Origin of the sequence: Alistipes provencensis (genome assembly GCF_900083545.1) — a bacterium.
GTDB lineage: Bacteria > Bacteroidota > Bacteroidia > Bacteroidales > Rikenellaceae > Alistipes > Alistipes provencensis.
Window position 1 is genome coordinate 1326045 of record NZ_LT559262.1, and the last position, 230686, is coordinate 1556730.

Annotated in this window: 193 protein-coding genes, 1 tRNA gene, 1 other RNA gene and 3 pseudogenes (2 of these 198 only partly in view); 98 read left to right on the plus strand and 100 right to left on the minus strand. The window is 59.1% G+C overall.

The genetic code is table 11. The features are described 5' to 3' along the window. From BN5935_RS05260 to BN5935_RS15100, 4 genes are all read left to right on the plus strand, one after another. Window positions 1-2827, plus strand: the 3' portion of a protein-coding gene (locus BN5935_RS05260) for a hypothetical protein (RefSeq protein WP_162272058.1). Its footprint begins 101 nt before the window's first position; the window shows 2827 of its 2928 coding nt (coding positions 102-2928); its start codon lies off the left edge, out of view; its stop codon occupies window positions 2825-2827. 20 nt (window positions 2828-2847) lie between these two features. Next, window positions 2848-5961, plus strand: a complete 3114-nt coding sequence (locus BN5935_RS05265; protein WP_064975196.1) for a hypothetical protein — start codon at window positions 2848-2850, stop codon at window positions 5959-5961. Between the two features lie 8 nt (window positions 5962-5969). After that, window positions 5970-7166: a clostripain-related cysteine peptidase gene (locus BN5935_RS05270; protein ID WP_064976845.1), complete on the plus strand. Its 1197-nt coding sequence runs from the start codon at window positions 5970-5972 to the stop codon at window positions 7164-7166. Between the two features lie 90 nt (window positions 7167-7256). Next, window positions 7257-7394, plus strand: coding sequence for a hypothetical protein (locus tag BN5935_RS15100; RefSeq protein WP_157377874.1), 138 nt, complete (start codon window positions 7257-7259; stop codon window positions 7392-7394). Here BN5935_RS15100 and BN5935_RS05275 read toward each other — a convergent pair. The 9 genes from BN5935_RS05275 to BN5935_RS05315 form a co-directional block, all read right to left on the minus strand. Next, window positions 7378-8835: a DHA2 family efflux MFS transporter permease subunit gene (locus BN5935_RS05275; protein ID WP_064975197.1), complete on the minus strand. Its 1458-nt coding sequence runs from the start codon at window positions 8833-8835 to the stop codon at window positions 7378-7380. The two genes, BN5935_RS15100 and BN5935_RS05275, sit on opposite strands and share 17 nt — an antisense overlap. Before the next feature lie 85 nt (window positions 8836-8920). Continuing rightward, window positions 8921-9286: RNase P RNA component class A (gene rnpB, locus BN5935_RS05280), an RNA gene on the minus strand. A gap of 169 nt (window positions 9287-9455) precedes the next feature. Next, window positions 9456-10838, minus strand: a complete 1383-nt coding sequence (locus BN5935_RS05285) for an aldehyde dehydrogenase (RefSeq protein WP_064975198.1) — start codon at window positions 10836-10838, stop codon at window positions 9456-9458. A 57-nt stretch (window positions 10839-10895) separates the two neighbouring features. Then, on the minus strand, window positions 10896-11921 hold the full coding sequence (locus tag BN5935_RS05290; RefSeq protein ID WP_064975199.1) for a vWA domain-containing protein: 1026 nt from the start codon (window positions 11919-11921) through the stop codon (window positions 10896-10898). Between the two features lie 13 nt (window positions 11922-11934). Beyond that, window positions 11935-12921 (minus strand): vWA domain-containing protein, encoded by a 987-nt coding sequence (locus BN5935_RS05295; RefSeq protein ID WP_064975200.1) that lies wholly within the window; start codon window positions 12919-12921, stop codon window positions 11935-11937. A 12-nt stretch (window positions 12922-12933) separates the two neighbouring features. Beyond that, the gene (locus BN5935_RS05300) at window positions 12934-13716 is read right to left on the minus strand and encodes a tetratricopeptide repeat protein (RefSeq protein ID WP_064975201.1); all 783 of its coding nucleotides are present in this window, start codon (window positions 13714-13716) and stop codon (window positions 12934-12936) included. 12 nt (window positions 13717-13728) lie between these two features. Next, window positions 13729-14697 carry a hypothetical protein gene (locus tag BN5935_RS05305; RefSeq protein WP_064975202.1) on the minus strand — a complete coding sequence of 323 codons (969 nt, stop codon included), beginning with the start codon at window positions 14695-14697 and terminating at the stop codon, window positions 13729-13731. Next, complete coding sequence (locus tag BN5935_RS05310; protein ID WP_064975203.1) at window positions 14694-15578, minus strand: DUF58 domain-containing protein; 885 nt, start codon at window positions 15576-15578, stop codon at window positions 14694-14696. The genes BN5935_RS05305 and BN5935_RS05310 overlap by 4 nt, the downstream gene beginning before the upstream one ends. A gap of 2 nt (window positions 15579-15580) precedes the next feature. Beyond that, the gene (locus BN5935_RS05315; RefSeq protein WP_064975204.1) at window positions 15581-16579 is read right to left on the minus strand and encodes an AAA family ATPase; all 999 of its coding nucleotides are present in this window, start codon (window positions 16577-16579) and stop codon (window positions 15581-15583) included. A 109-nt stretch (window positions 16580-16688) separates the two neighbouring features. On the opposite strand from BN5935_RS05315, the pseudogene BN5935_RS05320 reads away from it, so the two are divergent. From BN5935_RS05320 to BN5935_RS05350, 7 genes and pseudogenes are all read left to right on the plus strand, one after another. Continuing rightward, window positions 16689-19182 (plus strand): annotated as a pseudogene (locus tag BN5935_RS05320) (ATP-dependent helicase). Window positions 19183-19187: 5 nt separating this feature from the next. Beyond that, window positions 19188-20111, plus strand: a complete 924-nt coding sequence (locus tag BN5935_RS05325) for a glycosyltransferase (protein ID WP_064975205.1) — start codon at window positions 19188-19190, stop codon at window positions 20109-20111. A 5-nt stretch (window positions 20112-20116) separates the two neighbouring features. Beyond that, window positions 20117-20770, plus strand: coding sequence for an endonuclease III (gene nth / locus BN5935_RS05330; RefSeq protein WP_064975206.1), 654 nt, complete (start codon window positions 20117-20119; stop codon window positions 20768-20770). A gap of 4 nt (window positions 20771-20774) precedes the next feature. After that, the gene (locus BN5935_RS05335) at window positions 20775-21551 is read left to right on the plus strand and encodes an SGNH/GDSL hydrolase family protein (RefSeq protein ID WP_064975207.1); all 777 of its coding nucleotides are present in this window, start codon (window positions 20775-20777) and stop codon (window positions 21549-21551) included. Window positions 21552-21687: 136 nt separating this feature from the next. Continuing rightward, the gene (locus tag BN5935_RS05340; RefSeq protein WP_064975208.1) at window positions 21688-22719 is read left to right on the plus strand and encodes a DHH family phosphoesterase; all 1032 of its coding nucleotides are present in this window, start codon (window positions 21688-21690) and stop codon (window positions 22717-22719) included. A 5-nt stretch (window positions 22720-22724) separates the two neighbouring features. After that, window positions 22725-23612 (plus strand): LysR family transcriptional regulator, encoded by an 888-nt coding sequence (locus BN5935_RS05345; RefSeq protein WP_064975209.1) that lies wholly within the window; start codon window positions 22725-22727, stop codon window positions 23610-23612. A 123-nt stretch (window positions 23613-23735) separates the two neighbouring features. Further along, the gene (locus tag BN5935_RS05350) at window positions 23736-24806 is read left to right on the plus strand and encodes a YeiH family protein (protein ID WP_064975210.1); all 1071 of its coding nucleotides are present in this window, start codon (window positions 23736-23738) and stop codon (window positions 24804-24806) included. Window positions 24807-24808: 2 nt separating this feature from the next. On the opposite strand, the gene BN5935_RS05355 is transcribed toward BN5935_RS05350, so the two are convergent. Continuing rightward, window positions 24809-25375 carry a GNAT family N-acetyltransferase gene (locus BN5935_RS05355; RefSeq protein ID WP_064975211.1) on the minus strand — a complete coding sequence of 189 codons (567 nt, stop codon included), beginning with the start codon at window positions 25373-25375 and terminating at the stop codon, window positions 24809-24811. Between the two features lie 267 nt (window positions 25376-25642). Here BN5935_RS05355 and BN5935_RS05360 point away from each other — a divergent pair, with 267 nt between their 5' ends. From BN5935_RS05360 to BN5935_RS05410, 12 genes are all read left to right on the plus strand, one after another. Then, on the plus strand, window positions 25643-26656 hold the full coding sequence (locus tag BN5935_RS05360) for a FecR family protein (RefSeq protein WP_064975212.1): 1014 nt from the start codon (window positions 25643-25645) through the stop codon (window positions 26654-26656). Window positions 26657-26691: 35 nt separating this feature from the next. After that, complete coding sequence (locus BN5935_RS15505) at window positions 26692-27183, plus strand: STN domain-containing protein (protein WP_235821023.1); 492 nt, start codon at window positions 26692-26694, stop codon at window positions 27181-27183. Window positions 27184-27233: 50 nt separating this feature from the next. Then, window positions 27234-30311, plus strand: coding sequence for a SusC/RagA family TonB-linked outer membrane protein (locus BN5935_RS05365; RefSeq protein WP_235821024.1), 3078 nt, complete (start codon window positions 27234-27236; stop codon window positions 30309-30311). 30 nt (window positions 30312-30341) lie between these two features. Continuing rightward, window positions 30342-31829: a SusD/RagB family nutrient-binding outer membrane lipoprotein gene (locus BN5935_RS05370; protein WP_235821025.1), complete on the plus strand. Its 1488-nt coding sequence runs from the start codon at window positions 30342-30344 to the stop codon at window positions 31827-31829. 12 nt (window positions 31830-31841) lie between these two features. After that, window positions 31842-34958, plus strand: a complete 3117-nt coding sequence (locus tag BN5935_RS05375; RefSeq protein ID WP_064975214.1) for a BACON domain-containing protein — start codon at window positions 31842-31844, stop codon at window positions 34956-34958. A gap of 63 nt (window positions 34959-35021) precedes the next feature. Further along, the gene (locus BN5935_RS05380; RefSeq protein ID WP_082944036.1) at window positions 35022-36578 is read left to right on the plus strand and encodes a calcineurin-like phosphoesterase C-terminal domain-containing protein; all 1557 of its coding nucleotides are present in this window, start codon (window positions 35022-35024) and stop codon (window positions 36576-36578) included. A 24-nt stretch (window positions 36579-36602) separates the two neighbouring features. Continuing rightward, window positions 36603-38420 carry a hypothetical protein gene (locus BN5935_RS05385; protein WP_064975215.1) on the plus strand — a complete coding sequence of 606 codons (1818 nt, stop codon included), beginning with the start codon at window positions 36603-36605 and terminating at the stop codon, window positions 38418-38420. Between the two features lie 12 nt (window positions 38421-38432). Next, the gene (locus BN5935_RS05390; protein ID WP_064975216.1) at window positions 38433-39890 is read left to right on the plus strand and encodes a calcineurin-like phosphoesterase C-terminal domain-containing protein; all 1458 of its coding nucleotides are present in this window, start codon (window positions 38433-38435) and stop codon (window positions 39888-39890) included. A gap of 47 nt (window positions 39891-39937) precedes the next feature. Continuing rightward, window positions 39938-40510 carry a sigma-70 family RNA polymerase sigma factor gene (locus BN5935_RS05395; RefSeq protein WP_064975217.1) on the plus strand — a complete coding sequence of 191 codons (573 nt, stop codon included), beginning with the start codon at window positions 39938-39940 and terminating at the stop codon, window positions 40508-40510. 29 nt (window positions 40511-40539) lie between these two features. After that, window positions 40540-41424: an endonuclease/exonuclease/phosphatase family protein gene (locus BN5935_RS05400; RefSeq protein ID WP_064975218.1), complete on the plus strand. Its 885-nt coding sequence runs from the start codon at window positions 40540-40542 to the stop codon at window positions 41422-41424. 36 nt (window positions 41425-41460) lie between these two features. Then, window positions 41461-42837 (plus strand): MFS transporter, encoded by a 1377-nt coding sequence (locus BN5935_RS05405; protein WP_064975219.1) that lies wholly within the window; start codon window positions 41461-41463, stop codon window positions 42835-42837. Between the two features lie 6 nt (window positions 42838-42843). Beyond that, complete coding sequence (locus BN5935_RS05410; protein ID WP_064976847.1) at window positions 42844-44418, plus strand: arylsulfatase; 1575 nt, start codon at window positions 42844-42846, stop codon at window positions 44416-44418. A 305-nt stretch (window positions 44419-44723) separates the two neighbouring features. Here the strand turns inward: BN5935_RS05410 and BN5935_RS05415 are convergent, their stop codons facing one another. From BN5935_RS05415 to BN5935_RS05475, 13 genes are all read right to left on the minus strand, one after another. Then, complete coding sequence (locus BN5935_RS05415) at window positions 44724-46199, minus strand: hypothetical protein (protein WP_147625774.1); 1476 nt, start codon at window positions 46197-46199, stop codon at window positions 44724-44726. 19 nt (window positions 46200-46218) lie between these two features. Continuing rightward, complete coding sequence (locus BN5935_RS05420; protein WP_064975221.1) at window positions 46219-47124, minus strand: DUF4843 domain-containing protein; 906 nt, start codon at window positions 47122-47124, stop codon at window positions 46219-46221. Between the two features lie 16 nt (window positions 47125-47140). Beyond that, the gene (locus BN5935_RS05425) at window positions 47141-48580 is read right to left on the minus strand and encodes a RagB/SusD family nutrient uptake outer membrane protein (protein ID WP_064975222.1); all 1440 of its coding nucleotides are present in this window, start codon (window positions 48578-48580) and stop codon (window positions 47141-47143) included. 12 nt (window positions 48581-48592) lie between these two features. Further along, entirely contained in the window at window positions 48593-51904 is a 3312-nt protein-coding gene (locus BN5935_RS05430; protein WP_235821026.1) for a SusC/RagA family TonB-linked outer membrane protein, read from the minus strand. 27 nt (window positions 51905-51931) lie between these two features. Further along, complete coding sequence (locus tag BN5935_RS05435) at window positions 51932-54610, minus strand: zinc-dependent metalloprotease (protein WP_064975223.1); 2679 nt, start codon at window positions 54608-54610, stop codon at window positions 51932-51934. Between the two features lie 323 nt (window positions 54611-54933). Next, window positions 54934-55022, minus strand: a tRNA-Leu gene (locus BN5935_RS05440). Window positions 55023-55156: 134 nt separating this feature from the next. Next, on the minus strand, window positions 55157-57136 hold the full coding sequence (locus BN5935_RS05445) for a S46 family peptidase (protein ID WP_064975224.1): 1980 nt from the start codon (window positions 57134-57136) through the stop codon (window positions 55157-55159). Next, entirely contained in the window at window positions 57133-57729 is a 597-nt protein-coding gene (locus tag BN5935_RS05450; protein WP_064975225.1) for a Maf family nucleotide pyrophosphatase, read from the minus strand. Before BN5935_RS05450 ends, BN5935_RS05445 begins: the two co-directional genes overlap by 4 nt. 3 nt (window positions 57730-57732) lie before the next feature. Then, window positions 57733-58368, minus strand: coding sequence for a fumarylacetoacetate hydrolase family protein (locus BN5935_RS05455; RefSeq protein ID WP_064975226.1), 636 nt, complete (start codon window positions 58366-58368; stop codon window positions 57733-57735). Continuing rightward, on the minus strand, window positions 58365-59531 hold the full coding sequence (gene lpxB, locus BN5935_RS05460; RefSeq protein ID WP_064975227.1) for a lipid-A-disaccharide synthase: 1167 nt from the start codon (window positions 59529-59531) through the stop codon (window positions 58365-58367). The genes BN5935_RS05455 and lpxB overlap by 4 nt, the downstream gene beginning before the upstream one ends. Window positions 59532-59535: 4 nt before the next feature. Next, complete coding sequence (gene trmD / locus BN5935_RS05465) at window positions 59536-60213, minus strand: tRNA (guanosine(37)-N1)-methyltransferase TrmD (RefSeq protein WP_064975228.1); 678 nt, start codon at window positions 60211-60213, stop codon at window positions 59536-59538. Then, window positions 60203-60934 (minus strand): FkbM family methyltransferase, encoded by a 732-nt coding sequence (locus BN5935_RS05470; protein ID WP_064975229.1) that lies wholly within the window; start codon window positions 60932-60934, stop codon window positions 60203-60205. The genes trmD and BN5935_RS05470 overlap by 11 nt, the downstream gene beginning before the upstream one ends. After that, complete coding sequence (locus tag BN5935_RS05475; RefSeq protein ID WP_064975230.1) at window positions 60934-61602, minus strand: MBL fold metallo-hydrolase; 669 nt, start codon at window positions 61600-61602, stop codon at window positions 60934-60936. The genes BN5935_RS05470 and BN5935_RS05475 overlap by 1 nt, the downstream gene beginning before the upstream one ends. Before the next feature lie 147 nt (window positions 61603-61749). Between BN5935_RS05475 and BN5935_RS05480 the strand changes: the two genes are divergently transcribed. From BN5935_RS05480 to BN5935_RS05500, 5 genes are all read left to right on the plus strand, one after another. Continuing rightward, window positions 61750-62883 carry a hypothetical protein gene (locus BN5935_RS05480; protein WP_064975231.1) on the plus strand — a complete coding sequence of 378 codons (1134 nt, stop codon included), beginning with the start codon at window positions 61750-61752 and terminating at the stop codon, window positions 62881-62883. A 219-nt stretch (window positions 62884-63102) separates the two neighbouring features. After that, window positions 63103-64512: a 23S rRNA (uracil(1939)-C(5))-methyltransferase RlmD gene (gene rlmD, locus BN5935_RS05485; protein ID WP_064976849.1), complete on the plus strand. Its 1410-nt coding sequence runs from the start codon at window positions 63103-63105 to the stop codon at window positions 64510-64512. Beyond that, the gene (locus tag BN5935_RS05490) at window positions 64509-64898 is read left to right on the plus strand and encodes a VOC family protein (protein WP_064975232.1); all 390 of its coding nucleotides are present in this window, start codon (window positions 64509-64511) and stop codon (window positions 64896-64898) included. Before rlmD ends, BN5935_RS05490 begins: the two co-directional genes overlap by 4 nt. 74 nt (window positions 64899-64972) lie before the next feature. After that, window positions 64973-65662 (plus strand): SIMPL domain-containing protein, encoded by a 690-nt coding sequence (locus BN5935_RS05495; RefSeq protein ID WP_064975233.1) that lies wholly within the window; start codon window positions 64973-64975, stop codon window positions 65660-65662. A gap of 308 nt (window positions 65663-65970) precedes the next feature. Next, entirely contained in the window at window positions 65971-67158 is a 1188-nt protein-coding gene (locus BN5935_RS05500) for a glycoside hydrolase family 130 protein (RefSeq protein WP_064975234.1), read from the plus strand. Between the two features lie 58 nt (window positions 67159-67216). Here the strand turns inward: BN5935_RS05500 and BN5935_RS05505 are convergent, their stop codons facing one another. The 11 genes and pseudogenes from BN5935_RS05505 to BN5935_RS05555 all read right to left on the minus strand — a co-directional run bounded on the left by BN5935_RS05505 (window position 67217) and on the right by BN5935_RS05555 (window position 89065). Beyond that, a complete protein-coding gene (locus tag BN5935_RS05505; protein WP_235821027.1) occupies window positions 67217-70180 on the minus strand; it encodes a glycosyl hydrolase 115 family protein in 2964 nt (987 codons plus the stop codon). 76 nt (window positions 70181-70256) lie between these two features. Beyond that, window positions 70257-71432: an Ig-like domain-containing protein gene (locus BN5935_RS05510; protein WP_064975236.1), complete on the minus strand. Its 1176-nt coding sequence runs from the start codon at window positions 71430-71432 to the stop codon at window positions 70257-70259. A gap of 72 nt (window positions 71433-71504) precedes the next feature. Further along, complete coding sequence (locus BN5935_RS05515) at window positions 71505-73262, minus strand: Ig-like domain-containing protein (RefSeq protein WP_064976850.1); 1758 nt, start codon at window positions 73260-73262, stop codon at window positions 71505-71507. Between the two features lie 27 nt (window positions 73263-73289). Beyond that, window positions 73290-75125 carry a RagB/SusD family nutrient uptake outer membrane protein gene (locus BN5935_RS05520; protein ID WP_064975237.1) on the minus strand — a complete coding sequence of 612 codons (1836 nt, stop codon included), beginning with the start codon at window positions 75123-75125 and terminating at the stop codon, window positions 73290-73292. Window positions 75126-75141: 16 nt separating this feature from the next. Continuing rightward, on the minus strand, window positions 75142-78318 hold the full coding sequence (locus tag BN5935_RS05525) for a SusC/RagA family TonB-linked outer membrane protein (RefSeq protein ID WP_064975238.1): 3177 nt from the start codon (window positions 78316-78318) through the stop codon (window positions 75142-75144). Between the two features lie 160 nt (window positions 78319-78478). Continuing rightward, a complete protein-coding gene (locus BN5935_RS05530; RefSeq protein WP_064975239.1) occupies window positions 78479-79783 on the minus strand; it encodes a glycoside hydrolase family 88/105 protein in 1305 nt (434 codons plus the stop codon). A 12-nt stretch (window positions 79784-79795) separates the two neighbouring features. Next, window positions 79796-80992, minus strand: a complete 1197-nt coding sequence (locus BN5935_RS05535; RefSeq protein WP_064975240.1) for a glycoside hydrolase family 88/105 protein — start codon at window positions 80990-80992, stop codon at window positions 79796-79798. Window positions 80993-81040: 48 nt separating this feature from the next. Continuing rightward, on the minus strand, window positions 81041-82444 hold the full coding sequence (locus BN5935_RS05540) for a family 43 glycosylhydrolase (RefSeq protein WP_235821028.1): 1404 nt from the start codon (window positions 82442-82444) through the stop codon (window positions 81041-81043). A 19-nt stretch (window positions 82445-82463) separates the two neighbouring features. Then, window positions 82464-84320, minus strand: a complete 1857-nt coding sequence (locus tag BN5935_RS05545; RefSeq protein ID WP_147625776.1) for an FAD-dependent oxidoreductase — start codon at window positions 84318-84320, stop codon at window positions 82464-82466. Next, on the minus strand, window positions 84317-87043 hold the full coding sequence (locus tag BN5935_RS05550) for a glycoside hydrolase family 2 protein (protein WP_064975242.1): 2727 nt from the start codon (window positions 87041-87043) through the stop codon (window positions 84317-84319). Before BN5935_RS05550 ends, BN5935_RS05545 begins: the two co-directional genes overlap by 4 nt. 13 nt (window positions 87044-87056) lie before the next feature. Next, a pseudogene (locus BN5935_RS05555) lies at window positions 87057-89065 on the minus strand (hypothetical protein). Window positions 89066-89350: 285 nt separating this feature from the next. Between BN5935_RS05555 and BN5935_RS05560 the strand changes: the two are divergent. From BN5935_RS05560 to BN5935_RS05645, 18 genes are all read left to right on the plus strand, one after another. Beyond that, window positions 89351-93337: a hybrid sensor histidine kinase/response regulator transcription factor gene (locus BN5935_RS05560; RefSeq protein ID WP_064975243.1), complete on the plus strand. Its 3987-nt coding sequence runs from the start codon at window positions 89351-89353 to the stop codon at window positions 93335-93337. 237 nt (window positions 93338-93574) lie between these two features. After that, complete coding sequence (locus BN5935_RS05565) at window positions 93575-94030, plus strand: cytidine deaminase (RefSeq protein ID WP_064975244.1); 456 nt, start codon at window positions 93575-93577, stop codon at window positions 94028-94030. An 8-nt stretch (window positions 94031-94038) separates the two neighbouring features. Next, window positions 94039-94725, plus strand: coding sequence for an RluA family pseudouridine synthase (locus BN5935_RS05570; RefSeq protein WP_064975245.1), 687 nt, complete (start codon window positions 94039-94041; stop codon window positions 94723-94725). 14 nt (window positions 94726-94739) lie between these two features. Beyond that, a complete protein-coding gene (gene dtd, locus BN5935_RS05575) occupies window positions 94740-95192 on the plus strand; it encodes a D-aminoacyl-tRNA deacylase (protein ID WP_064975246.1) in 453 nt (150 codons plus the stop codon). Between the two features lie 11 nt (window positions 95193-95203). Continuing rightward, window positions 95204-96424 (plus strand): DNA/RNA non-specific endonuclease, encoded by a 1221-nt coding sequence (locus BN5935_RS05580; RefSeq protein ID WP_235821029.1) that lies wholly within the window; start codon window positions 95204-95206, stop codon window positions 96422-96424. A 2-nt stretch (window positions 96425-96426) separates the two neighbouring features. Beyond that, window positions 96427-97392: a tRNA modification radical SAM protein MnmL/YtqA gene (locus BN5935_RS05585; protein WP_064975248.1), complete on the plus strand. Its 966-nt coding sequence runs from the start codon at window positions 96427-96429 to the stop codon at window positions 97390-97392. Window positions 97393-97404: 12 nt separating this feature from the next. Then, on the plus strand, window positions 97405-98298 hold the full coding sequence (locus BN5935_RS05590; RefSeq protein WP_064975249.1) for a YitT family protein: 894 nt from the start codon (window positions 97405-97407) through the stop codon (window positions 98296-98298). After that, window positions 98298-100556, plus strand: a complete 2259-nt coding sequence (priA, locus tag BN5935_RS05595; RefSeq protein WP_064975250.1) for a replication restart helicase PriA — start codon at window positions 98298-98300, stop codon at window positions 100554-100556. Before BN5935_RS05590 ends, priA begins: the two co-directional genes overlap by 1 nt. Further along, a complete protein-coding gene (locus tag BN5935_RS05600) occupies window positions 100540-101262 on the plus strand; it encodes a ComF family protein (protein WP_064975251.1) in 723 nt (240 codons plus the stop codon). Before priA ends, BN5935_RS05600 begins: the two co-directional genes overlap by 17 nt. Before the next feature lie 133 nt (window positions 101263-101395). Beyond that, a complete protein-coding gene (gene dnaB / locus BN5935_RS05605) occupies window positions 101396-102955 on the plus strand; it encodes a replicative DNA helicase (protein WP_064975252.1) in 1560 nt (519 codons plus the stop codon). A gap of 12 nt (window positions 102956-102967) precedes the next feature. Then, window positions 102968-104503, plus strand: coding sequence for a YifB family Mg chelatase-like AAA ATPase (locus BN5935_RS05610; RefSeq protein ID WP_064975253.1), 1536 nt, complete (start codon window positions 102968-102970; stop codon window positions 104501-104503). A gap of 12 nt (window positions 104504-104515) precedes the next feature. Continuing rightward, the gene (gene murG, locus BN5935_RS05615; RefSeq protein ID WP_064975254.1) at window positions 104516-105616 is read left to right on the plus strand and encodes an undecaprenyldiphospho-muramoylpentapeptide beta-N-acetylglucosaminyltransferase; all 1101 of its coding nucleotides are present in this window, start codon (window positions 104516-104518) and stop codon (window positions 105614-105616) included. Continuing rightward, window positions 105616-106998 carry a UDP-N-acetylmuramate--L-alanine ligase gene (gene murC, locus BN5935_RS05620; protein WP_064975255.1) on the plus strand — a complete coding sequence of 461 codons (1383 nt, stop codon included), beginning with the start codon at window positions 105616-105618 and terminating at the stop codon, window positions 106996-106998. The genes murG and murC overlap by 1 nt, the downstream gene beginning before the upstream one ends. 3 nt (window positions 106999-107001) lie before the next feature. Beyond that, window positions 107002-108102: a cell division protein FtsQ/DivIB gene (locus BN5935_RS05625; RefSeq protein WP_064975256.1), complete on the plus strand. Its 1101-nt coding sequence runs from the start codon at window positions 107002-107004 to the stop codon at window positions 108100-108102. 14 nt (window positions 108103-108116) lie between these two features. After that, complete coding sequence (gene ftsA, locus BN5935_RS05630) at window positions 108117-109604, plus strand: cell division protein FtsA (RefSeq protein WP_064975257.1); 1488 nt, start codon at window positions 108117-108119, stop codon at window positions 109602-109604. 194 nt (window positions 109605-109798) lie between these two features. Next, window positions 109799-111124, plus strand: coding sequence for a cell division protein FtsZ (gene ftsZ, locus BN5935_RS05635; protein ID WP_064975258.1), 1326 nt, complete (start codon window positions 109799-109801; stop codon window positions 111122-111124). A 16-nt stretch (window positions 111125-111140) separates the two neighbouring features. Continuing rightward, window positions 111141-112421 (plus strand): gliding motility-associated protein GldE, encoded by a 1281-nt coding sequence (gene gldE, locus BN5935_RS05640; protein WP_064975259.1) that lies wholly within the window; start codon window positions 111141-111143, stop codon window positions 112419-112421. Next, on the plus strand, window positions 112418-112984 hold the full coding sequence (locus BN5935_RS05645; RefSeq protein WP_064975260.1) for a 4'-phosphopantetheinyl transferase family protein: 567 nt from the start codon (window positions 112418-112420) through the stop codon (window positions 112982-112984). The genes gldE and BN5935_RS05645 overlap by 4 nt, the downstream gene beginning before the upstream one ends. On the opposite strand, the gene BN5935_RS05650 is transcribed toward BN5935_RS05645, so the two are convergent. Then, window positions 112981-114396, minus strand: coding sequence for a BamA/TamA family outer membrane protein (locus BN5935_RS05650; RefSeq protein WP_064975261.1), 1416 nt, complete (start codon window positions 114394-114396; stop codon window positions 112981-112983). The genes BN5935_RS05645 and BN5935_RS05650 overlap by 4 nt on opposite strands. A gap of 136 nt (window positions 114397-114532) precedes the next feature. Here BN5935_RS05650 and BN5935_RS05655 point away from each other — a divergent pair, with 136 nt between their 5' ends. Then, the gene (locus tag BN5935_RS05655) at window positions 114533-115174 is read left to right on the plus strand and encodes a pentapeptide repeat-containing protein (protein WP_064975262.1); all 642 of its coding nucleotides are present in this window, start codon (window positions 114533-114535) and stop codon (window positions 115172-115174) included. 71 nt (window positions 115175-115245) lie between these two features. On the opposite strand, the gene BN5935_RS05660 is transcribed toward BN5935_RS05655, so the two are convergent. The 10 genes from BN5935_RS05660 to BN5935_RS05705 all read right to left on the minus strand — a co-directional run bounded on the left by BN5935_RS05660 (window position 115246) and on the right by BN5935_RS05705 (window position 127726). Then, a complete protein-coding gene (locus BN5935_RS05660) occupies window positions 115246-116454 on the minus strand; it encodes a C1 family peptidase (protein ID WP_064975263.1) in 1209 nt (402 codons plus the stop codon). A gap of 16 nt (window positions 116455-116470) precedes the next feature. After that, on the minus strand, window positions 116471-118768 hold the full coding sequence (topA, locus tag BN5935_RS05665; RefSeq protein ID WP_064975264.1) for a type I DNA topoisomerase: 2298 nt from the start codon (window positions 118766-118768) through the stop codon (window positions 116471-116473). Window positions 118769-118846: 78 nt separating this feature from the next. After that, window positions 118847-120535, minus strand: a complete 1689-nt coding sequence (locus BN5935_RS05670; RefSeq protein ID WP_064975265.1) for a DUF4270 domain-containing protein — start codon at window positions 120533-120535, stop codon at window positions 118847-118849. Next, on the minus strand, window positions 120519-121325 hold the full coding sequence (locus BN5935_RS05675; protein WP_064975266.1) for a glycogen/starch synthase: 807 nt from the start codon (window positions 121323-121325) through the stop codon (window positions 120519-120521). Before BN5935_RS05675 ends, BN5935_RS05670 begins: the two co-directional genes overlap by 17 nt. A gap of 129 nt (window positions 121326-121454) precedes the next feature. After that, entirely contained in the window at window positions 121455-122504 is a 1050-nt protein-coding gene (queA, locus tag BN5935_RS05680) for a tRNA preQ1(34) S-adenosylmethionine ribosyltransferase-isomerase QueA (RefSeq protein ID WP_064975267.1), read from the minus strand. Between the two features lie 61 nt (window positions 122505-122565). After that, window positions 122566-123291 (minus strand): tRNA pseudouridine(55) synthase TruB, encoded by a 726-nt coding sequence (truB, locus tag BN5935_RS05685; RefSeq protein WP_064975268.1) that lies wholly within the window; start codon window positions 123289-123291, stop codon window positions 122566-122568. Between the two features lie 5 nt (window positions 123292-123296). Then, window positions 123297-124082, minus strand: coding sequence for an undecaprenyl-diphosphate phosphatase (locus tag BN5935_RS05690; protein WP_064975269.1), 786 nt, complete (start codon window positions 124080-124082; stop codon window positions 123297-123299). A gap of 7 nt (window positions 124083-124089) precedes the next feature. Continuing rightward, on the minus strand, window positions 124090-124347 hold the full coding sequence (locus BN5935_RS05695) for a DUF3098 domain-containing protein (RefSeq protein WP_064975270.1): 258 nt from the start codon (window positions 124345-124347) through the stop codon (window positions 124090-124092). Then, the gene (locus BN5935_RS05700) at window positions 124348-125229 is read right to left on the minus strand and encodes a cell division protein FtsX (RefSeq protein ID WP_064975271.1); all 882 of its coding nucleotides are present in this window, start codon (window positions 125227-125229) and stop codon (window positions 124348-124350) included. It lies immediately after the preceding gene. Between the two features lie 4 nt (window positions 125230-125233). After that, window positions 125234-127726: a YfhO family protein gene (locus BN5935_RS05705; protein WP_064975272.1), complete on the minus strand. Its 2493-nt coding sequence runs from the start codon at window positions 127724-127726 to the stop codon at window positions 125234-125236. 87 nt (window positions 127727-127813) lie between these two features. Here BN5935_RS05705 and BN5935_RS05710 point away from each other — a divergent pair, with 87 nt between their 5' ends. Beyond that, complete coding sequence (locus BN5935_RS05710; protein WP_064975273.1) at window positions 127814-128803, plus strand: polyprenyl synthetase family protein; 990 nt, start codon at window positions 127814-127816, stop codon at window positions 128801-128803. Between the two features lie 36 nt (window positions 128804-128839). Next, window positions 128840-130144: an MFS transporter gene (locus BN5935_RS05715; RefSeq protein WP_064975274.1), complete on the plus strand. Its 1305-nt coding sequence runs from the start codon at window positions 128840-128842 to the stop codon at window positions 130142-130144. A gap of 140 nt (window positions 130145-130284) precedes the next feature. Here the strand turns inward: BN5935_RS05715 and rplS are convergent, their stop codons facing one another. Beyond that, a complete protein-coding gene (rplS, locus tag BN5935_RS05720) occupies window positions 130285-130665 on the minus strand; it encodes a 50S ribosomal protein L19 (protein WP_064975275.1) in 381 nt (126 codons plus the stop codon). 254 nt (window positions 130666-130919) lie between these two features. On the opposite strand from rplS, the gene surE reads away from it, so the two are divergent. From surE to BN5935_RS05735, 3 genes are read left to right on the plus strand one after another with little or no spacing between them, the layout of a single operon-like run. Then, window positions 130920-131690, plus strand: coding sequence for a 5'/3'-nucleotidase SurE (gene surE / locus BN5935_RS05725; RefSeq protein WP_064975276.1), 771 nt, complete (start codon window positions 130920-130922; stop codon window positions 131688-131690). 33 nt (window positions 131691-131723) lie between these two features. Continuing rightward, window positions 131724-132701: a sensor histidine kinase gene (locus BN5935_RS05730; RefSeq protein ID WP_064975277.1), complete on the plus strand. Its 978-nt coding sequence runs from the start codon at window positions 131724-131726 to the stop codon at window positions 132699-132701. A gap of 1 nt (window position 132702) precedes the next feature. Continuing rightward, the gene (locus BN5935_RS05735; RefSeq protein WP_064975278.1) at window positions 132703-133338 is read left to right on the plus strand and encodes a response regulator; all 636 of its coding nucleotides are present in this window, start codon (window positions 132703-132705) and stop codon (window positions 133336-133338) included. 83 nt (window positions 133339-133421) lie between these two features. Here the strand turns inward: BN5935_RS05735 and cls are convergent, their stop codons facing one another. Beyond that, window positions 133422-134837: a cardiolipin synthase gene (gene cls, locus BN5935_RS05740; RefSeq protein WP_064975279.1), complete on the minus strand. Its 1416-nt coding sequence runs from the start codon at window positions 134835-134837 to the stop codon at window positions 133422-133424. 50 nt (window positions 134838-134887) lie between these two features. Beyond that, a complete protein-coding gene (locus tag BN5935_RS05745; RefSeq protein WP_064975280.1) occupies window positions 134888-135898 on the minus strand; it encodes a DUF4837 family protein in 1011 nt (336 codons plus the stop codon). 344 nt (window positions 135899-136242) lie between these two features. Between BN5935_RS05745 and BN5935_RS05750 the strand changes: the two genes are divergently transcribed. Both BN5935_RS05750 and BN5935_RS05755 read left to right on the plus strand, forming a co-directional pair. Next, the gene (locus tag BN5935_RS05750; protein WP_064975281.1) at window positions 136243-136536 is read left to right on the plus strand and encodes a helix-turn-helix domain-containing protein; all 294 of its coding nucleotides are present in this window, start codon (window positions 136243-136245) and stop codon (window positions 136534-136536) included. A 148-nt stretch (window positions 136537-136684) separates the two neighbouring features. Continuing rightward, complete coding sequence (locus BN5935_RS05755) at window positions 136685-137626, plus strand: phage/plasmid replication domain-containing protein (RefSeq protein WP_064975282.1); 942 nt, start codon at window positions 136685-136687, stop codon at window positions 137624-137626. A 76-nt stretch (window positions 137627-137702) separates the two neighbouring features. On the opposite strand, the gene BN5935_RS15110 is transcribed toward BN5935_RS05755, so the two are convergent. The 4 genes from BN5935_RS15110 to BN5935_RS05770 form a co-directional block, all read right to left on the minus strand. After that, window positions 137703-138227, minus strand: a complete 525-nt coding sequence (locus tag BN5935_RS15110; protein WP_147625778.1) for a hypothetical protein — start codon at window positions 138225-138227, stop codon at window positions 137703-137705. A gap of 141 nt (window positions 138228-138368) precedes the next feature. Beyond that, window positions 138369-139034 (minus strand): hypothetical protein, encoded by a 666-nt coding sequence (locus tag BN5935_RS05760; RefSeq protein ID WP_147625779.1) that lies wholly within the window; start codon window positions 139032-139034, stop codon window positions 138369-138371. 24 nt (window positions 139035-139058) lie between these two features. After that, on the minus strand, window positions 139059-142073 hold the full coding sequence (locus BN5935_RS05765) for a PL29 family lyase N-terminal domain-containing protein (RefSeq protein ID WP_064976852.1): 3015 nt from the start codon (window positions 142071-142073) through the stop codon (window positions 139059-139061). A gap of 990 nt (window positions 142074-143063) precedes the next feature. Next, window positions 143064-144176: a site-specific integrase gene (locus tag BN5935_RS05770; protein ID WP_064976853.1), complete on the minus strand. Its 1113-nt coding sequence runs from the start codon at window positions 144174-144176 to the stop codon at window positions 143064-143066. 305 nt (window positions 144177-144481) lie between these two features. On the opposite strand from BN5935_RS05770, the gene BN5935_RS05775 reads away from it, so the two are divergent. Beyond that, window positions 144482-145054 carry a polysaccharide deacetylase family protein gene (locus tag BN5935_RS05775; protein WP_064975284.1) on the plus strand — a complete coding sequence of 191 codons (573 nt, stop codon included), beginning with the start codon at window positions 144482-144484 and terminating at the stop codon, window positions 145052-145054. A 109-nt stretch (window positions 145055-145163) separates the two neighbouring features. Beyond that, complete coding sequence (gene efp / locus BN5935_RS05780; RefSeq protein WP_064975285.1) at window positions 145164-145751, plus strand: elongation factor P; 588 nt, start codon at window positions 145164-145166, stop codon at window positions 145749-145751. An 84-nt stretch (window positions 145752-145835) separates the two neighbouring features. On the opposite strand, the gene BN5935_RS05785 is transcribed toward efp, so the two are convergent. The 31 genes and pseudogenes from BN5935_RS05785 to BN5935_RS05935 form a co-directional block, all read right to left on the minus strand. After that, window positions 145836-147137, minus strand: a complete 1302-nt coding sequence (locus BN5935_RS05785; protein WP_064976854.1) for a flexirubin biosynthesis putative acyl-CoA ligase FlxY — start codon at window positions 147135-147137, stop codon at window positions 145836-145838. 6 nt (window positions 147138-147143) lie between these two features. Then, entirely contained in the window at window positions 147144-148772 is a 1629-nt protein-coding gene (locus tag BN5935_RS05790) for a C45 family autoproteolytic acyltransferase/hydrolase (RefSeq protein ID WP_064975286.1), read from the minus strand. Further along, window positions 148769-150259, minus strand: a complete 1491-nt coding sequence (locus BN5935_RS05795; protein ID WP_064975287.1) for a phytoene desaturase family protein — start codon at window positions 150257-150259, stop codon at window positions 148769-148771. Before BN5935_RS05795 ends, BN5935_RS05790 begins: the two co-directional genes overlap by 4 nt. Beyond that, window positions 150252-153854 carry a 1-acyl-sn-glycerol-3-phosphate acyltransferase gene (locus tag BN5935_RS05800; protein WP_082944039.1) on the minus strand — a complete coding sequence of 1201 codons (3603 nt, stop codon included), beginning with the start codon at window positions 153852-153854 and terminating at the stop codon, window positions 150252-150254. Before BN5935_RS05800 ends, BN5935_RS05795 begins: the two co-directional genes overlap by 8 nt. Further along, a complete protein-coding gene (locus BN5935_RS05805; RefSeq protein ID WP_064975289.1) occupies window positions 153851-155035 on the minus strand; it encodes a DUF2062 domain-containing protein in 1185 nt (394 codons plus the stop codon). The genes BN5935_RS05800 and BN5935_RS05805 overlap by 4 nt, the downstream gene beginning before the upstream one ends. Beyond that, on the minus strand, window positions 155035-155394 hold the full coding sequence (locus tag BN5935_RS05810; protein WP_064975290.1) for an ApeI family dehydratase: 360 nt from the start codon (window positions 155392-155394) through the stop codon (window positions 155035-155037). Before BN5935_RS05810 ends, BN5935_RS05805 begins: the two co-directional genes overlap by 1 nt. A 10-nt stretch (window positions 155395-155404) precedes the next feature. Next, window positions 155405-156028: a flexirubin biosynthesis/transport protein LolA2 gene (locus BN5935_RS05815; RefSeq protein ID WP_064975291.1), complete on the minus strand. Its 624-nt coding sequence runs from the start codon at window positions 156026-156028 to the stop codon at window positions 155405-155407. Continuing rightward, window positions 156018-156713: a polysaccharide deacetylase family protein gene (locus BN5935_RS05820; protein ID WP_064975292.1), complete on the minus strand. Its 696-nt coding sequence runs from the start codon at window positions 156711-156713 to the stop codon at window positions 156018-156020. The genes BN5935_RS05815 and BN5935_RS05820 overlap by 11 nt, the downstream gene beginning before the upstream one ends. Next, complete coding sequence (locus tag BN5935_RS05825; protein WP_064975293.1) at window positions 156704-157396, minus strand: beta-ketoacyl synthase chain length factor; 693 nt, start codon at window positions 157394-157396, stop codon at window positions 156704-156706. The genes BN5935_RS05820 and BN5935_RS05825 overlap by 10 nt, the downstream gene beginning before the upstream one ends. Further along, window positions 157393-158571 (minus strand): beta-ketoacyl-[acyl-carrier-protein] synthase family protein, encoded by a 1179-nt coding sequence (locus tag BN5935_RS05830; protein ID WP_064975294.1) that lies wholly within the window; start codon window positions 158569-158571, stop codon window positions 157393-157395. The genes BN5935_RS05825 and BN5935_RS05830 overlap by 4 nt, the downstream gene beginning before the upstream one ends. A 5-nt stretch (window positions 158572-158576) precedes the next feature. Beyond that, window positions 158577-158837 (minus strand): phosphopantetheine-binding protein, encoded by a 261-nt coding sequence (locus BN5935_RS05835; protein WP_064975295.1) that lies wholly within the window; start codon window positions 158835-158837, stop codon window positions 158577-158579. Continuing rightward, a complete protein-coding gene (locus BN5935_RS05840; RefSeq protein ID WP_064975296.1) occupies window positions 158834-160519 on the minus strand; it encodes a beta-ketoacyl synthase N-terminal-like domain-containing protein in 1686 nt (561 codons plus the stop codon). Before BN5935_RS05840 ends, BN5935_RS05835 begins: the two co-directional genes overlap by 4 nt. Next, window positions 160495-160932 carry an acyl-CoA thioesterase gene (locus BN5935_RS05845; RefSeq protein ID WP_064975297.1) on the minus strand — a complete coding sequence of 146 codons (438 nt, stop codon included), beginning with the start codon at window positions 160930-160932 and terminating at the stop codon, window positions 160495-160497. The genes BN5935_RS05840 and BN5935_RS05845 overlap by 25 nt, the downstream gene beginning before the upstream one ends. Further along, the gene (locus BN5935_RS05850) at window positions 160929-161369 is read right to left on the minus strand and encodes a hotdog family protein (RefSeq protein ID WP_064975298.1); all 441 of its coding nucleotides are present in this window, start codon (window positions 161367-161369) and stop codon (window positions 160929-160931) included. The genes BN5935_RS05845 and BN5935_RS05850 overlap by 4 nt, the downstream gene beginning before the upstream one ends. Before the next feature lie 13 nt (window positions 161370-161382). Continuing rightward, window positions 161383-162468 carry a FlxJ family methyltransferase gene (locus tag BN5935_RS05855; RefSeq protein ID WP_064975299.1) on the minus strand — a complete coding sequence of 362 codons (1086 nt, stop codon included), beginning with the start codon at window positions 162466-162468 and terminating at the stop codon, window positions 161383-161385. Between the two features lie 3 nt (window positions 162469-162471). Next, window positions 162472-163359: an LpxL/LpxP family acyltransferase gene (locus BN5935_RS05860; RefSeq protein WP_064975300.1), complete on the minus strand. Its 888-nt coding sequence runs from the start codon at window positions 163357-163359 to the stop codon at window positions 162472-162474. Further along, the gene (locus BN5935_RS05865; protein ID WP_064975301.1) at window positions 163343-163600 is read right to left on the minus strand and encodes an acyl carrier protein; all 258 of its coding nucleotides are present in this window, start codon (window positions 163598-163600) and stop codon (window positions 163343-163345) included. The genes BN5935_RS05860 and BN5935_RS05865 overlap by 17 nt, the downstream gene beginning before the upstream one ends. 11 nt (window positions 163601-163611) lie before the next feature. After that, window positions 163612-164838 (minus strand): beta-ketoacyl-[acyl-carrier-protein] synthase family protein, encoded by a 1227-nt coding sequence (locus tag BN5935_RS05870; protein WP_064975302.1) that lies wholly within the window; start codon window positions 164836-164838, stop codon window positions 163612-163614. Then, a complete protein-coding gene (gene fabG / locus BN5935_RS05875) occupies window positions 164838-165566 on the minus strand; it encodes a flexirubin biosynthesis SDR family reductase FlxB (protein WP_064975303.1) in 729 nt (242 codons plus the stop codon). Before fabG ends, BN5935_RS05870 begins: the two co-directional genes overlap by 1 nt. After that, window positions 165563-167098, minus strand: coding sequence for a flexirubin biosynthesis tyrosine ammonia-lyase FlxA (locus BN5935_RS05880; RefSeq protein WP_064975304.1), 1536 nt, complete (start codon window positions 167096-167098; stop codon window positions 165563-165565). The genes fabG and BN5935_RS05880 overlap by 4 nt, the downstream gene beginning before the upstream one ends. 35 nt (window positions 167099-167133) lie before the next feature. Beyond that, entirely contained in the window at window positions 167134-167718 is a 585-nt protein-coding gene (locus BN5935_RS05885) for a hypothetical protein (protein ID WP_064975305.1), read from the minus strand. Window positions 167719-167856: 138 nt separating this feature from the next. Then, complete coding sequence (locus BN5935_RS05890) at window positions 167857-169755, minus strand: DUF4139 domain-containing protein (protein ID WP_064976855.1); 1899 nt, start codon at window positions 169753-169755, stop codon at window positions 167857-167859. 77 nt (window positions 169756-169832) lie between these two features. Further along, window positions 169833-171216 (minus strand): annotated as a pseudogene (locus tag BN5935_RS05895) (argininosuccinate lyase). Further along, window positions 171194-172273 carry a M20 family metallo-hydrolase gene (locus BN5935_RS05900; protein WP_064975306.1) on the minus strand — a complete coding sequence of 360 codons (1080 nt, stop codon included), beginning with the start codon at window positions 172271-172273 and terminating at the stop codon, window positions 171194-171196. Before BN5935_RS05900 ends, BN5935_RS05895 begins: the two are co-directional and overlap by 23 nt. After that, complete coding sequence (gene argB, locus BN5935_RS05905; RefSeq protein ID WP_064975307.1) at window positions 172273-173040, minus strand: acetylglutamate kinase; 768 nt, start codon at window positions 173038-173040, stop codon at window positions 172273-172275. The genes BN5935_RS05900 and argB overlap by 1 nt, the downstream gene beginning before the upstream one ends. Then, window positions 173040-173996 (minus strand): N-acetylornithine carbamoyltransferase, encoded by a 957-nt coding sequence (locus BN5935_RS05910; RefSeq protein ID WP_064975308.1) that lies wholly within the window; start codon window positions 173994-173996, stop codon window positions 173040-173042. The genes argB and BN5935_RS05910 overlap by 1 nt, the downstream gene beginning before the upstream one ends. After that, window positions 173993-175117, minus strand: a complete 1125-nt coding sequence (locus tag BN5935_RS05915) for an aspartate aminotransferase family protein (RefSeq protein ID WP_064975309.1) — start codon at window positions 175115-175117, stop codon at window positions 173993-173995. Before BN5935_RS05915 ends, BN5935_RS05910 begins: the two co-directional genes overlap by 4 nt. Window positions 175118-175335: 218 nt before the next feature. Then, the gene (gene argC, locus BN5935_RS05920; protein WP_064975310.1) at window positions 175336-176298 is read right to left on the minus strand and encodes an N-acetyl-gamma-glutamyl-phosphate reductase; all 963 of its coding nucleotides are present in this window, start codon (window positions 176296-176298) and stop codon (window positions 175336-175338) included. After that, entirely contained in the window at window positions 176295-177497 is a 1203-nt protein-coding gene (gene argG, locus BN5935_RS05925) for an argininosuccinate synthase (RefSeq protein ID WP_064975311.1), read from the minus strand. Before argG ends, argC begins: the two co-directional genes overlap by 4 nt. 16 nt (window positions 177498-177513) lie before the next feature. Beyond that, window positions 177514-178134, minus strand: a complete 621-nt coding sequence (locus BN5935_RS05930; protein WP_064975312.1) for a GNAT family N-acetyltransferase — start codon at window positions 178132-178134, stop codon at window positions 177514-177516. A 34-nt stretch (window positions 178135-178168) separates the two neighbouring features. Beyond that, window positions 178169-180370: a RelA/SpoT family protein gene (locus BN5935_RS05935; protein ID WP_064975313.1), complete on the minus strand. Its 2202-nt coding sequence runs from the start codon at window positions 180368-180370 to the stop codon at window positions 178169-178171. A gap of 81 nt (window positions 180371-180451) precedes the next feature. On the opposite strand from BN5935_RS05935, the gene trhA reads away from it, so the two are divergent. Together trhA and BN5935_RS05945 are read left to right on the plus strand one after the other, a co-directional pair. Beyond that, complete coding sequence (trhA, locus tag BN5935_RS05940; protein WP_064975314.1) at window positions 180452-181108, plus strand: PAQR family membrane homeostasis protein TrhA; 657 nt, start codon at window positions 180452-180454, stop codon at window positions 181106-181108. 1 nt (window position 181109) lies between these two features. Further along, window positions 181110-182012: a PHP domain-containing protein gene (locus BN5935_RS05945; protein WP_064975315.1), complete on the plus strand. Its 903-nt coding sequence runs from the start codon at window positions 181110-181112 to the stop codon at window positions 182010-182012. Here BN5935_RS05945 and BN5935_RS05950 read toward each other — a convergent pair. The 11 genes from BN5935_RS05950 to BN5935_RS06000 form a co-directional block, all read right to left on the minus strand. Continuing rightward, window positions 181965-182738 (minus strand): class I SAM-dependent methyltransferase, encoded by a 774-nt coding sequence (locus tag BN5935_RS05950; RefSeq protein ID WP_064976856.1) that lies wholly within the window; start codon window positions 182736-182738, stop codon window positions 181965-181967. The genes BN5935_RS05945 and BN5935_RS05950 overlap by 48 nt on opposite strands. Window positions 182739-182859: 121 nt before the next feature. Next, window positions 182860-183048, minus strand: a complete 189-nt coding sequence (gene xseB, locus BN5935_RS05955; protein WP_064975316.1) for an exodeoxyribonuclease VII small subunit — start codon at window positions 183046-183048, stop codon at window positions 182860-182862. A 5-nt stretch (window positions 183049-183053) separates the two neighbouring features. Further along, window positions 183054-184289 (minus strand): exodeoxyribonuclease VII large subunit, encoded by a 1236-nt coding sequence (xseA, locus tag BN5935_RS05960; protein ID WP_064975317.1) that lies wholly within the window; start codon window positions 184287-184289, stop codon window positions 183054-183056. Next, window positions 184289-185200, minus strand: coding sequence for a 1,4-dihydroxy-2-naphthoate octaprenyltransferase (menA, locus tag BN5935_RS05965; RefSeq protein WP_064975318.1), 912 nt, complete (start codon window positions 185198-185200; stop codon window positions 184289-184291). Before menA ends, xseA begins: the two co-directional genes overlap by 1 nt. 62 nt (window positions 185201-185262) lie before the next feature. Further along, on the minus strand, window positions 185263-185811 hold the full coding sequence (locus BN5935_RS05970) for an energy transducer TonB (protein ID WP_064975319.1): 549 nt from the start codon (window positions 185809-185811) through the stop codon (window positions 185263-185265). A 310-nt stretch (window positions 185812-186121) separates the two neighbouring features. Next, window positions 186122-186418 (minus strand): MGMT family protein, encoded by a 297-nt coding sequence (locus tag BN5935_RS05975; RefSeq protein ID WP_064975320.1) that lies wholly within the window; start codon window positions 186416-186418, stop codon window positions 186122-186124. A gap of 8 nt (window positions 186419-186426) precedes the next feature. Beyond that, on the minus strand, window positions 186427-187512 hold the full coding sequence (prfA, locus tag BN5935_RS05980; RefSeq protein ID WP_064975321.1) for a peptide chain release factor 1: 1086 nt from the start codon (window positions 187510-187512) through the stop codon (window positions 186427-186429). Between the two features lie 186 nt (window positions 187513-187698). Next, entirely contained in the window at window positions 187699-188565 is an 867-nt protein-coding gene (locus BN5935_RS05985; protein ID WP_064975322.1) for an alpha/beta hydrolase, read from the minus strand. Between the two features lie 12 nt (window positions 188566-188577). Next, the gene (locus BN5935_RS05990; RefSeq protein WP_394330946.1) at window positions 188578-189447 is read right to left on the minus strand and encodes an alpha/beta hydrolase; all 870 of its coding nucleotides are present in this window, start codon (window positions 189445-189447) and stop codon (window positions 188578-188580) included. Window positions 189448-189586: 139 nt separating this feature from the next. After that, the gene (leuS, locus tag BN5935_RS05995) at window positions 189587-192343 is read right to left on the minus strand and encodes a leucine--tRNA ligase (RefSeq protein WP_064975324.1); all 2757 of its coding nucleotides are present in this window, start codon (window positions 192341-192343) and stop codon (window positions 189587-189589) included. 167 nt (window positions 192344-192510) lie between these two features. Further along, the gene (locus BN5935_RS06000) at window positions 192511-193563 is read right to left on the minus strand and encodes a WD40 repeat domain-containing protein (RefSeq protein ID WP_064976857.1); all 1053 of its coding nucleotides are present in this window, start codon (window positions 193561-193563) and stop codon (window positions 192511-192513) included. A gap of 330 nt (window positions 193564-193893) precedes the next feature. On the opposite strand from BN5935_RS06000, the gene rpsL reads away from it, so the two are divergent. The 39 genes from rpsL to BN5935_RS06200 all read left to right on the plus strand — a co-directional run bounded on the left by rpsL (window position 193894) and on the right by BN5935_RS06200 (window position 223886). Next, window positions 193894-194274 carry a 30S ribosomal protein S12 gene (gene rpsL / locus BN5935_RS06005; RefSeq protein ID WP_022061192.1) on the plus strand — a complete coding sequence of 127 codons (381 nt, stop codon included), beginning with the start codon at window positions 193894-193896 and terminating at the stop codon, window positions 194272-194274. A gap of 38 nt (window positions 194275-194312) precedes the next feature. Further along, window positions 194313-194789 carry a 30S ribosomal protein S7 gene (gene rpsG / locus BN5935_RS06010; protein WP_010262357.1) on the plus strand — a complete coding sequence of 159 codons (477 nt, stop codon included), beginning with the start codon at window positions 194313-194315 and terminating at the stop codon, window positions 194787-194789. A gap of 17 nt (window positions 194790-194806) precedes the next feature. Then, a complete protein-coding gene (gene fusA / locus BN5935_RS06015) occupies window positions 194807-196921 on the plus strand; it encodes an elongation factor G (protein WP_064975325.1) in 2115 nt (704 codons plus the stop codon). Between the two features lie 9 nt (window positions 196922-196930). Beyond that, window positions 196931-197236, plus strand: a complete 306-nt coding sequence (gene rpsJ / locus BN5935_RS06020) for a 30S ribosomal protein S10 (RefSeq protein WP_004329464.1) — start codon at window positions 196931-196933, stop codon at window positions 197234-197236. A gap of 119 nt (window positions 197237-197355) precedes the next feature. After that, window positions 197356-197970, plus strand: a complete 615-nt coding sequence (rplC, locus tag BN5935_RS06025) for a 50S ribosomal protein L3 (RefSeq protein WP_064975326.1) — start codon at window positions 197356-197358, stop codon at window positions 197968-197970. Window position 197971: 1 nt separating this feature from the next. Next, complete coding sequence (rplD, locus tag BN5935_RS06030; protein WP_064975327.1) at window positions 197972-198598, plus strand: 50S ribosomal protein L4; 627 nt, start codon at window positions 197972-197974, stop codon at window positions 198596-198598. Between the two features lie 14 nt (window positions 198599-198612). Then, window positions 198613-198903, plus strand: coding sequence for a 50S ribosomal protein L23 (gene rplW / locus BN5935_RS06035; protein ID WP_010262383.1), 291 nt, complete (start codon window positions 198613-198615; stop codon window positions 198901-198903). A 5-nt stretch (window positions 198904-198908) separates the two neighbouring features. Then, window positions 198909-199733, plus strand: a complete 825-nt coding sequence (rplB, locus tag BN5935_RS06040; RefSeq protein ID WP_010262385.1) for a 50S ribosomal protein L2 — start codon at window positions 198909-198911, stop codon at window positions 199731-199733. Window positions 199734-199750: 17 nt separating this feature from the next. Further along, window positions 199751-200020, plus strand: coding sequence for a 30S ribosomal protein S19 (gene rpsS, locus BN5935_RS06045; protein ID WP_064975328.1), 270 nt, complete (start codon window positions 199751-199753; stop codon window positions 200018-200020). Between the two features lie 7 nt (window positions 200021-200027). Then, window positions 200028-200438, plus strand: coding sequence for a 50S ribosomal protein L22 (gene rplV / locus BN5935_RS06050; RefSeq protein WP_064975329.1), 411 nt, complete (start codon window positions 200028-200030; stop codon window positions 200436-200438). 4 nt (window positions 200439-200442) lie between these two features. Next, complete coding sequence (gene rpsC / locus BN5935_RS06055) at window positions 200443-201240, plus strand: 30S ribosomal protein S3 (RefSeq protein WP_064975330.1); 798 nt, start codon at window positions 200443-200445, stop codon at window positions 201238-201240. 30 nt (window positions 201241-201270) lie between these two features. Next, the gene (rplP, locus tag BN5935_RS06060; protein ID WP_019152134.1) at window positions 201271-201699 is read left to right on the plus strand and encodes a 50S ribosomal protein L16; all 429 of its coding nucleotides are present in this window, start codon (window positions 201271-201273) and stop codon (window positions 201697-201699) included. A gap of 11 nt (window positions 201700-201710) precedes the next feature. After that, complete coding sequence (rpmC, locus tag BN5935_RS06065) at window positions 201711-201902, plus strand: 50S ribosomal protein L29 (protein ID WP_010262400.1); 192 nt, start codon at window positions 201711-201713, stop codon at window positions 201900-201902. Window positions 201903-201911: 9 nt separating this feature from the next. After that, on the plus strand, window positions 201912-202166 hold the full coding sequence (gene rpsQ / locus BN5935_RS06070) for a 30S ribosomal protein S17 (protein ID WP_009597655.1): 255 nt from the start codon (window positions 201912-201914) through the stop codon (window positions 202164-202166). Between the two features lie 2 nt (window positions 202167-202168). Continuing rightward, on the plus strand, window positions 202169-202534 hold the full coding sequence (gene rplN / locus BN5935_RS06075; protein WP_018696462.1) for a 50S ribosomal protein L14: 366 nt from the start codon (window positions 202169-202171) through the stop codon (window positions 202532-202534). 20 nt (window positions 202535-202554) lie between these two features. Further along, the gene (gene rplX, locus BN5935_RS06080) at window positions 202555-202878 is read left to right on the plus strand and encodes a 50S ribosomal protein L24 (protein WP_010262408.1); all 324 of its coding nucleotides are present in this window, start codon (window positions 202555-202557) and stop codon (window positions 202876-202878) included. Further along, on the plus strand, window positions 202878-203438 hold the full coding sequence (rplE, locus tag BN5935_RS06085; protein ID WP_010262410.1) for a 50S ribosomal protein L5: 561 nt from the start codon (window positions 202878-202880) through the stop codon (window positions 203436-203438). The genes rplX and rplE overlap by 1 nt, the downstream gene beginning before the upstream one ends. 3 nt (window positions 203439-203441) lie before the next feature. Further along, window positions 203442-203738, plus strand: coding sequence for a 30S ribosomal protein S14 (gene rpsN, locus BN5935_RS06090; RefSeq protein WP_010262412.1), 297 nt, complete (start codon window positions 203442-203444; stop codon window positions 203736-203738). Window positions 203739-204614: 876 nt separating this feature from the next. Next, the gene (gene rpsH / locus BN5935_RS06095; protein ID WP_064975331.1) at window positions 204615-205013 is read left to right on the plus strand and encodes a 30S ribosomal protein S8; all 399 of its coding nucleotides are present in this window, start codon (window positions 204615-204617) and stop codon (window positions 205011-205013) included. Window positions 205014-205038: 25 nt separating this feature from the next. Then, window positions 205039-205626, plus strand: coding sequence for a 50S ribosomal protein L6 (gene rplF, locus BN5935_RS06100; RefSeq protein WP_064975332.1), 588 nt, complete (start codon window positions 205039-205041; stop codon window positions 205624-205626). A 16-nt stretch (window positions 205627-205642) separates the two neighbouring features. Further along, window positions 205643-206005, plus strand: coding sequence for a 50S ribosomal protein L18 (rplR, locus tag BN5935_RS06105; protein WP_064975333.1), 363 nt, complete (start codon window positions 205643-205645; stop codon window positions 206003-206005). 6 nt (window positions 206006-206011) lie between these two features. Next, a complete protein-coding gene (gene rpsE / locus BN5935_RS06110; protein WP_010262425.1) occupies window positions 206012-206530 on the plus strand; it encodes a 30S ribosomal protein S5 in 519 nt (172 codons plus the stop codon). 14 nt (window positions 206531-206544) lie between these two features. Further along, window positions 206545-206799 carry a 50S ribosomal protein L30 gene (gene rpmD, locus BN5935_RS06115; protein ID WP_064975334.1) on the plus strand — a complete coding sequence of 85 codons (255 nt, stop codon included), beginning with the start codon at window positions 206545-206547 and terminating at the stop codon, window positions 206797-206799. A 27-nt stretch (window positions 206800-206826) separates the two neighbouring features. Further along, entirely contained in the window at window positions 206827-207273 is a 447-nt protein-coding gene (rplO, locus tag BN5935_RS06120; protein WP_064975335.1) for a 50S ribosomal protein L15, read from the plus strand. Between the two features lie 22 nt (window positions 207274-207295). After that, window positions 207296-208672 carry a preprotein translocase subunit SecY gene (gene secY / locus BN5935_RS06125; protein ID WP_010262433.1) on the plus strand — a complete coding sequence of 459 codons (1377 nt, stop codon included), beginning with the start codon at window positions 207296-207298 and terminating at the stop codon, window positions 208670-208672. A gap of 32 nt (window positions 208673-208704) precedes the next feature. After that, window positions 208705-209481, plus strand: a complete 777-nt coding sequence (map, locus tag BN5935_RS06130; protein WP_010262438.1) for a type I methionyl aminopeptidase — start codon at window positions 208705-208707, stop codon at window positions 209479-209481. A gap of 6 nt (window positions 209482-209487) precedes the next feature. Further along, window positions 209488-209706, plus strand: a complete 219-nt coding sequence (infA, locus tag BN5935_RS06135; protein ID WP_009597667.1) for a translation initiation factor IF-1 — start codon at window positions 209488-209490, stop codon at window positions 209704-209706. 18 nt (window positions 209707-209724) lie between these two features. Beyond that, window positions 209725-209841, plus strand: coding sequence for a type B 50S ribosomal protein L36 (gene ykgO, locus BN5935_RS06140; protein ID WP_010262443.1), 117 nt, complete (start codon window positions 209725-209727; stop codon window positions 209839-209841). Between the two features lie 37 nt (window positions 209842-209878). After that, the gene (gene rpsM / locus BN5935_RS06145; RefSeq protein ID WP_064975336.1) at window positions 209879-210259 is read left to right on the plus strand and encodes a 30S ribosomal protein S13; all 381 of its coding nucleotides are present in this window, start codon (window positions 209879-209881) and stop codon (window positions 210257-210259) included. A gap of 13 nt (window positions 210260-210272) precedes the next feature. Beyond that, window positions 210273-210662 (plus strand): 30S ribosomal protein S11, encoded by a 390-nt coding sequence (gene rpsK, locus BN5935_RS06150; protein WP_010262449.1) that lies wholly within the window; start codon window positions 210273-210275, stop codon window positions 210660-210662. A 50-nt stretch (window positions 210663-210712) separates the two neighbouring features. Further along, window positions 210713-211321 carry a 30S ribosomal protein S4 gene (gene rpsD / locus BN5935_RS06155; RefSeq protein ID WP_064975337.1) on the plus strand — a complete coding sequence of 203 codons (609 nt, stop codon included), beginning with the start codon at window positions 210713-210715 and terminating at the stop codon, window positions 211319-211321. Window positions 211322-211342: 21 nt separating this feature from the next. Further along, window positions 211343-212335, plus strand: coding sequence for a DNA-directed RNA polymerase subunit alpha (locus BN5935_RS06160; protein WP_064975338.1), 993 nt, complete (start codon window positions 211343-211345; stop codon window positions 212333-212335). Between the two features lie 4 nt (window positions 212336-212339). Continuing rightward, on the plus strand, window positions 212340-212948 hold the full coding sequence (gene rplQ, locus BN5935_RS06165) for a 50S ribosomal protein L17 (protein WP_064975339.1): 609 nt from the start codon (window positions 212340-212342) through the stop codon (window positions 212946-212948). Between the two features lie 413 nt (window positions 212949-213361). Next, a complete protein-coding gene (locus BN5935_RS06175) occupies window positions 213362-216376 on the plus strand; it encodes a SusC/RagA family TonB-linked outer membrane protein (RefSeq protein ID WP_064975341.1) in 3015 nt (1004 codons plus the stop codon). 19 nt (window positions 216377-216395) lie between these two features. Further along, window positions 216396-217853 carry a RagB/SusD family nutrient uptake outer membrane protein gene (locus BN5935_RS06180; RefSeq protein WP_064975342.1) on the plus strand — a complete coding sequence of 486 codons (1458 nt, stop codon included), beginning with the start codon at window positions 216396-216398 and terminating at the stop codon, window positions 217851-217853. An 8-nt stretch (window positions 217854-217861) separates the two neighbouring features. Further along, window positions 217862-218665, plus strand: a complete 804-nt coding sequence (locus tag BN5935_RS06185; protein ID WP_064975343.1) for a DUF4843 domain-containing protein — start codon at window positions 217862-217864, stop codon at window positions 218663-218665. A 13-nt stretch (window positions 218666-218678) separates the two neighbouring features. Continuing rightward, entirely contained in the window at window positions 218679-220208 is a 1530-nt protein-coding gene (locus BN5935_RS06190; protein ID WP_064975344.1) for a PKD-like family lipoprotein, read from the plus strand. Between the two features lie 21 nt (window positions 220209-220229). Next, entirely contained in the window at window positions 220230-222821 is a 2592-nt protein-coding gene (locus BN5935_RS06195) for a zinc-dependent metalloprotease (RefSeq protein ID WP_064975345.1), read from the plus strand. Window positions 222822-222857: 36 nt separating this feature from the next. Continuing rightward, on the plus strand, window positions 222858-223886 hold the full coding sequence (locus BN5935_RS06200) for a BACON domain-containing protein (protein ID WP_064975346.1): 1029 nt from the start codon (window positions 222858-222860) through the stop codon (window positions 223884-223886). 69 nt (window positions 223887-223955) lie between these two features. Here BN5935_RS06200 and BN5935_RS06205 read toward each other — a convergent pair whose 3' ends face one another. The 5 genes from BN5935_RS06205 to lysS form a co-directional block, all read right to left on the minus strand. Further along, window positions 223956-224546 (minus strand): PepSY-associated TM helix domain-containing protein, encoded by a 591-nt coding sequence (locus BN5935_RS06205; protein WP_204244892.1) that lies wholly within the window; start codon window positions 224544-224546, stop codon window positions 223956-223958. Then, on the minus strand, window positions 224518-225045 hold the full coding sequence (locus tag BN5935_RS06210; protein WP_064975347.1) for a hypothetical protein: 528 nt from the start codon (window positions 225043-225045) through the stop codon (window positions 224518-224520). Before BN5935_RS06210 ends, BN5935_RS06205 begins: the two co-directional genes overlap by 29 nt. Before the next feature lie 149 nt (window positions 225046-225194). Beyond that, the gene (locus BN5935_RS06215) at window positions 225195-225659 is read right to left on the minus strand and encodes a MaoC family dehydratase (RefSeq protein ID WP_064975348.1); all 465 of its coding nucleotides are present in this window, start codon (window positions 225657-225659) and stop codon (window positions 225195-225197) included. 164 nt (window positions 225660-225823) lie between these two features. Then, window positions 225824-226582, minus strand: a complete 759-nt coding sequence (gene tpiA, locus BN5935_RS06220; protein ID WP_064975349.1) for a triose-phosphate isomerase — start codon at window positions 226580-226582, stop codon at window positions 225824-225826. 169 nt (window positions 226583-226751) lie between these two features. After that, window positions 226752-228473, minus strand: a complete 1722-nt coding sequence (gene lysS / locus BN5935_RS06225) for a lysine--tRNA ligase (RefSeq protein ID WP_064975350.1) — start codon at window positions 228471-228473, stop codon at window positions 226752-226754. A gap of 176 nt (window positions 228474-228649) precedes the next feature. Here lysS and BN5935_RS06230 point away from each other — a divergent pair, with 176 nt between their 5' ends. Then, the gene (locus BN5935_RS06230) at window positions 228650-230275 is read left to right on the plus strand and encodes a DNA/RNA non-specific endonuclease (RefSeq protein ID WP_064975351.1); all 1626 of its coding nucleotides are present in this window, start codon (window positions 228650-228652) and stop codon (window positions 230273-230275) included. Between the two features lie 28 nt (window positions 230276-230303). On the opposite strand, the gene BN5935_RS06235 is transcribed toward BN5935_RS06230, so the two are convergent. Beyond that, on the minus strand, window positions 230304-230686 hold the 3' portion of the coding sequence (locus tag BN5935_RS06235) for a phosphatase PAP2 family protein (RefSeq protein ID WP_064975352.1). 262 nt of this gene lie beyond the right edge of the window; the window shows 383 of its 645 coding nt (coding positions 263-645); its start codon lies off the right edge, out of view — the gene reads right to left on this strand; the stop codon is at window positions 230304-230306.

Consider the following 230686-nt stretch of genomic DNA (forward strand, 5'->3'; position numbering starts at 1 on the left):
GGTGGATATGCAGCTTGCGCTGGATACCTATGCCGTCGGCGACGATCCCAACGCTTCGTCGGACAACGAGGAGCTGATCAAATCGGCGTGGGTTTATATTTTCAACGAGAACGGCGTGCTCGAGAATCCGGGCAAGACCGCCGTGCCGGTAGCCTCCTCGGGTGAAGCTGCCGACGGGAACGGCCGGCTGAACCATACATGGCGTGTCACCGTGGGGCCGAAGGACATCTATGTCCTGCTCAATGCCGGGCGTCTGACCCGCGAGGGCCGGGTCGTCGATCTCGACACATACAATCCCTTTTCGAAAGCCGAACTGGAGTCGCTGATAACCGATCCGACCGCCTTTGCAGCGGATTTTCCGGCATCCGGAAATGCCGGGATGCTGATGAGCGGAAAACTGGGCACGACCGTCTCGGCCGCCACTTCGCTGGTGTCGGTTCCCGTGGCCCGGCGCTATGCGCGCATCGACCTGAACCTGCGTCGTAAGGCCGACCTGACCGGAGCTGCCGTCGTCGTCAAGAGTACGACGCTCAAGAACCGCCGTGAAAAAGCCTATGTGCTGGCTCCCGTGACCGAAAGTACGGGTGACGACGTTGTGTACCTGAACGATCACGGGGACGTTGCGGTCGGAGCGAGCCTGACGGATTATACCGCCGTCACTTCGTTCTATACCATGCCGCGGACCGGCGCTTCGAAGGCCGCCTGTCTGGAGCTGGTGGTCGGCATCGACGGCAGGGATTACACGCTGCCCGTCTATCTTAACCGCGGGGCGCTCGGGGGCGGTACGGGCAACAACGAGAACCTGCCGCTGGACATCTCCGCGAATAAGGTCTATAAGGTCGATGTCTCGATCGAGCGGCAGAGCTTCACGATCGCCATGGAGATTCTCGAATGGAATGAGACGTCGGTGAACGGCGACGTCAACGGTTCGTCGCTGGCGCTGGATTCCGTCGTTCTGGTGCGTGCAAGCCGCGAAACGCTCGTTCCGGTGCTCACCAAGGCCGATTCGGTCTATGCGAGGCTCACCAGTCAGGCCGTAAACGTCGGATATATCCTGCATGGTGCCGATGTCGACGGTGTGCTGGGCGTCAAGGCGGTCAACGGCAAAGCCGAAATTCCCATTACGGGACCTGCGGCCTATCCCGTCGGAACGATGTACGGCATGACGGTCATGGCCGGGAACATTCGCCGCAACGCCCTGCTCCGGGTCGACGGAACTCCGGTGCTGGAGGTTGCCGACGAAACGATTGAATTCCCCTATTCGGGTGGATACAAAAATTATCAGGTGACGAGCTGCATCGACCTCGGCGACGAGGCCGGAACGTTGGCCCGGGTACCCTGGACGGCCGAGTTTTCGCTCGACGACGGCAGTAGCTGGTCTTCGATCCAACCGACATGTATGCAGCAGTTTACCGCTTCGCATGCCGGCAGCACGGCTCCGGCTTCGTTTGGCGTAAGGCTTGAAATGACGCCCGGTGTTAACCGTTCGACGTCGAGCACGAACTTGCGGGAGGCCGATCCGGCAAACAACCTCGACCTTTCGATGGTCGACGGCAGCCGTAATACGGCCAACTGCTATCTGGTCAACGCATCCGGAACCTATACGTTCCCGCTGGTTTACGGCAACGCCGTCAAAGGCGGCGGGCCCAACATCTCAGCATACACCTCGACCCAAAGCGGTGAGAACATCCTGCCCCGGTTTGTCAACCACCTGGATAACGAGATCGATGATCCGTATATTTACCGGAATACGGATTGTGCGCCCGCCGACGCCATCGTTGTCTGGCAGGATGTGTCGGGATTGGTGCAGAACGTCGCCCTGACCGCCGACAAGCAAAATATTTCGTTCGAAGTGCCGCGTTCGACGATCCAACAGGGCAACACCATCGTCGCCGTGCGCGACACTGCGGGAAAGATTATGTGGAGCTGGCATATCTGGGTGACGGACTATGTACTGGGGACCGATGTGAAAAAGGTCACGAATTTCGGGGGTGTGCAATACGATTTTCTGCCCGTCAACCTGGGCTGGTGCGAGGGCAAGACGATCGACTACGACAGCCGCAAAATTCTGGTGCGGCTTACGCAGCCCACAACGGGACAGAACGTGGTTTTTGTACTCGATCAACTCTCCGGGACGGCAACCTTCCCCGGGAACAATACCTATTACCAATGGGGGCGCAAGGATCCGATGCTGCCGGGTTTAAGAAACAACGGGGTGACCAGTTCAAAGTCGCATTATTCCGACACCGGCTATAGATTCACCATGTATGAGGGTGGAGTGTCCATCGGAACATCCATCCTGAATCCGCATGCGTTTTACAAAGCGTCGGCCAATTGGTGCGATGAGGGCTACTTCAATATCTGGAGTGCGAACAATACGGTTACGAACTATAACGACAACCCGGTTGTCAAGACCATCTACGACCCCTCTCCGGCCGGGTATTGCCTGCCTCCGTCGAATGGGTTCACGGGCGCGACCTCTCATGGCGCCGGTGCTAACGGTGACTATTTCGGATCGCGGTTCAACTCTCCGTATACTGCGGAAACGGATGTTACGGACAATTTCTGCTGGGAGTTTTATTGCAATAAAATGGTCGGCGAAGGCAGTTATGACATCGCAGGCGGTACGATACTCTATCCGCTTACAGGCTCTCGGAATCAGACGGGGACAGGTTGGTATGCCGGCGAACGGAGTTTCTGTTGGACAGCTCTTCCGGCTTCGGCGGATTACGGACGCAATGCGACCTTCCAACCGTTGTATATCGGTACGACGAACAGCTCCTATAAAGCCTGTGCCTATTCAGTGCGGCCCGTCCGGGAAAAATAATTATTTTGAATTACGGAACTATGAAAAAGATACTGATATACGGTTTTTACCTCTTAGGGGCTGCCGCGCTGCTGGCCGGCTGCATCAAGGACGAAGTGGCGGATCCCGCTCCCGTGTCCGGTGAGAAACTGACCCTCCAAATGCCCGATGCGCAGGAGGTGGCCATCACCCGCGCCGCCACCGAAATGGAGTGCAGGATCAGCAGTATGTACCTGCTGGTCTACCGCAGCAATTCGCTCGTCCACAAACAGCTGATCGCGGCGGCGTCGGTCACCGGCAACGGTACGGCACAGCCTTCGGTCGATCTGGACTATAAAGTGCGGGCGAATGATAAGGTCTATGTCGTGGCGAACTACTCCGCATCGATCGGAACTTCGCTGCAGGAGCTCGGAACGGGCACCACGGAGAACGACCTTTCGGCGCTGCTTGTCTATACCAATCCCATAAACAGACGGTTGACACCCAGTGCGGAAATGCAGCCTTTGTACGGTTCTGTCACTTGGAGTGCGGGTTCGAACGTCTGTACGTTGGTGCGTTCGCGGGCCAGAGTGTCGGTTGCATTGGACGACTCCGGTCTTTTCTCCGGAAAAACGCTGACTTATATACTGGCCGGCGCTCCCGAAAAGACGAGCATGGAGGTCGTGTACAATACGACTGCTCAGAAGTATGAAATCCCGAACGTCGACGGGCTCGGCGGGACGTGGAATACGGAAGCCGATATAGACAATATAATCCCTTTGACGTATGCGATTTACTGCGCTCCCTATCCGATCTCGACGGATGCGGGCGGGGTGTCGGTCGACAAAAACACGTTCGACAAACGCCGCACGTCGCTGATCCTGTGCGCCACCGACGCCTCGGATGTGAAGGAGTACTACCGGCTCGACTTTTCCAAGCAGCTCGCCTCCACGACCATTCTGGGCGACGCTTCGAACGAATACCTCGACATTGACCCCAATACGCACTATGCCTTCCGCATCGAGAGCGTGAAGAGCGGCGGTTACACCACCGCTGCCGAAGCGTGGAAGAATCCCGGCAGCAACATCGAATATACGGTCACGGTGTCGGGTGACGGCTGGAAGAGTTCGACCAGCAACGGCCAGTATCTGGTCCGCTCCGACCGGGATACGGTTTTCGTCCTGAAAAACATGGCTGCGGCGTCGGACCTCGTCCGGTTTGCCTGCCAGATGCCCGATGCCGGCCAGAAACCGGGCGGGGACCTGCCCGGATCGGTCGATACACAGATCGTAAGCCTGGTCGGTTCGGATAAGAAGACTCCGATTCCGGTCGAGAACATGCAGCTTTGCAAGAGCGACGGTATGCCCATTGCGAACAATACGTTCGATTTTTCGGGCGAGACGATCCCTGCCGAGGGCTACCGGCTTAAATACATTTCGGGAGCCTCGATGCCCACCGGGCGGATTTTTGTGAAGGTTCGTTACGGGAATATCGACCATTACATTCCGCTTGCACACGTCGTGTTCTCCGTGAATATGCCTACGACCTCGTTTACCTATGAGGGAAAGGCCGATAACACCCTGCGGATCATGAGTTATCATATTCCTTCCGGTCAGGCCGGTTATTTCCCCTGCTCGTGGACGACGGAATTTTCCGTCGACGGAGGGGAGACATGGACGGATTCGGCGCCCGATATGATCCCGGCATTCCCGGGGAGCGGACCGGGTTCGAATCCGGGGAAACCGACTCAGTTCCCCTATGCTTACACCTTCGATGTAGCCGCCCGGATTCCTGCCGTGGGCAATCCGCATAACGTTACCCTGCAAACTACCAAGCCTGTCAACGGGGTCTACGACCTCTCGACCAAAGGCGGCATGGAGGCGATGAACACGGCCAACTGCTATGTTATCAATGCACCGGGTACCTATAAGCTTCCGTTGGTCTATGGCAATGCCATCAAGAACAACGACCCCAATGGTTCGGCATATACCTCGACCTCCAGCGACACATATGTACTGAAGAATTTCGTCAACCACCTCGATGAGGCGATCAGTGATCCGTATATTTACAACAATGCGAATTGTGAGCCCTACGATGCCTGCCTCATCTGGCAGGATGCCGAAGGATTGGTACAGAGAGTGAACCTCATGAACGATAGGCAGAACATTTCGTTCGAAGTTCCGAAGTCGACCATCCGGCAGGGTAATGCCATTGTCGCCGTGCTCGATGCTTCGGGGAGGGTTATGTGGAGCTGGCATATCTGGGTGACGGACTACAGATTGGGCGAGGACCTGAAAACGGTGACGAATTATCAGGAGGTCCAGTACAATTTCCTGCCGGTGAATATCGGCTGGTGCGATGCCGAGACCCTGACTTATGCTGCCCGCAGCGTGATGGTCCGCTTTACGCAGGCCCGCACCGGGTTTACGCAGGTTTTCGAGATCGATCAGGAAGCACATGTCGATACGCATACCGGGAACCAGCCCTATTTCCAGTTCGGGCGCAAGGATCCGATGCTGCCGGGTATTCGCAAGTCGGCCGGTCCGGTCGGTGACAAGGCTTGTTATCCCGGCGAAGGCTATGCGTTCGATATGTCCGGGGAGGGGAAAGTTTCCATCGGAACGGCCATCCGGAATCCGCATGTGTTTTACAATTACGGAGCTTCGGATGCGATTACCGATTGGTGCGCTACGTCCTATTACAATGTCTGGAGTGCCAATAATTCGGTGACTACCGGCAATGACAATCAGGTCGTCAAAACGATCTACGATCCTTCGCCTGTGGGATACTGCGTGCCTGCATCGAATGCCTTTACGGGATTCACCTATAACGGACAGGCCGTTTCGGGCGCATATCACGGCTCGCGGTACAACTCGCCCTATACGTCTGATTCAGAGGTTATCGCGAACTTCGGGTGGGAGTTCTATTGTAATAAAATGCAAGGAGCCGGAGTCTTCGATCCTTCGGGCGGAACCATATTTTATTCGGCTTCGGGTTATCGCAGCCATACGGACGGTACGGTGTATAACGTCGGCAGCAGCGGCTATTGCTGGTCGGCTGTTCCGTACAGCTTGAGTTATGGCCGGGGCCTGTACTTCTATTCGGCGCAGGTCGATCCGTGGTATAACTACTATCGCTCCTATGGTTTTGCGGTCTATCCCGTGCAGGAGAAGTAAGAATGACAATGCTCAAACTACGTTACATACTGGTAGTTGTGCTGTCGGCAGTCCTTTTCAGCTCCTGCATCAACGAGGAGTACGAGGGGCCCGACCCAGACCTGCCCGCACGGACGATCCTCGTCTGGCTGGGCGGCGACAACAATCTCTCGGACGAGACGGGGCGCAAGATCGAGGCCCTGCGGCAGGGGTGGACCTACACCGGGAACAAATGCCTGATCTATCAGGATTCCCGCGACGGGGCGCGCCTGCTGCGCCTGCGCGGGGGCTGCCGGACGACACCGACGCCCTATGTGGAGATTGTCCGGGAGTACGGTGCGGAGAATTCCGCTTCGCCGGCGACCTTCGCCCGGGTGCTGCGGGAGGTTGCGGACGAATATCCGGCCGACAGTTACGGGCTGATCTTCTTCTCGCATGCCAGCGGCTGGCTCCCGGCGGGGACGCTGCAAAATCCGCAGAAGCAGCGGAAACACTCCCGCTCGATCGGTGTCGACGACGGGGGCACGGGACGCGCCGAGATGGAGATCGCGGAGTTCGCCGCGGCCATTCCCGACGGGATGTTCGACTTCATCGTCTTCGAGACCTGCCTCACGGCGGGAGTGGAGGTGGCTTACGAACTGCGCGGGAAGAGCGATTACATGCTGGCTTCCGCGGCCGAGATCGTCTCCCCGGGCTTTACTCCCGTCTATCCGTCGGCGCTGCGGCTGCTGTGCAATACGGCCGTGGAGACGCGGACGGCCCTCGAGGCTTTCGGGCACGCTTGGATGAATTATGTTGCGACAAATTATACCGGGGCACGCCGTTCGGCGACCCTGAGTCTGATCGATATCGATGAAACATCCCCACTGGCTGCCCGGACACAGGCCGCGCTTCGGACTCGCTCAGCCGAAGCGCCCGACTTATCCCGTCTTCAGCATTTTGATCGTCCGGGCAGCTATGGGGATTCTCCGGCCCTGCCGCGTTTCTTCGATTTGGATGAGTGGGTGGAGGAGGTGGCCGACCCGGATGAATACGAGGCGTTCCGGGCCCAGTTGGAACGGACGGTGGTGTGGAAAGCCGCGACGGAGACATTCATGGCGGGGCAGAACGGATTTACGGTCCGCCGCCATTCGGGTCTCACGACCTATGTCGAACAGGACGCATTTCCCGACCTCAACCAAGCCTACCGCCGGTTGTCGTGGAGCGGGGCCGTGTATGGATATTGATGATAAAACAGCGAATAGACCATGTCCGGAGAAGCCCATCCCGAAAGAAAAAGCCGCCGCCGAAAACCGGGGGCTGCGTTTCGGGTTTGTATGGGGACCCTGTTCCGGATGTCGCTCGTCGGCCTGCTGACCGTGTGCATGTTCGTCGCATTCGTCGTCTGCCTGCCGTTCACGGGCATCGACTCCATCCGCAAACGGATGAACGATCCCACTAACGAGGAGATATAGGCCCCGCATTGCGGGGCTTTTTTTGGGGGCGTAACGCCCCGAGCAGGGGGAGCGCCGCCGCCAGCGTGATCCATGCCACGACCGTCAGCGCATCGGTGACTCCCTCGACATAGGTCTGGGGAGTCAGTTGTGTTTCGTGTGCCGCGTGGAGGGTCGTGCGGGCGGTGAATACGACCGTCAGAATGGCGATGCCGAAGCTGCCTGCGAGCTGCTTGATGCTGTTCGAGATGCCGGCTGCGGCGGCCATGTCCTGCTGGGTGAGGTTTTTGAGCGAAAAGAGGTTCAGCGGTGCGAACGTCAGCCCCATGCCGAAGCCCCGCAGGTAGAGGACGAACAGGATGTGGCGGTGGGTGGTGTGGATCGTGAAGCGGCTGGCGAGCCAGAAGCTCAGGACCATGGCGAGAATGCCCGCGACGACCAGCAGGAGCGGTTTCAGGTAACGGGTCATGTAGCCCGCGACGGCCGATAACGCGCCCTGAATAAGCCCCACGGGCAGGAAGACGCTGCCGGCCATCAGGGCCGTGTAACCCAGTCCGCGCTGCATGTAGAGCGGCAGGAGATAGGTTCCGCCCAGCATTCCGACCGCAAAGAGCGTCAGCACGCCCATCGAAATACCGAAATTCCGTTCCCCGAGCAGGCGTATCTGCAACAGGGGCGTCGGGTTGCGGAGTTCCGTGACGATGAAGAATGCGAATGCCGCCGCCGCTACGGCGAAGCAGGCGATCACCGTCGGCGAGGCCCACCCTTCGTGGTTGGTCGCGGAGTTCCCGCGGGCGAGGGCGAAGATCGTGAGGGGCATGAACAGCACGATGGCCGCGAATCCCTTCCAGTCGAAGGGGTGGCGCACATCGCCCCGCCACTCCTTCTGGATGAAGACCGAGAGCAGGACGGCCAGCAGCCCCACCGGGACGTTCACGTCGAAAATCTTGTGCCAACTGTATGCGTCGACCAGATAACCGCCCAGCAGGGGTCCGAACGAGATCGAAGCCGCCGCGGCCATCGACCACAGGCCCAAAGCCAACCCCCGCTCCTCGGGTTTGAATTCGCGGGTGACGATGGCCAGTCCCAACGCCTGAATGATGCCGCTGCCGAGGCCCTGCAAGGCCCGTGAGGCGATGAGGAATCCGTCGCTCGGGGACTTTCCGCAGAGCCACGACCCGAGGGTGAACAACACCATTCCGAGGATGTAGACGCGCTTGTTGCCGAAACGGTCGGCGAACCATCCGGCCGAGGGGAGCATGACGGTCATGGTGATCATGTAGGCCGTGATGACCCATTCGGCCGTGGAGATGCCGATTTTGAACGAGGACATAATGGCCGGAAGCCCCACGTTGACCACCGTTACGTCCAGCACGGCCATGAAGGTTCCGAGCATAATCATCCCCAGTATCCACCATTTGTAGCCGTTGCTTTGCCGGATATGTGTGCGGAGGGTTGCCATCGGTCGCTCCGGGGCAAAAAAAGTGCCACGACGCACCGCCGCTTGCTGACCCGAAAACGAAAGGCGCCGCATCGTGCGGCGCCTTTGTGCGTGCAGGCCCTGTAAGCCGGGTTCTGTTCCCGGGGCGAACCCCGGGCCCCTGTCATTTATCTAGGACGGCAGTCTCCTGCCGCCTCGAGCAACCTACCCCCCGGCATCGGGCGAGCAACCCTTAATTGCCGGTATACACGGTCTTGCAACCCACGGGACGTACTGCCGGGCGACATTGCTGCCCCCGCGGTGGGCTCTTACCCCGCCTTTTCACCCTTACCCGCAGTTGCCTGCGGGCGGTCGTTTTCTGTTACGCTGCCACAACCTCACGGCTGTCAGGCCGTTAACCTGCGTGGTGCTCTGTGTTGCCCGGACTTTCCTCTCCCGGCCTGCGGCCGGCAGCGACAGAGCGGGCCTGCCGCGACAAAAGTACGGAATTAAATGGTAAAACCAGCCGGAAGGGGATGGAAAATTTAAGTCCCCTCCGAGGAGGGGATTTAGGGGAGGGTCAGATTTGCAAACACGGCCAAAGGCCGTGAATGCAGGACCGGTGATTCTGCAGGACGGGATGAATGTTTATCGGAGGGATGTCAAAGCATCTTCTTCACCCACCGGAATCCCTTGTAGGGCGGATAGCGGAACGGCAGGTCGATGCGCTCCGGAGCGATGACCACGCCCCGGCGGTGCGAAAAGACGTCGAAACTGTCGCGGCCGTGGTAACGGCCCATTCCCGAGTTGCCCACGCCGCCGAACGGCAGCCGGTCGTTGGCGATGTGCATGATTACGTCGTTGAGGCATGCGCCGCCCGACGAGGTGTGCTGCAGCGCCTTGACCCCGGTTTTTTCCGGCCCGAAATAATAGAATGCCAGCGGTTTTTCGCGCTCGTTGACGAATGTCAGGGCCTCGTCCGTGTCGTCGAACGGAAGCATCGGCAGCACGGGGCCGAATATCTCCTCCTGCATCACGGGCGATGCGGAGTCGACCTCCGCGAGCAGCGTCGGTTCGATGTAGCGGTCCGCCGCGTCCGTGCGGCCTCCGATCAGGACCTTGCCTTGGGAAAGGTATCCCGCCACGCGGTCGAAAGCCGGGGCGTTGACCAGCCGCACATAATAGGGACTTTTCTGTGCGTCATCGCCGTGGAGCCGCCGCAGGGCCCGTGCGAAAGATGCTGTGAATTGCTCCTGCAATGAGCGGTGTATCAACAGATAGTCGGGTGCGATGCAGGTCTGCCCGGCGTTGAGCGTCTTGCCCCAAGCGATACGGCGCGCCGCGACCTCGATGTCGGCCCCGCGGTCCACGATGCAGGGGCTTTTGCCGCCCAGTTCCAGCACGACGGGGGTGAGGTTTTTCGCCGCGGCGGCCATCACGACGCGCCCCAGCGCGGGGCTTCCCGTGAAGAAGATCACGTCCCAGCGCATGTCGAACAACTGCGTGTTCACTGCGCGGTCGCCCTGCACGACGGCGACATACTCCTCGTCGAAAATCTCGGTCATCATCCCCTCGATGGCCTTTGCGACGTGCGGGGTGTAGGGCGAGGGTTTCAGCAGGGCGGTGCATCCGGCCGAAATGGCGCCCACGAGCGGGTTCAGCAATAACTGCACGGGGTAGTTCCACGGCGCAACGATCAGCGCCTGTCCGAGCGGCTGGGAGAGGATGCGGCTTTTCGACGGCAGGAGTTTCAGCGGCGACGGACGGCGCTCGGGGCGCATCCATTTGCCGAGGTTGCGCAGGTGGTTGCGGACCTCGCCCCGGACGATGCTGATTTCGGTGAGGAGAGCCTCCTCGGGGGATTTGTGCAGGTCGAGCCACAGGGCGTCGCACAGACGCTTTTCCCAGTTGACGAGAGCCGCCTCGAAACGGCGGAGCATCGTGCGGCGGAACGCCTCGGGGAGCGTCGCTCCCGAGCGGAAATAGGCTTTCTGGGCCGCGGCGAGGGCCGAAATGCGTGCGGCAGGGGTATTTTCTAAAGGCATAGGCCGTTATTTTGGGGCTTTGGCGAAACGTTGCAAAGCCGCTGCCACACTCCGCGGCTATTTTTCGCGGAAGATGTTCAGGTGTGCCAGCAGCGGGTTGCGGCGGTCGAGCACGAGGAACTCCAGCAACAGCAGGACCAGCGCGGCGATAAGCAGGTACTGATACTGTTCGTTGAACTCCTCGAAGCGGACCATTGAGAGCTCGGTCTGCTCCATCTCGTTGATCGCCTTGACGATCTCGTCGAGGCCGATGGACTGCTTCGACGAACGGACGTAGGCGCCGCCCGTGATGTCGGCGATCTTGGCCAGCATCTCCTCGTTGAGCTTCGAAACGACCATTTCGCCCGTCTCGTCCTTGATGAACTCCCCGCCGATCTGGATCGGGGCTCCTTCGGGCGTTCCGATGCCGATGGTGAAGATCTTGACGCCCATTTGTGCGGCACGTTCGGCGACGGCGATGGCATCGTCGTCGTGGTTCTCACCGTCGGTGATCAGGATGATGACCCGGCCGTGGCTCTCCTCCGTGTCGCCCGAGAACGACAACAGGGCCTGTTCCAACGCCTTGCCGATGGCCGTTCCCTGCACCGAGACCAGCGACGGGTCGATCCGCCGCGCAAAGGCCCGGGCCATGCGGTAGTCGGAGGTGATCGGCAACTGGACCTTCGGTTCGCCCGCGAAGACCACCAGTCCCACGCGGTCCTGCTGCAATCCTTCGAAGAGTTTGCCGATGGCGTATTTGGTCCTTTCGAGGCGGTTGGGCTGGAAATCCTCGGCCAGCATCGAGTTCGATACGTCGATGGTGAGCATCATCTCGATTCCCTGCGCCTTCTCTTCGCGGAGCTTCGAGCCGAACTGCGGACGGGCCGCGGCCAGCACCAGCAGCGTGACGGCGATGCAGAAGAGGATGAACTTGAAGGCCACGCGCCCGGTCGAGACCTCGGGCATCAGCTCCTCGAGGATGCCGGGGTGTCCGAAGCGTGCAAGCCGTTTGCGGCGGCCGCGCGCGGCGAGCGCGTACAGCGCGACGAGCGCCGGGACGGCCAGCAGCAGCCATAGATATTGCGGATTTGCGAATCTGAACATTGCAAATGATCTTTTACGGTATTCGTTTCAGGACGAGGTTCGACAGCAGGAACTCCGCGAGCAGCAGCCCCAGCGCGGCCAGCACCCATGCGAGGTACTGCTCGTGGTAGGAGATGTGCTCGGTCACTTCGACCTTGCTCTTTTCGAGCTGGTTGATCTCGTCGTAGATGGCCTTCAGCTTGGCTTTGTCCGTGGCGCGGAAATACTGCCCTCCGGTCATGTCGGAAATGGCCGTCAGCGTCTTTTCGTCGATCTCGACCTTCTGGTTGACGAACGTGATGTTGCCGAACATGTCCATGGCCGGGTAGGGGGCCATGCCCTCCGTGCCCACGCCGATCGTGTAGACGCGGATGCCCTGCGCTTGGGCGATTTCGGCGGCCGTGCGCGGGGCGATCTCGCCCCGGTTGTTCACGCCGTCGGTCAGCAGGATGATGACTTTCGATTTGGCCTCGCTCTCCCGCAGGCGGTTGATGGCCGTGGCCAGTCCGTTGCCGATGGCCGTGCCGTCCTCGATCAGCCCGCTTCGGATGCGTGCCAACAGGGTCTGGAGGGTGCTTTGGTCGGTGGTCAGGGGGCTCTGCGTGAAGGCTTCGCCGGCGAACGCCACCAGACCGATGCGGTCGCCGTAGCGGTCGGCGATGAACGACCCGGCCACCTCCTTGGCGGCCGTGATGCGGTCGGGTTTGAAGTCGCGGGCCAGCATCGAGCCCGAGACGTCGATGGCCAGCATGATGTCGATGCCCTCGGTGTTGGTGCGGACGTTCTGCTCGACGTCCTGCGGACGCGCCAGCGCCACCACGAGCAGCGCGAAGGCCGCCGCACGCAGCGCGAACGGCAGGTGGCGCAGGTAGTAACGCACGGTTCGGGGGGCGCGCACGACGCCGGCGACGCTCGAAATGCGGATCGCGGCCCCGCCCTGCAGCGTTCGCCACACATAGTAGCCGATCATCGGTGCGAGCAGCGTCAGCAGCCAGAGGTAATAGGGTGAAGCAAAGTGCATAATCGTTCGGTTTTACCAGTTCTTCTTTCCGCGGACCACCACGCCCTGTTTCTCCTTCAGTTTCTCCTGAGTCTTGTCCTCCTGAGCTTGGATGGCGTCGAGCATCTGCTGCTGTTCCTGCGGCGATATGCCCGAAGGGGTCGGCTGGCCCTGCTGGTCGCCCTTGTCCTTATCTTTGTCGCCCTTGCCGTCCTGCGGGTCCTGTTTTTGATCGCCCTGCCGGTCCTCCGGCTGGCCCTGCTGATCTTTGTTCTGCTGGTCCTTGTTCTGTTGATCTTGGTTTTGCTGGTTCCGGTCTTTGTCCTGATCCTTGTTTTGGTCCTGATTGTCGTTGCCTCCTCCTCCGCCGCCGTTCTTGTCCTCATCGAGCAGACGCTTAGTGTAGGCGTAGTTGTACTTGGTTTCCATGTCCGAGGGATTCAGGCGCAGCGACTGCTTGTAGCTTTCGAGCGCTTCCTTGTACTTCTGCTGTTTGAACTGGGCGTTCCCGAGGTTGTAGAATGCCTCGGCACGTTCGTCGTCCGTGCGCAGGGAGTCTGCCGCGGCCTGCTGCATGGTCTGCTCGGCGCGGTCGAACCGCTCGGCCTTATAGAGTGCGTTTCCGAGGTCGTAGGTCGCCTCGAACTGTCCTGCAACGGCCTGCAGGGCCTGCTCGTAGCGGCTTATCGCCTGCTCGTAGTTGCCCTTGTTGTACTGCCGGTTGCCCTTGCGCACCAACGAGCGTTCGGGCATGCTCTGCGCCGAGACGCCGGCGGCGGCCAGCAGGAACGGGAATATATACAGGAGTTTGTACATCGTTGCAATCGTTTAGTTTTCCATCGGAGCGTCCCCTTCGGCCGGGGCGTCCTCTTCGACGAGTTTCGTCTCCTCGACGAAATAGTAGGCCTTCAGGTAGTCGGCCTCGTTCTGCTCGGCCTCGGGCGTCGCCTTGGCGAATTTCACCAGATCGGCATCCCGCAGGATGGCCGTCAGGTCCATACGGGCCTTGTCGGGTAGCTCCTCCTGCCGCATCGCGTCGATGATCTCGTCGGAGGTCATCTCCATGGCGCCGAAGCCCCAGCGGGCGGCGATGTAGGTGCGCAGGATGTCCGTCAGTCCCGAATAATATTGCTTGTGGCGGTTGTTCTGCCACAGCTTCTGATTGTGGAGCGCCTCGAGCGCCTGAATGGCCGCCACATGCGGAGGCAGCGGCGGAGCGGGCTTGAAGAGGTCCCCGAAGCCCTTGCCGCGGCTGGCGAGCCAGCGCTGGAGCGCATAGGCACCGGCCAGCAGGAGCAGCAGAATCAGGATGCCCCACGTTGCGTAGCCTTTGATTTCGAGGAAGCGGAACGGGAGGTTCTTCTGCGGCTTGAGGTCGTAGATCGACTGCGACGTGGAGTCGATCTGGAACGTGGCCACCTCGAGGTAGACCGAGTCGCTGCTGCGGAGCGTGTCGAGGATATTCTTGTCGGCGTAGAGCACCTGTGCCGCGCCGAGGTTGTACTTGCCTTCGTCGAAAGCCGCCATGCGGTACCGCTTGCGCAGTTTCAGGTGGCGTCCGTCGCGTTCGAGCGTGTCCACCGGGCACTCTTCGACCAGTTCGATCTTGCCGTCGCGGGGGTCGAACTCGGGGAACTCCACCACCTGCACCAGGTCTTTTTCCACGTCGATGATGTAGTCGAAGCGGTCGCCGATCATAATGCTGTCGGGTTCGACGCGCGCCGTGACGGTGGGCGTGTCCTGCGCCCGGGCGGCGAGGGCCGTGAAAAGAAGCGCTATTGCAAAGAGTCGTTTCATCGCTGTTTGAACAGTTTCATTAATTCGGCCACATAATCGCCGTCGGTCGAGATCATGGCCGTGTCGATGCGGTTGTGCTTGAGCGTGGAGCCGATCCGTTCGCTCCGCTCCTGCCACGAGGCGGCGTAATGGTCGCGCACGGCCCGCGAGGCGGTGTCCACCCACACCTTGCGGCCCGTCTCGGCGTCGCGCAGTTCGACGATGCCCACGTTCGGAAGCTCCGTTTCGCGGGGATCGTAGACGCGGATGCCCACCAGATCGTGTTTGCTTCCGGCGATCTTCAGGGCGTCGTCCAGCGCCGATTCGTCGCCGGACGAATCCATGAAGTCCGAGAGGATGAAGGTCGTGCAGCGTTTCTTGTTGACGTTGGTCAGGAAACGCACCGGCTCGGAGAGCTTCGTGCCCGCCGATTCGGGCTGGAAGCCGATCAGCTCCCGGATAATCATCAGGATATGGCTGCGGCCCTTCTTCGGGGGGATGAATTTCTCGACCCGGTCCGAGAAGAAGATGCAGCCGACCTTGTCGTTGTTCTGCGAGGCGGAGAAGGCCAGCACGGCGGCGATCTCGGTGATGATGTTCTTTTTCAGACGGTCGGTCGATCCGAACATGCGCGAGGCCGATACGTCGACCAGCAACATCATCGTCAGTTCGCGCTCCTCCTCGTAGACCTTGATGTGGGGTTTGCGCGAACGTGCCGTGACGTTCCAGTCGATGTCGCGCACGTCGTCGCCCGCCCGGTACTCCCGCACTTCGGAAAACGACATGCCCCGCCCGCGGAAAGCCGTATGGTACTTTCCGGCGAAGATCTCGTTCGAAAGACCGCGGGTCTTGATCTCGATCTTACGGACGCGTCTGAGAATATCGTTCTCGGTCTCCTGCATCGTTAGGGTACGATTACGTTGTTGAGAATGTCGGTGATGATCTCTTCGGTGGTGATGTTTTCGGCCTCGGCTTCGTAGGTGAGCCCGATACGGTGGCGCAGCACGTCGTGGCAGACGGCGCGCACGTCCTCGGGAATGACGTAGCCGCGGCGGCGGATGAAGGCGTAGGCGCGGGCGGCCTTGGCCAGCGAGATCGACGCACGGGGCGAACCGCCGTAGGCGATCAGGTTCTGGAGCTTCTGGAGGTTGTACTCCGCGGGCTCGCGCGTGGCGAAGATGATGTCGATGATGTATTTCTCGATCTTCTCGTCCATGTAGACGTCCTCGACCACCTTGCGGGCCTTGACGATGTCGTCGGGTGCGATGACCTTGCTGACCTCGGGCATCCCGGCGCCCGAGAGGTTCATGCGCACGATGTCGCGCTCCTCCTGCTTCTTGGGGTAGGAGATCTTGGCCTTGAGCATGAAACGGTCGACCTGCGCTTCGGGCAGCGGGTAGGTTCCCTCCTGCTCCAGAGGGTTCTGCGTGGCCAGCACGAGGAAGGGCTGGGGCAGCGGATAGGTGTTGTCGCCGATGGTCACCTGACGCTCCTGCATGGCCTCGAGCAGTGCCGACTGCACCTTGGCCGGGGAGCGGTTGATCTCGTCCGCCAGCACGAAATTGGCGAAGATCGGACCCCTGCGAACCACGAAATCCTCGTTCTTCTGCGAGTAGATCAGCGTACCGATCAGGTCGGCGGGCAGCAGGTCGGGGGTGAACTGGATGCGCGAAAATCCGGCGTCGACGGCTTTGGCGAGCGTGGTGATGGCCAGCGTCTTGGCCAGTCCCGGCACCCCTTCCAGCAGGATGTGGCCGTTGGACAGCAACCCGATCAGCAGGGTGTCCACCAGATGGCTCTGTCCCACGATGACCTTGCCCATTTCGGTGCGAAGCGTATCGACGAAGACGCTTTCGCGTTCGATACGCTCGTTGAGTTCTTTGATGTTGATGACTTCGCTCATGGTTTTATTATTGTTGTAGTATTGTCGGAGTTAACCTTTTAACGTTCGCAATGCAAAGATATTATTTTCTTTGGAAAATTCTTGCTCATTTCTTATTAACTTTGCAGGCATGGAATCCAACGAATCACCGATATTACGGGGCCTGAACCCCGCCCAGTACGATGCCGTCGTGAACTACGACGTTCCTTCGCTCATCATCGCGGGGGCCGGTTCGGGCAAGACCCGCGTGCTGACCGCGCGCATCGCCTATATGATCGAACAGGGCGTGGCGCCGTTCAATATCCTGGCCCTGACCTTCACCAACAAGGCCGCCGAGTCGATGCGCGAACGCATCGCGCAGATGATCCCCGACAACCGCAGCCGCTATATCCGCATGGGTACGTTCCACTCGGTCTTTTCGCGCATCCTGCGGGAGAACGCCGAGCGGATTGGCTTCACCAATTCGTTTACGATCTACGAACCGTCGGACTGCAAGAACCTCCTGAAGACCATCGTCCGTGAACTGAACCTCCCGGACGAAAAGTATAAGCCCAACCTGCTGGCTTCGCGCATCTCCTACGCCAAGAACTGCCTCGTGACGCCCGGCGCTTATCTGGCCAATACGGTCTACGCCACCGAGGACCGGCAGGCGCAGATCCCCGAGTTCGGCAACATCTACAACATCTACTGCCAGCGCTGCAAACGCAACGGGGCGATGGACTTCGATGACCTGCTTTTGCAAACCAACATCCTGTTGAGGGATTGTCCCGACGTGCTGGCCCGTTATCAGGAGCAGTTCCACTATATTCTGGTGGACGAGTACCAGGACACCAACTATGCGCAGTACACGATCATCCGCCGCCTGTCGCAGCACCATTCGAAGGTCTGCGTCGTGGGCGACGACGCACAGTCGATCTACTCGTTCCGCGGGGCCAAGATCGAGAACATCCTTTCGTTCAAAAAGGACTACCCCTCGGCGATGGTCTTCAAACTGGAACAGAACTACCGTTCGACGCGCACGATCGTCGATGCCGCCAACTCGGTGATCGCCCGCAACTCGAAACGCATGGAGAAGCATTGCTTCTCGGACGGCGACGTGGGCGAGAAAATCCGCATCCTCAAGGCCTACACCGACCGTGAGGAGGCCGAGATGGTCGTCACGGATTTGCGCGATAAGGTCCGTGCCGCGGGCGACGACTGGGCCGAGGCGGTGATCCTCTACCGCACCAACAACCAGTCGGCCGTACTGGAGGACAACCTCCGCCGCCGCGGTATTCCCTACCGTATCTACAAGGGTTCGTCGTTCTACGACCACAAGGAGATTAAGGACATGATGGCCTACATCCGGCTGGTTATCAATCCCCGCGACGACGAGGCGTTCAAACGCATCGTGAATTATCCGGCCCGCGGCATCGGCGACACCACCGTGCAGCGCATCGCGCAGCTGGCCGCCGAGCGGGGGCAGTCGATGTGGGAGGCGGTCGACGCGCTGGTCGCCGAACCTGCCGCGGACCCCGTGCAGAAGACCATCGCCCGCAAGGTGACGGATTTCGTGGCCATGATCCGCGCGCTGTCGCTCGCGCGCAACGACAAGGGGCTCTACGACTTCGGTCTGGAGATCGCTTCGCGGTCGGGCATCATCGCCGCCTACCGGGCCGAGAACACCCCCGAGGCGACCTCCGCGCTGGACAATATCGAGGAGCTGTTGAACTCGATGCAGGAGTTCAAGGAGCGGTGCGATGCCGAGATACGCAACGGCGAACGTCCCGAAGAGGAGGTGGCGACCATCGAGGAGTGGCTGCAAAACGTGATGCTGATGACCGACATGGACAAGGACAACCCCGACGACAACAACAAGGTGACGTTGATGACGGTCCATTCGGCCAAAGGCCTCGAATATAAATATGTGTATATTGTAGGTTTGGAAGAAAACCTCTTCCCCTCGCAGCGGGCGGCCGAGTCGCCCGACGGCATCGAGGAGGAGCGCCGCCTGTTCTATGTGGCCCTGACCCGCGCCAAGGTCTCGGCGACGATCTCCTATGCCGAGATGCGTTTCAAGTGGGGTAACATGGAGTTCTCGCGCCCGAGCTGCTTCCTGCGCGAGATCGACCCCAAATACGTCGAGTCCGACGCCGATTTCGCCGAGGCGCGTCCGCAAAGACGCTCCGACGACGGCGAAGCGCCTTCGGCCCTCGACGAACTGCGCCGGCGTTTCGACTACCGCTTCCAGCAGCAGAAACAGCAGGGCGGCGGCCGCTTCGGCGGCAACGGCGGGGGACGCGGCGGCAGTTTCGGCCGTCCCGCCGACGGTGTTTGCGCGGGCCGCACAGCCTCAGCGCTCCGGGACACCCGACCCGGCTCTCGTGCAGACCCCGCGGCCTTCGACCGACGGCATGCGCCGCGTCGGGGTTCGGCAGGCGATGGACGGCGGACTTTCGTCCGGGAGTGCGGCTCCCGTGAGCGGCGAATACGCCGTGGGCCAGCGCGTCGAGCACCCGAAATTCGGCGTGGGCATCGTGCAGCGCATCGAGACCCTCGCCACGGACCATAAACTGGTGGTGGCTTTCGACAATGCGGGTGAAAAGACCCTGCTGGCGAAGTTTGCCAAACTGACGAAACTCTGACCGCGATGGAAACGCCGCTCGTATCGGTCTGCATGACCACCTATAACCACGAGGCCTACCTCGCCCAAGCCATCGAGAGTGTACTGGCGCAGCAGACCTCGTTCGGCGTGGAGCTGGTGCTGGGCGAGGATTGCAGTACGGACCGGACGCCGGAGATATGTCGCGACTATGCTGAAAAATACCCGGACCGCATCCGGCTGGTGACCTCGCCGGAGAACGTGGGGTGGCGCCGGAACTACCGCCGCACGTTCGAGGCCTGCCGCGGGAAATACGTCGCCTACCTCGACGGCGACGACTGGTGGAGCGATCCGCTCAAATTGCAGAAGCAGGTCAGGGTGCTGGAGGCGGACCCCGGCTGCGGCATGTGCTATACGCGCGCTTCGAACTACTGGCAGGCCACCGACCGTACGGAGCCCGACCATCCGGACCATTACACCGATTTCGCCCGCCTGCTGTGCAGCCTGACCATCGCCAACTGCGCGACGCTGGCCCGCCGCGAACTGATCGCGCGTTACTACGCGGAGGTGCGTCCCGAGGAGCATCCCGAGTGGAAGACCGACGACGCCCCGATGTGGCTCTGGTTCTCGGTGTGCAGCCGCATAAGCTATCTGCCCGACATCACCGCCGTCCACCGGCGCCTTCCCGACAGCGTGAGCCACAGCACGGCCTATCGCAAGCGGATCGCTTTCTGCGACTCGCTGATGGACATCAGCCTCTGGTTCGAGGCGCATTACGGCACGGGCGGCAACCGCTTCCGCATCCTCCGGAGGCGCAGTTCGGTGGCCCTGTGGGTGCTCTCGTGGGAGGGGCCCGTGCGGGAGTACTTAGCCCGCTGGTGGAGCGATGTCAAGGGCTGCCCGCGGCTGGTATTTTGCCCCGAGGGGCCCGGACTGCTGGTGAAAAAGATTCTTTTCCGACGTAAAAAATAAAGGCTATGACAACGAAAGAGCGTTACGACGGCATTATCGCTTGGTTCTCGGAGCACATGCCCGTGGCCGAGAGCGAACTCCAGTACACCGATCCCTATCAACTGCTGGTGGCGGTGATCCTTTCGGCGCAGTGCACCGACAAGCGGGTCAACATGACCACTCCGGCGCTGTTCGAGGCTTTCCCCACGCCGTACCACATGGCGCAGGCTACCGCCGAGGAGATCTATCCCTACATCAAGAGCATCTCCTACCCGAACAACAAGGCCAAGAACCTCGCGGGGATGGCCCGGATGCTCTGTTCCGAGTTCGGCGGGGAGGTTCCCTCCGACCTCGAGCAGATGCAGCGCCTGCCCGGTGTGGGCCGCAAGACGGCCAACGTGCTGGGGGCGGTGCTGTGGCAGAAGGAGGTGATGCCGGTCGACACGCACGTCTTCCGTGTCTCGGAGCGCATCGGGCTCACGACCCGTTCGAAAACGCCGCTCCAGACCGAGCTGACCCTCGAAAAGAACATTCCCGGCCACCTGCTGCCGCTCGCCCACCACTGGCTGATCCTCCACGGACGCTACGTCTGTATCGCACGGTCCCCGAAGTGCGGCGAGTGCGGCATTGCGACTTGGTGCCGCAAGTATGCCGCCGACCACCGACAACCCAAACCTTAAAACGATGATAAAGATCGCCCTGCGCCTTTTACTGCTCCTGCTGCCTTTGGGCGGCATGGCCCGGACCCAGCAGGACTCCCTGCGGGTGCTGTGGATCGGCAACAGCTTCACCTATTTCAACGACCTGCCTGCGATGGTGCGCGAAATCGCCGCCACCCAGAAGGTAAAACTCTCCTGCACGCGCTTCCTCAAGGGCGGCGAACGTTTCTCGGGGCACCTGAAGAACCGGGAACTGCTGCGCGCCTTGGCCGACGGCGGCTGGGACTATGTCGTACTGCAGGAGCAGAGCACGGCTCCCGCGATGCCGACCGGGCAGGTTGCCCGCGAGGTCTATCCCGCGGCCCGGACGCTCGACAGCCTCGTGCATGCCGCTTCACCCGACGCCCGGGTGATCTTCTACATGACTTGGGGCCATAAGTACGGCAACCGCAAACCCGTGGCCGAATACCCGCTTTCGAACCGGTACGAGGGCATGCAGGAGCGGCTGAAGACCAGCTACCTCGAAATGGCTTACGACAACGGTGCGTGGTGCGCCCCGGTGGGCATGGCGTGGCAGACGGTGCGCCGCGAGCGGCCCGACTGCATCCTTTACCGGCCCGACTGCTATCACCCCGAAGTCCCGGGCAGCTACTTGGCGGCCAATGTGATCTTTACGACGATTTTCCAAAAGCCCTATCAGACGGCTTTCACCGCGGAGCTTCCGGCCGAACAGGCCGAATACCTCCAGCAGACGGCCCAGCGGAGCGTTCTCGGCAACCTCGTGCTGCTGAACATCCGGTAGGGCCGTTGGTATATCCCGCGTTTTTTCGTACCTTTGGCTTCGCCGAAGATACTGCCGCTCGGCAAAATGCAAGCGAACTTGCTTTTGCCCTCGCTTATTCGTACCTTTGCCAAGTTCACCAATGCTGATAAAGCGAATGAAGCTTTCGAAAGAACACATTGAACGCCTGCGGGAGATGCTCGAGCGTCCCGGACAGCGGATCGTCATCGTCTCCCACACCAATCCCGACGGCGATGCCGTGGGGTCGTCGCTCGCATGGGCCGAGGTCCTGCGCACGATGGGCCACGAGGTGATGTGCGTCGTTCCCAATAAATTCCCCTATTTCCTCGACTGGATGCCCGGCATTGACGAGGTCGTGGTCTTCAAGACCGACACCGAGGGGCGCGCCGCACGGGCCATTGCCGAAGCCGATATCCTCTTCTGTCTCGATTTCAATGCGGTTTCGCGGCTGGAGATTCTCAGCGCCACCATCGAGGCCAACACCACGGCCCGCCGCGTGCTGATCGACCACCACCTGTCGCCCGACGAAGGCTTCGACCTCATGTTCTCGCATCCCGATTCGTCGAGCACCTGCTTTCTGGTTTACAGCATCGTCGAGGCGATGTGCGGCACCGACGCCATTACGCGCAGCATGGCCGAGACGCTCTATGTGGGCATGATGACCGATACGGGCAATTTCGCCTTTTCGTTCCTCACCCCCGAGCTGTTCCGCGCCGTGGGCGTGCTGGTCGAGAAGGGTATTTCGATCCCTGACATCCACAACAGCGTCTACAACGCCTATACCGAGGGCCGTGCGCGGCTGTTCGGCTATGCCATCAACCGCAAGATGGAGATTATCCAGAACGGTACGGTGGCCTACATGTCGCTTATGGAAAACGAGATGCGCCGCTTCCAGTTCCAGCAGGGCGACAGCGAGGGATTCGTCAACTATGCCCTCACGATCAAGAAGGTCAAGATGTCGGCCATGTTTCTGGCACACCGCAAGTTCATCCGCGTCTCGCTGCGTTCGCGGGGCGGCGTCGACGTCAACCTCTTCGCCCGGAAATACTTCGAAGGCGGCGGCCACAAGAACGCCGCGGGCGGCAAGTCGTTCCTCTCGATGCAGGAGACCATCGACCATTATGTCCGCTCGGTGAAGGAGTTCGCCGAGGAGGGCCATCTGGACTGATCGTCATGGACGATTTCCGCCTCAAGGTCTTCATTACCGCGGCCCGGACGCTGAGTTTCACCCGGACCGCCGAACAACTCTACATCTCGCAGCCCGCCGTGAGCAAACACATCGGCGAACTGGAATCCCGTTATAAAGTGCAGCTTTTCGCCCGCCGCGGCAGCCGTTTGGAGCTGACCGACGCCGGGCGCACGATGCTCGAGGCCGCCGAACGGCTGGCCGACGACTACCGCCGGCTGGAGTACGAAATGAGTCTCTGCGCAAGCCTCACCGAGGGTGAACTGCGGCTGGGGGCCAGCACGACCATTGCCCAATATCTCCTGCCGCCCATCCTCGCGCGCTTCACGGCGCGGTTTCCCGGGGTGCGGGTCTCGGTCCTTTCGGGCAACAGCGCCGAGGTCGAGCAGGCGCTCGGGGAGCATGCCGTCGATCTGGGCATGGTCGAGAGCGTCAGCCGCCGGCAGGGACTGCACTACACCTTTTTCGCTCCCGACGAACTGGTGCTGGTGGCCCGCACGGGCGGAAAATACGCCCGCACCGAGTCGCTGACCCCCGAACAACTGCTGACGACACCCCTCGTACTGCGCGAGAACGGCTCGGGAACCCTCGAAGTGATCTCCGCGGCGCTCGCCGCGAAAGGCATCCGCCTTTCGCAGCTCGATGTGGTGATGCGCCTCGGCACGACCGAGGGCATCAAGGCTTTCGTCCGCAACAGCGACGCTTTGGCCATCGTGTCGGTGACCTCGGTGGTGGACGAACTGCGCAGCGGTGCGCTGCGGATCGTCGATATCGAGGGGCTGACCTTCTCCCGCGATTTCAGTTTCGTGCACGCCGAGTCCGAACCTGCGCGGCTCGTCCGGCAGTTCATCGACTTCGCCCGGGCGAATCTCTGATTCGGTTTCATAACCTCTGGTTATTCCAGATAACGACTTTTTGTTTCATATCCCGATAAAAGATGCGACCTTTGCCACGTTAATTAAGAAAAAGTTATCGTATCACGCATTAAAAAGAAGGATATGCTGGAAAAAGGCAACAGGGCGAACACCCTGCACGGAATTCTCTTGATCGCCCTGTTTTCATTCGCGGCATTCTACATCGCCGAAGTTCCCGTCGTGAAGCGGCTCTCGTTCAGTCCGCTGATCGTCGGCATCGTATTGGGCATGCTCTATGCCAACAGCCTGCGTAACAAACTGCCCGAGACATGGGTGCCGGGTATCAAGCTCTGCACCAAGCAGGTCCTGCGCTGGGGCATCATCCTCTACGGATTTCGCCTGACCTTGGCGCAGGTGGCTACCGTCGGCATTCCGGCCGTGGTAGTCGATCTGATCGTTGTGACGGTCACCATTCTGGGAGGCGTCCTGCTGGGCCGCCTGCTGAAGATCGACCGCGACACGGCGCTGATGACCTCCACCGGCAGCGCTATCTGCGGCGCCGCGGCCGTGCTGGGAGCCGAACCGGTCGTGAAATGCGAAGGTTACAAAACCGCGATTGCCGTCTCCACGGTCGTTATTTTCGGTACCCTTTCGATGTTCCTCTACCCCGTCATGTACCGGATGGGAATGCTCGGCGGACTGACGGATACGGGTGTAGCCATCTACACGGGCAGTACGCTTCACGAGGTGGCCCATGTGGCCGGGGCCGGCAATGCCATGGATCCGACCGATGCGCTGGGAATCGCCGGAACGGCCACCATCACCAAGATGATCCGCGTCATGCTGCTGGCTCCCGTGCTGGTCATCATGGGCTTCGTGCTGGCGGGACGCCGCAAGAACGGCGGGGAATCGAAGGACAAAGGTAAGATCACCGTGCCGTGGTTCGCTTTCGGATTCATCGGGGTCATCTGCCTCAATTCGCTGCTGCAATACCTGTGCGGGGCGGAAACGGTCCGGGAGATTCCGCTCAACGGCACCATCGAATACATCGACACCTTCATGCTGACGATGGCCATGACGGCGCTGGGTACCGAGACGAACCTCGCCAAATTCAAACAGGCCGGGGCCAAGCCCTTTGTGCTGGCCGGACTGCTCTATGTCTGGCTGGTCGTGGGCGGTTATTTCGTCACGAAATATCTGGTAGCGATACTGTAGTTTTACGGCAATTTTGGTAGTGCAGGGGCTTCGTGCTCCGAATAGAGCAGCACCCGCTCCCGTACGAAGTCCGCGAAATCGCGGGCTTCTTCGTTCGTGAGGAGGCCGGGGCGGCTCATCAGCACGAGCCGATGGGCGTGGAACGGCTTCCGGAACGAGGGGTGGATGTACTCTTGGGGATTCTCGACGAACCCGAGCCGCTGGTAGAAATGCAGACGGCGGATCGAAATCTCATCTTCCGGCGGATCGATCTCCAGAATGACGCGCTTGCCTTCCGAGAAGGCCGCAAGGGCTTTCGACCCCATGTTCTGCCCGCGCAGGCGGGGCGATACGGCCAGATGTTCGACATAGTGGAAATTTCCGGCTTTCCAGTGGAAGAGGATGCCGATAAACTCTTCGCCGCGCCAGATGCCGTCGGCCTCGAAATGCGGATCGCCGAACGCCCGGTCGTAGTCGGCGGCATTCCAGCGTTCACAGTCGGGAAAAGAGGTTTCGTAGAGGGCCCATGCCTCGTCCCAGCCTCTGTCGGCGCGGGATTTGAAGGGTATGAATTGCAGTTGCTCGGTCATAGCTCAAATTTTCGGCAAGATACGGCAAATTTCGCACAAAATCCAATCCGGGAATCCGCTTCTTTTATCCGGTTGTAAAATCAAATTCATAAAAATGAAACACAGGGTCGCTTATTTTGCGGTTCCGGAGGAGTTGTCTGCCTGTCCGGAATGCCGGAAATTTCCCGGGAACGAAAAAAATATCCGAATCTGCTCTTTTCGGGGGTCGGTATTTGCGATTGCCGTGTCTACTGATCGAAAAGCAATGGAAAAACAGACAAAATAGACATGCGTAAGGAGATAGACAGATTGATAAACTCCTACCGGACCAATACGCTGGGCCGGGAAGGGGCCGACCGGTTGGCGGAGTGGCTGGAGGAGTCGGCGGAGAACCGGGCCTATTTTCGGGCCTCTCTCGCTGCGGACGAAATATCCGCTTCGGCGAAGGCCGACCGGGAATGGGCGCGTTTCGCCGCCCGCAACAAGATCCTGTTTGCGGTCCCGAATACCCGGAATACGCGCCGCCGGCTGATCGCCCGGTATGCGGCCGTGGCCGCGGCACTGGCAGTCGGTATTTGTGCCGTCTGGTTCTGGCAGGGCGGATTCTTCAGGGCCGGAACTCCCGGAGCTCCGCAGGAGATCGCCGCCGAACAACCACTGCTGTACCGCACGGTGCGGGGCGAAAAGCGCAATATCACGCTGCCCGACGGCACGTCGGTCTGCATGAACTCCGAAGCGACGCTGACCGTGTTGGCCGGGTTCGGGCGGGCGACGCGTGAGATCGAGTTCGACGGGGAGGGATTCTTCACCGTCATGCCGGACAGGGAGTGTCCGTTCATCATCCACAGCGCCAACAACGATTATACCGTGCTGGGAACCTCGTTCAACCTTCAGTCCTATGCCAAGGAGGATTTCGCCGTGGTGACGCTCCATACGGGCCGCCTGCAGGCGCAGGTCAAGAAGGACGTCATCATCCTCGACCCCAACGAGGAGCTGCAGATCGATGCCGGCAGCAACACGATCTCCAAACGGGAAGTGCGTATCGATGACTCGATCGGCTGGATCGAGGGACGGCTGGTCTTCTCGGGGCATCCGCTCAAGGACGTGGCCAACAAACTTTCGCGCTACTACCAGGTGAAGGTCAACATCCACGAAGAGATCGCCAACCTGCAATATACGGGGGTGGTGGACAAGGAGTCGCTTCCCGAGGCGCTCCGGATGATCTCCGCGACCTCTCCGGTGCGGCTTTCGATCACCAATATCGACGGGGAATATTTCCTGTCCCGGGCCAAACGCAAATGATTTTCGATTATAAACTACCTAAACAATTTGAGTGAATGAACAGTTTTAACACCTTGGAACGTTGCTGCAGCACGCTGCATCGCTGGTTGGCGGGCGCACTTGCAGTATTGGTTCTCGCGGCTGCCGGCCATGTTCGTGCCGCCGAAGCCGGGGCGAATCCCGAGTCGCCGGTGACGCTGACCGTGGATCGGGCTTCGTTGGTCTCGGTCCTGAAAAAGATCGAGAGCCAGACCTCCTACACGTTTTTTTACAACAACGAACTGGTGGGAAAGGCCGCTCCGGTGACTCTCTCCGTGAAGCAGACCCCGGTGCGTAAGATTCTGGAGACGATTTTCGCCGGAAGCGACCTGACTTTCGAGTTCCGCGAAGACAAAATCCTCATCAAGAAGGTTTCTGCCGACAAGGCGGCCGATCAGGTCCGGGTTCCGGAAACGGCCGATGCTCCCGGAGGGGCTCCGGCTGTCGGCGAGGATCAGACTGTTGCCCCCCCCAACAAAAAAATACTGCGACAGGCGCCCCTGCGCTGATTCGCGGTGTCGTTAAGGACGATTCCGGGGCACCGATCGCCGGTGTCAGCGTGATCGTCAAGGGTTCGCTCGTCGGAGCCGTCACCGAAAGTGACGGCTCGTACCGGGTCATGGCGCGTCCCAACGACCAGCTGTCGTTCAGCTTTCTGGGTTACAAGACTCAGGACATTTACGTCGGCAGCAAGACGACCGTCGACGTCCGGATGGTCAGCACCGCGCAGGCCATCGACGACGTGGTGGTGACGGCGCTGGGTATGAAGCGCGCCGAGAAATCGCTGGGCTACGCCGCGACGAAGGTCGACGGGGAGATGTTCTCCTCGTCGAGCACCTCGTCCAACTGGCTCTCGGGACTTTCGGGACAGGTCGCCGGCCTGACGCTGTCCAAGGCCAATACGGGCGGCGGCGGTTCGATGCGCGTGACGCTGCGCGGCGAGTCGTCGATCGACCTCACGAACAACGGGGCGCTCTTCGTGATCGACGGTGTGCCGATGTTCAACACTTCGTCCGCTTTCGGCAGCGCTCAGTCGGTCGACTACGGCGACGGTACGGGTGATGTCAATCCCGAGGACATCGAGAACATCACGGTACTGAAAGGCCCCGCCGCCACGGCCCTCTACGGTTCGGAGGCGGCCAACGGTGCCATCATCATCACCACGAAATCGGGCGAAGGCCAGGACGGAGCGGTCTCGGTCACCTTCACCTCGAACTTCGTGGTTGATCAGATCAACTCCTCGCCCGATTTCCAGTACGTTTACGGTCAGGGTTCGGCCAAGGGTACCGACGGATTCCATTACGGCGATCCGGTCGACGGCGAGGGTTCCAATACGACCGACGTGGCGTCGTGGGGACCCAAAATGGACGGAACGCTCTACTACCAGTATTACGATGCGAACCGCGGCATCGGCGTCGACGAGAACGGCGTGCGCATTAAGACGCCGTTCGTGAGCTACGGCAACTGGTTCAAGAATTTCTTCCAGACCGGTTGGACGGCGACCAATTCGCTTTCGGTGTCGGGCAAGATCAACAAGAATAATTCGATCCGTCTCTCGGTGACCGATTACCGCAGCGAGTCGATCGTTCCCAATTCGCCGTGGAGCAAGCAGTCGCTGTCGCTCAAGAGCCACAACAAGGTCAACAAGTGGCTCACGATGGACACGTCGCTCACTTACTACCGCCGTGACAACGACAACCTGCCCGTAATGGGCTACGGTTCCAGTTCGATCATGTACTCGCTGTGGTGCATGTCGCCCAATATCAACATGGACTGGGCCAAGCAGTACTGGCTGCCCGGTCAGGAGCACGTCCAGCAGGATGCCGGTCTTTCGGGCGGCAAGAACAACCCCTATTTCACGGCTTACGAGCAGCTCAACACGCTCGACCGCGACCGCGCCTACGGCAACACGGCACTGAACCTGCACCTCTACAAGGGACTCGACCTGATGATCCGCGGCGGTATGGACTTCTCGCGCGACCTGCGTACGAGCCGCCATCCCAAGAGCTCCTATTCCTATAAATACGGTATGTGCAACGAGACCGAACTCTCCTCGCTGCAATTGTCGGGCGATTTCCTGCTCAAGTACGATCGCAAACTGGGCGCTGGGTTCAACCTCACGGCCAACCTCGGCGGAAGCATCATCAACCGTTCGTTCGTGCAGACGATCATGACGGCCGAGCAGCTCAAACAGCCGGGTATCTATTCGCTGGCCAACTCGGTCAACCGCATCAAGACCGACAACTACTCCTATGAGCGTCAGACGAACAGTATCTACGGACTGGTCTCGCTCTCGTGGCGTGATGCTGTTTACCTCGACATTACGGGCCGCAACGACTGGTCGTCGACGCTGCCTGTCAACAACAATTCCTATTTCTATCCGTCGGTTTCGGCCAGCGTGCTGCTGAACGAGCTGATCGATTTCGGTTCGGCGCGCAACGTGGTGAACCTGGTCAAGCTGCGCGGCAGTTTCGCGCAGGTGGGTAATGACACGAAGCCGTTCCGGACGGATAATTACCTGACCTCTTCGGACTTCTCGGGTAATTACCAGATTCCCACAACCATCGCCGCCCCGAACCTCAAACCCGAGATCGTGACCTCGTGGGAGGTGGGCGCCGACATCCGCCTGTTCCAGAGCCGGCTGAATCTCGACGTCGCCTACTACGACGGCGAATCGAAGAACCAGATTGTGAGCATCCCCGTCAGTTACTCCTCAGGTGTTGCGAAATATTACGGCAACTCGGGTCGCATTCGTAACTGGGGCTGGGAGGTTTCGGCCAACGGAACGCTCATCAAGACCAAGCAGGTGCAGTGGAAGGCCTATGTGAACTGGTCGCTCAACCGCAACCGGGTGCTCGAGCTGGGCGAGGGCGTCGATTCGTGGATCGTGGCCTCCTACTCGTCGCACGCCTATATGACGGCTTACGAGGGGCAGTCGATCTCGACGATGTACGGTCTGGGCTACAAACGCGCCCCCGAAGGTTCGTATATCGTGGGTAAGGACGGCTCGCTGACCGATGTCAGCGGCCAGATGGTGATCGACGAGAACGGTTATCCGCAGTACACCGACGAGCTGATGAAGCTCGGCGACTGCATGCCCGACTGGAAGGGCGGCTTCGGCACGAGTGTCAAGTGGAAGGGACTGACCTTTTCGGTCAGCTTCGACGGCCAGCACGGCGGACACGTCTACTCCTACAGCAATGCCCTGCTGGGTTCGCGCGGTAAAGGTACGGTGTCGCTGCCGGGACGTTACGACGGCCTGGTCCTGAACGGCGTCAACCAGCTTCCCGACGGCAACTATGTGCGCAACACCTACCGCACGGCCGATATCACCGAATATTACGGACTGGCCTATGCCTTCCAGAACGCCGAGCAGAACTTCGTCAGCACGCAGTTCCTCAAGCTGCGCGAGCTGCGCCTCGACTACGAATTCCCGAAGAAATGGCTGTCGAAGACCCGCATCATCAAGGGACTCGTGCTGTCGGTTTACGGCCGCGACCTCTTCTGCTGGTCGGATTTCCCCGGCTGGGACCCCGAAGGCGCCTTCATGCGCGGGGAATCCATCGTCCCGGGCTTCGAGATCGCCCAGATGCCCGGAACCCGCGCTTTCGGCGGCAGTATCAAGATCACTTTCTAACGCAGGAGGAACCGAATTATGAAAAATACGATGATAAAATATACCGTAACCTGCATGCTGGGAGCGTTCGCCTTGTCGGGTTGTTCCAACTTCGAGGAGATGAACGTGAACAAGAACGCATTGCAGAGTTCCAACGCCACGAGCTTCGTGCAGCCGATCACCTTCGGGTTCGAATACGCGCTGCTGAACCGCTCGTTCGATGTCAATTCGCAGCTGATGCAGTACACCGTAGGACGGCAGACTTCGGCCGAGCGCATCTACAACTACCGTTTCAACAACTCGATCGTCAACTATCTCTGGCAGAACGGCTACCGCTGGGCCGGGAATGCTGAGACCATGCGTGTGCAGGCCGAGAAGGACGGCGACCAGACGGGTCTGGCCCTCTCCTATATTCTCAAGGTGCTCACCCTGTCAACCATTACCGATACCTATGGCGATGCGCCCTATTTCGAAGCGTGCGAGGGGTATACCCAGAACAAGTTCAGCCCGGCTTACGACAAGCAGAAGGAGATTTACCGCGACATGTTTGAAAAACTCGAACTGGCCAACGAAATGCTGGCCGACGGGACCGACTTCGATGCACTCGAGGATTATATGTACGACGGTAAGGTGGCCCTGTGGCGGAAGTTCGGCAACTCGCTCTACGTCCGTCTGCTGATGCGTGTCGCGCTGAAGGATGAGTCCGAACCGAACGGCGAGAAGCTCGATGCCGTGGCGAAACTCAACGAGATTTTCTCCAATCCGGGTTCCTATCCCATTTTCGAGAGCCGTGCCGACGCCGCCAACGTGAAGTTCGATGCAACGGTCAATGCGCAGTACACGCCGTTCCACAACCTGCGCGCCGGACTCTGGAACAATAATATGATCTGCGAGCGCCTGATGGACGAGATGTACGATGAGGAGGAGAAACTGACGGACCCGCGTGTGAAATACTATTTCGATAAGCTGGTGGGCGTGCCGACACAGATCACCTATAATGAATTGACAGCCTATTTTGACACGGCGGCTCATTATCGGCGCAGCGTGATTCAGGACCGCGACCATTTTCCGCTGATGAACTATTCGGAGCTCTATTTCATCTGGGCCGAGGCGGCCTATCGCGGCTGGATCGCCGGGGACCCGGAGGAGTACTACCGGACGGCGGTGTCCGAGGCCGTTTACGAGTGGACCGACAATCCGTCGGTCGACCTCACGTCGTTCCTCTCCCATGCGCGCGTGTCGCTCGCAGCGCTCGACGGTGAGGAGGTGCTCGAACGCATTATGACACAGAAGTGGATTTCGAATTTCCTGGTAGGTATCGAGTCGTGGTGCGACTACCGCCGCACGGGTTATCCCGAGATGCCCGTAAAGGCGCTGGCCGACAACGACGGCATCCTGCCCACGCGCCTGCGCTACCCCTCCGACGAGGAGTTCCGCAACGCCGCCCACTACTCCGAAGTGGTCAACGGCTGGCTCGGAGGCACGAACAACATGACCACCAACGTATGGTGGGCCGACCACACCAACAAACGCAAATAACGGAAAGAACCTATGAAAAAGATATTTTTTCTGATCCTGGCGGCGACGGTCGTTTTTGCCGCCTGTTCGTCCGACGAAGGGACGTCGGGACCCGATAAACTGGAAATTGAACTGACCCCCGGTTGGGATGCTACCCGGGGAATGACCAGTTCGAGCCAGACGGCGCACGTCGCCGTGTCGCTCAATGCGGAAACCGTGCGTTGGACGGTTTCGTCGGACAGCGACTGGTGTGTTGTCGACGAAGAGACCGTCCACACCGGCAGTGGCGAGTTCACGATCGAGGTGACCGCCAACGATGATTTCAAGACGCGTAACGCCGTCGTTACCATCGCGGCCGGGGCGTATACTCGCCAGATGGAGGTCGACCAGTCGGGTAACATCTTCATCCTCAACCGGGTTTACTCTGTCGTGGCTCCCGGCGATACGGAGTCTTTCGACGTGGAGGTAAAAACCCTTTCGGAATGGCAGCCGGTGGATTCAGAGTGGATTCACGGCGAAGTGGTCGAGACCTCGGAGCCTGACGATCAGGGTATGACCACCTCGACGCTTCGTATCCGCTGCGACGCCAACACCTCTGCGGAAGGACGTTACGGTGTGCTGACGCTCGAGCCCACCGACGGGGTCGGCTACAGCACCTCCTATGCGGTTTACCAGTTCGGTACCGGCCTGTCGTTCGATGAGGAGAACCGGCTCGACCTGGCGGCCCGCGGCGAGGTTGAATTCAACATACAGGCTCCGTCCGAAGCTATCGTGGGCGTGACCTGCCCGACGTGGGTGACTTATACGCCGGGAACGGATGACGGGGAGACGGTGACTTGCACCTTCTCGGTCGGGGAGAACCCGAGCGATACGAAGACCGAGCGCGAGGCTACGATCGAACTGTCGATCAAGGACGTTGCTGCCAAGACCGAACTGCCGGCTATCAGGCAGGCGTTTTATCCGGCGGGCGGTATCGTTTCGGGCGCCGGCCTGAAGATGTTTGCCGAAACGTTCAACGCCGGCGGGGATGTCTCCGACTGGACCTCCGGCGAAGGCGGTAAGACGGTGCAGATATTGGGCGACGTCGATATGACCGATGTCGAGTGGACGCCTGTCGGAACGAAGGATCGTCCGTTCGACGGCATCGTTGCCGGTAACAATCATCTGATCCTGAACTGGAAAACCGCGCAGCCGCTCTTCGGCTATACGGCCGAGGGCTCGGAGATCGCTGACCTGACGATCGACGGCACGTCGAAACTGACTGCCGAGGCCATTGCTGCGGATGAATATGCTGCGGCGCTTGTCGGGGTCTGCAACGGTACGCTGCGGAATTGCAGTAACATGGCCGCGGTGACGCTCGATGTTGCCGCTACGGTCGACGGAGCGTGCGGCGTAGGCGGTCTGGTCGGTCTGGTCGGAGCGACCGGACGTGTGGAGAACTGTTCGAACGGGGGACTCGTCTCTTTGGGCAGCAAGGTGGTCTGCAACGATCTCTCGATCGGCGGCGTTGTGGCCCGGACGGAAGCCGGGGCCGTGCTGACGGGGTGTGTCAACGAAGGGGCCATCGCTTCCAGCGGAACAACGGAACCGAAAGAGAAGACCAATTGTCTTTATACGGGCGGTGTTGTCGGCTATGCTGGCGGTTCGGTCGAAAACTGCTCGACCGAGGGCGACAGATCGGTGGCTTTGAAGATTACGGCGGCTTATATGAGCTATACGGGAGGTATCGTTGGATGGGCAAACGATGCGGTTACAGGTTGTACCAATAAGCAACCGGTTTCGATCACGGCCAACCGCGAACAAAACGGAGTAGAATCTTGTCGTTATGCATATGCCGGTGGTATTGTCGGTAAGATAGCCGGCCCACTTTCCGATTGTAAGAATCGTGGGGCTATTTCGGCTCCGGCTGTTTGTACATTTCTTATTATGGGAGGTATTGCCGGTTCGTCGAACAATAGTGTTTCGGATATTATCAATGCTGCACAGATTACGCTTCCCGGTAATCCCGGTGGGGAAAGCGGACCGTTGAAAGAGAAGTTTTTGGGGCCTCGTTATGCTTTTGTCGGCGGTGCTGTAGGACAGTTAATGAGTTCTGGCTCCATTGTAGGTAATGGCGATACGACCAATTCGGGAGCTGTTACGGTCGATCTGATGGAGGTTCATGCAGAATCGTACGTTTATATTGGGGGTGTTTTAGGACAGCTTCTTGGTAAATCCGTGACCAATACGGTAAATGACGGGGCGATTTCAGTGAAGACTACTTCTCCGAATAATAAGGATGCAGTCAATTGGAATGTCCATAGTTTGGGCGGTATCGTAGGCCAAATAGGTGATGTTGCTGGTAAAACGATGGTAATTACAGACTTGGGTGCGTCGGTTACCGGTTCGAAAAATAATGCTGCTATCACCCACGAGAAGCTGCAGCGTAGCGATCGTAGTCCTGTTTATACAGGAGGTATTGTTGGATTTCTGTTTGCATCCGATTGTAAGGTTTCGGATTGTTCCAATAACGGTGCGATCAATGCGAATTATTGGAATAATCAGATCAACTACGGTGAAAAGGGGGCTGCGCGGGGTAATTTTGCCGGCGGTATCGTCGGAGCAGCCGTTGCGGCTGCCGATGCCGACGTCAATGTCATTTCGTCGGTCGAAAATTCAGGTACGATCATTTCCTATCGTGGATCGGCCGGTGGTGTGATCGGCTATGTAGACAGGGCGAAAGTGATGAATTGTGTTAATACGGGCGATTTTTCGACCGATTCAAGTGTTGCTCGTCTCGGTCGGGGTGGTGGTATTGTTGCCGCGGCTATGAACACGGAGATCGAAGAATGTCTGAATAGAGCTACCGTCGTGGCGGATGATACGGCAAATCCCATCACGGCCGGTGGTGTTGTTGGCGCTCTTTTGGAAGGCTCTGTTGTCCGAAATTGCAAGCATTACGGAACCCTCTATTGTCAGTTATATGGCAATAGTAAGTTTGTCGGCGGCGGCATTGCCGGGACTTCGGTTGACGGTACGACGATCAATGATTGCCGTTTCGGCGGCCAGTTCAAGGGTAAGAGTGGCGATCCCGTGGCCCTGACAGCCGACGATGTCTGCGGCGACAGCAACTTCTCTGGCTCGGGAAACACCCTCTGGGACGGAAAATAAACGGTTGGTTGGTGGTGGACGGGGCGGAGCTCCGCTTCGTCCCCTTTTTACAAAACGATGCGAATGGTACGAAAACTTGTTTTTGCGATTCTGGCCGGCTGGTTGCTGCTGACGGCCTGTGGCGGTAAAGATACCCCGGGCTATACCGGACCGGGGAGCGGCGATGCTACCGTCACGGGAAAGGTCGTCGATCAGCGGGGACTGCCCGTCGAAGGCGTGGTCGTGAGCGACGGAATGCTGACAACCCTCACCGACGAGGGCGGAAACTATGCGCTTGCCAGCGATCTCTCGAAGCGACGCTTCGTGCAGGTGACCATTCCGGCGGAGTACGAGATTCCGGTGAAGGACGGCCTTCCGCAGTTCTGGCAGCGCATTCCCGAGGGCTCGACCAAGGTCAAGGCCGATTTTACGCTTCAGGCCCGCCGAAAGACGGCTTCGCGCTATACGATCCTGATGACGGCCGATCCGCAGATCCGGTCGCGCAATGCCGGATTTGACAAGTTCGCTTATCATTCGATCGACATGTATGAGGATATGTGCCGCGACCTGCGTGAAACGGCTGCGTCGATTACCGACCGTCCCGTTTACAGCATCAGCCTGGGCGACCTGGTCCACAACGACATGTCGCTTTACCAGACCTATTGTAAAGGAATCGAGGATTTCGATTTCCCGGTGTTCAACGTGATCGGTAACCACGACCATGTGCAGAACGTGGCCACCGACCGCGAGGCGGTGGCGAAATTCGAGGAATACCTCGGTCCGACGTGCTATTCGGTCGAACTGGGGGAGCTTCACTTCATCTTCCTCGACAACATCATCATGAAGAACAATACGCTCGACCCGAATAATACGGGTGCCTACAGCGACGGACTTTCCGACGAGGTGTACAGCTGGCTGTGCAACGACCTAAAATATGTCGATCCGGGCAAGACCGTGATGGTCTGCGCACACAGTTCGATGTTCCGCAAACCCGGTTCCGAGCCTGCCGAGAAGGACAAGCACGGACCCGACTATGCTTCGCGCCTGTCGCAGTTCCCCTGCGTACACACCTGGGCGGGCCATTCGCACATCAATTTCAACTATGCCTATTCGGCCGAAGAGCTGTCCGCGAAATTTCCTAACGTCGAGTCGCACATCCTTGCCCGTTCGACGGGTGCGCTGTGGCTCAACGAGCGGATTTCGACCGACGGCACGCCGCGGGGTTATCTGGTGATCGACGTGGACGGCGAAGCGATTAGTTGGTACTATAAACCGTATGCTTACGAAAATGACGTACCTTCGGGGCTGAAACGCGACCATCAGATGCAGGCTTATGCACCCCGGAAGTATTACGACGACAGCTATTTCTATGTCAACGTCTGGGGCTACGACGCCCGCTGGAGCGATGTCTGCTATACCGACAGCGGGAAGCAGGGGGCGAAGATGACTCGGGTGGCCGCCTACGACGGAAATTTCGTGCAGAAGGCTGCCTATTACAACTCCGTTCAGGACAAGGCGACGTTCGAACCTTTCAAAACGACTCATATGTTCCGCATTCTTCCCACGGAGGGTGCGACCTCTGCGACTGTCGAAGTGACCGACCGTTTCGGTGAGCATTATACGATGACCGTGGATTGGTAGTGAAAACAGTATAGAACCGAAATTATGAAGAGACTCTTTTTGACGCTCCTTGCCGTGGTGACGCTCTTTACTGCGGTTGCTGGCGGTATTTCGACCGCCGCGGAGCTGGTCGCCTTTGCTGAGGCGGCCAATGCCGGGGGTGACCTCACTCCGTGGCAGAACGGGAACGGCGAGGTTTGCCTGACGGCCGACATCGACCTGGGCAAGGTCAAGCGTTTTGCACGCGTCGAGAATTTCGAAGGCGTGTTCGACGGTGGAGGTCATGCCATTCAGAACTGGAAGGCCGAGGGCGGTCTGTTCCGGCTGGTTGCCGAGGGCAGCGTCGTGCGCAACGTGGTAATTGCGGCCAGTTGTTCGATGAAGGTGTCGGACGACGGCGACGAGCCTTTCTTCGCGGGTTTCGTGGCCGATGTGAACCACGGCGTTCTGGAACGCTGCGAGAACTACGGTTCGATTTCGCACCGCTCCTCCCGGTCGCAGCACGACAACTATGTGGGCGGGGTCTGCGGCATGAACAAATACATCGTCATCCGCTGCAAGAACGGCGGCGAGATCATCTCGACGGGCAACTGCCCGTCGCTGGCGCCGACTGCCGAGCCGCGGATGTATCTGGGCGGCGTACTGGGCGGAAGTTTCGGGCGTTCGCTGCCGGGGGCTTTCGTGGCCTACTGCGAGAACACCGGTCGGGTGAGCTATTCCGGAGCGTTCATCGTCTCCCATATCGGCGGCATTGTGGGCTACAACATGCGCGTCAAGACCAAGTTCTGCATCAACCGCGGGGAGATCGTCTCGGCGGCGCGCGGCGTTGAGGAGGGCAGCGACCGCTACTGTCAGGAGATGGCCGGCGGCATCTGCGGCATGGCCAAGGGCGACGTGATGTGCTGCGACAATTTCGGGGCCGTCACCACCCGCGGGCACGCGTACAGCCTGACAGCGGGCATCTGCGGCTCGGCGCACGAGTCGCTGACCGTCGGCGACTGCGATAACTTCGCCCCCGTGACTTCGACGAGTACTTATCAGGCCGCCGTCGGCGGGATCGTCGGGCTTTCGGGACGTCCCGTCGTCGTTGCGCATTGCCGCAACAAGGGCGCCGTGCGTTTCGACGGCACCAGCGTCGACCGCCGTTCCTGCGCCGCCGGCATCGTGGGCGATATCTACGCCAAGAAGGATGCCGTTTATGCCGCTTCGGTCCGCTACTGCCGCAACGAGGGCGACGTCTCCTGCGGGCTGGGCGAGAATACGCGCAACAGTGCCCGGGGCATTCAGGCGGCGGGTATCGTCGGCTTCATCAACGGCAACGAAAAGGTGAGCGCCGACATCCGCGACTGCGTAAACACGGGCAAGGTGCGTTCTGAATCGGGGCGTACCGCGGGCATCTGCGGGTTCGCCAGTTATTGCGATTTCGACGGCAACGAGAATCTCGGGACCGTCGAAGGGGCCGGGGCGCTGCTGGGCGGCATCGTCGCCGCTTTCGAGCGGGGGACCCTGACGAACTGCACCAACCGGGGCGACGTGCTGGCCGAGGCCAAAGGCGAAGCGGGTGGTATTGCCGCGACGACCTGGACCGGCGGGAATGCCGGTATCGAGGGCTGCCGCAACAGCGGGGTGGTGAAAGGCCTCTTCGGCCTGACGGCGTCGATCCTGGGCGAAGGCCGCTCCGAGAGCGACCGCATCGGGGCGTGCGGCGTCGGCGGAGCCGTGGGTACCGTGACACAGAGCCGTGCGGCGGCTCCGAAGGTCACGCCGGAGAATTTCGGGCAGTTCATCACCGGGCGCAACGTGGCGAAGAACAACGCGACTGTCGACGAGACGAGCTGCTATTATTGGGATGGAAACAACTAAAATACAAAGGATATGAAACGTTTTCTGATATATTGCTGGGCGTTCGTCATCAGTTGTGCGGCCTACGCCCAGATACCCAACGTGACGGGACGGGTGACCTCCGCCGACGGGGCGCCCGTCGCCGGGGTCGTGGTCAGCGACGGCCTGAACTGTACGCAGACCGATGCCGAGGGCCGCTATGCCTTGACCAGCGATCTGGACCAGCGCCATTTCGTGTTCATTTCGGTTCCGGCCGAGTATGAGATTCCTGCTTACCGGGGGTGTCCGCAGTTCTTCAAGCGCATCGACCGCTTCCAGAAGGAGGTGAAGGCCGATTTCGTGCTCGAACCCCGCAAGGAATCCGCCGTGCATCACACGCTGTTGATGCAGGGCGACCCCCAGATCAAGAATTACGGCGTAGACGGCTCGGCCGAGGCTTACCGGTCGGTGGTGATCCCCGACATGATCCGCATGCGCAGTTCGATCGAGACCCCCTGCTACGGCATCAATCTGGGCGATCTGGTGTACAACGACATGAACGTCTACAACGCCTATATGGACAACACCGAGCGGGTGGACGTGACGACCTTCAACGTGATCGGCAACCACGACCACGACCAGACGACCATCCTGAGCGACTCGCTGGGTACGGTCTATTTCGAGATGTACCTCGGCCCGACCTGTTATTCGGCCAATATCGGCAACATGCACTATGTTTTCGTGGACAACATCCTCTACGGACGCGAGAACGCCTCGAGATCCTATGAGCTGGGGCTGAGCGACGAGATCGCCCACTGGCTCCGACAGGACCTGAGCTATGTGCCCAAGGACAAGACGATCATGATCTGCGCCCATTCGCAGATGTTCAAGAAGTACAGCAGCTTCTCGACCCGCAACAAGAACTACGCGGTCTACCGCGACGAGCTGCTCAAGTTCAAGAACGTCTATTCGTGGGCCGGGCACAACCACCACACATATATCTACAACTACAACCGTTCGGAGCAGATGCCCATCGAGAACCTGACGGCCGTCACCGTCACCCGTTCGACGGGTTCGCTGCGCCTGAACAAGCACCTCAACAACGACGGTACGCCGCAGGGCTATATGATCGTCGATGTCGACGGCGACGATGTGTCGTGGTATTTCCACTCGTGCGGCAAGGACCGCAACTACCAGATGCGGATTTATTCGCCCGTGAGGACCGCCAGCGATTATGTGCTGGCCAACGTCTGGACATGGGACGATGCCTGGGGGCCCGTCGAGTGGTGGGAGAACGGCGTGAAGGTGGGCGCGATGGAGCCCTGCGAGGAGTTCGATCCCGATTACATGGACCTCTACGCCACGGTGACGAATAAGACCACCCGCAAATACTGCCAGCCCGCGAAGTCGTTCCACATGTTCCGTATCAAGCCTTCGGCGGGCGTAAAAGAGGGCGAAGTACGGGTGACCGACCGCTTCGGAACGACATATACGGAACGCGTGAGCTGGTAAGGTACGGTTTTGGATACCGTTCCCGCAGTCAGCTTACCCGACAGAAGATGTTCCATTCCGGAGACCCATATTTCGGCTATACCGAACAGGAGGTAAAAGAGGTGTTCACGGCTCTTTATCCGCGACTGTGTGCCTATATCAACGGGGTGACCGACCGCGGGGACCTTTGCGACGACATCATTCAGGAGATTTTTTACAAGTTTCTCCGGCGCCGGCCTTATCTGGATCGCGCCAAGGTGCCGTCCTATCTCTTTTCGATGGCTCATAACGAGTGCCTGAACTGGCTGCGGCAAAATAAGATACTCTACAACAGTGTCGACCTGGCGCGGCTGCAGGAATCCCGGTCGTGGGAGACGCTCGCCATGAGCGATTTCCTCGATGCACCCAACGACTCGCCGCTGGCGACGCTGCTGATCGAGGAGGTGCTGGCGCTGTGCGACCGCCTCCCGCCGCAGACGGCGCGCATCTTCCGCATGAGCCGTATCGAGGGGATGACCAACCGCGAGATCGCCGATGCGCTCCATATCGCCCAGCGGACCGTCGAGAAACACATTTCGCTTTCGATCCGCTGGTTCCGGCGCTCGTCGCGTTTCAAGGGATATTGGTCCGATCCGGGATAGAAATGATTAGACAATAAAACAAATCTGCTATGAAGAACCTGTTTATGCTTTTTTTTGCCGCAGCGGCCGTTGCGGTGCAGTCGGCCCCGGCCCGGAGTTTCCGAGCCGCGACCTATAACGTGCGCCAGCTCAACGCGGGCGACGACGCGAAGGGCAACGGCTGGGAGCGACGGCTTCCGGTCATCGCTTCGCTCATCCGGTACCACGATTTCGATATTTTCGGCGCTCAGGAGGTGTTCCACAGCCAGTTGGAGGACCTGCTCGGGGCGCTGCCCGGCTATGGCTATACGGGTGTCGGCCGGGACGACGGCGCCGAGGCGGGCGAATATTCCGTGGTATTCTACAAGCGTGACCGTTTCGAACTGCTCGATTCGGGGCATTTCTGGCTCGCGGAGGACAGCACGCGCCCGAACAAGGGCTGGGACGCCAAATACGTTCGCATCTGTTGCTGGGGGCGCTTCCTCGACCGTGAGACCCAAGAGCGCTTCTGGTTCTTCTCCCTGCACACCGATCACAAGGGCGAACGTGCGCAGGTCGAGAGCTGCCGGTTGGTGTTGGATAAAATCCGGATGATGTGCCGTGGCGAGCGGGCCGTGCTCACGGGCGATTTCAACGTCGGCGAAACGAGCGAAAGTTACGCCGTGCTGCGCGATTCGGGGCTGCTTTCCGATACCTACGACCTGGCCGAGATCAAATATGCCTGGACCGGTACGGAAAACGGCTTCGATCCCGACCGCAAGACCTTCCGCCACATCGACTACCTCTTCGTGACGCCCGGTTTCCGGGTGCTGCGCTACGGCATCCTGACCGACACCTACCGCACGGAAGAACCAGAGGGCAGTGCGAAACCCTTCCGGGCTCGGACTCCTTCGGACCATTTCCCCGTGCTGGTCGAGATGGACTTTGCCGAATAAAATCACCGTAACCTGAAACTATTCCCGAACAAACGAATGAACATACTCTCTTTCTTTCGCAAAAGCGAGCCTTCGGCGCCCTTCACGGGTGACGACGCGGCGCGCATGAAACTCTACAAAAAGCTCCGTTTCCAGAGCTTCATCGCCGGCACGGTCGGCTACAGCCTCTATTACGTCTGTCGCACGAGCCTCAATGTGGTCAAGAAGCCGATCCTCGAAAGCGGGGCGCTCGACGCCACGCAGCTGGGCATCATCGGCTCGGCGCTGCTGTTCGCCTACGCCATCGGCAAATTCGTCAACGGATTCCTCTCCGACCATAGTAACATCAAACGTTTTATGGCTGCCGGACTGTGCGTCTCGGCCGTCGCCAACCTGCTGGTCGGGGCGTTGGGCTTCGCCAACGGCGGGGGCATGGTCGGCAACATGACGCTCTTCGTAGCCTTTGCCGTGATGTGGGGCGTTAACGGCTGGTCGCAGTCGATGGGCGCGCCCCCGGCGATCATCGCCCTTTCGCGGTGGTATCCCCTGAGCAAGCGCGGCACCTACTACGGATTTTTCAGCGCCAGCCACAACCTCGGCGAGTTCCTTTCGTTCCTCTTCGTCGGGGCCGTCGTCGGCATCTTCGGCTGGCAGTGGGGCTTCGTCGGGTCGTCGGTGGCCGGGGTACTGGGCGTGCTGGTGATCGTCTTCCTGCTGCACGACACCCCCGAATCGAAGGGACTGCCCCCGATCGAGGTGCTGACCGGCGAGGAGTCTCCCGAACAGAGCCACGACCACGAGTCCACCTCCGAGCTCCAGCGTTCGGTCATCCGCAACCCCTTCGTCTGGGTGCTGGCGCTGTCGAGCGCCTTCATGTACGTTTCGCGCTACGCCATCAACGGCTGGGGCGTGCTGTTCCTGCAAGAGGTCAAGGGATATTCGCTGGCCACGGCCACGCAGGTCATCTCGGTCAACGCCCTGCTGGGGATCGTCGGAACGGTCTTTTCGGGATGGTTGTCCGACACGCTGTTTCACGGACGCCGCAACGTGCTGGCATTCGGATTCGGCGTGCTGAACACCATCGCTCTGTGCCTGTTCCTCTACTCGGGCGACAGCATGTTCGTCAACCTGCTGAGCATGGTGCTCTTCGGCATGGCCATCGGGGTGCTGATCTGCTTCCTCGGCGGACTCATGGCCATCGACATCGTGCCGCGCGAAGCCACGGGTGCCGCACTGGGTATCGTCGGAATGGCCAGTTACGTCGGCGCCGGGTTGCAGGACATCGTCAGCGGCTGGCTGATCAATTCGGGCAAGACGGTTGCGGACGGCGTCACGACCTACGATTTCGACACGGCCATCATTTTCTGGATCGCCGCCTCGGCCCTGTCGTTCGTCCTCGCGCTCTTCGTTTCGCAACGTTCACACGCAAAATAAATGAGTATGAAAAACAAAACTGTTATTCCTGCTATCGGGGCTCTCGCACTGGTTTCGTCTGCGACGGCCGCTACAAAGCCGAACATTCTGATAATCGTAGTGGATGATATGGGGTACTCCGACCTCGGGTGTTTCGGCGGGGAGATTTCAACCCCCAATATCGATAAGTTGGCTGAGCAGGGTGTAAGGTTTACCCAATTTTACAGCAATCCGATGAGTGCACCGACGAGGGCGTCCCTATTGACCGGTTTGTATCCGACCAACGCGGGTATCGGAAATATGGGGCTTGAAACCACGGTGAAGGAGTACCAGAATTATCTCAGGCACGATTGTGCAACTGTCGCCGAGATATTTAAGAATGCGGGATATTACACCTACCAGAGCGGTAAATGGCATGTAGGACAGGATGAAGGGCAAAAACCGGTCGAACGGGGTTTCGACAAAGGATTTACGATGATAGGGGGTGCTACGGATTACTATGAGCCGTTAGGGATGTACATGGATAACGAGCCGTGGAAAGCTCCGGAGGGCTATTATATGACCCACGCTGTTACGGAGAAAGCCGTGGAATTCATCAATGAGGTCAGAGACGCGCCTTTTCTGATGTATCTGGCATACAATGCGCCGCATTGGCCGTTGCAGGCTCCGCAGAAAGATATCGATAAGTATAAAGGCCGATATGACAGGGGGTGGGATGTGATAAGGAAGGAACGATTTGAGCGGATGAAAAGAATGGGTGTATTATCTGAGGACGCGGTTCTTTCCCAACCTGATGAAAAAGCTGGCCGGTGGAAATGGGACGTTCTTTCGGCTGAGGAGAAAAAGAAATGGGCAGGCCGTATGGAGATATACGCTGCCATGATAGATGTCGTTGATCAGGGGGTCGGACAGGTGATCGAAGCGCTCGAGAAACAAGGAGTGCTGGACGATACGATTATAATGTTTATGTCGGACAATGGTTCGTGTGCTGAAGAGCGTGCAAAAGTATATATCAAGGGGGTGGATAAGGATGCACCCCCGACGGTAGCCGGATCAACGATCGTTTACAAGGCACCTTGGGCGAATGTAAGCGCCACGCCGCATTGGAAATATAAAAGCTCGAGCTTTAATGGCGGAGTAAATGTACCATTGATCGTGCGCTATCCGCAGGTAGTGAAGCAGCAAGGCGGATTCAACAGGTCGGCGGCGCATGTAATAGATGTTCTGCCCACCTTGCTGGATCTTACGTCCACGAAGAAATTGACGTATATGGGTGGACAAAAAATGCAGGATTTGGATGGTGTCAGCATGAAATCGCTGTTGGAAGGAGGCGATAAGCCGATACATGACTATATCTGTTGGGAACACAGAGGAAAATGCGCTATACTGAAGGGCAATTGGAAGATGGTGCTTGATAATTCAAGCCAGCAATGGAGATTGTATGATCTGACCAGGCACGGAGGTGTGGAGATCGAAGACCTTTCGGCTCGGAATCTTCAAAAGATGGAAGAACTTTTGGCTGACTATAAGGAATGGATGAAAGAGAATAAGGTTATTCCATTTCCGGAACAACTCAAATTGCCGAAGAGGGATAAACAGTAAAAATAGACCTGTGAAACTATCTGCGGTTTTGATATTTACGGTTGCCGATTATTCGGCAAGCCGGCTCATGGGTAAAATGACGGAAGTAATGGGCTCTGCATCATATGCTTTAGTTGAATTGTAATCATCTTTCCAGAGGTAAGTTCTGCCATTTGCTAGTTTGGGACCATTGCATATTGTTTTCTAACTCCATTATGTCCAGTTACTAAGCTGTCTGCATATATAATGTATCGATTTGGTTGTTAATAGCATGGAGGTAAAAAGAGGGAGCTTTACCAAAGCTCCCTCTTTGATTTGCAGGGTTGTTACGAAATACGGTACTTGTACATCACCTGCACCGGGTCGTTGCAGATACCCTCGTACTTTTTGACGAGGGTGTCGTCGGAGAACTGGAAGATATAAAGGCTTCCTTTGAGTTCTCCGGCCCGGTCGGGATTGTAAGTCGCCACATAGAGCAGCGTTTCCTGCGTGTCGTCCCCGAAATCGCCCATGAAGTTCGTCGCCATGGAGCGGATGATCTCACCGTCCGGCAAGGTCAGTTTTGCGGTTATGGGAGGTGCGGATGTCAGGCTCCAGCGGTAGATCTTGTTGCCGTAGGAGTAATAAACGTCGCTCGAATTCTTGCTGTTCACCATAATCGAATTCTCGTCCATATTGATTGCATCGGCCGTGAAGGTCGTTACGTCCTTGAATGTCCCAAGGGCGCTGGTCGTCGATTTGATGCAGTACGATTTGGGATCGGTCTGCGACCGGAAAAGCACATAGGTCAGGTTTTTCAGACTGGCCGGACACAGATTGACGATGTCGTATCCGGACAGAGATCGCGAGGTGATTTTGCCGGAACCGGGTTGGAATAAGGTCGTTGCGTTGTAGAGTACGGGTTTCCGATTGGGCTTTCCCGTTGCCGAAGTGCGGTAGACGAGCGTTGTGGCGTGGTTCACCAGACCGGCCTCCACAGCATCGGGCCGTTCACCGATGATGTCGGCAAAAAGGTCATAACGATAGGTATGGCCGTTATTCCCGCGGATGAGTACATAATAGGCCGCTGCACTTGTAGCTTCTCCTGCGAATTCGACGCACGATGCTCCGTACTCCGTTCCCAGCCGGTTGATGGCATAGAGTTCGAACGTTTTCGGATTGAGCTTGTAAATGGTTCCGCTCTCATCGGCGGTCGCCACGAGCAGCGAGGTGTACTGTATCTCTTTCGAGGTATAGTCCGAGATGTACATGGAAGTCCCTTTTTTAAGCGGATTGTCGGGGTTGATCGAAGCGAAGATATCAGGATAGATCTCCTGTTCGTTTGCTGCTATCTCATCTTCGGTCCGCTTTTTAATAAAGGTCAGCGTTCCGCTCCCTTCGGCGTCGTTGCTCAGTATCAGGATGCCTTCATCCAGTCCGGAGTTGACATTGAGCGTAAAATATTTGTAGACGATACACTCTCCGTTGTCGACTTTCAAACGCAGCAGGTATGTGCCTATACGGTTGAAAGTATAACGTATATCTGCCTTGTCGGAGATTACCTCGATACTCTCCATGGCGTATTCGTCCTTGTCGGAGGCCTTGGGCTTGCCGTAAGCCCATTCGTAGGTAACGGGCAATTCGCTTTCGACCTGCAATTTGTCGTATACGAGCTCTTCGCCAAGGGAAACGTCGATGGTTGCCGATACTTCGTTGAATGAAATGGGTTCCAGCGTACGGAAATTTTCGTCTTCGGCATCGAAGCAGGCTGTTGTGCAGAATGCCATGCCGAGGAGAACTGTTCGATAGATTGTCTGTTTCATCATGATTCGGTTTTTTCCGTTATCTCAATAATGCGATCGGGTCTTTCCAATATGTGCCGGACGAACCGGACGATTTGATTTCCTCGTAGTTGGGATCGTCCGGATGCTCGGCATAATATGTTTTGTAATATTCGCACAGCGGAATCAGTACATAGGATGCCCATACGGTCGGATTTTCCAGTTGGATGAAATTCTTCGCAATTCCTTCCTTGTCGAGGTTCTCGCCGTAGCGGTCGACGCATTCTTGATAAAACACGGGATTTTTCGTTTCGACCTGATGGTAAAGATCGAGCATTTTGCGGAACTTCTCCGGATAAAATCTGCCTAAATAGAGTGTCCATCCGAAAAGATCGTAACCGGTGGCAGAAGCATCCCACCAGTCGGGACAAGTGGGATCACCGTCGTTGACATACAGGTTGAACAGCGGGGTTTTGATCTTCTTCACGACGGTGGAATCTGCTGCCAGCGGCAGGAACTCGTCGTCCTCGACGATCCGGAACCGGATACAGGCATATTTGGTCTTCATGACCTCCTGCCGGTGGAGCGTCAGGGGAATCGATGTCTCGACTGCACCGGCGGGCAGGGTCAATGCGCCGATCTCGAAGTCCGTGCCGGACCGTGCCGTGATGACCGGAATCTTTTCTGTGCCGACGGTAATCGTTTCATCCGGATCGGCGTCGATGTATTCGATTGAGAATGTACGGTCGTAGTCGACGGGCATGCCCATCATTTTGACAGCGACGTTGTACTCTATCTGTTGGTCTTCGATCAGTGAAAAGGAGACCTGAGGCAGGGCTGAAGTGACCTCGAAATAGAGATGGTCTTTCTGGGAGGTGTCATACATCAGCCAAGTGTCCTTGCAGCCCGCCAGCGTCAGGATCAGCGCTGTTGCGGCAGCGACGCGTAACGATATGTGTGTTTTCATGGATTTTGTTTTGAAGTTATTCTTCGCGGTTATCCTCTTCGTCTTTCGGAAGCGGGATTTTATAGGTGTTGACATCCGACCCGGAGAGCGTTATCGTAGATGTCGCCACGATATCCTTGCCCAGCCTCTTCATGTTGAACCATTGCTGTCCCTCGCCGTAGAACTCCTTGCGGCGCTCGATGTAGAGGGCGTCGGCCGTTACGGTGCGTCCCTGATCGCCCAAGGCGTCCAGCCCGCGCGTTTTGATGACGTCATCGAAATAGTCAGTCGCCGTGTCCGGGTCGCTTTCGAGCAGGGCCTCGGCCATGATGTAATACATTTCGGGAATCCGGATCATGTTGATGCCCAGAATGGATTTTCCCGAATACGAAGGCTCGTCGCTGGTGTAATAAGTAGGGCTAACCAGACGGCGCAGCGTATTCGAACCTTCGTCGAACCATGCAGCCAGACGGTAGTCGGTCTGGGACGAGGACGAGCCGTCGAGATAGAGCGACCGGTAGTCGGTGGCCAGCGTAAAGGAACTGGCCGCTGATCCGCCGCTGAGTTGGTACTTATTGGCATTCTCTTTCTGTGACTTCGTGGAATAGATGCCGAAGATGGTTTCGTCAAGGTCCAATGTTCCGTTGTCCGGCTGGTTGAACGCTGTAGTCGGGCGGAATCCGAACTTGCCGCTGTCGATCACCTTTTTTGCGTAAATGGCGGCATTGGCCATATCGTTTTTTGACCAGTAGACGCGGGCCAGCAGGGCCTGCACGGCATAGAGGTTCATATGGATGATGCGGCACGAGGTGAACCCGCCGTTGGAGGCGTTCGTGCGGACCGTTTCTACGAGCGTTTCATCTTCGGCAAGGCATTTTTCAGCCTCTTTCAGGTCGGCGATAATCTTTTCATAGGCTTCGTCGAGCGAACTGAACTTCGTGATGTCGAACGAATACTTCGAAACGTAAGGGATGGCACGGGCTTTCGAAGCCTCATCGGCCCAGATAGGGGCACCGTACATGCGCAGCATGTCGAAATGCAGCAGCGCACGCAAGGCTAATGCTTCACCTTTGTAAAGGGGAGTATGGGGAAACTCGTGGTCGCCGCCCTTTTCGATGTGCGAAACGATGTTGTTGATATGGTTAATGGTCTTGTAAACCGTCTTCCAAACGTCATTGCGGAGGCTTGAGGCGGTGCTCTTCGACCATTCGCCGATGGCCATGTTGCTCATCGCGTTGTCGGACAGGGTCACGTTGATGCTCAACACCTCGGGAATCCAGAACATATAGTCGCTGTACAGGTACTGTTGGGAGCCCAGTTCCGCATAGATGCCGTAAAGGGCGTCCTCATATCCTTCGGCCGATTCGAACATGTCCTTGTCGAAGACTTCGCCTTTGGGGTTGACGTCCAGAAAATCGGAGCAGCCGAGCAGCGGGAGTGCCAGCGCGCATAAAATGTAGTATTTCAATGTTTTCATAGCAGCGTCGTATTAGAAGGTGGGACGGAAGATAAGGTTGATCGACCGGCAGTAGGGATAGGAGGTGCCGCGTTCGTATTTCACCGACGAAATATACCCGATATCGGACATGCCGATACCCACGCAGAGCCGCTTCAGACCGATCCGGCTGAGGAACTTGGCCTGAAACTCATACGTCAACTGGATGTTCGAGATGTACAGTTCGTTTTTCCGCTCCACGAAACGTTCCGAATTGACCATCTCGTTTTTGGTGTTGATGGCCAGATAACGCACGAGGTCGCCCGGTTTTTTCCAACGGTCGGTATAGGCCCGTGCATCGACATTCTTGTAGGGGTCGATGTTCTCGACCTTGCTCTGGAGCGTTGTGTTGTAAAAGTCGCTGCCGAAGGAGTAGGTCGTGCTGATCGAGAGCGAAATACCCTTGTAACGGACCGTATTCATCCATGAGCCGGTGAGGATCGGATTCGTGTTGCCTACGGCGACGCGGTCGTCACCCTGATACTTATAGGTGTATTCCCCGTTTTTCTTGATGAAGATCTCCTGTCCGGTTGCCGGGTCGATGCCGGCGGACCGGACCGCATAGATGTCGAATTGCGAACCGCCTTCGGTAAAGAGCAGTTTCGGCTTCACAGCGTCGTTGCTGTCGCCGACCGAAGTGTTTTTCAGAACCGTCGAGATGTCCCGGATGCGGTCCATGACGTGACCGCCCGTGACGGTCATGCTCCAGTACCAGTCTTTTGTCCGGAAAATCTGACCCGAGATCGCGAAGTCGAATCCCCGGTTGTTGATCTTTCCGAAGTTGACGTTCATCGAGGAAACGCCCACCGAGGGCGGGAGATTGATCGGCATCAGCAGGTTGTAGGTCGTGTTCGAATAGTAGTCGAATGACAGGTTCAGCCGATTGTCGAACATCGCCGCCGTGATGCCCACGTTGTTGTTGAGTTTCTTCTGCCATTTCAGCGCCGGATTGCCCATGGTGACGGGAACCGCTCCGATGCCGGTGTAATACTGGTAGTCGGATTTGTAGGAATAGATGGTTTTCGCTTGGTAATAGTCGAACGACACGCTGCCGTTGTAGCCGACGCTGTATTTGAGTGTCAGCGTATTCAGCCACGGAATGTCCTTGGCGAAGTTTTCATTGTGGATGTTCCATCCGATGCCCGCCGCCCAGAAAGGCGCGAAGCTGTTGTCGGAACCGAAGCGCGAGGACCCCGAACTGCGGTAGGAGGCATCGACGAAGTAACGGTTCAGCAAACTGAAGTTGCCGTTGATGAAGAATCCGACTTCGGTCGCGATACGGTCGGTACCGCTGGGATGTCCGCTCTTGGGATAACCCATGGCGAAGGAGATGTCGCTCAGCTCGTCCTTGAGGAATCCGATGCCGACGGCCCGTGCCGAGGTGCTTCGGGTGTACTGCATGTTCGAACCGCCGCTGACGCGGAACATTGAACCGCCCTTGCCGATGGGCTTGCCGTAGTTGAGCACGAGCTTGCCGCTGAAGGTGTTTCCGTTGCGGTTCGAATATGCGTATTCGCCCTTTTGCGAAATGTCTTTTATATCTGAGTACTTTGCGGCATCCGGCGAGGTGTATATATCGTTCGATCCGGAGTTGATCGAGATGCTGCCCTGTCCGGTCACATAGAAATACTTGGTGATGTTCCACCGCGCTGTCAGCGAATTGGTCATTGCCTGCGTGCGTGCCTTGGAGAAACTCGAGAGCGTGGCGTCGTAAAGCGGGTTGGCCATCTTGCTCGACGAGGTGTCGTAAGGATTGAAATAGTAGTTGCGGATGTATTCGCCGTTTTCGTCGCGGATCGGTTCATAGGGATTCAGGGCGACATAATCGGAGAATGTGCCGTAAGGCGAGTTCTCCGAATCGGTCAGCGAGAAGTTCGTCTTGAAGGCGATCGTCAGTTTGTCACGCAGGTGGTAGCCGATGTGGAATCCCAGCCCGTATTTGCGGCGGTTGTCGCCTTTCATTACGCCGTAGTCGTCCGAGAAACTGGCGGTCGCCCGATAATCCACGTTCTGGCCGCGGGCGCTCAGAGCCAGCGAGTGCGTATGGCTGAACGGAACGCGCAGCGGGGCGTGGATCCAGTCGGTGTTCACGCCGCGGCGAACGTTCTGCAGCTTGTAGTCGTAGGCTTTGTCCATCGACCCGTCGGACGTTTTGTAAAGCTCGGCCAGTTCCTCGAGGGCGAGTTTCTGCGCCGCATTGGTCAGGTTGAACGACGAAAGGTCGGGGATGCTGAATTTCGGGACGAAGTTGTAGCTCAGCCGGACCTTGTTCCCCTCGATGCGTTTGCGCTCGACGACGATCACGCCGTTTGCGCCCTTCTCACCGTAGAGGATCGTGGCCGAAGCATCTTTCAGGACGTCGACGCGTTCGATGTCGAACAGGTCGAGGTCGTAAAGCTCCTCCATCGAGATCTCCACGCCGTCGAGGACGATCAGCGGGTTGTTGACACCTTCTTCGCTTTCGTTGGTGATCAGTGAGTTGGCGCCGCGGATCAGCAGCGACGGGATGGCATTGGGGTTGGAGCCCTGAGCGTTGTTCTCGACCATAACCATGCCCGGAGTCACGGCGGCGATGCCGGCGATGAGGTTCGTCGGCGAGAGTGCGATCAGCTCTTCTCCCTTGATGGTGGTCGAGGCGCCGGTGAAGGTGCTTTTGGACTGGGTGTAGAAACCGTTGACGACGACCTCTTCGATCTCGGAGTCGTTTTTCAGCGTGACGTTCAGGTTGCTCGAGCCGTTGACGCTCCTCTCCTCCGGTTTCATGCCGATGAACGAGTATAGCAGCACGTTCTCCTTACCGGGACGGCGTCCGAAAGAGATGGAGTAGTTGCCTTTCGTGTCGGTCGATACACCTATGTTCGTGCCTTTAAGCACGACGTTGGCGCCCGGCAGCGGCAGGTTGTTTTCGTCGAGGATCGTTCCGAATACGGTGATGCGTTCGAGGCTCTTGCCTTCGGCGCGGATGACGATGTTCTTGTTGACGACGGAATAAGAGAGATTGCTGTTGGCCAGACAGACATCCAGAACCCGAGAGATGGTCATGTTGTTGAATGACCGGGTTACAGGCGGCAATTTGTCGACTTCGGATGCGTTGAAGATGATGTGAACTCCGCTTTTGGCCTCTATTTGTGCGAAGACTTTGGATACCGGAGCATTGGTAACCTGCAGCGAGACGCGCTTTTGAAGCTGCTCACCGCCGGATATTTTACTTTGGGCATACGCATTTCCCCCCCCCATGCTCGGAACAGTCATGCAGAGCAGGAGCACGAGCAATGCGTTAAATGCCGTACATATGTTGGTTTTCATGATTTGCGGGTTGTGGCAGATGATGAATTAATCCTTTTTCAGTGCTGTTTCCAGTTGATAGAGAATCGCCTGATAGTGGGTGCGTGCATCACCTGTCGAGGCGGGAATGCAGGCCTTGAGCAGGCGCGCGATCCGCTGGGTCTCTCCGTAGAAAACGGTTTTCGACTCATCGATCGATCGCAGGTTGACGCGGTACTGCCAGCCGTAGCCGGGTTTGCCGAAGTCGGTCAGCACTTGGGAGGCTACATATCCGTGTCCGTTTTCGACCTCGAGGTTGCGCAGCAGGTCGACGTTCTTGGCGATGACTCCGCTTTCGTCCAGCCCGAATGCCACGATATCGTCGACCGAAGGCATAAACGCATTGTCACCGGTGAAACTGCCCGTGCTGACCTTGGTAAGCGAGGTCTTCTTCGTAACGGCCGAGGTCAGGAAACTGGCATAAAGGTTTTGCATGATACGGTCTCCGGCGGTCGGCTGACGGCGCTTAATTGCGCTTTCCCAGATTCCTTCGTACATGTCGTCGGCCCAGTTCCGGATTGTGTAGGCATCCTTGGGTGATTTGGCTACATGCGACGAGAGGATCACGTTCTTGTAGGTGTCGTAGAATTCCAGAGCCGTGTAATACTGGAAGATCGGCGGAAGCTCGACACGCAGCGAGAACCGGTCGGTCAGGTCGCGGTCGGCGATCCAGTCGCACTCCTTGAGCTGCTTCAATACCCATTGCAGGGCGGCATGCTGACGCTTCTTGTCTACGGGAACCACGTTCTTGCCGGGGGTGCCCGCCTTTACCTCGGACAGGTAAATGCCGCCGATGTTGAGCATCACGGCGCGGATATAGCGGTTGTACTGCTTGGCCAGCTCTTCGTAACGGGCGGTGCGCAGCGTGGCGTCGGGGTCCGTTGCATCGGGCATCCACTCGTTGAAATGGGTCAGGATGTATTTCAGGTTCTTCGTGCCGTATTCGGCGGCTTTGATCGGATCGTCGCCGAGGTCTTCCTCGATGGCGCTCGGATCGTAACGCTGGATCACCTGCTGGCGGCCGTAGCGGAACCGGGGATCGCCGGCCTTCTCGTCGACCCACTTCTCAAGGGTCTTGGCCTCTTCTTTGGCATCCTTGGCATCGATGGGCTTGTAGGCGTACTGAACGAGGAAATCGTCGTAGACACCCAGATCGGGAGGCGTCAGTTTTACACCCTTGTCCCCGGGTTGTGCGACGTAGTTGAAACGGGCATAGTCCATGATGGAGGGTGTTGTGCCGTTCTTCTGTGTGAAGGTTGCGCTGCGGAGCGAGTCGACGGGGTATGCCGCTGAAGCCGCCATGTTGTGCATGAAGCCCAGACAGTGACCTGCTTCGTGTGCGAGGACGTAAGCGACCGATTCGCGGACGACGTCGTCGGGCATCCGCTTCGAGCGTACGCGGGGATCGATCTGTGCGGTCTGGCAGAAACGCCAGTTGTTGATCAGCTTGATAATGTCGTTGTATACGATGATCGAAGCGTTGATAATCTCGCCCGACGAGGGATCGACCCACGAGGGCCCCATCGCATTGGAGATCTGTGCCGGGACGAAGCGGATACACGAGTATTTCAGGTTGTCCGGATCGAATTCGGGGTCGTTCTTCGGGAAATCGCGGACCTGCACGACATTCTTGAAGCCGATTTTTTCAAAGGCCTTGTTCCAGCGTTCGATGCCTTCTTTGGCCGGTTCGCGCCACAGGGCGGGGAATGCGTCGTCGAGGTAGAAGACGATCGGTTTCACGGGTTCTACCAGTTCGCCGCGGGCCCAAGCTGCCGAATCCGAAGGCTGGATGTTCCAACGGTGGATCACCGAGTAGCGGGCGATCTGGTCGGCGTCGGGGTTGAGGTCGGTGCGGCCGGAGAGAAAGATTCCGACACGGGAGTCGGCCACGCGCGGACGCATCTTCTTTTCGGGGAGCATCATGATGCTGCGCGTCACGCCCACCGTGAACGGGTCGTTCTTCTTCAGCAGTACCAACTGCATCAGGTTGGCCGATACCGTGTAGGAGAGCATGGATTTGATGCTGACGTTGTCCTTGAAGGCTTTGATTTCCCTGAGGGCGGTGCCGCTGCTGTTGAACGACGCCGTGATGTTGATGCCGCCCATCGAGCCGCTTTTGATCGGCGCCAGCGGCTCATAATTCGACGTGAAGAGGTTGGATGCATCGAAGACCACCGCCGTCGAATCGTTGTTGAAGCAGACGATCTTGTATGCGTTCAGGATCGGGTCCATCGAGCTGAGCTTGACGGCGTGGGCCATCTGCTCGTTCGACTTGTCGAAGTCGGGCAGCACGCTGACCTCGCTCATGTAGACCGTGCTGTCGATCAGGTTGAACCGTACATGCATCGGAGGTTGGGGCTTGTAGCCGATCGATCCAAGGTCGGGGTCGCTGGCTTCCGAGATCGTCGATGCGATCAGCATTTCGCGGCCCATGTTCTTCACGGGCAGTTCGATGTAGAGTTTGCCCTTGGACTTGTGCAGGGTCATGAACCCGCCTTCGGCCCGGGCCGTCACATTGCTTTTGTCCTTCACGAAGGTCTTGTCGTACTTGGAGACCTTTTTCTTTGCCACGGTGTCCGTCTTTTCGGTCTTGGCCTTTTTCCGGGATTTGGAGGCCGCCATGGCGTCTGCCGGCGTCTGCGATAATGACAGGCACAGGATGGCCGTTAGTAGTAAAAGTTTTCGCATGTTGATAATTTAAAAAATGTGAAAAAATGAGTGAAATGAATATTTTGATACGTCACAAATATAGTGTTTTTGGAATGGAATTTGCTTTAAACAGCCGGTCAATTTCGGGCCTGCTTTTAATTTGAAACCAAACAAATTGGATGACGGGTTGATTGTAACTGAATCCGTTTAAAAACCTTAAAATCGGAATCTGGCGTCCGAAGCATTCCGATTTATCTCGAGCCCCGGTGAATATATACGGTTTCAGATGGGAGAAGGGAGCCCGTTTGTGGAGGAAGGAAAATGAAAAAAGAGCGACCGATTATAAATCAGTCGCCCTTTTTTGGTGCCCAGGACAAGACTCGAACTTGCACGAACGTAATTGTTCACTACCCCCTCAAAGTAGCGTGTCTACCAATTTCACCACCTGGGCATTACACTCCCGAATCAACTTTCGGGAGTGCAAATATAGATACTATTTTGCGATTCGCAAAATTTTTACGCGAAAAACGTCAAAATTCGCCAAAGGGCCGTGCAGGACTTCCTGTGCGGCCTCCGGGCCGCTCTTTATTTGAGTTTCATCTCCTTGAGCAGGTAACCCGCGCCGCCGATGCGGTCCACGACGAACAGCACATAGCGGATGTCTACGGCGATGTTGCGGCAGATCGTGGGGTCGAACGCCACGTCGCTCATCGTCGAACGCCATGTCCGGTCGAAGTTGATGCCGACCAGTTCGCCCGAGGCGTTCAGCACCGGCGATCCGGAATTGCCGCCCGTGGTGTGGTTCGTGGCCAGAAAGCAGACCGGCACGGTCCTGTGTCCGTCGATCGTCGCCGCCCAGCGGCCGTACTCCTTCGAAGCGTAGCGATCGCGCAGCGACTGCGGAATGTCGTAATCGTAAATCTCGGGGTTGTCCTTGGCGATGATGCCGTCGAGGGTCGTCTGCGGCTTGTGGTACTCGCCGTCGGCATATTCATACCCGGCCACCGAGCCGTAAGCCACGCGGAGCGTGAGGTTGGCGTCGGGATAGAAAGCCCGTTCGGCGTCCCATTCGCGCAGACCTTTGATATAAGTGGTGTAGAGCTCGTTGAGCCGCTTGCTGTTGAGGTTGCGCAGCGACTTGGTGCCCGCGAGCCATGTGATATGGCCGAGCATGCGCTTCGTTCCTGCGCGCAGGGCTGCCGCCGCCGTGGTGTCGCCCTCGTTCCAGACCTGCGTGAAAATCTCCTCGGCAAAGGCCTCGGGCGAGCCGTACCGGGCTACGCCGTCGAGGAATTCCGGAATTTGGTATTGCGCCGGACAGCGGCGGGCATACTCTCCGAATTGCAGGCTGTAAAGGGCGCGTTCGGTCGTCTCGCGGCGGGCGAAGACCGCCTCGGCGCGCTCCTTGGCGGAGTATCTCGCCGGCAGGGCGTTGAGCGTTTCGAGCGTGATCTCACGGGCGAAATAGGGGTCTGCGATGCGGGCGTATTCGGCTTTGAGCTGCGCCACGACGTCGCGGTATCGGGGTTTGTCCTGCGCCCATGCGTCGAACGCCTCCTCATAGGCGCGCTTCGAGGCCACGGTGCCGCGGCGTTCGATGCCCAATACTTCCCCCTGCCACTTCTTCCATGCGTTGGCGATCGAGGCGTGCCGGGCGGCATAGAAGATGCGCAGCGCGGGATCGGACTCCTGCGCCTTGGAGATGATGTCGAGACGGCCCGTGCGGACGGCGATTTTCGCCGGGTCGGAACGCTCGGCGATGTAGGCCACGGCGTCTGAAAGAATGTACTCCTGCGTGTTGCCCGGGAATCCGTAGATCATCGTGAAATCGCCCTCCTTCACGCCTTTCGTCGAGATGGTAAAGTGCTTTTTGGGACGGTAGGGGACGTTCTCGGGCGAATAGGCCGCGGGCTTGTTATCCTTCGAGGCATAAACGCGGAACATCGAGAAGTCGCCCGTGTGGCGGGGCCATATCCAGTTGTCGGTGTCGCCGCCGAACTTGCCGATCGACGAGGGCGGTGCGGCCACCAGACGCACGTCGTCGAACTGCTCGTAGACGAACAGGAACTGCTGGTTGCCGTAGTACATCTGCTCGACGGCGGCCTTGTAGTTCGGCCCCTCGGCCTCGGCCTTGCGGACGATCTCCCCGGCGGTCTCTCCCGCGGCGATGCGGTCGGTCACCTCCTCCATCCGGACGAGAAAGCGGACCCAGAGTTTCTCGTTGGGCAGCTCCTCGGCGCGCGACAGGGCCCAGAACCCATTGGTGAGGTAGTCGTGCTCGACGGTCGAGTGGCGCTGGATGGCGTCGTAGCCGCAGTGGTGGTTGGTCAGCAGCAGGCCTTCGGGCGAGATCAGTTCGCCCGTGCAGCCGCCGTTGAACAGCACCACGGCGTCCTTCATCGAGGCTTGGTTGACGGAATAAATGTCTTCGGCGGTGAGCCGGAATCCCTTGGCGCGCATGTCGTCGATGCGCGAGGAGATCAGGCTCGGGAGCCACATGCCCTCGTCGGCCAGCGCAGGCAGAATAAAGAGAGCTGTCAGCAGGGTCAGCAGGGTTCGTTTCATCGGTCTAAAAATTTATCTAATTCAACATATACTTTCTGGATGGGGAGGCCCATGACGTTGTAGAACGAGCCTTCGATGCGTTCGATGGCGGCGTAGCCGATCCATTCCTGAATGCCGTAGGAACCCGCCTTGTCGAACGGGCGACAGGTGTCGACGTAGTGTTCGATCTCTTCGGCGGAGAGTGTGCGGAACCATACGCTGGTCCGCGCTTCGAAGCTGTGCATCCGCTCCGCCGTGCGCAGCGTGACGCCCGAGACCACCGTGTGACGGCGTCCCGACAGCCGCCCGAGCATCCCGACGGCCTCCTCGCGTCCGCAGGGTTTGCCGAGGACCTCGCCGTCGAGCACCACCACCGTGTCGGCGGTCAGCAGGATCTCGTCCGGCGCCAACGGCCCGGGATAGGCGCGGCTCTTGAGCTGCGAGAGGTACAGCGGCACCTCCTCGGCCGGCAGGTCGGCGGGGTAAATCTCCTCGCAGTCGTATTTCGGGGCCGGTTCGTAGGGAAGCCCGCAGCCCGTCATCAGTTCCCGTCTCCGGGGCGACTGCGACGCCAGCAGCAGGCGGTAGGGTTTGAGTTTGTCGTTGAGCAGCATGGTTTATCGTATGTCGAAATTCAAAAGTTCGCGTCCCTCGAGCGTTGCGCGCAGGTTGTCGCCGGGCTTCACGGGCCCCACGCCCGCGGGCGTTCCCGTGTAGAGCAGGTCACCCATGCGCAGGGTGACGTACCGCGACACCGAGGCGATGATCCGGTCGACCGTGAAGAGCATTTCCGACGTGTCGCCCGTCTGTCGGCGCTCCCCGTTCACGTCGAGCGTGAAATGCAGCCGCTGCACGTCGCCGCCCAACTCCGCGAGCGGCACGAACGCCGGCGAAATGGCCGCCGAACGGTCGAAAGCCTTGCAGCTCTCCCACGGAAGCCCTTCGGCAATGGCCCGCCGCTGGAGGTCGCGGGCCGTGAAGTCGATGCCCAGTCCCACCTCGTCGTAATAACGGTGTGCGAACCGCTCCGAAATGGCTTTGCCCACGCGGTTGATCCGCACGACCAGTTCGCATTCGTAATGCACCTCCTGCGAGAACGACGGAACATAGAACGGGTCGTTGTTGCGCAGCAGCGCCGTGTCGGGCTTCATGAAGAACATCGGTTCTTCGGGAAGTTTCCCGCTGTCATTCAGTTGTTCGTGCAGTTCCGCCGCGTGTTCGGCGTAGTTGCGGCCTATGCAGATAATCTTCATCTCTTTTCGATTTTATAGGGCACCTTTCGCCCTGCCTTGCCCTCCAACTCCCCGACCATCCGCGCCGCGAAGCGGTCGCTGGCGCCGGGACCGCCGATGACGGTGCGCAGGCAGTCGAAATCGGCGAGCATCTTCTCGCGTTTCGCGCCTCCTGCGACGATCGCCCGCAGTTCCTGCTCGGCGCGCTCGACCGAGAGGTCCGACTGGATGAGCTCGGCCACGCACTCGCGCCCGAGGTTGAGGTTCACCAGCGACACCCACGGCACCTTCAGCACATAGGGGCGCAGCCACACCTGCCACCACACCGTGCGGTAGACGACCGCCTCGGGAATCCCCAGCAGGGCCGTTTCGAGCGTCGCCGTGCCCGACGTCACCACGGCCGCTTCGGCCGCCGCCAGCGTTTCGTAGGTCTGGTCGCAGACATAGCGGATGTCGCTGCCGGCCATATGCTGCTCGTAAAGCGCCCTGTCGATCCACGCCACGCCCGCCACCACGAACTGGTGCTCCGGGAACCGCTTCGACAGCAGGGCCATCAGCGGCAGGTTCGCGCGGATTTCACCCCGGCGGCTGCCGGCCAGCAGGGCGATGATCGGGCGCTCGTCCAGTCCGTTCCGGCGGCGGAACTCGTCGGGCGTCGGGAGCGATGCCCGGCGGGACTCGATGGCGTCGACCAGCGGATTGCCTTCGAAAACGGGTTCGATGCCGTGCTTCGGAAAATAGGTGCGCTCGAAGGGGAAGATGATGAAGAGCCGGTCGACATACTTGCGGATCGCCTTCACCCGCCATTCGCGCCACGCCCAGACCTTCGGGGCGATGTAGTAGAACGTGCGGATACCGTGCTCTTTGGCCCAGCGGGCCATCTTCATGTTGAAGCCGGGGTAGTCCACCAGAATCAGCACGTCGGGGGCGAACTCCGCCACGTCGGACTGGCACTCCCGCATCTGCCGCCGGATCGTCCCGAGGTTTTTCACGACCTGCACGATGCCGAAGAACGACGTTTCGTTGTAGTGCTTCCGCAGGTTGTCCCGGCCTCCCGCGGCCGCCATGAGGTCTCCGCCCCAGAAGCGGAATTCCGCCTCGGGGTCGGCTTTCAGCAGCCCTTTTATCAGGTTCGCGCCGTGCAGGTCGCCCGAGGGCTCCCCGGCGATGAGGTAGTAACGCATGGCTTTATTCTTTTAATAAATCCGGCCGCAGACGCTTCGTGCGCTCGTAGGCCTGTTCGTCCTGCCACTTTTCGATTTCGGCGAAATTCCCCGACAGCAGCACGTCGGGAACCCGCCAGCCGCGGAACTCCGCGGGCCGCGTGTAGACCGGGGGCGCCAGCAGGTTGTCCTGAAACGAGTCCGTGAGGGCCGACGCCTCGTCGCCGATGGCCCCGGGGATGATTCTTACGACCGAGTCGGCGATGATGCAGGCCGCCAGCTCGCCGCCCGTCAGCACATAGTCGCCGATCGAGATCTCGCGCGTGACGAGGTGCTCGCGGATGCGGTGGTCGATGCCCTTGTAGTGGCCGCAGAGGATGATGATGTTTTCGAGCGTCGATAACCGGTTGGCCTCGTGCTGGTTGTATTGATTACCGTCGGGAGAGGTGTAGATGATCTCGTCGTAGTGCCTCTCGCTCTGGAGTTTCTCGACCAGTTCGAACACCGGTTCGCACTTCATGACCATGCCCGCCTCGCCGCCGAACGGATAGTCGTCGGTGGTCTTGCGGCGGTCGTGGGCGTAGTCGTGCAGGTTGTGTACGACGATCTCCACGAGGCCCTTCTCCTGCGCCCGCTTCAGGATGGATTCGTGGAGCGGCGAGGTCAAAAGTTCGGGGACGACCGTCAAAATGTCAATGCGCATATCTGAAAATAATGTCTTTCGTGGAATTTTCCGTCAGGGGCACCTCCTGCCCGCGTTCGAGCGTGTAGCCCGTGTAGCCCAGCCCCCGGAAAAGCGCGACGATCTGCGGACGGTTCGCGCCGCCGGTCTCGATCAGCACCGTGGGGCGGAATTTTTCGAGCAGCGGCCGCATCTCGGTCATCGCCACCACCTCGTAACCCTCGATGTCGCATTTGATGAAGTCGATGCGCTCCAGCTTGCCGAACAGTTCGCTGCCGCGGCGCATCTGGGCCGTGAACTCCACGGCGGCCTTTCCGCCGCCGTCGTTGACGAAGTTCTGCCCCGTGCCGAAGTAACCTGTCTCGCTGGCCGAGTCGTTGGCCATCGTGATCGGCTTGTTCTCGGTCCCGAGGGCATAGGGGACTATTTCGGTGTTTCCGCAGCGGCGGAGGTTGCGGCTCAGGACCTTGCGGATCGGGGCCACGGGCTCCACGGCATAGACCTTTCCCGCGGGACCCGCCAGCCGCGAGATCGTGCGGGCGTAGTAGCCGAGGTTGGCGCCGATGTCGATGGCCGTATCGCCCGCACGGACCAGTTCCGGCAGGTGGTAGACATACTCCGTGGCCGGGTCATGGCGCCCGATGCCGAGCCGCTGCCAAAGAAAGAACAAGCCGCTCACGGCCCGCAGATAGCCTTCGAGCGGCAGGGTCCGGTAGAGTATTTTGTGGATCAGGGTCTTCATCAGTTCCTGTAGTTCACCTCCTCGTTCAGCACCTCGACGATGAAGGGGTTGTAGAGCATCTCGTGGCCGATCGTCGACTCGGGTCCGTGGCCGGGGTAGACGTGAACCTCCTCGCCCAGCGGAATCAGGGAGTCGAGGATCGAGCGCATGATCCACGAGTAGTCGCCGCCCGGCAGGTCGGTGCGGCCGATCGATTCGCGAAAGAGCGTGTCGCCCGTGAAGAGCGATTTCGATACGGGTTCGTACAGCGCCACATGGCCCGGGGTGTGGCCCGGGGTGCGGATTACGCGCAGCGCGGTCTCCCCGAAGCGGACCTCGGAGAGCGTGTCGAGGTCGATATCCGCCGCGGGCATTGCACCGATCTTCACCCCGAAGACCGAGCCGCTCGTCGCGGCGTTGTCCAGCAGGAATTGGTCTTTCGATGAGAGGGCGAAGGGAATATCGTAACGCTGTTTGAGGTGTTCGACGCCGAGCGTGTGGTCGAAATGACCGTGGGTGTTGACCGCCATGACGGGTTTGAGCCCATGTTCGGCGATGAAGTTGTCCAGCGCGGCGTCTTCGCGGGGATTGCTGTTCCCGGCGTCGATCACGACGCATTCGTTCGTGTCGTCCCAGACGACGTAGGTGTTTTCCTGTATGGGATTGAATTGCAGGCAGGCTATTTTCATAATTTACGGCTGTTTTAGTGCAGTCTGTTTCGCAAAGATAGTGCTTTTGCCGGATTTTACCTATCTTTATGACCCGAAAGCTACCGCACGTTGCGTCGTTGCGGGATTGGAAGGATAATTGCGTGCCGGAAAGGTAAACGGAATCGTATGAACGGATGGATGAAACTGGCCGCCGCGCTTTTCGCCGCGGTGTCGCTCACGGGGTGTTCGCTGCTGAAAGTGGCCGTGGCCACGGGCGACCCCCTGTCGAAAGAGGAGATGAACGTGCGGACCATGACGCGCGGCTTTTATTACGACATGGCGGGCGAGGTGGCCCGGGCGGCCGATTCGATCGTGTCGCTGTCGCCCGACGTGAACACGCGGATGGCCGCCGTGCGGTGGAAGATACGCGCCACGCGCGCCGGGGTGAACGCCGCGATGCAGGGCATTCCCGACGTGGCTTTGGCCGACATGTGGATCCTGTGCCGCCGCATGAACGGGGCCTTCTCCGCGGCTCCCGATTCGCTGCTGTTCGGTCCTCAGAGCGGCATCGCCCGCGACGCCGCGCGGCGGCTCGACCGCCGGGCCGGGCGGCTGGTCCGGCAGGTGCTTCCGGCAGACCGTTACGACCTGATGGCTGCATTCGTCGACGACTATATCCGGGAAAATCCCGCTTCGGAGGGCGACGAGATCGATAATACGACCCTCGCATGGCTCGAATACCTCCGGGACAACGGCGTGGAACACGCCTATGCCACGGGGTCGATCGCCGAGGTGCTGGCCGACGTCAACGACCGCCTGAGCGGGCAGACCCAGCAGATGTCGAACAGCATCGGCTGGTCGAAGGATATTTTCGAGATGCGTTTGGAGCAGGACAGCCTGCGCCTGCAGGTCGGGGCTCAGTTGGACTCGCTCGAACGCAGTTTCAACCGCATCGTCGTCGTCGCCGAGCACCTGCCCGAGATCACGGACAAGATGCTGGAGGAGCTGAACCGGCAGGTCACGCTGCTGATGGGGACGATGAACGCCTCGGTCGACAACGCTTTCGCCGACTTCGACCGCCAGCGCGACGAGTTGCAGCAATATGTCTCCCGCGAGCGCGAAGCCCTTGTCGGGCAGTTGCGCGAGACGGGCGACGATCTGGTGCGGACGGTGCTCGACGCAGTGCCGGGGCTCATCGGAGAGATTCTGCTCTATCTGGTGCTGGCGCTCGTGGTGCTCATCGGCGGACCTTTCGCGCTGGGATTCTGGCTGGGCGGCGTGCGCCAGCGGGCGAAAGCGAAGAAGGCGGGAAACAACTGATTTTTTTACCTTTGGTGTCGTAACGACACTTTTAGCAGTCGGAACGTTTTGCCGCGCCGCTCGTAATTCGGGTTTGAACCCATCCGGCTTTTTCGTACCTTTGGTGTCGTAACGACATTTTTAGTAGTCGGAACGTTTTGCCGCACCGCTCGCAATTCGGGTTTGAACCCATCCGGCTTTTTCGTACCTTTGTATCCCAAACTCGAATTTATGGCAAGAATGGCAAGGAAAAAAGCGAATTATCCCCTTATCGAGGGGCTTGAAATAACGACGCTCGCGGCCGAGGGCAAGGCCATGGGGCGCTGGAACGATGTGGTGGTCTTCGTGCCGATGACCGTGCCGGGCGACGTGGTCGACGTGCAGATCCGCTCCAAGCGCCGCCGCTTCATGGAGGGCTTCGTGGTCAGCTATGTCAAAAAATCGCCGCTGCGCTCGGAGCCGTTCTGCGAACATTTCGGCATCTGCGGCGGCTGCAAGTGGCAGAACCTGCCCTACGACGAGCAGTTGCGCTTCAAGACCGAGCAGGTCCGCGACCAGCTCACGCGCATCGGCAAGATCGAACTGCCCGAAATCGCACCCTGTTTGGGCTCCGTGCAGACGCAGTTCTACCGCAACAAACTCGAATTCACCTTCGCCGACCGCCGCTGGCTGACGCGCGAGGAGATCGAATCGGCAGGCGACATCGGCGATGCCCCCGCCGTGGGATTTCATATCCCCTCGATGTTCGACAAGGTGCTGGACATCGACAAATGCTGGCTGCAGCCCGACCCGTCGAACGGCATCCGCACCGAGGCCCGGCGCTTCTGCATCGAGAACGGTTACACGTTCCACAACGCCCGTTCGCACGAAGGGCTGATGCGCAACATGATCGTCCGCACGGCCTCGACCGGCGAGGTGATGGTGATCGTGGTCTTCAACAGCGACGACCGGCCCCGGATCACGGCTCTGCTGGACCATCTGTCGGCGACGTTCCCGGAAATTACCTCGTTATTCTATATAGTCAATACGAAGTTCAACGATTCGGTGGGCGACCTCGACCCGGTCTGCTACCGCGGCAAGGACCACATCATCGAGGAGATGGAGGGGCTGCGCTTCAAGGTGGGACCCAAGTCGTTCTACCAGACCAACTCCGCGCAGGCCTACGAACTCTACAAGGTAGCCCGCGATTTCGCGGACCTCAAACCCGGCGACGTGCTCTACGACCTCTACACCGGCACGGGCACCATTGCCAACTTCTGCGCCGCGCGCTGCGACCGGGTGGTGGGCATCGAGTATGTCCCCGAGGCCATTGCCGACGCCGAAATCAACTCCGAACTCAACGGCATCGGCAACACGCGGTTCTACGCCGGCGACATGAAGGCGGTGCTCGACGATGCGTTCGTCGCCGCGAACGGCCGTCCCGACGTGGTCATCCTCGACCCGCCGCGTGCGGGCGTCGACGAACCGGTGATCGGCGTCATCCTGCGCGCCGCGCCCCGACGGATCGTCTATGTGAGCTGCAACCCCGCCACGCAGGCCCGTGATCTGGCGCTGCTCGACGCCGAATACCGCGTCGAGGCCGTGCAGCCCGTCGATATGTTCCCCCACACGCACCATGTGGAAAATGTCGTGAAACTCGTGCGGCGATGAGACTGGACGGTTTCGGGATATTCGTCGAGGATATGCCGACGATGATCCGCTTCTACCGCGATGTGCTGGGATTTGCGATCCGCGAGGGAGAGAACGCCACGAACGTCTATCTGGAAAAGGACGGGACGCTGTTCCTGCTCTACCGGAGGGCGGATTTCGAACGGATGACCGGCCGGCGGTTCGGTTATGCCGGAGGCGTGAACGGGCATTACGAGATCGCCCTGAGCGTCGAAAACTATGCGGCGGTCGATGCGGCTTTCCGCGAGGTCGTTTCGAAAGGCGCGGAGCCTATTATGGAGCCTACCACCGAGCCTTGGGGTCAGCGCACCTGCTATGTGGCCGATCCCGAGGGCAATCTCGTCGAAATAGGTTCGTTCAGCGAATGATTCCCGACCGGGGGATGCAGTATTTTCGGTTTCCGGCGTTTTATTTGCAAAGGACAACCCTAAAAAGGAAAATTATGAAACGATTTATTTTAATGGCGGCGGTCGTGCTTCTGACCCTCCCCGCAGCAGCTCAGGTTCAGGAGGCATTCCCCAGCTACATTCAGGTCAACGGACGTGCCGAGAAGGAGATCACGCCCGACGAGTTCTACCTCCAGATCGTCATCAACGAGCGCGATTCGAAAGGCAAGATCTCGGTCGAGAGCCAGCAGCGCGACATGATCGCGGCGCTGAAGCGGCTGGGCGTCAACGTCGAAAAGCAGCTCAAGGTGGCCAACCTGTCGAGCGAGTTCTTCAAGAAGAACACCTCGGTGGCTACGGCCAAATACCAGTTGCAGTTGGGCTCGTCGGCCGAAGTGGGCAAGGTGTGGCAGGCGCTCGACGGACTGGGCATTTCGAACGTCTCGATCCTGAAGGTGTCGCATACGCAGATCGAGCAGTATAAGGCCGAGGTGCGCATCGAGGCGATGCGGAACGCCAAGCAGAACGCCTCGACGCTGGCCGAAGCCATCGGGCAGAAGATCGGCAAATGCTTCTACATCTACGATTCGAACAACGACGTGATGCCCGTTTTCTACAACAACATGGCCGTCATGCGCAGCGCCAAGGCTTTCGATGCCGCCGGGGCTGCCGCCGAGGAGGAGCCGCTCGATTTCAAGACCATCAAGTTGCAGTACGGCGTGCAGGCGAAGTTTGTCCTCGAATAGACGGCAGGGCGAACGGGCCGTATTCGGACACCCTCCATTCATTTTTCGGCAGAGCTGTAACTGAAAAAGTTACGGCTCTGTTCGTGTATGGACGCTTCTTTCTGTATCCGCATTTTACCCTGCCGAACGACACTGGCTTTGAATACAGGGGTCGGGAAAATTTACTTGCGGAAGACACTTTTATTTTTGCCCGTTTTTTTGTATCTTGCATCGAATTAGCCGGCAGGAACAATCCGGTGTATACCTCGGGGAAAAGCGCGCCGACGCGGGATTATCAACCCGGGGACCTGAACTTAAAACCTGACTCCATGAAAAGATTATTCGGAATTCTGTTGACGGCCTCCGGGCTCTGCGTTCTCGTTTGCTGCAGTGCGGGCCGTGCTTTTGCTGCGGAACCCGGGGCGGATGAGAACCGGCTGCCGGAATGGGCGCTGGGCGGGTTCGTCCGGCCTGCGGGTGCCAATCCCGTTATCCTGCCCGATTCGCAGGTCAAATTTTTCTGTCCCATGCGTAAGGATTCGATCGGATGGATGGAGAGCGATACGTTCAATCCTGCCGCGACCGTCCGGGACGGAGAGATTTGCGTACTCTTCCGCGCCGAGGACAATTCGGCGACCGGTATCGGCAAGCGTACGTCGCGTATCGGGCTGGCCCGTAGTGAAGACGGTGTGACGATGCGCCTCGGACGCGATCCGGTGCTCTTTCCTGCCGAGGACGGGATGAAGGAGTGCGACTGGCCGGGCGGTTGTGAGGATCCCCGCGTGGCCGTCACCGAGGACGGGACCTATGTGATGCTCTATACCTCGTGGAACCGCCGCATCCCGCGGCTCAGCGTGGCCACGTCGCGTGACTTGGTGACGTGGACGAAGCACGGCCCGGCATTTGCCAAGGCCTACGGCGGACGTTTCCGCGACCTGAAGAGCAAATCGGGGTCGATTGTGACGAAGCTCGACGGCGACCGGCTGGTCATCGCGCGCGTGAACGGAAAGTATATGATGTACTGGGGCGAGCGGATGGTCAACATCGCCACATCGGACAACCTGATCGACTGGACGCCCGAACTGGATGCGAACGGGAATCTGAAAGGGGTGGTTTATCCGCGCGAGGGCTATTTCGACAGCGCCTTGACCGAGTGCGGTCCTCCGGCGCTGCTGACCGACAAGGGTATTCTGCTGCTGTACAACGGCCAGAACCGGCTCGGCGAGGGGCGTGACAAGCGCTATCCGGCGCGCACCTATTCCGCCGGACAGATCCTGTTCGACGCGAAGGAGCCCGGGACGGTGATCGGACGCCTCGACGTGCCGTTCTTCCGCCCGGTGGACGACTTCGAGAAGAGCGGCCAGTATAAGGACGGTACGGTCTTTATCGAGGGGCTGGTCTATTTCAAGTCCCGATGGTATCTCTATTACGGTTGTGCCGATTCGCGGGTCGGGGTCGCCGTTTACGATCCGGCCGTCACGACGCCCGGGGACCCCGTTCCCGGACGTCCGGAATGAGCGTTTCCGGCCGTCTTATAAAAAAGGAACGATCCGAAAACTCGGATCGTTCCTTTTTTCAATGCACCTCTTCGGCACGGGTGGGCGGCGGCCCCTGATAGGAACGCTGCATGCCGCCGAAATCCAGCACGATCTTCTGGAGCACCGTGCCGGCGTCGCCGCACAGGATTTTCAGCGTGTGGCGTCCGGGCTTGCCGATGTGGAGCGTCGTCTTGTTCACCCGGCAATTCCGAAGCACGCTCTCGTACCAGATCTGGGCATATTCGATCGACGAGGTCGAGGGGTTCATCACCGGACCTTCGTCGATGCAGACGCCGTACTGGGTTTCGAGGTTCGTCGCCTCGTGTCCGGCGTATCCCCGGTCGGCGCTGATCACGAAAGTCGGCAGTACATAGGTGTAAACGTCGACCGAACCTTGTTCGAACGTGTAGAAATCGTATTCCACGCAGGGAACTTCCCGTCGCCGGGTATTCTGTTTCGGCATCGTCGGATCGCCCAGTTGGAGCGCCGTGTTCTCGATGCCGAGGTTCGGAACGGGGCGGATGCGGATCGCATCGTTCTCGCGTTTGCGGTGGTAATCCGCCGCCGGGATCGAGATATATCCGTTGTGCTGGACGTACACCCCTTTCAGTTCTTCGCGGGAGGGGGAGGCCGGATTGAACACCGAAACCAGCACGCGGCGACTCTCCCCGTTCTCGGCGGTGATCGTCAGGCTGCCCGACACCTCGTCTCCGACGGGGACCTTCGTCCAGTCCACCGACACCTCGATCCGCTCTTCGGAGCGCGTCGTGCCTGCGTTCCGGCTCAGCACGATCCAGTCGTCGCTGGCGGAAGCGCTCCATCGCAGCGGTTCGCGTCCCTTGTTGTAGACGTCCACGAAAGAAGACCGGCGCAGGAACGTATTGAACGTCGGGAGCATGTGGAAACTGCGCAGTCCTTTCATCACATCCTCGCCTTCGGCCGCGATTCCCAGTTCGGCTTGCGGTGCGAGCGATGCGCTCCGCAGTTCGGGAAGCTGGAAGTAGGAGGAGGCGAAGCCTTGGTTCATCGTCATCACATGGTCCCACTTGCCGCCGAGTAGGGCGTTGTAGCCCGCCGTGATTACCCGCAGGCTATCGTGGCACATGCGGCTCTCGGCGGCCAGCGCGTCGGTTGCTGCGCGCTGCTGCGTGGCGTAGCGGCGGTTCTGTTGGCCGCGGAGGACCATTCGGTTCAGCAGTTCGCAGGCTTTCACCGGATAGTAGAGCACTTGGTAGAAGCACGCCTTGTTCTCCTCGGGCATCCGCTCCAGCAGCGAGGTGACACGTCCGGCGATCTGTGCGTAGGCTTCCAGCCGCCGGTCGGCCTCGCGGTAGTTGGCGAAGGAGAAATCGGTGTCCGTGTTCCGCTCCTTGCCATGCTTGTCCGTGGCCCATTGGTAGCCCCAGCCCATGAATTCGGGCTTGCGGACGAATGCGAGGTGGTAGAACGTGTCGGAAATCTCCCGGAACAGGTCGAAATACTCCCGGCCCAGCAGGCCGCTCATCCACTCTGCGCGGTAATCCGCGGCGCGCCGGAAATCGAACGAGTCGATGTCCCAAGCCATCGTCAGAAAGAAGTCAACCGCGAACTCGCACGACTTGATGTCGCCGGCGTTCAGCAGCCATACGCGGTCGGCCGTCGAATCGTAGGCCTTGCGCAGCTCTTCATACATCAGCGTCGGCGAGGTGGTGTTCATCCACAGGTAGTCGTGCGGACGGCCCAGATAGGACGAGTGGTAGTAGACACCCGAACGTCCGGAGCGCTTCTGTTCCGCGGGACTGCTCAGGCGCTTCATGTAGCCGTAATTGTCGTCGGGCCAGATGATCGTCACGTCGTCGGGGAGCTGTAACCCCCGGTTGTAGACATCGAGCACCTCCTTGTAGGGCGTGAACACCTGCGGAATTTCTTCCGCGGGCCTGCCCAATACGTCTGTCAGAATCTGCCGCTGTGCCAGCAGGGCCTCCTGCATGGTGGCTTTCCGCGCATCGAGGTCCTCGCTGCCGGCCATCGCCCGGTCGTGCAGACCCCGCAGGGCCAGCGTGTAGACGTTTTCATAGGGGGACGATGTTTCGACCCGCTCTTTCAGCACGCGGTCCACTCCGGCCCGGTTATTCACATAGTCCCAGTCGCCCATCGTCTTCGAGTCCCACTCGCTGGCGGTGTTCAGCCCCAGCGGTTCGCAGTGCGACGAGCCGATTGCGATCCCGTAGCGGTCGGCGATCCGCATGTTCTCGGGGATTTTGTAGAATGCCGTCGTGGCGTCGTGCATCGCCGGAGCCAGATAGTTGGCCTGCAGGCGGAGCAGCAGTTCGCACACCTTCTCGTAGGTCTTCGGGCCGATGTTGCCCAGCTCCTTCTCGAAGTTTTCCTTCGCCCAGCGGTAGAGACCCCAGTCCTCGTCGTTGATGAAGATGCCGCGGTATTTCACCGAGGGGCTTTCCGACGTGAAGTCCGTGACGCGCAGCGTCAGCCGGTCGCGGTGTTTTACGGGGGCGTCGGCCCACCAGTACCACGGGCTCACGCCGATGGCGCGCGATACGGAGAGCAGTCCGTAGGCTGTGCCGCGGCGGTCGCTGCCGGCGATGACCAGCGCTTTGCGCACGCCGTGTCCCGGACGGTCGACCAGCCGGATCGCGTAACGTTCCCAGCCGCCTTCGACGGCCGAAACGTCGATCTTTTTCGCTGCGATCAGTTCGTCGATCCAGCGGCTCTGGCCGATCGTTCCGACGATCACGGCGCAGCGGGTCTTCGCAGGAAATTCCTGCCCGGCGACGACCGGAATTTCGCGGCCTGTCACGCGGGCTACGTCCGCGGCGAAGAGTCCGGCGGCGGTTTCCACGACCGAGGCGTCGGCCGCATCGTAGCAGACGGCGGCGCAGTCTGCGGCGACCAGCTCGAAGTCCGTGCGGGCCACAGCCCGTTCGGTCAGCGTGACCTGCGCTTGCAGCGCGGCGGCCTGCATCCACAGCAGGGTTAAGGTCAAGAGGGTTTTTCGTATCATCGTTGTCTGAATTTTAAAAGTGGGAAAAGGCCCGAAGATTCGTTCTCCGGGCCTTTCCGATTACAGTCCCGACAGCTTATTTCTTTTCGCGGCCGAGATAGATTTCGTTGATCTGGATGGTACCGCCCGGGTTGATGCCTCCGTTGGCGACTCCGCGTGCGCAGTAGAAGCCCAGATAAGGCGAGGCTGTGCTGACATCGTTCCAGCCGATGAACCGCAGGTAACGGTAGTCGTTTTCCGGAATTGCGACGTTATCCGTCAGCAGATTTTCGTAGACGTTCGGATCGGGGGTCAGCGCGACGCGTTCGGCGATGACCTCGAAGTTCGTACCGTCGTTGCTGCCTTCGATGCGGTTGAAGCCCCACCAGCGGACGAGACGGTTGTCGTTGTTGTTACCCTCCGGACGGTGACGGATACGCACATAGTTGACCTTGCCCGGATTGTCGCCGCGGTCGATCTGGAACCAGATCTCGGCGTCGGCGGGGATGCTGCTGACCCTGCCCGGACGGTCCATCGACAGCGTCGTGCTCTCGTTGCCGTCGATAGCGGCGGTCGCACTGCTTCCGATGGAAGTGTCGGCCTTCCAGCCGTGCGAGAAGCTCATCGACCATTTGCTGCGATCCCAGTCGCCGTAGAACTCGGTGATCGTCACCTCGATCGACGCCTTGATCTCGGGATGGTTCCGGGCGGCGGCCGTGATGGTGACGCTGCCGCTTCGGTGGCAGATCATGCGGCCCGTTTCGGGGTTCACCGACGCGATTTCCGGATCGGAGGACGAGAAGACCACGCCTTCGTTCTGGTCAAGCGGCTCGACCGATACATAGAGGTTGTAACCTACTTCGGCATACGCCTCCATGGTCGGTTTGGAGAAGGCGATCGACTCGATGTCGATGGGAATCTTGTCGACGACCGTTACCGCGAAATAGGCTTCGATGCCGCCCACATAGATCGAGATCATGGTGATACCGGCTTTCTGTGCCGTGATGATGCCTTTGGGGCTGACCGTCGCCACTTCGACGTTCGATGAATAGAAGAGTTCCGCCAAGTCGGTGGCGTTCACGGGCAGTACCTTCACTTTCAGCGATACGTCTTCCGTTTCGCCGACCTCCAAGACGAGGCCGCCGCTCAACTCCTCGTCGAGCACGACGCTCTCTGCGGGAACATCCATCGTTCCCGGTTCGGGTACGCCGTCTTCACAGCCGGCGCCCAGCAGGGCCGCTGCGGCAAACAGACAAATAGTTATCTTTTTCATAATTTGAAAAGTCGTTTTTTCGGTTAAAGATTCCGGACCCCGGCGGCCAATTCGACCGCCGGAGCCGGAAAGTTATTCGTCGAGGCCGAGATAAAGTTCCGCGATCTGACAGGTACCGTTATTTCCCGTAAAGTTGGCTGCCTTGCCGACAAACCGCAGGTAGCGGTAATTTACTGTCGAGGGGAACTTTACATTCGATGTCGTACGATAATCGTCGATATTTCGGGTGCCGCCGTCGTTCGGGTCGAGCTGCGATTTGTAACTCATATCGGGCAGCTCTACATTTTCGGCAATCGGCGTCCACTCCGAATTGTCGTTGCTGCCTTCGATGAGCGTGAAACCATTCCAACGGCAGCCGCGGTCGGCGTTGCGTACACCCTGGTGCATGATGCGGAAGTAGTTTACACTCCTCGGCTGCTGCATATCGACCACGAACCAGATCGTGTCTCCGGCGCCATTCTTGCCGGGACGGTCCAGACCGAAGATCGTTGCATCGGAAGCCGGAATCGATGCGCTCGCCGTCGGGAACGAACTCGTGCCGAATACCTCGTCGAGCGCGGCCGTGGCGCTGCCGCCGGTACCCTTGATCGGTCCCGATGCCGACATGCTCCAGCCGGTGCGGTCGAGGTCGTTCGAATCGGTAATGTTCAGGGTGAAGATCACCTTCTTGGCATTGCCCTGGGCCAGACTTTTGTGGTTTTTCGCCGTAACGACTACCGTGGCTGTACCCACCTTCTTGCAGGTGATCAGGCCGTTTTCGTCGATGTCGATAAATTCGCCGTCCTTGTTGACGATCTGATACGCCACGCCTTCGTTCTGATTCGTGGGGGTGATGACTAGGCGCGAATAGAGATCGTAGGTCGCCGTTCCGTTCTTAAGCTCGACGCTCGCCGTACCCAGCGAGTTGTTCCAGCGGCCGTCGGTAATCGTAATGGTCTCGATGTCCACCGGAACATCTTCGGCGACGGTCAGTTCGAACGATGCCGAAACTCCGTCGACCATGACGGAAATCGTCGTTGTGCCGACCGTGAGCGCCGTTACGAGTCCCTCGGCGCTGACCGTTGCGACGGTCTTGTCCGACGAATCGTAGCTTTCTGTGCGGTTCGTGGCGTTCTCGGGCTTGACGGTCGCCTTACCGGTGATATCGAGCGTTTCCCCTTTCTTCAGCGTAACGCCTTTGGTCAGTTCATCGGGCAGTGTGACTGTCTCCACGGCGACTTTCTCGACCGTGAGGGTGAAGTGAGCCGATTTGCCGTCGACGGTGACCGTGATCGTCGTTTCGCCGATTGCGATCGCCGTTACGACGCCTTCCTCGCTGACCGAGGCGGTCGTCGGGACTGACGACTCGTAACTTTCCGTCCGCTCGGTGGCGTTTTCGGGGGTGATTGTCGCTTTGCCGGCGATATCGAGCGTTTCCCCGATCTTCAGTGTGACGCCGTCGGCCAGTTCGGCAGGCAGCGAGATGCTTTCGACGGGAATCTTTTTCGCTTCGACCTTCACTTCGAAATGCGTGTGTTTGCCGCCCACGCTGATTGTGACCATCGCCAGACCCGGCTTCACGGCCTTCACGACGCCGGCGTCGTCGACCGAGACGGTCTCCGGGTCCGACGATTCGTAGGTTTCGGCCTTGTCCGTGGCGTTCTCGGGGCGTACCGTCACTTTGCCGGCGATGTTGGTCGTCTGGCCGACCTCCATCGTGATACCGCCGCTCAGCGACGAATCCAGCGCGATTGCCGAGACCGGGACCACTTTGTCCGTGTCGGAACTGTCGTCACAGCCGACGCCCCACAGGACGGCCGCTGCGAACAGGAATATACTGATTTTTTTCATCATCGTAAGTTTATCGGTTTATGCACTCTACCAGCCGGGATTCTGTACGAGCATATCGCTGCGCTTGATTTCGTCCAGCGGAATGGGGTAGAGGTAGTTCTTTTTCTTGAAGACGCGGGTCTGCAGTTTCGTGCGGGTGTAGTAGGCGGGCTGGGGCTGATCGACGTTCATACCGTGGAAATCACCGCCCTGACCGCCCTCGCCGGGCGCCTTGTCGGCAATCATCCAGCGTCGCACGTCGAAATAGCGCTGCCCTTCGGTGGCCAGTTCGATGCGGCTCTCGCGGCGGATCGCCTCGCGCTGCAGCGTCTGGTCACCCTCGATGGCGGGATTGAGGGTCTCCAGATCTTCCAGTCCGGCACGCCGGCGCACCATGTTGACGTATTTCAGCACGTCCTTGTTGCCCGGATCCACTTCGTTGAGCATCTCGGCATAGAGCAGGTAGAACTCCGCCAGACGGAAGATGATCACCGGACGGTACTTCGAAGTCACGGCACCGGAGATGTTGCCGCCGTAGACCGTGCGGTTCATGCGCTTGTAGAGCAGGTAGCCCGTCAAGGGGGCGCCGTCGGCCACCGAGTTGTCGTCCTTGCCGCCGCGGTAGAACTGGATCTCCTGATTGCTCATGTGCCACTTCATGCCCGAGAAGGTGACGGTGTTGTAGAAACGGGGTTCGCGGTCGATGTACATTTTCGATACCTGAACGTCGTTGTACGTTCCCATCTCGGCCTCGTTGGCCGGGTAGAGTTCCGACTTGGGCAGGAACGAGGTGGCCTTGACCGGCTTGCCGTCCTTCATGTAGAAGTCGTCGACCAGCTCCTGAAGGACGTGGAATCCGCCCTGTCCCTGAGGCTGCGAACGCGGGGTTGCGAAAGTGTCGAATTTCTGTTCGCCCAGCTTGCCCCACGAGTTGGTCGAGGTGGCCCAGATGATCTCCTTGTTGTACTCCTGAAACAGATTGTAGAGGTCTTTGTCCGGATTGCCCGTGTTGACGAGTTCGTAGCGGCTGCCCGATTCGGCGTAGTCGAGGAAATCGCGCAGACGGTCCACCGCCGTTTGCAGTTTCGAGTCGTCCCGGTCGGGGAAGAGCCGTTTTCCGTCCTTGTTCGTCAGCGCCACTGCCTCGGACCATCCGCCGTTGAAGAGCGGGCTGGCGGCATAGACCCACAGCTTGGCGCGCAACGCCAGCGCAACGCCTTTGGTGGGTACGGCGCGGAGGTTCTCGTTGTCGTGGTAAGGCTCCTGAGCCATCTCCTCCATGCACTCCTTCAGCTCCTTGTCGATGAAGGCGATCACCTCGTCGAGCGAATTGCGCGGAAGGTCGAGGTCGTCACCCAATTTCATCGAATGGTCGACGATGGGAACAGGGCCGTACATCTCCATCAGGTAATAGTGGTAAGCCGCACGCATGAAACGGACGTTGGCCTTGTAGAGTTTGATCTCCGCCTCGGTCAGACGGGCGGCGTCGGGACCTCCCTCGTCCACGATCGGACGGGCCTGTTCCAGAAAGATGTTGGCCTGCCGGATGCTCTCGTAGAGCGTGTTCCAGCGCTGCGAATTGCCGTTGGACGAGTTCCACTCGGTGTACTTGCCGGCGTTGTTGGCCAGTCGCGTGTAGATTTCGTCGGTGTATGCGGCCCATGGATTTCCCATCGGGCTGTCCGTGACCCAGACGGCCGAATAGTCCGGACGGTTGTTGAAGACCTGAGAGTACCATTTCTTGGTGCGGTCGACATTGCTGAATACCTGCGAGATGTCGGAAATGCCGCCGGCCAGCTCGTCGGATACGTCGAGGAAACTGCACGACCAGACTGTGCAGGCCAGCAGTCCGAAGGAAAGTATTTTTACAAAATTCTGTTTCATAGTTCGTTCTCCTTGATTAGAAGTTCACTTCGAGTCCCAGCGTGAAAGTGCGGGACATGGGATAACTCATACCTTGGTTGCGGTTGCCCTGTTCGGGATCCCAGTACTTGATGTCGTCCCAGACGCAGAGGTTGTTGCCCAGCATGTAGACGCGGACGGCATCGAGCCGGATTTTGCGGAGGAAGTTCTTGGGCAGGTTGTACCCGATTTCGAGGTTCTTGAAGCGCAGGAAATTGCCGCTCCGGAGCCACCATGTGCTGGGTTCCTTGTTGACGTTGTGGCTGTAATGGCTGTGCAGACGCGGCATTGTAACGTCTTGGCGCGGGTTGTCGGCCGTCCAGCGGTCGAGGAACGGCGTGCGGTAGTTGGATTTGTCCTCATACCAGTTGAAGGGCCAGAAATGGTTGTTGCCCGAGGCCAGCAGCACCGATGAGTTGCCCGTACCTTGGAAGAAGGCGCTTACATAGAAGCCCTTGTATTCGACGTTGAGGCCAAAACCGTAGTTGATTTCGGGATTGTAGGGGTGCCCTACGCCGCGTTTCTTGTCGTTGCTGTCGATTACGCCGTCGTGGTTCAGGTCGGCATACTTGATGTCGCCCGGGCCGAGGGTTCCCTGCAGCGCGACGGTCGGAAGTCCCGGACGCAGTTCGTAGGAGTAGGTCCCGTTGGGGTTCTGCGTGCGGATGAAGTCGTCCTCGGTGTAGAGACGTTCGGCGATGTAGAGCGTGTTCTCGTTCACGCGCGTGCCGGTGATCCGCTGGTAGTCGTAGAGCTGTTTCAGCTCATCGTACTCGATGATCTTGTTGCGTGCGAAGGTGAACGTTCCGCGGGCGCTGACGCGGACCTTGCCGAAGTTGTGGCTGGCGTTCAGGCTGGCGTCGACACCCCAGTTATCCACAATACCGTAGTTCTGCCACGGTTTGGCATGGAAGCCGGCGACACCGGGGATCGTGTTGCGCTCCAACAGGATGCTCTTGCGGCGGTTGTTGAAGTAGTCCGCCGTCAGCTCGATCTGGTTGTCGAAGAAGCCGAGGTCGATGCCGACGTTGCGCTTGGTTTCGATCTCCCAGTGGATGTCGTTGTTGATGAAACGCAGGTCGTAAATACCGGCGCCCATGCCGTTCGAGGCTGAGGTCCCGATGCCTTGGTTGAAGGTGTGGCCCTCGGTGTTGAATGTCGCCCGGTAGAGGAAGCGGTCGGTTCCCGTATTGTCGTTACCCGTGCGGCCCATCGAGAGGCGGATTTTTGCGTTGTTCATCACCCGTTTCAGTCCCTCGGGATAGAATTTTTCGTTGGAAACGAAGTAGCTGACGCCGACGGCCGGGAAGAAGCCGAAGCGGTTCTTCTTGGCGAAAGTTTCGCTGCCGGTGTAGCCGAAACTGCCCTCGATGAAATAGCGGTTGTCGTATGAATAGGTTACGCGGCCCACGACGCTCTGTTTGCGGTAGGGAAGCACCGGATCGTTTTTTTGCTGCTCTTTCTGCATGTAGAGGATCATGGCGCTCACGTTGTGGACATAGTTGAACGTGCGCTGGTAGTTGATGGCGCCCTCGATGTATATTTTACGCAGGTAGCTCGTCGAGGTGAATTTGGGATCCTCGATTTCGGGCGATCCCGACGAGGTCGTGGTGAAGATCAGGTTGCCCTCGGCGTCACGGCCGCTGGCGTGGTAGAGGCTCGGCCAGTAGTCGCGCAGCGTCGCCGAACTGCCGTCGTAGTCGAAGCTGACGCTTCCGCGGACGCTCAGGCCCGGGGTGATGAATTTCAGGTCCTGCTCCAGTTTGATGTTCGATTGGATTTTGACACCCCACTCCTGTCGGTAGCCCTGATTGTAGAGCATGTTGTAGGGGTTGCGGTTGTTCGAGTCGGCCTGTTTCTCGTAGGTGGCGAGCGTACCGTCGCTGTAAATGGCCGGGAAAAGGTATGAAGGCGTGTGCAGCATGAAGCTGAAGATGTCGTCGGCCGAGCGGTTGGCCGTGCGGCGGTGTACATACTGTCCCGAGAGGTCGACGCTCAGACGCGTGGTTTTGCTCACCTTCAGGTCGACGTTGCTGCGCAGGTTGTAACGTTCGAATCCGAAGTTGCTGTCGTATTTGCCGTTGGGGTTCTCCTTAAAGACGCCGTCCGACTGGTAGTAGGCCATCGAGACGAAGTATTTGGCGTTCTCGGCGCCGCCGCGGAAATTGAGCGTGTAACGCTGGCTGTGTACGGCTTTGCGGACCAGTTCGTCGATCCACTGCGTGTTCGGATAGAGGTCGTTGTCCGCGCGGTCGCGGTAGAGCTGGATTAGTGCGGCGCTGAAGCTGGGGGTGAGTCCGTCGTTGGCCCGGGCTTCGTTGGCCAGTTCGAGGTAATCCCACGAATCGACGAACTCGGGCAGACGCTGCGGCGAGGCGATCGACTGCTCGATGCGGAACGAGATTTTGGGCCGCGAGATTGTACCGCGCTTGGTGGTTACGAGAATGACTCCGTTGGCACCCTCGGCGCCGTAGACGGCCGTCGCCGCGGCATCTTTCAGGATGCTGAACGTTTCGATTTCGTCGGCCTCGATGTTGTTGATGTCACGGGGAATTCCGTCGACGAGCACCAGCGGGTTGGTTCCGCCCTTGAAGGTGCTGATGCCGCGAATCCAGAACTCGGCGTCGTCGCGTCCCGGCTCGGCGCTGCGCTGGATGCTGATCAGACCTGCGAGCTGGCCTGCGAGGTTGCTCGTCAGGTTGCTCGACGAAGACTGCATCAGGTCGCGCGACCCGACGGTGGCGATCGAGCTGACCATCGCCTGACGCTTCTGCTTGCCGTAGCCGACGACGACGACCTCTTCGAGCAGGTCCGTGTCAGATTGCAGTTTGATGTTGATCACTTCGCGTCCGTCGGTCGGGAGCGTCTGCGACAGGTAGCCGATGTAGCTGACCGTGATCTGCTGTTTGGGCAGCACGTCGATGACGAAGAGTCCGTCGGTGTTGGTCGTCGTACCGACATTGGTGTCCTTGATGTAGACGGTGGCGCCGACCAGCGGTGATCCGTCGGCGTCGGTGATGGTTCCGGTGATGCGTCGTTTCCCCGTCTGTGAGGAGGCGCCTTGTGCATAGACTGCGCCGACGTTCACCGACAGAAACATCACGAGAAGCAGGGTGAGGCCCACGCTTTTCAGGGTTCTGGCGTACCCGATGCTTGTTTTATAAAATTTTTCCATACGGTTTTAGTTGATTGATAATGATTCAGGGGTTGTCCGGGCTGTGGAAGCCCGTGGTCCGGAAGGCGGGTTCCGCCCCGGACCGAATGTTCCTTCATTCGGTCTGCTGTATTTTTTTCATAGGCATGCAGGAGAGTTTTAGGTTTGTTTTCGTGACGTTTTATTTCTGTTCGTTTGCCAGTTCGGTCAGCGCGTAGGCGCACCACATCACGGCCGCCTGCCCGTGCAGGTCGCCGGTGTATTTCTCCCGGTCGCGGTAGTATGCGTAGCTCGTGCCGGCTCCGGTTCCGCAGCAGACGTTCCGGATCTCGAAATTCGACAGCAGATAGTTCTGCAGTCCCAGCCAGCCCTTGCGGGCTACCGTGCCGTAGGTCTTCTCGTCGAGCCAGCCGTTTTTCACGCCGAGGATCATTGCATAGGTGAACATCGCCGATCCGGAGGTCTCCTCCCACATGTCGCCCTGATTGGGGTAGATCAGTTGTCCCCACAGGCCGCTGTCGTACTGATAGGCGCTCAGCGTGGCCATCATTTTCTTGTATTCGGTGAGGATGCGGTTGCGGTAGGTGTCGTATTTCGCGCTTTTGGGGAGCATTCGCAACATCTCAGGCATACCTACGGCCATCCAGCCGTTGCCGCGGGCCCAGAAGAATTTGGCGGTGGGTGCGTGGTAAAAGACCCCGTTCTCGCCCGGCAGCTCGTCAAGATAGAGGATCATCTCTTTGGCGGCCCGTTCGATGTACTTCTCGTCACCCGTGGCCAGATAGGCCTGCGACTGGAGTGCCGTAATCATGAACATGTCGTCGATCCACAGACGCGTCTGGTACGAATAACCTTGGTCGTGCCACTTCTTGGCGTTGGGCAGCTTCTCAGTGTATTTCGGATCGTCGGGCAGCTCCCACTGCTGGTCGGCGTAGCGCAAGCCCAGATCGAGATATTTTTTGATGTCCGCCTCGGCTGCTCCCCGCTGTTTCTTGATGTAGTAGATGTGGAGCGGTACGGCGCCGAAGATGTTGTAGTCCACGGCGTTGTTTTCCGTGCGGGGGATCTGCGTCACGAGGCTCTTGTTCGGCTGGATGTTTTTGTCGTCCACCTCGAGGAACTGGTCGAATTTCGCTACTAGCCGGTTGAACAGGTCGTTGTTCCCGGCCGCCTCGGCGTACCAGAAAGCTCCCAGCCATGCACAGATGTCGGGATAGGAGGTCAGCGTGCTCTTCGAACTCGAATGCATGTCGCCCCAGTTGGAGTTTCCCGAACGGATGAAGAGTTCCACGACGCCTTCGCCGACCGTCTTGGGGTCTTTTCGGTCAGGGAAGGTCACCAGATCGTAATCTTCGACTTCGGGTGTCGGATCCGGCGTGGGGGTGGGTTTCCCGCCCCCGCCGAGGGTCGCTTTCTCGCTGCACCCTGCCACGCTCAGTCCGGCGAGGGCGATTCCGAGAAGGAATGTTTTCAGCATTTTGCACATAATGGGTTCTGTTTATCTGTTTCGGGCCGGTTTGTAAGGTTTTACGTCGCAGGAAAGGGCGTAGGCGCACCACAGCATTGCGGCTTGTCCGTGCAGATCGCCGGTCAGGCGGCGGCGGTTCTGATACCAGTCAAAACTGTTTTTGGCGCCGGTTCCTTCGCAGACATTGCGGAGGTTGTCCTTCTCATCGAGGTAGGAGAGCAGCGTAATCCATGCCTTGCGTGCGGCCGTGCCGTAGATTTTCCGGTCGAGCCAGCCGTTCTTCACGCCCAGAATCATCGCGTAGGTAAACATGGCCGTCGAGGAGGTTTCCTTCCACGAGTTGGGGTTGTCGATGATCTGCCGCCACATGCCGTCGTAGGCTTGGTAGCGCAGCAGTGTCTCCATCATCTGCAGATAAGCCGCCTTGATGCGCGGAAGATAAGGATTGTCTTTCGGGAGCATGCGAAGCATCTCGGCCATGCCTACGGCCATCCAGCCGTCGCCCCGGCCCCAGAAGTAGGGCGTTCCGGTGTGGTGGTAGAAGAGTCCGTTGGGACGCTGGATGCGGTCGAGGTAGAGTGCCATTTCACGGGCGGCGCGGTCGATGTATTTCCGCTCGCCGGTGACCAGATAGGCCTGAGCCTGCAGGTCGGTGATCATGAACATATCGTCGACCCACAGACGTGTCTGCCACGAGTATCCCTCGTCGGCGTATTTCTTCGCCTCGGAGAGCTGTTTGTAGAGCTTCGGGTCTGCGGGAAGTTCCCATTGGCCGTCGGCGTATTTCATGCCCAGCTCCAAGTATTTCGGATCGTGGTTACGCTTGTAAATCTCTAGGGGTACGGCGCCGAAGACGTAGAAGTCTACGACGTTGTGGTCCTTGGGGAAGAGGTTGGGCTGCAGGTTTTTCTGCGTGGTGAACAACGGTTCGAAACGCTCCACGAGCCGGGTGTAGAGACTGTCGTTGCCGGTTCCTGTCGTGAACCACAACGCGCCCAGCCACGCGCAGACGTCGGGATAGGTGACCAGCGTCACCTTGTATTTCGAATTGATGTCGCCCCAGTGCGAGTGCGGGGTCTGGAGATAACGCTCGGTGAGCCTCACGCCGATTTCTTCGGGCTGACATCCCTTCGGGAAATGTTTCAGGTCGTAGCTTTTCTGTGCCCGGACATTCGAGGCTGCTGCGAGCAGCAGCAGGGTCTGTACGGCTAAAAGGAATTTTTTCATGCGGATTTCCGGTGTTTTATTCAGTTCGTGTTACGAATACGGGTGTTTTCAAAGGGTCTCTCCCGAGGGCAGGAGCAGCGATTCGCCCCATCCGGCGCCCTTTCCGAAGTTGGGCGTGCCGTCGGCATTCCATGTGAACTTCTCCACGAAGGGGTAGCGCTGACCCCAGCCGCCGTCGGAGTAGCGCATGGCGTGGTAGACGATCCAGTCTTCGGTTCCGTCGGGCGATTTGGTGAAGGTGCAATGGCCCAGTCCGTTGACCCCGGATACCGGTTCCTTCGTGTTGTCGCAGCGCCAGAAGACGTAGTTGCTCGATTTCTGCCAGTCGTCGGGATTCATCGGATCGCCGTCGTTCATGTCGAGCATCAGCCAGGCCAGCCGGTAGTTCTTGGTCCATGAGGGGTTGCAGGAGTAGACGATGAAGAGTTTGCCTTTCTCCTCGTTGACGAGCACGGCGGGACCCTCGTTGATTTTGCGCCCGTCCAACGTTTCCCAAGACTGCGTCGGGGTCGAAATGACGACCATCGACGAGGAGATGGTGCAGGGGTCCGACATCGTGGCGATGCGGATCTGCTGTATGTCGTCGTTTTTCCCGTTGCCCGACCAGACGGCATAGCGCTGTCCCTTCAGCTCGAAGGTCGTCAGGTCGATGGCATATTCCGTGTTCTCCACCGTGGGCTTGATGCCCGGCTGGTAGTTATAGCCCGTGAAGAGCATGCCCATATCTTCCCATTCGCCCAGCGGATCGTCGGTCTTCGAGCGGAGCACACCGCTGCGCTGCGTGCTGTAACCGTCGATTCCGTCGTAACCGCGGCGTCCGGCTGCGTAGTAGACATACCAGCGGTCGCCGATGTGGAACATTTCGGGAGCCCAGAGGTCGGCGACATTCCACGGTTTGGCGGGGCCTTCATAGGGGAGGCTCCACTTCTTGGTGGTGCTGTTGATCACGGTGAGCCGCGTGGAGCGCGAAATGGCGATGCCGTTGCCGCTCGCCTTGCAGGTGTAGTAATACTCGCCGTCCTTGACGATGTACGGGTCGGGCATCGTGGAGATATTGCCTCCGAGGGTGACGGGGTTGGTGAAGGTCAGTGCCGACTGCGTGATGAGGATCTCGACCGGATTGACGCCGTCGGCCGTGAAGCGGACGGTTCCTATGCGTTTCTCCGTGTCGTTCTCCTCGAAGGAGATGCGTACCGAGAGGTCGCCCTTGCCGCTGCTGCGGTCTACGCTGAGCCATTTGCTGCGCGGTTCGGCGACCCATTCGGCGTTCGACGAAACGAATACCTCGAGCGATCCGGCCTTGTTGGCGACCATCTTCTCGTTGAAATTGAGTCGGAGGTACGGTTTCCCGGAGTTGCCGCCGCCGGAATCGTCTTTGCTGCAGTTGCTGCAGCATAACATTGTCGAAACGATGGCCAGAAGGGCTGTTAAAAAGAAAAATGTGCGTTTCATATTCAGTTTGTTTTAAAAGTTAGTCCGTTGTAATCCGGCGGAGCCATTCGCGCCGGGTGGTCGTACCGTCGGCCGTTATTTCCTGTCCGGCGAGCGAGCTCCAGAGGCGCGCCGTGCGTTCGTCGAGCGGGCGGTCGAGTCCGGCCTCCCATTCGGGGAAGAAACCCCGCAGCGCCAGCCGCTGTACGGCGGTATAATCGGGATCGCCGGGTTTCAGGTCCCGCAGGTAGACCAGTACCGCTCCGTGGCGGAGCAGGTGTTCCTGCAGCGAGTCCACGGTGATTTCGCGGACGTTCCTGCGGCTGTCGATCGTCAGCGCGGCGGCTGTTCCGGCGGCTTCGCCCAGAGCCATCCAGCAAGGCTCCATGCGCAGGGTCGAGAAGCCGACATGGCTGCCCGAGACGGCCACCGGGAAGAGCAGGTTCTCGACGCGCCGGGGAACCATCACGCCGTAAGGAACCGTATAGACCGCCGTGGGATGGCTGAAGAAGCCGTCGAGGTGTACGCGTCCCGGCTCGCGTTTGCACACGGCGTGCGAGTCGAGGGCGTAGTGGCTGGCGGTGATTGAACTGCAGTGGAGCGGCGGACGCTTCCCTTCGGCTTGGGGCAGGGCGTCGTTGGCGGTGAAGAAATGACACCCTTCCAATCGCCGGCCTTCGCGGACGTAGACTTGGCGCGGGAATCCGCCGTTGTCGCGGTATTCGTCGGCGGCGAGACCCCACCGAAGGCAGGCTTCGCGGAAATGCGGCGGCAACGCCTCGTCGTGCTGGGCGAACCACAGCAGTCCCAGCGTATAGTCGCGCAGACGCGCTGCAAACTGGTCGCGCCACGCCCAGCCGGCCGTCGGCCACAGCCAGTTCTCTTCGGGCAGGTCCGTGGAGATGAGCGCGAGATGCTGGTTGTTGGCGTCGGTCTTGGCGTTCGGCAGGCGGGTCATGCTCGTGATCTTGGCCATGCCCCAGACGTCGCCGGGCGCGGCGGTCCGCTCTCCGGATTCGATGCGCCGGCGGTTCCGGGCGATCGCTGCCGAATCCGCCGTGCGGTAACGGGCGTCCGTATTGCGTCCGTCCAACACGTCGCCGACCAGTGAGACATATTCTTCGCGGTTGTAGTTTTCGGGTTTGGGAGTCGCCAGCCGGTTGTCGGGATTGTCCGTCAGGCAAAGCCGGTAGTTGTAGGCTTGGATGGCGTCGTCGCCCTCGTAGGTTGTACCTTCGGCGTCGGGGCCGTGCTTCCACCAGCGGTAGATCTTTCCGGCGCACGGTTCGCCGTATTCGGCGGCTCCCTCGCGTCCGGTCCGGAACGGAACTCCGGCTGCGGCGCCCAGATCGCCTTCGTAGGTGGCGTCGATGAATACCGCGCCGTGGTAGTGCTCCTCGCGGCCCGTCGCACGGTCGAGGATGCGGACCGAGACGATCCGGTCGCCCCGCTTCTCGACCCAACGCGATTCGGCGTCGAACTGGCGGCCGGTCAGCACCGTGATGCGTCCGGGACCGGCTTCGGCGAGCATCCGTCCGAAGGTCTCCGCCGCCACCGACGGCTCGAAATGGTATCCGTCGCTGCAATCGCGCGCCTGTTGCGAATCGGCTCCGTATTTTTCCGTGTAGTAGGCTTTGTTCAGCGCGATGAAGCGCGCGAACAGTCCCGCCGTGGCGCCTCGCGTGGCGATGTCCGTGGCCCCCAGTCCGTTGACCGGGAGTCCGCCGATGTGGGCCGAACGTTCCAGAATGACGCTGCTTTTCCCTTCGCGTGCGGCGGCGATGGCGGCAGCGATCCCCGCGGGGGTTCCGCCTACGATCACCACGTCGTAGGTGTATGTGCGGGCTTGGGTTCCCAAGGCCAGCATGAGGAACAGAATATGCAGCGGGAGTTTCACGGACGCTGGATTTTGACCTTGAATTCCCGGGTGTCGAGGTTGAAGCCCCTCACGACGAGCGCATATTCCGCTTCGGGGAGTTTGTCGAGCGCCGTTTCGATGCGGATTGTCCGGCTTTCGCCCGGCATCAGGCAGAGGAAGTTGTCGGTGTAGAACGAGGGCCGCACGGGCTTGCGCCGCCCGTCGAGCCACTGCACCTGCGTGAAGAAGGCCACGGTCCGCCCGGTGTTTTTCAGCCGGAGGTCGATGTAGTGGCGTTCGCCGTCCACGGAGGTTTCGTACGACGCGGCGACGCGGGTCCGGGCCAGTTCGCCGAGCGACTGGAATCCCGCCGTCGCCGGGCCGGTGAGTGTGTTGGCGCCCTTGTATTCGTTGTCCGAACGCCAGTAGAAGTTGCTGCCAGCCTGCTTGCCGCGTTCGTCGAAGAGTTTCAGCTTGATGAACTGCACTGGGGTCTTCGACGCCGAGAAGTCCAGCGTCAGCACGTCGTTCGCAACTCCGTCCTCCGGAAGGTCCACGACCGCCGACTGTGAATCGATGCGCCGCATGTCGAGGTCGTAGACCTCGGCCGTAACCCGGTAGCCGCGGTATGCGCGGTAGTGGTCGTTGACCACCGACACCGTGTTTTTCAGGTAGTCGAACTGCGGGTGGAGGGGCTCGCAGGCGTTCTGCGCGGCGTAAAGCGCTGCGGTGGGTTCGAGCGACCAGTCCCACATGCGCCCGGCAACCTGACGCACGGCCGAATTGTGGTACCAGTAGAGGAATCCCGACGTGTAGCGGTCGCCGTAGCCGAACTTGTTGTAGTTCCAGACCTCCCAAATGCTTTTATAGTTCATGGCGCCGAGGAACTGCGCCTTTTCGGCGAACTCCTCGATGCTCTGCGAAGGTCCGTATTCGTTGGTCATGTCGGTGTAGAGCGTCGACATGAGGTGGAATCCGTTGCCGTCGGAGTAGTCCCAGACCGCCTTGTTGACGGGCCACAGGTCCTTCTCGTCCATCATTTCGCGCAGGCACTCGACCGTCGGCAGACACGGGGCGCCGTATTCGGGATTGAAGCCGTAGACGCGGCTGCCGCGCGGCGAAGCCTTGTCCTCGTAGTGGCTCATGATGTTGACCTGCTTGTAGGGGCTGCCGTCGTGTACGCCGCCGCATTCCGACTGCATCTGATAGCCGCGCGTGCCGTCGAGCCTTTCGAGCAGCCGTTCCATCTGCGGCATCTCGGTGCTCTCGTTCGACGAGACATAGTAGGCCAGCGAGGGGTGGTTGCGGATACGCTTCACCGTGGAGACCACGTTCGCGTAGTAGACGCCCGGATCGTTGGGGTGGTTGGTGTCGCCCGTCATCCAGAACTCCTGCCAGACGAGGATGCCCAGCGAGTCGCAGAGCTGGAAGAAGTAGTCCGATTCGGTGATGCCGCCGCCCCAGAAACGGATGAGGTTCACGCCCGACTGGGCTGTGTAGCGCAGTTCGGCATGGGTGCGTTCGTCCGATGTGCGGAGCATGGCCTCGGGCAGCCAGTTCGTGCCGCGGATGAAGAGCGGCCGGCCGTTGATGCTGAACGTGCGCGACTTGTCCGGCGTGTCGGTCGTCGAGGCGATCTCCCGGATGCCGAAGCGCGTCGAAATCGAGTCGCTGACCTTACCGTCGAATTCGACCTTCAGCGTCAGGTCGTACAGCTCCTGCGGACCCTTGTTGAGCGGCCACCACAGACGCGGGTTGCGGATCACCAGTTGCGGGAACTCTTCGGGGGTGAAGACGACCTCCTTTACTTCGCCGCGGTAGAGCGACACCTCCTTTTCGAAGCGGATGCCCTCGCCCCGGATTTCGCCGCTCACCCGGGCCTTGCGCCAAGTGTTCTGCGGAATGTAGTCGGGATAGCTCACCTCGACCGAGACGGTCTGGCGTGCCACGTCATAGTTCGGCTTGGAGAGTTCGGATTTCACGAACGGGTGTTCCAGCCGGATGCGTCCGGTGGTGAAAACGGATATGTCGCGCCAGATGCCGGTGTTGCGGTCGCGGATGCCGTCGAGGTAGAAGAAGTCCCACCCGACGGTCATCAACTGGGTGACGTTGCGGCCGATCTCGCCGTTGCCGCCGTTCTGAAATTCGCCGTTGGCGCCGAACGACTTGCCGCCTTTGGGTCTTATCGTGCCCGGCATGTCCACGGGATAGACCTTCACGGCCAGAACGTTCTCCCGGTCGAAGGAGACCTTGTCGGTGATGTCGATCACACGTTGCAGGAACATGCCGGCCGTGCTGCCCACCATGCTGCCGTTGAGCCAGATTTCCGCACGGTAGTTGATGCCGTCGGTTTGCAGCCAGATTTTCCGGCCGCCGCACTCCTTCCGGTCGAGTCGGAATTCCGTCCGGAACCAATAGGTATAGAAATCCCGTCCGACGCGGTAAAGGTCGGGGATGAGGTTCGATTCCAGCTTGTTGTTCAGCCCATAGTAGGGCTCGGGATATACCTCGTTGTAGATCAGTGAATTGAGCACGGTTCCGGGAACCACTGCCGGCAGCCATCCTTCGGTCGGGAGCTTGGCGGAGGAGACCTCCTCGGAGCGGACGCCGACCTCGTCGGCACGTCTCATTTTCCAGACGAATTGTCCCCCGTGCCCGTCCGTCGAAGTCAGGGTGTGGATATACTCGCGCTCTTTCAGTGCGTTCTGCGCCGGTGCGGCGATGGGGATGATGATGAAGAGAAGCAGTAAAGTTCTTACCATTTTTCAGTCGGTTTTAGTTGGCGAAAAATGTTGCTACGCGTTCGGGACTCAGCATTTGCCAAAGCGACGCCACAGTCCATCCCGGTGCGAAGATGTCGTTGTAGAAGCCCTTGCCGTTCTTGCCGTAGTCCCAGGCGGTGTGCTGCACGACCTCGGGGTAGTAGCCCGCGCGGGCGATATCGAACATCGATCCTTCGACGGGCATCAGTTGTAGCATCGAGCTTTTGATCACGGCGCTGATGCGCGCGAAACGGGGTTCGTCGCACGCTTCAGCCAAGAAATCAAGCACGGTCGCAAATTCGAAGATGAAGACGTCGATGTGGTTGTTTTCCACTGATACGTTGCCCCAGCCGCGCGATTTGAAGCCCACGTCGCCGAGCATCTGTCCCTGTGCGAAAGGCACGTCCCAGAGGTAGTACCACGACAGCGCGAAATAGGCCGCCTCGCGGCACAGGGCGATGTAGCGCTGCCGCTCGGCACCCTCGGAAACAAACGTCAGGTAGTACATCGCCGTTGAGGCGTAGAGCGATGCCTCCTTGTCTTCGCAGTTGGCGTCGAGCGTCGAGGAGAAGTAGTCGGCTTTCGAGATCAGGTTCTTTTCGAGGTAGTCGGCCGTATGCCGGGCGCTCTTCCGGTAAGCCGGATTCCCGAAATAGACATGCGCCATCGTCAGCGGCAGGGTGGCCGAAGGGGTGCTGCCGCCCGAGGCGTCCACGATGCTCAGGTTGTCGCGGAATTTGCGGGGGAAACTGCCGTCGGGGTTCTGGAGCGTGAGGAATTTTTCCAGCAGGGTCCGGATGCGGGCCTCCCATTCGGGGTGGCTGCGGCCCCGGCGTTTCTCGTAGGCGAGGTAGTTGAGCAGGGCATAGACGCCTTCCGACTGACGGCGGATGCTGTAAACGTCGGTCTCCCTCCCGCGCTTGAAATCGACCACCTCGCGCAGCAGGCCGCCCGGCGTGAATCCGTATTGCAGGTAGCTGTCGAAGATCGACCGTGCGTTCGCCGCAAGGTCCTCCCGGCCGTTGGCTTCACCGTACTCCAATGCGTTGAAGGCGTTCAGCAGCACGCGGCCCACGAATCCGATCTCGGCGATGCCCGTACTTTCGCAGTCGTCCGTGCGGAGTTCCACGCCGGAGGTGTATTTGAGCGGATAGTCCCCGACATAGCTTTGAGTGAAATACCCGGCCAAGATGGCCTTGGCCTCGTCGGGGGTGCAGCGGGACTCGACGGGCCGGGGCTCGAGCGCGTCGAAGGAGTAGTTCCACACCTCGGCCACGAACGACGAATAGGAAGAGCTGACGCCCTTGCGGATCGTCCATGTCAGACGGCGTGTCTCTCCCTTTTCCAGCTTTTCGAACGCCTGTACGGCCGGCGCGAGGGTCAGTTTGCGGATGTAGGATTTCGGGGCCTCGGAATAGGGGAAGCCGAAGACGAGCGCGGCGTGTGCGTCGGCGTTGCGGAATCCCGTAAAACCCAGCGATGTCCTGCCCGAAAGAATCACCTCCCCGTAGTTGTGGCAGGCAAGCGCTTCGCAATCGGGTCTGTCGGTGCGGAGTACCGTATAGTAAGTTCCCGATTTGTTGTCGTAGATACCCGTTAAGGGTGTGCTCAGACGGTCTTCGCGGACCTGCCAACTGTCGCCGGTATGGAACGAGGGGGCCGATTTGGGTGACCGCAGGTTCTTGTGATACCAGAACCCGGGCATGTAGAAATCGCAGTTTTCGTGGGTGAGGCCGGTGGTGAACAGCGCCTCTACATTATAATATAAGAGATTGTTTGCCGTCAGGGTGAAGACAAGCCTTATTTCGGTGTCCGTTTCGGTTTTTTGCCGCCGGATGGTCAGCGGCAGCGGTCGGTCAGCCTCTAAAATCCCCCCCCCTCGGCGGCTTCGCGGAGGTCATGGGTCACGGCGCGGTTACCCGGGGTTTTCAGCGTGATCCGTTGTGACAGACTGCCCTCCATGGCAGCGGTTTCACCGGCTATCACACAGCATGCAAACAGAATGGAAATGCACTTTTTCATCGGTTACTTTCGGTCCGGCAGTCGTTTGGGGACGCGCCGTTTTAAGTTGGGTGTTTTGGTCAGAACAAAGGTATGAAAGGGAAAACCGGTGCAAGAAAATATAGTCGCTATTAACGCAAAAATTATCTCAATTTTGTGTCATCGCCAAGGGAAATGAATTGGCTCTGTTTCGCAATATGCTGTTTGTTAGTTGTTTATGTAGGAAAGCTCATTTGCCGTGGTGTCTGCGGAATGCTTTTTTGTAATTTAAATTCTATATATTTGTTCTGCTAACCTAAACATCGTATGGGAAAATTTTACCCGCTTGTTTTTGCGCTTTGCTGCGGCGTTTTCCTGAGCCGTGCGCAGTCGATCCATTTCGACCGGCTGGACATCAACGACGGTTTGTCGCAGAATACGGTTACCTCGATCATTCAGGACGACAAAGGCTTCATGTGGTTCGGCACGAAGGACGGTCTGTGCCGCTACGACGGAAAGTCGTTCAAGACTTTCATGCACGATCCCCGCCTCACTACCGGACTGGGGAACAGCCTGATCAAATGCCTTGTTCAGGACCACGACCACAAGATCTGGGTCGGCACGGACTCGGGACTTTATGTTTATGACCCCGTGACGGAGAACTTCTCCGATGTGCCGCTCTACGCCGCCGACGGGAAGCTGGTCACCAAGCCCATTTCGATCCTCGAATGCGACAGGGACGGTCGTGTCTGGATCGTCGTGGAGAACAGTGACATTTTCTGCTGCGACCCGCAGACCCGTGAGGTCGTGAGCCGTTACAAACCGCGGAAACCGCTGCGCAGCTTCGCGGTCGACAAGAACGGGGTCATCTGGTTCGCCGGCTACGGCGGCGGACTTTACTACACCGAAGACCTGTTTCGGAACGTAAAACCGTTCCTCGACGCCGGCGGGCAGGAGATTTACCCCAAGGATATCATCTCTTTCATCTGCCTGAGCGACTACAACGGAATGTATCTCGGGCTGGAGGAACACGGTGTGGTGAAAGTGGACCTCGTCACCGGGACGGTCACCCGGCTGCGGCTGTCGGATAATCCCGATGCGCCGCTGTTCGTGCGGCATATCCTGCCGTATTCGCCCGACGAGCTGTGGATCGGAACCGAGTCGGGCATTGTCGTTTACAACATCCGCACCCGGCGCTACCAGCATCTGAAAAGTTCCCCTTACGACCCCTATTCGCTCTCGGATAACGCCGTTTACTCGCTTTGCAAGGACCGTGAGGGCGGGTTGTGGATCGGTTCTTTTTTCGGGGGCATCAACTACCTGCCTCAGCGGAATTCCGATTTCGAAAAGTACTACCACACCGACGATCCGCACAGCCTCCGGGGGCGTCGCGTGCGGGAAATCTGCCCGGGCAGCGACGGACGGCTCTGGATCGGCACGGAGGACGCCGGGCTTTACACGTTCGATCCCGCGACCCGTTCGTTCGGTTTCTTCGCCCCGAGCCGGGAGTTTACCAACGTCCACGGACTGCTGATGGATGGGGATAACCTCTGGGTGAGCACTTTTTCGAAAGGTATCCGGGTGATCGACACCAAAACGGGCCGCATCCGTAAATACGATAACGACAACAAGCCGGGGCGGCTGTTCAGCAACTACGTCTTCGCGCTCTACAAGACCAACAGCGGACGTATCTATGTGGGAACCATGCACGGACTTCAGTATTATAACCGCGAGACGGACCGTTTTCTGCATGTTCCGGAGATCAACGGCGGCAAGATGGTTCACGACATTCGAGAGGATTCGGACGGGAACCTGTGGGTGGGAACCTCGTCCAACGGCGTCTACCGCTACGATGTCCGCAGCAATGTCTGGATGCAGTTCCTGCACGACGCCGACGATCCGAACTCACTGCCCTATGATAATGTCACGAGCGTTTTCGAGGACAGCAACCGGCAGATATGGCTCACTACCGAAGGCTCGGGCTTCTGCCGTTTCGATCCGGTCCGGAACGCCTTCGTCCGTTACGGGACTTTCGACGGGATGCCCAGCGATGTCGTTTTCCAGATCATCGAGGACGACCAAGGCTGCTTCTGGATCACGACCGACCGGGGGCTGGCAGCGTTCGATCCCCGGGCGGGCCGTGTCCGGCGGGTCTACACCGTGACCGACCGCCTGTTGAGCAACCAGTTCAATTATAAGTCGGGCTACAAGTCTCCGGACGGAACCATCTATTTCGGCTGTATCGAAGGGCTGGTTTCCTTCAATCCCGAGACGCTTCTGGGCCGCAAGACTGATTATGTGCCGCCGATCTACATCACGGATTTCTCGTTGCTCGACGAAAAGATCGTCGTCGGGGCCCGGAACTCTCCGTTGCGCAAGAGCATCATCTATTCGGATTCGATCCGCCTGAAATACAACCAGAACTCTCTGGTGCTGCAGATCGCCGCCCTGAGCTACCGCGAGCAGCAGACCGACCGCCTGCTCTATAAACTCGAGGGCTTCGATGACAAGTGGCGGCAGTACACGCCCGGGAACGCCACGATCACCTATTCGAAAATCCCCTATGGTAAATACAGCTTCCGGGTGCGGCTCCCGGCCGGTTCCGGCGATGCGGATGCGGGAATCGAGAAGCGGCTTTTCATTGAGGTTTCGCCGCCGTTCTATCTCTCCGTGGCGGCCTATGTCGTCTACGGGCTGCTCGCGCTGGGTGTGTTCGTGCTGGTCGGGCTTTACCACACCCGCCGCAACGTCCGTCGTCAGCAGCAGCACATACAGGCTTTCGAGCGCGAAAAGGAGCGGGAGCTTTACAACGCCAAGATCAGCTTTTTCACCAATATCGCGCATGAGATCCGTACGCCGCTGACGCTGATCAAAGGACCTTTGGAGAACATCCTCGCCAAGCAGTCGATGGACCGGGACATGGCCGAGGATTTGATCGTCATGGATCGCAATACCAACCGTCTGCTCGACCTTACGAACCAGTTGCTGGATTTCCAGAAGATCGAGAAGGAGCATTTGTCGCTCAACCTGACCCGGCAGAACGTCTCGGACCTCGTCGAAGAGACTTTCTACCGGTTCAGCTCTTCGGCCAAGCAGCAGCACAAAACCTTTGAACTGGATCTGGGCGGTGTGGAGGCCTATGCGCAGATCGACCGCGAAGCCTTCACCAAGATTCTGAGCAACCTGCTGAACAATGCCTTGAAATATTCGGAAACGATGATCCGCGTCGAACTGGCGATGCTGGACAACGCCTTCCGGATCACGGTGACCAACGACGGCGAGGTCGTGCCTCCGGAGATGCGTGAGGCTATCTTCGCCCCGTTTTTCCGCCATGCCCGCAAGGACGAATCGACGGGAACGGGCATCGGACTGGCGTTGTCGCGTTCGCTGGCCGAACTGCACCACGGTACGTTGGCGATGGGCGCCGATAGGGAACTGAATGTGTTCGTGCTGACACTCCCGCTCAGCAGACAGGCGGCGGAGTGTGCCGGGGAGGTTGTTTCGGAGGAGGATTCCGAGAGCGTTATCGACGAGCGGGGCGATTTCGGTTGGGAGGCTTACAGCGTTCTGGTCGTCGAGGACAATCCCGAGATGTGCGCCTTCATCAGGCGGCAGTTGTCGGAAAGCTATTCGGTGTTCACGGCCGAGAACGGCGTCGAGGCGCTGGAACTGCTGGAAAAGAATTTCATCAACCTGATTATCAGTGATATCATGATGCCAAGGATGGACGGTATCGAACTTTGCCGGCGGGTTAAGAACGATCTGCGTTACAGTCACATACCCCTGATTCTGCTGTCGGCGAAGACGAACCTCCATTCGAAAATATCGGGCATGGATGCCGGGGCCGACGCTTATGTCGAGAAACCTTTTTCATCGAATTATCTGCTGTCGGTGATTGCCAGCCTGATCAAGAACCGGCAGAAATTGAGCGAGGCTTTCTCGAAAAATCCCCTCGTGCTGGCCAATACCATGGCGACCTCCTCGGCGGATACGGATTTTATCGTCCGGCTTCAGGAGATCATTCACGCCAACCTCAGCGACCCCGAGTTCAAGATCAACGATATCGCCGAGATGGTACACATGAGCCGGGCGAGTTTCTACCGCAAGATCAAGGGCGTGCTGGATATGACTCCGAATGACTACCTGCGGCTCGAACGGCTGAAAACCGCGGCCCGGCTGCTCAGGGACAAGCGTTACCACATCAACGAAGTCTGTTACATGGTCGGGTTCAACTCCACGTCCTATTTTGCAAAGTGTTTCCAGAAGCAGTTCGGCGTACTTCCGAAGAAATTTGCGACCGATGCGACCGAGTGACGGGGCGGTGGTCCGGAGCCCAGAAGAGAGGGACCGGGACCGGTCTGACCCGGAGCAATTCAATCCCGATGTCGTATCCGTCGCCGGGCATGGTGTCACCGGCGATTCCTGCGGGTTGTTGGTCAGGATGAAGAACGATAACGACCGAAAAAAACGGTTAATAAACCGAAACGGATGCGGGAAAAATCGCAAAGTTTCATTATCTTTGTAATTCACCCCTGTAAAAAAGGAGGAGTTATGGAAAAGCAGTTTTGTTTCGACTATGAACACTATGCGGCGCTCGCGGAGCTTCCCGAAGCCGACCGCCGGCTGGTCGCCGAGGCCGGACGCGCCACGGCCAATGCGCATGCGCCCTACTCGAAGTTCCATGTAGGAGCTGCCGCGCGGCTGCGCAGCGGAAAGATTCTCTACGGCAGCAATTTCGAAAGCGAAGTCTATCCCGCGGGCCTCTGCGCCGAGCGGACGCTGCTGTTTTACGCTCAGGCCAACTACGCCGACGATCCGATCGAGACGCTGGCCATCGCCTCGGATCCCTCGGAGCGCGAGTGTTATCCCTGCGGCCAGTGCCGGCAGGTGATGGTCGACGTCGAACGCCGTCAGGGCTCGCCGATGCGGGTCATCATGAGCGGCCACGGCACGGCGACGGTGCTCGATTCGGCTTCGCGGCTGCTGCCATTCACCTTTATCCTGTAATACCTGCGATGTTCACTCCCGACGATATACTCTACGAGGACAATCACCTGCTGATCGTCAACAAACACTGCGGCGATCTGGTGCAGCCCGATCCTTCGGGCGAAAGCGCTTTGGAGGACCAGATCAAGGCCTTCATCAAAGGGCGCGACGCGAAACCCGGCGAGGTGTTCCTCGGCGTGGTGCACCGCATCGACCGTCCGGTGAGCGGTGTCGTGCTTTTCGCCAAGACGTCGAAGGCGCTGGTTCGCCTGAACGAGATGATCCGCGAAGGCCGTATCCATAAGGTCTACTGGGCGCTGACCGAAGCCACGCCCGATCCCGAGAGCGGCGAGTTGTGCCACTATATCCTGCGCGACGGCAAGACCAACCGTTCGCGGGCTTACGACGCTCCGAAGGGCGATGCCAAGCAGGCGCGCCTGCGCTATGCGACGCTCGGGGCGGGCACGAACTATACGCTCGTGGAGGTCGAACTGCTGACGGGCCGCCACCACCAGATTCGGGCCCAGCTCTCGAAGATCGGGTGTCCGATCCGCGGCGATCTGAAATACGGCGCCCGGCGCTCTCTGCCCGGGGGCGGCATTTCGCTCCATTCGCGCCGTGTCGAATTCGAACATCCCGTGCGGCGTGAGCCCGTTTCGGTCATGGCTCCCGTGCCTGCGGGCGACAACCTGTGGGCCTATTTCGAAAACCTGTAACCCCGCCTTGTGGTATGCGACTGCTGATCCAGCGTGTGAAACACGCATCCGTCACCATCGACGGCGAAGTCCGCTCCCGGATCGGCGCCGGACTGCTGGCACTGGTCGGCGTCGGGAACGACGACGGCGCGGAGGACATCGAGTACCTCGCGGGGAAACTGACGCGGCTGCGCATCTTCGACGACGAGGCCGGGGTGATGAACCTCGATGTCGTGCAGACCGGCGGCGAAGTGCTGGTCGTGAGCCAGTTCACGCTTCAGGCCTCTACACGCAAAGGTAACCGCCCGAGTTATATTCATGCGGCTCCCGAAGCCGTTTCACGGCCCCTCTACGAGCAGTTTGCGGCCCGTGTCGCGGAGCTGCTGGGGCGGGAGGTCGCCACGGGCGAATTCGGGGCCGACATGCAGGTCGGGCTGGTCAACGACGGCCCGGTGACGATCTGGATGGATTCGAAACACAAAGAATAAACGCGATGCTGATGAAAAAGATTTTTGCGCTTCTGATTGCGGCCCTTTCCGTGGCCTTTGTCGCCTGCGGGGATGAAAAGACGGATAACGGGAACGACTGGTTCCTCGCGCCCGAATCCTCGGTCGACGGCACGACGGTCTCCCTGACCTGCCTCACGCGCTTCGGCGACGGGGTGTTGGAGGGACTCGGCGCGGGATTTTCCTGCGCGGCGCTGACCGACGCGGGGCTCGACGAGTTCGTCGACTATACGGATGTCACGGTCGACGGCAACCGTCTGTCGGCCCGGGTGAGCGGCCTTCAGCCCGAGACGACCTACGTTTTCTATGCCTATGCCGAACTGCCGATGGGGCGCACTCGAAGCGTCTCGGCCGCATTCGAGACCGGCAAAGGCGGTGATGATCCCGGTCCGGGGCCCGACCCTGATCCCGATCCCGATTCCGGACTGACCAAATATACGGGATGGGCGGAATTGCCTGCCGTTCAGGATCGTCCCGACGACTATTACTATGCGGCCCACTACTGCAACGGTGCGCCGGGCGGCCGCAATTATTCGGTCTGTTACAGCAAGGATATGCGCGGTCCGATTTGGGTGGCCTATCCGATGCACGAGAGCTATACGAAGGGTACTGCCGGCGGACAGAATCAGGATTGGAAATTCGATCCTGCCATTCCTGCTTTTGTTCAGCCCGATCTGAGTTCCTCGTATAAGGCCAGCGGCGACGGCAGTTTCTCGCGCGGCCATATGCTTGCGTCGAATGACCGGCAGTCGGACAAGGCGACCAATAAACAGACTTTTTACTATACGAATATGTCGCCGCAAATTCAGAACGGATTCAATGGCGGTATTTGGGCGACGTTCGAAAAGAAGTGTCATAACATGATTTGTTCCGACACGCTCTATATGGTGACGGGGGCCTATTTCGCCAATGAAAATACGACTTGCAAGGATAATTCCAATCCGCAGAAGACGGTCATCGTGCCGACGCATTTCTATAAGGTGCTGATTCGTTCGAAGAGCGGTAATACGGGCAGGCCGCTCTGGGAGCTTTCGGCTGATGAAATTGAATGTGCGGGTTATTGGTTCGAGCATAAGGCCTATTCGGGCGCAAGTCCGTCGCAGTTCATCAAGTCGGTGGCGTGGATCGAGGAGAAGACGAAGCTGTCGTTCTTTACCAACGTTCCCAATGCGCCGAAGGAGAAACTCGACGCCGCTTTCTGGAATAAGATATAGCGATGATCTATCCTTGGGGCGACGGGCGGCGGTTCAACTCCTATGCGGGTTATTTTCGCCGGATGTTCGGCGGCCGGGTTCAGAAACTCTCGGTCGATGCGGGTTTTACCTGCCCCAATCGCGACGGCACTGTTGGAAAAGGAGGGTGTACGTTCTGTGACAACGGGGCGTTTACACCCTCTTACTGCACCCCTGCGAAGAGCATCCGGCAGCAGATCGACGAGGGCATCGAGTTCCACCGCAACCGCTACCGTACGGCCCGGCAATATCTGGTCTATTTCCAGTCGTTTTCCAACACCTATGCCCCGCTGGAGCGTCTGAAAGAGCTTTACGGCGAGGCGCTGGCGCATCCCGAAGTGGCAGGCATCGTCGTCGGCACGCGCCCCGACTGCGTGGACGAGGCGAAACTCGACTGGTTCGCCGAATTGGCCCGCGACCGCTATGTGGCCCTCGAATACGGCATCGAATCCACCTGCGACGCCTCATTGCGGGCCGTCAACCGCGGCCACGATTTCGCCTGCGCCCGCCGGGCCGTGGAGATGACCGCCGAGCGGGGGCTGCCCGTCGGGGCGCACTTCATACTGGGGCTTCCGGGCGAGACCGACGAGATGCTGCTGGCGCAGACCGCGCGGATCAACGCCCTGCCGCTCACGACCGTGAAGTTCCACCAACTGCAGGTCTTCCGCTCGACGCCGATGGCCGCCGAGTACGACGCCGATCCCGGGCGTTTCCGCTTCTGGGAGCCCGACGAGTACATCGACCTGTTCGTCGAAATCCTCCGCCGCCTGCGTCCGGATCTGGTCGTCGAACGCTTCGCCTCGGAGGCGCCTCCGCGCTACCATTACGGCCGCAACTGGGGGCTGATACGCAACGAGCAACTGCTCGCCCGGCTTGAGAAAAGATTGGAGGAACGCAATGTCTATCAAGGCGAATTTTTTACTATCTTCGCCGAAAATAACTTTGAATAAAAAACCATCGCTATGAAATCCATTTCCCCGGATATCGTGCTGAAGCCTGTCAAGGAGTATATTCTGATGGCCGTCGGCATGTTGATGTACTCTTTCGGCTGGATCGGCTGTATCCTTCCGGCCGGCGGTGTAGGCGGCGGCGCGGCAGGTCTGTCGCTCGTGCTGTGCAAGGCCCTTTCGGCGGCGGGGATCGACCTGCAGATCGGTACGATGGTCTTCATCATCAATGCCGTCCTGCTGCTCGTGGCCGGTTTCATCGTGGGGTGGAATTTCGGCCTCAAGACCATCTTCTGCGTGGTGGTCATTTCTCTGGGCATGAACTTTTGGCAGGAGGCGCTTCCCGAAGGCAATTTCCTCGGCATCGAGCCGCTTCTGGCGGTCGTGCTGGGCGGTATTCTGGCCGGTGCCGGCATCGCGCTGTGTTTCACGCAGGGCGGTTCGACGGGCGGCACGGACATCGTGGCGATGGTTATCAACAAGTACCGCACGGTCAGCTATGGCAAGATACTCATCTACTCCGATTTCGTCATCATCGGCTCTTCGCTGCTCGTGGGCATGGGCATCAGCGCCGTGATCTACGGCTATGTGATGACGGCTGTCGTGGGCTATACGGTCGATTTGATCATGGCGGGCAACCAGCAGTCGAGTCAGGTTTTCATCGTCACGCACGACTACGAAAAGATGGCCCAAGCGATTGTTGACAACATACACCGCGGGGTCACGCTCATCGACTCGCAGGGATGGTATTCGAAGGAGCGTTCGAAGATCGTCATGGTCGTCTGCCGCAAGCGCGAGACGGCGATGATCCTGAAATTCGTCAAGACCATCGATCCCGACGCCTTTATGACCGTCGGTTCGGTCATGGGCGTCTACGGCAAGGGATTTCAGGCGATAGGGAAGGGCTGATGCTCCGCTATGCCGACATAGTCCTGCCGCTGGCGCAGCCGGCCTATACGTTCGCCGTGCCCGAGGGGACGGAGGTCGTGGCCGGGCAGGCTGTGGCGGTGCAGTTCGGCCCCCGCAAATTCTATACGGGTATCGTGTGGCGGGTCCACGACCGGAAGCCCGATTTCAAACGCATCAAATCCATCCACCGCGTCCTCTACGACGCCCCGTTGCTCTCGGCGCAGCAGATGTCGCTCTGGGAGTGGATCGCCGCGTACTACATGTGCTCGGTGGGCGAGGTGATGCGCGTGGCGCTGCCGGCGCTGATGAAGCCCTCGGGCGACACGGAGGAGGAGTTCTCCGACGACGAATTCCGGCCCCGGACGGAGTGTTATGTGGCGCTGGCCCCGGAACTGCACGGTGAGGCGGCGTTCCACGAGGCGTGCGAGAAGCTCGAGCGGCGCGCCCCGAGACAGTACGAAGCGCTGCTGGAATTGGCCGCGGCCGGCGACGAAACGCGCATCTCGACGGGCGAGGTGGCCCGCCGCCTGCTCCGGGCCGACTACGCCGTGCTGCATGCCCTTGAACGCAAGAAACTGATCGTCTGCACGGAGCGCGAACGCACCGTCGAGCGCGGCGGCTCGGCCTTCCGCCTGCCGGAGCTCACCGCCCACCAGCAGACGGCGCTCGATGCGCTGCGCGGGGAGTTTGCCGCCGGGAAAACCACGGCCCTGCTGCAAGGGATCACCGGCTCGGGCAAGACCGAAATCTATATCCACCTGATCGCCGAGGTGCTGGCACGGGGCGGCGACGTGTTGCTGCTGGTTCCCGAGATCGCCCTCACGGCCCAGCTCATCGCGCGTATGGAGCGCATTTTCGGCAGCCGCGTCACACCCTACCATTCGAAACTCACCAACCGCCGCCGCATGGAGACCTACCTGCGGCTGAACCGCTCCGAAGGGGGCGAGTTCGTCGTCGGGGTCCGCTCGTCGATCTTCCTGCCGCTGAAACGGCTGCAACTGGTCATCGTCGACGAGGAGCACGACGCCAGTTATAAGCAGACCGAGCCTGCGCCGCGCTACAATGCCCGCGACTGCGCCGTGGTGATGGCCCGTTTGGTAGGGGGCCGCACGCTGCTGGGCAGCGCCACGCCGTCGCTCGAAACGTGGCTCAACGCCGCGTCGGGCAAGTACGGCCGGGCGGAACTCACGGAGCGTTACGGCGATGCCCGGCCGCCCGAGATCCTCGTGTCCGACACCCTGCGGGCCGCCAAGCGCGGCGAGCGCAAGGCCCATTTCAACAAACTCCTGCTGGACAAGATCGGCGAAGCCCTCGACCGGGGCGAACAGGTGATGCTGTTCCAGAACCGCCGCGGCTTCTCGCCCTATGTCGAGTGCTCCGAATGCGGCTGGACGGCCCGCTGTCCCCACTGCAATGTCACGCTGACCTACCACAAGAACGGGCAGAAGCTCGTCTGCCACTACTGCGGCTATACGGCTCCGGTTCCGGCGAAATGCCCCTCGTGCAAGGTCTCGGATGTGATCCCGATGGGCTTCGGTACCGAAAAAGTCGAAGAAGAGATTGCCAAAATCTTCCCTGAAGCGCGTATCGCGCGGTTGGACCGCGACAGCGTGACCTCCGAAAAGGCCTTCAACGCCATCATCGCCGATTTCGAAGCCCGCAAGACCGACATTCTGGTCGGCACGCAGATGATTACCAAGGGGTTCGACTTCGGGGGCGTTTCGCTGGTGGGTATCCTCAATGCCGATAATTTGCTGAACAATCCCGATTTCCGGGCCGCCGAGCGGGCCTTCCAGTTGATGATGCAGGTGGCGGGCCGTGCCGGACGCCGCTCGGAAGGGGGCGAGGTGGTGGTTCAGACCTCCGAGCCGGGGCACCCCGTCATCCGGCAGGTCGTGGCGGGCGATTTCGAGACCATGGCCCGTGCCCAGCTCGCTGAACGCGAAGCCTTTTTCTATCCGCCCTATGCGCGGGTCACGTCGCTTATGCTGCGCCACCGCGACCCCGCGCTATTGCGGCAGGGAGTCATGGAGCTGGCCGCGTGCCTGCGGGTCCGCTTCGGCCGCCGCGTACTGGGGCCCATGACTCCGCCCGTCGACCGCATCCGCGGCGAATACCTCGCGGGGCTGCTTCTGAAGATAGAGAGCGGCGCTTCGTCGGCCCGCGCCCGTGAACTGCTCGCCGCCGAGCTGAAAACTTTCTCCGAAAATCCGGCTTTCAAGGCCGTTACCGTCGTCGTCAATGTCGATCCTCAGTGATCTCGCGCACGATGTCGCGTCGCTGCTGTTTCCGGCCCGCTGTGCGGTCTGCGGGGAGCCGCTTGCGCGCGGTGAACGGACGGTCTGCACCTTCTGCCGCGCCACGGCGCCCCTGACCGGATATTGGAACGAGGCCGACAACCCCGTCGCCCGCAAATGCTGGGGGCTGGTGCCCGTCGAGCGGGCCTCGGGGTTCCTCTTCTTCGTCCATGCAAGCGGCTGGCGGAGGTTGATTCACGGCTTCAAATACCACGGTGCGTGGCGCACGGCCCGGGAGATGGGCGCGTGGTACGGGCGGCACCTCCGGGAGAGCGGGCTTTACGACGATGTGGATGTCGTTGTCCCGATGCCCCTGCATCCTTTCCGGCGGTGCCGGAGGGGTTACAACCAGTCGGAATATCTCGCCGAAGGGATCGCCTCGCAACTGGGCGTCGGGGTCGACCGCCGCAGTGTCCGCCGCAGGCGCAATACGCCCAGTCAGGCTCTCCAGTCCCACCGCGACCGGGCCCGCAATGTCGAGGGAGCCTTTGCGGTCCGCCACCCCGAGCGGCTCGCCGGGCGGCATGTGCTGCTGGTCGACGACGTGATGACCACGGGCAACACGCTCCTCGCGTGCGCCGCCGAAATCCTCCGCGCCGCACCCGGCTGCCGCGTCAGCATCGCCGTCTTCGCCGTCTCGCGCCGTGAAATGGGCGTGAAGGAGTAAATGCCCCGTCGGCGGCCGCCTGCCGGGGCCCCGTGTTATTAACACGGGTTTGTCGAAAAACTCTTGCCGGGCGGTTTTGATATGTCCGGCCGAATCGCTACTTTTGACCTTTGAAAGAATCCGATAAAAATTCATGGCGAAAGATTTTACCCCCTCCTCCCGCAACCGGGAGGCATTCGAAGCGATGACCGACACCGTCGGCAACGTACCCCCGCAGGCGATCGAACTGGAGGAGGCCGTACTCGGCGCGCTGATGCTCGAGAAGGACAGCATCATCTCCGTGCAGGAGTATGTGACCCCCGAGGCGTTCTACACCGAGGAACACCGGCTGATCTACAAGGCGATCAACGAACTGTCGATGGAGCTCAAACCCATCGACCTCTACACCGTGACCGAGCGGCTGAAGGTCAAGAAGGAGCTCAAGAAGGTGGGCGGCGCCTCGTACCTCGCGCAGTTGACCCAGAAGGTCGGTTCGGCGGCCAACGTCGAGTTTCACGCCAAGATCATCGCCCAGAAATACGTCCAGCGGGAGCTGATCCGCTCGGCGACGGAGATCCAGAAACGGTCCTACGACGAATCGACCGATGTCACGGAGTTGATCGGCTATGCCGAAGGCGAGATCTTCAAGGTCGCCGAAGGACACGTCAAGCGTTCGGTGCAGTCGTCGAAAGACATTCTGGCCCGTGCGCTGATGCAGATCGAGGAGGCGTCGAAGAACACCAGCGCCTTCAGCGGCGTGCCGTCGGGTTTCATGGCTCTGGACCGCGTGACGCTGGGCTGGCAGTTGTCCGACCTCATCATCGTCGCCGCACGTCCCTCGATGGGTAAGACGGCCTTCGTGCTCTCGATGGCCCGCAACATGGCCGTCGACCACGAACAGGGCGTGGCGTTCTTCTCGCTCGAGATGTCCTCCGTGCAGTTGATGATGCGTCTGATCATTGCCGAGACGGGTCTTTCGGGCAACGATGTCAAGTCGGGCCGCCTGACGCCCGAGCAGTGGCGTCACCTCGAGTCGGCGACCAAGCCGTTGGGACAGGCGCCGCTCTTCATCGACGACACCCCGGCTCTTTCGGTCTTTGAATTCCGTTCGAAAGCCCGCCGGCTGAAGATACACAACGACATCAAAATCATCATCATCGACTACCTCCAGTTGATGACCGGCAACCAGGATACGAAAGGCAACCGCGAGCAGGAGGTGGCCTTCATCTCGCGTACCCTGAAGGCCATCGCCAAGGAGCTGAACGTGCCGGTGATCGCCCTTTCACAGCTGAGCCGTGCCACGGAGATGCGCGGCGGCTCGAAGCGTCCCCAGCTTTCGGACCTCCGCGAGTCGGGCGCCATCGAGCAGGACGCCGACATCGTGGCTTTCATCCACCGTCCGGAGTATTACGGCATCAATCAGGACGAGAACGGCATGCCCACGGCGGGTATGGCCGAGATCATCCTCGCCAAGCACCGTAACGGCGCCGTGTGCGATGTGAACCTGCGCTTCCTCAAGGAGCAGGCGCGTTTCGCCGACATGGAGGATTCGATGCTTCCGCCCGCACAGGCGTCGGACAGCCAGCAGGCCTACGACGACTATGCCAGCGGTTCGAACGGCATTTCTGCTCCCGCCTCGGGACTGGGTGCGGCGATGGGCGGCGAGTTCGACGTCAACCGTTCGGCGAATCTCAACGACGAGGCACCTTTTTAAAGACCGGCGAATATGTTTGTCCGTACTTATGCCGGGGCTATTGTCGGGATCGATGCCGTGGCGGTGACCGTCGAGGTCAACATCACGGGCGGCGGTCTGGGGCTCTACCTCGTGGGACTGCCGGACAATGCCGTGAAGGAGAGCGAACAGCGCATCCGTGCGGCGTTCGAGAACTCCGGCGAACGGATGTCGGGCAGGAAGATCGTCGTCAATCTGGCGCCCGCCGATCTCCGCAAGGAGGGTTCGGGCTTCGATTTGCCGATCGCCGTGGGGATTCTCGCGGCGATGGGCCGCATCGACGCCGAAGCGGTCGCCGGCACGATGTTCGTCGGCGAATTGTCGCTCGACGGCTCGGTCAAACCCGTGCGGGGCGTGCTGCCTCTGGCGGTCCGGGCACGTTCGGAAGGGCTGCGGCGGCTGGTGCTGGCGGCCGGGAACGCTGCCGAGGCAGCCGTCGTGGAGGGTATCGAAACGATCGGCGTCACCACGCTCCGGGAGGTCGTCGCCTACCTGAACGGCGAGGCGGAGATCGCTCCTGCGATGCCTGCCGACGATGAACCGTTCGAAATAGCGGCATCGCGTTATGCCGAAGATTTCGCCGACGTGAAGGGCCAGACGCACGTCAAGCGGGCGCTGGAGATAGCTGCTGCGGGCGGCCACAATGTGATTATGATCGGGGCCCCGGGTTCGGGCAAGACGATGCTTGCACGACGCCTGCCGACCATCCTCCCGCCGCTGACGCGCGAGGAGGCGCTGGAGACGACCAAGATACACTCCGTGGCGGGCGGCATGACGGGCGGACTGATGACCCGGCGGCCGTTCCGGGCCCCGCACCACCTCACTTCGCAGGTCGCCGTGATCGGCGGCGGGCAGTCGCCCCGTCCGGGTGAGGTGTCGCTGGCCCACAACGGGGTGCTGTTTCTCGACGAACTGCCCGAATTCGGCCGCAGCGTGCTCGAGGTCCTGCGGCAGCCGCTGGAGGAGAAGCGCGTGGTGGTCTCGCGGGCCAGATACAGCGTCGAATACCCGGCCAATTTTACGCTCGTCGCGGCGATGAACCCGTGTCCGTGCGGCTATTACAACCATCCGACGAAGGAGTGCACCTGCTCGCCGGGGTCGGTACACCGTTATATGAGCCGCATTTCGGGGCCGCTGATGGACCGCATCGACCTGCATGTCGAGGTGACGCCCGTGGCTCCGCAGGAGTTGTCGGCGACGGCTCCGGGCGAGCCGAGCGCGGCGATCCGCGAACGGGTCATCCGGGCGCGGGAGGTGCAGGCGGCGCGTTTCCGCAATGCGGAGGGTGTGCATGCCAACTCGATGATGAACAGCGCGATGCTGCGCGAATACTGCCGTCTCGATGCGGCTTCGGCGGCCTTGCTGGAGCGGGCGATGGAACGGCTGTCGCTCTCGGCGCGGGCCTACGACCGCATCCTGAAGGTGGCGCGCACGATCGCCGATCTGGCTGGACGCGACGCCATCGTTCAGGCGGACATCGCCGAGGCGATCAACTACCGGTCGCTGGACCGGGGTAACTGGGGACGTTAAAAAAATGAAAATATGAAACGCATTATTCTTTCCGGCGGCGGCACGGGCGGCCATATCTATCCCGCCGTGGCGGTCGCCGAGGCCCTGAAACGGCGTTTCGGCGACGAGGTCGATATCCTCTTCGTCGGTGCCGAGGGCAAGATGGAGATGGAGAAGGTTCCGGCGCTGGGCTACCGCATCGCGGGACTGCCGATCGCGGGATTGCAGCGGCGGCTGGACTGGCACAACCTTGCCGTGCCGTTCAAGGCTGTGAAGAGCATCCGGATGGCGAAGCGGATCATCCGCGAATTCGGGGCCGATGCGGTCGTCGGGTTCGGCGGTTACGCCAGCGCCCCGGTGCTGTGGGCCGCGCAGCGAATGGGCGTGCCGACGGTGATTCAGGAGCAGAACTCCTATGCGGGGGTCACGAACAAGATTTTGTCGAAGGGTGCGAAACGCATCTGCACGGCCTATGAGGGGATGGAACGCTTCTTTCCGGCGGGCAAGATCACACTGACGGGCAACCCTCTGCGGGGCCGCTTCTCGAAAGAGGGCGCCGACCGCGCCGAGGCGCTGAAATATTACGGCCTCACGCCCGGCTTGCCGGTGATTCTGGTGGTCGGCGGGTCGTTGGGCACGCGGTCGCTGAACGAGATGATGAAGGCGTGGATCGTCCAGACGGGCGGCGAGGCCCCCGTGCAGGTAATCTGGCAGACGGGCAAATACTACGAGCGCGAAATGCAGGCTTTTCTGGCCGCACACCCGGCGCGGCACGTCTGGCAGGGGGCTTTCATCGACCGCATGGACTATGCCTATGCCGCGGCCGATCTGGTGGTGTCGCGCAGCGGTGCCGGGACGGTCTCGGAGCTGTGTCTCGTGGCCAAACCGGTGCTGTTCGTGCCCTCGCCCAATGTGGCCGAGGACCATCAGACCAAGAATGCCCGGGCGCTGGAGACGAAGGGCGCCGCGGTCGTGGTCGCCGACGCCGAGAGCCGCACGAAGGCGATGCCGCGGGCTATGGAGCTGCTGGCGGACAAGGAGGCGCTGGCCTCGATGAGCCGCAATCTGGAGTCGCTGGCCAGGCCGAACGCCGCGGAAGATATTGTGAATGAGATAATAAAAGTAATGAAATAATGGAATTTCGGAACGTCTATTTTCTGGGTATCGGCGGCATCGGTATGAGCGCCTTGGCCCGCTATTTTCTCCACGAAGGCCGCCGGGTCGCCGGTTACGACCGCACCCGCTCGCCCCTCACCGAAGAACTCGAGGCCGAAGGCGCCGCAGTCCACTATGAGGACGATGTGCGGCTGATCCCCGGGGAGTTCCTCGACCCGAAGGAGACGATGGTGGTCTACCCCCCCGCCGTGCCGCAGGACCACAGCGAATACCGCTATTTCACGGAGCACGGATTCCGGATCGAGAAGCGGTCGCAGATGCTGGGACACTTGGCCGAGGGCAAATATGTGATGGCCGTGGCGGGTACGCACGGCAAGACCACCACCTCGACGATGGTGGCGTGGCTCAACCGTGTCCTGACGGGCGGCGGCTCGGCATTTCTGGGAGGCATCTCCAAGAATTTCGCGGGCAATCTGGTGTTGGGCGGTGGAAAACGCCTTGCGGTCGAGGCCGACGAGTTCGACCGTTCGTTCCTGCGGCTGTATCCCGACGTGGCGGTGGTGACCTCGGCCGATGCCGACCACCTCGACATCTACGGCACCCACGAGGCGGTGAAGGAGGCCTTCTCGCAGTTCGTGCGGCAGATCCGTCCCGACGGATTCCTCATCATCAAGCAGGGGGTCGACATCGTCGTCGACAACCCGGAAATTACCGTCTACCGCTACTCCTACGATGTGCCGTGCGACTTCTACGCCCGCAATGTGCAGTTGCTCGAGGGCGGCCATTACCGCTATGACATCGTGACGCCCGGCGGCGCGATCGAAGGGTGTACGCTCGGCATCCCGGGGTGGATCAACATCGAAAATTCGGTGGCGGCGGTGGCCTCCGTGTGGTGCGCCGCGCAGGCCGAGGGGACGGAACCGGACGCGGACAAACTGCGCGAAGCGCTGGCATCGTTCTCGGGCGTCAAACGGCGTTTCGAGTTCTATGTGAACACTCCGAAACAGGTCTATATGGACGACTATGCCCACCATCCGCGCGAACTGGCGGCGACGCTGACCTCCGTGCGCGGAATGTTCCCCGGACGGCGGATCACGGCGCTTTTCCAGCCCCACCTCTACACCCGCACCCGCGACTTGTATGCAGAGTTCGCCGAGGCGCTGTCGCATGCCGACGAGGTGGTGTTGCTGCCGATCTATCCGGCGCGAGAGGAGCCGATTCCCGGCATTACGTCGGAGATCATCGCCGACAGGGTGGCAGTCCCCTGCCGGATCGTGGAGCGCGGCCGGCTGGCCGACGAGGTCGCCGCGATGGATACGGACGTGGTCATCAGCTTCGGGGCGGGCAATATCGACGCCTGCTGCGAAGCCATTGCCGAAAAGCTCCGCATGAAAAGTTAGACGATGAACCGCTACCTCCGATACACGCTTCTGGGTCTCATGTGGGCCGCCGTCGCCGTCTATATCATCTGGGCGGGGGCATCGGCCCGGCGTGCGCGTGTGGGGAAAAAGGTAGCAAGCGTGGAGATCGAGGTCGTGGACAGCACCTCGCAGGGGCATCTGGTCTCGGCGGCGATGGTCCGCGGATGGATCTCCCGCAGCGGGATCAAGACGCTCGGCGCGGCCGTCGATGCGGTGGACCTCGCGGGCATCGAACACTTGATCGCCCGCAACGGCTTTGTGGACGAGGTGGTCGCCTACGTCTCCTACGACGGGGTGATGCACGTCGCCATCAGCCAGCGCAAGCCCCTCCTGCGGCTGCTAACCGACGGCATGAACGCCTATGTGACGCCCGAAGGGTATGTTTTCGCCGCCCCGCGCGCCTCGTCGCTCTACGTCCCGGTCGTTACCGGTTCGTACCGCCCGCCTTTTCCGGCATCGTATGTGGGGAGTGTCCGGGAGCATATCGACCAGCGGTTGCAGGAGATCGAAAACCGGATCGCTGAACTCGAACGGGAGAAGTATCCCCTCTACCGCCGCGAGCTGGAGAACGACCGCAACATCTCGGCCCTGCGCCGCATGCGCATCAAGCGGCAGTGGTGGCGGCTGGAGGGGGCGAAGGAGTTCGATGCGCGGGTCGATGCGCTGCGCGAAAAGAAGGCCAAACTGCGCCGCAGCTACCGCTATCGGGCGCGTGTGATCCGCGAGGAGATCGAGCGGATCGCCGGACGGCAGGAGGCCGAGCGGGCGAAGCAAAAAAAGTTGGAGAAAAGCTACGAAGATTTCATGAAACTCCTTACCTTTGTGGAAAGTGTCGAGAACGACGATTTCTGGAGGTCGGAAGTGGTGCAGATCGCAGCGCGCACGACCCCCAGCGGAGCATTGGAGGTGGAACTGACGCCCCGCAGCGGTCGTTTTACGATTCTCTTCGGCCGGTTGGAGGAGGTCGAACGCAAGTTCGGGAAGTTGCAGCGGTTCTACCGCCGCGGACTTCCGTCGATCGGCTGGAACGAATACCGCACTATAGACATCAGATATAACGACCAGGTGGTCTGCAAGAAGTAAAAGGAGAGTATACCGTGGAAAGAAAGAATTATACCGTTGCCGTCGATCTGGGCTGCTCGTCGGTCGTGGTGGCCGTCGGCGAGAAGACGCCCGAAGGCGCCGTTGACGTCGCATGCGTCGTCTCGAAACCCGTCGAGGGGGTCAATGCGGGCCGGATCGAGAACATCGAGCTGGTGAGCCGCGCCATCCGCGAGGCCGTGTCGGAAGCCGAGCAGCAGCTCGGAATCCGCATTACGGAGGCTTACGCCGGTATTTCGGGCGATTTCGTGCGCTGTGCGCGCCACACCGACCATGTCTTCGTCTACGATCCCCAGAACGGCGTCAACCAGAAGGACGTCGATGCGCTGTTCGACCGCATGCGCAACGTGCAGGCTCCCGACGATGAGACCATCATGGAGCGCGTGCCCCAGAACTATCTGGTGGACGACAGTCAGGAGGTCCGCAATCCCGTGGGGTCGTTCGGCAAGAAACTTTCGTCGACGTTCAATTTCATCCTCTGCCTCAAAACCCCGATGCAGCGTCTCGACATGGCGCTGAAACGACTTGGTATCAAGATGCTGGGCGTCGTGTCCGACGCGCTGGCCGTTCCCGAAGCGGTGCTGCTGCCCGATGAGAAGGAGGAGGGTGTAGCCGTGGTCGACATCGGCGGCGGCGTTACCGACGTGACGGTCTATTACCGCAACGTGGTGCGCTACATCGCCTCGATCCCGATCGGCGCCTCGGCCATCAACCGCGATATCCGCACGATGAGCGTTCCCGAGAAACACGTCGAGAGCCTCAAGCAGAAATACGGTTCGGCGGTTGCCGAACTGGCCCCCGAGGATAAACTGATCCGCGTCAACGGCCGCACGGCCCGCGAGGCGAAAGATATCCTGCTGCGCAATCTGGCGACGGTGGTCGAGGCCCGCGCTACGGACATCGCCGAGTTCGTCCAGCAGGAGATCAAGGATTCGGGTTACGCCGGGAAACTGGCCTACGGCATCGTGCTGACGGGCGGTTCGGCGAAATTGAAGGACCTCGACGAATTGTTCCGCCGGGTGACGGGCATGGACGTGCGCGTCGCCCTTCCCGAAGCGGGCATCACCGAGGAGTCGAAGGAGAAGGTCGCCGATCCGGCCTATTCGACGGCTGTGGGTATCCTGCTGAAGGGTGCCGAGCAGGGCGGATGCGCCGTTGTCGAACGGCCTGCGCCCCCCGCATCTGCCGCAGCACCGGGAGCCGGACAGCGTCCGGGCTTCATACCTCCGGCTCAGCCCGTAGCGGGCGGATTCAAGGCTCCGCAGCCGCGTGTGGCCCAGCCCTATGCCGCGCCTGCGAAACCCGCAGCGCAGCCTGTGCCGGAGCCGGAGGACGAGACCGTTGGACATCCGGAAGCACCGCGGGAGGACGAGCCGCTGTCGGTGCCCGAACCCAAGCGCAAGCGCGGTTTCGGGTCGATCGTCATGAGTGCGATCGACAAGATCAACAAGGGTTTCTCGGCCGCCGAAGACGAAGAGATATAGTTTAGCAAAGAGGAACGCGCAAGCAACGGTTTACCGTTTTCCGGGGAGTGTCGGCGGTGGCCTCGCGGCAAAGCCGCGTTTGCAAATCCGACCCCACCCCAAACCCCTCCCTCGGGGAGGGGCTTATGTCCGCCGCAAGCGGCGGAAAGGGCGCTTTGGAGCGCATGTGTAATTAAAGAAAAAGAAAACGAGATATGACAGACGAATTGATGTCGGAAATCAAGGCCCCGCGCACGAACGGCTCGATCATTACGGTGGTCGGTGTCGGCGGAGCCGGGGGCAATGCCGTGAACCACATGTGGAATCTCGGCATCAGAGGGGTTACGTTCATGGTCTGCAACACCGACCAGCAGGCGCTCGATAAGAGCCCCGTTGAGCAGAAGATACGCCTCGGGGCCGAGGGCCTCGGAGCCGGCAACGACCCCGAGAACGGGCGTCGCGCGGCCGTCGAGTCGCTGCCCGAGATCCGTCAGGTGCTCGAGGAGGCCGGCACGAAGATGCTCTTCATCACGGCCGGTATGGGCGGCGGCACGGGTACGGGCGCTTCGCCCGTCATTGCCAAACTGGCCAAGGAGATGGGACTGCTGACGGTGGCCATCGTCACCTCGCCGCTGGCCGTCGAGGGCAAGATACGCTACGAGCAGGCTTTCCGGGGTATCGAGGAGCTGCGCCAAAATACCGATTCGCTGCTGATTATCAACAACGAGAACATTCTGGAGATTTACGGGCGTCTTTCGCTCAAACAGGCTTTCGGCAAGGCCGACGACATTCTGGCCTCGGCGGCCAAGGGCATTGCCGAGATCATCACCGTCGAGAGCGATCTGGTGAACGTCGACTTCGCCGATGTCTCGAAGGTCATGCGCAACAGCGGCCGGGCCCACATGGCCGTCGCTACGGCCGACGGCGACAACCGCGCCGAAGCTGTCGCCGAGGCGTCGCTGCGTTCGCCGTTGCTGGACCACAACCTGATCTCGGGAGCCAAGAACATTCTGCTGAACATCTCGGTATCGGACGCCGATGCCCTGATGTACGAGGAGGTGGTGCGGATTCTGGAGTACATTCAGGCCCACGCCAGCGTACAGGACGACCACGGCGTGATCCACAATGCCAACATCATCTGGGGTACGAGCGAGAAGCCGCAGTTGGGCAATTTCATCGAGCTGGTGGTGGTCGCCACGGGATTCGAGGGCGACGCACAGCCCGGCGTGATGAAGCAGATCATTCCCCCGGCCCATATCGTCGAACCCATCGCCAAGGAGCCTGCCGCGGCTCCCGTGCTGGAGCCGATCAAGCCCGTGCCTCCCAAGGTCGCGCAGCGCCAGCCCGAGCAGGTGATGCTCGGGGCCAAGCCGACCCGTTACAGTAATATCGAGACCCTGCTGGCCAAACCCGCCTACCAGTCGCGCAACTCGAAGTTCGTCGTGCAGATGCCCGGCGGCCGCAAAGAGGTGCTGAAAGACGACGCGGCGGAGGCTCAGGCCCCGAAGGAGGAGACGCAGGGCGGCTCGCTGTTCGATTAACCAAATGACTGTCAGTTTGGAAGAAGCTCATTCTTGGATCGCATTCAACGGGTTCGAAGCCCATATCGCCGTGCTGTGCGCGGTGACGTTCTGCCTGCTGTGTGTTTCGGCGCTCGTTTCGGGTGCCGAGACTTCGTTTTTCTCCCTTTCGCACAACGATATCCGCCGCCTGCAGAACAGCAGGAGCACGTCGGCCGCCGCCGTGCTACGCCTGCTGACCGATGTCGACCTGCTGCTGGCGACGATTCTGGTGGTCAACAATCTGGTCAACATATGCATCGTCATCCTCACGGCCAATATCATCGACTCGCTGTTCACGTTCCTGCGTTTCGAGTTCCTGTTCAAGACCGTGCTGGTGACCTTCCTGCTGTTGCTCTTCGGCGAGATACTGCCCAAGGTGCTGGCGCAGACCATTCCCGTGCGCTTCGCCTCGATGGTGGCCCGGCCCCTCGTGCTGCTGCGGTGGATTTTCTACCCGCTGTCGTATGTGCTGGTCCGCACGAGCAGCCGCATCAGCGAAAAGGCCGCCCACAAGAGCGAGATATCGCTCGACGAACTGGCCGACGCCGTGGACATGACTCAAAGTTCGAGTCCCGAGGAGCATGTGATGCTGTCGGGAATCGTCAACTTCGTCAATACCGAGGTGCAGGAGATCATGAAACCCCGTGTGGACATCACGGCGCTCGATGCCACGGACGACTACGAGACGGTCAAAAAGACGATTATCGAATCGGGCTTTTCGCGCATTCCGGTCTACGAGGAGGATATCGACAACATCCGCGGCACGCTCTACGTCAAGGACCTGCTGCCCTACATCAACAACGGCAGCGATTTCGTGTGGCAGCAGTTGGTCCGCAAACCCTATTTCGTCCCCGAGCACAAGAAGATCAACGACCTGCTGGCCGATTTCCAGTCGAACAAGGTCCACATGGCCATCGTCGTCGACGAATACGGCTCGACGCTGGGACTGGTTTCGCTGGAGGACATCATCGAGGAGATCGTGGGCGAAATTTCCGACGAGAGCGACAACGACGAATCGTTCTATACATGCCTCAATCCCAAGTGTTATGTTTTCGAGGGCAAGACCCACCTCGGGGATTTCGAACGCATTCTCGGTTTGGGCGAAGACACCTTCGCCGACGTGCGGGGCGAAGCCGAGACCTTGGCGGGGCTGATGCTCGAACTCAAACGCGACTTCCCGCGCAAAGGCGACGTGTTCACCTCGCACGACATCCGTTTTACGGTGCAGGGGATGGATGGGCACCGCATCGACAAAATCCGCATCGACATCCAATGATCCGGAAACTGCTGGTCGAGCCGCCGATGACTGCCGGCGAGGCGGCCCGGTGGACGACGCCCGAAGAGCGTACCGAAGCTGCGGCGTTCGGCTCGGAGCGCCGCCGTGCGGAGTTCCTCGGCTGGCGGGCCATTGTGCGGCGCGAGCTGGGGGCGGATGTGCGGATCGGCTACGATGCCGTGGGGGCTCCCGTGCTGACAGGCTCGGACTGCTGCATTTCGGTCGCGCATTGTGCCGGCCGCATCGCCCTCTGCATCTCTCCGGAACGCTGTGCCGTGGATATCGAACCGGCGTCGCGCAATTTCAGCCGGGCCGAAAGCCGCTATATGACCCCGTCCGAACGGGCCCTTTCCGACGATCCGCTGTGGCCGGGGATCGTCTGGTGTGCCAAGGAGACGCTTTACAAATACGCCGGGCGCCGGGAACTGGATTTCCGGCAGGATCTCCGCATCGAGCGTGCGGACCTCGCGGCGGGCAGGCTGACGGGCCGGATCGAAAACGGAGAGCCCGTGGAGCTCTCCGTGCGCCGTGAAGACGGCTTTATCATCGTCTATATTCTTTAGAATGCCTCCGAAGCGGTGAAGAGGAATGCCGAGGAGCGCTTGCGGTCCCACGGCAGGTTCTGGTTGCCGAAGTTGCCCCATCCGTAGTCGAGGCGGATGTTCATGCGGTTCTTGAACTCGAAGCGGTAGCCGCATCCGAAGCTGCACAGCGTATTGCCCCAGCGGAATTTCTCCGTGCCCCAGACCTGTCCGCCGCCGATCCATCCCACGATGCCGTGGCGGCGGTAAATCTTCTGCCGCAGTTCGATCTGCGTCTCTACCAATCGTTTATCCCGGTAACGCCCCTCGTAGTAGCCGCGCATGCGCTCCATGCCGCCCATCTTGGCGTACATGTGCCACGACGGGGTTCCGGCCGTGCCGTCGGCGTAGAGGTCGTAGGCCAGTACGGCCCCTTTCCAGAGTTTCTGGTAGAAATCGAACGTCAGCGTGAAGCGTCCGAACGTGCGGCGGGTGTTGCCCAGCCATTCGGGATACCATTTGGCCTCGGCCTTGATGAAGACGCCTTTCGAGGCGTTGAATGTCACGTCACGCGTATCGTATTGGGCGAAGAGGCCGATGCTGGTGTTGAAGGCATTGGGCTTGTCGCCCGTCGTGGCGATGAAGTTCGAGAAAGGGTCCTGCTTTTCGGGGTCGTAGCGCTTGCCGTCTTTCCAGAGGTCGTACATCTCGCCGATCTGTCCGCCGGGTTTCTGGACCTCGCCGTTGTCGATCCGCTGCATGTACTCGACCATGCCGGAACTCTTGTATTTGGCTCCGGAGTAGTCGATGCCGCCGCTCACGCCGATGTAGAAACGACCGGCGAGCGACGTGCAGTAGGAGATGCGGAAGGCACCCATCGTGGTGGTGAGGTCCTGCGCGTAACCCTCCTTGCCGGCCTGATAGCCCACGCCGTAGAAGGCTCCGGGGAAGTAGACGAAGGCCCCCGAGTAGCTCAGCCGCTGTTTGTTCTTGTTGTAGATGTTGTCGCCGGAGAAGCGCAGCAGCACGAATTTCTCGGTCGTGAAGTTGCCGTAGATCGAAATGTTCGACGGTGCGGTCACCGAGTCGGTGCGGTCGAGCCGGTAGAGGCCCGCCAGCAGGAAGCCGATGCCGAATCCGACATCCGACGAGTAGTTGGGGCCGGGGGCGATGCTCCAGTCGATCTTTTTTTCGAAAGTTCGGTCGACGTTCGAGCGGCTGTAATAGTCGATGATGCGGCGGATGAGTCCCGGGCGTTTCACCGGGGCGGTGAGGGCCGATGTATCGGCCGCCCGGACGTGTTTGGCGTTCGGATGTGCCTCGGCCTGCCCGATCTGCGAAAGGGTCGTTTCGGTCGAGGGGAAATTCTCTTTCGGGGAGTCGTCCGGGCTTTGGGCGGATGCCGAACCGGCAGTCAGCAGTGCCGCGGAAAGGAGTATGATGATCTTTTTCATTGACTTTGAGGTAGGAGCCGAGTACAAAGATAATTCTATTTTCCGGTTGTGCAAAATGAACAATCGGAACCCCTGAAAGTGGCAACCAATCCGGGAAAAATTCCTACCTTTGTAGTAATTCAAACAATCTTCGTTTATGGAAATCGCCCGACCGCAACTGCTTCCCGAGCCCGAAACGGCTGCCGATCCCGCCCGGATGCACCTCGACGAAGAGATCGTCGACGCTGCGTTTCGCGGCGCCGATTTCGGTGCGCTCGTCCGCGAGCACCTCTCGGTGCAGGGCTGCCGTTTCACCGGCTGCGTCTTTGCGGGAAGCGTACTCGGGCATTCGCAGTTCTCGGACGTCATTTTCCGCAACTGCGACTTTTCGAACGCCGATTTGCAGGGATGCAGTTTCCACCGCGCGGAGTTTGCCGATTGCAAGCTGACGGGGACCAACCTTGCCGAGACGACCCTGAATCACCTGCTGTTCGACCGCTGCAAGGGCGAATTTGCCAATTTCGCCTTTTCGCGCCTGCGCACGGTGCGCTTTGGCGGATGCCGGATGCGCAGCGCGGCTTTCGGCGACTGCCGCTTCGAACGCGTGGAGTTCTCGCAGTGCGAACTGGCGATGGCCGAGTTCTTCGGGACGCGCCTGAGGGGTGTGTCGTTCGCCGACTCGGACATCCGCGGAATCCGCGTCCGCGAGATCGACTCCTTCGAACTGAAAGGCGTGAAGATAAGTGTCCTGCAGGCCGCCGAACTGGCCCGTCTGCTGGGCGTCGAGATCGAGGAGTGAGCCAGTTCCGATAAATGCACAGCCCGGACTTCGACGGAAGCCCGGGCTGCTGCTTTTAGTGGCAGACTCTTTTATTTGAGTCCGATCTTTTTGAGTATCTCTTTGGGTACGGCGTTCCTGTTGACCAGCACGGTCATCGTCTTGTAGGCGACGAACGGACGCGAGAAGTACCAGTAGCCCTCGTAAGGTCCGGCCAGAGCCCACGAATTCTTGACCTTGTAGTAGGGCGTGCCGTTCTGGTCGACGGCCGTGCCCACGATCTGCATGCCGTGGTCGTCGGTGGTCTCGTAATTGTCGTATCCCTCCTGACGGAGCTCCTGCGTGATGGTGCGCTCCTTGCCGGGCTTCTCGAACGTGTAGAGTGCGGCGTCCTTCTCCTTTTGGGTGAGTTTGCCCCATTTCTCGGCCTCGGTGCCCTCCATACCTTCGGTGTCTGCCTCGGGAATGATGCCCAGCCCCTTGGTGCGGCTGAAGCCCTTTTCGCTGACGTCCGTACCCCATGCGATGGTGTAACCCTTCTCCAGCGAGTTGTCGATGATTTGCATGAATTCGTCCAAGGGGACGTTCCACACCTTGTCCCAGTTCCAGTTGTCGGGGACCTCCATGGCGAACTCCGTGTAGAACGGGTGGTGGGTGAACGAGGAGAACTCGATGTAGTCGTCGAGGTCGATCGGCAGCGAGGCGGCGAAAGAGGCGGGGGTGTACTCCTTGCCGTCGTAGGTGAATTTCGCGGGCATCGCGCCGAAATAGGCGTCGAGAATGCCGTTCAGCCCGGCCTGCCATGCCGTCGTGAGGCGGCTGTCACTGCGCTTTTCGCCGGCTTTGATCACCGCGTCGGCATAAGCCTTGATCACGGCGTCGATTTCGTCGAAGTTGGGTTTGTCATAACCGTAGTTCAGCCCCGGATAGACCTCCTCGGGGACGATGCCGTAGTGCTGGATGCCCCCGATCACATCGTGGGCCTGACCGCCGACGGCGAGGTTCAGCGAACCGTGGAGCCGGACGTATTTCACGGCCTTTTCGAAGTAGATGTTACGCACGATCCACATCTCCGAAAGGTCCATGGCGGGACCTCCCGCGCGGAGGATTTCACTCTCGAGGAACGAGAGGGTCGAATAGCACCAGCAGGTGCCGCTGCGACTCTGGTCCTTGACCGAGGTGACGGGCAGGACCTTGACGTCGGTGAATCGGTAGCCTTTGACGGCGGCCGTATCGGGTGTTTGCGCGGCTGCCCCGAATGCGGAGCAGAGCGCGAGTGCGGTGAAAATGAGGTTTTTCATCGTATGGCGTTTTTTGTTATTTCTTCGATCCGGCGACGATTTTCAGGCATTCGTCGAGAGTCAGTTCCTCGGGTTTGGCACCCTTCGGCAGGCGGTAGTTCTTGCCCTTGTAGGCGATGTAGGCGCCGTAACGGCCGTTCTTCACCAGCATGTCGGGGTCCTCCGGGAAGCTCTTGAGCGGGGTATTGGCAGCCACGGCAGCCGTCTGATGTGCGCGCACGACTTCCACGGCCCGGTCATAGGTGATTGTATAGGGATCGTCGGTCTTGGCCAGCGAGGCGAACGACTTTCCGTAGCGGACATAGGGACCGTATTTGCCGATGCCGACGGTCAGTTCCTCGCCGTCCAACTGTCCGAGGTCGCGGGGCAGGGCGAAGAGCTCCAGCGCCTCCTCGAGCGTGATCGACTCGATCAGTTGGCCCTTCTTGAGTGACGCGAAACGTCCTTTCTCGCCCTCGTTGCCTTCGATCTCGACCATCGGGCCGTAACGGCCGATGCGGGCCTTCACGACATGGCCCGTCTTGGGGTCGTTGCCCAGAATGCGCACCTCGCGCGTCTTGGGGTTCTGGGTCGCGATGGCCGAATCGACCATCTTGTGGAAGGGACCGTAGAATCCGTCGATCATCTTCTCCCATGTGATGTCGCCCTCGGCGATGCGGTCAAACTCCTTCTCGACGTTGGCCGTGAAGTTGTAGTCGATGATCGGGCCGAACTGCTCCTCCAGATAGTCGTTCACCACCATGCCGATGTCCGTCGGCGAGAGGCGGTTCTTCTCCTTGCCGTAGTTCTCCGAGAGGTTTTTCTCGGCGATCTTGTCGCCGGTGAGTGTGAACTGCACATAGTTGCGCTTCTGTCCGTCCTTGTTCTGCTTGACGACGTAGCCGCGGTTGATGATCGTGGTGATGGTCGGGGCATAGGTCGAAGGACGTCCGATGCCCAGCTCCTCCAGCCGCTTGACGAGCGATGCCTCGTTGTAGCGGGCCGGAGCCGATGTGAAACGCTCCGTGGCGGTGATCTGCGCCGGGAGCACCCGGTCGCCGGCCGCCAGTTTCGGTAGCAGTCCCTCGCCGCTTTCGGCAGTCTGGTCGTCGTCCGTCGATTCGGAGTAGAGGCGCAGGAAGCCGTCGAAACGGACCACTTCGCCCTGTGCCACGAACTGGTTCGAAGAACCCGACATGTCGATTGTGATCGTCGTGCGGTCCAGCTCGGCGCAGACCATCTGCGAAGCGACCGTACGCTTCCAGATCAGGTCGTAGAGCTTCTTCTCGGCGGGCGTGCCCTCGATCGACTGCCGCTCGATGTACGACGGGCGGATGGCCTCGTGGGCCTCCTGCGCGCCTTTGGTCTTGGTCTTATAGTTGAACCAGCGGGAGTATTTCTCGCCGTAGAGCTTCGTGATCTCCTCCTTGCACTGGGCCAGCGCCTGCTGCGAGAGGTTCACCGAGTCGGTACGCATGTAGGTGATGAGACCCTGTTCGTAGAGGTGCTGCGCCACGGACATCGTCTGCGAAACGGACATGCCCAGTTTGCGGCCTGCCTCCTGCTGGAGCGTCGAGGTGGTGAACGGCGGCGCAGGGTAGCGTTGCGCGGGTTTCTCTTCGGATTTGGCCACCGTGAAAGTTGCACCGATGCAGCTTTTCAAAAACTCCTCGGCCTGTGCAGCAGTTTCGAAACGCGATCCGAGTTCGGCCTTGAAGAGCGTTTTTTCGGGATCGCCGGCGGCGTGGAACTGCGCCACGACGCGGAAATAGGCGGCCGAACGGAAAGCGATGATCTCGCGTTCGCGCTCGACGATCAGCCGCACGGCCACCGACTGCACGCGCCCTGCCGAGAGCGACGGACGCACCTTTTTCCACAGCACGGGCGAGAGCTCGAAACCGACCAGCCGGTCGAGTATGCGGCGCGCCTGCTGGGCGTTTACCAAGTCCATATTGACCGTGCGCGGTTTCTCGATGGCCTCCAGAATCGCCCGCTTGGTGATCTCGTGGAAGACGATGCGCTTGGTCTGGTCGACGGGGAGCCCCAACACTTCGGTGAGGTGCCATGCGATGGCTTCTCCTTCGCGGTCCTCATCGGACGCCAGCCACACGGTTTTCGATTTGGCCAATTTCGTGAGTTCGTCGACCACTTTTTTCTTGTCGCTCGGGATCTCGTAGACGGGCTTGAACCCTTCGGTGATGTTGATGCCGAGGTCCTTTTTGGCGAGGTCCCGGATATGGCCGAAGCTCGATTTGACGATGAAGTCCTTGCCGAGGAATTTCTCGATGGTCTTGGCCTTGGCGGGGGACTCTACGATAACTAAGTTTTCCTGCATTGCGTTTTTTGATGGCTTTTCAGAAATGCGAAAACCTAAGCATTACACTTAGGTTCCGCATGAGCATTTCTCTGTCGTTTATTTAATCAGGTTATATGTCAGGTCGAAGCGGATCGGGGCGTTGTTCACGACGGGTTCCGAACTGTCGGTCGCCATGCCCTGCAATACGCCGAACGACGAGGAGTAAAGGCTGTACGCCTCGGGACCGATATAGACCGTGCGGTTCGTGACTTTGTCCCAGTCGATGTCGTCGGCTACGCCGCCCGCGGCCTCCTTGGCCTTGTTGTAACTGTTCCACAACTGCTGCATGTAGCCCGTGATGTCCATCACATAACATCCGCGGCTGCGGTTGATCTTGCCGCCGTAGGAGAGCGTCGTGTTGTAATTCTGCTCGTATGTGTAGGCGTAGTCCGAGATCGGCGTCAGCTTTTTGAAATTGGTATACATGCCCAGCCGGCTCGGGAATGCATTCATTTCGTCGATCATTCTCGTCAGATTAACCGGGTTAAGCTTTTCCCAGTCATATTCGCTGTCATCGAAATAGATCGACATGCGCACCTGACTGAATGCCAGTGTCTTGAAATCTTTGCCGTCTTTGTTGCCCTCGGCGATCTCCTCTTCCATCCTTGCGAAGAACTCCGGGGTGAAGGTCATCTCGGTCACCACGCCGCCCATGCCTTCGACATAGATGCGGGGATTCGGTTCCCGGTTTTCGTTGATGCTTCCGTCGGGATTGACCTCGCGGGCTTTGGTGATGTCGATCTTCGCGGCCGAAGTGGCTGCGTCATAGTTATGGGTGATGGTGTTCACCGAGACATTGCCGAATTCGGTGCCGGATTCGTAGAAATAGTAGACCATGCCGATCGTGTCCTTTATCAGCGTGGGATCATCCTTCACACGGTTACGGCCGAAGACCGCCAGTCCCGAGTAGTCGAGCGACGTTGCGAAGATCGTACCCTTCTCCTTGGTGCCGTCCTGCTGAATCGGGTTCTTCGGGTCGGGACCGATATAAAGTCCCTTGAACTCCTTGACCCAGTATTCGAGGCTGTCGGGGCTGTAGATCGAGTAATCTCCATAATATTTCTCGCCTTCTTTCTGGAGCATCAGGCGTTTGATGTAATCCTCACCTTCGGGGGTCGGCTCCAGCGTGATGCTCGTAGCGGTCGAAGGGGTTGTCCCTTCACCGCCGAGCTTGAACCGGAAGAGCGGTTTGCTTTCGTCGTAAACCTTTTCGGCGGAACCGTCCCCGTTGGGGTTTTGCGGATTGAAATTGATATAGAAAGTCGTGTCGTTCGACGCCTTTTTGTCGATGTAGTCGTTGCTGATGATCTCGTAGACGGCAAAGGTCTGTTCGGTCAGCGAGTCGCGGCCTATGCTGGTGATCTTGAGCATGATCTGCGCCGAGTCGAAGATCGGCATGTATCCGAAATAGCCCGAATCGACTTTGTAATAGTTGATCATCTGAGAGAGGAATCCGGCCTTGCGCTCGCCGAGCGTGTCGTTGATGCAGGTTCCGAAATAGCCGTAGGAGATGTTCGAGCCGATCAGCGAGTCGCTCTGGAACAGCCGCGTTTCGACGTATTTCCGGGGATTCAGCCCTTCGCCGAGCAGTTCGACGTATCCGGCCTTCATCTGCTGATTGTCCGGAATGAGGTTTCCGCCCAGCGTATCGTCTACCTTGGTGCAGCCCGCGAATACCGCCGCGATTGCGGCGGCCAGTGCTGCGACCGGGAGCAGCTTGCGGCGGAAATTATTGAATTGCTTCATAGAATCGGTTGTAATTATCGAAAAAGTCCTCCGCTTCGGGTGACTGGTATTCGAGCATCGGCTTTCCGCTTGCGCGGGCCATGTCGAGCACCTTGGGGTCGACATCCGCAGAAGCCACCACCACACCGTCGGCATATTCCATAACGAAACGGCAGGTGTTTTCGTATGACGGGGCGTCGAGAATCGCAAGATTTTTGTCTTTGACCCCTTCGCCGGCGATCTTCGCGCCGAATCCCGAATCGAGCTCCCCGGGGAATCCGTCGCCGTAGAGCGACACCACGACCTTGACGTCGCGGAAAATCGGATCGTCGGCGAAAACCCGCTTCAGGTAGACGGGGACCACGGCCGTGAACCACCCGTGGCAATGCACGACGGTGGGTGTCCAGCGCAGTTTCTTGACCGTTTCCAACACGCCGCGGGCGAAGAAGATGGCCCGTTCGTCGTTGTCCGGGAAGTAGTTGCCCGCGTCGTCGGCCAGTACGGCCTTGCGCGAGAAGTAGTCGTCGTTGTCGATGAAATAAATCTGTACGCGTGCTGCCGGGATCGAGGCCACCTTGATAATCAGTTGGTGGTCGTTGTCGTCGATGATGAGGTTCATACCCGAAAGGCGGATGACTTCGTGCAGTTGGTGCCTGCGCTCGTTGATACAGCCGTAGCGGGGCATGAAGGTGCGGATTTCGTTCCCGTGTTCCTGCATTGCCTGCGTCAGTGCACGGCAAAGCCGGGAACCCTCCGTTTCGGGAAGATAGGGGGTGATTTCCTGACAGACGTACAGAATCTTGCTTGCCATGTTTTAAAGGGGGTTTATACTTGCAAAGATAGTGAAAACCGAGTGCAGAACCAAATTTATTCGGATTCTGCCGAGGTGCATCCTATCTTCACGGGGTCGCTTTTACCCCGTAAAGATAGTGAAAATTTTTTAAAGAATCAGCATTGCGTCCCCGTATGTGCCGAAACGGTACCCTTCCTCCTTGGCTATCTTGTAGGCATTCATCACGGTTTCATACCCGCCGAATGCCGCCACCATCATCAGTTGCGTGGAGTAGGGCAGGTGGAGGTTGGTCACCATGGCGTCGGCCACCGTGAACTCGTAGGGGGCGAAGATGAACTTGTTGGTCCACCCCTCCATGGGCTTGATCAGTCCGTTGGTCGAGACGGCGGTTTCGACCGTGCGCATGACCGTCGTGCCGATGGCCACGACCTTGCGTCCGGCGTTCTTGGCGCCGTTTACCGCGTCGGCGGCCTCGTCCGTAACGAAGAACTGTTCGGAGTCCATCTTGTGCTTCGAGAGGTCCTCGACGTCCACCGTGCGGAAGTTGCCCAACCCCACATGGAGCGTCACGAACGTCTTGTCGACACCCTTGATCTCCATGCGTTTCATCAGGTGCTTCGAGAAGTGCATGCCGGCCGTCGGAGCCGCCACGGCGCCCTCCTTGTCGGCGAAGATCGTCTGATAACGCTCGGCATCTTCGGGCTCGACCTTTTCGCGCACCCATTTGGGCAGGGGCGTTTCGCCCAGCGCGAAGAGCGTCTGCTTGAACTCCTCGTAGGAGCCGTCGAAGAGGAACCGCAGCGTGCGGCCGCGCGAGGTGGTGTTGTCGATCACCTCGGCCACCAGCAGGTCGTCGTCGCCGAAATAGAGCTTGTTGCCGATGCGGATTTTGCGCGCCGGGTCCACCAATACGTCCCACAGTCGCAGTTCACGGTTCAGCTCACGCAGCAGAAAGATTTCGATCTCGGCGCCGGTCTTCTCCTTGTTGCCGTAGAGACGTGCCGGGAAAACTTTCGTATCGTTGAAGACGAACAGGTCCTTTTCGTCGAAATACTCGATGATGTCTTTGAAAATGCGGTGTTCGATGGTGCCCTTGGCGCGGTTGATGACCATCAGCCGGGATTCGTCGCGGTTGTCGGCCGGGTATTTGGCCAGCATTTCGGGTGAAAAGTCGTACCCGTATTGCGATAATTTCATAGATGAACGCTCTTTTTACGTTTGAAAAAATACACAGATTATTTTCTATACGCAAAAAAGGCTATTTTGTTTCAATTTTTTGCAGATTTTCCAGAAAATCATCCAGTTCATACGCTTTTTCGAGCGTGAACCCGCCGCTGCGCGTGCGGCGCAGGGACGAGAGGTGGGCCCCGCTGTGGAGCGCCTGCCCGATTTCGTGGGCCAGCGAACGGATGTAGGTGCCCTTGCTGCAACGCACTCGGATGCGCACCCGCGGGAGGTCGTACTCCACGATCTCCATTTCATAAATGGTAATCAGCGCCTGACGCACGGCTACCTCCTCGCCGGCCCGGGCCAGTTCGTAGGCGCGTGTGCCCTCGATCTTCTTGGCCGAGTAGACGGGCGGGGTTTGCAGCCGCTCGCCGGTGAGCGAGGCGAGCGCCTCCTCGACCGCTTCGCGCGTGATGTGTTCGTAGGGGAATGTCTGATCGATCTCGTGTTCGAGGTCGTAGCTCGGGGTTGTGGCGCCCAGCATCACGTCGGCCACATACTCCTTCTCCTCGGCCTGCAGGGCGTCCACCAGCTTCGTGGCGCGGCCGATGCAGACCAGCAGGATGCCCGACGCCAGCGGGTCGAGCGTCCCGGCGTGTCCGACCTTGATCCTGCGGTAGCCGAGTTTGCGCAGGGCGAATTTGACCTTGCGGACCACGTCGGTCGAGGTCCAGCGGAGGGGCTTGTCCAGAACGGCGATGTAGCCGTCTTCGAAGTTGATGCCGCGCAGGTCGAGCGGTTCTCGGGTCATGGGCATGGGGGTCAGAGGATGGAGAAGATGATCGAAACGAGTCCCGCGAGACAGCAGTAGAGGGCGAACCAGATCAGCTTGCCGCGCTTGACCACCTCGATCATGAACTTGCAGGCCAGCGTTCCCGAGATGAATGCCGCGAGGAATCCGCCGACGAGGGCGCCTGCCGGGATGTCCATGGCTGCGACCTCGCCCGAGCAGATGTCTAACAGCATCTTGCCCAGAATGACCGGGATGACCATGATGAACGAGAAGTTGGCGACCTCCTCCTTGCTCTTGCCGAGCAGCAACCCCGTGGCGATGGTCGAGCCCGACCGCGAGAGGCCCGGGAGCGTGGCCGCGGCCTGCGCGAGGCCGATGACGAACGCATTGCCGAAGGTGATCCCCTTCTTCGCGCGCGGTTTGGCGAAGTAGGCGAAGGTCAGCAGTTGCGCCGTGAGCATCAGCATGGCTCCGACGAAGGTCAACGATGCGAAGAACGCTTCGATTTGCTTGGCGAAGAGCACGCCGACGATGCCGGCCGGGATCATCGAGACGACGATCTTGAGGATGTAGGCCTGCTGTTCGTTGAAATGCCGCGAGAAGAGCCCCTGTAACAATTTCAGCAGTTCGCGCCACAGCACGACGACGGTGCTCAGCACCGTGGCGGCGTGGAGCATGACGTCGAAGGTGATGTTGTTTTCGAGCTCCACGCCCAGCACTTCCTTGGCGATCTGGAGGTGTCCGCTGCTCGATACGGGAAGAAATTCGGTGATGCCCTGCACGATGCCGAGCAGGATAGCTTGCAGTGTGTCCATGTCAGTATCAGTACCGCTTCATGATGGCATATATCTCGATGACGAATCCGCCGATCACCAGAATCGGGGCCAGCGTGATGCGCCGCCACGAGAACATCGCATAGTTGAATTCATCGGGCGAATCGCTGCCGCCGCCGGCCATCAGGATGAAGCCCACGAGGATGACGGCGAATCCGATCGCCAGCAGGACGTAGTTGCGCCGGGTGAGCGGCATGCGCGTATCCTCCTGCGCGGGGTCCTGCGTTTTTTTCTGCTCCTTTTTCATTTAATATAGGTATATCTTGTTCGACTTCATGTTGACGAATTTGTTGAGGGCCGCGAAGGTGAAGAGCCCCGATATGACGATGCCGCCGACAACCATCGAGCCGAGGATGATGGCGATCTTGCCCGCTTCGGCAATGGTCATCAGCTCGGGTATGGCCTCGTTGAGCCCGTAGACCGCGAGGACGAACAGCGCCGAGGCAGCCACGCCGGCCAGTATTCCCTGCGTGACGCTGCTCCCGAGGAAGGGCTTCATGATGAACCACTTGGTGGCTCCGACCAGCTTCATCGTGTTGATGAGGTAACGCTTCGAGAAGATCGCCAGCCGGATGGTGTTGCTCAGCAGGATCAGCGAGATGACCAGCAGCGCCCCGCCGAACAGCAGCAGCACGAGGCGAATCTTGTTCACCGTGGCGTGCAGCCGTTCGGCCATCAGCGCGGGGTACGACACCCGGTCGACCCCCTCGATGCGCCCGACGGCGGCGATGAACGAGTCCAACAGCTCCTTGTCGGCCGAAGCGGAGGTCAGCGTGAGTTCGAACGAATCCAGCAGGGGATTCTCCTGCAGAATCTCCTCGAACGAACTGCCGAACATTTTGCGGAACTCCTGATCGTCGATCTTCTCCTCCTTGGGCGAGTAGGCGATCGTCGCGACCATCTCCTCGGCCGTCAGCCGTTTGTTGATGGCCTCCCGCTGTGACTCCGAAAGGCCGTTTTTCAGCTCCACGGTGACGGCGATGCTCTCCTGCAGCGTGTCGGCGACTTTCAGCGCCGCGACCATCAGGTAGCCCACCGATCCCAGCAGGAACAGCACGAGCGTGATGCTCACCGTCGATACGATGTAGGAGTTGCGGACCTTTCGTTTCAACCGCTTGTCATCTTTCATAACCTTACGCTTTTTTCTTCCTGAAACAATAGACCAGCGCCGCGACGGCCCCCAGCAGGATCACGAGCGATGCCGCGAGCGTCACCCCTTCGACCGCCGTCCATCCCGGTGCGCGGAACCGCCATTCGACGGTGTGTTTCCCGGCGGGGAGTTTCATCGCCCGCAGAACGTAGTCGGCCCGGAAGCAGGGCATCTCCTCGCCGTCGACATAGGCCGTCCAGCCGTGGTCGTAGAAGATCTCCGAGAAGACCGCCACGGCCTCTTCGGGCGTCGTGTATTCGTAGCGGAGGTAGTTCGGGCGGTATTCCGTGAGCGCTATCGAGCGCACGAGCGCCGTGTCGGCCCCGGTGCTTCCGGCCTGCCACTCCTCGGCGAAAGCCTTGTCCCGGGGATTGACCACCGCCGCCGTCTTCAGATCGGTCGTGCCCAGCAGGTCGATCTCCTGCTGCGGGGTTTCACCCGCGACGAGGCGGTCGACGAACCACGCCGCACCGTTGGCCGTCGTCCGCAGACGCGGCTCGGGCTGGTTGTTCTGCCCCGGAACGATCAGATAGCGGGTGTTGAGCATGTCCAGCACTCCGTCGTCGATGCCCGACAGATAGCGGTCGATCAGGTCCTGATAACGGGCCAGCTTGGCGCCGTGATACCCGCCCACCGAACGGTGGAAATAGGAGGTCGTAGCGTCGTTGAACGGGCTGACCGTAAGGTTCAGCACCCGGTAGCCCAACTCCTTGTCCTGCATGATCGCCTTGTCGGCCGCCGAGGCCGTCACCTGTCGGCGGCGCGCCGATTCGAATTTGTCGTGCGCGAGGAACCGCAGGTCCACCGGTACGAGGTCCAGCAGCATCACACCCGCCAACAACCCCGTCAACACATATTTGTTGATTCTGCGCAGGGCGAACAGCGCCACGCCGCCCGCTGCCAGCAGGATCATCACGAGCGAACGCCACGCATCGGCCTGCATCATCGCCGCGCGGTCGGCGGCCATCGCGTCGGCCGTCGCTTCGGCCCACTCGACATCCATGCCGCGGTCGATATACGACTGCATGTTGTTGGCTTCGAAGATGCGGTGGAATGTGTCGGTCATCTCCACGACGCTTTTCTCGCGCCCGAAGTCGAAGAAAGCCCCTCCGGCCACGGCCAGCAGCAGGCACAGCCCGCCCGTGACGCCCGCCGCCCATGCCAGCGCGCGCATCAGCCGCTCACGCGGAATCTCCTCTTTCCAGAGCCGCATCAGGGCCAGTGCCCCCAGCAGCGGCACGGCCCACTGCACGATGACGAGCGTCATCGAGACCGTGCGGAACTTGTTGTAACCGGGCAGGTATTTGAACGCGAATTCGGTGAATCCCATCAGGTTGCGGCCCCAGGCCAGCAGGATCATCACGACGCATGCGGCGATGATCCACCATTTGTTGCGTCCCCGGGCCAGTGCGATGCCCAGCGCCGCGAGGAACACCGCCGCGGCCCCGAGGTACGTCGGGCCGCCCGTGTAGGGCTGCGTGCCCCAGTAGGCGGGCAGTTGCTGCGCCGCGCCGCGCAGTCCGTAATCGTTCAGCACGGCGGCCGTCTCTCCGTCCGCCGGGAATGTCGTGGCCGACTCGCGGCCCATGAAGTCGGGGATCAGCAGGTTGAAGGTCTCGGCCTTGCCGTAGCTCCACGCTGTGGCGTAGTCGAGCGCGAGGCCGCTTTGCGAGGTTTCGGCCGTCGCGGTGAGCTCCGAGCCGCCGCGGATGGTCTCTTTCGAATGTTTGGCCGTGTACCACAGGGGCGAGAAGTTCGACCCTACGGCCAATATGCCCGCCGCGGCCAGCGCCGCCGTGCGCAGGGAAAAATTGCGCAGGCGTCCCTCCTTGAAGGAGACGATGCCTTCGCTGATCCAGAAGGCGGCCATTGCCACGAGGAAATAGTAGGTGATCTGCGGATGGTTGGCGCCGATTTCGAGCGACGCCGTGAGCGCCGTGAGCGCCGCGCCGCACCAGATGCTGCCCCTCAGCGTCATCCACGCGCCTCCCATCATCAGCGGGGCGTAAACCAGCGCCCACATCTTCGTGACGTGCCCCGCACCGATAATCAGCAGGAAGTAGGTCGACAGCCCGTAGGCCAGCGCCGCGACGATTCCCACCCAAGGATTGACGCCGAAGATCATCAGCATCAGCCACATCGAGACCATCGAGAAGAAGAGGAACGCCGCCGGGGTGTCCATGATCTTCACGACTTGTCCGACGGTGCGCTTCACGAGCTGGGCCGGGTAGGCGACGTTTATCAGGTAAGCCGGCATCCCGCCGAACATGCCGCCCGTCCACTGGGGGTCTTCGCCCGTCGCGGCGCGCATGTCGGTGATGTCCTTGGCCATGCCTTCGTACTGGATGACGTCGTGCTGGGGAAGCACCTCGCCGCGGAACTGCGGGGCGAAGTAGAGTGCACTCACCACGAAGAAGAGCACGAGGGCCGTTGCCGCGGGCAGCAGTTTTGTGCGTATAGCGTTCGAAAATTCCATTTTACCGAGTCTTAACCAGTTGTCAAAGGTACGAAAAAATAGTTACTTCCCGAGTCGTGATTGCGAAAAATCACTATCTTTGTCCCTATGATTACACTCGATGACATTCATAAACCCGTGACTGCTGAACTGGAGGCCTTCGACGATTTTGTCGACCGCCAGTTCACAGCCGAGGGGGAGTTGCTTTCCGATATGCTGCGTTATGCCCTTTCCACGCGCGGGAAAGGGATCCGTCCCATGCTGGTGATGCTCTCGGCGGCGATGAACGCCCCGGTCAAAGGCGCCGCGATGGGACGTCGGGCCTGTCTGGCCGCCATGCTGGTCGAAATGATCCATGTGGCGTCGCTGATCCACGACGATGTGATCGACGAATCCGACATGCGCCGCGGGCAGCCTTCGGCCAACGCCCGCTGGCAGTCGCACAAGGCCGTGATTCTGGGCGACTACATCCTTGCCAAGAACATGAACATCGGCCTGCAGAGCGGGCAGTTCGATCTGGTGACCCACGTCTGCGGCTCGATGGCCGCGCTGTGCGAGGGCGAGGTCCTGCAGGACGAATGTGCCAAGAACCGCACGATGACCCGTCAGGCCTACCTCGACATTATATATAAGAAGACCGCCAGCCTGCTGGGCGTCAGCGCCTCGGCCGGAGCGCTGGCCGTAGGGGCCACGCGCGACAAGGTCGCCACGATGCGCCGCTTCGGCGAGGCCGTGGGCATGGCTTTCCAGATACAGGACGACATCCTCGACTACACCCCCTCCGCACATACGGGCAAACCCGCCAACAACGACCTGCGCGAGGGGAAGATCACCCTGCCGCTGCTCTCGGTCCTCGACCGGGCTTCGGAGGAGCGCCGCGCCGACCTGCTGGCCCGGCTGGCGCGCTGCTACGAGGACGACGAGGCGGTCGAATACCTGCGTTCGGCTGTCGAGAACGAAGGCGGCCTGACCTTCGCCGCCGAGGTGATGCAGAGCTACGTCACGCGGGCCGTGGAGATGCTCGCCGACTACGAAGATTCCGAATACCGCTCGGCGCTAATCAACCTCTGCGCCTATATCGCCGAGCGGGACCGCTGATATTAACCCGAAACTTATTAACCTAAATTGATAAAAATGGAGACAAAAAAACAAAACTATGTTTTGCCGATCGTCGTGATGATCTTCCTCTTCGGTATGATCTCGTTCGTAACGAATCTGGCATCCCCGATGGGTGACATTCTGAAGTATCAGTTCAATGTCCCGAACTGGATGGGTACGCTGGGCGTATTCGCCAACTTCATCGCCTATGCGATCATGGGTTATCCCGCGGGCAACATGCTTCAGAAGTACGGCTACAAGAAGACCGCGCTGGTCGCCATCGCCGTCGGTTTCATCGGCGTCGGCATCCAGACGCTTTCCGGCACGGCACAGAGTTTCGGCGTTTACCTGTTGGGCGCTTTCATCGCAGGTTTCTCCATGTGTCTGCTCAATACGGTCGTCAACCCCATGCTGAACAAGCTCGGCGGCGGCGGCAACAAGGGCAACCAGTTGATTCAGGCCGGCGGTTCGTTCAACTCGCTCTGCGGTACGGCCGTAATCATCCTGACGGGTCTGCTGATCCCGGAGGGCATCAAGAATGCGCAGATCAGCAACGTGTTCCCGCTGATGTACGCCGCACTGGCTATCTTCGCTTTCGCTTTCGTGGTAATCAGCCTGACGAAGATTCCGGAGACCAAGAAGGAGGTCGGTCTGAAGAGTGCCGAGACTTCGAAATACGGTCCGCTGTCGTTCCGTCACTTCATTCTGGGCGCCATCGCCATCTTCGTCTATGTGGGTATCGAGGTGGGTATTCCCAACGTACTGCAAAAATGGTTGCAGAATCCCGACCTGAACGTGCTGGGCGGCGGCGTGAATGCCGAGGCCGTTGCCGGATCGGTTGCCGCTACTTATTGGTTCCTGATGCTGGTCGGCCGTCTGCTGGGCGCCGCCATCGGCAGCAAGGTATCGGCCAAGAGCATGCTGACCGTCGTTTCCGGCGTGGGCCTGCTGCTTACGCTGGGAGCGATGTTCCTGCCCGCGGTGGCTGTCAACCTGCCCGTCTTCAACGGTTCCGAGGGCTTCGGACTGGTGAATGTTCCCGTTAACGCGGCCTTGCTGGTGCTTATCGGGCTTTGCACCTCGATCATGTGGGGCGGTATCTTCAACCTCGCCGTCGAAGGACTGGGCAAGTACACCGAGAAGGCTTCGGGTATCTTCATGGCGCTGGTTTGCGGCGGCGGTATCCTGCCCCTGCTCCAGAACGCGATCGTCGACGTCACCGACGGCGGTATGGGTTATCTGACCAGCTACTGGGTGATCGTGGTCGCTCTGGCTTACCTGCTCTACTACGCGCTCGTGGGTTCGAAGAACGTCAACAAGGACATTCCCGTAACGGAATAAATATCAGCGGGCGTTTTCGCCCTGCCTTGTCCGGTCCGGATGGATTTTTCCTCCGGGCCGGATTTTTTATCCCGGTCCGATCATACGAAAAACAGGGTGTCCCGTCGGGACACCCTGTTTTTTTTCGGAACCTTTGCGGATTATTTCTTCTCCGTGCGGGTCATACGCTTCTCCTTGATGCGGGCCTTCTTGCCGGTCAGGTCGCGCAGGTAGTAGATGCGTGCGCGGCGTACGACACCGACCTTGTTGACCTCGATCTTCTCGATGTGAGGCGAGTAGAGGGGGAAGATACGCTCGACACCCACGCCGCCCGAAATCTTGCGGATGGTGAACATCTTGGTCTTGCCCGAACCCTTGATCTGGATCACTACGCCGCGGAAACTCTGGATACGCTCCTTGTTACCCTCGACGATCTTGTAGGAGACGGTGATCGTGTCACCGGCCTTGAACGACGGTACGTCGGCGTCCGTCTTCGGCCACATCTGCTCGTTGACGAGCTTGATGATTGCGTCTTTGTTCATTGTTGCAACAAATTTTTGTGTTTCGCATTCGACATTTCCGCTGCGTTCCGGCTACCATACAGATCCTTTGCCTGTAATCCCACGGGTGCCGCGTCCGTTGCCGTCCGCGCCCGCATCCGCCGTACCGCCCAATGAAAGAGGTTGATATACGCCCGAAAGGGACTGCAAATATAGGAAGAATTTTCGGAACGGTGCAACTATTACATGAAAAAAGCGCGATAAATTGTTACCTTTGCAGGAAAACGATTTGAAAGATGAACGAAAGACTGATACTTGTCACCAACGACGACGGCTATGATTCCAAAGGCCTGGCCGCTGCCGTCGAGGTGGCCCGGGGCTTCGGCCGTGTGGTTGTCGTGGCCCCCGAGACGACGCAGAGCGGCATGAGTCAGGCCATCACGATGTACAATCCCCTCTACCTGCGGCGCGTCCGCGAGGAGGAGGGGCTCGAAATTTACGCCTTTTCGGGAACGCCGGTCGACTGCGTGAAAATGGCCTTCGACTACCTGCTGCGCGACGAACGTGTCGATCTGGTGATCTCGGGCATCAACCACGGCTCCAATTCGGCCGTCAATGTGCTCTACTCCGGGACGATGGGCGCCGCCATCGAGGGCAGCTTTTACAGTTGTCCGGCCGTCGGGCTGTCGCTCGACGACCACCGTGACGATGCCGATTTCGACGCGGCGGTCGTCTACGGCAAACAGATCGTCGGCGACATCCTCGCCGCGGAGATCGAACTGCCGCTGTGCCTGAACGTCAATGTCCCGGTCGGACGCCCCGAGACGATAAAGGGAATACGGCTCTGCCGCCAGAACCGCGGTTTCTGGCGCGAGGAGTTCTACCGCCACGAAGACCCCCGGGGCCGCGAGTATTTCTGGCTCACGGGCGAGTTCGTCAACGGCGAACCCGAGGCTGAGGATACCGATGAATGGGCCTTGGCGAACAGCTATGTGGCGGTGGTCCCCGTGCAGACGGACCTGACCGATTACCGGCAGTTGAAAAATCTTGGCAATGTGCTGAAATAGTCTTATATTTGCCCTAAGACAAATCCGAAGCCTATGCTGATCAAAATCCTGCTCGTCATCGCCATCGTCATCCAGTGCGTCGCCACGGGTTACGCCCTGCGGCTGGTGCGCACCACCAAGTACAATTCGGTGTGGATTCTCTTCATCGTAGGTTTCTCGCTGCTCTCGGTCGAACGTCTCGTGCAGTTGCTCATCACCTCCGGGGTCGAGGTCATACCGCGCTGGTGGTTCGCCTATCTGGGTATCGTGATCTCGGTCTGCCTGTCGATCGGCGTGATGTACGCCCACAAGCTCTTCAAATACATCGACCGGCTCAACCGCCAGCGGTCGATGCTCAACAAGCGCATCCTCACGGCCGTGCTGCGCACCGAGGAGAAAGCCCGTTCGCGCTTCTCGAAGGAGCTCCACGACGGCCTCGGGCCGCTGCTTTCGTCGGCCCGGATGTCGCTCACGGCTCTCTCGCGGGAGGAGCATAACGCCGACCAGCGCGAGATCATCGACAACACGACCTATGTCATCGACGAGGCGATCCGTTCGCTGCGCGAGATTTCGAACAACCTTTCGCCGCATGTGCTCAACGATTTCGGACTGGCGCGCGGCATACAGAATTTTATCGACAAGAGCGCCGCGATGCACGACGTGAAGATTCGTTTCACGACCAACCTGCGCTCGGAACGCTACGACACCGATATCGAAGTCATCCTCTACCGGGTGATCTGCGAGCTGATCAACAACTCGCTCAAACACGCGGCTTGCACGGCCGTCAACCTCTCGCTGTCGCAGAACGGTCCCGAGCTGACGCTCGATTATACCGACAACGGCCGGGGATTCAATCCGCAGGCGATGATGGACTGCGGCATGGGACTTTCGAACATCGCCTCGCGCATCAATTCGCTGGGCGGGACCTTCGATATATCGTCGGCTAAGGGCAAGGGGATGCGTGCCGCCATCCACGTCAACACGCAGTTGGCCCCCGCGCCTGCCAAACACCGCAAACATCGCCGCCGGTAATATGGAGCGCCGGATTATACTTGTAGACGACCATTCGCTCTTCCGCAACGGACTGCGGGGGCTGCTCGAGCGCTGTGCGGATTGCCGCGTGGTGGGCGAGGCGGCCAGCGGCGAGGAGTTTCTGGCCATGCTCGACGACGTGCAGGCGGATATTGTCTTCATGGATTTCTCCATGCCGGGGCTCGACGGCGCACAGACGACCGAACGGGCGTTGGCGCGGCGTCCGGACCTGAAAATCATCACCCTTTCGATGTTCGGTGAGGAGAGTTACTATTCGCGGATGGTCGAAGCCGGGGCCCGGGGCTTCCTGCTGAAGGATTCCGATATCGGCGACGTGATCGACGCCATCGGGACGGTGATGGACGGCGGCAGCTACTTTTCGCCGCAACTGCTCTCGTCGCTTACGGGGCGCATGCGCACGCGCGAGGACGCCGCCGACGAACAGCTCTCGTCGCGCGAACGCGAAATTCTGGTGGCGGTCTGCCGGGGGCTGTCGAATCAGGAGATCGCCGACGAACTCTTCATTTCGAAGCGCACGGTGGACAAGCACCGCGCCAACATCCTCGAAAAGACCGGCTGCAAGAACACCGCCTCGCTGGTGGTCTATGCCATTCGCAACGGCATCGTCGACATTTAGTTTTCGATTCTCACGGGCGCTTTTTGCACTCCTCTGGCGGTCCGGGACAGATAATCAAAAACCCGCCTTTTGTCGGGCGGGGATTACAGCAGCGGGGAGAATACCCGCATGAGCGATTCCGCCCAGCGGCGCGGCCGCGGACGGTTGAACCATTCACCGGGGGTCAGGGCGTGGCAGTGCGAGGCGTCGTCGCGGAACACGGCGTCCATGCGGGCCGTGAATTCCGGGTCGTAGACAAAGGCGTTGATCTCGAAATTGTGCTCGAAACTGCGGAAATCCATGTTCGCCGAGCCGATCACCGTCAGCATATCGTCGATAATCAGCAGTTTGGAGTGCAGGAATCCGGGCTTGTAGAAGAGTATCTTCACGCCGGCTTTCATCATGTCGTCGAGGTAGGAGTGCGACGCAAGGTCCACGATCTTCGAATCGGAGCGTGCCGGGAGCATCAGCCGCACGTCGACTCCGGCCAGCGCCGCCACCTGCAGGGCCGTGTTCAGCACGTCCGAGGGGAGGTAGTAGGGGGTCTGTATCCAGATTCGCCGCCGGGCGTTCGAGACGGCGTAGCTGTCGGCCTGCAGCAGCGCCCGCCATTGGCCGAAGGGACCGCTGGGGACGATTTGGAGGATGTTGTCCGTATGGCGCTCCGACTGGGGGAAGTAATCCGCACCCGTTATGTGCTGTTTGGTGGTCGCCGACCAGTCGCTCAGGAACGACACCTGAAGTCCTGCCGCACCGCTGCCCTCGACCCGGAAATGGGTGTCGCGCCACGAACCCCACTCCGTGCCGCGGACATAACGGTCGGCGATGTTCATGCCGCCGATGAATCCCACGCGGCCGTCGATGACGGCTATCTTGCGGTGGTTGCGGTAGTTGACCTTGCTGGTGAAGAGCGGGAATTTGACGTGCAGGAACGAGAAGACCTCGATCCCTTCGCGGCGCATCCCCTCGAAAAAGGATTTTTTCACACCGCTGCACCCCACGTCGTCGTAGAGGATGCGTACCTCGACCCCCTGCCGGACCTTCTCCACCAGCGCATCGCGCAGCCGGCAGCCCGTTTCGTCGTCGCAGAAGATGTAATACTGAATGTGAATGTGGTGCTTCGCCCGGGCGATCTCCGCCAGCAGGGCCTCCATTTTCGACGTGCCGTCGGTGTAGGGGGTGATGCAACTGCCGTAAAGCGGTACGGAGTGGGTCGTGCTGTAGAGGAGCGTGGCCAGTGGGCGGTACTCCTCGGGAATCCCGGGATGCCCGGCGTCGCGGGCCTCCTCGAGCTGCATGGTGATGCGCCTGCGCGTGCGGCGCGAGATGATGCGCCGTTTGGAGAGGTTCTGCCCGAAGAAGAAGTAGAACAGCAGCCCTACGACGGGTGCGAACACGAGTACGATGATCCACGGCAGGGTCTTCAGCGGGTTCCGGTTGTCGGTGATGATGACCAGAACGATGCTGAGGATCGTGACCGTATAGAGAACGAGGAACGTATATGTCAGTATTTGCTGCATATTGTCGGTTTCTTCGTTTCATGCGGCGCCGTGCGCCGCAGGCTTCCGGACTACTCCGCCTGCTTGGGGAACTGCACCGAGTAGAGCAGATGCTCGACGCCGCGCATGTAGTTGCGCTTGCGGGGTTTGTTCAGGTCGGGGGCGTAGACGTAACAGTCGAGCGTGAAGACACGGTTGGTGGCCGTATCCACGGTCGAGTAGCTCACGAACGGACCGCCCATGAAGTCGCCCTGCACGTCCCAGAATCCGCGCAGTTCGCACCACAGGCGCCCCTCGAGGCGGAACATCCGGTAGTCGGGCTCGAAGGCGTCCGAGGTAATCATGTACGAGCCGTCCGACGGACCCGGGATCAGCGCCGCAAACTTGTTGCGGGCGGCGGTCAGAGCCGCGGCCGAGAGCGATTCCGGGCCTTTGTAGGGGTAGGAGTAGATGAAAAATCCTTGGCTGGCGGTGGGGTATTCGTTGCGGGCCCAGATGAAATCCTCCTTCTGTGCGGCCAGCAGGTATCCCTTCGGGATACGCATTTCGACGCCGAACGTCTTGCGGATGGCCGCCTCGACGCCGGGGTTGTTGTAGGTTTCATTGGCTTTGAGGGCGCGGTCGCGCTCGGCCTGCTCGAGGACGTGGACGAGTTCCCCGCGGTGCTGCGAGAGATACTCCACCACGGCCTTGTCGTCGGGGCCCTGAAGCGTCAGCACGATCTGCGGATCGGCGGTGACGTCGTATTGCACGGCCGTCGAAGTCTGCTCCAGAGAAGGATCGACGATTACTTTGAGGATGTTGCGGTGGTCGGCGATCATACCCGTGAAACCGCGCTCGGTGACGCGCAGCACGTCGAAGATCGGCTCGACTTGGTTCAGGTAGGGCACCGGAGCGGTGAATATCGCGCGCAGCGAATCCCCGACTTCGCCCGTCCACTCCGTCTGGGGGCATACCACGATCAGCTCGTAGGGTTTTCCCTGCGCGCTTTTTTTCGATTTGTTCAGGGTGTTGAAGGCGTCGCAGCCCGTCATCGTCGCGATGACGGCGGCAACCAATGCGATACGGAGGATAGTTTTCATGCTGCGGTCTGAAATTGAATCTACTACAAATATAGGCATATTTTTTCCAAATGGCCCGGATTTTCACTATAATTCAACATGTTCTCAATTATTAGGTTTGCAATCAATTCATTACAAGTATCGGGCCTCTTTTCAAGTAACAGCTAAGTAACAAAACTGCTATTTTTTTTGTTTCTACTGCAAATATAACCAACTAATACATAGTTTATTGACAATCCTCTATCCGGTGGGTCGAGGATTTTTTTGTTCTTATTTTAATCAAAATTGTTAAAGTCAAATATAATCAAGAAAAGGGTTGGTTATATTCGACCTTAAACAATAATTAAAATAAAAAATTAAATTTTATGGGAACTGAAATTTTGAAAGAATTGCAGAAAATAGAGCAATTGTTGTTAATTAGCTGTAAAAATGTATTGACGCCCGATGACGTATCGTTGATGTACGGGTTGAGTAAAGACTACCTGTATCACCTGACCAGCGATCGAATGATTCCGTTTCATAAACCGAACGGCAAGAAAATCTTTTTTCACAAAGACGAAGTTGAAGCATGGCTGTTGAAAAATCCGCAGGACACCGACGCAGAGATTCGACAACGAGCTGCGATGTTCGATCTGAAAAAATACGGTAGTATGCGATGAATATATATTATAAATTAGCGTATCGAACGACTATGACGAATAACATCAATATCATGCAGTGGATTTGTACCGGGAATCACTCGATGGTTTCAGACGAATCCGTTGCATATATTAATATTGTTTTTAATACAAAATATTTGTTTAAATTATGTTCGATAGCATCAATATAAATCTTAAATCGATTGATACCTACCAATTGAATTTCGTCGAAACAATAACCCGTGATCTGAATGTCGTTGTTACCGAAACAAAATCCGGAACAACGACATTCAAGTCTTGCGTGGATAATCTTTCTGTTCTGGTGAATGCGAATGAACTCAGAATCGGTAACGGCAGTCTCTGCAAGTTCCTTCACGGGAACAACGTGGTCAACTTTACGAGGACTGATACCCGACTTGCATTTGAAAAGTTGTCCGACACGTTGCATATCTCGTTGAACAATGCAACCGTTTCCCGGATGGATATTGCATACAACTTTGAGGTTACCTATCCTCCGGAATCCTATTTCTACCACTTGGGAGATCTCCCTTACTACAAACGACTGGAACAAATGTTCTGCAAGGGGATAGAGGGGTTGTACTACAGTTCGGTCTCTGATCGGAAACAGTTGGTATTCTATAACAAGATCAAAGAGACTACCCATCGCAAAGATTACGTTCCACCGGAATATCAAAACAAAAATTTATTGCGGTATGAACTTCGTTTGAAAAATCACATCAAACAAATTTTTAAAGTGAACAAAGTGACTGTTCCGATGTTGTATGATGTACAGTTCTATAATCGAATTGTCGATTATTGGAGATCGGTATATCAAAATATTGTCAAAGTCAACGAATACGAGATCGATATTGCCGGTTGCAAGGGTTTCAGGGATTTGAACAAAATCGGGATGTTATTGCTGGTCGAACAACAGGGAGGGATGATTGAATTCTTCAAAATCTTTGAACAACAACACGAAATTGGGAATTTGAACGATCGGCAACTGGGGGAGATTAAACGTCAAACCAAAGAATTGATGCAAAACAAATCGATAGGAGTCGTCCGTAGTCCTCTTATCGAGGAGTTGAATACACTCGTTGAGGGGGTGTAAAAAATATACAATCACAAGAAAAACCGAGAAAAATTCGTCAAAAAATGATGATTTTTCTCGGTTTCTTGTTGGGACATTAAATTTTTCGTAAAAAACCGGCGTCTAAATTATAATATTTGTAACACCGATCATTCTGGGCTATACAAATAGGTTGAGGGAAAATATGTTCAAGATCAAGGACGAAAACTTGATAATCTTTTACACCCTCTCGATTTTTAGAATATTTAGTACCAATATATTTTTGATCTCGATCTTGATCTCGCCAACAATCAACCAACTTTAATAATTGCTTATCGGTAATATCATCCGTGGTTTGATATCTTTCTCTGATACGATAAATACCCCAACAAAATTTTTTTAAATTCGTGCAGCCAGATGGCCACATATATCTCCCTAATTGTTCAAACTTTAATAGTTCATTAGTGGTATGACGTGTTTTATTTGCAGGAATTCTTGGCAGGAAGTGGGTGACATTCTTTCGTATAGGTATGATTCGTTGGCCGAGTTGGGTCCGATCTCGTTCAGTTCTACAACAATATATTCCTAAAGTAACAATCCAATAACATGAATCGGAAACCGGAGGGCTGAAAATTTCTTCCATAACACTTTAATTTTATGGAAGATATAAATAATATTGTTATAATCCAAATTTACCTTGAGCAGATGTTGTTTCAAAATGACAAGAAACTAAAAAAAACGGCTGATATTCAGCCGTTTTTTATTTTCAGATTCTAAAAGTCTATTAAGGTCTTATGTTTGCAAACTCCTGTTCTCGTTCTTTATATTGTTTACGGTGTTCCTTGGAATAACGATGCCGTAATACGATTGATGCTATAATCGAGACCAAGAATACGCCCAAAGATACCCAGACACTCAAACAGGTCGTGCCTTGATAATATTTGCAGATGTTATCAATCAGTTTTATACAAACACTAATTGCTATAATCCCAAACGACCAACTGAATATCGGGAGAAGTTCTCCATAAATTCCTTGAACGAACTTATCTTCTTTTCCGAATGGATGATAGCCATCCGGAAAAATTTTGGGTGTAATTTCTTTCAAGTTGCCGTAATACTTATGTCGGATCGCATAGGTGATGAACTGTTCTTTACGTTGTTGCGTACCTTGATAAAGACATAGACGGTACATGATGACCAGAACGTAAAAGACCGCAGTTGCTGAAAGTAATAAGGCATCCAAAGAAAAATAACCTTCTTTATATAACTCGCCATAATTTGCTGCAAATTCAATACTGGAATGCAAATAAATATAGCCATATGCCCCGAATACCGCAATCAAAGCTGTTATTAATACAATGATACTGCCGAGGTTCGCATTGTTGTTGATTGCATACTGTTCGTGCAATTGCTTTTCCAATTCTTGTTGCATTTTTTCTTGTGTATTCATATTCTGTTTAACTAAAATACATAGTTACAATTCGATTTCTTCGATTAACTCGAAAGATTTAGTCCATCCGTCTACTGCTTTATATGCCGATTGACATCCCGTAGGAACGCCTAAATATGAATATCTGGTTGGATACTCACCTGCAATAAAAGTACCGTTAATAACTTGGTAGTTTGCATAATAATAAGATATAGTAGGTGGTGTTTGAGCTTTACAATATATCTTTGAGAAATTTAGGTGAAGAAAGGCGCTCGTTCCAATCCTGTTTATCCTTTCTCCAAGTATCAAATATCCAAAGAATCCACGGCACTTATAGAATGCTTGATCTTGTATTGTTGTGACTTTATCTGGAATGACTAAATTTCCTGAAAGTTTCGAACAATTAGCAAATGCGTTCTTTTCTATACGTTCTACATTTTCTCCGATTTTGATTGTGCCAGACAGTTTGTCGCAATTTTCAAAAGCAGACAGTGAAATCGTTTTTATACTATTTCCGATCGTAAGATTTCCAGAAAACCTGTTACAATCTTTGAACGCATTATTTCCTAACAATATAACATTGTCAGGTATAGTCAAATCTCCCGTTAACTGGGCTCCTTCAAATGCACTTATCCCAATAATTTGGACGCCTTTGCCGAGTTTTAAGATTCCGAGTGCATCAATACCATCAACAGCGAAACCATAAGATGAGAAACAATAATCACCTATTGATATCGTAGCGTCGGGAATCACGAGATCGCCCCTCAAGGAAGAACAGTTATAAAAAGCGTAATTTCCAATGGATTGTACTTTTTCAGGAATATAGAGCGATGCAATTTTGGCTTGATAAAATGCCCGGTCGGGAATAGCAGTCAAATGCAATGGTAATAATACTGTTGGTATTGTGCTGTTGGCCAGACAACTTGCCGGAATCGTTGTATTGTCTGTTCCCGAAATATCGAGAGCCTTGAGATTTTTCAAGGTTCTGATAAAATCGAAATCGAATGTATTAATCTTACCAGTAATAGTCAGTTCCTCAATGATATCCTTGTTTTCGGCGCTGATAAGTTGGTCGAGTGTTCCTGCCGTTGCAACGTGGACGGATTGCGATGTTCCCGATTTCTGCGTAATAAGAATTGTTTCGGATGTTACACCGAGGGCATCAACCAATCGGATTGTTGAATAACGCACCGACAGTGCCGGATTGGCCGCAATGGTGAATGTCAATGTCTCATCACGCATCACGGCTCGGGTGCGTGTGTCGGCAACAGAAATCCACGATTTGTCTGTCTCGGGAATCTCGACCGTATAGTCGATATTGGTCGATAGATCGACTGTGACCGTACCGCCGCCATAATTGACCGTGTAGGATTTAGTCGTGATGACGATGACACCTTCGACGAAGTTGATCGAACGCATAATCGTTCGTTCCTTACCGTCGGAAACGAATATCAATACCTCGCTCGGCAGAATCGTACTCGGAGTAGTAATTTCGATGGTTCCGGTTGCAGCATCCGTCTTTTTTACCACAGCCCGGAAACCGTCTTGTGCCAATGCCTTGATAACAGTATTTTCATCGGCACCCGTAATCGTGTAACCTATCGAGTAGGTTTTATCGGCCAGTACCCGAATATCCTCTGTTTCGGTGAATGCAATCGACAGCGGGTGATGTTTGGGTACAGAAACGACCGAATCATCCTGCAATTTGAAATGGATATAATCTTCATCTTGGGTAATTTCCTTGAAAATCGAAACGGCATCAGTTCCATCTTCGCCTGTGGCTTTGCCCAATTGCGTCCAGTTTGTTCCGTTATCATAGGAAATGTACCAATATCCCTCTCTGATTTCGAGTTTGGGAGTAATGCCGTCTTTGCCGTTCGCGCCGTCCGTTCCATCTTCTCCATCTGAACCGTTTACACCATCTTTCCCGTCTGTCCCCTCGGCTTTGATTTTATTACCGCTGTCGTCCGTCAGCCACTTGCCGTCAAGCGTCCAATAATAAACACCGTCGGTATCTTGATTTACTCCGATAACAGGAGTGTGGCCGTCTTGTCCGTCAGATCCGGGTTTTCCGTCAGACCCATCGGTTCCGTCTTGTCCGTTCTTGCCATGATAGATTGTGATCGGATTGTTTTTGTTGAATTTGATCGTATAACCGATTTCGGTGCCATCTTGTATGATGGGAGTGATCTCTGTAATATAATCGTTATTTTGCAGGGCAGTGACAATCGTCTGTAAGGACGAAATGTTGGTATTCATTTGATTACAGAGTGTTTTCAGAGTTTCGAACGCAGACCATGTAGGCAGTTTGATTTGCGTGCCGTTCGATAACGAAAAGATTACATAGTCGGAATCGGTTTCATAGTCGATATTCGTGAACATCGAATCACCGCCAATGCCATCTTCGCCGTCTTTTCCATCCTCACCTGTGGCTTTGCCCAACTGTGTCCAGTTTGTTCCGTTATCATAGGAAATGTACCAATATCCCTCTCTGATTTCGAGTTTGGGAGTAATGCCGTCTTTGCCGTTCGCGCCGTCCGTTCCATCTTCTCCGTCCGTTCCATCTTCTCCGTCTGCACCATCTTTTCCGTCTGTCCCCTCGGCTTTGATTTTATTACCGCTGTCGTCCGTCAGCCATTTACCGTCAAGCGTCCAGTAATAAACACCGTCGGCATCTTGCTCGACGCTGATAACAGGAGTATGACCGTCTTGTCCGTCAGCTCCGGGTTTTCCGTCAGACCCATCGGTTCCGTCCTGCCCGTCCTTACCATGATAGATTGTGATCGGATCACTTTTACTGAACGAGATCGTATAACCGATTTCTTTTCCGTTTTGCGTAATGGGAGCAACTCCCGTAACATAATCATTCTTCTGTAATGCAGTTATAATGGTTTGCAACGATGAAATATTTGTGTTCATCTGTTTACAAAGCTCCTCCAACTTGGCAATACGATTTTCCAGATTATCCACACGTCCGGTCAATGCCGAATCGTCATACTCGTCACTGCAACTTGCAAATAACAAAGTGGCAATACAAAATACCGATAGAATTTTTTTCATAGCAACTATTGTTTGAATTGGTTGAACATTCAAATTGTAGTTACCATTCAACTCCCAAATGGTGGATTCAATCAAAAAAGAAAGTGTGGAGTTGTTTGTTTATCTGACAGGAGGTTCTGACAAAACCCGAATACAAATAAACAATACCCCACACCTGTCTGATATGTTGAGATATGAACATACCAATACAAGTGATGAGTGTTATTGTTATCCTTGTATTCTTGAAAACTGTCAGATTTCCTGTCAAGGATAAAAGCAAAACACTTTCATCAATAATATGTTGTTCCCACGGGAACACCACAAAGGTATAAAAATGTTTGCTAATATCAACACACTCAACGGGGTATTGCCGAACAAATTTAACCCGAATATTCCAAAAAATCACTATTTTACTTTCAGTATCTTCTCAGTATGTTGCCGGTTTTTCCTCTCGATAAATACAAAAAAACGAATCTACCTATGGATTTTCCTACTTACAAAGTCACCGAACGAACTTATCGATACGGAATTCAAATCCCCGATTCCAATTTCTTCGATTATCTGGTCGGTACCTATGATCTTGTCGTCGATAAAGAGGGTAAAATATCCCCCTACGATACTTTACGAATTACGAAGATAGATTGTTCCCACCGAGGGATCGAGTCGTTTGCAGGGATCGAATCGTTCCCGAATCTGACCTATTTGAATTGCGGATGGAATCCCGTCAAAAAACTCGAATTACGGAATCACTATAAACTGAATTATTTGTTTTGTCCCGGATGTGAATTGTCCCACCTCGATATAATGTTGTGTCATTTCCTTACGGTTCTGAATTGCAGGTTCAATCGTCTCCGAACTTTGAATCTCGACTATTGTTATTCCCTACGATTTTTGTCGTGTTGCAACAATTTACTTAAAACACTCGACGTCACACCTTGTTCCGACTCGATACGGGTCAACCGTAACGACAATCCCGGTCTTTTTGAGATAATACACCGAGTTCAACAAAGATCAATATAGGGGAGGGATACTATTGACTGCCTTTCGTTTCGTTCTGTCAACGACCTTTGCATATTGCATGGTGGTTCCGATATCGGTATGTCCCAATATCTCCTTGACGGTATAGATGTCCACCCCGGAGTTCAACAACAAAGTTCCGCAAGTGTGTCTGCTGCAATGGAACGTGATATGTTTGTCTATTCCGGCATCTGATACCCATTGTTTCAATACTTTTCGCATTACTGTCTCTGTCGGCATTTGAAACACCGGCTCATTGTTCGTTATCGTACTCCTGTCCGGTAATTGATAAACTGCATTTTCTGATAGTGGGATATAGTTTTCGACTTTTGTTTTTTTCTGTCGAAAGTTGATGTGCATCGTATTGTCATTCCCGGTTGAAATTTGACCCCATTTCAGCGAACTGACATCTGAAAACCTCAAGCCTGTGAAACAGCAAAACAAGAACGATCTTTTTACATCTTCTTTTTTACAAGGAGTGTCGATTAATAACTTGATCTCCTGTTCGGTAAGATACTCCTTGTGCGCTTGTATCGTTTTTGGCGCATCCACTGATTTCGTCGGGTCTATCGTCAACAATTCGTCTTTGATAGCTTGGTGAATGACCATCCTCAAGTTTACGAACATATTGTGTTGCGTCGATTTTTTCAATATCGTGGAGGAGTTGATGGATGTTGCATTTGAAAGATAGTGGATGAATCCATTTAAATACTTAACTGTCACGTCTCTCAACATGATTTTACTCCCTCTGTATTTTTTCAGATGGTATATTAGTGATTGCAGTGAGGCTTCCATTCCCGTTTTTCCGCATTTACGTTTATTTTCCGCCACACATTCGACATATTGAATCAAATTGACATCGGCTTTGCGGGTTGTAAAGCCGTGCAGGTCATTAAAGAACTCGACCGTTCGTTGTGCTTTGATGGCATTGGCAAGGCGGAGTGTTTCTTCGTTTTTGAGTTTGTCTGCTTTTGTTTGTTCCGGAACGAGGTATAATCGCAGGAAATCGTATTGTCGCACTCCTTTGAAGTAAAAGTCTAAATAGAGGGATGTCTGCCCGTTTCGCAATTTTTTATGGCGTAGCCTAATAATCTCTTTTTCTTTCATATACATTATAATTTAAATTGTTATTATGTATATTCGAGAAAATCCGAAACGATTCGATTCTAAGGCTGTTTTTTTATTGAAAACGGGGTAACAGCGGAGTAACAGATTACGCACAGCGACAAGGAAGGAGAGTCCGCCATCGGCAGATATTATTTTGGCTTTTGGGAACACAAGACGGATCAATTGCCGTTCTTTGTGCTTTTTTGACATTGCATGTTTTGGCGGATTCCCTTTCCGATTGTGTAGATTTTCACTATTTTTGCGCCGACATGCGTTTTAAGCCACCGAAAATAATCCGGCGCCTGATGCCGGACCTGATCTGGGAGATCGACGACGAGGACGGGGTGTTCCTCACCTTCGACGACGGTCCCACGCCGGGCGTCACCGAGTGGATACTCTCCACACTGGACAAGTACGATGCCAAAGCGACCTTCTTCGTGCTGGGCAAGAACGTCGAGATGTACCCCGACCTCTACAAGCGCATCCTCGACGCCGGGCACAAGGTCGGCAACCATACTTACTCGCATCAGAAAGGCTGGGGCATGAGCCTCGAACGCTATACGGAGGATGTCGATTTCGCCAACGATCTGGTTCACAGCGAACTGTTCCGCCCGCCCTATGCGCGTATCACCCCGGCGCAGGCGCGTTTTCTGGGCCAGCGCTACAAGTTGGTGATGTGGGACATCATCTCGCGCGACTACAACCGCCGCCTCTCGCCCCGCACCTGTTTGAAGAACGTCACGAAATACCTCGCGCCGGGCGCCATCGTGGTGTTCCACGACAGCGAAAAGGCGTTCCGCAACATGCGTTATGCGCTTCCCCGCACGCTGGAGAAGATTCGGCAGATGGGTCTCAAATGCAAGGCGATAGAGCTCTGAGCGTGTTCTGCGGGCGTTTGCAGCGGGCTGTGGCTCAGGGAATAGGAATTTTCGGATTTTTTTCGTAACTTCGCGCCGCGAAAAAACAACAATTATAAAATTATATCCTATGACAATTACAGCAGCTGACATCAAGATCGGCATGTGCATCGAAATGGACGGCAAGACGTTCCTCGTAGTCGATTTCCAGCACTGCAAACCGGGCAAGGGCCCTGCCTTCGTCCGTTCGAAACTCAAGAATCTGGAAAACGGCCGTGTGCTGGAGAACACGTTCTCGTCGGTAAGCCAGAAGATCGAGCAGGTGCGTGTCGAGCGCCGTCCCTATCAGTTCACCTATGAGGATGATCTGGGAGCGCATTTCATGCACACCGAGACCTTCGAGGAGATCAACATCGACAAGGACCTGATCAACAACTATGACCTGATCACCGACGGCCAGATCGTCGAGGTGATGTTCCATACCGAGAAAGAGTCGGTCCTTTCGGCCGAACTTCCCCCGATCGTGGACATGGAGGTGGTCTACACCGAGCCGGGCATCAAAGGCGATACGGCATCGACCAACTCGCTGAAACCCGCCACGGTAAACTCCGCGACGGCGAAGGACGGCGCCACGATCCGTGTGCCGCTGTTCATCAACACGGGCGACAAGATCCGCGTCGATACCCGCACCCGCGAGTACTACGAGCGCATCAAATAAGGCGTCCGCTGCGGGAAATGCCAAATGCAGAGCGCGTTGCAGCCGAACCGGTTGCAACGCGCTTTTTTTGATTCCGGGCCTCGCTTATCGGCGCAGGTCGACGAACTTCACGGACTTGCGGCTCATCTCGGGGAAGTTCATGCGGTGAATGACCGCGCTGTCGTCGACCGCGATCTCGGGGGCGACCCGGATCTTGGCCCGAAAGCGGTCTTTCAGCTCTTTGACCACGTCGAAATCCGGCCCGGGTTTCAGCCCGACGCGCACGGTGATGCGGTCCTTGTCGTTCTCGTCGTTGGACAGCTCGACGATGTAATTCTCGAGGTAGGGGACGTTGTCCAAGATGTCGAACAACGCCGGCGGGTACAGGGTCGTTCCCTTGTATTTTATCATCTGGCCCTTGCGCCCGATCACGGGACTCAGCCGCAGCGTGTTGCGCCCGCAGCGGCAGGGCTCTGGATAGCCGTAGCACAGGTCTCCGGTCTTGAACCGCAGCAGCGGCATTCCGCGCACGCCGAGCGTGGTTATCGTCACCTCCCCGGCTTCGCCTTCGGCTACGGGACGGTCCTTTTCGTCGAGCAGTTCGACGATGATCAGTTCGGGTTGGAGATGCCCGCCGCAGCCGTGGTCGCACTCCGTGAACGAACTCTGCATTTCGGTCGATGCGTAGGTCGTGTAGAGCTTCAGGCCGGGCCATTTCGACGCGATCTGCTGTCCGAGGACGTTGAGCGTCATGTCCGGATTGCGGAGCGATTCGCCGATGCAGACCGCTTTGCGGAGTGACGAGGCGTTGTGGTCGATCCCGTTGTGTTCGGCATAGGCGATCAGCTTGGTCAGGAACGACGGAACGACCATGCAGAATGAGGGGCGTATGCGGGCGATGGTGTCCCATTGCAACTCGGGAATGCCGTTCCCGACGCGGATGATGCCGCATCCCAGTTCGCGGGCGCCCATGAAGTAGGCCAGTCCGGCCATGAACCGCCGGTCGAGGGTCGTCATCAACTGCATGACGTCATCGGGGGTTATCCCGGCGGTGGAGAACGAGAGGTATTCGTTATAGGCGAGCCGTTGGAGGTCGCTCTCCGTCAGGGCGAACGTCACCGGGTCGCCCAGTGTCCCGGAGGTCGTCACATAGTCGACGATCTCGCGTTTGGGGACGCACAGGAAGGCTTCGTTATGCCGTTGCAGGTCCTCCTTGGTCGTCACCGGGAGCTGCTGCAGCTCCTCGATGCGGCGTATCGCCGTGGGGTCGACCCCCGCCCGGCGGAACAGCCCGCTGTAAAACGGCGAATGTTCCTGCAGGTAAATGAGTTCTTCCTGCAGGCGTTCTTCCTGCCAGACTTTGATCTTGTCCGAAGAGGCGAACTGGATCGCCGGATTCCGTTGTATCATCTGTTACTCTTTTAGCTTGTTTTCCAATGTTATCCGTTCCCCTTCGGGAATCGGCCGTGCGAGGGCTCTGCGGAACCATTCCCGGGCCTGCTCCCGTTCGCCGCACGATTCCCGGTAACGCCCGATGAGGGCATAGGTTTCCCAGTTCTGGGGGTTCGAGGCGGCCAGCGAATCGACCGTTTCCCGGCTCAGGCGGTGCTTCAGCCGGCGGAAGCGCAGCAGTTCGGGCAGGCTTTCCCGCACGAAGAGGGTGTCGGCCGGAAGGGTCCTGCCGCGCTCGTACAACTCCCCTTCGAAGGGCTGTTCTCCCCGCAGCAGCCGTCCTATGTCGTAGCAGACCCATTCCCCCATGCCCCAATATCCGGTCGAGACCCACATGCGGAGCTGCCGAGGCTGAAAGACGACCGAATGGTGGGCGATCTGCTGGTTGATGGCCAGCGGATTGTCCATCCCCAACTCCCCGCCGCCCGGGCTGTGGCGGTCGCGGAGTATGCCGACGGCCTTTTCGACCGTCAGCGGAACGTTGTGCTCCAACAGTTCCGCAAGACGGTCCGCCCGCGGTTTGCTGTCGGAAAGGGCGATGTTCTCGTTGTTGTACATATCGTCGGCAAATGCCTCCGACTGGAAATGGTTGGTGCATCCGATCGTTTGTCCCGGAACCGTGTAGAGCGCCTGTTTTTCCGGGGTTTTCTCGATCACGGCGCATCTCGCGTCGCGGGCCGATCCGATCAGGAACGATTCGGAGACGAAAGTCCGGTATTGCGAGGCGATCGCGCAGGCCTCGTCGATGGTTGCGGCGTATTGCAGAATCTTCCGGGCAAGGATCGAGACCGGCGTTGCGGAGCTCAGCGGCACGGGGCCCCGGGCGGCGTTCAGCGTGACGGTGAGCCCCGTTTCGTTCATGCCCGACAGCACCCCGACCATGCCGGGCCAGCCGATCGAGACGAACCGGTAACCCGTATCGGGTATGCAGAACGTCAGCAGTCGGTTGCGGGCGAACTCGTCGCCGACGTAAAAGTCGAAATTGCGGCCGACGATCATCCCGTCTGCGGCGGCGTCGCCCCATGCACCGAAGGCGGTGCATCCCACCAGCATGTAGCTCTGCATGGCGTGGCCGATGTCGTGGGCGGCGTGATAGTTGAGTTGCCGGAGATAGGGTTCGCCGATGAAGTCGAAATCGTGGGTGCAATAACGCGACATGGCCGCGATCTCCATGCAGTATTCGCCGGGAATGTGACGCGCGAGCCGCCGGTTGAAGATGATGGTCAGGTAACGCAGGAATCCCAAGTAGCGGTCGTTGGGGACGATGGCGCGTATCTGGTCCACGAAAACGGCCTCTTGGTTGTACAGCAGACTGTCTGCCAGCGCCCCGAAAGCCGCTCCGCGCTGCTCGGCATCCCCTTCGAGGCGAAGCTCCCAGAATCCGTTTTCGCTGTGCCTCAGTCGGTTCGGTCCGAATGACCGGCTTCCGTCCGCTGCTCGGCGGACGACGCTGTCGGAGAAATCCCGGGTTGCCTCGGGCGGCGTCAGCTCCGCGGTGCGGTAGAGGTAATACCCCGTCCCGACGGCGGCGAGCAGCAAACCGACCATGCCGAGCAGACAATACGCGACTATTTTGACGAATTTCTTCATTCCCCTTGCGAATTTCCGATTTTCCGGGCCGTGTATTCCCTGCCGAGCAGGGCCCCGCAGGTCGATATGGCCGTCATGACGACCCCCAAAGCTCCGTGTATGGCTATGTTCTGCCCCGTCAGATAGAGTCCCCCGACCTTGGTTTCGGGGCTGAACGAGGTTCCCAGAACGTCGTTGCAGTCGATCTGCATGCCGTATGCCGACCCCTGCGGAGTTCCCGTGTAGTCCTCGTATGTCAGCGGCGTCGCCGTGTGAATGCTCCGGATCGCCGCGCGGAATCCCGGGAAACGGGCCTCGACGCTTCGGATGGCGGCTTCGGCCTTTGCCTGCTTGAACGCTTCGTATTCCGCGCCGCGTTTTCCGATGGCCGTACCCGCCCATTTCGCCACCTCCCCGAACGACATGGGGCACAGCAGCGAAACGGCTTCGCAGGCTTCGTTGCCGCCCTGCGCCTGCATGGAGAGCATCACCATCTGCGGCCGCGGCACCCCCTCCCGCTCCGCCCAGACGTCGTCGCCGTCGATGATATAGTGGTTCTGATTGCGGTAGGGGAACGCTTTTTTGTCGACCGTGGCGAAGACCGAAAACACGCCGCAACTGTTCGGCACCGATCCGATGCGGGCCGCATAGGAGGGCCTGATCCGGTTGTCTTTGTCGAGCATCGGCAGCAGGCGTGCGGGATGGATGTCCGAGAGGACCGCTCCGGCTTCCAATACCTCTCCGGAAACGGTCTTCACACCCGTCACCCGGTTCTCCCGGAGGCGGATTTTCCCGACGGCGTCGCCGCAGCGCACCTCCCCGCCGTTGCGGCGGATGACGTCGCACAGCGCGTCGGCGAGTTGCTGACTGCCGCCGGCGAAGCGGTAGGCGCCCCGGATGAAGGAGTGGTTGATCATGGCGTGGTGGTAAAACGGCGAATGGCCGCGAATCCCGTCGTAGAGGAACGAGGTCCCGGCCACGACCTTGCGGAGCAGGGGATCGCCGATCAGCCGTTCGATCTCCGCTGAGGCAGCCGTCGACAGGAACCGCAGTCCGTCCGAGGAGACGATTCCCTTCCGGAGCTTCTCGACCCCGATCACGTTTCCGACCTCGCGGAGCGCCGCCGCGTAGTCCTCTATCTGCCGCCGCTGGGCGGGAAACTCCGCGGACAGGGCGTCGACGAAGCGGTCGTATCCCTGACAGAAACTGTATTCACGGTCGCCGAGGTGAATCACGTCGAACGCTTCGTCGAGCCGTTGCAGGTGCAGTGAGTCGTAAATGCCGCAGTAGCGCAGGAAATGGTTGAGTATCTCGCCGTCGGCCATGCTGCCGATGTAGTGCATGCCCGTGTCGAACAACGCTCCGCCGCGCCGGAACGACCGCAGGCATCCGCCCGGAACCGGCTCTTTTTCGACGACGCAGACCCGTTTTCCCTCTTTCGAGAGGATCGCTCCGCAGCTCAGACCGCCGAGACCGCTGCCGATGATGATGACGTCGCGGCTACTCATGGCGCACCTCCCCGCGGCATATTTTTGCGATGCGTTCCGCAGCCTGCGGCGGCACCAGCGATGTGAACAGGTAATAGTCGGCCTCGGGGACCTCGGTCAGTTCGTAATCCGTCTGCACGAATGTCAGGGCCGGTGTGCACAACCGGCTGTGCATGGCCAGCGCCACGGCTTCCGGGTCGGCTTCGAACGCCGTGATGCGCCGCCGGGGCGACAGCAGCGCCAGCAGGAAGGGCAGTTCGCCCTGTCCGGCCCCGAATACCACCACCGATGCGTCGCGGGTAATCCCGTCGGTCAGCGCTCTGAAATCCCCGGTCTTGCGCAGGCGGCGCCGCGCTTTGAGTTCGGCCTGATCGGTTTTGTAGAAGTAGTTGTTGACCACGCTTTCGTGGAAATAGGGGTTGTCCACCGTGTCCAGCTCGGCGCACCACGCTTCGTAAGTCGCCTTGAAATACTGCGAAATCTGCCTCGTGCGTTCCCGGTATCCGATGCCGAACGACGCGTCCGCGGCTTCGATGCGGGGCAGGATGCGGGCGCCGTAATTGCCTTTCTTGATGCTGAACGGCTGTTTCTTGGAGCACAGCATCCCGGTTCCGTAGATCAGTACGGGGACGATGTCCGCCCCTAACTGTTCGGCCAGATAGAACGCCCCTTTGTGGAATCTCCCGACCGAACGTCCGTCTTTCGAGCGGGTTCCCTCGGGGAAGATCACTACCGAGTTGCCTTCGCGGATGCTCCGGCGGAGATGGACCGCGACCTCCTCGTAACCGTCGTCCACGCAACAGAAACCCAGATAGCGGATGATGCGTCCGAATACGGGCGATCTCCAGACCCACGAGTTGGTCACCATCACCAGATGGGGGCTGAGGCTGAGCAGCAGCAGGATGTCGATGAACGACTGGTGGTTGGCGATTACGACGGCCGGTTTGGCGAACGTTTCGCCGCTGTCGTTCCGGATGATCTTGTGTTCCGTGAGCGCGGTCATCCACAACAGCCATTTGCAGCCTTTGTGGATCGTCGCGTGCATCCACCGGCGTTTGCACCGCCCGCCGACGGGCAGGAAGATCAGCGTGGGGATGACGATCTGGGCTGCGATGCACATCAGGACGAAGATGAAGAAGCCGTAGACGGTCCGGGCCAGCGAGGAGAGCGTGTAGGGCTGTCCGCCGCGGGACACGGGACCCGTGACGAACCGGCGGAACAGCAGCGGCAGGATGGTGTAGGCCGAGAAGATGACGGCCAGCATGCCGATGATGGAGATGACCGACGTCGAGCGCAGGACCGGGTGGTTGGCGAAACTCAGCGCCCCGATGCCGATGACGGTCGTCAGCACCGAGAAAAAGATCGCTGTTTTGTGGTTGGTGAGCATCGGGCGGCCGTTGCTGTATTCGCGCTGGAGTCCGTCCATGATGAAAATGCTGAAATCGTCCCCGATGCCGAATATGAAGGTCGAGAGGATGATGTTCACGATGTTGAAGTCGATTTTCAGGACGGCCATCAGGCCGAGGATGACGGTGAAGGCGATGAACATCGGGGCGAAGGTCATCAGCGTCAGCTCCAGTCGGCGGTAGGCGGCCAGCAGGGCGAAGAAGACGAGCAGCCCCGACATGTAGAGGACGTAGTTGAAGTCTTCGTTCACGGTCTGCGCCATTTTGTTGGCGAAGTAGCCGCGGTCGACGGTTATCACCCCCGGCTGCTGCGCGAGCGCCCGGTAGACCTCCTCTTTGCGGTCGTTGTCGAGGCGTATCTGTGCCAGCACGAGGGTGGTCTGCTCGGAACTGCTGATCCACGCCCCCAGCAGGGGAATGGCGTTCTGGTCTGCATAATCGATCGGGGTGTAGGTTCGGTTCAGCGCACTGCCGAACCCGTCGAAGGCCCCCGGGGCGAATCCCGCCCGGCGGCCTGCCTCCCCGATGCTCCGGAGCAACCTCCCGCGCCGGTCGTTCGTGTTCCAGAACTCCTCCCAGCGGGCGATCTTCTCCTGCTGTACCGACGGGGCGATCACGAACCGCTGCGCCGAGACGACCGAGCGGATGTTTCCGGCCCCCAGTTCGCCGTCGAGCGTGCTGCACATTCCGGTGTACGTCTGCACGGCCCGTTCCACGTCCGGGGCCGCCGCAATGACCGTGACCATCCGCGTGTCGGCTTCGAAAAGCTCTTCGAGACGGTGTTCCGCTTCGGCGATCTTCGGCGGAATATAGCTCAGGTGCGACATGTCGCTGTCGAATCCCACCCGGTTGCAGGTGAATACCCCCAGCAGGAACAGCGCCATGATCGCCGTGACGAGCCATTTGTTGCGGTCGAACGGATAGGCGTTGAACCGTTCGATGACGGAGAGCATGCGGTTGGGGGCTTCGTCCTTCCCGCCGCGGAGCAGGTGGGGGAGGCAGATGAGCGAAAAGAGGGTTGTCCCGACCAGCGCAAGGGCGGCGAAAAGCCCGAAGTCGGACAGTAGCGACGAGGAGGTGAACATCAGCCCGACGAAGGCGCCGATCGTCGTAAAACTGCCCACGGTCATGGGGTAGGCCAGTTCGGCTACGATTTCGCGCGGGTCGCCCGTATGGTTGGCGTGACATACGACATGGATCGAGTAACTGATGGCGATGCCGAATACGGCGGCCCCGGCGCCGATGGCGATGAGCGAGATGTGGCCCGTGATGAGGGCGATGCAGGCCAGTGCGAACAATCCCCCGAAGCAGACCGGCAGGGTGATGAGCAGGACCGACCAGCGGTTGCGGAATGAAAAGGTGATCACGCCTACGATCAGCAGCAGCGCCACCGAAAGCGTCACATAGGTGTCGTTCTTGATCTGGCGGGCGTTGTAGACGGCAATCCCCGGCGTCCCGAAATAAACGGCGTCGATGCCCTCGTGGGGGAACTCCTCCAGCATCCGGTCGAGGGCGGCGATCAGCGCATCGTTCCCCGAGGTGTCGCTGCTGGCATGTACGGGTTCGATCAGCAGCAGGCAGGTCGACATGTCCGCCGAGAAGATGTGGTCGTCGTAGAGGGTGTAGGAGAGAGATGGGTTGAAATTCTGGAGTTCACCCAGCACCTTCCCGGCGATCGACAGCGGGTCGCGGGCGATGAATCCGCCCAGTCCGATGCCTGCGGGCGACAGCAGGCGTTGGTAGTTCCGCTCCATGACCGGCCCGATCCCGCCGTTTTCGAGCAGGGAGTCGATGCGCGCGTAATCCGCCTCGTCGAGGAAGACCGGCAGGTAGTCGTAAATGAAGTCGGTGGTGCGGGAAATTTCCTCCCCGCCGATCTCGGAGGTGACGGAGCGGATGCCCTCCCGGACCGACGGCTCCCCGAGTCTTTCGGCAAAGGCGTCGCAGGCCCCGATCAGGTCGTCTTCCGTCACGTCCGCATCGCGGGCCGAGAACAGGACGATGATCCGGTCTTTCGATTTGAGGTTGTTGAAGACCATCGACATGTTCTGCCCGTCGGCCGTCTTGGGGAATATGTCGGTGATGTTTTCGTCGAAGCGCGCCCGTGTGGCCAACAGCGCGAACAGGAGGACCGCGGCGGCCGTCAGGCCGGCCAGCAACCGCCTCCGGGGTGCGAAAAAATCGTATAGAGCGAGGAAAAACCGTGTCATGACCGTTGTGCGTTGCGTTTAAAGGCCATGAACAGGAAGCGGAAAAGTCCGTAGGTGAATAGTCCGCACGCGGCGGCCAGAGCGATGCTTCCGGCGATGTATTGCAGGAGCGAACCCGCCATGGCCTGCGGTGAGATGTCGCGCAGCGACAGCAGGAGGGGCCTGCCGAGCATCCATCCGCCCACGGCGTAACTTCCGAAGAGGATCGGCGGGATCATCGGCGGGATGCTGATGTTCGTGGCGGCGAACGTCACCACCTTGTTGAGTTTCATGAAGTGGCCCGAGACGACGGCCAGTACCCCCTGCCAGCCCCAGACGGGCAGTATGCCCCAGCAAACGCCCCATGCCGCCGAGGCGGCCAGCGTGTGGTTGCTTTCGCCGGAGTGCATGACGTGGCGTGAGAGGAACTCCCGGACATTCGCCCGGCGGAACCATTTCAGGAAGCGGAACGGATAATAGCAGAGGATGGCCCATGTGACCAGACAGGTGTTCAGCACCGAGATGCGTGTGAAATCCTTGGCCGGTTTGAAATGCGACACCCGCTCCTCCTGCGGCGGATAGTAGACGCGGATCGGGATGTTCTTCACCGCAACACCTCTCCATGCCGCCCGTACGATGACCTCGACTTCGAATTCGTAGCGGGGCGTGTAGAAGCGCATGCCTTTCAATCTGGTGAGCGGGTAGAGCCTGAATCCCGACTGGGAGTCGGAAAGCGTCTGTCCCGTTTCCACTTTGTACCAGAAATTGGAGAACTTGTTGGCGAAGGTATTCTTCGAGGGCATGTTCTCTGCCGTGAGGTTGCGGGCGCCGATGAACAGCGTGTCGGGCTGCCGTTCCGCCGCCTCGACGAACAGCGGAATGTCGTCGGGGTAGTGCTGCCCGTCGGCGTCGATCGTCAGCAGGTAGCGGAATCCCCGCCGGGTCGCTTCGCGGAGCCCCGTGCGCAGGGCATATCCTTTGCCGCGGTTGCGTTCGTAGCCGATTACCGATATCCCGTCTGTCCGGGCGAGGATCGCCGCCGTGCCGTCGGTCGATCCGTCGTTGACGACGATCACGTCGCGGCAGTGACGCTGCACCCCGGCGATGACGCGTGCGATGGTCCCGGCATTGTTGTATGTCGGAATCAGCACGGCGCATTGCAGGGCCTGCATTCGTTCGGGTATGGCGTCTGTCCGGGGCATCAGACAAAGATAGCTTTAATTTTCGTTTTTTGCACCCCGTCGGCGCTGATTGCCCCGCGCACGTCGATGCCGCCGTCTCCGGTGTCCGTCAGCACGAGCTCGACCCGGAGGAGGCTGTCCTGCGGCGGAATCACCGGGCTCAGGAACTTCAGTTCGCGTACCGACCGGCAGCTCAGCGGCCTGCCGGCACGCCTTTGCACGAGGTGCCTGACAAGTTCGAACTGGCACACTCCCGGCAGGACGGGCCTTCCGGGGAAATGCCCGGCGAATATGGGATGGCCGGCGTCGAGACGGACATCGGCTTCCGGATGCGTCTTGTCGCCGCTTTCGGCGATGAGGGTGTAGAGTCCTTCGAGCATCGCTTCCGGTCTATTTTCCACAGTCGAAACAAGAGTCCGCCACAGGCTGGTTTGTTTGCTTGTTCCGGAACCGGTAGAGCGTGTAGTTGCCCGATGTCTCGGTCATGCGCAATTCGTTGAGCAGCATGTCCCGGCTTGCGAACACCAGCACGAGTTCCGTGATGTAGCGGCGGGCGCGTTTCGATTCGGGGGTTATGCGCACGGTGTAGGTTTCCGGGCCCTTCTCACAGCGGAACGATCCCTCGCTGCAAAGTGCGGCGATGTCTCCCGAGAAACAGGCTGCAAAAACCTGCTGCATCTGCAGGAAGAACGGGTTGGCGGCGATCTTCACGACGCTGCGCGAACCTCCGGCGACGATCAGGAACGACGTTTCGCCCATCACGACGCGGTCGCCCGCCGGCTCGTCGTAGAACAAGGCCAGTTTTCCGGGACGTTTGAAGTAGAATTTCCCCGAGCTCTCGGCGTCCTGCGCCAGCAGGGAGTTGTGTTTCAACTGCGTGAAGTCGCAGTCGATCGTCTCTATTTGGGTGTTGTTCGCCCGGAGCGCCGCGAGGAATTCATCCTGCAATGTTTGCTGGGCGTATCCCGCGCTCCACAGCAGCGACAGCAGCAGGACCGGTATTTTAGTTTTCATTGTCATAAGCATGTATGTTCAGCAATTTATCGACGCGCACCACTTCGTAACCCTCTTGCGCAAGCATCCGCAGAACCAGTTCCGTGAGTTGCGGGCTCCCGGTCCGGTTGTCGTGCAGCAGGATGACGGCGCCGTCGTGCAACTGCCTGCGGATGCGCTCCACAACCTTGCCGCGCGGCCCGGCGAGCGTGTCGAGCGACCGGATGCTCCATCCGATCACCGTGTAGCCCATCCGTCGGACCATGCCGCCGATCATCGGGTTGGTGATCCCGAACGGCGGCCGGAACAGCTTCGGGCGGCGGTGCAGCGTTCCTGCAATCGCGTCGTCGGTCCTGCGTGCATCGGCGACCATGCTCCGCACCGGGGCGAAAGGTCCCGTGCCTTTGTGCGAAAAAGTGTGGTTGCCGACGATGTGGCCTTCGGCGTCCATGCGCCGGAGCAGTCCGGGATCGATCCGCTCCCCGACGAGGAAGAAGCAGGCTTGGGCGTCGTATCTTTTCAGGACGTCCAGCACCTGCGGCGTCAACTCCGCATGGTGCCCGTCGTCGAAGGTCAGCGCGACCTGCCGCCCCGTGTTCCCGGCCCGGCACAGCGCCTTGACCCAGCACCCCGACCCGATGCGGAACGAGGTGAAATAGAGGCCGCATCCGGCGGTGAGCAGCAACAGTATGATCGTTATAAGCATTCCACCTCCAGTTTCAGGTTCCCGAGGTCCGCGATTCCGCTTTGCCCGTCGGCGATGAGCCGATGGAGTTGCCGGGCCGGTTCCAGTGGATCGCCGTATTTTGTCTGCGCCGCGCCTCCGGTCGCTTCGACCCGGATTTGCGCGCAGGCCCCCTCCTCTTCCGCCGAGAGGAGGAAGAAGAACGCGCCTCCCTGCTCCGGCAGGGCGTGGACGCGCATGCGTCCGAGCAGTGTGCGCAGCGTGGGCGTTACCTCCTCGACGGCTCCGACCAGCACCTGCCGGGCCTCCTGCCCGTCGATCAGCATCAGGGCGTCGAGGATTGCCGTGCCGAAACCGTCCGTCCCGTGCGCATAGGTCATGTTGTAGCAGTGGCGCTGCAACAGCAGCGCTACGGTGGCCCCTACCGTATTGAAGGTCGACTGGATGAATGCCGAGGGCGGCAACAGTTGTTCGTCGTTGTCGATGACCACCCGCAGGAATTTCTCGCTGTCGGCCAGACATCCGTAGGCAGTAGCGGTGATGACGGCGTCGACTTCATGCCCCTCGGCACAGACGGCTGCGGCCGTCACGCCGTCGCGCACGATGCGGCTCAAGCGCCGCCGCATCAGGGGATCGGGAACGATCGCCTTGAGGTCGCATCCGGAGTTCTCCGAAGCCGCGGTTCTGTGGATGTAGGCTTTCATCGTTTCGAGAAGATCAGGGATGTGTCGTTGCCGCCGAATCCGAACGAATTGGTCAACACCCGTTTGACCGGAACGTTCTCTTCGAAGCTTCCGCACGGAACCAGCCGGGTTCCTTCGACCGGGGTTCGGAAATAGGGGCTTCCGTAACGGATACCCCGTGCCGCGGCCAGTGCCGAGTAGACGGCCTCGATGCCTCCTGCCGCCGCGAGGGTGTGGCCCGTGAAGTGCTTGGTCGAGCTGAACGGAGGCACCTCGTCGCCGAACAGACGCTCGAGGGCCGCGGCTTCGGCTGCGTCGTTGTTCGGTGTGCCGGTGCCGTGCACGTTGACGTATCCGACCTGCTCCGGACCGATGCCGGCCCGCCTCAGGGCCCCGCTCATGGCCCGGTAAGCTCCCTCGCCCGTCGGCGAGGATGCGGTCTGGTGAAAGGCGTCGTTGGCATTGGCATACCCCGCGAGGTAGCAGTACGGCTCTTTGACGAGCGAGTCGGCGCGTTGGAGCACGAGATATCCGGCCCCTTCGCCGAGGTTCAGGCCCGCGCGCGAAGCGTCGAACGGCCGGCACGGCGCCGGATCGAGAATGCCGAGCGACATGAAACCGTTGAGCGTGAATTTCGACAGGGCGTCGCAGCCTCCGGCCACCACGGCGTCGCAGATGCCGTGTTCGATCAGCCGTGCGGCGAGCAGTATGGCATTCGCCGCCGAGGAGCAGGCCGTGCTGATCGTCGTGGTGTAACCCGTGATTCCGCAGTGGGCGGCGATCCGGGCGGTGCTGTATGCCGGGTCGTGCTGGGCCGCCAGTGCGATGCGTCCTGCGGCGGGGGCCCGCCTGAAGTCGCCGAAGAACCGCTCCGTAAGGTCCATGCCTCCGACCGATGTGGCCGATACCAAACCGACGCGCAACGATCCTCCGGGAGCTGCATCCGTCAGGGCTTCGCCTGCGGCCGCCATCCCCAGCAGCGCCGTGCGCGAAACGACGGCGGCGGGAGCGATACCCAGCAGCTCTTTCAGTGCCGGGTTCGACAGCCTGACCTCACCGACGGGCACGGCATGCCGCGAGGCGAAGAGCGTCAGGGGGCCTACGCCGCTCCGACCTGCACGCAGGGTGCGCAGATTCTCCTCCGCTCCGTTCCCGATCGCCGAGATGACGCCGATGCCGCTGACCGCAATGCGCATGGCGGCTATTTCGTGCGGTTTTTCTCCACGAAATCGGCCAACGTGTCGATCGAGTAGAAAATGGCTTTCGATTCGGCGGGATTCGCCAGCTTGATGCCATATTTCTTGTCGAGAATGATGATGATTTCGAGCGCGTCGATCGAGTCCAGTCCGAGTCCCTCGCGGAAAAGCGGGGTTGCCGGGTCGATGTCGTCGGGCTGTATCTCCTCGAGGTTGAGCGCCTCGATGATCGCCTCCTTCAGTTCCTGTACGAGTTGGTCTTTCATATTTTTTCCAATAAGTTCATGTGCATTTCATACCGCTCGCCGAGCAGTTCGCACCAGCCGCACAGCACGGCGTCGAGCCGTCCTGAGGCGACGAGCTGCCGCGCATACCGCATGACGAACCCGTCCTCGTCGAACGACGGCTCGATGAAGAACAGCCCCTCGCCCTTGATGCCGTGGCGAATGGAGAGCTCTCCCGCCGCGATGTTGGGGAGCGTATGTACGAAGACGGCGGGCGACGCCCCCTCTTCGGGGTGGCTTTCGACGATCTGCTGGTGACGGATGTCGGTGTCGAGCGATGCCGAACGGTTCGCCATGACGATGCCCACGCGCCATGCGCCGTATTTCCCGACGGCGTCCGATGTTGCGAGCAGCTTTTCCGCCGCTATGTAACCCAGTTTCGAAAGATTGTCCATCCGGGAAAAACGCATGTCGGTCCGTCCCGCAGATGCGTATTCGCGGCGGATGCACGCCGTAAACTCCCCGTCGCGGTCCGACAGCGCATACGAGGCGACCGTCCGTACCCCGCGGGGTTCCTGAGGCGGCCGTTCCGCGAACGGTCCGCGGCTCAGCACCACGGCGGCGTTGCATCCGCCGAATCCCGAGGCGCTTTTCAGCGCGGCCGTCAACGGCATCTCCCTATGGTGCGGCGCGACGTTCACCGGCAGCGGCGTTCCGCATTCGGCGTACCCCGGGGTGCCGAAAACGAGGCCCCGGCGGAGCTGCTCGGCCGTGAGGATCGTCTCCACGATCCCCGATGCTCCGAGCGTATGTCCCAGATAGGGTTTCAGACTGTTCAGGGGCTTGTCTCCCAGCCCGGCCCGATGCAGGGCCCGGCTCTCCATTTCGTCGTTGTAAAGGGTCGCCGTGCCGTGGGCGTTGACGAAGCCGATTTCCCGGGGCGTGAGGCCCGCCTCCCGCATCGCCTCCCGCATCGCCGCAGCCAGCTCCTCGCCTGTGCGCGACGGGGCCGACAGGTGGTTGGCGTCCTGCGTCATGGCGCCGCCTGCCAGCAGGACGGGTGTTCCCTTGGCTTTTCGGAAGTCGGTGGTGAGCAGCAGCGCCCCGCAGCCTTCGCCGAGCGAAAGCCCGTCGCGGGCTTTGTCGTAAGGACGGCAGACGGTTTCGCTCACCGACTTGAACGACCGGAACCCGGCGATGACGAATTCGGTCAGCAGATCCGCCCCGGCTACGATCACCTCCGTGCATGTCCCGGCCTCGATCATCCTGCGGGCAACCACCAGTGCCGCCACGCCCGAGATGCAGGCGTTGGAGATGACCACCGGACGTGCCGTGAATCCCAGCCGGTCGGCGACACGTTGGGCCGATTCCGCAATAAAACAGCGCGGGTCGGGCTTCGGGGCGTTGCGCAGGCAGTCGATATTGCCTTTGGTCGTGGCGATGACCAGCCCCGTGCCCGGGGCTTTCGGGTCGACGCCCGACTCTGCGGCGACGCTTCCGATCGCCGCTTCCAGCAGCGTTTCGAAATCAGCGTGTCCGAAACGTGCACGGTTGATGCGTCCGGCCGTCAGCTCCCCTTCGCAAAGGGACGGGTCCCTGAACGTCGCCACGCCCGGCGTCCCCCCCCCGATAGCCTCCATGTTCTCCCGGGTGGTGAGGCCGCAGGCGCTGATGATGCGGTCGGCGCCGAGGTATATCGCTATTTGAGCCATTTTCGTTTCCATTCGACGTAGAAGTCGGGTTGTACGAGACACAGTTCCGAAGCGGAATCCACGAACACCTGCACGGTCGAACCCGTTGCGGCGATCACTCCGTCGCTTTCGCGGCGGATCGTGTATTCGAAACAGATTTTGGCGGCCTCGGTGTCGATGTAGCGGGTCTCGACGAGCGCCGTGTCGTTCACCCGCAGGGGGCTTCTGAACTGGAGCGACGCTTCGACCACCGGCGCCAGATAGCCCGACTGCGCGATGTCGGCATAGCCCAGTCCGGCGAACCGGCGTCCGAAATCTTCCCGTCCGTCCTCGAAATAACGCATGTATTCGCCGTGCCACACGACCTGCATGGAGTCGACCTCCGAGAACCGGACCCGGATCGGGGTCCGGCAGGTCAGGGCCGCCGTCCGCTCTTTTCGTTTCACTGCTCTTCCGTTTTACGTTCCATAAATAGCTTCATCCGGCATTCGGCGACCGGTTCGCCGTCCACCCGGCTCGTCACGGCGATCAGGACGATATCCATGACCGTTTCGAGCACTTCGACCGTCGTCGTTATCCGCTCCCCGATACGGGGCAGCCTGCGGAACGAGGCGTTGTTGACCGACCCGATGAATCCCAGTTGCACCTCTTCTCCCCGGCTCACGGCCAGATATCCGTTCCGTGCGGCGGCCGATTGGGCCATGTGTTCCAGCAGTCCCGCTTCCGAGAGCGCGCCGCCGTCGACGAGCAGGTTGTCCGCCCGCACGGTCAGCCCGCATACGGCGCCCGCATCCCCGATGCCGTAAAATGCGTCGACTTCCACGATCGGGGGCCGCTGCGGGATCAGTTCCAGAATGTTATGCCGGTCATATAAAGCGTTCATTGCGGTATGTGCGTTATCGGACCCGGCACTGCATGATGCTGTGGCCGAATCCCAGTCCATCGTATCGCTCCTCGACCGTCAGTCCGGCGGCCTCCACGCAGCGCTCCATGTCGCCCGAGTGGTACATCTTGCTGTTGCCGTTGGCCAAGGCGGTGAAGTAGACCGAGGTTTGCGCCAAGCAGAACGATGCGGTTTCGTATTTCTGCCGGTCCCAGAAGGTTTCCATGATGTAGAGCTTCGACGCCGGGGACATCGAAGCCGCAGCCCGGGTCAGGATCGAGACCGCTTCCTCCTCCGAGAAGCAGTCGAGGAACTGGCTCATCCAAATGGCGTCGAATCCCTGCGGAAAACGCGTTTTAGCATTCAGCAGGTCGGCGCCGTAGCCGTCGATGCGGTCGGCCCCGGGCGCTCCGGCGACGGCCTCGCGCATGATCCCGAGCTGTGCCGGGAGGTCCATCACCGTCACCCGCACCGCGGGGTCGTGTGCGACGCATTGCAAGGCCCAGCGGCCCGTGTTGCCGCCCACGTCCAGCAGCGTGCGCGGCGCGGCGGCGAATACGATCCGCAGCGCCTCTCCGAACGAATTGTCGGAGTAGAAATGGTCGAACCCGAACCAGCTTTCCTGCACTTCGGGCGGCAACTGCGAGAGTCCCTCGTAGATGGTTTTCCACGGTCCGAGCCGTTTCAGTCCCTCGGGTTTCCCGTTCCGCAGTGCCGCTTCCAGATCGAACAGTCCCAGATAGTTGACGTCGTGATTGAAGTTGATATTGGCTTTCGACATCGGGTCGTTCAGCAGGAACCAGCCCGTCTTGGCCAGAAAGAACCGGTCGTCGCGCATCAGAATGGTCTGCGCGGTCAGCGACGATTCCAGCAGGATTTGCGTCGCATAGCGCGTCAGCCCGGCGTGTTCGGCAACCTGCTCCAGCGTCGTGCCTTCCGCTCTGCCGGAGAGCAGTTCGAATATGCCGAATTTTACCATCAGCCGCGACACCTGAAAGGTGATCGGCCCCCAGGCGATCTCCTGAGCGCGCTGCTGTGCCTCGCGGGCCGAGAACTGCTCCTTGGAGTAGGTCGTATTTTGGGGTTCGGGTAGTTTCATGTTTCAGTTCCAGAATTTGTAAAAGTTAAACCATTGTTCGTTCCTGCGGTGCACCTCTTCCTCCAGCAGCGGCAGGAAGGCCTCGAAACAGCGGCTTCCGTCGCGGCGGCGGCCTGTTTCGACCCCGGCGATGAAAAACCGGAACCGATAGGTCCGGTGTCGCTCGCGGGTAGCGAAGTAGAACACGACGGGCACCTGCATCCGTTCGGCGATCAGGAACGGACCCTGCGGGAAACGCGCCCTGCGGCCCAGAAAGTCGGCTTCGAAGGTCCGGTGGGCGTTCAGGAACCGGTCGCCCATGAAACTTACGCATTCGTTGCGGTCGAGTGCCGCCTTGATGTCGAGGATGCTTGCCAGCGGGTCGTCGCCGACCGGGATGATCCGCAGTTCCGTGCGCTGCCCGAACCGGTTGAGCGCCTCTTTCACGCGGCGGTGTTCGGCGTCGTACATGACCATGTTGATTCGCTCGGCATGCTCCCCGAAAAACTCCGCGCCGATGGACGGAACTCCGAAGTGCGCGCCGATCATCACCAGCCCCCGTTTCTCTTCGAACAGCCGGAGCGCCTCGTCGTAGGATTCGAACGCGTACCGGAACCGTTTGCCCAGTCCGTTCTCCACGGCGACGCGGTCGATGAGGGTCTGCCCGAACCGGTAGTAGTGCCTTATCAGGCAAAATGCGCTGGCCCAACGTCCCCGGTGCAGTGTCCTGCGGTAATAGTCCCAGATGGCCGCCGTGGCTTTCGGGGCGCAGGGAACGAAGTAGACCGCAACGAATCCCAGCAGGATGTAGGCCGCCCGCAGTCCGACGTGACGGATCAGGAAGATGAATATCGCGTAACCCGCATATCCGCCCCGCGACTTACCGTCCCACCCGTCAGGCTTTGGGCTCATCGAGTTTGGCGATGATCAGGTTGCAGAACTCCCCGAAAGTCTTTATCCCTGCGAAATCGGGGCCTTGGAGCTTGATCCCGAAATTCTGGTGAATGAGCACGACGACATCCACCAGATCGAGGCTGTCGAGCCCGAAGGTATCCTTGAGCGACGATTCCGGTGCGATTTCGGCGGCGTCGACCTCGAACTCCCCGGCCAGAAGTTCCGTCAGTTTCTCTACTGTTTGTTCCTTGGAAAACATATCTGAAAAAATTACTGTCTGAATTTGCGGATGATCAGCGTGGAATTGGTTCCTCCGAATCCGAATGAGTTCGAGAGGAACGCATCGAACTGCGTGTCGACACGCGCCGACGGAATGTTCAGGCGTGCCGAGAACTCGTCGCCTTCCTCGTAGTTGAGGTTGGGGGCGATGAACCCGCCCTGCATCATCAGCAGGGAGTAGATCACCTCGCTGGCTCCGGCCATCCACATTTCGTGTCCCGTCTGCGATTTGGTCGAGGTGACATAGGGTTTGTGGCTGCCGAACACGGCGTCGATGGCCTGCGCCTCGTTGGCGTCGCCCAGCGGCGTCGAGGTGGCATGGGCGTTCACATAGCCGATCTCCCCGAGCCCGATGCCGGCATTGGCCACGGCGCGCTGCAGCGAGCGCGACGGTCCGTCCACGTTGGGCACGGAGATATGGTCGCCGTTCGACGAGAAGCCGTATCCGGCGACCTCGGCAAGGATCGTCGCCCCGCGGCGCCGGGCCGATTCGTAGCTTTCGACGATGAGCGTCGCCGCGCCGCCGCTGGGGACGAGCCCGTCGCGCGACCGGTCGAACGGGCGCGAGGCCTTCGTCGGCTCGTCTTCGCGGGTGGAGAATGCGGCCAGCGTGTCGAAATTGGCCACCGAGTAATCGTTGACCTCCTCGCAGCCGCCGCAGATCACACACTCCTGCATTCCGTTGCGGATCAGCAGCGCGGCCAGCCCGATGGCGTGCGAACTGCTCGCGCAGGCCCCCGAGACGGTGAAGTTCACCCCTTTCAGGTTGAAGATCACCGAGAGGTTCATCGAGACCGTAGAGTTCATCGACTGGAAGATGTTGCCCGAGCCGATCATGGCGGTGTCCTTCGTTTGGCGGACCTTGTCGATTCCCTCCACCACGGCCGCGGCGCTGCTGTCGTTGCCGTAGAGGATGCCGACTTCGTTCCGGGCGAGGTATTCGGCCGTGATTCCGGCCTGCCCGAGCGCTTCGAGCGTGGCGATGTAGGCGTACTGTCCCTCTTCGGGCAGGCAGATTCGCTGCCGGCGGTCGAGTTTTCCCTTCAGGTCGGGATGCGGCAGCAGTCCGGAGAGTGCCGACCGGTACCCGAATTCATGCCGGCCGGGGACGATGCCGATACCCGAGCGGCCTTCGTAGAGCGATTCCGCGACAGCCTCTTTTCCGACTCCGATGCAGGAGTAGATGCCCATGCCCGTGATTACGACGCGTCTTTCCATCAGTAGATACCTCCGTTTATTGAAATCGTTTCCCCCGTGATGTAGGCCGCCTTGTCCGAGCAGAGGAATGCCACCAGTTCGGCTACCTCCTCCGCCTGACCGAAGCGTCCTGCGGGAATCTGTTTGCTGAGCTCTTTTTGGTCCAGTTCGGCGGTCATCTCCGTGGCGATGAACCCCGGGGCGACGGCGTTGACCGTGACGCCGCGCCGGGCGACCTCCTGTGCGAGGGCTTTCGTCGCGGCGATCATGCCGCCCTTTGCCGCCGAATAGTTCGTCTGGCCGGGCAGACCCTTGAGACCCGAGAGCGAGACGATGTTCACGATCCGTCCCCGGCGCCGGGTCAGCATCGGTTGCAGGAGCGGCTGCGTGACGTGGTAAAAGCCGCCCAGCGAGGTGGCGATCACCCGGTTCCAGTCGTCGGCGGGCATCCAGACCATGAGGTTGTCGCTGCGGATACCGGCGTTGTTGACCACGACCTCGACGAATGCCTCGGGGTGCGCCCCGGACCACGCTTCGAGTGCTTCCCGGGCGGCCGTCGCGTCGGCGACATCGAATTTGAGCAGTTCGCCCTCCGAGCCCGCGGCACGGACGGCCCCGAGCGTGCGTTCCGCTTCGGCGTCGTCCGACCGGTAATTGATGAGCAGGCGGTATCCTTCCGCTGCGAGCCTCTCGCAGATTGCCCGGCCTATTCCGCGCGAGCCGCCCGTGACAAGTGCGTATCGTGTCATAGTTCGATGTTTTTCCGCATGAGGTAATCCACCGTCCGGGCGATGTCACGGTATTTCGGCGTGTCGTCCCGGAAAGCGGGGAAGAAGGCCCTGATCTGGTCGTATATTTCGCGCGACGCGGGTGCCAGCCGGTCGGCGGCGGCGAGGCAGTCGACGGCCTGCACGATGGCCATGAAGTGGATCGCCATGACCTGATAGCCGTTCTCGACAACCGTGCGGGCGATCAGTGCCGAGTTCGTGCCCATGCTGACGATGTCTTGGTTGTCGTTGTTGTTGGGGATGCTGTGGACATAGTTGGGCATCGACAGCGTCTGGCATTCGGCCGTCGTGGAGGTCGCCGTGAACTGCGACGCTTGCAGCCCGTAGTTGAGTCCCAGCTCGCCCATGTTGACGAACGGAGGCAGGATGCCGTTGATGCGGTCGTGGAACAGGTAGTTGAGCTGACGTTCGGCGAGCATCGTGAGCTTGGTGACGGCGATTTTGAGCTTGTCCATCTCGAACGAAACATAGTCGCCGTGGAAATTGCCGCCGTGGTATACGTTCTCCGTCGTCGGATTGACGATCGGGTTGTCGCAGGCCGAGTTCAGTTCCCCGACGAGGACGCTTTCCGCCTGTTCGAGCGTGTCGCGGACCGGGCCGAGCACCTGCGGAACGCAGCGCAGCGAGTAGTAGGGCTGGACCTTGTGTTTGAAAACGGCTTCGCCGTCGTGGGCCCCGTCGTAGAGTTCGGCCTGCCGGTCGCGCATGCTGCGGCTTCCTGCGAGCCATTTGCGCATGAAGGCCGCCACGACCTGCTGCCCTTCGTGGTGTTTGACGGCGTTGATCTCTTCGGAGAGGAAGTCGTCGTACGATCCGGCGATCTCGTTGACGAGGGCCGAGGCGACGCACCCCCAGCCCAGCAGCCGTTTGGCCAAGATGATGTTGTTGAGCCCGATGCCCGTCATCACGGAGGTGCCGTTGGTGATGCACAGCCCTTCGCGGATGTGGATCGACATGGGGCGCAGGTTCTCCTCGCGCAGCACCTCGCCGGCCGACCGCCATTCGCCGTGGTAGTGGACCTCACCTTCGCCGATGAGCGCAAGGGCCAAATGGGCCAACTGCACCAGATCGCCGCTGGCCCCGACGGAGCCGTGACGCGGGATCATCGGGTAAATTCCCCGGTTGAGGAACTCGACGAGCAGGTCGGCGACCGAGACATGGATGCCCGAATAGCCCTGCACGAGCGTACCCAGACGGGCCACGATCACGGCCCGCACGTCGGTGTCGCACAGCGGGTCGCCGGCGCCCGTGGCGTGGCTGCGGATGATGTTGTACTGCAGTTCGGAGAGGTGCCGGTCGCTGATGCGCCATTGCGCCATCGGTCCGAACCCGGTGTTGATGCCGTAGATGACCTTGTTGGCGGCGAATCGTTTCAGGAAATCGTAACACGCCCCGATTCGTTTTCGGGCGCCGTCGGACAGGGCGAGCGGTTCGTTCCCGAAGACGACTCGTCCCAGCTCCTGCAATGAAAGTTGTAGATCGTAAATTACCATGGTATGCCGAAAAAATCAGGAATCCCTTCCGGCCGTTATTTGTATTTGTAATAGGCTTTCATCGCCTGATAGAGCGCATTGGCCCAGTAGTTCCGGAGTCCGAAGCCTCCGGGTTTTCCGGCGGCCGGGATGCAGCTCTCGATTTTGCGCGAGGCGATGTCGAAGACGACGAAATAGAAACTCCCGCGGCTGTCCCGCTTGTCCAGCAGGTTGGCCACGATGACGGCTCCGCGCCCTTCGGTCTGCGGAAGTTCGTAGCCTGCGATCTGCGTTTCGATCTGCGGGAGGCAGTCGTAGTTGGGGTCTTCGTAAAGCAGCCGGTGTTCATTCCCGTCCTCGGAGACCGGGATGGCATTTTTCGTCGCGCGTTTTGCGACGGCGAGTTCTTTCGTCGTGATCGGCAGCCGCATGAATTTGGCGACGTCGTATTTCTGGCCTTCGGAGATGAAAAGGTCGTTGATCTTGTTGAATGCGAAGAGGAATTCAGTGTCCGATTCGTCTGCACCGCAAACCTTTACCAGCGAAAAGTCCACGCCGTAGAAGACGACGGGGGTTTTCTGCGCGAAGGCGTTCATTGTTCCGATAATCAGGAAACACAGGAGAAGGAGCTGTTTTTTCATCGTCGTAAATTTTTGTAAAGGTATTAAATTATTTTCAGATAATATGCAAAAAAAGGCGATGAATGGAGCGCAGGGGCATTTCCGATAAAACGGCCAGACAACAAGTGTCTGGCCGTTTCCCTATTTGCGGGGCCGATATTACTCGATCGCGAGGCTCCGGCCCTTGGGGTATTTCACGGCGTAACGCAGTTTCAGTTCGCGCTGTTCGCCGGGTTTCAGCTCCAGCCTCCAGATGACCGTTCCGCTCTCCTTGTCCAGCGTTCCGCCGCTCAGCTCCTCCTCGGTGACGGTGATCGAGCTGTTGCGCGATACGGGCAGTTGGTCCGTGAGCATCAGCACCACGGGCTCCGTGCGGGTGTTGCGGACGGTCAGTTTCCACCCTACGGTCTGGGTCTGGTTCGAACCGATGGCCCGGCGTGCCGAGTAGTCGCTCTCCTTCGTGCGCTCGATGCGGATGCCCCGGTCGCGGCCCATCGAGAAACGGAGCGTGTCGCCGGCCTCCCGGGGGCTGAGGATGCTCTTGCCGACGAACGTGTTCTCGAAATAGATATTGGCTTCGCCCTCCAGCAGATTGAGTTTCGCCCAGTCGGTGGCCTCCGCCATGAGGAAAGCGTCCTTGTCGATCTTCGGTGTCGACTGGTAGGTGTATGCCGCCGGGAGGCGGTAGCGCCCGATCTCGGCCGCCACGCTCTTGCCGTCGGAGGGGATGGTGTAGGGCTGTCTGATTTCGAACTCGTAACCCAACTGGGTCTGTGTCTGCCCCACCTCCATCATGTCGCTCGCTGCGTCAGATTCGGCAAACTCCAACTCTACCGTCCGGGTTGCCGCTTTGTTGCGGGCCTGTACGCCTGCGACACGGCCTGTGAGAGCCGCGGAAGGAGCGCTGCCGTATCCCGTGACGACGACTTCATCCAATTGTGCGTTGTCCTCTTGCATCACGACGTTCATCGTGTTGCCCGCGATGGCGCGTGTCTGGGACTTGTAGCCGATGTAGTTGAATTGCAGGCTTGAAGCTCCGTTGGGCACGGTGACCGAGTAACGCCCCTGCACATCGGTCGAGGTCCCGACGGTGGTGCCCGGAACGAGGACGCTGGCGCCTATGAGCGGTTCGCGCTGTTCGTCGAGCACCGTTCCCGACACGGTGTTGCTCGTCAGGCCGGGGTTGTAGCGCGGCGGGGCCATCCCGTAGTCGAGCCACCATGTTTTCAGTTGCGGGGCGATGCTTCCCGTCGTGGGGTTCGACGAGGAGAGCGTCAGGTCGACGTTCTTCCACTCCTCTCGGGTGTTCTGGAAAATGTTGGCTTTGTAGGAGATCTCCACGGGTTCCGACAGCCCGCCCGAACGGATGTCGTAGGAAGGGAACCACCCGGCGTTGCGGACGTAGTAGGTCAGCGTGAACGCCCCCTTGCAGGCTGCCGGGGCCTCGATCCGCACCTCCACCTCGCTCATCGGGGCCGACTGCCTGCCGCCCAGTTGCGTCAGATCCGCAGTTACCTGCCGTTCGCGGTCACTGAGCGCTTTCATCTGCCCGTCCAGCTCCAACATCCGGCGTTTGAGCTCCTGCATCCGGGAGGCGTAATATTCGTTGAGTTCCTTGATGGCCGCCAGCGGGGTCGCCACATTGCGGTTGCCCACCGAACAGTTGACCTTCAGCAGGTCGGTTTCCGCATCGATCACCGCACGCGCGGCCTGCTGTTGCTGTTGCTGCTGCCGGATTTTGGCAAGCTCCTGCTCCAGCGCCTTCTGGCGGGTCGAACGTTCGAGGCTGTCGGTGTGGTTGAAGAGTCGGTTGACGGCCGTCACGGTGAATTTGCCTTTGGCGGCGACCTGCATGCTCTTGTCGTCGAGGTAGGGCGAGAGGCCCGTGAAGACGACGGTCGAATTTCCGGCCGGGATGTCGACCTGTTTGGTGCGCGTCACCTGCGCCCCGTCGATGAAGAGAGTGACTTTTTCGACGGAGGTCTTCACCTTCGTCTGTCCCGAGGCCGGGACGGCGGCCGCTGTGCAGATGCCCAGCAGCAGTAACATACGCTTCATGCCCATAACTTTGCCTGTTTGGATTGGTTGCAGACAAAGTTAAGAAAATATTCCGGACGGGCAAGCGTCCGGAATTTCTATTCGAACTCTTCGAGTACGCGCTCCATCTTCTGCCGGATTTGGGCCGTGCAGAGGTTGCCGATGCTGCCTTCGTGGGTGTGGTGCACCTCGCGGGTGGGGCGGTATTCGCCTTTCTGTACGGCCATGCCCACCTCTTTGTAGGCTTCGCGGAAGGGCGTGCCTTGCAAAACGAGCCGGTTGACGTCCTCCACCGTGAAGAGGTAGTCGTATTTCCGGTCGTCGAGGATCTGCTCGTTGACGCGCAGGTGCGCCAGCATGAAGTCGCACATCCGGAGCGTGCGCTTGATCTCGGTCGTCGCCGGGAAGAGGATGTCCTTCATCAGTTGCAGGTCGCGGTGATAACCCACCGGGAGGTTGGTCGTCAGCAGCGCGATTTCGTTGGGTACCGACTGGAGGCGGTTGCAGCGTCCGCGCATGATCTCGAAGACGTCGGGATTCTTCTTGTGGGGCATGATGCTCGACCCGGTGGTCAGCTCGTCGGGCAGCGACAGGAAACCGAAATTCTGGCTCATGAACAGGCAGGCGTCCATCGCCAGCCGGCCTACGGTCGCGGCCACGGCGGCAATGGCGGCCGCTGCGGCGCGTTCGCTCTTGCCGCGCCCTCCCCCCCTGTCTTTTCTCCCCACCTGGTTGGTTATACGCGCCGGCAATGGCGGCCGCTGCGGCGCGTTCGCTCTTGCCGCGGCTCATCTGCGCCGCCACGACGTTGTAGTGCAGCGCTTCGAATTCCAGCAGGCGGGTGGTCATCGTGCGGTCGAGCGGGAACGACGAGCCGTACCCGGCGGCCGAACCCAGCGGGTTCTGGTTGGCGATGTGCCATGCCGCGGCTACCAGCCGCATGTCGTCGACGAGCGTCTCGGCATAGGCCCCGAACCAAAGCCCGAACGACGAGGGCATGGCGATCTGCAGGTGGGTGTATCCCGGCATCAGCACCGCCTTGTAACGTTCGCTGAGTTCTTGCAGCCGGTCGAAGACGACCTTCACGGCGTCGGCCGTCTGCCGCAGTTCGTCGCGCAGGAACAGTTTGAGGTCCACCAGCACTTGGTCGTTGCGCGAACGCCCCGAATGGATCTTCTTGCCCGCATCGCCCAGTCGGCGGGTGAGCATCAGCTCGACCTGCGAATGGACGTCCTCGGTACCGGGCTCGATCTCGAAACGCCCGGCCTCGATCTCCGCGGCGATCTCCCGGAGCCCCGCCGTCAGCGTCGTGAGCTCTTCGGCGGTCAGCAGCCCGATTTTTTCCAGCATGGCGATATGGGCCAGCGACCCCTCGACGTCATAACGTGCCAGCCGCATATCCAGCTCGCGGTCGTCGCCCACGGTGTATTCCTCGATCATCTTGTCGGGTTCGAACCCCTTATCCCAAAGTTTTCCAGCCATATTCCTGTGCTAATTTTTCGATGTAATTTTCATAAACGGCGATTCCCTCTTCGATCTCCGAGAGGAGTACGAATTCGTCCGCCGTGTGTGAACGTGACGACTGCCCGGGACCCATCTTGAGCGACGGGAAGGGCATCAGCGCCATGTCCGACGTCGTGGGCGAGACATACGGGGTGCGCCCTGCGGCCCGTGCCGCCCGCATCAGCGGATGTTCTGCGCCGAGCGCCGAAGCCCGGATGCGCGTCGAACGGGGCACGGCGTCGGATCGGATGGCTGCCCGCAGGATTTCCACCGTCTCCTCGTTGGTGTAGGCGTCCGTCGTGCGGACGTCCGCGACGAAGCGGCAGCTGTCGGGCACCACGTTGTGCTGCGTTCCGGCTTCGATCTGCGTCACCGCGATCCCGATCGGCCCCAGCAGTTCCGACTCCCGTTCGAAGCGGAACGAGCGCAGCCGCGCGATGTCCTCCACGGCGATATAGAGGGCATTTATTCCCTCGCCGCGGGCCGCATGGCCGCTCTTGCCGTGCGCCGTGCAGTCCAGCACCACCAGCCCCCGCTCGCCTGCGGCGGCCTGCATGCCGGTTGGCTCGCCGACCAGCGCCATGTCGATTTTCCCCAGCGCGGGCAGCAGGGCACGCATACCGTGCTCGCCCATGCACTCCTCCTCGGCCGAGATGGCCAGCACGAGGTTGAAGGGCAGCTCCCGCGTGCGGAAAGTTAGGAATGTCTGTATCAGGCTCACCGCCGAAGCCCCTGCGTCGTTGCTCCCGAGGCCGTACAGCCGGTCGCCTTCGATGACCGGCGTGAACGGGTCGCGCGTGTACGAAGCCGCCGGACGCACCGTGTCGTGGTGCGAGTTCAGCAGCAGGGTCGGCCGCGCGGGGTCGAACCCTTCCGACCGTGCCCAGACGTTGTTCTCAAGCCGTTCGGGCGCCGCGCCGTGCTCCGCCAGATACCCGAAGATCAGCTCCGCGGTGCGCGCTTCGTCGCGCGAAAGCGACGGCGTTGCGATCAGCCTTTTCAGCAGCCCGATGGCTTCCGTGGTTTTCGTGTCCATTATTTTATCACCGTTCCGGTGTCGTTCAGCAGGTTATCCGAATGCTTGATGGTGACGCTCCGAACCCCTTTCTCAATGGCTTTCAGGGCGTTTTCGATCTTGGGGATCATCCCCTTGCTCACCGTTCCGTCCTCCTTGAGCGGAGGGTAGGTCGCGGCCGTGATCTCGCGGATCAGCGTTGTGTCGTCCTCCGGGTCGCGCAGGACTCCGGCTTTCTCGAAGCAGAAAACCAGCTCCGTCGGGGCGATCTCCGCAGCGCCTAGCGCGATGGCCGAAGCCACGCTGTCGGCGTTGCAGTTGAGCAGCGTCCCTTTCCCGTCGTGCATGATGGCCGAGAAGACGGGCGTGATACCCCCTTCCAGCAGCCGGCACAGCAGCGCGGAATCCACTCGCTCGATGTCGCCCACGAATCCGTAGTCGACCGGATGCGGGTCGCGGCGGCGGGCCGTGACAGCATTTCCGTCGGCTCCCGACAGCCCGAGGGCGTTGCATCCCGCGGCCTGAAGCCCCGCGACGACCTGCTTGTTGATCAACCCGGCGTAGACCATTGTCACCACGTCGAGCGTCCCCTTGTCGGTGATGCGGCGTCCGTCGACCATCTGCACCTTCAGTTCCAGCCGCTCGGCCAGCCGCGTGGCCAGCTTCCCGCCGCCGTGAATCAGAATTTTCGGGTCTTCCAGCGCCGCGAACTCTTTCAGAAAGCGTTTCAGCGCCGCGGGGTTGTCGATGACGTTGCCGCCTATCTTTACGACCGTGATGCGTTCCATTATTCCAGTCCCTCCAACAGTCGTTTCAATACCACTTGGGCCGATATCTCGCGGTTCGCCGCCTCGGGAATCACCAGCGAACGGGGCGATTCGATCACCTCGTCCGTGACGATCATGTTGCGGCGGACGGGCAGGCAGTGCATGAAGTAAGCGTTGTTCGTGAGCGCCATTTTCTCCGTGTCCACCGTCCATGCACGGTCGCGCGAGAGCACCTTGCTGTAGTTGGGGTCCGCGTAGGCGGCCCAGTTCTTGGCATAGACGAAGTCGGCGCCCTCGAGGGCCTTGCGCTGGTCGTATTCCACCCGGGCCGGGCCGACGAATTTCGGGTCGAGCTCGTACCCCTCGGGATGGGTGATGACGAAATCATAGTCCGCGGCGTTCATCCATTCGGCGAACGAGTTGGGCACGGCCTGCGGCAGGGCGTTGGGATGCGGGGCCCATGTCATCACGACCTTCGGGCGCTCCACGGCCTTATGCTCCTCGATGGTGATGAGGTCGGCGAAACTTTGCAGCGGATGGCGCGTCGCGGCCTCCATTGAGAAGACCGGGCGTCCCGAGTAACGGATGAACTGTTCCAGCACGCGCTCCTCGTAATCCTCGGCCTTGTCCGCGAAGCGCGCGAACGAGCGTACGCCGATCACATCGCAGTACGATCCCATCACGGGAATCGCCTCCAGCAGGTGTTCGGCCTTGTCGCCGTCCATCACCACGCCGCGTTCGGTCTCGAGTTTCCATGCTCCTTGGTTGACGTCGAGTACCATGACGTTCATCCCGAGGTTCATGGCGGCCTTCTGGGTCGAGAGCCGTGTGCGGAGGCTCGAGTTGAAGAAGAGCATCAGCAGTGTCTTGTTGCGCCCCAGTCCCGTGAACTGGAAGCGGTCGCGCTTGATCTCCATCGCTTCGGCGACGGCCGTCTTAAGGTCGCCGATGTCTTGTACGCAGGTAAACTTTTTCATCCGATCATCTCTTTGAATGCGTTGAGGAAGCGGTCCGCCATTTCGCGCGTGAGGCACAGCGCCGGCAGCAGCCGCACGGTCGAGGCTCCCGCCCCGCCGGTGAAGATGTGTTTTTCGAAGAGCAGACGCTTGCGGAGCTCCGGGCCCGAACCGTCGATCTCGATGCCGATCATCAGGCCGCGTCCGCGCACCTCTTTCAGCCCGCCCATCTTGTGCAGTTCGGCCAGCAGGTATTCGCCGACCGTCGCGGCGTTCTCCACAAGCCCGTCGCGTTCGATCACGTCCAGCACGGCGATCGCCGCCGCACAGGCCAGATGACTGCCTCCGAAGGTGGTTCCCAGCAGTCCCGGACGCGCCTCGAAGTGGGGCGCGATCAGCACGCCGCCGATGGGGAATCCGTTGGCCATGCCTTTGGCCGTGGTGATGAGGTCGGGACGGATGTTCGCCTCCTGATGGGCGAAGAAACGCCCCGTGCGGCCGTATCCCGACTGGATTTCGTCCAGCACCAACTGCGTCCCGCTTTCGGTGGCGGCTTCGCGCAGCCCCCGCAGGAACTCGTTCGTGGGGCAGTGGATGCCCGACACGCCCTGAATACCCTCGACGATCACCGCCGCGAATTCGCGTGTCGCCAGCTTCCTGCGTGCGGCTTCGAGGTCGTTCAGCGGCGTGAATTCCACGTTGGGGGTGCGGTTGAAGGGCGACTGAATCGCGGGGTTGTCCGTCACGGCGACGGCTCCCGACGTGCGGCCGTGGAAAGCCTTCGCGATGGCCAGCACCTTCGGACGGCCTGTGTGGAACGACGCCAGTTTCAGGGCGTTCTCATTGGCCTCGGCCCCCGAGTTGCAGAGGAAGAGGCGGAAGTCGTCGTAACCCGAGATGCGCCCGAGTTTGTCGGCGAGAGTCTGTTGCAGCGGGTTCTCCACCGAGTTCGAGTAGAATCCGATGCGCGCTGCCTGCTCCTGCACGGCCCGCACATAGTCGGGCTGCGCATGCCCGATCGAGATCACGGCATGGCCGCCGTAGAGGTCGAGGTACTCGGTGCCCGCCTCGTCGTAGACGAAGCAGCCCCGCCCCCGGACGGGTTCGATCGGATATAACGAATATACGTTGAATAATTTCATTTTTTAATGTTTAATAATCCGGCCCGGCAAAAAAAGCGTCCGGAAAGATGCGGACTAAAAGCGCGAGCGGAGGGGACGGTTTGCTAGCAAACCCGCGAATAGTCGCCCGGAGCCAGCGTTAGGCCGCGTCTTTTAGCTTTTTTTGTCAGCCGGTCGGTTTTTGCGCCGCTTTTTGCCGACCAAAAAGCGGCTATTGTGCGGCGGCTTTTAGCCGCCGGTTAGAAAGCGCTGGCTTTCAGTCGCAATCCCTCCTTTTCGTCGAGCCCGAACATCAGGTTCATGTTCTGCACGGCCTGCCCCGAGGCGCCTTTCAGCAGGTTGTCGATCACCGAGGTGATGTGCACTTTGCCGTCGTAAACGGCCGTGTGCAGCAGCGCCTTGTTGGTGTTCACCACCTGCTTCAGGTCCACGTCGTGCTCCGTCAGGCGGGTGAATGCCGCCGAAGCGTAGAAGTCGGCGTAGAGCTTCCGGACGGCCTCGCCGTCGAGCGGACACGCCGTGTAGACGCTCGCCAGAATGCCCCGCGTGAAGTCGCCGCGCATCGGCACGAAGTTGACCGCACGGTCGAACGACGGCTCCAGCAGCCGCAGGTTGCGTCTGATTTCGATCAGGTGCTGGTGCGTGAAGGCCTTGTAGACCGAGATGTTCGACGCCCGCCAACTGAAATGGGTCGTGGCCGAGGGTTTCACCCCCGCGCCCGTCGAACCCGTCACGGCCGTCACATGCACTTCGTCCTGCAACAGCCCCGCCGCGGCCAGCGGCAGCAGCGCCAACTGGATCGCCGTGGCGAAACAGCCCGGATTGGCCACGCGCTCCGCACGGCGGATGCGCTCGCGGTTCAGCTCCGGAAGCCCGTAGACGAACCCCTCCGACTCGTCGCGGAAATCCTGCGCAAGGTCGATGATCTTCACGCCTGCCGGAACGGTATTCTCCGCCAGCCACACCTTGCTCTGCCCGTGTGCCGAGCAGAGGAACACGACGTCGGCCGACCCGAGGTCGCAGGAGTCGCCGAACCGCATGTCGGTGTCGCCCTCCAGTCCTCCGTGCACGTCCGCGAGGCGGTTGCCCGCATTCGACGTGCTGTGGACGAAGACGATCTCCACCTGCGGATGGTTCACCAGCAGGCGGATCAGTTCGCCGGCGGTGTACCCGGCGCCCCCGATGATGCCGGCGCGGATCATTTCTTGTTGCGTTTCTGGACGTTGTAGAAAATCTTGATCTGGTTGCCGAGAATCTTCGTGAATCCCTTCACGTCGTCCGCCGACCACGCCTTGTTGACCTCGCCGTATTCGCCGAAGTCGGTCTTCATCAGATCGAACGTCGAATCGACGCCCACCAGCGTGTAGTTTCTCGGACGCAGGATCAGTTCCACGGTACCCGTCACGTTGCGCTGCGACGAAAGGAGCATCGCCTCGATGTCGCGCATCACGGGCTCGAGGTACTGCGCCTCGTGGAGGAACATGCCGTACCACGTTGCCACCTGCTCTTTCCAGTAGATCTGCCACTTGGTCAGCGTGTGCTTCTCGAGCATCTTGTGCGCGGCGATGATGAGCATCGGCGCTGCGGCCTCGAAGCCCACGCGGCCCTTGATGCCGATGATCGTGTCGCCGATGTGCATGTCGCGGCCGATGCCGAATTTCGAACCGATGGCCTCCACGGCGCGGATGGCCTCGACCTTGTCGGTGTAGGCCTTGCCGTTGACGGCCGCCAGCTCGCCCTCCTCGAACGTGAGCTTGAGCCGCTCCTCGCCCTCGGCCGTAATGGGGCTGGGATAGGCCTCCTCGGGAAGCGTCTGCTCCGAGTGGAGGGTCTCCTTGCCGCCGATCGAGGTGCCCCACAGCCCCTTGTTGATCGAGTACTCCATCTTCTTGTAGTCGGCCGTGATGCCGTGTTTGCGCAGGTAGTCGATCTCGTATTCGCGCGTCAGGGTCATGTCGCGCGTCGGGGTGATGATCTCGATCTCGGGGGCGAGGATCTGGAACGTCAGGTCGAAGCGCACCTGATCGTTGCCCGCGCCCGTCGAACCGTGTGCCACGGCGTCGGCGCCGATCTGCTTGGCGTATTCGATGATGGCGATGGCTTGGAAAATGCGCTCCGAGCTCACCGAAATGGGGTAGGTTCCGTTGCGCAGGATGTTGCCGAAGACCATGTAGCGGATGCTCTTCTCGTAATACTCCTGCTCGATGTCGAGCGTGGCGTGGGCCACGGCGCCGAGCTCCACGGCGCGCTGTTCGATCTTCTCGAGTTCGGGCTTCGAGAATCCGCCCGTGTTGGCGATCGCCGTGTAGACGTCGTATCCCTTCTCCTCGGAGAGGTATTTTACACAAAACGAGGTGTCCAGACCGCCGCTGAACGCCAGAACCACTTTCTTCTTTTCCATTTTATTTCGGTTTTAACTATTTCAGGTGAAACAACTTTTTTACTTTGTTCCTCAGGAACATCCGGTAGGGCGCCAGACGCGACTGTTTTGCGGGCGGCTCCTTGGCCGGGTCGTAAAGCATGCCCGTGCAGAGGCACATGCGGCGGTTGTTGCGTTGCAGGATGTCGTAGTTGCAGCAGCCTTCGCAGCCGCGCCAGAACTCCTCGTCCTCGGTGAGTTCCGAGAAGGTCACGGGGACGTAGCCCATCCGCGAATTGAGCTTCATGACGGGCAGCGACGTGGTGATACTGAATAACTTGGCAAACGGGAATCGTCGTCGGGCAAGCTCGAACGTTCGTCGTTTGATCTGTTCCGCGAGTCCCATGTGCCGGTACTCCGGATCGACGATCAGTCCCGAGGTGGCGACGAAGTCGCCGTGACCCCAGCACTCGATGTAGCTGAACCCGACCAGTTTTTCACCGTCCAGCGCCACGACGGCCTTGCCACCGGTCATTTTTGCGGCGATGTACTCGGGCGAACGCTTGGCGATGCCCGTACCCCGCTGCAGGGCCGACTCATAGATCAGATCGCAAATACGCGGTGCGTAATGTGCGTGTGACGAGTCGGCGAATACGACGCTGATTGTGTTGTTATTCATTTATTGTTTATGTGGGTAAAAAGTTGTGAACGAATTAGTTGATGCGGTAGGCGCGCTGCACGCCCTTGATGCGCATGATCTGATGGATCAGCGTATCCACGACGGCCGCACCGGGCACCTCGACCGCGACGGTTCCCGCCAGACAGCCGTTGCCGGCCGGTGCGAAGTTCATCGAGCGGATGCCCAGTTTGAGGTCGCGGACGATGACCTCGGTGATGTGGTTGGCCATGCCCGTGGTGTCTGCCGCCACGATGCGGATCGTCACGCGGAAAGCCCCCTCGGCATTCTGCCGCCAGCGGGCGTCGATCACCCGGTAGGGATAGTTTTCGCGCATGCGCTTGGCGTTGGGACAGTCGCAGCGGTGGATCGTGATGCCCGCATTGATCGTCACGAAACCGAACACGTCGTCGCCCTTGATCGGGTTGCAGCACTTGGCCAGCTTATATTGTATTTTCGAAATGTCGTCGTCAATCACCAGTGCGTCCTGCGGTGCGGCGCTCTCCCGCGCGTTGTGCTGTGCGGCCTTCTGGCGCTCGATCTCGGCGGCCGCGGCGCGGCGCTCCTCCTCGGCCTCTCCCGAGAGGTGGCGGGCCAGTATCTCCTTGATCGACCCGAAGTCGAGCTTCTGGGTGGCGATCAGGGCGTAGACCTCCGTCCCGAGGCGCAGTTTGAAGTATTTGGCCAGATAGGCCACCGCCTCGTCGATCGTGATGGCGAATTTCCAGTTCTTGAGCTTGCGCTCCAGCTCCTCGCGCCCCATGCGCGTATGCTTGGCCTGCTCTTCGCGAAGGTAGGACTTGATCTTGTTGCGGGCCTTCGACGTGATGACGAACGTCAGCCAGTCCGACTTGGGCGTCTGGTTCTTCTGGGTGAGAATCTCCACGATGTCGCCGTTGCGGAGTGTTTCGCGGATCGACACCGCGCGGTTGTTGACCTTGCCGCCTACGCACGTCGAACCCAGCGAGGTGTGGATGTCGAACGCGAAATCGAGCAGCGTGGCTCCTTCGGGGAGTTTGCGCAGGTCGCCGTTGGGCGTGAAGACGAAAATCTCGCCCGAGGCGGGCTTGGCGTCGAAACGCTGCGCCAGCGAGTGGGTCGTGTCCTCCATCAGTTCGCGCAGGTGGCCCAGCCACATCTCGCTGGTCTGCGCCCCTTGGTTAACCCCCTTGTAGCGCCAGTGCGCCGCAATACCGCGCTCGGCCACGGCGTCCATGCGCTCGGTGCGTATCTGCACCTCGACCCAGCGGCCTTCGGCCGACACGGTGGTGTGCAGCGACTCGTAACCGTTCGACTTGGGGATCGAGATCCAGTCGCGCATGCGGTTGGGGTTGGGGGTGTAAAAATCCGTCACCACCGAATAGGCCGTCCAGCACAACTGTTTCTCGGCCTCCTTGTCGCAGTCGATGATGATGCGGATGGCGAAGATGTCGTAGACGCCCTCGAACGGGACGTGCTGTTTGTGCATCTTGGTCCAGATCGAGAAGATCGACTTGGTGCGGCTCTTGATGTGGTATTTGATGCCGAGGCGGTGCAGCCGCTGCTCGATGGGCACGAGGAACCGGGCGATGAACGCACGGCGCTCCTCGGCGCTCTCCTCGAGCTTCGTGACGATGTGTTCGTAATCCTTCGGTTCGAGGTATTTCAGGGCGATGTCCTCCAGCTCGCTCTTGATCGAGTAGAGACCCAGCTTGTGGGCGATCTGGGCGTAGAGGTTCATCGACTCCCAGCTCTTCTTGCGCCACTTTTCGCGCGGGAACATCTCCAGCGAGCGCATCACCTCGAGGCGGTCGGCCAGTTTGATGAGGATTACGCGCGGGTCCTCGGAGTAGCTGACGATCAGGTCGCGGAAATTGTCGGCCTGCTCCTTGGCCACCTTGAGCTTCAGTTCCGAGATGTTGGCCAGCCCGAGGGTGATGCCCACGACCTGATCGCCGAAGCGGCGGCGGATGTCGGCGCTCAGGGCGAGGAACTCCTCGGCCGGGAGCTGCTTGTGGGCCAGCCGCACGACGTCGTGGAGGATGGACGCCACGGCGGAGTTGCGGCCGAGGCCGACCTCCGAGATCACGATCGAAGCTACCGCGGCGGCGTGGTCCACCAGAGGCGAGCCGTCGTAACGCATGAGTCCGGCGAGCTTCGCGTCGGCATACTCCAATGCCTCGTCGACGAGGCGCTGTGTCTGCTCCGAGAAGTTCGCGCGCACGAGCGTGCGGAGTTTTTCATACCGTGAAAAGTCCATTTTTACCTAACCGAATAGCGTTAGCGGCAAAGATATGAAAAAAAATTATAAATTTGTAACGTTGAACCAATACCTTATGCAATGGCAAAGAAAAAGGAGGTATATGTCCCGACCGTGGGCGAGGAGATCGGCAATGCGGTCTCCCACGGCGTGATGTCGCTGCTGGCGCTCGTGGCCCTTCCCTTTGCTGCCGTGTGGGCCTATGCGCATGATCCCGACGGGGTCTTGGCGTCGGCTTCGGTCTCGGTTTTCGTGATTTCGATCTTCCTGATGTTCCTCGCGTCGACGCTCTATCACTCGATGAACCCGCAGTCGAAGCACAAGGAGGTGTTCCACATCCTCGACCACATTTTCATCTACGTCGCCATCGCGGGCAGCTACACGCCCGTCGCGCTGATGGTTATCGGCGGCTGGCAGGGGGTCTTCATCACCATTCTCCAGTGGGCGATGGTGATTTTCGGCATCTTCTACAAATCGCTGTCCCGCAAGTCGATACCGGCCATCAGCCTGACCATTTATCTGGTCATGGGCTGGACGATCGTCTTCTTCCTGCCGCTGTTCGTGCGCCGGGCTTCGGTGCCGCTGCTGGTAATGATCGCGCTGGGCGGCCTGCTTTACACCCTCGGGGCCTATTTCTATGCGAAAAAAGGGTTCCGCTATCACCACATGGTCTGGCATCTGCTGATTAACTTGGCGGTTGCGGCGCATTTCGTCGGGATCGTCTTTTACCTCTACTGACATGGCCGCTTTCGATCTGCACATCCATTCCGAATACAGCAGCGACGGGGAATTTTCCGTTGCCGACATTGTCGACAAGTGCCTCGGGGCGCAGTTGACGCTCTTTTCCCTGACGGACCACAATTCGGTGCGGGGCGTCGGCGAGGCCGCCCGGCTGGCCCGGGAGCGGGGCATCGGATTCGTCCCGGGCATCGAGATCGACTGCAACTACCGGGGTACGGACCTCCACCTGCTGGGGTATGGCATCGACTGGGAATCTGCGGATTTCGCGTGGCTCGAAGAGGAGGTCGCCGCCAAGGTCACGGCGTCGTTCGGGGGCATGGTCGACAACCTGCTGAAACTGGGATTTTCCGTCGATGCCGATGCCGTGCTGGCAGCCGCCGGCGGGGGACTGCCGACGGGCGAACTGATCGCCGAGGTGATGCTCTCCGACGCGAAATACCATACGCCCCCGCTGCGGCCCTATATGGAGGGCGGCACGCGGAGCGACATGCCTTACATCAACTTTTATCTCGATTATTTCGCCCAGGGACGCCCGGCGTTCGTCCCCGTCGAATACATGGACTACCGTGATGCCGTCGAACTGGTCCGCGACAACGGCGGCGTGCCCGTCGTGGCGCATCCGGGGCTCAATTTCCGGGGATGCGAGGAGGTCGCCGAACAGCTTCTGGACCGCGGGGCCGCGGGGCTGGAGGTTTTCAACAACTACCACACTCCCGAACAGGCCGTCTATTTTACCTCGCTGGCCCTGTCCAAAGGGGTGCTGATGACCTGCGGCAGCGATTTCCACGGCAAGACTAAGCCCCGTATTGCCGTCGGGCGCTTCCCGTCTGACAGCCGTTTCGACGGCCGCCTGTCAGACTTTGTAAACCACATAAATGTGATCGGCGGGCAGGGCGTATAGCCTGCGCTCCTCGTCGGTGAAGGCCGCGGCGTAGTCGATGTCCGCGGCCTCGAAGCCCGCTTCGCGCAGGCGGTCGGCATAATCGGCGCCGTAGATGCGCCGGTGGTCGTACTGCCCGAAGATGCGCGTGCGCTCGTCGGGGTCGGTGATCGAGTCGTCCTCGTAGGTCTGCTCGTAATCCGTATCCACCGGGGAGAGGACGATGCCCCAGCCGCCGGGCTTGAGGATGCGGTGCAGTTCGCGCATCGCCTTGCGGTCGTCGGCGACGTGCTCCATGATGTGGTTGCAGATCACCACGTCCACCGAATCGTCCGCCAGCGGAATCTGCTGCACGTCGAAATGGAGGTCCGCCAGCGGGCTTTCCAGATCGGCCGTGACGTACTGCCCGGGGTGCGAGCGGAAGTGTGGCTTGAGGTGACGCATGATACAGACCTCAGGGGCAATGTGCAACGTGCGGGGAAAGGCCGTCAGCAGGTCGGTCTCGCGCGTCAGGTAGAGCCACAGCAGACGGTGGCGCTCCAGCGACAGGCACTTGGGGCACAGCGCATTGGGCCGCGACTGCACATAGCCGTAGGGCATGAATTTCCGGTATTTCGCACCGCACACGGGGCATTCGGTCCCGCGGCCCTTGTAGAAGAGTCCCGCCACGGGTACGGCCCATCCGGCGATGCGTTGCAGCACGGGCCGCGGAATGTGGTTCAGGGAGAATTTAATAAGTCGTTTTATCATTTGTTCAACCGTTACTGATGATCGGATTGCCGTAATTCACGGCGTTCCGCCGTGTTTACAAGTCTGACCCCACCCCAAACCCCTCCCTCGGGAGGGGCTTGTCGCAACGCATCCGGATTTACTCCAGAATCTTCGTTACCTCTTCCTCGGCCTTGCGCAGACGCTCCTTGCACGAGGCGATCAGCTCCGTGGCGCGTTTCACCTCCGCCGCGAGGCTGTCCACGTCCATCTCTTCGCTGCGCAGCCGCGCCAGTATTTTTTCGATCTCGGCCATCGCCTCGGCGTAGGCCAGCTCTTTCTTTGCCATATTCTTCAGGATTTTACGGTTGCATTTATCTTGCCGTCGGAGACCTCTATTTCGATCCGCTCACCCGCCGCGACCGCCGCGGCCGAGGTCACGGCCTTGCCGCCGCTCCGCACCACGGCGAATCCCAGTCGGAGGATGCGCTCGGGAGAGCGTCCGGCGATCAGCTCCGCGGCGTTTTCCAGCCGCGTCGTCTGCCGTGTGAGGAAGTCGCGCGCCGCGTCGGGCAGCAGCTCCGTGAAATGTTCCAGCCGCAGCGACTGCCGCGTGAGGAGCTCGCCGCTCAAACGCCGCACCTCGCCCGAAAGACGTTCGAGCCGCACCTCCGAGGCGTGCATCGCCGCCGTCGTGGTGTCGTGCAGTTGCAGGGCGGCGTAGTCGAGCCACCCGTCGACCTCGGTCATCCGTTCGACGAGCCATCCGGCTACCGCCGTCGGGGTTTTGAGCGCCGTATGGGCCACCATGTCGGCGACGCTGGTGTCCTTGTCGTGGCCGATGCCCGTCACCACCGGCAGCGGGAACTGCGCCACATGGGCGCAGAGGCGGTAGGCGTTGAAGCAGTTGAGGTCGCTCCTCGATCCGCCGCCGCGGATCAGCACCACGGCGTCGAATTTTTCCAGATTGGTCGCAACGTTGCACAAGGCTTCGACGATAGATTCTTCGGCCGCCGCGCCCTGCATGAAGGCGTCGAACAGGGTCAGCTCGAAGCGGTAGGGGCTCTTGCCCAGCTCCTTGCAGAAGTCCTGATAGCCCGCGGCGTTGGCGCTCGACACGATGGCGATGCGCTGCACGACGGTCGGCATCGGCACCTCGCGGTTCATATCCCAGACCCCGTCCTGCTGCAACTGCGCGATGGTCTGCTGCCGCTGCCGCTCCATGTCACCCAGCGTGTACGAGGGGTCGATGTCGGTGATTTGCAGCGAGAAGCCGTAGAGTTCGTGGTAGGAGACCAGCACTTTGGCCAGTATCTTGATGCCCGCGGCGAGCCGCTGACCCGTTTCGGCCTCGAAATACCCCGAGATGCGCGGGTAGTGCGACCGCCATACGACGGCCCGGGCCTGCGCCGTCGGCACGCCGTTGTCGCCGCCCTTTTCGACCAGTTCGAGGTAGCAGTGGCCCGAGTAGTTGACTTTTATTTCGGAGATTTCAGCACTCACCCATACGGGCAGCGCGAACTGTCCTTCGAGCGCGGACTTCACGCGGCGCTGCAACTCACGCAGGGTAATATATTGTGATTCAGCCATCAGCCCAGCAGTATCCCGATCGTGAACAGCGCTCCGAACAGCAGGATGTTGCGGGCTGTTTCGCCCAGACAGACATTCAGTTCCTCGCCGTGGTCGATACGCACCATCTTGCGCCATGTGGCGGTGTGCGCCGCGAGGTAGACGAGCGGCAGCAGCGCGGCCCATGTGCGGCCCCCGGCCAGCAGCGTGAGGCAGAGTGCGACGGCGGCGGCCCCGAGGGCGAAATAACCCCAGCGGCCGACTCCGGCTCCGAGGCAGACGACGATCGTGCGTTTGTTGCAGCGGACATCCTCCTCGCGGTCGCGGAAATTGTTGACCATCAGCATCGTGTCGATCACCAGTCCGCAGGCCAGCGCCGCGACGACGACCTCCCAAGTCCATGCCCCGGTCTGGATGTAGTAGGTGAATCCTACGGGAATCAGTCCGAAAAAGAGGATGACCGCGATATCCCCCATACCGTGGTAGGCCAGCGGCCAAGGTCCTGCGGTGTAGAAATAGGCGAAGACGACGCAGGCGGCGCCCACGGCGACGAGTTCCCAGCCGCCGCAGCGGAGGACGCCGGCGTGGAGCGCCCAGACGAGGATCCCGATCCCGGCGGCGCAGGCCGCGAGGGTGAATGCGGCGATGCCCGCCTTCATGGCCGGAAGGGTGATGTATCCCTTGGCGAAAGCCCGGTCGGGTCCCAGCCGGTCGGGTTTGTCAGCCCCTTTCATAAAGTCCCAGAGGTCGTTCACCAGATTGGCCGTACACTGCATCAGCACGGCGAACAACAGGCACAGCAGGGCAGGCAGGCCGTGGAACGATCCGTCGGTCCACGCCAGTGCGGAGCCGACGAGGACGAGAATCACGGAGTTGCCGAGGCTGTAGGGCCTCACGGCGAGAATCCATGCGGAAAGGGAGTTGGTTTTCATTGCGGAGGATTTTCAAGGGATTTTGCAGACGGGATTTTGGGGCTTTCGAGGGGCGGGGAGGGTCAGCGGATGACGAGCTCCACGGGCCGCGGAATGCGTTTGCCCTCGGGGAGCTGGATGCTCAGCACACCCTCGGTTTCGATCGGCCGGCCGTTTTTCAGGGCCGGCTGCCAGCGCGGGGCGCCGGCCACGGCTTTCAGCACGCGCCGTTTGAGGCGGTTGTCGGTCGATTCGAGCTCCTGATGGACGACGGTGTCGCCCTCGGGGGTGATCTTGTAGCGCAGGACCACGCGGGCGGCGGGTTCGCTGGCGTCCCAGCGCACCTGACGGGCGATGTAATGGCCGAACGTGGAGTCGGCGGGGAAGGCGGCGGGCTGGTCGTAGCGCAGGGTGATGAGCATCACCCCGTGGGCGGCCCGCTGGCCGTAACGGGCGATGGTCTCCTCGTCGGCGGGGAGCATCTCGACGTGCTCGATGTCCTCGGGCGGGATAGAGCGGATCTCCTTCGTCTCCTTGCCGTTGACGATATACATCGGCATGGGTTTCGGCGTCGCGGCCCGGAGGGCTGCGGCGAAGCACAGGAGAAAGAGAAATAGAACGTAGTTTTTCATGGTTGAACGGTTCCCTGTTTTTTCGATGTAATACTACTGTCGGCCTCCGTTTTTTGCCGCCTGCGGCGTCATTTGCAAATCTGACCCCACCCCAGCCCTCCCTCGGGGAGGGAGATGGCATACCTTTCGGTCGGTCGACACGTTAGCTTACATGCCAAACGGTCGGAGGGGGCGGGATATTGCCCGCTAAAACCCGTCTATACGGATGGGCGGGGACCGGATGAGGGTCGTTGTGGCCCGCCGTCGCCCCTAAAACCCATCTTTAGATGGGCGTGGACCGGATGGAAAACGTCATGTCCTGCCGTCGCCCCTAAAACCCGTCTATCAGATGGACGAGGTCTGCGCATCCGTTGCGGCGGAAGCGGACGCCCTCCGCTTCGAGGAGTTCCCGCTGTCGGGTCCATCCGGGAGCCGTGCGGCCTGCGGCGTTGACGACCCGGTGGCAGGGAAGGCCCTCGGGGGCTGCGGCCATCGCCCGTCCCACGCGGCGTGCGTATCCGGGCATGCCGGCCAGCCGGGCCAGTTGTCCGTAAGTTGCGATCCGCCCCGCAGGTATCTGCGCGACGATGCTCCAAATCTCGGCGTCGAAATCGGCGGGAAGGCGCATTGTGGCGGCTAAAGCTCGCTCTCTTTCAGGCGTTCGGCGTTCTCGGCCACGATCAGGTGGTCGATGCAGTCCTGAATGTCGCCGTCCATGAAGGCCGCGAGGTTGTAGATCGTATAGTTGATGCGGTGGTCGGTGATGCGCCCCTGCGGGTAGTTGTAGGTGCGGATCTTGGCCGAGCGGTCGCCCGTCGAGACCATCGTCTTGCGTTTCGAGGCGATTTCGTCGAGGTATTTCGAGTATTCGAGGTTGAAGACGCGCGTGCGCAGCTCCTCGAACGCCTTGTCGAAGTTCTTCAACTGCGATTTCTGGTCCTGACACTGCACGACGATGCCCGTCGGGATGTGCGTCAGGCGGATGGCCGAATAGGTCGTGTTGACCGACTGGCCGCCGGGACCGCTCGCGCAGAAGATGTCCTTGCGGATGTCGTTCATCGAGATATCGACGTCGAACTCCTCGGCTTCGGGCAGCACGGCCACCGAAGCGGCCGAAGTGTGTACGCGGCCCTGCGTCTCGGTCTGCGGCACGCGCTGCACGCGATGCACGCCCGATTCGTATTTCAGCGTCCCGTAGACGTTCTGTCCCGTGACCTTCAGCACCACCTCCTTGAAGCCGCCCACGGCGCCCTCCGACGACGAGGTGATCTCGTAACGCCACCCCTTCGACTCGATATACTTGGTGTACATGCGCAGCAGGTCGCCGGCGAAGATCGCCGCCTCGTCGCCGCCCGTGCCGCCGCGGATCTCCATGATGGCGTTCTTCGAGTCCTGCGGGTCCTTGGGAATCAGCAGCAGCTTGATCTCCTCCTCCATCTGCGCCAGTTGGGGCTCCAGTTCGGCGATCATCTCGCGGGCCATTTCGCGCATCTCCTCGTCCTTGTCCGTGGCCAGCGTGTCCTTGGCTTCGGCGAGGTTGGCGACGGCCGTGCGGTAGCGCTCCGAAGTCTCGATGATCGGTTCCAGCTCCTTGTACTCCTTGGTAAGCTGGATGAACTGCTTGACGTCGGCAATGACTTCGGGGTCGGTGAGTTTCTGTCCCGTCTCCTCGTATTTGAGTTTCAAACCGTCGAGGCGGTTCAATATGGTATTGTCTGCCATAAATGTTTATTTTGAGTGCAAAGATACTAAAAAGGCGGAGGAGTTCAAAACCGAATCGCAGGAGATTCGGTAAAACTTTCTGACCCATAAAAGTGTCGTTACGACACCAATAATCGGCAAACGGCAATGCGCGTTCCGAAAAAACGAAAGAGGGGCATGCCTCAGGCACGCCCCTCCCGTCTTGTCCTATCGGTTGACCTCCCGCAGCCAGTCCAGCACGGCGGCCTTCCAGATTTCGTGGTAGGGAAAGGTCGTGAGGAATCCCCAGCCGTGCTCGCCCAGCGGGTAGATGTGCAGCGACGCTTTCACGCCGTGGGCCTTGAGCGCCTCGTAGTAGAGCGCGCTGTTGACCGGGGGCACGCCCGTGTCGTCGTCCGAGTGGAACAGCAGGGTCGGGGGCGTGGCTTCGGTCACACGGTTCTGGAGCGAGTAGTATTCCGACTGTTCGGCCGTGCGGTCCTCTCCCAGCAGGTTGTCGAACGAGAACTGGTGGCCTTTTCCGGGTTCGGCCGTGATGACCGGGTAGACGAGGATCGCAAAGGCGGGTTTGAAAGCCCCGAGGGTCGAGGCCGTGGCGGCCAGATGGCCTCCGGCCGAGAAGCCCATGATGCCCACCTTGTCGGCGGTGAATCCCGTAGTTCCGGCTTCGAGCCCCGCCATGATGCGCAGCGCCTGCTGGACATCCTCCAGCGGCACTTCGGGGTGCCCGTTGGGCATGCGGTATTTCAGCACCGCGGCCGTGACGCCGTTCTGCGACAGCCAGCGGGCCACATCGTGACCCTCGTGGCCGATGGCCAGCCCCAGATAGCTGCCTCCGGGGCAGATCACCACGGCCTGTCCGGTGGCGCGGGCCGTATCGGCGGGGTAGATGTAGAGCTCGGTCTCGGTCGTGCGGTCGGTCCGCGCGGGGTTGTCCTCCCCGGGGGCGAGGACGATGTGATTGCTGTGGGGCGCCGTGGCGTTGTCCCAGATTTTCAGCGTCGCGGCGGGTTCCTGCGCCGTTGCGGTGAATGCGAAGAGGACCGCGGCTGCGGCCGGAAGTATCTTTTTCATCGGGTGCGTGTTTTAGCGTTTGCGGAGCCAGTCCAGCACGGCGTCCTGCCAGACGGCCTTGTAACGGAACGATTTGCGGATGCCCCAGCCGTGGCCGCCGATGGGGTAGATGTGTATCGAGGCTTCGATGCCGTGCTCTTTCAGGGCCGTGTAATAGCAGGTGCTGTTGACCGGCGGCACCGTCTTGTCGTCGTCCGAGAGCAGCAGCAGCGCCGGGGGCGTGGCTGCGGTCACGCGGCTCTCCAGCGAATAGGCCGCGTCCTGCTCGGGGGTACGCTCCGCGCTCAGCAGGTTGATGAACGACCCCTGATGGCGCTTGCCCCGCACGGCCGAGATGACCGGGTAGAAGAGGATCGAGAAATCCGGACGGACGCTGCCGATCGTCGAGGCCATCGCCGCGAGATGGCCTCCGGCCGAGAATCCGGCGATGCCGACCTTGGGGCAGGTGAAGCCTTCGGCGCCCGGGGCGTCGCCGCGCATGATGCGCAGGGCCTGCTCGGCATCCTCCAGCGGCACCTCGGGGTGGTGGTTGGGCATGCGGTATTTCAGCACGGCGCCGGTGATGCCGTTCGCGGCGAGCCACTTGGCCACTTCGTAGCCTTCGTGGTCGATGGCCAGCCGTCCGTAACCGCCTCCGGGGCAGATCACCACGGCCTGACCGGTGGCGCAGGCCGTGTCGGCGGGAAAGATGTAGAGTTCGGCCTCCGACGTGTTGGCCAGCCGGTTGGGTTCGGGCTCCTGCTCGGGGGTGTCGATGCCGTTGCTGTGGGGCGCCGAAGCGTTGTCCCAGATGCGGATCGTCGCGGCCTGCCCGTAGTCTTTGGCGGAAGCGGATGCGCTCATAAGCAAAAATGCCAGAAAAAGTTGAACGGTTCGTTTCATATAGGATGTTTTTGTCGGATGCTGTTCTCCGAAGGATAAGCCTCTCCCGAGGACCGTTTAAGAAACGGTTTTTTAGAGGTGGAGGCGCGGAACCGGAACCGAGATCCGGTGACCGTGCACCGCCCCTAAACCCCGGCTCTTAAATTACGATGTTGATGATCTTGCCCGGCACGACGATGATCTTCTTCGGGGCCTTGCCTTCGAGCCATTTCTGCGCCTCGGGAGCCGTGACGACGTCGGCCTGAATCTCGGCGGGTGTCATCGAGGCGGCGTACTCCTTTTTGAAGCGGAGCTTGCCGTTGACCGACACGGGGTATTCGAAGGCGTCGAGCACGAGATGCTTCTCGTCGCAGACCGGGTACGCGGCCGTGCAGACCGATTCGGTGTGTCCGAGCGCGGCCCACAGCTCCTCGGCGATGTGCGGGGCGAAGGGGGCGAGCAGCACGGTCAGCGGTTCGAGCACTTCGCGCTTCGAACACTCGCCCAGCTCGTTGAGGCAGATCATGAAGGCCGCGACGGAGGTGTTGAACGAGAAGTTCTCGATATCCTCCGAGACTTTCTTGATGGTCTTGTGCAGCGTGCGGAGCTCTTTTTCGCTCGCCTTCTCGTCGGTGACGCACAGTTGTCCGTCGCGGTCGAAGAACAGCCGCCAGAAGCGGCGCAGGAACTTGTGCACGCCGTCGATGCCGTTCGTGTCCCAAGGCTTCGACTGCTCGAGCGGGCCGAGGAACATCTCGTACATGCGCAGCGTGTCGGCGCCGTAGTTGTCGACGATGTAGTCGGGGTTCACGACGTTGTAGAACGACTTGGACATCTTCTCGATGGCCCAGCCGCAGACGTATTTGCCGTCCTCGAGGATGAATTCGGCATCCTTGTATTCGGGCATCCACGCACGGAAGGCGTCGAGGTCGAGGATGTCGTTGCGGACGATGTTCACGTCGACGTAGAGCGCCTGCGTGTCGTACTGCTCCTTGAGGCCCAGCGACACGAACTTGTTGGTCCCGACGATGCGGTAGACGAAGTTCGAACGGCCTTGGATCATGCCTTGATTGACGAGCTTCCGGAAGGGCTCCTCCTCGCAGACGGCTCCCAGATCGTAGAGGAACATGTTCCAGAAACGCGAGTACATCAGGTGGCCCGTGGCGTGCTCGATGCCGCCGACGTAGAGGTCCACGTTGCGCCAGTACTCGTCGGCCTCCCTGCTCACGAGCGCCTCGTCGTTGTGCGGGTCCATGTAGCGGAGGTAGTAGGCCGACGAGCCGGCGAATCCGGGCATCGTCGAGTATTCGTAGGGGTAGCCCTCGGGCGTCGCCCATCCCTTGACGCGGGCCAGCGGCGGCTCGCCCTGCTCCGTGGGTCCGAAATTCTCGATGGGAGGCAGCTCCAGCGGCAGTTTGTCTTCCGGCAGCGGGTAGGCTACGTCGTCCTTGTAGTAGATCGGGAACGGCTCGCCCCAGTAGCGCTGGCGCGAGAAGATGGCGTCGCGCAGGCGGTAGTTGACGAGCTTCTTGCCCAGTCCGCGCTTCTCGACTTCGGCGAACATCACCTGAATCGCCTCCTTTACATCCATGCCGTCGAGGAAATTCGAGTTGATTACTTTTCCCGTTTTTGCATCGTACGACTCCTTCTCGATGTCGCCGCCCTCGACCACCGGGACGATGTCCAGTCCGAAGTGGCGGGCAAAGGCCCAGTCGCGCGAGTCGTGTGCCGGGACGGCCATGATGGCGCCCGTTCCGTAGCCCGCCAGCACATAGTCCGAGATGTAGATCGGAATGGCCTTTTTGGTGAAGGGGTTGATGGCGTAGGAGCCTGTCGCAACGCCGCTTACGCGCTTCGTGTCGGCGATGCGGTCGCGCTCCGAACGCTTCCGGGTCTGGCAGATGTAGTCCTCCACGGCGGCCTTGTTTTCGGGCGTCGTCAGGGAGCCGACCCACTCGTGCTCGGGGGCGATGACCATGAACGTCACGCCGAAGATCGTGTCGGGGCGGGTGGTGAAAATCTCGAGTTTCTTTGCCGAATTCTGAATGTCGAAGAAGACCTGAGCGCCCTCGGAACGGCCGATCCAGTTGCGCTGGATCTCCTTGAGCGAGTCGCTCCACTCGAGTTTGTCCAGCCCGTCGAGCATGCGCTGGGCATAGGCGGTCACGCGCAGGAGCCATTGTTTCATGCGCTTCTGCTCGACCGGATAGCCGCCGCGGACCGAAAGTCCGTCGTGTACTTCGTCGTTGGCCAGCACGGTTCCCAGCTTCGGGCACCAGTTGACCATCGTGTCGGCGCGGAACGCGAGGCGGTAGTTCTGGAGAATTTGCTCCTTTTCGGGTTCGCTCTTGGCGTTCCATTCGGCGGCCGTGAAGTGCATCTCGGTCGAACAGGCGACGTTCAGCCCCTCGGTGCCGCTCTTTTCGAACGCGGCGATGAGTTCCGCGATCGGGCGCGCCTGCCGTTTGTCGTAGCAGTAGTAGTGGGAGAACATCTCGAGGAACGCCCACTGGGTCCATTTGTAGTAGCCGGGGTCGCATGTGCGCACCTCGCGGTCCCAGTCGAACGAGAAGCCGATCTTGTCCAGTTGTTCGCGGTAGCGGGCGATGTTCTGCTCGGTGGTGACGGCCGGGTGCTGGCCCGTCTGGATGGCGTACTGCTCGGCGGGCAGGCCGAATGCGTCGTAGCCCATCGGGTGCAGGACGTTGAAGCCCTTCAGCCGCTTGTAGCGCGAGTAGATGTCCGAGGCGATGTAGCCCAGCGGATGCCCGACGTGCAGGCCCGCTCCCGACGGGTAGGGGAACATGTCCAGCACATAGAATTTGGGCCGCGCGGGGTCGGCCTCCACCTTGTAGGTCTTGTCCGCTCTCCAGCGGCTCTGCCATTTGGCCTCGATCTCCTTGAAATTGTACTCCATATCTTTGAACGTTTTGTATTTTAGCTTCTCGATACCGGCTCTTGGCCGGGTCTGCAAAAATAGCAAAAGTTTTCCGGATTCGTCATTTATCTTGTTTCCAATATGTCATAAAAAACGGAACACGCCCCGAAAGGCGCGTCCCGTCACGAACTGTGTGCGGAAACCGGTTATCTGTAAAGCGGCACGACGCTCATTGAATAGGCTTCGCCGTGGCCCGTGCCGTCGGTGAGCGTGTGGAGGATCTCCTCGCCGTGCCACACGACGGCCGTGCGCGACGTACCGAAGAGGGTTCCGGCGCTGAAAACGTCGTCGCCGTAAGCGGCTATGGCATAGGGCAGCGACCCTTGGGCCGGGCCGTCCGAGAGGTCGTAAAGCTCCCGGCCGTTCTTCCAGACGACGCCCTCGTTCTCGAAGCCGTCGACGGTGTAGCCTGCGGCGTAGAGCGCACTCCCCGAACGACAGACGGCGGTGGCCTCGGCCGAGGAGGAGCCGTCGGTCAGCGTGTAGAGCACGTCGGCGTCTTTCCAGACGACGGCCTGTGTGCCCACATAGCCCGCCGTGTAGAGCGTGCGGCCGTCGGCGCAGAGGGCGATGGCTCCGGCGTCGGTCTGTCCGTCGGTGAGCGTGAAATGCGCCTTGTCGTTCTTCCAGACCACGGCAAGCTGTTTTTCGAGGCCGCTCTGGAGGCTGCCCGCGGCATAGACATCGCTTCCCGAGACGGTCACGGCCCGGGCTTGCGATGTGGCGGGGCTCACCGAGTAGGCGTGCGTCTCCGCGCCGTCCTTCCAGATTTTGGCCGTCAGGGCGCCACCCGTATCCTCGCTGCCGGCGACGTAGATGCTGCCGCCGGCGGCCGAAACGGAGTAGAGGTAGGCGCTGCCCGAGGCCGGCGCAATGGTGTATTTCAGGGTGCCGTTCACCCAGATTCTCCCGACGATCGCGTCGCCCTGTTGTTCGTAGCCCGCCGTGTAGACCGTGCCGTTGTCGACCGAGACGGAGTAGGCCCAAGCATTGTTCGTGCCGTCGGTCAGGGCGTAGAGTTCGTTGCCGTTTTTCCAGACCGTCGCCACGGACTTGCCGGACGGGGTTTTATAGCCCGCCGTGTAGATGTCGTAGCCCGAAGGTTTCGGCCGCTTGCCGTTGTCGTCGTCGCTGCACGCTCCCGAGCAGAGGACCGCTGCGAGGAGCGGCAGGAAAAGGTTGTGTAAGAGTCGTTTCATGGTGTTTGCGGTACGGGGTTGTTCGGCGCCGGGGCATTCGGCGCTCCGGCGGCCCGTACCCCGTTTCGGGGGCAAAGTCCGTGCCGCGGCGGATGTTGTTTTCCGGTGATGTATGGCATTGAAGATAAACCGATTGATGAATTATATATAAGCTGAATATTATAACGTCTAAAAATCCATAAGTAAAAAGAATAGCAAACAGCGTAAATTCCTGTAAAATGGCGAAAAAAGATGCTCCTATATATTGTATTTCCGAAAAAATGCGTACCTTTGCAGTCCATTTTGGACAATGGAGATAGATTTTTTAACAATTAAAGGACAGTTTAAGCAATGCCAACTATTCAACAGTTAGTGAGAAACGGCCGTGTGAAGATGGAGGACAAGTCGAAGTCTCCCGCACTGGCCGCGTGTCCGCAGCGCCGGGGCGTATGTACGCGTGTGTACACCACCACCCCGAAGAAGCCGAACTCGGCTATGCGTAAGGTAGCACGTGTGAGATTGACCAACGGCAAGGAGGTCAACGCCTACATCCCCGGAGAAGGCCACAACTTGCAGGAGCACTCCATCGTGCTCGTCCGCGGCGGTCGTGTGAAGGACCTCCCCGGTGTACGTTACCACCTCGTGCGCGGTGCGCTCGACTCGGCAGGCGTCGACGGACGTCGTCAGCGTCGTTCGAAGTACGGTGCGAAACGCCCCAAGGCAGGTAAGTAGTCAAGAGAATTTTTTTAACAGATCATTTTTAAATAGCAATGAGAAAAGCTAAGCCAAAAAAGCGAATTCTACTTCCGGATCCGAAGTTCGGAGACGTGGCTGTGACCCGTTTCGTGAACAACCTTATGCTGGATGGTAAGAAGAGTATTGCCTACACGATTTTCTACGATGCGTTGGATATCGTCGGCAAGAAGATGAAGGATGCTGATAAATCTCCCTTGGAAGTCTGGAAACAGGCTCTGGAGAACATCACACCCCAAGTCGAAGTGAAATCGAAGCGTATCGGAGGTGCGACGTTCCAGGTTCCTATGGAGGTTCGTCCGGAGCGCAAGATTTCTATTTCCATGAAAAACCTTGTCCTCTATTCCCGCAAGCGCGCCGGCAAGACGATGGCAGACAAGCTCTCAGCAGAAATACTGGATGCCTTCAACCAGCAGGGTGCCGCCTTCAAACGTAAGGAGGAGATGCACCGCATGGCTGAGGCCAACAAGGCATTCGCACACTTCAGATTCTAAAAAGAGAGGATTGACAGATGGCAACCAGAGATTTAAAATATACTCGTAACATCGGCATCATGGCTCACATCGATGCCGGTAAGACCACCACATCCGAGCGAATCCTTTTCTACACGGGCAAGACCCACAAGATCGGTGAGACGCACGAAGGAGCAGCTACCATGGACTGGATGGTTCAGGAGCAGGAGCGCGGTATCACGATCACCTCGGCCGCTACGACCGCATTCTGGAACTACAAGGGCAACCAGTATCAGATCAACCTGATCGATACCCCGGGACACGTCGACTTCACGGTCGAGGTGGAGCGCTCGCTGCGTGTGCTGGACGGAGCCGTCGCTACGTTCTGCGCCGTGGGCGGCGTCGAGCCCCAGTCGGAGACGGTATGGCGTCAGGCCGACAAGTACAACGTTCCCCGTCTCGGTTACGTCAACAAGATGGACCGCACGGGCGCCGACTTCCTGTCGGTGTGCGCACAGATCAAGGAGCACTTCGGTGCTACGGCCCTTCCGGTCGTCCTGCCCATCGGTGCCGAGGACAAGTTCGAAGGTCTGGTAGACCTTATATATAATAATGCTATCTATTACTACGACGACAAGACCGTCCGCGACAACTTCGAGTTGAAGGAGATTCCCGAGTCGATGAAGGCCGAGGCCGCCGAATGGCGTGCCAAGCTCATCGAGGAGGTGGCTTCGACCGACGATGCGCTGATGGAGAAGTTCTTCGAGGATCCCGATTCGATCACTGCCGACGAGCTGCTCGCCGCGATCCGCAAGGCTACGATCTCGATGCAGATCGTCCCGATGCTCTGCGGTTCGTCGTTCCACAACAAGGGCGTGCAGAAACTGCTCGACTATGTGATGGCTTTCCTCCCCTCGCCGCTGGACCTGCCCGCAGTTACGGGTATCAACCCCAAGACCGAGCAGGAAGAGACCCGCAACGCCACGGAGAGCGATCCGTTCTGCGGTCTGGCGTTCAAGATCGCTACCGACCCGTTCGTGGGCCGTCTGGCTTTCGTGCGCGTCTACTCGGGCAAGCTCGATGCAGGTTCCTATGTGCTGGATACGCGCAGCGGCAAACGCGAGCGTATCAGCCGTCTCTACCAGATGCACGCCAAACAGCAGAATCCGATAGAGACCGTCGGCGCCGGTGACATCTGCGCAGCCGTCGGTTTCAAGGAGATCCGCACGGGCGACACGCTCTGCGCCGAGAACGCACCTATCGTTCTGGAGCAGATGACCTTCCCCGAGCCGGTGATCGGTCTGGCCGTAGAGCCCAAGACCCAGAAGGACCTCGACAAGCTCGGCATCGCTCTGGGCAAGTTGGCTGAGGAGGACCCCACCTTTACGGTTCACACCGACGAGGATTCGGGTCAGACGGTTATCAGCGGTATGGGTGAGCTTCACCTCGACATCATCGTCGACCGTCTGCGCCGCGAGTTCGGCGTGGAGATCAACCAAGGTGCTCCTCAGGTGAACTACAAGGAGTCGCTTACCAAGACGGTTCAGCACCGTGAGGTCTTCAAGAAGCAGACCGGCGGTCGCGGTAAGTTTGCCGACATCATCTTCGAAATCGGTCCCGCCGAGGAGGGCAAGATGGGCCTTACGTTCGTCGATCAGGTGAAGGGCGGTAACATTCCCAAGGAGTTCATTCCTTCGGTTCAGAAGGGCTTCGAGTCGGCTATGGCCAACGGTGCGCTGGCCGGCTATCCGATGGACTCGATGAAGATCACGCTGCTCGACGGTTCGTTCCACCCGGTGGACTCCGACCAGTTGTCGTTCGAAATCGCTGCCCGCAACGGTTACCGTGCGGCCGCTCCCAAGGCCGGTTCGGTGATTCTGGAGCCCGTGATGTCCGTGGAGGTCGTTACCCCCGAGGAGAACATGGGCGACATCATCGGCGACCTGAACAAGCGCCGCGGACAGATCACCGGCATGGAGTCGAAGGGCACCGCCCGCGTGGTGAAGGCCAAGGTTCCCCTGTCGGAGATGTTCGGCTATGTGACCGTGCTGCGTACGATCTCGTCGGGCCGCGCCACTTCGTCCATGGAGTTCTCGCACTTCGAGGAGGTTCCCGCCAACTTGGCCAAGGAGATCATCGAGAAAGCGAGTGGTAAACGTAAGGAAATAGAATAAGCAAACAATATGAACCAGAAGATTAGAATCAAGTTAAAGTCATTCGATCACAATCTCGTGGACAAATCGGCCGAGAAGATTGTGAAGACTGTGAAGAGCACGGGTGCCGTCGTGAGCGGCCCGGTGCCCCTTCCCACGCACAAGCAGATTTTTACGGTCAACCGCTCGACTTTCGTCAACAAGAAAGCCCGCGAGCAGTTCCAGCTCTGCACCTTCAAGCGTATCCTCGATATCTACTCGTCGACGCCCAAGACGATCGACGCGCTGATGAAGCTCGAGCTCCCCTCGGGCGTCGAGGTCGAGATCAAGGTGTGATAGCTTGAGCGACGTCCTGCCGGTCTCCGCAATGCCGTTTACGGCGTTTCGGACCGGAATCGGCAGGGCCTGAACGTTACATCACTTTATACTATTTTATAACAAACAATTGACAACAAATGTCAGGACTTATTGGAAAGAAAATCGGAATGACTTCCGTTTACAGTGCCGAGGGTAAGAACATACCATGCACTGTCATTGAGGCTGGTCCGTGCGTTGTTACGCAAATCAAAACCGTCGAGAAGGATACCTACGAGGCGGTTCAGATTGCCTATGACGAAAAAAGTGAAAAGCACGCCACCAGCAGTTTGTTAGGTCACTTCAAGAAAGCCGGCACGACTCCGAAACGCAAACTTGCGGAATTCAAGGACATGCCCGAAGTGGCACTCGGCGACACGCTGACCGTAGAGCTCTTCTCGGAAGAGGACTGGGTCGACGTGACCGGGATTTCGAAAGGAAAAGGCTTCCAGGGCGTCGTGAAACGTCACGGCTTCGGCGGCGTAGGCGGCCAGACCCACGGCCAGCACAACCGTGCGCGCAAGCCGGGTTCGCTGGGTGCGTCGTCCTATCCCTCGCGCGTCTTCAAGGGCAAACGTCTGCCCGGCCGGATGGGCGGTGAGCAGGTGAAGGTTTTGAACCTGCGTGTATTGAAAGTAATTCCCGAAAACAACCTGATCCTCGTGAAGGGGTCGATTCCGGGAGCTAAAGGTGCTTATTTAACGATTGAAAAGTAGTATGGAATTAGCTGTTTTAAACACACAAGGAAAAGAAACGGGTCGTAAGGTAGTCCTTTCGGATGCCGTTTTCGGAGTAGAGGCTAATGACCACGCTATCTACCTCGACGTGAAGCAGTACCTCGCCGACCAGCGTCAGGGTACGCACAAGTCGAAGCAGCGCAACGAAGTTGCCGGCTCGACCCGCAAGCTCAAGCGTCAGAAAGGCACCGGCGGTGCACGTGCGGGCAGCATCAAGTCGCCCCTGTTCCCGGGCGGCGGCCGTATCTTCGGTCCCCAGCCCCGCGATTACAGCTTCAAGCTCAACAAGAAGCTCAAGCAACTGGCTCGCCGCAGCGCGCTGACTTACAAGGCTCAGGCAGGCGTCATCAGCATCGTCGAGGCCATCTCGATGGAGGCTCCCAAGACCAAGTCGGTAGCGGCTCTGGCCGAGGCGCTGAAGGTCGATGACAAGAAGGTTCTGCTCGTTCTTCCGGAATCGAACGTGAACCTGCAGTTGTCGTGCCGCAACCTCACCTATGTGAAGCCCGTGCTGGCTCAGAACGTCTGCACATACGACGTGATGAACGCATCGGCCATCGTATTGGTAGAGGGCGCCGAGAATGTATTGAATACGATGTTAGCTTAAAAACGCAAGTTACAATGAACATTATTATTAAGCCGGTTTTGACCGAGAAAATGACGATTCAGGGCGATAAGTTGAATCGCTACGGTTTTATCGTTGACGTAAAGGCTAACAAGCTGCAGATTCGCAATGCCGTAGAGCAGATGTACAACGTCGTCGTTACGGACGTGAACACCGTGAACTACATGGGCAAACTCAAGAGCCGCTATACCAAGGCTGGTCTTCTGGAGGGTCGCGCCAATAACTTCAAGAAGGCTATCGTCACCTTGAAGGATGGAGACAAGATCGATTTTTACAGTAATATCTAACGAAGATGGCAGTAAGAAAATTTAAACCTGTTACCGCAGGTACGAGACATAAGATTGTCGGCACGTTCGACGAGATAACGACGAACAAGCCGGAGAAGTCGCTGCTGAGCCCCAAAAAGAGCTCGGGCGGACGTAACAGCGCCGGTAAGATGACGGTTCGCTATATCGGCGGCGGTCACAAGCAGATGTATCGTAATGTCGACTTCAAACGTGCGAAGGACGGCATGGCTGCAACGGTAAAATCGATCGAGTACGACCCCAATCGTACCGCACGCATTGCACTTCTGGTTTACGCCGACGGTGAGAAGAGCTACATCATCGCACCTAACGGACTCCAAGTCGGTCAGACCGTAATGAGCGGCGCAGGCGTTGCTCCTGAGGTCGGAAACACGCTCTTCCTGAGCGAGATCCCTCTGGGTACGGTCGTGCACAACATTGAACTCTACCCCGGTCAGGGTGCCGCCATGGCACGCTCGGCCGGTTCCTACGCCCAGTTGCTGGCTCGTGAGGGCAAATTCGCCATCATCAAGCTGCCTTCGGGCGAGACTCGTATGGTACTCGTAACTTGCCGTGCTACGGTGGGTGTCGTGTCGAACGTCGACCACAGCCTCGAGCAGTCGGGCAAGGCAGGACGCGAGCGTTGGCTCGGCCGTCGTCCCCGCACCCGTGGTGTCGTCATGAACCCGGTGGATCACCCGATGGGTGGTGGCGAAGGACGTGCGTCGGGTGGTCACCCGCGTTCGCGCAAGGGTCTGCTTGCCAAGGGTTATAAGACTCGTAACCCGAAGAAGACGACCTCGAAGTTTATTATTTCCAAGAAGAAAAAATAATTAAATAAGAGTACATAATGAGCCGTTCATTAAAAAAAGGACCGTTTATCGACCCCAAGCTCGAGGCGAAAGTCGTCGCTCAGGCCGAAGGGAATAAAAAGTCGGTAATCAAGACATGGTCACGCGCAAGTATGATCTCGCCTGACTTCGTAGGTCAGACGGTAGCTGTCCACAACGGAAACAAATTCATTCCGGTGTATGTAACAGAGAACATGGTAGGTCACAAACTCGGTGAGTTTGCCCCCACCCGCAACTTCCGTGGTCATGCAGGTAACAAGAAAAAATAGGTAGAAAATGGGTGCAAGAAAAGCAAATATGGCCGAGAAAATAAAGGCCGAAAAGAAGCAGAAGGCAATCGCCATTATGCGTGACTGCCCGACCTCTCCCCGTAAGATGCGCCTGGTGGCCGACATCATCCGCGGCGTGGAGATCAACAAGGCTCTGGGCATCCTTCGTTACTCGAAGAAGGAGGCGTCGATCCGTATGGAGAAGCTCCTCAAGTCGGCGATCGCCAACTGGGAGGCCAAGAACGAGTCGGAGCGTCTGGAGGACACGAAGCTCTGCGTGAAAGAGGTATTCGTCGACTGCGGTCGCATGCTGAAGCGTATTCAGGCTGCGCCCCAAGGTCGCGCACACCGTATCCGCAAGCGTTCGAACCATGTGACGATCGTAGTTGACAAAATGGTAACCGTAGAAAACAAGTAATCAGATGGGACAGAAAGTTAATCCGATAGCAAATCGTCTTGGCATCATCCGCGGTTGGGATTCCAACTGGTTCGGAGGCAAGGATTTCTCCGACAAACTCGTCGAGGACGCCAAGATCCGCAAGTATCTGAATGTCCGTCTGGCCAAGGCGAGCATCTCGAAGATCATCATCGAGCGCACGCTGAAACTCGTGACGGTTACGATTTCGACCGCCCGTCCGGGTATCATCATCGGCAAGGGCGGACAGGAGGTCGACAAACTGAAGGAGGAGCTGAAGAAGCTCACCGGCAAGGAGATCCAGATCAACATCTTCGAGGTGAAGCGCCCCGAGGTGGACGCCGTGATCGTCGGTCAGAACATCGCCCGCCAGTTGGAGGGCCGTGTATCGTTCCGCCGCGCCGTGAAGATGGCCGTGGCTTCGACCATGCGCATGGGTGCCGAGGGTATCAAGATTCAGGTTGCCGGCCGTGTAGGCGGCGCCGAGATGGCCCGTACCGAGACGATCAAGGAAGGACGCATTCCGCTGCACACGTTCCGCGCAGATATCGACTACTGCCTGACGGAGGCGCTCACCAAGGTGGGTATTCTGGGCGTGAAGGTCTGGATCTGCCAAGGCATCGTCTACGGACAGCGCGACCTGTTCGAGATCGCAGGCGCTTCGGCGCAGGCTCCCTCGGGCGACCGCGGTGAACGCGGAGACCGTCGTGGCGGACGCGGAGATCGTGGCGACCGTCGCGGTGGCGATCGTCGTGGCGGGGACCGTCGCGGTGGACGCGGAGACCGTCGCAACAACAATCAGTAGTAAGTAGGACCTTTTTAAAGCAGAACTAACATGTTACAGCCGAAAAAGACCAAATTTAGAAGAATGCAGAAAGGCCGTATGAAAGGTATCGCTCAGAGAGGAAACCAACTTGCATACGGATCGTTCGCAATCAAGGCACTTGAATCGACCTGGATCACAGGTCGTCAGATAGAGGCGGCCCGTCAGGCCATTACGCGTTACATGAAGCGTGAAGGTCAGTTGTGGATTCGCATCTTCCCCGACAAACCCATCACGAAGAAGCCCGCCGAGGTGCGTATGGGTAAGGGTAAGGGTAATCCCGAAGGCTTCGTGGCGCCAGTTACGCCCGGACGCATTCTCTTCGAGGCCGAAGGTGTGCCTCTGGAAGTAGCTCAGGAGGCGCTGCGCCTGGGAGCCCAGAAGCTGCCCATTACCACCAAGTTTATCGTAAGACGTGACTACGTCGAAACCACAATTTAAGGGAACGCAAAATGAAAAGTGCAGAAATCAAGGATATTTCGATCAAGGACCTGCAGGAACGCATCGAGACCGAAAAGGCCCAGCTCGGGAAGTTGAAGGTGCAGCACGCAGTGTCCCCCGTCGAGAACCCGTCGATCATCAAGAAGAACCGCAGAGATATAGCTCGCATGCTGACCATTCTGCGTCAAAAAAACGCTAAATAAGTAACAACTATGGAAAGAAATCTTAGAAAAGAGCGTATCGGTGTGGTTGTCAGCAACAAGATGGAGAAGACCATTGTGGTTGCAGTAGCACGTAAGGTGAAGCATCCTATCTACGGCAAGTTCGTGAACAAGACGACGAAATTCGTCGCCGAGTCGCTCGACGAGACCTGCAAGGAGGGTGATACCGTGCGTATCATGGAAACCCGCCCGCTGAGCAAGACCAAGCGTTGGAGATTAGTACAAATCATTGAAAGAGCTAAGTAGTTATGATACAACAGGAAAGTAGACTCGTAGTAGCTGATAACAGCGGTGCGAAGGAGGTCCTCTGCATCCGGGTGCTCGGCGGCACGAAGCGTCGCTACGCATCTATCGGCGATAAGATCGTGGTGGCCGTGAAGAGCGCGACCCCCTCGGGCGATGTCAAGAAGGGCGCCGTATCGAAGGCGGTCGTCGTAAGAACCACGAAGGAAATCAGGCGTGCAAACGGTTCGTACATTCGTTTCGACGACAACGCCGTGGTGCTGCTTAACAACCAGGGTGAAATGCGCGGTACTCGTATATTCGGCCCCGTAGCTCGTGAGCTGCGCGACCAGTATATGAAGATTATCTCCCTCGCACCCGAAGTATTGTAATCATAAAAACAATTTCGGATATGTCAGTGAAATTACATATTAAGAAAGGGGATCAGGTTCAGGTCATTGCCGGCGACGGCAAGGGCCAGACGGGTAAAGTCCTGAAGGTCGAGGTTTCGAAGCAGCGTGCCATCGTTGAAGGCGTGAACCTCTGCAAGAAGGCCACCAAACCCAATGCGCAGAATCCCCAAGGCGGCATCATCGAGAAAGAGGCTCCGATCCACGTCTCGAACCTGATGCTCATCGACCCCAAGTCGGGCAAGCCCACCAAGGTCGGCCGCAAGCTCAATGCAAAAGGTAAATTAGTTCGTTTCGCTAAAAAGTCAGGGGAGGAGATCAAATAATGGGATACGTACCTACACTCAAGACACGGTATAAGGAGCAGATCAAGGCTGCCCTTATGAAGGAGTTCGGTTACTCGAGCGTTATGCAGTGCCCGAAGCTCGAAAAGATCGTCATCAACCAAGGTATGGGTCAGGCTGTCGCCGACAAGAAACTCATCGACGTGGCTGAAGCCGAACTGACTACGATCACCGGCCAGAAGGCTGTTCAGACCCGTTCGCGCAAGGACATCTCGAACTTCAAGCTGCGTAAGGGCATGCCCATCGGCGTGCGCGTGACGCTGCGCGATACGAAGATGTACGAGTTTCTGGAGCGTCTGATCGCAGTGGCGCTTCCCCGAATCCGCGACTTCAAGGGAATCAATGAGAAGTTCGACGGCCAAGGCAACTACACCTTGGGCATCACCGAGCAGATCATCTTCCCGGAGATCGACATCGACAAGATCACCAAGATCTTCGGCATGGAGATCACGTTCGTAACGACGGCCAAGACCGACGAAGAGGCTTATGCCCTGCTCCGCGAGTTCGGCCTTCCTTTCAAAAACGCTAAAAAGAACAACTAAGCTATGGCAAAAGAATCGATGAAAGCCCGCGAGGTGAAGCGTGCGAAGCTTGCAAACCGCTATGCTCACAAGCGCGAGGAGATCGCTGCCAAGGTGAAGAGCGGTGAGATGGACCACGAGGAGGCATGGCAGGCGCTTTCGAAGCTGCCCCGCAACTCGAATCCGATCCGTCAGCACAACCGCTGCAAGATCACCGGCCGTCCCAAAGGCTACATCCGCCTGTTCGGCATCAGCCGTATCCAGTTCCGTGAGATGGCCTCGAAGGGTCTGATCCCGGGCGTTACGAAGGCCAGCTGGTAGCAGCCGCAGGGGCGCGGCGACGGGGAGGGCGCGGATGTGTCGCTGCCCGGAGCCGGAAAACCTGCAATTCTGAATAAAGTTCCGTCTTCCGGAAGGTGAAAAGCCTGCGGAGAGCGTGTCTCTCGGAAGGAAGCGGGGCAGATAGGGGTGTGTAACCCATGTAGATACGTCACAGTGTCGGGGAAAGTGCCGCCGCAAGCGGTAACTTCCCGATATGTGGGGCGTAGCGAAGGGTTGGACGCTTGGTTACAAATTTCTCGGACCGAGGGGCCGGAGGACTGAAACCGGAGTTGCGTGAGGCAGCAACGGAGGATGCCGGAAGGTCGCCGTGTGGCCGCAGGAAGTGACCGGGGCGGATCGCGGAGGCGGGTGCCCGGGTGATTTCCGAAGGCACGGCCGGTTGCTGAACGGGAGTTTTGTGCGGATATATGTTAGCAACATACTGGGTGCTAACATTGTCTGCGTTCCGGGGGCAATGGCAAAATCGCTAAAAATCAGGCGGTAATCTTGGTCGTTTGGGAAATAATGCGTATATTTGCGCGCTTTGTGCCCTCGTGTGCGTATGCGAACGAGGGGCGAAAAAAGGGCCGAAAACCGGTTGGCGGATGTCAATGGGTTGAAAGCCAAATGATTAAAAACAAGGGTTGTTTGATATGTATTGCAGGAACCAAAGAGTGCGTCGGATTTGCCCGGTGCAATCCGATGATTTCGGGACCTTGCCGTAAAGTCCCCTCCGATGGAGGGGATTTAGGGGAGGGTCAGGCTTGTAAACGCAGCCGCAGGCTGCGAATACGGCGGTCCGGAGCATGGGAACCTGCCTGAAATATCAAAGGCTCGAATAATAAACTAACTTTTAATTTTTAATTTCTATTCGTTATGACTGATCCTATTGCGGACTTTCTGACCAGAATTAGAAACGCGGTGAAAGCCAACCACAAGGTGGTTGAAGCTCCCGGTTCAAAAATTAAGCAGGAGATGACCAAGATCCTCTACGAGCAGGGTTACATTCTCGCTTACAAATTCGACAAGGACGAGAAGGGCCACCCGTCGATCAAAATCGCTCTGAAGTGGGATGCCGCCACCAAGACCAACGCCATCAAGGACCTCAAGCGCGTCAGCCGCCCGGGTCTGCGTCAGTATGCGTCGGTTTCGGACATGCCCCGCGTACTGAACGGTCTGGGCATCGCCATCATTTCGACCTCGAAAGGCATCATGACCGACGCTCAGGCCCGCAAGGAGAACGTGGGCGGCGAGGTGCTGTGCTACATCTACTAATTGCAAATCATTAAAGAACAACACAATGTCAAGAATTGGTAAATTACCTGTAAACCTGCCTGCCGGCGTTACCGTAGAGGTATCGGCCGACAATACGGTAAGCGTGAAAGGGCCACTCGGGACGCTGAGCCAGAAAGTTGACTCGGATATCACGGTAGAGGTCGGCACGCATACGGATGTCCGCACGGGCGCGGAAGTTCCCGCCGTTCTGGTGAGCCGTCCCACCAACCAGCCCCGCCACCGCTCGATGCACGGCCTGTACCGTGCGCTGATCAACAACATGGTTGTCGGCGTATCGAAAGGCTATGAGATCAAGCAGGAGCTCGTGGGCGTCGGCTTCAAGGCCGAGGTCAAGGGTCAGGTTCTGGAGATGAGCCTCGGCTATTCGCACGATACGCATTTCCTGCTGCCCAAGGAGGTGACCGCTACGGCCGTTACCGAGAAAAAGGGTAACCCCATCGTAACGTTCAAGTCGATCGACAAGCAGCTTGTCGGCCAAGTCGCCGCCAAACTCCGTTCGCTGCGCAAGCCGGAGCCGTACAAGGGCAAGGGTATCAAGTTCGTAGGCGAGCAGATCCGTCGCAAGGCCGGTAAATCAGCAGGTGCTAAATAGTAAATAGTCTGAAGTTATGTCACTGAACAAGATAGAAAGAAGAGAGAGGATCAAGATGCGTATCCGCAAGATCGTGAGCGGAACGCCTGCACAGCCTCGCATGACTGTATATCGTAGCAACAAGCAGATCTACGTGCAGTTCATTGATGATCTCGCCGGTGTAACCCTTGCCACGGCTTCCTCGCTGGACAAGGAGGTGGCCGAAGCCGCTGCCGGTAAGAACAAGTGCGAAGTAGCCGCCCTGGTGGGCAAGCTGGCCGCCGAGCGCGCCACGGCCAAAGGCATTTCGGCCGTCGCTTTCGACCGTAACGGTTACCTGTATCACGGAAGAGTTAAACAGCTGGCCGAAGCAGCACGCGAAGGCGGACTTAAATTCTAAGCGATTATGTCAAATACCAACATAAAGAAAGTACGCACGAGCGATCTCGAACTCAAGGACCGGCTCGTCAGCATCCAGCGTGTTACCAAGGTTACGAAGGGTGGTCGCACGTTCAGTTTTTCGGCCATCGTCGTCGTCGGTAACGAGGACGGTGTGGTAGGCTACGGCCTGGGCAAGGCTTCGGAGGTACAGTCGGCCATCGCCAAGGGCGTGGAGGATGCCAAGAAGAACCTCGTCAAGATCCCGGTGATCAACGGTACGATCCCCCACAAGCAGGAGTCGCGTTTCAGCGGTTCGCTCGTGATGATTCGTCCGGCCGCTCCCGGTACGGGTATCATCGCCGGCGGTGCCATGCGTGCCGTGCTGGAGTCGGTGGGTATCAAGAACGTGCTTGCCAAGAGCAAGGGTTCGTCGAACCCCCACAACCTGGTGAAGGCAACCATCGCTGCGCTCTGCGAGCTGCGCGATGCCCACAGCATCGCCCGCCTGCGCGGCATCTCGATGGACAAGGTGTTTAACGGTTAATTCTCAAGAAGAACATGGCAAGATTGAAAATCACCCAGGTCAAAAGCCGCATCGGCGCCACCACGCGTCAGTGCCGGAACCTCGACGCACTGGGTCTGAAGAGGATCAATGCGAGCGTCGAGCACGACGACTCGGTTATCATCAAGGGTATGATCGAGCGCGTGAAACACCTCGTCAAGATCGAGGAGGTTGCGGCGCCCGTCAAGAAGGCAGCTCCCAAGGCCAAGAAGGCCGAGGTAAAAGAAGAGGCCGCTCAGAGCGCGGAATAAGTTTAACTGTAACGGATTATTTTAAACATGGAACTCCATAATCTCAAACCCGCAAAGGGTTCAACGCACCACGACAAGCGAATCGGCCGCGGTGCAGGTTCGGGTCACGGTGGCACCGCCACCCGTGGACACAAGGGTGCACAGTCGCGTTCGGGTTACTCGCGCAAGCTCGGCTTCGAGGGTGGCCAGATGCCGCTGCAGCGTCGCGTTCCCAAGTTCGGGTTCACCAACCTGAAGCGAGTCGAATTCAAGGCTATCAACCTCTCGACGCTCGAGGAGCTGGCTGCCAAGAAATCGCTCACGGAGGTTACGGTGGATACGCTCGTGGCCGCAGGTTTCATCTCGTCGAACGACAAGGTGAAGATTCTGGGCAACGGCACGATCTCGAAGGCGCTCGCTGTCAAGGCTCACGCGTTCTCGAAGAGCGCCGAGGCGGCCATCACGGCAGCCGGAGGCAGCGTCGAAAAACTGTAAGCAACCTTAGAACCCAAAAATTATGAATCAGTATCTCGTTGTTGGTATCGTCTTTTTGGTGGTAATCGCTCTTTTGGCGACCAACAAGAAATTGGTAGAAACGCTCAAGAACATCTACAAGATCGAGGAGCTGCGCAAACGTGTCATCTACACGATCGGGCTGCTGCTGGTCTTCCGCTTGGGTAGTTTCGTCGTGATTCCGGGCATCAACCCCAACGCTCTGGGCGAGGGGTCGGAGTTCGCCAGCCAGCTCGAAGGCAACGGACTGCTGGGTCTGCTGAACGTCTTCTCGGGCGGCGCCTTCGGCAACGCCTCGATTCTGGCGCTCGGAGTCATGCCGTACATCACCGCCTCGATCATCATCCAGTTGATGGGTATGATGATTCCGTATTTCCAGAAAATGCAGAAGGAGGGTGAGAGCGGCCGCCGCAAGATGAATCAGTGGACGCGTTTCCTGACGATCGGCGTCCTGCTCCTGCAGGGCCCGGCGTACATGGCCAACCTGTATCATCAGGTTCCCTCCGCCTTCGTCTACGGCAATTCGTTCGGCTTCATTGCCTATGCGACAACGATCCTGATCGCCGGTACCATGTTCATCATGTGGCTGGGCGAAAAGATCACCGACAAGGGTATCGGCAACGGTATCTCGCTGATCATCATGATCGGTATCGTGGCACGTCTGCCCCACGCGCTGTTGGCCGAGGTCAACGCCCGTTTCCAGACGGCCACCGGTAGCGCCATCATGCTGATCCTCGAGTTGATCCTGCTGTTCCTTGTCTTCATGGCAACGATCGCCTTGGTACAGGCCGTCCGCAAGGTGCCTGTGCAGTATGCAAAGCGTATCGTCGGAAACAAACAGTACGGTGGTGTGCGCCAGTACATCCCGCTGAAGATGAATGCTGCGAATGTGATGCCTATCATCTTCGCACAGGCTCTGATGTTCATTCCGGCGCTGTTCTCCGGTACGGCCTTCGCGGCTGCTTTCAGCTCGATGACCGGTTTCTGGTACAACTTCACGCTTGCAGTGCTGGTAATCGCCTTCACCTACTTCTACACGGCGATTATCATCAATCCTCAAATGATGGCCGATGACATGAAGCGAAACGGCGGCTTTATCCCGGGAGTGAAACCGGGTAAGCAGACCGTGAACTACATCGACACCATCATGACGCGTATTACGCTTCCGGGTTCCATTTTCTTAGCGATCGTGGCGATCCTGCCCGCGCTGGCGATGAAGTTCCTGGGCATCCAGCAGGCGTTCGCCTACTTCTACGGAGGTACGTCGCTGCTGATTATGGTGGGCGTGGTACTCGACACTCTGAAGCAGATCGAGAGCTACCTGCTGATGCGCCACTACGACGGTCTGATGAAGACCGGCCGTATTCAGGGTCGTCATTAGGAGTTTTTCCGAAGAGTTCTTAAGCGAAGAGAATGATATATTTAAAGACAGACGAGGAGATAGAGCTGCTCCGCGAGAACAATATTCTGGTGTCGAAGACACTGGCGGAGGTGGGTCGCCACATCCGTCCGGGTGTCACCACCAAGGAGTTGGATTCGATCGCCGAGGATTTCATCCGCGCGCACGGAGCAGTTCCTGCCTTCCTCGGGTATCAGGGATTTCCCGCTTCGTTGTGTATATCGGTAAACGAACAGGTGGTTCACGGTATCCCATCTTCGAAATGCGTCCTCAAAGAGGGCGACATCGTTTCGGTCGATTGCGGTACGTTTATGAAGGGGTTTGTTGGTGATTCGGCATATACGTTTGCCGTTGGAGAGGTTGCCGCGGAAGTAAGGCAGCTTATGGAGGTCACCAAAGAGGCTCTTTATAAAGGTACGGCGCAGGCCAAGGCCGGCAATCGCGTAGGCGACGTGTCGGCGGCCGTGCAGGAACACGCCGAGAGCTTCGGCTACGGCGTGGTGCGCGAATTGGAGGGACACGGATTGGGTCGCAAGATGCACGAAGACCCCGGTGTTCCCAATTACGGCGCACGCGGCAGGGGACCGCTGCTCAAGGAGGGCATGGTCATCTGCATCGAACCCATGATCAACATGGGGACCAAAGCGGTAGTTTTCGAACAGGATGGCTGGACGGTCCGCACGCGGGACCGCAAACCGGCGGCGCACTATGAGTTCGCCGTGGCGGTTCGCAAATCGGGTCCCGATGTCCTGACGGACTTCAGTATCATTGAACAGGCAATAAACAACTAAGACTCTATGGCAAAACAAGCTGCTATTGAACGGGACGGGACGATCATCGAGGCGCTGTCCAACGCGATGTTCCGCGTTGAGCTGGACAACGGCCATGTGCTCACGGCCCATATCTCGGGGAAGATGCGTATGCACTACATCAAGATCCTTCCCGGAGATAAAGTAAAAGTGGAGATGACGCCCTACGACCTTACGAAGGGACGTATATCTTTCCGGTACAAATAATTAGATTGCTTGAAAATCATGAAAGTTAAAGCATCCATCAAGAAGAGAAGCGAGGATTGCAAGATTGTGAAGCGTAAAGGCAAACTTTACGTCATTTGCAAAAAGAATCCCAAGTTTAAAATGCGCCAGGGTTAATGTTTTTTAAACAAGTCAAAAAAGAAAAAGTATTTATATGGCACGTATAGTCGGTGTAGATTTACCGAAAAACAAAAGAGGCGAGATCGGCCTGACCTACATTTATGGCATCGGTCGCTCGACGGCTCGCAAAATTCTCGAGAACGCTGGCATCAGCTACGATCTCAAAGTACAGGACTGGACGGACGATCAGATCGGAGCCGTGCGTTCGACGATCGCCGATATGGGCATCAAGGTCGAGGGCGAATGCCGCTCGATGGTCCAGATGAACATCAAGCGCCTGATGGATATCGGCTGCTACCGCGGCATCCGTCACCGTCTGGGTCTTCCGGTTCGCGGTCAGTCGACCAAGAACAATGCGCGTACCCGCAAGGGCCGCAAGAAGACTGTCGCAAACAAGAAAAAGGCAACGAAGTAATCTTTAGAGAATTATGGCAAAGAAAACTGGAACAGTTAAGAAAAAGGTTGTTAAGGTCGGTGCCTTGGGCAATGTCTATGTACACTCCACTTTCAACAACGTAATCATCACCATCACCAACGAGGTGGGTGACGTCATCAGTTGGTCGTCGGCCGGCAAGATGGGCTTCCGTGGTTCGAAGAAGAATACTCCGTATGCTGCACAGACCGCTTCGCAGGATTGCGCGAAGGTCGCTTACGACATGGGTCTGCGCAAGGTGAAAGTTTATGTCAAGGGTCCGGGTGCAGGCCGCGAGTCGGCTGTGCGTACCATCCACGGCGCAGGTATCGAGGTGATGGAGATCATCGACGTTACTCCGCTGCCGCACAACGGTTGCCGTGCTCCTAACCGCCGCCGCGTCTGATTTCGGTGCGAGGTAAGGAATATTCAACGTTTTTATAATAAGTTAAGACAATGGGAAAATACATAGGACCTAAATCGAAAATCGCCCGCAAGTTCGGCGAAGCTATCTATGGTGCGGACAAGGTGCTCGAAAAGCGCAACTATCCTCCCGGACAGCACGGTCTGGCGCGCAAGCGCAAAAAGGTGTCGGAGTACGGCACGCAGTTGAGCGAGAAGCAGAAGGCCAAATATACCTACGGCCTGCTGGAGAAGCAGTTCTCGCGCACCTACGAACAGGCTGCACGCATGGGCGGCATCACGGGTGAGAACCTGCTGAAGCTGCTGGAGTGCCGTCTGGACAACGTCGTTTACCGCTTGGGTATCGCCCCGACGCGTGCAGCCGCCCGCCAGCTCGTTTCGCACTGCCACATCTGTGTGAACGGCAACGTCGTGAACATTCCGTCGTACTCGCTGCGTGCGGGCGACGTGGTATCGGTTCGCGAGAAGTCGAAGAGCTTGGAGGTGATCTCGGTATCTCTGGCCGGCTCGTCGAAGAGCCGTTACGCCTGGTTGGAGTGGGACAACGCTTCGATGAGCGGAAGGTTCCTCCAGCGTCCGGAGCGTGAGGAGATTCCCGAGAACATCAAGGAGCAGCTCATCGTCGAGTTGTACTCGAAGTAGTAATCAAACAAATTCACTATTATGGCAATATTAGCATTCCAGAAACCTGAGAAGGTTATTATGCTTGAATCCACTTCGTCGTTCGGAAAGTTCGAGTTCCGGCCGCTGGAGCCCGGGTTCGGCAGGACTGTCGGTAACGCTTTACGTCGTATTCTGCTCTCCTCGCTCGAGGGATATGCCGTTACGACCGTCAAGGTAGCCGGTGTCGATCACGAGTTTGCCGCTATCCCCGGTGTGATGGAGGATATGTTGAACATCATCCTCAATCTGAAGCAGGTTCGTTTTATCCGCACAGTCGACAATCAGGATGCAGAAAAAGTATCCATTAACGTTGCGGGTGTGACGGAGCTGACTGCCGGATATATCTCGAATTACCTGTCGTTCTTCAAGGTGCTCAATCCCGACCTGGTGATCTGTCACTTGGCCCCGGGCACCAAGATGCAGATGACGCTCACGATCGGCAAAGGCCGCGGCTATGTGCCCGCGGAGGAGAACGCCCCCGCCGAGAGCGAGTTCGGAACGCTTCCGATCGACTCGATCTTCACGCCCATCAAGAACGTGAAGTACTCGATCGAGGATTACCGCGTCGAGCAGAGGACCGACTACGAGAAGCTGAATTTGGAAATTACCACCGACGGGTCGATTCACCCCAAGGAGGCTCTGAAAGAGGCCGCCAAGATTCTCATCCAGCACTTCATGCTCTTCTCCGACGAGAAGATCACCGTCAACATGGAAGACACGAACGGTGCCGAGGAGTTCGATGAGGATGTTCTCCACATGCGTCAACTGCTGAAGACCAAGCTCTCGGATCAGGACCTTTCGGTCCGCGCCCTGAACTGTCTGAAGGCTGCCGACGTGGATACCGTGGGGGATCTCGTGAAGCTGAACCGCAACGACCTGCTGAAGTTCCGCAACTTCGGTAAGAAGTCTTTGACGGAGCTCGACGAGCTGCTGACCTCGCTGAACCTGAAGTTCGGTATGGACGTATCAATCTACAAACTTGACAAAGATTAATTAAATGAGACACAATAAGAATTTCAACCACCTCGGCCGTCAGGCGGGACACCGCAAGGCGATGCTTTCGAACATGGCATCGTCGCTGATCATGCACAAGCGCATCGAGACCACCGTTGCGAAGGCAAAGGCCGTTCGGCAGTTCGTGGAGCCTCTGGTGACCAAGTCGAAAGAGGACACGACCCACTCGCGCCGTGTAGTATTCTCGTACCTGAAGCAGAAGGAGGCCGTGACGGAACTGTTCCGCACGATCGCCCCGAAGATCGCCGAGCGTCCGGGCGGTTACACCCGCATCCTGAAGACCGGTTTCCGTCTGGGCGATGCTGCCGACATGTGCATCATCGAGTTCGTCGACTTCAACGAGGCTTACACGCTGGGCATCGCTCCGGCAGCCGCTTCGGAGGCCAAACCCAAGACGCGCCGTTCGCGCAAGCCCGCAGCGAAGAAGACCGACGCTGTCGAGGAGGCTACCGTTGTCGAAGGCGGCGAGGCTAAGAAGGCCGCACCCAAGAAGGCTGCTGCCCCGAAGAAGCCCGCAGCTCCGAAGGCCGCTTCGGCCAAGGCTGCCGCTCCGAAGGTCGCCAAGAAGACCAACGTAGGCAAGAAAATGTAAATTTTCGATTTTACAGGGCATCTTTGCACTTGCTCTCGTGTGGCGCGAATGGGACGTACTCCGGTACTACCCATCCGTGCCACACTTCGTTTAAGCACAAATCCGATTTGCAGGATATCTTTTGTGCTCTGCCTGCCCCGGATAAGTCCGGGGCAGATTGCGTTATGGACAGGTATATTCCGGAGGCGGGATTTGTGGGGCCGGCTGCAATACGGGCGCGTTTTTTCGGCCGGCAGCAAAAAAATGAAAAAATCATCTTTTTTAGGGATGCGTCCAGTTTTGCTATTAAAAATTAATATTCTATCTTTGTGACCTAAGCTCCGGTGCCGAACACCTGTCCGGAGTATACAAAAGTCAAATAAATTCAGATCTGCCGGAGCCGTCTCCCCGGCGGATGGTAATGCACCGAATCTATGAAACTGCGACACCTGTTGCTGCTGTTGTCCGTGCTGATCCTGTTCCCCCCCCCTCTTGCCCGGGCACAGAATAGCGCTTCCAAGCCCGGCCGGATAATGACCGGCAATGTCAAGAACGAGAAAGGCGAGTTCATTGTCGGCGCCTCTGTCTATGTGAAATCGACGCCTCGGATCGGTACCGCGACCGATGCCAAGGGCGAATTCCGGCTGCAGGGCATCCCGGCGGGCAAACAAATCATCGTCTTCACCTTTATCGGTATGGTCCCCTTCGAGGTGGAGTATGCCAACCAGCGCGACTTCGAGGTCGTGCTCAAGGAGGACGCCACGCAGGTCAACGAGGTGGTGGTGACGGGTATCTACAGCCGTGACAAGAACAGTTTCGCCGGTTCGGCGAAGACCTACACGGGTAAGGAGCTGCGGGCCATCGGAACGAAGAACGTCTTCCAGAGCCTCAAGACCCTCGAACCCGCGCTGACGGTCGTCGAGAACCGCGCTTTCGGCGCCGACCCCAACCGGCTGCCCGATCTGGAAATCCGCGGTAAGACCAGTCTGGTGGGAGACCTCACCACCGAATACGACAATACGGCCAACCAGCCGCTTTTCATCCTCGACGGTATCGAAGTGGAGATCGCCCAGATCCAGAATCTGAGCATGGACCGTATCGGCAGTGTCACGGTGCTCAAGGATGCCGCTTCGGCCGCCATCTATGGTTCGAAAGCCTCCAACGGCGTGATCGTCGTTGAGACGGTCAAGCCCGAGCCGGGAAAACTGCGCGTTTCCTATTCGGCCGACCTGCGGTTCGAGTTCCCCGACCTTTCGGACTATAACCTGATGAATGCCGATGAGAAGCTCCGCTACGAAGTGTTGGCTGGACGCTACGTCGGCGATGACCAAGACCAGCTCGATGCGCTTTACAACTCGCGGCGGGCCGAGGTGATGCGCGGTGTGGATACTTACTGGCTCTCGGTCCCCCTGCGCTCGGTGCTGAACCACTCGCACAGCCTTTATATCGACGGCGGCAGCGAGGCCATGCTCTACGGCGTGGGGCTGAATTACAGCGATCAGAAAGGTATCATGAAGGGTTCCGAGAAGGGTATTACGGGCGGCAACATCAACTTGGTCTACCGTACCGACAAGCTGATCTTCTCGAACGACTTCAGCTTCGATTCCGTGAAGAGCGAACGCGAGCCGGTCTCCTTTTCGACCTTTGCCCAAGCCAATCCCTATTACCGCAAGTACAACGAGGACGGGGAGATTCCGGAGTTCTTGGAGCCCTATTCCGTGGCGCAGGAGTTCATCTACAACCCCCTCTACCAACTCCGCAAGGTGGTCAACACCGACGTGACGAAGGACCTCGGGCTGCGCAACAACTTCACGGTCATCTGGCGCCCTGTGACCTCGCTGCAGGTCCGCGGGCGGCTCGGCCTGAACAAAACGATCTCCGAGCGCGAGGCGTTCAAGTCGCCCGCACACTCCGATTTCAACGGTTCGACCTCCAAAGGCTCCTATACGACGGAAAAGACCGATATGATGAGCTACAACGGCGATGTCACGGTCACCTACGGCCGGCTTTTCGGCCATCACCAGATCAATGCCGTCGGCGGTTGGAACTTCAGTTCGCGTACGCAGAAGAACACCGGCTATGAGATTTTCGGCTTCACGAGCGACCTGCACCAGAATCCTTCGTTCTCCGAGGGCTTCCAGCAGGGCGATAAACCGAGCTATACTGACCGTATCAGCCGCAGCACGAGTTTCTACCTCAATGGCAACTACTCCTACCGCAACCGCTACCTGTTCGATGCCAGCCTGCGCATGGACGGATCGTCGGTTTTCGGCTCGGAGAACCTTTTCACGACGACGTGGGCCGTGGGCGTGGGCTGGAACATCCACAACGAGGCGTGGTGCAAGGTCAAATGGATCGACCTGCTGAAACTGCGCTTCTCGATCGGTAATCCCGGAAACCAGAATTTCGACGCCTACACGGCATCGGGAACCTATATCTACAACTCCACCTACCAGAATCTCTTCGGAACCAGCGCGATCCTCGAGAAGTTCGGCAACCCGAACCTCAAGTGGCAGAAGACCATCGACAAGAACGTCGGACTCGATGTCGACATCCTCGACCGCGTGAAATTATCCGTGGATTTCTACCACAAGAACACCGATCCGCTGCTGGCCCAGATCCCCGTGCCCCCGTCGCTGGGTACGACGCGCATCTACACCAATTTCGGCGGTCAGATCTCGAAGGGTTTCTCGGGCAGCCTCAATGTGGTGCTCATGAAACGGCAGTACCTGCGCTGGAGCGTGAACGCTTCGTTCAGCCAGAACCGCTCGGAGTACCGCAACATCGGTGACAAACTCGACTTCATGAACGAGAAGGGCAGCGCCACGACCTTCAAGCGCTATTACGACGGCGCCAGCCCCGACGACATCTGGGCCGTGCGTTCGCACGGTATCGACCCCTCTTCGGGACGCGAGGTCTTCATCCGCAAGGACGGCAGCTATACGTTCAAGTACGACGCCAACGACGAGGTGGTGGTCGGCTCGTCGGCCCCCGATCTGGAGGGCGTCATCGGAACCTCGATCTACTACAAGGGCTTCTCGGCCAGCGTCAACCTGCGTTACAGCTTCGGGGCCGATGTTTTCGCCTCGGCGCTCTACAACAAGGTGGAGAACATCTCCGAAACGGCGCTCTACTACAACCTCGACCGGCGTGCGCTGAGCGACCGCTGGCAGAAACCCGGCGACAGGGCCCGCTTCAAGGCCATCAGCATCAACGACACCACGCCCATGTCGTCGCGCTTCGTGCTCCGGGAGAACTACATCTCCGGGGAGTCGATCTCCATCGGCTACGAGACCTCGGCCCGCTGGTTGCATGTCGTCGGCGTTCAGGGCGCTTCGTTCCGGCTCTATATGAACGACATCTTCCGCCTGGCCTCCTTCAAGGAGGAGCGCGGTACGGACTATCCCTTTTCGAAAAGTTTCTCACTGTCGATCAGCCTGCGTTTCTGATCTGAAAAACCGGATGCTTATGAAAATCAACAAGCTATATTTCCTGCTGGCGCTGCCGCTGCTGCTGGGCGGCTGCAAGGGCTGGCTGACGATCGACTCGTCGGACCGCATCATGGAGAACACCCTGTTCGAAACCGAGGAGGGATTCTTCACAGCGCTCAACGGCGTCTATGCCGAGCTGCCGCAGGCCGATCTCTACGGCAAGTCGCTCGCGGCCGTCACGTTCGACGTGCAGGCCCAGTATTTCGACACCACGCAGCCCTCGACCCACACCTTCATTACGCTGGGCGCCTACTCCGCCGAGGCCCGCAAGACGGCCGTCGCCGGGACATGGGACAAGACCTATTTCGTCATCGCCAACGTCAACAAGATACTCGAGCACTGCGAGAGCGAGCGCGATGTGCTTTCCGACCGCGCCTACCACATCATCCGCGGCGAGATGCTGGGTATGCGGGCGCTGCTGCACTTCGAGATACTGCGCATCTTCGGCCCCATTTTCGCGGAGGCCCCCGCCCGCACGTCGATCCCCTACCGCACGAGCAGCGAACTGACCGTCACGCCGCTGCTGCCGGCCAACGAGGTGGCCGAAAAGATCGACCGGGATTTCACCGACGCGCTCTCCGAGCTTGCCGAGTGGGACCCTGTGCGTACCGAAGGCCGGCTGAACGATTCGGCGACCGGTTCGGTGCGTTACCGGAGCCGGCACCTGCGGCTCAACTATTTTGCCCTGAAAGCGCTGCGGGCGCGTCTGGCCATTTACATCGGCGACCGGAAGCTGGCCGGACAACTGGCCGGGGAGGTGATCGACGAGGCCGGGGAGTTTTTCCCCTTCGCTTCGCGCGAGGATGTGACCGGGCAGACCGCCGTCGGTGTGGCCACGCAGAATTCCGAGGACCGCATCTTCTCGTCGGAGGCGCTCTTCTCGGCGGTCAATTCGAAGCGCACGAGCGACATCCACGACAAATTCTTCTCGAACAAGCTCGAACAGGTCAATCTGCTCACGATGAACGACTTGGCCGTGCATAATCTCTACGATTCGGAGAGCGACCTGCGGACCTACCAGTGGCAGACACTCAAGAACACCGAGGGCGTCGACCAGCGCTTCTTCGTCAAATACGGGCAGGTGCAGGACATGGAGCTGGGCTACGCCTCGATGGTCCCCATCATCCGGATGTCGGAAGTCTACCTGATCGCCGCCGAGTGCGAGGACTCCAAAAAGGAGGCTTACGAGTGGCTTAACGCGCTCCGTTCGGCCCGCAAGGCGACTTCGCTGCCCGCAACGGGGACGCTGGACAACGACCTGACGGGGGAGTACATCCGCGAGTTCGTCGGCGAGGGACAGCTTTTCTGGTACTACAAGCGCCTGCGCAAGACCATGATTCGGAAAATCTACAGCGGCAACGGCGGTTATCTGGATTTCGATCCGGCGAATTACCTCTTCCCGCTGCCCGAAAAGGAACAGGAGCACCATAAATAGCGACCGACATGAAAAATTACAGATACGGACTGATCACGACGCTCGCGGCCGCGGCCCTGACACTCGGGGCCTGCAACGAATCCATCCGGACCTACGACGGACGGACGGGCGTCTATTTCGCCATGCTGCAATCGGGCAGCGACGAGGAGAACCCCCGCTATACGGCCGGTTCGAGCGTTCCGTTCGCGTTGCTGCCCAGCGGAACCGACGAGCAGACCCTGCAACTGCGGGTCAAGGTCATCGGCGCGGTGGCCGACTATCCGCGCGCCTTTGCCTACCGCACCGTTGCCGACCGGACCACGGCCGAGGAGGGACACGATTACGAACTGCCCGAAGGCGACTGCGTCGTCGAAGCCGGGGAGGTTTACGGCTATATTCCGATCCGTTTCTTCCGCCGGGCTTCGCTCGACGGAAAGGAGCTTACGCTCACGCTCGAACTGCTTCCCAACGAGCAGTTCGACCTGCCGCTGAGCGAATGGCTTCCGGTGAACGGGACCGAAACCGTGGGCACGGACATCCTGCGCCATACCGTCACGGTGAGCGACAAGTATGTGCGGCTCGAAGGGTGGTCGGACCAGTTCTACGGGACCTATTCGGACAAGAAGATCAAACTCATGTGCAGCGTCTTCGACCTGACGCTCGCCGATTTCCAGCCGGACGCCCTGTCGTACATCGAGCGCAAGGTGCTGGGACAGAATTTCCGCCGCTACCTCGACGAGGAGGAGCGCGCCGGGCGGACCGTCTATGAAGATTACCTCGACGAGGAGGGAAATCCCGTGAAAATGGAATCCGGGCCGGATTCGGCCGAATAATGATTCAGAGTCTATGAAAAAGAGCTGTTTGTTTGCGGCGTCCGCACTCCTTCTCCTGTCGGGCGGCTGCTACGGCGACAAGGGGAATTACGATTACCGCGATATCAACGAGATCGTCATCGGGGCCCGTGGCTTCGAGGGCGTGGAATACAAACTGCGTTCGGGCATCGACGAACTGAAGATCACTCCCCACATCACGGCGTCGCAGGACCCGGAACTCACGGGGGCTTACGACTACGAGTGGGTGGCCGTGGGTCAGATCCGCAATCCGGGAGAGCGCACCACGATCGCCCGGACGCGCGATCTGGATTACGCTGTCGACCTGCCCAGCGACGACTACTCGCTGCTGCTGCGCATCACGGACCCCGGTACGGGGCTGGTGTTCAGCCGCAGTACGGAGATTTCGGTCAGTACGGCCTACACGCGCGGCTGGCTGGTCGCCGCGGAGGACGAAGAGGGCGGCACCGTCGTGGATATGGTGTCGATCAGCCGCGACACGCTGCTCCAGCGCGACGTGGTCAGGGACGACACGCGCCACAAGAACCCCCTGCGCATCTGGTGCGACAACGACGAGTACACCTCGCTGGCGCATGGGCGCATCTACCTCTCGACCGGGGATGGGAGTTTCCTCTACGACCGCGAATCGTTCGGGACGGACGATTACACCGTGATGCGGAACTATTTCGCCAACCCCCAGTACCTCACGCAGACCGCCGCCTCGGACATGATCCAGATCGACGACAAGTTCCGCGTCTTTCTGGTGGACGGTTACGCCTATGTGTACAGCATCTCGTCGATCAATACGGGCTATTTCGGCAATCCGGTCAACCGTTATGCCGAGAGCTACGACTATGTGCGTATCGGCGACAGGATGGCCTACAACCTGAGCGGCGGTGCAGGCGCCGGGTCCATCACGACCGTCATGCTCTATAACGACGACGACAAGCGCTTCTGCTACCTGCTGCGCAACAACGAAACCCTGCGCAACGCCACCGATACCGAATCGGACCTCGCGCTGTTCCCTTGGCAGACGGGGCTGGACTATGTGACGACCGTCAATTCGCGCTTCCTTTCGGGGCAGTCGGCCACGATCCTGCACGACGCCGAGGGCGGGAAATACTGGATTTACACCTACGCCTGTCTGCGTTCCGGTCCCAGCAAGGGGGCGCGTTACGAGATCGACGCCTCGATTCCCGTGGCGCAGGCCGCGAACTGGTGCATGACCTCGCAGCACGGCTATATGCTCTACTCGGTGGGCGGCGTGCTCTATGGCTACGATTTCCGCAACGGCCGGACGCCCGTTCAGCTTCTGGATTTCTCACCCGCGGAGATCACGCAGATACACGCCGACATCCACACCGTGGCCGAAGGCAGCAAGGACTACGTCTATGTCTGCACCTACGAGGCGGGTAAGGCCGACAGCGGCCGCATCCGCAAGTATGCGGTGACGGATACCGCCGACCGGATCGAGCTCCGGGCCGACGAGAATACTGATTGGACGGGATTCCAGCGCATCCGTTCGCTGTGGTTCAAGGAACTGTAACACAAACAACACCCGATAAATATGAACAAACAACTGATTCTGGCTGCTACCGCCGTGCTCTTGGCGTGCAGCCCGTTGCATGCGGAGCAGATGTGGCCTTTCTCCAACAAGAAAAAGAAGGCCGCGAAGATTGAAAAGACGGACTCCGTCAAGAAAGAGGACAAATTCGACAAGGCTGTCAAGGGCGCCCAGAAAGGCAGCGGCCTGTTCGACTACTACCTGACGAAGAAGGGCGAACTGCTGCTGGCCGTCACGCCCCGCAACCTCAAGGCCAGTTACCTGCTGGCCAACCGGATTTCGGAGATCAGCCAGAACTCCAACTTCGTGGCGGGACAGATGCTGAACGATCCCTTCATGATCCGTTTTTCGGCCGACACCTCCAACGTCTACCTCCACAAGGTCAACCACTGGGAGCGCGTGGCGCCGAACGATCCCATCGAAAAATCGTTCCGCCGCAATGTGCAGGACCCCATCACCCGTACCTTCAAGATCAAGGCCTCCCGCAACGATACGCTGCTGATCGATGTGACCTCGTTCTTCGTGTCGAACGACAAACTGATCACGCCGATCCGCCAGAGCCCGATGGTTCCGGGCGAGATCAGTGCGACGTACGATGCCGCCGGGTCGAAGCTCAAGGAGGTCAAGGTCTTCGAAAAGAACCTCGAGATCACCAGCATCCTGAACTACTCCTCCGAGCCGGACGGCTACACGGTGACCGTGCGGCGCTCGATCCTCGAACTGCCCGAGGAGCCGATGAAGGTTCGCTGGCAGGACAACCGCGTGGGCTATTTCAGCTCGAAATACTACACCTACACCTCGTCGAAGGACAAGCTGTTGACGCATGAGATGATCCACCGCTGGCGCATCGAGCCGAAAGAGGGCGAATGGGAGAAATATTACCGCGGCGAACTGGTCGAGCCGGAGCGCAAGATCGTCTTCTATGTCGACAATGCCTTCCCCGACAAGTGGCGCGAGGTGGTGAAGCAGGGCGTCGAGGACTGGAACACGGCTTTCGAGGCCGCTGGCTTCAAGAACGTGATGGAGGCCCGCGACTATCCCGACGATCCGTCGTTCGACCCCGACGATATCCGTTACAACTGCATCCGCTATGCCGTCACCGATGTGGCCAATGCCATGGGCCCGAGCTACACCGACCCCCGCACGGGCGAGATTCTGGTGGCCGACGTCATCTGGTACCACAACGTCATTTCGCTGGTGCACAACTGGCGTTTCGCCCAGACGGGCGCCGTCGATCCGCGCGTGCGCAAGCAGGTCTTCGACGACGACGTGATGCGCGAGTCGCTGCGCTATGTGGCCGCTCACGAGGTGGGCCACACGCTGGGACTGATGCATAACATGGGGGCGAGCTATTCGTTCCCGGTGGACTCGCTGCGCAGTCCGTCGTTCACGCAGAAATACGGCACGACCCCCTCGATCATGGACTACGCGCGCAACAACTATGTCGCCCAGCGCGGTGATTTCGAGCGCGGCGTGCGGATGGTGCCGCCTCTGGTCGGCGTCTACGACATCCACGCCATCAACTGGGGCTACCGCATCTTCGAGAAGACGCGCGATGCCGAGGAGGAGCTGCCGCTGCTCAACGACCTGCTGGCCGCCAAGCGCGACGATCCGATGTACGAGTTCGGCGCACAGCAGATTTTCCTGACGCTCGACCCCACCGACCAGTCGGAGGATCTGGGCAACGACCATATCAAGGCGGGTAATTACGGCATCGAGAACTGCAAGTACATCATCGCCAACCTCTGCGACTGGTTTGCCGAGGAGAACCGCAACTATACCGTAATTCAGTCGATGTACGCCTCCGTAATAGGTCAGTACACGCGTTACCTGATGCATGTGATGCCTTATCTGGGCGGCGTGGAGTACAAGGATCTGGTGCAGGACGGACGGTCGCTGCGCGCCCTGAGTTACATTCCCCGCGAACGGCAGAAGAAGGCCATGGAGTGGCTCGTCGATCAGGTGCTTACGGCGCGTGCGTGGCTGCTGCCTCAGGAGCTGATGGACAAACTGGGCCAGCCCTCCACGATTCTCGACAATGCGGCTTCGGGTGTCGCCGGCAAGATATTCAGCCCTGCGACTCTGGGCAGCATCTATCAGGGCGAGCGTTCGGGACAGAAGGGAATCTACCGTGTGGACACCTATCTGAACGATGCCTACAACACGGTCTTCGCATCGGCAGTCCGGGGCGGTTCGCTGACCATCGAAGAGATGAACCTGCAGGGCGCCGCCGTGACTGCACTGCTCAAGAACAGTGGGCTGACGGGTCCTTCGGGTACGGCGCTCCAACTGGGCAAAGGACTCACGGACGACGGGACCGACCTGCTGGTGCGCATGGCTGACGAGGCGCTGCCTCCGTTTGTCTGCAACCATCCCGAGTGTAACGAGGCGTCGGCAGGGGATGTTTCCTACTACCGTCACGACATGAAGGGTCCGTCGCTCTCGGCACAGGTCGGGCAGCCGCTCTACACGGCTACGCTGCGCCGGGTGCTGAACCTCTACAAGCAGCGCCGGGGTTCGGGCGACGCCCGCACGCGGGATTTCTACGCATTCCAGATTCTGAAGATCGAGGCGGCGTTCGACAACGTGAAATAATTTGTGGTTCTATCAACATTTAAAATTCGTTAGGTTATGAAAAAAGTGAAATTCCTGATTCCGGCGTTCGCACTGGCTGCGTTGGCATTCGCCGGGTGTTCCGATGACGACGGGGGCGACGACCAGCCCACCGTGACCAAACTCGCGCTGGCCGATCCCGCACAGGCTGCGCTGACATTTGTGGCTACCTCCCCCGAGGCACAGTTCATTGCGCTCGACACCGACGCTTCGGCGGTTACGGTCGAGCAGGTGCTGGCCGAGGGCGAGTCGAAGGCCGAGTGGTGCGTGGTGACGGTCCAGAGCGCCACCCGGATCAAGGTGGCTCCGGCAAACAATACGGGCGTTGCGGAGCGTACAGCCAAATACCGCATTTCGGCCGGAACGGTAACTCCCGTGGAGTTCACCGTGACGCAGGATTTCCCCGAACCGGTGGATGCGACCCTGTCGATCGACCTGCCGGGAGAGGGATATTATGCAATTATGGCTCCTGCGGCGGGCGGGGACGTGACCGTTACCACGGTAACCACCAATGCGCACCTTTGGACCGCCGAACTCGATCCCGGCTATGGCGACGAACCCTATTGCTCGCTCAAGACAGTTTCAGGGGCCAGCGGCGATGCGTTGATCGTTACCTTTAACCCCAATACGGGTTCTATGCCACAAAGTGGTGCTACCGTGACGATTTCGGCAGGCAATGCGGAACCTATTACGATCTACCTCAGTCAGAATGCGCCTATGGCAACGTCGGCCACAGTTTATGATGAAAATTGGGAGAATGAACTGACATCTCCTTATGCGGTTAATTTCGCCAAGGATACGTTCGGTGCGACGAATAAGCAGACCTTTGGTGTCGAAGCGAACGGAGAGTGTTCGGTGAAAGTGGTTATAGAAGGCACCTCGACGGAGGTAAGCGATGCTTGGGTCGAATCTTTCTATGGATCGGCGTGGGTGATCTATGCCACCTCGGAGAACACGACCGGTGCCGCGCGCAAACTGGATGTGATTCTGGTGGGAGAGAACGACAAGGAACTCTTCCGTATGAAAGTGACGCAGGCCGGGGCATAAACAGTCCGGTACTGAAAACAGCGGGGGCGGTCGTATCGAACGACCGCCCCCGTTTTGTGTTTGCGCATCTTACAGGAAGAGCAGAAAAAGGATCGGCACGGCAATGCCCGCCGCGAGCTCGATGCCGCCCCGGCCCTGCAGTCCGTTGCGGCCCGGAACCATCACCAGCCCCGTGAGCGTGATGATGAGCAGCGATGCGGCGAACACGTCGGAAAAACGGGTCCACCACCGGCTGGGGTTGTAGTGCAGGCGGTTCATCGAGCTGATGATGGGCCTTTTCGTCAGTTTTTCGTAGACGGCACGGCCGTTCTGCATGTCCACCTCGAGTACGGAGCCTCCGGCGACAAAGACCTTCACCCGGTGTTCGCCGCTGACGTAATGCTTTGCGTAGCGCGCTTTGGAATCGGCCGTGCGGAGCAACTCCTCGGCCTGTTCACGGCTTATTTCGGCAGGAACGGGATAGGTGCCCGGCATTTGCAGTTCGGTCCGGCTGACCGAGTAGTTGCTGTTGAAGTCGCGTTTGTGGTTCAGCACGATGCCCGACACGGCATAGACCACCACCACGCCTGCGAAGAAGTAGGAGAGGTCGCGGTGGATGACCCGTGCCCAGCGGCGAAACTGCGAGCCGCGTTTAGCGCCCGGCTTCATCGTCGACGGCATGGCAGGCGAAGGTTTCGATACGGTAAATGCTCCAGTACTCCTTGCCCTCGCGTGCCCGGCGGGAGGCGATCGAGTCGCGGAGTTCGCGGATCTGCTCCTTGAGCATCGCTACGGCTTCGGGATTGCCCTTGCCGCCCTCGATGCTGGCGTTGAGACGCATCTCCCAGTCGTCGAGGAACGGCAGTTCGACACGCTGCTCTGCCACGACGCCCTCGACGGCGACCGTGCGGTTGGAGATCATCGGGTCGAACGACTGCATGTGTTCGTCGGCCAGCGCTTCGACCATCTGTGTGGTGTCGCTGCCCATCAGGGTGATGTGGGTGCTGCCGTGGCCGCAAGTGCTGACGCAGAGACCTTCCACACGGACGGTGTCGCCCACCAGTGCGTCGGCCGTGGCGAGCAGTTCGTCGACCGTCAGCGTTTCGCTGCCGGCATTGCCGGTGTGGTTGCAGGCCGTTACGGAGAGTGCGGCCAGCAGGAGGATGAAGAGGTGTTTCATTTTTATAAAATCGGTTTTCGGCCGGGTGGAGACGACTCCCGGAGGAGTTCTCCGCCCGAGCGCAGGTTTAAAATACAAAGATAACGATTTGCGGCCGAATGCACAAGTCGGAAGTGCAGCTTCCGAGAAGCGGGGCCGTGGTTTTCCGGCTACTGGAAATGGTAGAGGAATACGACCGTGGCTTCGAAGGCGTTCTTGGGGCGGTCCTTGATCTCGAGCACCACCCGGATTTCGGTCTTGATGACCCCGCGGAGGTTCGAGATCGACTGCAGGGCGGCGCGCAGCCGGACCTCGTCGTTGACCAGCACGGGTTGGTTGAAACGCAGTTTCTCGATGCCGTAGTTGACCATCATCTTCACGTTGTTCACCTGCACGACCTGTGCCCAGAGGTGGGGAAGCAGCGAAAGTGTCAGGTATCCGTGTGCGATGGGGGAGCCGTAGGGGCTCTCCTTTTGCGCCCGCTCCGGGTCCACATGGATCCATTGGTGGTCGAGGGTCGCGTCGGCAAAGAGGTTGATCTGCTCTTGGGTGATCTTCAGGTAGTCCGAAACCCCGAGTTCCTGTCCTTCGAATTGCGCGAATTCGTCGAAATTGTTGATAATCAGTTTGCTCATATCGGTTGTTTTGTCTTGTTGCAAAGATACGGAAAAGTCGGGCGGATTCAAAACCGGATTGCGTATTGAACACCCTTAAGGATGAAATGAAAAATCCCCGGCCTTGAAAGGCCGGGGATCTGACTCCGGAACCGGACCCGCCGCGGGCCGGTCACCGTCGGGGATTATTTCGAGAATCCTTTGCCGATTCCGAGGAAATCCTCGGCCTTGAGGGCTGCGCCGCCGATCAGACCGCCGTCCACATCCTCCTTGGCGAAGAGCTCGGCAGCGTTCGAAGGCTTGCACGAACCGCCGTAGAGGATCGCCGTTTCCTGAGCTGCGGCGCCGAACTTGGCGGCCAGCACCTTGCGGATGTAGGCGTGAATCTCCTGTGCCTGCTCGGCCGATGCGGTCTTGCCGGTACCGATGGCCCATACGGGCTCGTAGGCGATCACCAGCTCCTTGTACTGCTCCTCGGTGAGGTTGTAAACCACCTCCTCGATCTGGGCCTTCACCACGTCGAAGTGCTTGCCGGCCTCACGCTCGTCGAGGTTCTCGCCTACGCAGTAGATGGGAATCAGTCCGTTTGCATAGGCCTGAGCCATCTTCTTGTTGAGCGTTGCGGAGGTCTCGCCGTAGTACTGGCGGCGCTCCGAGTGGCCGAGAATCACATACTTGCAACCCAGTGCGGCGATCATCGACGCCGAGATCTCGCCCGTGTAGGCGCCTTTGGCCTCCGTTGCGCAGTTCTGTGCGCCGAGTGCGATGTCCGAACCCTTCAGGGCCTCGGCAACCATCGACAGGTGGGTGAACGGCGGGCATACGATGAAGTTCACGCACGAGCAAACCTCTCCGCGGCCTGCTGCGACGCCTTTGGCCAGTTCGACACCTTCGGCGGGAAGCGTGTTCATCTTCCAGTTGCCGGCAACAATTTTGTTACGCATAATCAGAATGTTTTTGTGTTAATATTCAGTTGTTTCGTTTCTGTTTGTTTTTATTCGCAGCCGGTGGCTGCGTTTACAAGTCTGACCCCACCCCAAACCCCTCCCTCGGGAGGGGCGACCGGGTTGTCTGCCGAAATACGGGTTATGATTACGAAATTTTCGGCTTTTGTTATGCTTCGAGCCACTTCTTGACCTCGTCGATCGAGGGGGCTTTCAGGCCGAGCTTGTTCTTCTTGTTGAATCCGCACAGGTCGTTGAAGAACTTGCCGGGGGCGAGTTTTTGCAGCGATTCGACGGTCAGGTAGCCCATCTTCTGGATCACCGGAACCCATTCCTCGGGCACTCCGATGGCGGTATAGGCCTCCACGGGGTCCTGCACGGCCTTCTTTTCGGGACGCATCTGGGGGAAGAACAGCACGTCCTGAATCGACGTCTGGTCGGTCATGAACATCGTCAGGCGGTCGATGCCGATGCCCATTCCCGAGCAGGTCGGCATGCCGTATTCCAGCGCGCGCACGAAATCCATGTCGATGAACATCGCCTCGTCGTCGCCCTTTTCCGAGAGCCGAAGCTGCTCTTGGAAGCGCTCCAACTGGTCGATCGGGTCGTTCAGCTCGGAGTAGGCGTTGCACAACTCCTTGCCGTTGACGAAGAGCTCGAAACGCTCCGTCAGCTCGGGATTCGAGCGGTGGCGCTTGCACAGCGGCGACATTTCGCGCGGATAGTCCGTGATGAAGGTGGGCTGGATCAGCTCCTCCTCGCAGTACTGCCCGAAGATGGCGTCGATCAGCTTGCCCTTGCCGTAGGTCTCGTCGACCTCGACGTTGAGCCGCTTGCAGGCCTCGCGCAGCTCATCCTCCGAGCGGCCCGTGATGTCGTAACCTGTCTTTTCGCGGATGGCGTCGGTCATCGTCAGGCGGCGGAACGGGGCCTTGAACGAGATCGGTTTGCCGTCGATCGTCAGCTCCGTGGTGCCGTTCACGGCCATGGCCACCTTTTCGAGCATCTGCTCGGTGAACTCCATCATCCAGAGGTAGTCTTTATAGGCCACATAAATCTCCATGCAGGTGAACTCCGGGTTGTGCGTGCGGTCCATGCCCTCGTTGCGGAAGTTCTTGCCGAACTCGTACACGCCGTCGAATCCGCCGACGATCAGCTTCTTGAGGTAAAGCTCCGTGGCGATGCGCAGGTAGAGGTCGATGTCGAGCGAGTTGTGGTGGGTGATGAACGGACGGGCCGAAGCGCCGCCGGGAATCGGTTGCAGGATCGGAGTCTCGACCTCGATGTAGCCTTTCGAGTTGAAGAACTCGCGCATCGTGGCCATGATCTTGGCGCGGCGCACGAACGTGTCCTTCACCTGCGGGTTGACGATCAGGTCGAGATACCGCTGGCGGTAGCGCACCTCCGGGTCGGTGAAGGCGTCGAACGTCTTGCCGTCCTTCTCCTTGACGACGGGCAGCGGGCGGATCGACTTCGACAGCACGGTGAACCGGCGGCAGTGTACCGACAGCTCGCCGGTGTTGGTGAGGAACGCGAAGCCCTCGACGCCCACGAAGTCGCCGATGTCCAGCAGTTTCTTGAAGACCGTGTTGTAGAGCGTCGGATCGCCTTCGGGACAGATGTCGTCGCGGCGGATGTAGACCTGTATGCGGCCCGTGTGGTCCTGCAGCTCGAAGAACGAGGCGCTGCCCATGATGCGGCGCGACATGATGCGGCCGGCGATGCGCACCTCCTGAAAGTTCTTCTTGTCGGCGTCGTAGTTGTCGGCGATTTCGCGCGCCGTGGCCGTCACCTCGTAACGGGCGGCGGGGTAGGGCTCGATGCCCAATTCACGGAGCGCCGTGAGCGACTGTCTGCGAAGCTGTTCCTGTTCGCTGAGTTCGAGTGCCATATCGTGTGTGTTTTATGATTATCGTTATATCCGTGCAAAATTAGTGAAAAATGGGCAAATTAGCAACTGTTTCGGCGTTCTGCTGCGCGCTGCGCTCCGAAACCGGGGAAAAAGATTTGCTTATTCCCGGGGAAATGATTAAATTTGCTTATAGCGTCTAATCAAAATGCCAATCTATGAAACAATTCGACTCCTTTTTTCGCGGCATGCTGCGTTACCCCCCCCCTCCGCGGATTCTTTTAGCCTGCCTGCTGCTTTTCGCCTCCTGCGGCGGTGACGACTCTTCGGACGACTCCTATGCCGCCGTCGAATCTGCCTCTTTTACTTTCGACGAGGCTGAATCCGCCAACAATGCGGTTCGTGTGATGGCCAACGGTGCGTGGCAGGTCTATTGGGAACCCGCTTCGGCAGCCGTGACGGTCGCCCCTTCGTCCGGCAACGGCAACGGGACTTTCTATGTGAAAGATATGCCCAAGGGGACGTCCGTCAAAGTCGGGGTGCGCACCGCTGCGGGCAAGGCTTCCGGCAAAACCATTACCGTGACCCGCGCCGCGGCTCCGGCCGAGGTGACGCTCACGGTCGCTCCCGCCGACATGCGCTTCAACCCTACGGGCACCAACCGTATTACCGTGACCTCGAACGCCGCGTGGACCGCCTCCTGTCCCAATCCGGCGCTCAAATTCTCACCCGTCTCGGGCACGGGCGATGGCACGATCACCATCACGGCTGCACCCGAAGGGGTGCGCTGTACGCTGACCGTTACGGCCGGTGAGGGCTCCGGCGCCAAGACCGGGACCTGCGAGATACTTAACACGCCTTACCGCTTTCCGGAGCTGGCCTCCAACTGGGTGCAGCCATCGAAAGACGCGGCGGCCGTTTCGGGCGACTATGCGTTCTATACGCATTGGACCAAAACCGTCAAGACCGGTAAAACCGTGCGCAACTACTCCTATTGTTACGATACGCGGCGCCACAATCCGATTTGGGTAGCCTATCCGCTGGCCGATTGTTACGGTGAGGGCGGTTACGGACGTACGAGTCCCGACCCTTGGGCTCCCGATCCTCGGCTCGATGCGTCGTACCAGTCGAAAATCTACCAGAGCGACGGTGCAAACGGAGCAGATCCGTATCAGTATTGGTCGAACAATACCATCCGGACGACGCTCGGACTGAGCGGTAGTTGGACGAAAGGTCATCTCTGCATGTCGCGCGAGCGTGGAGGCAAGGACTCCGAAATCAACAAGCAGACCTTCTATCCGACCAATATCGCCCCGCAGCCCAATGCGGCGGCATCGACTTTCGGGACGGTCTGGGGCTGTGTCGAGGCCGTGATTTCGGGCAGCAATAACACCGAGAACGATATTACGGCCGACGACGGGCGGACGAATATCAACCGCGTGGCCGACACGCTCTTCGTGGTGGCGGGATGCTGGTACGAGCACGACAACTGGAAGGATTTCGACTCTTCGAATTACAGCGAGCCGACGCCCGATCCGAAGCAGAAAGAGTGCATCATGCCGACGCATCAGTGGAAGATCATGCTGCGCACGAAGGCCGGCAATACGAAAAAGCGGATCGCCGACTGCACGGCCGACGAATTGCAGGCCGTGGGTTTCTGGATCGAGACCTTTACGCACAGCGATTTGGTCGATTCCGAAACGGGAGCGGGTACGAAAGCGCAGTTGCGGGCGATTGCCGTTCCGGTCTCCTTTATCGAGGGAAAGATGGGCATGAAGTTCTTCCCGGACGTTCCGGACGAGGTGAAGGGTCGGGAGCCTGTTCCCGGCGAGTGGGGTTTCTGACCCGGCTGGCGAAAACGAAAAGGAGCTGCTATTGCAGCTCCTTTTTTTCGGTCAGTTTCCGATAGACCCAGAAGGCCGCCAGTCCCAGCAGCACTCCGACGAGCGTGCCCCATACGAGGTCCATCGGGAAGTGTTTGCCCAGATAGACGCGCGAATAGCAGATCACGAGCGTGCAGAAAACCATCAGTCCCGTGAACCACCGACGGCGGATCACCGAGGCCGACAGCACGGCCAGCGCGACGATCGTCGCCGCATGGGCCGAGACGGTTCCGAAGCGGCCGCTCACGGCCTCGACGGGAACGTGGACCCTCCAGTCGCCCGGCGTACCGGCCATACGCAGCGCCCGCAGCGAGTCGGGGGCGATCTCCATCCCTTCGAGCGAGGGGGTGAACATCGGCCGCCAGCGCGGTT

Excerpts from the sequence above, each read along its gene's own strand:
- BN5935_RS05265 (WP_064975196.1), top strand. The coding sequence starts at position 2,848 with ATGAAAAAGATACTGATATACGGTTTTTACCTCTTAGGGGCTGCCGCG.
- BN5935_RS05270 (WP_064976845.1), top strand. The coding sequence starts at position 5,970 with ATGCTCAAACTACGTTACATACTGGTAGTTGTGCTGTCGGCAGTCCTT.
- BN5935_RS15100 (WP_157377874.1), top strand. The coding sequence starts at position 7,257 with ATGGGGACCCTGTTCCGGATGTCGCTCGTCGGCCTGCTGACCGTGTGC.
- BN5935_RS05275 (WP_064975197.1), bottom strand. The coding sequence starts at position 8,835 with ATGGCAACCCTCCGCACACATATCCGGCAAAGCAACGGCTACAAATGG.
- BN5935_RS05285 (WP_064975198.1), bottom strand. The coding sequence starts at position 10,838 with ATGCCTTTAGAAAATACCCCTGCCGCACGCATTTCGGCCCTCGCCGCG.
- BN5935_RS05290 (WP_064975199.1), bottom strand. The coding sequence starts at position 11,921 with ATGTTCAGATTCGCAAATCCGCAATATCTATGGCTGCTGCTGGCCGTC.
- BN5935_RS05295 (WP_064975200.1), bottom strand. The coding sequence starts at position 12,921 with ATGCACTTTGCTTCACCCTATTACCTCTGGCTGCTGACGCTGCTCGCA.
- BN5935_RS05300 (WP_064975201.1), bottom strand. The coding sequence starts at position 13,716 with ATGTACAAACTCCTGTATATATTCCCGTTCCTGCTGGCCGCCGCCGGC.
- BN5935_RS05305 (WP_064975202.1), bottom strand. The coding sequence starts at position 14,697 with ATGAAACGACTCTTTGCAATAGCGCTTCTTTTCACGGCCCTCGCCGCC.
- BN5935_RS05310 (WP_064975203.1), bottom strand. The coding sequence starts at position 15,578 with ATGCAGGAGACCGAGAACGATATTCTCAGACGCGTCCGTAAGATCGAG.
- BN5935_RS05315 (WP_064975204.1), bottom strand. The coding sequence starts at position 16,579 with ATGAGCGAAGTCATCAACATCAAAGAACTCAACGAGCGTATCGAACGC.
- BN5935_RS05325 (WP_064975205.1), top strand. The coding sequence starts at position 19,188 with ATGGAAACGCCGCTCGTATCGGTCTGCATGACCACCTATAACCACGAG.
- nth (WP_064975206.1), top strand. The coding sequence starts at position 20,117 with ATGACAACGAAAGAGCGTTACGACGGCATTATCGCTTGGTTCTCGGAG.
- BN5935_RS05335 (WP_064975207.1), top strand. The coding sequence starts at position 20,775 with ATGATAAAGATCGCCCTGCGCCTTTTACTGCTCCTGCTGCCTTTGGGC.
- BN5935_RS05340 (WP_064975208.1), top strand. The coding sequence starts at position 21,688 with ATGAAGCTTTCGAAAGAACACATTGAACGCCTGCGGGAGATGCTCGAG.
- BN5935_RS05345 (WP_064975209.1), top strand. The coding sequence starts at position 22,725 with ATGGACGATTTCCGCCTCAAGGTCTTCATTACCGCGGCCCGGACGCTG.
- BN5935_RS05350 (WP_064975210.1), top strand. The coding sequence starts at position 23,736 with ATGCTGGAAAAAGGCAACAGGGCGAACACCCTGCACGGAATTCTCTTG.
- BN5935_RS05355 (WP_064975211.1), bottom strand. The coding sequence starts at position 25,375 with ATGACCGAGCAACTGCAATTCATACCCTTCAAATCCCGCGCCGACAGA.
- BN5935_RS05360 (WP_064975212.1), top strand. The coding sequence starts at position 25,643 with ATGCGTAAGGAGATAGACAGATTGATAAACTCCTACCGGACCAATACG.
- BN5935_RS15505 (WP_235821023.1), top strand. The coding sequence starts at position 26,692 with ATGAACAGTTTTAACACCTTGGAACGTTGCTGCAGCACGCTGCATCGC.
- BN5935_RS05370 (WP_235821025.1), top strand. The coding sequence starts at position 30,342 with ATGATAAAATATACCGTAACCTGCATGCTGGGAGCGTTCGCCTTGTCG.
- BN5935_RS05375 (WP_064975214.1), top strand. The coding sequence starts at position 31,842 with ATGAAAAAGATATTTTTTCTGATCCTGGCGGCGACGGTCGTTTTTGCC.
- BN5935_RS05380 (WP_082944036.1), top strand. The coding sequence starts at position 35,022 with ATGGTACGAAAACTTGTTTTTGCGATTCTGGCCGGCTGGTTGCTGCTG.
- BN5935_RS05385 (WP_064975215.1), top strand. The coding sequence starts at position 36,603 with ATGAAGAGACTCTTTTTGACGCTCCTTGCCGTGGTGACGCTCTTTACT.
- BN5935_RS05390 (WP_064975216.1), top strand. The coding sequence starts at position 38,433 with ATGAAACGTTTTCTGATATATTGCTGGGCGTTCGTCATCAGTTGTGCG.
- BN5935_RS05395 (WP_064975217.1), top strand. The coding sequence starts at position 39,938 with ATGTTCCATTCCGGAGACCCATATTTCGGCTATACCGAACAGGAGGTA.
- BN5935_RS05400 (WP_064975218.1), top strand. The coding sequence starts at position 40,540 with ATGAAGAACCTGTTTATGCTTTTTTTTGCCGCAGCGGCCGTTGCGGTG.
- BN5935_RS05405 (WP_064975219.1), top strand. The coding sequence starts at position 41,461 with ATGAACATACTCTCTTTCTTTCGCAAAAGCGAGCCTTCGGCGCCCTTC.
- BN5935_RS05410 (WP_064976847.1), top strand. The coding sequence starts at position 42,844 with ATGAAAAACAAAACTGTTATTCCTGCTATCGGGGCTCTCGCACTGGTT.
- BN5935_RS05415 (WP_147625774.1), bottom strand. The coding sequence starts at position 46,199 with ATGAAACAGACAATCTATCGAACAGTTCTCCTCGGCATGGCATTCTGC.
- BN5935_RS05420 (WP_064975221.1), bottom strand. The coding sequence starts at position 47,124 with ATGAAAACACACATATCGTTACGCGTCGCTGCCGCAACAGCGCTGATC.
- BN5935_RS05425 (WP_064975222.1), bottom strand. The coding sequence starts at position 48,580 with ATGAAAACATTGAAATACTACATTTTATGCGCGCTGGCACTCCCGCTG.
- BN5935_RS05430 (WP_235821026.1), bottom strand. The coding sequence starts at position 51,904 with ATGAAAACCAACATATGTACGGCATTTAACGCATTGCTCGTGCTCCTG.
- BN5935_RS05435 (WP_064975223.1), bottom strand. The coding sequence starts at position 54,610 with ATGCGAAAACTTTTACTACTAACGGCCATCCTGTGCCTGTCATTATCG.
- BN5935_RS05445 (WP_064975224.1), bottom strand. The coding sequence starts at position 57,136 with ATGAAACGAACCCTGCTGACCCTGCTGACAGCTCTCTTTATTCTGCCT.
- BN5935_RS05450 (WP_064975225.1), bottom strand. The coding sequence starts at position 57,729 with ATGCTGCTCAACGACAAACTCAAACCCTACCGCCTGCTGCTGGCGTCG.
- BN5935_RS05455 (WP_064975226.1), bottom strand. The coding sequence starts at position 58,368 with ATGAAGATTATCTGCATAGGCCGCAACTACGCCGAACACGCGGCGGAA.
- lpxB (WP_064975227.1), bottom strand. The coding sequence starts at position 59,531 with ATGCGTTACTACCTCATCGCCGGGGAGCCCTCGGGCGACCTGCACGGC.
- trmD (WP_064975228.1), bottom strand. The coding sequence starts at position 60,213 with ATGCGCATTGACATTTTGACGGTCGTCCCCGAACTTTTGACCTCGCCG.
- BN5935_RS05470 (WP_064975229.1), bottom strand. The coding sequence starts at position 60,934 with ATGAAGACCCTGATCCACAAAATACTCTACCGGACCCTGCCGCTCGAA.
- BN5935_RS05475 (WP_064975230.1), bottom strand. The coding sequence starts at position 61,602 with ATGAAAATAGCCTGCCTGCAATTCAATCCCATACAGGAAAACACCTAC.
- BN5935_RS05480 (WP_064975231.1), top strand. The coding sequence starts at position 61,750 with ATGAACGGATGGATGAAACTGGCCGCCGCGCTTTTCGCCGCGGTGTCG.
- rlmD (WP_064976849.1), top strand. The coding sequence starts at position 63,103 with ATGGCAAGGAAAAAAGCGAATTATCCCCTTATCGAGGGGCTTGAAATA.
- BN5935_RS05490 (WP_064975232.1), top strand. The coding sequence starts at position 64,509 with ATGAGACTGGACGGTTTCGGGATATTCGTCGAGGATATGCCGACGATG.
- BN5935_RS05495 (WP_064975233.1), top strand. The coding sequence starts at position 64,973 with ATGAAACGATTTATTTTAATGGCGGCGGTCGTGCTTCTGACCCTCCCC.
- BN5935_RS05500 (WP_064975234.1), top strand. The coding sequence starts at position 65,971 with ATGAAAAGATTATTCGGAATTCTGTTGACGGCCTCCGGGCTCTGCGTT.
- BN5935_RS05505 (WP_235821027.1), bottom strand. The coding sequence starts at position 70,180 with ATGATACGAAAAACCCTCTTGACCTTAACCCTGCTGTGGATGCAGGCC.
- BN5935_RS05510 (WP_064975236.1), bottom strand. The coding sequence starts at position 71,432 with ATGAAAAAGATAACTATTTGTCTGTTTGCCGCAGCGGCCCTGCTGGGC.
- BN5935_RS05515 (WP_064976850.1), bottom strand. The coding sequence starts at position 73,262 with ATGAAAAAAATCAGTATATTCCTGTTCGCAGCGGCCGTCCTGTGGGGC.
- BN5935_RS05520 (WP_064975237.1), bottom strand. The coding sequence starts at position 75,125 with ATGAAACAGAATTTTGTAAAAATACTTTCCTTCGGACTGCTGGCCTGC.
- BN5935_RS05525 (WP_064975238.1), bottom strand. The coding sequence starts at position 78,318 with ATGGAAAAATTTTATAAAACAAGCATCGGGTACGCCAGAACCCTGAAA.
- BN5935_RS05530 (WP_064975239.1), bottom strand. The coding sequence starts at position 79,783 with ATGTGCAAAATGCTGAAAACATTCCTTCTCGGAATCGCCCTCGCCGGA.
- BN5935_RS05535 (WP_064975240.1), bottom strand. The coding sequence starts at position 80,992 with ATGAAAAAATTCCTTTTAGCCGTACAGACCCTGCTGCTGCTCGCAGCA.
- BN5935_RS05540 (WP_235821028.1), bottom strand. The coding sequence starts at position 82,444 with ATGAAACGCACATTTTTCTTTTTAACAGCCCTTCTGGCCATCGTTTCG.
- BN5935_RS05550 (WP_064975242.1), bottom strand. The coding sequence starts at position 87,043 with ATGGTAAGAACTTTACTGCTTCTCTTCATCATCATCCCCATCGCCGCA.
- BN5935_RS05560 (WP_064975243.1), top strand. The coding sequence starts at position 89,351 with ATGGGAAAATTTTACCCGCTTGTTTTTGCGCTTTGCTGCGGCGTTTTC.
- BN5935_RS05565 (WP_064975244.1), top strand. The coding sequence starts at position 93,575 with ATGGAAAAGCAGTTTTGTTTCGACTATGAACACTATGCGGCGCTCGCG.
- BN5935_RS05570 (WP_064975245.1), top strand. The coding sequence starts at position 94,039 with ATGTTCACTCCCGACGATATACTCTACGAGGACAATCACCTGCTGATC.
- dtd (WP_064975246.1), top strand. The coding sequence starts at position 94,740 with ATGCGACTGCTGATCCAGCGTGTGAAACACGCATCCGTCACCATCGAC.
- BN5935_RS05580 (WP_235821029.1), top strand. The coding sequence starts at position 95,204 with ATGAAAAAGATTTTTGCGCTTCTGATTGCGGCCCTTTCCGTGGCCTTT.
- BN5935_RS05585 (WP_064975248.1), top strand. The coding sequence starts at position 96,427 with ATGATCTATCCTTGGGGCGACGGGCGGCGGTTCAACTCCTATGCGGGT.
- BN5935_RS05590 (WP_064975249.1), top strand. The coding sequence starts at position 97,405 with ATGAAATCCATTTCCCCGGATATCGTGCTGAAGCCTGTCAAGGAGTAT.
- priA (WP_064975250.1), top strand. The coding sequence starts at position 98,298 with ATGCTCCGCTATGCCGACATAGTCCTGCCGCTGGCGCAGCCGGCCTAT.
- BN5935_RS05600 (WP_064975251.1), top strand. The coding sequence starts at position 100,540 with ATGTCGATCCTCAGTGATCTCGCGCACGATGTCGCGTCGCTGCTGTTT.
- dnaB (WP_064975252.1), top strand. The coding sequence starts at position 101,396 with ATGGCGAAAGATTTTACCCCCTCCTCCCGCAACCGGGAGGCATTCGAA.
- BN5935_RS05610 (WP_064975253.1), top strand. The coding sequence starts at position 102,968 with ATGTTTGTCCGTACTTATGCCGGGGCTATTGTCGGGATCGATGCCGTG.
- murG (WP_064975254.1), top strand. The coding sequence starts at position 104,516 with ATGAAACGCATTATTCTTTCCGGCGGCGGCACGGGCGGCCATATCTAT.
- murC (WP_064975255.1), top strand. The coding sequence starts at position 105,616 with ATGGAATTTCGGAACGTCTATTTTCTGGGTATCGGCGGCATCGGTATG.
- BN5935_RS05625 (WP_064975256.1), top strand. The coding sequence starts at position 107,002 with ATGAACCGCTACCTCCGATACACGCTTCTGGGTCTCATGTGGGCCGCC.
- ftsZ (WP_064975258.1), top strand. The coding sequence starts at position 109,799 with ATGACAGACGAATTGATGTCGGAAATCAAGGCCCCGCGCACGAACGGC.
- BN5935_RS05645 (WP_064975260.1), top strand. The coding sequence starts at position 112,418 with ATGATCCGGAAACTGCTGGTCGAGCCGCCGATGACTGCCGGCGAGGCG.
- BN5935_RS05650 (WP_064975261.1), bottom strand. The coding sequence starts at position 114,396 with ATGAAAAAGATCATCATACTCCTTTCCGCGGCACTGCTGACTGCCGGT.
- BN5935_RS05655 (WP_064975262.1), top strand. The coding sequence starts at position 114,533 with ATGGAAATCGCCCGACCGCAACTGCTTCCCGAGCCCGAAACGGCTGCC.
- BN5935_RS05660 (WP_064975263.1), bottom strand. The coding sequence starts at position 116,454 with ATGAAAAACCTCATTTTCACCGCACTCGCGCTCTGCTCCGCATTCGGG.
- topA (WP_064975264.1), bottom strand. The coding sequence starts at position 118,768 with ATGCAGGAAAACTTAGTTATCGTAGAGTCCCCCGCCAAGGCCAAGACC.
- BN5935_RS05670 (WP_064975265.1), bottom strand. The coding sequence starts at position 120,535 with ATGAAGCAATTCAATAATTTCCGCCGCAAGCTGCTCCCGGTCGCAGCA.
- BN5935_RS05675 (WP_064975266.1), bottom strand. The coding sequence starts at position 121,325 with ATGGCAAGCAAGATTCTGTACGTCTGTCAGGAAATCACCCCCTATCTT.
- queA (WP_064975267.1), bottom strand. The coding sequence starts at position 122,504 with ATGAAATTATCGCAATACGGGTACGACTTTTCACCCGAAATGCTGGCC.
- truB (WP_064975268.1), bottom strand. The coding sequence starts at position 123,291 with ATGCCCATGACCCGAGAACCGCTCGACCTGCGCGGCATCAACTTCGAA.
- BN5935_RS05690 (WP_064975269.1), bottom strand. The coding sequence starts at position 124,082 with ATGGACACACTGCAAGCTATCCTGCTCGGCATCGTGCAGGGCATCACC.
- BN5935_RS05695 (WP_064975270.1), bottom strand. The coding sequence starts at position 124,347 with ATGAAAAAGGAGCAGAAAAAAACGCAGGACCCCGCGCAGGAGGATACG.
- BN5935_RS05700 (WP_064975271.1), bottom strand. The coding sequence starts at position 125,229 with ATGAAAGATGACAAGCGGTTGAAACGAAAGGTCCGCAACTCCTACATC.
- BN5935_RS05705 (WP_064975272.1), bottom strand. The coding sequence starts at position 127,726 with ATGGAATTTTCGAACGCTATACGCACAAAACTGCTGCCCGCGGCAACG.
- BN5935_RS05710 (WP_064975273.1), top strand. The coding sequence starts at position 127,814 with ATGATTACACTCGATGACATTCATAAACCCGTGACTGCTGAACTGGAG.
- BN5935_RS05715 (WP_064975274.1), top strand. The coding sequence starts at position 128,840 with ATGGAGACAAAAAAACAAAACTATGTTTTGCCGATCGTCGTGATGATC.
- rplS (WP_064975275.1), bottom strand. The coding sequence starts at position 130,665 with ATGAACAAAGACGCAATCATCAAGCTCGTCAACGAGCAGATGTGGCCG.
- surE (WP_064975276.1), top strand. The coding sequence starts at position 130,920 with ATGAACGAAAGACTGATACTTGTCACCAACGACGACGGCTATGATTCC.
- BN5935_RS05730 (WP_064975277.1), top strand. The coding sequence starts at position 131,724 with ATGCTGATCAAAATCCTGCTCGTCATCGCCATCGTCATCCAGTGCGTC.
- BN5935_RS05735 (WP_064975278.1), top strand. The coding sequence starts at position 132,703 with ATGGAGCGCCGGATTATACTTGTAGACGACCATTCGCTCTTCCGCAAC.
- cls (WP_064975279.1), bottom strand. The coding sequence starts at position 134,837 with ATGCAGCAAATACTGACATATACGTTCCTCGTTCTCTATACGGTCACG.
- BN5935_RS05745 (WP_064975280.1), bottom strand. The coding sequence starts at position 135,898 with ATGAAAACTATCCTCCGTATCGCATTGGTTGCCGCCGTCATCGCGACG.
- BN5935_RS05750 (WP_064975281.1), top strand. The coding sequence starts at position 136,243 with ATGGGAACTGAAATTTTGAAAGAATTGCAGAAAATAGAGCAATTGTTG.
- BN5935_RS05755 (WP_064975282.1), top strand. The coding sequence starts at position 136,685 with ATGTTCGATAGCATCAATATAAATCTTAAATCGATTGATACCTACCAA.
- BN5935_RS15110 (WP_147625778.1), bottom strand. The coding sequence starts at position 138,227 with ATGGAAGAAATTTTCAGCCCTCCGGTTTCCGATTCATGTTATTGGATT.
- BN5935_RS05760 (WP_147625779.1), bottom strand. The coding sequence starts at position 139,034 with ATGAATACACAAGAAAAAATGCAACAAGAATTGGAAAAGCAATTGCAC.
- BN5935_RS05765 (WP_064976852.1), bottom strand. The coding sequence starts at position 142,073 with ATGAAAAAAATTCTATCGGTATTTTGTATTGCCACTTTGTTATTTGCA.
- BN5935_RS05770 (WP_064976853.1), bottom strand. The coding sequence starts at position 144,176 with ATGAAAGAAAAAGAGATTATTAGGCTACGCCATAAAAAATTGCGAAAC.
- BN5935_RS05775 (WP_064975284.1), top strand. The coding sequence starts at position 144,482 with ATGCCGGACCTGATCTGGGAGATCGACGACGAGGACGGGGTGTTCCTC.
- efp (WP_064975285.1), top strand. The coding sequence starts at position 145,164 with ATGACAATTACAGCAGCTGACATCAAGATCGGCATGTGCATCGAAATG.
- BN5935_RS05790 (WP_064975286.1), bottom strand. The coding sequence starts at position 148,772 with ATGAAGAAATTCGTCAAAATAGTCGCGTATTGTCTGCTCGGCATGGTC.
- BN5935_RS05795 (WP_064975287.1), bottom strand. The coding sequence starts at position 150,259 with ATGAGTAGCCGCGACGTCATCATCATCGGCAGCGGTCTCGGCGGTCTG.
- BN5935_RS05800 (WP_082944039.1), bottom strand. The coding sequence starts at position 153,854 with ATGACACGGTTTTTCCTCGCTCTATACGATTTTTTCGCACCCCGGAGG.
- BN5935_RS05805 (WP_064975289.1), bottom strand. The coding sequence starts at position 155,035 with ATGCCCCGGACAGACGCCATACCCGAACGAATGCAGGCCCTGCAATGC.
- BN5935_RS05810 (WP_064975290.1), bottom strand. The coding sequence starts at position 155,394 with ATGCTCGAAGGACTCTACACCCTCATCGCCGAAAGCGGCGACAAGACG.
- BN5935_RS05815 (WP_064975291.1), bottom strand. The coding sequence starts at position 156,028 with ATGAAAACTAAAATACCGGTCCTGCTGCTGTCGCTGCTGTGGAGCGCG.
- BN5935_RS05820 (WP_064975292.1), bottom strand. The coding sequence starts at position 156,713 with ATGCTTATAACGATCATACTGTTGCTGCTCACCGCCGGATGCGGCCTC.
- BN5935_RS05825 (WP_064975293.1), bottom strand. The coding sequence starts at position 157,396 with ATGAAAGCCTACATCCACAGAACCGCGGCTTCGGAGAACTCCGGATGC.
- BN5935_RS05830 (WP_064975294.1), bottom strand. The coding sequence starts at position 158,571 with ATGCGCATTGCGGTCAGCGGCATCGGCGTCATCTCGGCGATCGGGAAC.
- BN5935_RS05835 (WP_064975295.1), bottom strand. The coding sequence starts at position 158,837 with ATGAAAGACCAACTCGTACAGGAACTGAAGGAGGCGATCATCGAGGCG.
- BN5935_RS05840 (WP_064975296.1), bottom strand. The coding sequence starts at position 160,519 with ATGGAAACGAAAATGGCTCAAATAGCGATATACCTCGGCGCCGACCGC.
- BN5935_RS05850 (WP_064975298.1), bottom strand. The coding sequence starts at position 161,369 with ATGAACGCTTTATATGACCGGCATAACATTCTGGAACTGATCCCGCAG.
- BN5935_RS05855 (WP_064975299.1), bottom strand. The coding sequence starts at position 162,468 with ATGAAACTACCCGAACCCCAAAATACGACCTACTCCAAGGAGCAGTTC.
- BN5935_RS05860 (WP_064975300.1), bottom strand. The coding sequence starts at position 163,359 with ATGAGCCCAAAGCCTGACGGGTGGGACGGTAAGTCGCGGGGCGGATAT.
- BN5935_RS05865 (WP_064975301.1), bottom strand. The coding sequence starts at position 163,600 with ATGTTTTCCAAGGAACAAACAGTAGAGAAACTGACGGAACTTCTGGCC.
- BN5935_RS05870 (WP_064975302.1), bottom strand. The coding sequence starts at position 164,838 with ATGGAAAGACGCGTCGTAATCACGGGCATGGGCATCTACTCCTGCATC.
- fabG (WP_064975303.1), bottom strand. The coding sequence starts at position 165,566 with ATGACACGATACGCACTTGTCACGGGCGGCTCGCGCGGAATAGGCCGG.
- BN5935_RS05880 (WP_064975304.1), bottom strand. The coding sequence starts at position 167,098 with ATGGTAATTTACGATCTACAACTTTCATTGCAGGAGCTGGGACGAGTC.
- BN5935_RS05885 (WP_064975305.1), bottom strand. The coding sequence starts at position 167,718 with ATGAAAAAACAGCTCCTTCTCCTGTGTTTCCTGATTATCGGAACAATG.
- BN5935_RS05890 (WP_064976855.1), bottom strand. The coding sequence starts at position 169,755 with ATGAAGCGTATGTTACTGCTGCTGGGCATCTGCACAGCGGCCGCCGTC.
- BN5935_RS05900 (WP_064975306.1), bottom strand. The coding sequence starts at position 172,273 with ATGGACACGAAAACCACGGAAGCCATCGGGCTGCTGAAAAGGCTGATC.
- argB (WP_064975307.1), bottom strand. The coding sequence starts at position 173,040 with ATGGAACGCATCACGGTCGTAAAGATAGGCGGCAACGTCATCGACAAC.
- BN5935_RS05910 (WP_064975308.1), bottom strand. The coding sequence starts at position 173,996 with ATGAAAAAGTTTACCTGCGTACAAGACATCGGCGACCTTAAGACGGCC.
- BN5935_RS05915 (WP_064975309.1), bottom strand. The coding sequence starts at position 175,117 with ATGAAATTATTCAACGTATATTCGTTATATCCGATCGAACCCGTCCGG.
- argC (WP_064975310.1), bottom strand. The coding sequence starts at position 176,298 with ATGATCCGCGCCGGCATCATCGGGGGCGCCGGGTACACCGCCGGCGAA.
- argG (WP_064975311.1), bottom strand. The coding sequence starts at position 177,497 with ATGGAAAAGAAGAAAGTGGTTCTGGCGTTCAGCGGCGGTCTGGACACC.
- BN5935_RS05930 (WP_064975312.1), bottom strand. The coding sequence starts at position 178,134 with ATGAATAACAACACAATCAGCGTCGTATTCGCCGACTCGTCACACGCA.
- BN5935_RS05935 (WP_064975313.1), bottom strand. The coding sequence starts at position 180,370 with ATGGACTTTTCACGGTATGAAAAACTCCGCACGCTCGTGCGCGCGAAC.
- trhA (WP_064975314.1), top strand. The coding sequence starts at position 180,452 with ATGGCAAAGAAAAAGGAGGTATATGTCCCGACCGTGGGCGAGGAGATC.
- BN5935_RS05945 (WP_064975315.1), top strand. The coding sequence starts at position 181,110 with ATGGCCGCTTTCGATCTGCACATCCATTCCGAATACAGCAGCGACGGG.
- xseB (WP_064975316.1), bottom strand. The coding sequence starts at position 183,048 with ATGGCAAAGAAAGAGCTGGCCTACGCCGAGGCGATGGCCGAGATCGAA.
- xseA (WP_064975317.1), bottom strand. The coding sequence starts at position 184,289 with ATGGCTGAATCACAATATATTACCCTGCGTGAGTTGCAGCGCCGCGTG.
- menA (WP_064975318.1), bottom strand. The coding sequence starts at position 185,200 with ATGAAAACCAACTCCCTTTCCGCATGGATTCTCGCCGTGAGGCCCTAC.
- BN5935_RS05970 (WP_064975319.1), bottom strand. The coding sequence starts at position 185,811 with ATGAAAAACTACGTTCTATTTCTCTTTCTCCTGTGCTTCGCCGCAGCC.
- BN5935_RS05975 (WP_064975320.1), bottom strand. The coding sequence starts at position 186,418 with ATGCGCCTTCCCGCCGATTTCGACGCCGAGATTTGGAGCATCGTCGCG.
- prfA (WP_064975321.1), bottom strand. The coding sequence starts at position 187,512 with ATGGCAGACAATACCATATTGAACCGCCTCGACGGTTTGAAACTCAAA.
- BN5935_RS05985 (WP_064975322.1), bottom strand. The coding sequence starts at position 188,565 with ATGAAAAAGATACTTCCGGCCGCAGCCGCGGTCCTCTTCGCATTCACC.
- BN5935_RS05990 (WP_394330946.1), bottom strand. The coding sequence starts at position 189,447 with ATGAAACGAACCGTTCAACTTTTTCTGGCATTTTTGCTTATGAGCGCA.
- leuS (WP_064975324.1), bottom strand. The coding sequence starts at position 192,343 with ATGGAGTACAATTTCAAGGAGATCGAGGCCAAATGGCAGAGCCGCTGG.
- BN5935_RS06000 (WP_064976857.1), bottom strand. The coding sequence starts at position 193,563 with ATGAAACGACTCTTACACAACCTTTTCCTGCCGCTCCTCGCAGCGGTC.
- rpsL (WP_022061192.1), top strand. The coding sequence starts at position 193,894 with ATGCCAACTATTCAACAGTTAGTGAGAAACGGCCGTGTGAAGATGGAG.
- rpsG (WP_010262357.1), top strand. The coding sequence starts at position 194,313 with ATGAGAAAAGCTAAGCCAAAAAAGCGAATTCTACTTCCGGATCCGAAG.
- fusA (WP_064975325.1), top strand. The coding sequence starts at position 194,807 with ATGGCAACCAGAGATTTAAAATATACTCGTAACATCGGCATCATGGCT.
- rpsJ (WP_004329464.1), top strand. The coding sequence starts at position 196,931 with ATGAACCAGAAGATTAGAATCAAGTTAAAGTCATTCGATCACAATCTC.
- rplC (WP_064975326.1), top strand. The coding sequence starts at position 197,356 with ATGTCAGGACTTATTGGAAAGAAAATCGGAATGACTTCCGTTTACAGT.
- rplD (WP_064975327.1), top strand. The coding sequence starts at position 197,972 with ATGGAATTAGCTGTTTTAAACACACAAGGAAAAGAAACGGGTCGTAAG.
- rplW (WP_010262383.1), top strand. The coding sequence starts at position 198,613 with ATGAACATTATTATTAAGCCGGTTTTGACCGAGAAAATGACGATTCAG.
- rplB (WP_010262385.1), top strand. The coding sequence starts at position 198,909 with ATGGCAGTAAGAAAATTTAAACCTGTTACCGCAGGTACGAGACATAAG.
- rpsS (WP_064975328.1), top strand. The coding sequence starts at position 199,751 with ATGAGCCGTTCATTAAAAAAAGGACCGTTTATCGACCCCAAGCTCGAG.
- rplV (WP_064975329.1), top strand. The coding sequence starts at position 200,028 with ATGGGTGCAAGAAAAGCAAATATGGCCGAGAAAATAAAGGCCGAAAAG.
- rpsC (WP_064975330.1), top strand. The coding sequence starts at position 200,443 with ATGGGACAGAAAGTTAATCCGATAGCAAATCGTCTTGGCATCATCCGC.
- rplP (WP_019152134.1), top strand. The coding sequence starts at position 201,271 with ATGTTACAGCCGAAAAAGACCAAATTTAGAAGAATGCAGAAAGGCCGT.
- rpmC (WP_010262400.1), top strand. The coding sequence starts at position 201,711 with ATGAAAAGTGCAGAAATCAAGGATATTTCGATCAAGGACCTGCAGGAA.
- rpsQ (WP_009597655.1), top strand. The coding sequence starts at position 201,912 with ATGGAAAGAAATCTTAGAAAAGAGCGTATCGGTGTGGTTGTCAGCAAC.
- rplN (WP_018696462.1), top strand. The coding sequence starts at position 202,169 with ATGATACAACAGGAAAGTAGACTCGTAGTAGCTGATAACAGCGGTGCG.
- rplX (WP_010262408.1), top strand. The coding sequence starts at position 202,555 with ATGTCAGTGAAATTACATATTAAGAAAGGGGATCAGGTTCAGGTCATT.
- rplE (WP_010262410.1), top strand. The coding sequence starts at position 202,878 with ATGGGATACGTACCTACACTCAAGACACGGTATAAGGAGCAGATCAAG.
- rpsN (WP_010262412.1), top strand. The coding sequence starts at position 203,442 with ATGGCAAAAGAATCGATGAAAGCCCGCGAGGTGAAGCGTGCGAAGCTT.
- rpsH (WP_064975331.1), top strand. The coding sequence starts at position 204,615 with ATGACTGATCCTATTGCGGACTTTCTGACCAGAATTAGAAACGCGGTG.
- rplF (WP_064975332.1), top strand. The coding sequence starts at position 205,039 with ATGTCAAGAATTGGTAAATTACCTGTAAACCTGCCTGCCGGCGTTACC.
- rplR (WP_064975333.1), top strand. The coding sequence starts at position 205,643 with ATGTCACTGAACAAGATAGAAAGAAGAGAGAGGATCAAGATGCGTATC.
- rpsE (WP_010262425.1), top strand. The coding sequence starts at position 206,012 with ATGTCAAATACCAACATAAAGAAAGTACGCACGAGCGATCTCGAACTC.
- rpmD (WP_064975334.1), top strand. The coding sequence starts at position 206,545 with ATGGCAAGATTGAAAATCACCCAGGTCAAAAGCCGCATCGGCGCCACC.
- rplO (WP_064975335.1), top strand. The coding sequence starts at position 206,827 with ATGGAACTCCATAATCTCAAACCCGCAAAGGGTTCAACGCACCACGAC.
- secY (WP_010262433.1), top strand. The coding sequence starts at position 207,296 with ATGAATCAGTATCTCGTTGTTGGTATCGTCTTTTTGGTGGTAATCGCT.
- map (WP_010262438.1), top strand. The coding sequence starts at position 208,705 with ATGATATATTTAAAGACAGACGAGGAGATAGAGCTGCTCCGCGAGAAC.
- infA (WP_009597667.1), top strand. The coding sequence starts at position 209,488 with ATGGCAAAACAAGCTGCTATTGAACGGGACGGGACGATCATCGAGGCG.
- ykgO (WP_010262443.1), top strand. The coding sequence starts at position 209,725 with ATGAAAGTTAAAGCATCCATCAAGAAGAGAAGCGAGGATTGCAAGATT.
- rpsM (WP_064975336.1), top strand. The coding sequence starts at position 209,879 with ATGGCACGTATAGTCGGTGTAGATTTACCGAAAAACAAAAGAGGCGAG.
- rpsK (WP_010262449.1), top strand. The coding sequence starts at position 210,273 with ATGGCAAAGAAAACTGGAACAGTTAAGAAAAAGGTTGTTAAGGTCGGT.
- rpsD (WP_064975337.1), top strand. The coding sequence starts at position 210,713 with ATGGGAAAATACATAGGACCTAAATCGAAAATCGCCCGCAAGTTCGGC.
- BN5935_RS06160 (WP_064975338.1), top strand. The coding sequence starts at position 211,343 with ATGGCAATATTAGCATTCCAGAAACCTGAGAAGGTTATTATGCTTGAA.
- rplQ (WP_064975339.1), top strand. The coding sequence starts at position 212,340 with ATGAGACACAATAAGAATTTCAACCACCTCGGCCGTCAGGCGGGACAC.
- BN5935_RS06175 (WP_064975341.1), top strand. The coding sequence starts at position 213,362 with ATGAAACTGCGACACCTGTTGCTGCTGTTGTCCGTGCTGATCCTGTTC.
- BN5935_RS06180 (WP_064975342.1), top strand. The coding sequence starts at position 216,396 with ATGAAAATCAACAAGCTATATTTCCTGCTGGCGCTGCCGCTGCTGCTG.
- BN5935_RS06185 (WP_064975343.1), top strand. The coding sequence starts at position 217,862 with ATGAAAAATTACAGATACGGACTGATCACGACGCTCGCGGCCGCGGCC.
- BN5935_RS06190 (WP_064975344.1), top strand. The coding sequence starts at position 218,679 with ATGAAAAAGAGCTGTTTGTTTGCGGCGTCCGCACTCCTTCTCCTGTCG.
- BN5935_RS06195 (WP_064975345.1), top strand. The coding sequence starts at position 220,230 with ATGAACAAACAACTGATTCTGGCTGCTACCGCCGTGCTCTTGGCGTGC.
- BN5935_RS06200 (WP_064975346.1), top strand. The coding sequence starts at position 222,858 with ATGAAAAAAGTGAAATTCCTGATTCCGGCGTTCGCACTGGCTGCGTTG.
- BN5935_RS06205 (WP_204244892.1), bottom strand. The coding sequence starts at position 224,546 with ATGCCGTCGACGATGAAGCCGGGCGCTAAACGCGGCTCGCAGTTTCGC.
- BN5935_RS06210 (WP_064975347.1), bottom strand. The coding sequence starts at position 225,045 with ATGAAACACCTCTTCATCCTCCTGCTGGCCGCACTCTCCGTAACGGCC.
- BN5935_RS06215 (WP_064975348.1), bottom strand. The coding sequence starts at position 225,659 with ATGAGCAAACTGATTATCAACAATTTCGACGAATTCGCGCAATTCGAA.
- tpiA (WP_064975349.1), bottom strand. The coding sequence starts at position 226,582 with ATGCGTAACAAAATTGTTGCCGGCAACTGGAAGATGAACACGCTTCCC.
- lysS (WP_064975350.1), bottom strand. The coding sequence starts at position 228,473 with ATGGCACTCGAACTCAGCGAACAGGAACAGCTTCGCAGACAGTCGCTC.
- BN5935_RS06230 (WP_064975351.1), top strand. The coding sequence starts at position 228,650 with ATGAAACAATTCGACTCCTTTTTTCGCGGCATGCTGCGTTACCCCCCC.